This is a genomic window from Actinoplanes sp. NPDC021490 (assembly GCF_055562135.1).
Genome location: NZ_JBVHFW010000005.1, coordinates 165,311 through 329,067, shown reverse-complemented (window position 1 = coordinate 329,067; position 163,757 = coordinate 165,311). Strand labels below are relative to the sequence as shown.

Sequence of the window (163,757 nt, the reverse complement as noted above, 5' to 3'; positions counted from 1 at the left end):
CCTATAGGGCTGAGCGCGTCCTCGTCAGCCTTACGGCAGTCGCGTGGACCCGTGCCAATCACGGTGAGCGCGCCCCCGTCAGCTCACTACAACCCCGTGGACTCGCGCCTATAGGGCTGAGCGCGTCCTCGTCAGCCTTACGGCAGTCGCGTGGACCCGTGCCAATCACGGTGAGCGCGCCCCCGTCAGCTCACTACAACCCCCGTGGACCCGCGCCAATCGGGCTGAGCGCGCCCGCGTCAGCCTTACGGCAGTCGCGTGGACCCGCGCCTATCAGGTCGAGCGCGCTCCCTCAGCCATACAGCACTCGCGTGAACCCGTGCCGATCAAGCTAAGCGCCCCACTACCGACCCTCAAACACCGGCTTCCGCTTATTAACAAAAGCATCCACAGCGCCCCGATGATCAGCAGTCCCCCCGCAAATGGCCTGAGCCTGAGCCTCAGCGGCCAAAGCATCAGACAAAGTCCCAGCATCCCCAATAGAGAGTTCCCGCTTAATAGCCCCATAAGCGACGGTAGGCCCAGCAGCAAGCCGCTCCGCCATTTCCTGAGCGACCGGCAACACGCTCTCGTCATCCTCCGCCAGGGTCGACAGCAGACCAATCTCATAGGCCCTCTGCGCCCGCACAGGCTCGGCCAGCAGCAGCAACTCGACCGCACGGGCATGCCCCACGATCCGCGGCAGCGACCAGGAAATGCCGCTGTCCCCGGCCAGTCCCACGTTGGCGAACGCCATCAGAAAGCTGGTCTTGGGCCCACCGATCCGGAAGTCGGCCAGCAGCGCGAAGGACGCCCCCGCCCCGGCCGCCATGCCCCGCACCGCGGCCACCACGGGCTTGGGCATGCTGGCCAGTCGCTGGGCGATCGGGTTGTAGTGGACCCGTACGGTGTCGAGGTCGGTGTGCCCGGTTTCGAGCTGGGCCGCGTGCTCGCGCAGGTCTTGACCGACGCAGAAGGCCGTGCCCGCCCCGGCCAGCACGATCGCCCGGCACGACTTGTCGCTCTCGAGCGAGGCCAGCGTGTCGCGCAGGGCCTCTTTGAGGTCGACGGTCAGGGCGTTCATCGCTTCGGGCCGGTTGAGCGTCAGCGTGACAACCGCGCCGGTGCGGTCGACGAGGAGGGGCTCGGTCACGGGCGACGGCTGGGGCGGCTGGACGGCTGTCATGGCTCTGAGAATCCCACACGTCCGCGAGTCACGGACTGCAGGCACCGTTCCACGTAACGGTCCGCGGCGGGCCGTAAACGGGTGGCGTGGCGGTCGAAGAAGCCGGCCGCGCTCGCCCCGGGCCAGCGCGGCGGCAGGAGGGTGGCGGGCAGCTGCGGGTCGCGGAACAGGAACGAGCGCCACGCGTGGACCAGGTGGAAGCGGGCCGCGTACGCCTCTTCGTCGCTGCTGCGGGTGTTCACCGATGTGACCACCGGCCGCAGGTCGGCGACGAAGTCCTCGTACGACCGGGCCAGTTCGGGCAGGTTCCAGGCTTTCCCGACCACTTCGGCGGCGCCCGGCGACCCGGCCGCGTGGCTCGCGCTGAACCGTTCGTAGCCCACTCCGGCTTCGCGCAGCACGGCGTCCGCTTCTTCGGCCGGCCTCGGGGCGACCCACGCGTTGTCGCCGAGCGCGCCGTAGCCCAGGAACGCCAGCCGGCCCGCTTCGCGCTTGCCGAGCGGGCCGTTCAGCAGGACCAGATCGAACTTTCCGTCCCAGCTGACCCGGCCGGTGCGGTAGATCCGGGCCGAGGCCTCGTCGAGTCGGCGTGCGGCCTTGGGGGTCAGTAGATAGCCCGGTCCGGACACCAGGCGGAGGGGGTGGAGCCATCCCTGTCGCACCATGCGGGACACCGCCGTACGCACCGCGGGCGGGGCTATGCCGAGCGGCGCAAGCAGTCTGACCAGGGCCGCGACGGGTGCGCGCCCGCCTCTCGGCCGGAGGTAGTCGCCGTACAGGTCGAAGAGTGCCGACCGCGCCTGCATGACCGCACATTGTGACAGCCCGAAAGGCGATATGCTAGACGCTGTCACATCCGCCCGGGCTGGGTTTGGGTTCGCCGGTGTTCATCAGGGAAAATGTTTGATCGGCACGGTGGGCCGGGTCGCGTCAGCACGCGCGATGGCCCTCGGCCGCCGGTCGGAAACGATGCACGGGCGCCGTGTGGGGCTGAGCACACGGCGTAAGAAGTGGCTGTGGGGTAACCCACCGACACCCTGATGTAGGTCTGAGGGGAGACAAGATGGCGGCGATGAAGCCGCGGACGGGCGATGGTCCGCTGGAGGTCACCAAGGAGGGTCGGGGCATTGTCATGCGTGTCCCGCTGGAAGGTGGTGGCCGTCTCGTCGTTGAGATGACTCCGGACGAGGCCAGCGCGCTGGGTGACGCGTTGAAGTCGATCGCCGGCTGACGTTTCACGCGAGCCCGCCGGTACGGTACCGCCCGGACCGGCGGGCTTTCCACGTCTTCGAGAAAGGTCACGCTCTCGTGTATTCGATTCGGTTGACCGGCCACCTCGACGACTCCCTGACCCGTGTCGTGCCGATCGGTGCGCCGGGTCCACTGTCGCACCCCGATGGCGCCCTGGGTGCCGAGATCGCCGCCTTGGCCGAGACGGACCAGGCGGCCGGCACCGTCCAGACTTTTCCGCGCCCGTTGCGCAGCCCGGCCAAGGTGCTCCTGGTGCATGTCGGTGCGGGTGACGAGGCGGGCTGGCGAGCCGCCGGAGCGGCTGCGGCGCGAACCTTGGCCGACGACGAGCCGGCCCAGTTCGACCTCGGCGCGGCGGCGTCGGCCGCCTCGGTGCGCGGCGTGGCCGAGGGGCTCTGGCTCGGCGGCTACCGCTATCGCGACGGCCGGGAGGAACCGCGTACGGCCGAGGTCGGCCTGGTCACGAGCGACCCGGAGGCGTACGGGGAAAGCCTGTCCCGGGCCCGGGTGGCGGCTCGTGGCACGTGGCTGGCCCGCGACCTCACCAACACGCCGCCCTCGCTCAAGAACCCGGACTGGATCGCCGAGGAGATCAGCGGCGCCGCGGCCAAGCGTCCCGGCCTGGCCGTCCGTGTCCGCGCGGGCGACGAGCTGGCCCGGTTCGGCGGCCTGCGGGCGGTCGGCGGCGGCTCCCGGTTCAAGCCCTGCCTGGTCGAGATGGTCTGGGATCCGCCCGGCGCGACCACCCACGTGGTGCTGGTCGGCAAGGGCATCACGTTCGACAGCGGCGGCATCTCGATCAAGACGCGCGACGGCATGAAGCTGATGAAGAACGACATGGCCGGCGCGGCCGCGGTGGCCGCGGCCACGCTCGCCGCGGCCGACCTGGGCCTGCCGGTCCGCATCACCACCCTGCTGCCGCTGGCTGAGAACGCCGTCAGCGGCTCCGCATACCGGCCCGGCGACGTGATCACCCACTACGACGGCACGACCAGCGAGTCGACCAACTCGGACGCCGAGGGCCGTCTCGTGCTGGCCGACGCGCTCGCCTACGCCGCCGCCGAGCTCGAGCCGGACGTGCTGATCGACCTGGCCACCCTGACCGGCGCGGCCAAGGTCGCCCTGGGCCCGAGCATCGCCCCGCTCTACGGCGACGGTGACGAGCTCACCGCGGCGCTGCTGGCCGCCGGCGAGGCGGCGGGCGAGAAGATGTGGCGGATGCCGTTGCACGGCGACTACCGCGAGCTGCTGCGCAGCGACGTCGCCGACCGGCACAGCTCGCCGATGCACGGCGGGGGCATGGCGGCGCTGTTCCTGCGCGATTTCGCGGGCCCGCACCATGAGCGCTGGGCCCACATCGACATGGCCGCGACCTGCTGGGCCGAGACGACCGAGCTCGAGCTGACCCGGGGTGCGACCGGCTGGGGCGTACGGACGCTGTTGCGCTATCTGGACGCGCTCAGCGCTTAACTCCGGACGGGATCAGCGCTTGACGGCGGCGAGCAGGCCCGCCCCCGACGGCACGATCGCCGGGATCCAGTCCTCCGACTCGCGCACGGCCCGTACGGTCTCGCGGACGGTCAGCGTGTCGACGTCGCGGGCGGACGGGTCGCTGATCCGCCCGCCGGCCATCGCGCCGTTGACCAGCAGCACGCCGCCCGGGCGCAGCAACCGCAGCGCGGCCTCGGCGCACGCCCCGAACTCGGTCACGTCGGCGTCGACGAAGACCAGGTCGTACGCGCCGTCGGCCAGCCGGGGCAGCACGTCCAGGGCGCGGCCGGTGATGATCCGGGTGCGGGACGCGGCGAAGCCGGCCTCGACGAAGATGCGCCGGGCGACCCGCTGGTGCTCGTTCTCGACGTCGATCGTGGTCAGCACGCCGTCGGCCCGCATGCCGCGCAGCAGCCACACCCCGCTCACCCCGGCGCCCGTGCCGATCTCGACGACCGCCTTGGCGCTGCCGGCCGCGGCGAGCAGCCGCAGCATCGACCCGGCGGCCGGGCTGACGCTGTCGAGACCGAGCTCGTGCGCGAGGCTGCGCGCGGTCTGCAGGACGACGTCCTCGTCGGCGTACGCCTCGGCGAACTGCATGGCCTGGCTCGTCGACGGGCCGATCGGACGGGCTGACGGGACGATGACGACCTCCGGGGGCGTTTGCGGACGCGTGTGGATTCAGCCGCGCACATCGGATAAGAGAGTAGAGGGAAGTGCGGGAGGGATGCATCGGGCCGTCGATGCATAAACGGGCCGGGGCAGGGCGCGATCCGGGATCCGTGTCATTCTGGAGTGGGATCCGGGAGGAACTGAGTGGAGGCACCGACGTGACCGACGGCTGGAACGCGCGTCCTCTTCCGCCGCCCGCCAACGGTCAACCCCTGCCACCAGCGGGAGGCCCGGCTCAGCCGGGGTCGCCGTGGTGGTCCGACGCGCTCGCCGACCCGTGGCGCGACCCTTATGCGCCGACCGCCGTCGTGCTGCCGCCGGGCACCCCGTCCGCGCCGCCGCCGGAGGTCGTTCCCGATCCCGACGCGCCCCGCCGGTCGTACACGCCGGTTCTCTTGATCTGCCTGGTCACGGCCCTGTTGGCCGGTGGCCTGGGCGGCACGCTGGGCTATGTTTTCGCGGTCAAGAGCGGCTACGGCAACGGTGGTGGGGGCAGCTCGCTGGGCGCCACCACCGAGGATCCGCCGGCCGCCGCCAACCGGGCTCCCGACTCGCTCGCCGGCATCGCCGCCAAGGTCCTGCCGAGCGTGGTGACCGTGCGGGTCACCGGCGCCATCGGCTCCGGCTTCGTGGTCTCGGCCGACGGTTACGTGATCACCAACGACCACGTCGTGGAGGACGCCGACGACACCATGTCGGTGGCCTTCAGCGACGGCTCCACCGCCCGCGCCGAGCTGGTCGGGCGCGACCCGCAGTCCGACGTCGCTGTGATCAAGGTCGCCAAGAGCGGTCTGACCCCGGTCGCGATCGGCAATTCGAACGCGATCGCCGTCGGTGACCCGGTGCTTGCTTTCGGCTCACCGCTGGCCCTGCGCAACACGGTGACGTACGGAATCGTCAGCGCGGTCGACCGCACCATCGAGGCCGGCGATTCCGGCACGACCCGGTACTACGCGGCCATTCAGACGGACGCCGCGGTCAACCAGGGCAACTCCGGTGGCCCGCTGGTCAACGCGGCCGGTCAGGTCATCGGGGTCAACTCGGTGATCCGCTCGGTCGGCGGCAACGAGACCGAGGCCGGCAACATCGGCCTGGCCTTCGCGATCCCGATCAAGCAGGCCGAGCGGGTGGCCGAGGACATCATCGATTTCGGCAAGGCCCGGCGTACGGTGATCGGCGCCGAGGTCGTGACCGGCGGCAACAGCACGTCGGGGGCCCGGCTGCGCTCGGTCGAGCCGACCGGCCCGGCCGCCGCCGCGGGGATGAAGTCCGGCGACGTGGTCACCAAGCTCGACGGGCATGTCCTCGAGGAGGGCACCGACCTGATCGCCCTGGTCCGCAAATACGATCCGGGTACGACCGTGTCGGTGGAGTACCGTCGCGGAACGAAGACGCAGACAGGATCGGTGACGTTGGTCGCCGACTCCAACTGATCGCCGTCCGGACTGCCAAGTGTCATCTCGCGTGCGTAGGCTTGGCGCCGGACCTGGGGAGGCCACATGTTCGAGAACCTGAACTGGTGGGAGATCGGCGCGCTGCTCATGCTCGCGCTGCTCATCTTCGGCGAGCGCCTTCCCAAGGTCATCGGCGACGGTCTGCGCATGCTGCGGGGCCTGCGGGCCATGGCGCAGAACGCGACCACCGACCTCAACCGCGAGCTCGGCACCGACCTTCAGCTGCAGGATCTGCACCCCAAGGCGTTCATCCGCAAGCATCTGATCAGCGAGGAGGACGAGGCGGCGATCCGTAAGCCGCTGCAGGGCCTTCTCGATGACGTCAAGCAGGATCTGAACGGCGTGAAGACCGACCTGACCGAGGTCGCCGCGGCCGCCGACATCAAGAACCGCACGGTGTCGGACGCGCCCGCTTCCGCGCCGGCCACACCGGCGCGGAGATTCGACCTCGACGCGACCTGAGCCCGAAGGGCACAGCGCCGCGCCCGAAAGGCACAGCGCCGCGCCCGAAGGCACAGCGCCGCGCCCGGCGGCTCAGCGCCGCGTGTTGACCATCAGGCCGAGCGGCTTGCCGACCAGCGACTCGCGGCGCACGGCCAGCTTGTCGGCCACCGCGTCGAGCGCTTTCGCGGCCGGCGCGTCCGGAGCGGCCAGCACGATCGGGTCGCCGGCGTCGCCTGCCTCACGCACCCGGGTGTCGAGCGGGATCTGACCCAGCAGCGGCACCGAGGCGCCCACCGTCGTGGTCAGCGAGTCGGCCACCGCCTGCCCGCCGCCCGCGCCGAAGACCTCCATGCGCGAGCCGTCCGGCAGTTCCAGCCACGACATGTTCTCGACCACGCCGACCAGGCGCTGATGGGTCTGCAGGGCGATCGCGCCGGCCCGCTCGGCCACCTCGGCCGCGGCGGTCTGCGGCGTGGTGACGACCAGGATCTCGGCGTTGGGCAGCAGCTGGGCCAGCGAGATGGCCACGTCGCCGGTGCCCGGGGGCAGGTCGAGCAGCAGCACGTCGAGGTCGCCCCAGTAGACGTCGGCCAGGAACTGCTGCAGCGCGCGGTGCAGCATCGGGCCGCGCCACACCACAGCCGCGTTGCCGGCCGTGAACATGCCGATCGAGATGACCTTCACGCCGTGCGACTGCGGCGGCATGATCATGTCTTCGACCCGGGTCGGGCGGCCCTCCACACCCAGCATGCGGGGCACCGAGTGGCCGTAGATGTCCGCGTCGATCACGCCGACCGAGAGCCCGCGCTTGGCCAGCGCCGCGGCCAGGTTGACGGTCACGCTGGACTTGCCGACGCCGCCCTTGCCGCTGGCCACCGCGTAGACCCGCGTGCGCGAGCCGGGCTGGGCGAACGGGATGACCGGTTCCTCGGTCGCGCCTCCCCCGCGCAGGGTCTGCTGCAGGGACTTGCGCTGCTCCTCGCTCATCACACCGAAGTCGATGCTCACCGACGTGATGCCGGGGATCTTGGTGAGGGCGGCGGTGATGTCGGAGTTGAGCTTGTCGCGCAGCGGGCAGCCGGCCACGGTCAGCAGAAGCTCGACCACAACCGAGCTGCCGGCGACGGTGAAGCCCTTGACCATGCCGAGGTCGGTGATCGGGCGGCGGATCTCGGGGTCGTCGACGGTCGCCAGCGCGGCCTGGATCGCGTCCTCGATGGTGGAGGCGGGAGCGGACATGATGCCCATGCTACGTCGGGCCTATCGGCGTTCCTCGTCCCAGTCCTTGCGATCCTCCTCCCAGTCCGACCGGGCCCTCTTCTCCCGCCGGTGGGCCGCTTCGTCCAGCTCGTCGGCCAGCCGGGCCAGCTCGGAACGCAGGAAGTCACGGGTCGCGACCTCACCCATGGCGATCCGCAGCGACGCGATCTCGCGGGTCAGATATTCGGTGTCCGCCTTCTGCATCGCGGCCCGCCGGCGGTCCTCCTCCATGGCCAGGCGGTCACGGTCGGTCTGGCGGTTCTGCGCGAGCAGGATCAGCGGCGCCGCGTACGACGCCTGCAGCGACAGGATCAGCGTCAGGAACGTGAAGGTGTACGGGTCGAAGCGCATGTCGGCCGGCGCCAGCGTGTTCCAGGCGAACCAGGCCGCGATCACCAGCGTCATCCAGACGATGAACCGGGCCGTTCCCATGTAGCGGGCGATGCTCTCGGACCAGCGGCCGAACGACTCCGGGTCGAAGCGCGGCAGCCGCACCCGGCCCGGCTCGACCGGCTGGTCCAGGCGGTCCGGGCGGTCGCGGCGGGGCTCGGTCACAGGGTGACCTCGTCCTGGTCGGCCTCGTAGAGGTCGCGGTCGCGCCAGTCACGGGGCAGGGAGTGGTCGAGCACGTCGTCGACGGTCACCGCGCCGACCAGGCGGCGGGTCGAGTCGATCACCGGCATCGCCACCAGGTCGTACGTGGCCATCCGCTTGATGATTTCGGCGAGCGTGGTCTCGGGGCGCAACGGCTCGAGGTCGTTGTCGATGATGCCGCCGAGGATCGACGCGGGCGGTTCGCGCAGCAGCCGCTGAAAATGCACCATGCCCAGGTATTTCCCGGTGGGCGTGGCCGAGGGGGCCCGGGCCACGAACACCTGCGCGGCGACCACCGGCGACAACTCCGGCTCTCGGATGCGGGCCAGCGCCTCGGCCACCGTCGCGTCGGGCGTCATAATCACCGGTTCCGAGGTCATCACGCTGCCCGCCGTGCCCGGGCGGTAGTCGAGCAGCTGCCGGACCGGGGCGGCCTCCTCGGGCTCCATCAGGTCGAGCAGCACGGTCTGCTCGGCCTTGGGCAGCTCGCCGAGCAGGTCGGCCGCGTCGTCGGGATCCATCCGCTCGAGCACGTCGGCGGCGCGTTCCCGATCGAGGCGTACGAGGATCTCGACCTGGTCGTGCTCGGGAAGCTCTTCGAGCACGTCGGCCAGCGTGCGGTCGCTCAGCGCGGCGGCCACCTCGTTGCGCCGGGCGTCGGGCAGATCCTGCAGGGCGTTGGCCATGTCGGCCGGCTTCATCTGCTCGAGCAGGGCCAGCAGGTTCGACGTGCCCTGGGTGTCGGTCGGGCCGACCAGGCCGCGAACCCGGTCGTACTCGGCCTGGAAGACGTGCCCGCGGCGGGCCAGCCGGCCGGTGTGCTCGCGCACGGCGACCCGGGTGACCAGCCATTCGTTGTTGCGATTGAGATCCATGCCGATGTCGACCACGGTGCCCGGGTTGCCCGGCCCGTCGCCGTCGTCGGGCGTGACGGTCACCCGCCGGTCGAGCAGATCCTCGACCAGCAGCAGCTCGTTGGGCCGCTTCTCGAACCGGCGTAGGTTGAGCGAGCCGCTGGCCAGCACGACGCTTTCGGCGTCCATCGACGTCACCCGCCCGAGTGGCAGGAAGATGCGCCGGCGCAGCGCCATCTCGGCCACCAGCCCGACCACCTGCGGAGGCCGGTTCGTGGTGCGCAGCCGCACGACGGCGTCGCGGACCCGCCCGACCCGGTCCCCGTTGGGGTCGAACACGGGCAGCCCGGCGAGCCGGGCCAGATAAACCCTCGTCCCCATGGTCACGGCTCCAGCCTAGGTTAGGGTCCGGACATGTCAGGAGTGGCGTACGAGATCGTCGACGTATTCACAGATCGGCCGTTCGCCGGGAATCCGCTCGCCGTGGTCTACGACGCCACCGAGCTGGGCACCGATCAGATGCATACCCTCGCGCGCGAGTTCAACCTGGCCGAGACCGTTTTCGTGCTGCCACCGGTCGATCCCTCCGCGACCTATCGGGCCCGCATCTTCACGCCCGAGGGCGAGTTGCCGTTCGCCGGTCACCCCACTGTCGGCGCCGCGGTCACCTCGATGCGGCGCGGCCTGTTTTCACCGGGTCAGGTGGTGCAGGAGTGCGGCGCGGGCCTGCTTCCGATCACGGTCACGCCGACCGGTTCGGCCACGGTCACCGGCGGTCCGCCCCGGCTGGGCCCGCCGCTCGACGCCCCGGCCCTGCTGGCCATCGCCGGCCTTCAACCCGAGGATTTCGCGGGTGCGCCTCCGCGGTCGGCCGGCTGCGGTCTCGACTGGACATTCCTTCCCGTACGCCGGTCCGCGCTCGCCGGCATCGAGATCGACACTCCGGCGGCCCGGCGCGCCGGTCTGACCGAGCTGTCGGTGTTCGCCTGGTCGGAGCCGGCCTCCGAGGCGCACGCCCGGGTCTTCTGCCCCGGGGCGGCCGTCCCCGAGGACCCGGCCACCGGTTCGGCCGCGCTCGGCCTGGGCGTGTGGCTGGTCGCCGCGGGCTGGCTGCCCGCCGACGGCACCGCGACCTACCGCGTGCACCAGGGTCTGGAAATGAAGCGTCCGTCCCGGTTGGACTGCACGGTCACCGCCTCCCGGGGCGTCGCCACGCAGGCCACCGTCACCGGCCACGTCGTCCCGATCGCCCGCGGCGAGATCATCGTGCCGCCGTTCATCGGCTGACGAGCCGCGGCGCACCCGGCCGGCGTCAGGCCGCGGCGCACCCGGCCGGTGTCAGGCCGCCCGGGTCAGCGCCGCTTCACCCGGTGCAGGCGGAACGGGCGCGGTGTCTCGACGCGGGCCGGAGTATCCCGGGGCTCGGCCGCGCCCGACCCGGCCGGCAGGTTCGGACGCTCGGCCACCGGCGGCTCGGCCACCGGCGTCAGCCGCACGACCGCGCAGCCGGTCGAGGCCCAGCGGGCCACCAGATCGTCGGCCGTGCCCGAGGCGTTCAGGCGCTTGGCCGCCAGCTGCGGGGCGACCTCGGTCCACTCGTCGCTGCCCGGGGGCAGCCGGGACACGGCCGCCTCGGTGATCACGATGAGGCCGCCGTTGTCGCCGCGCAGCCGTACGGTGGCCCGGGTGGCCTCGGCCAGACCCGGCGCGAACTGCTCACCCGGGCCGCTGACCACGATCAGCGTGCCGTCGAGCGGCATCACCCACAGGGCCAGGGCCGGGCCGTCGCCGACCGAGATCCAGGCCAGCGCGGCCTTCTTGAGCGCCTCTTCGAGCACCGCGGAAGTCACCGCGTCATCCTATGCGGCCGCACCCGTACGGCTCGCGATGCGCGCGTGATCGACCAGCCCGACGACCTCGGTCAGCGACCGGACCGTACGGCCGGCGAAGTTGATGTCGGCGTCGAAGACCAGATGGTTGGCCAGGTCGGGGGCGGCCAGGCGAACCGGGGTCATGCCTACGGCGGCGGCCCCGGTCAGCTCGTGACTGCCGCCGTCACCCACGTAGAGGCACTCGTCGGGGGCCACGTCGAGCCGCTCGCAGGCGGCCAGATAGATGCGGGGGTCGGGCTTGCAGACGCCCTCGCGTACGGAATAGATCGTCGCGTCGAGCAGGGGAGCGACCGGCAGGCCGGGCAGGAACGCCGGCAGCTCGTGCGTGCAGTCGCTGATCAGGGCCGTGGACAGACCCCGTCGCTTGATCGCCGCGAGCACGCTGACCGCGTCGGCGCGCAGCCGGGTGTCGGCCTTGAGCGCGTCGACCCGCGCCGGCACGCCCGCGCGCACCTGTTCCGAACGGGGGTGACCACCGGCCTGCTCGATCACCCACCGTAGGGTGGCCTCGGCGGACCCGTAGCGCCCCCGGGCGCGGGCTCGGAACGTGCGGTCCAGCACCCCGCGGACCGTCTCGGGATCGACACCCAGCGATCGAGCGATCTCGGCGTGCTGGGGTCCCCGTTGGACGGATCGGGTGAGGGTGCCGAAAAAGTCGAACACGACCGCACGGTATGCGGGCATGGCGAAACGCCTCCAGAAGCATCGAGGGGGATGGAAGGGCGGAAAACCTCGGTGACTGTAACGACAGCATCACTTTCCGTTCAATAGGGGTTCGCAAACTGTGGCGTACCAGTCCGCAAGAAGCGACGGCCGGGGATGAATGAGCGCTCATCGCGCCATCCCGCCGGTCTGACGACAGTTCTGGCGCTCACCGTCGCGGTGCTGGCCGTCTCGTCCTCGGCGCCGCTGATCGCCTTCGCGGCCGCTCCGGCCCTGGCCATCGCGTTCTGGCGTAACGCGCTGGCCACCGTCGTGCTGACCCCGATCACGTACGGGCCCCGGCGCTCCGAGATTCTCGGTTCGTCCAGCCGGACGAGGTTGTTCGCCGTGCTCGCCGGTCTCGCGCTCGCCGCCCACTTCGCCACCTGGATGCCCAGCGTCCAGCTCGGTTCGGTAGCCACGGCGGCCGCACTGGTCGCGACCCAGCCGGTCTGGCAGGGCTTGATCGCCGCCGCCCAGGGCCGCCGCCCCTCACTGTCCGGCTGGATCGGCATCGGACTGGCCGTGGCCGGCGCCGCCTGGGCCACGGGAGCCGACATCGGCGTCTCCGGCCAGGCCGTGCTGGCCGACGTGCTGGCCCTGCTGGGCGGCGTGTTCGCCGCGGTGTACACCGCCCTCGGCGAGCGGGCCCGCACCGAGCTGAGCACGACCACGTACACCTGGATCTGCTACGGCACCTGCGCCGTCGTCCTGGTCGTGGTCTGTCTGATCGCCGGGCTTCCGCTGGCCGGCTACAACCACCGCACCTGGCTGGCCATCCTGGGCCTCGTCGCGGGGGCGCAGCTGCTGGGCCATTCGATGTTCAACTACGCCCTCGAGCGCACGTCGGCCACCACCGTCAGCGTGCTGGCCCTCCTGGAGGTTCCCGGCGCGGCGCTGCTGGCCTGGTGGTGGCTGGATCAGGTGCCGCGCACCGCCGCTCTGCCCGGGATCGCCCTGCTGATGTCCGGCGTCGCCGTGTTCGTCCTGGGCGCGGCCCGAGCCTTCCGCGTGCCGGTCGATCCCACGCTCACGGACTGAGGCAGACCTCTCGCCGCCGGGCGATTTGCGGCTTTAGTTCGTTGAGCCTGGCGGGCGCTCGCCTGGCGGCCTGCGCCGGGGCGCGGTAGAGAGGGGGAATGCGATGTACGGCTCTCGATTTCGAATCGGTTGTCTCCTCGTGCTCGGAGCGGTTCTCGTGATCGGCGGCTGCGCCGACTCGGCCGACGAGCAACCCACCGACGGCCCCGGGCTGACCGGCGGCTGGAGCACCGCGGGCTGCGAGTTTCTGCGCCTGCCCGAGCACATCGCCGTGGCCGGTGTGCCGATGCCGATCACCCCGGCCAAGCTCGAGGCCGCGATGGACCGCATCGACCGGGCCGGGCGGGGCGAGTTCGCCACCAGCTACGCCGGGCTGGAGGTCGATCAGGAGAACGCCCGGGCCATCGTGCACCGCGTGCCGTCCGCCGCCTTCGACGACTTCATCCGCCGTGCGGCCGAGGACACCTGCATCGTCGTGCGGGATGCCGCCCACCCGGCCGTCGACCTGACCGTCTGGCACGACCGGGTGCTGGCCGACCTCGACTTCTGGACCCACAACGGCGTCCGCATCGTCTCGGTCGGCGCCCGCCACGACGGGGCCGGCGTCGAGATCGGCACGCAGGATCTGGATCGGGCCCGTACGGAACTTCCGGCCCGGTACGGTCCCGAGGCGCCGCTGCTCTTCGTCGAGGAGGCTCCCGTACGCCCGCTGGCCAACCCGACCGCCACGCCCCGCGACAACTGAGGTTCCGGGCGCGAAACGCCCGCGTGAGCTGTGGATTGGCGTCCCGCCGGGTGCCGGGGTGGATGCGGGCTGAGAGGATGTCCCGGGGAACGCCGGGGGTCGCTAGGAGTTAGGGGTCGAGGTGGAGACTGCGGAGCCGCAGGAAGCGCCGGTCACGTTGCGACTGGACGGCAAGGTCGCCCTGGTCACGGGCGCGGGAAGTCCGGACGGGATCGGGTACGCGACCGCCCGCCGGCTGCGTGACCTCGGGGCGCGGGTGGCGATCGTGTCGACCACGCGGCGCATCCATGAGCGTGCCGCCGAGCTCGGGATCATCGGCTTCGTCGCCGACCTGACCGACGAGGCCGAGGTGGGCGCGCTCGCCGACGCCGTCTCCGACCAGCTGGGCGACGTCGAGGTGCTGGTGAACAACGCCGGCCTGACGAGCCGGGCCAGCCCGGAGGTTCTCCGCCCGGTGTCGCAGCTGACGTACGACGAGTGGAAGTCCGAGATCGACCGGAACCTGAGCACGGCGTTCCTGTGCAGCCGGGCCTTCCAGAGCGGCATGGCCGAGCAGGGCTGGGGCCGGATCGTGAACCTGGCGGCGACGGCCGGCCCGGTCAACGCGCTGCCGACCGAGGCGGCGTACGCGGCGGCCAAGGCGGGCGTGGTCGGCCTGACCCGCGCGCTGGCGATGGAGCTGGTGGCCGACGGCGTGAACGTCAACTGCGTGGCCCCCGGCACGATCTATACGGCCGCGTCCACGGTCACCGAGATCAAGCAGGGCCTGGGTACGCCCATCGGCCGTCCCGGCACCCCCGACGAGGTGGCCGCGGCGATCGCTTTCCTGTGCTCGCCGGCCGCGTCCTACATCACCGGCCAGATGCTGGTCGTCGATGGCGGCAACAGCGTCCGCGAGGCCGAGTTCCGCTGAGCCGCCGCCGGCCGGCCGGTCAGCTGACCGGCCGGCGTGGCGAGGCTTACGGGCTGGTGCTCGAGCCCACCGCGATGACTACGACGATCACGTAGAACGCGCAGATCAGCACACCGATGCCGGTGAAGATGTAGCCCAGCCAGAGACCGGCCGTGGCCAGGCCTTCGCCCTGCTCACCGGTCTGGCGGATCTGCTTCTTGGCGACGTGGCCCATGACGATCGCGGCCGGCGCGAACACGAACGCGAACACCAGCGCCAGGATGGCCATCGTGTTGGTCGTGGCCACGGCCGGGGCGTAGGGCTGGCCGTAGCCCGGCTGCTGCCCGTACGCCGGACCGCCCTTGTAAGCGTCCTGCCCGTAGACGGGCGGCGGCTGACCGTAGGGCTGCCCGCTGGAGGGCGCACCGTAGGGCTGCCCGCTCGACGGCGGCTGCCCGTACGGCTGTCCGCTCGCCGGCTGCCCGTAGGGCTGACCGCTCGACGGCTCGGGCGAATAGGGCGTGGTCGGGTCGTACGGCTGCTGCCCGTAGGGCTGCTGGGGCTGGTATGGATCCGGTGTTCCACCGGGTGGATAAGTCATCAGGTCCTCCTCGTTCCCCGGCACGGTACTAGTCGGGACTCAGCGGAGGACACGATAGGTGGACGTGTCCGCAGGTTGCGACGGCAATCGGACTGATCCGGCCCTGCTTACTTCAGTTTGCTCAGGCTGCCCACGGCACGTTCGACGGCCAGGCAGCGGTCCTCGACATAGTCGATTCCGGCCTCCTCGGCGATCCGCCGCGCCTCGGCCGACACGATGCCGCTCTGGAGCCAGACCGCGGGCGCTTTGATAGCGACCGCCTGCCGGACCACCTCGACCGCGTCGCGAGCCGGCCGGAACACGTCGACCAGGTCGATCGGCTCGTCGATGTCGGCCAGCGTCGGCACCGTCGGCACCCCGAAGACCTCGTCGACGAACGGGTTGACCGGGATGATCCGCCAGCCGTGCCGGAGCATCTGCAACGGCACCGTGTGCGCCGGCTTGAACGGGTCCCGTGACGCGCCGACCACGGCGATGACGTTGGCCTCCGCCAGGATCTGCTGTGCATCCCTCATGGGAACGACTCTAGGTCCTCTTCCGGAGTTCACCCACGCTCACAACAGCGTCAGTTGGCGATCCTCCTCGGGCTCCTGGGCGACGGGCACGGAACGGGCCTCGCCGGGCTCGGCGCGGTGCAGGCCGTGCCGGCGGGCCGCGATGCGCACCCGCGCGGTGATCTCGCGCTGATAGGTCTGCGGCGCATACGACCCGTTGCCGTAGAGCTCGCGATAGCGCGGCGCCAGGTCGGGACGGGCGCCGGTGAGCCACGCGGCATACCACTCCCGCGCGCCGGGGCGCAGGTGCAGCGCGAGCGGGGTCACGCTGGTGGCGCCGGCGGCCGCGATCGCCGCGACGGTCTCGTCGATCGACTCGTCGGTGTCGGTGAGGCCGGGCAGGATCGGCGCCATCAGGACGCTGACGGCGAACCCGGCGTCGGTCAGCCGGCGAACCGCGTCGAGCCGCCGCCGCGGACTGGGCGTGCCCGGCTCGACGGCCCGCCACACCTGTTCGTCGACGAAGCCGACCGAGAACGACAGCCCGACCGGCGTGACCTCGGCCGCCTGGGTCAGCAGCTCGAGGTCGCGCAGGATCAGCGTGCCCTTGGTGAGGATCGAGAACGGGTTGGCGTGGTCGCGCAGGGCGGCCAGGATCTCGGGCATCAGCCGGTAACGGCCCTCGGCGCGCTGGTAGACGTCGACGTTGGTGCCCATGGCGATGTGCGCACCGCGCCACCGCGGCGCGGCCAGCTCACGGCGGATCAGCTCGCCAGAATTGACCTTGACGACGATCTTGCTGTCGAAGTCGTGGCCGGTGTCGAGGTCGAGATAGCTGTGGGTGTGGCGGGCGAAGCAGTTGTGACTGACCACCCCGTCGGCGATGAAGTCGCCAGTGCCGGTGGAGATGTCGAACAGCGGAAGGGTCAGACCGAGATCCTCGATGTCGACCACGGCCAGCTGCCGCCCGGCCCGCACACCGACCCCCGACGCGTCGAGCGGGGCGCCATCGATGCCGGTGAGATGCCGGAAGCGCAGCGCCGCCCACAGGTCGCGGTCGATCTCGACCGTGCCGCTGCCGCCGCCGCCCCGGACCCGCACGGGGGTGCGGCTCGGCAGTCCCAGATAGGTCAGCGCCTCGGTGACGCGGGCCAGGAACAGCTGGTCGCCGCTGGTGAAGCTGATCGCCAGCCGGTCGGCCGTGCCCACCGCCCCGAACGCCCCGGCCAGAAATCCCCTGTACCACCCCGTGGTCGGCAGATCGGGCCAGCGCAGAGCCTCGTGGAGGGGCACGTCGTCGAGATAGCCGTCGGCCCGGACCCAGGCGTCGCCCTCGCGGGAGCGGGCCTGGCCGGGAACGCCCGTCTCGCTCCGGCCGGCGTCACCCCGGATCAGGCCGCACAGGAAGCCGGCCCGATAGTCGGGCGACTCCTTGGGCGGCTCGGCGAAGTGGCCGACACCGAACATCAGATCGCCGACGGCGAGCGCGGGCTGATGGGGCTCGGCCGGGCTGACGTGACGCCAGCCGCGGTCGGTGAGGAACCGGTGGTCGCCGCTGGAGACCAGGCGGGTGCCGTCGGCCAGCGTGACCCGGAAAGCGGCCTTGGTGGTCGACCAGTGGTCGAGCACGGTGGTGGGGACATAGCGCCGAGTGGCGCCGGCGCCCATCGTGCCCATGATGGCGTCGCCCGGACGCAGATCGGCCAGCCGACGGGTGGCGCCGTCGGCCATCAGGATCGGGGTGTCGCCGGACAGGCAGTAGGCGCAGGCGTGTGAGCAGCCGCGGTAGGGATTGATGGTCCACTCGAACGGCACGCGGGACGCGCCCGGCACGCGGTTGATCAGGCTCTTGGCCCGGATCTCGTAGAACGTCATGCCGGCGAAGCCCGGGGTGTCGAACGTGCGAACGGTGGCGCCGGGCAGCGCTAACGGCAGGGGTGGAGCCGCCGGCGCTGCCCTGTCGGGGAGCGAGCCGTCGTCGGTCGGGGCCGACAGGTTGGACCATCGCATGGCAGGGATTCGAACACATGTTCGATCCGCTTGTCCAGTCAGCTTCGGTGTGTCGCCGGCTGCGGCTCCCGGGGGACGCGAAAGGCCCGCGAACCGAACCGGTTCGCGGGCCTGACGAGGAAAAACTTGCCGGTCAGTGGCTGTGGGCCGCGAGCTGCTGGCGTACCTCGTCCATGTCGAGCTTCTCGACCTGCTCGATCAGGTTCTCGAGGGCCGACTCGGGAAGAGCGCCCGGCTGCGAGAAGACGATGACGCCGTCGCGGACGGCCATGATCGTCGGGATCGAGCGGATGTCGAACTTCGCGGCGAGCGCCTGCTCGGCCTCGGTGTCGACCTTGCCGAAGGTGATGTTCTCGTGCTTCTCGGACGACCGCTCGTAGGTCGGAGCGAAGCGGACGCACGGCCCGCACCAGCTTGCCCAGAAGTCCACCAGGACGATTCCGTCCTTACCGGTGACCTCGTCGAAGTTCTCAGCGGTCAGCGCAACCGTCGCCATGATGTCTCCGTCCACGGGAAATTGGCTTTCGTGCGATGAAACCCATAGTTCACACCAGCAATTCCCGCTTCGGGGCCGGACGACACGTGGTCTGGAGCACCTTGTTCGGAACACCGTGTGGGGTGTGGGCAACCCATCGTAACGATTAGTGAGGACAGTGCTCTCGAATACTACGCAAGTTGTGACGTCCGTTTTGCGCCGAGGAATCCGGACATGGTGGCCAGGGCCGGTCTCTACCACCTCTGACCTCGGACGTTGTTCTTGCCGAGGGTAATAGGAAAGTTTACTAAATGTGACCTGCGTCACAGGCGAATTTTCTTCACATCGATACGCAGGGTGAGGCAAACTCTCCTGCAACAGAGCGTGGGCGGCGGGTGCCGGGGAGGGCCCCGCCGCTCATTGCGTCTCCCCCCGGTTTCGCGGCCGGGGGTTTTTCTTGGGGCCGCGGGGGCTGGGTAGCGTAACCGCCCATGATTGCCGCTGAGGACGGGTCGGCCGAGGTCGGCGTCGGGCCCTGGACCGGTGAGCCGCCCACCGACCCTCGTTACGACCCCGAGCTCCTGGCCTCCGGCGATCGCCGGAACGTGGTCGACCGCTACCGCTACTGGCGCCGTGAGGCGGTAGTAGCCGACCTCGACACCCGCCGTCACGACTTTCACGTCGCCATCGAGAACTGGCAGCACGATTTCAACATCGGCACCGTGGTGCGCAACGCCAACGCCTTTCTGGCCGCCGAGGTGCACATCGTCGGGCTGCGGCGATGGAACCGGCGCGGCGCCATGGTCACCGACCGTTATCAGCACGTGCGGCACCATCCGACGATCGAGGAGTTCGTCGCCTGGGCCGCCGGTCTCGACCTTCCGGTGATCGGGATCGACAATCTGCCCGGTTCGCGGCCGATGGAGACCACCACCCTGCCGCGTCGATGCGTGCTGCTCTTCGGGCAGGAGGGCCCGGGGCTCTCCGAGCCGGCCCGGGCGGCGTGCGCGGAGCTGTTCTCGATCGCCCAGTACGGCTCGACCCGATCGATCAACGCCGGGGTGGCCAGCGGCATCGCCATGCACGCCTGGATTCGCGCGCACGCGGGACCCCCGCCCGGGTGAATTGCGCTGAGCGGCCCGGGTTCTGCCGATCCGCTTGACGCGGCCCCGCTCGCGCCGCACGGTAAAGAGCGTGGGTGTCACAGTGAGTTGCCCCAGATGCGGTGCACAGGTGCGCAGGCCCGACCTGATGCACAGCGACTGGCGCTGCGACCACTGCGGCGACGTCCCGCCGTTCCACGTCGCGGAACACATCAGCGCCGAGATCATCGGCAGCATGCTGGACCGCCAGGCCTCCACCGCGGAGGCGACGCCGTTCTGGTGCCCGTGGCCGCTGCCCGTGGGGTGGATGGTCACCGGCGCCGGCTGGGCGGGCGACGACCGCCGGGGCGTACGCGCCACCGCGCTCGCCTGCAGTGGGCCCGAACCGCTGGGTGGCGGACCCGCCGATGTGGTGCTGATCGCCGAGCAGCCCGGCGTCGGCCTCGGCACCAGGTTCGCCGGGATTCCCGGCATCGATCCGGGCCACCTCGTGGCCGAGGCGCTCGCCGACGGCGATCACCGCCAAGGTCCACATGCCAAGATCAGGGCGGGTGGCCATCCCACTCCACTGTGGTGCGTGAAGTCCCCGGAGGATCGAAGTGCATACGTGAGTGAGGCGAAAGGAATGTGGCTCTATGCGATAGCCTGGCCCGCAAGCGCGGGCTACTTCCTCGCGGAGCACGTCGTCCTGCACGACCTGTCCGAGGGGTTGCCGTCCGAGCTCGTGTACGGAGCGCCGTCGCCGCACCTGCAGGGCAAGGCCTAGCCAAGTCGGGCCCTGACCTGCAGGAACGGAATCGGCTTTTCGGCCACAATGTTCACACCGAGCGACGAAGCTGATACCGTCAGTATTGCCGCGGCGCTGACCGTCACCCGCACCCACAGGAGAAGGCCCGCCATGATCAAGAAGGTTCTGACCTGGCTCGGTATCGCGTTCTTGATCTTTTTCATTGCCTTCAACCCGAACTCGGCGGCATCGGTCTTCGAGTCACTCGGAGGCACGATCGCCGATATTGCCCGAGGCTTCGGTACGTTCTTCACGAACCTCGTCGCTTAGCATCACCACATGGGTGGTCCAGCTGAGCCGCACGAGCCTCGAGGCGAGGGCACCGGTCGCCCTCGGGACGATGACGAGAACTTCGGGTACAACGACCCGGCGTTCGATGAGGACCCCGATCCCACGCGGCGCCGCCGGCCCTATTCGGACGGCCCGGGCTTCAATCCGGACGCCGGCTACTCACCCGATGCCGGCTATGCGGAAGACGCGGGTTACGCGCGCGACGCGGGCTACCGCAGCGGTGGCTACGACGACGGCGGCGACGAATACGAGCCTCCTATCTTCACAGAGGAGGAGCTCGAGGGCCTCGGCCCCGAGGGCGGCGGCGGCCCGCGCCGCGTGCTCCCCCTGGAGGACGAACCGACCACTCTGGTCGCCCGCTATCTCTTCCCCACCGAGCGCTATCGCGGTGAGTGGAAGCGGCACTGGATTCACCTGACCACGCCGCTGGGCATCGGAGCGGGCGCCACCCTCCTCCTCGGATATCTGGCCGGGTTCCTCACCCGGCAGAACATCAACGGCCTGGTCACCGTGGCCGTGCTGATCTGGCTGGGCGTGATCAGCTGGGTGGCCTGGAAGGTCTTCGACTGGTATTTCGACCGGTTCATCCTGACCAACAAGCGGGTCATGGTCGTCAACGGCATCATCACCCGCCGGGTGGCCATGATGCCCCTGTTGAGGGTCACCGACATGAAGTACGAGCAGTCCGCGCTCGGCCGCATGCTGAGCTACGGCACGTTCGTGCTCGAATCCGCCGGACAGGACCAGGCTCTCCGCGAGGTCAAGCACCTGCCGAACCCGAACGAGCTCTATCTGCGCGTGGTCGAGGAGATGTACGAGCCGCAGGCCGTCGAGGCGCGCCTCGGCAAGGACAGCGACGGCGACGACGCTTGATCGGCGCGGGGTAGCGTTTTCCGGTGACCCGAATCGACCTGCACTGCCACTCCACCGCCAGCGACGGCACTCTCACCCCCGCCGAGCTGGTCAAGGCGGGCGCCGCGGCCGGTCTCGACGTCATGGCGATCACCGACCACGACACCACCGGAGGCTGGCAGGCCGCCGCCGACGCGCGTCCCGACGGGCTGCGGCTGGTGCGCGGGGCCGAGCTCTCCTGCCGGTGGCACGGCGCCGAGGAATGGCCGATCGCCCTGCACCTGCTGGCCTATCTGTTCGACCCGGCCGAGCCGCGCCTGGCCGGTGACCTGGCCCGCCTGCGCACCGATCGGGAGCAGCGCGCCGAAAAGATCGTGGGCAAGCTGGCCGCCGACGGCGTGCCGATCACGTGGAGCGAGGTCTACGGCTATGCCCGGGGCGGCTCGGTCGGGCGGCCGCACATCGCGCAGGCGCTGATCCGGGCCGGTCTCGTCCGCACCACGAACGAGGCGTTCGCCTCCCGGTGGCTGGGCGCGCGTTACTTCGTACCGAAAGCAGATCTTGATGTTTTCGAAGCGGTGCGAGCAGTGCGTGCGGCCGGCGGCGTGGCCGTTTTTGCCCACCCCCGTGCCACCGTACGAGGGAGGGTCGTGCCGGATCAGTTGATCGTCGAGCTGGCCGAGGCAGGGCTGTTCGGGCTGGAGGCCGACCACGAGGACCACTCGCCGGTCGAGCGGGAACACGTGCGCGCGCTCGCCGGAGACCTCGGTCTGGTGGTCACCGGCTCGTCCGACTTCCACGGGACGCACAAGACCGTCCAGCTCGGCGCCTTCACCACCGACCCCGAGGCGTACGAGAAAATTGTGTCGGCCGCCACCGGAGTTCCCGTCCTGGGGTGACTCTGGACGCAGCGGACTGCGATCGAGCGGGTGTGGCACCTACCTTGATCGGGTGAATCTGAAGCTGCTCGGCGAGGTCTTCGTGACCTTGCTGGTCATTGTCGACCCGCCCGGCATGGTGCCCGTGTTCCTGGCCCTGACCGGCACGATGGACGGCCGCGCCCGGATGAAGGCGGGCACGCAGGCCGTCCTGCTCGCGCTCGGGGTGATCGTCGGGTTCGCGGTCGCCGGGCAGACCCTGCTCGACTATCTGCACGTGGATTTGCCGGCCCTGCAGGGTGCGGGCGGCCTGCTGCTGATCCTGGTCGCGTTGCAGCTGCTCACCGGGAAGGCCGACGAGCCCTCCGAGCAGGGCGGCACCACGAACGTCGCGCTGGTGCCGATCGGCACCCCGCTGCTGGCCGGCCCGGGCGCGATCGTCGCCACGATGCTGTTCGTGCAGCGGGCCGAGGGCCCCGACGAATATCTGGTCATCGGCATCGGGATCCTGCTGGTCATGCTGGCCGTCTGGCTCGTGCTGCGCTTCTCCGGAGTGATCGTCAAGCTGCTGCGGCCGGCCGGCATCGAGGTGCTCACCCGCATCGCAGGCCTGCTGCTGGCGGCCATCGCGGTGCAGCTGATCGCGGACGCCATCGACGCTTTCGTCAAGCTCTACATCAACGCGCCCTGACGGGGTTTTTGTCGTACCGGGCTGGCAGGATTGTTCCGTGCCCCCCACCAGATCGCGCAGCGTGGTTCCCGAGCAGCTCGGCTTCGAAGGCATGCCCGAGCGGCTCTTCGTGTGCACGCCGAGCAAACTCGGGGCGTTCGAGGACTGCCCGCGTCGTTACCGGTATTCCTACGTCGACCGGCCCACCCCGCCCAAGGGGCCGCCCTGGGCGCACAACTCCCTGGGCGCGAGCGTCCACACCGCGCTGAAGAACTGGTATGCGCAGCCCGTCGGCAGCCGGGAGCCCGAGGCGCTGCCCGGGCTGCTCAAGGCGACGTGGGTCCGCGAGGGCTACCGCGATGTCGATCAGGAACGGGTGGCCTATCGGGCGGCGCTGCGCTGGCTCGAGACGTACGTGCGCGGTCTTGATCCTCTCGACGAGCCGCTCGGGGTCGAACGCGTCGTGGCCACCAAGACGTCGGTGCTGGCGTTCAACGGCCGGGCCGACCGCATCGACTCACGTCAGGGTCCCGCCGGTCCCGAGGCGGTGATCGTCGACTACAAGACCGGCCGCTCCGGGCTCGACGCCGACGACGCGCGCGGCTCGCAGGCGCTGGCGCTCTACGCGTACGCGGCCCAGCGTGTCTTCCGCCGGCCGAGTTACCGGGTCGAGCTGCACCACCTGCCCACCGGCACGGTCGCCTCGCACGAGCACACCGAGGAGTCGCTGGCCCGCAAGGTGAGCCGGGCCGAAGACACGGCCCGCGACATCATGGCGGCCGAACGAGCCGTGGCCGCGGGGGCCGACCCCGACGCCGAGTTCCCCACCAACCCGGGGGCGCTCTGCTCGTGGTGCGACTTCCGCCGATCGTGCCCCGCCGGTCAGGAATCCGTGGCCAAGGATCCGTGGGAGTCGGTCAACCACCTGACGGCTTAGGGCCCTCAGCTTCCGGCTAGACCGGCCCGGGCCAGCGCCGCCTTGCGGATGGGCGGCACGCGATACTTGCTGGGCAGCGAGTTGATCACCGTGGCGAGCAGCAGCCGCAGGCCGCGGGCCGAAAGGTTGGCCGTCACGTCGGTGGTCGACCAGCCCAGCCCGCCGTAAAGGCGCCGGGCCCACGGCGGCAGAAGCCCGAACGCGGTGCCGGCCACGCCCAGATAGGCCCAGCGGGTGGGGCCCAGCGTGAGACCCAGGCGCAGCGCGGCCGGACCCCAGTCGGGGGCGGGCGGGACGGTGAGGAACAGGGCTGTCTCGGCGCCGTCCTTGGTGAGGGACAGCTCGGGGCGCATCGCCTCGTAGTAGGCGGCCACGTCGGTGGCGGTCGCGGGAACGGTCGACGGGTCGAGGCCGACCAGCTCCGCGGCTCTGAGCTGCTCAACGTAGTACCGGTCGATCTCGTCGGGGGTGAGCTTGAGACCGGCCCTGGTCGCGGTGGTCAGGAACGACTCGACCTCGGCCACGTGGACCCAGCGGAGCAGGTCGGGCTCGTCGATGCGGAACTCCTCGCCCGTACGGGGATCTGTCGCTCGCATGTGGGAATGGATGCGGCGCAGACGGCTCGAGGCCCGCTCGACCTCCTCGGTCGTGCCGTAGACGACCGTGGCGACGTACTCGGAGGTGCGGTTGAGGCGGCCCCACGGGTCGGAGCGGAAGGCGGAGTTCTGCGCGACGCCCGCCACCGCCCTGGGGTGCAGCGCCTGCAGATAGAGCGAGCGGAGGCCGCCGAGCAGCAGAATCGGTTCGTTGTGCAGCTTCCAGGTGACCGATTCCGGGCCGAACAGGCCGACGTCGACGCTCATGCAATCAACAGTGCCACGCGTTCGGCCAGAAGTTGAACTCGTTCAGCTTTTCTCCGCGGCGCGGCGGCTCTGGCAGGCCGGGCAGAGACCCCAGAACGTCACCTCGGCCTCGTCGAGCTCGAAGCCGTGCGACCCGGCCGGGGTCAGACAGGGACGCTCGCCGACCGCGCAGTCGATGTCGGCGATCTCGCCGCAGCCCCGGCAGACGATGTGATGGTGGTTGTCGCCGACCCGGGCCTCGAAGCGAGCGGGGCTGCCGGCGGGCTCCAGGCGGCGGGCCAGCCCGGCCCGGGACAGGGCGCCGAGAACGTCGTAGATGGCCTGGGTCGACACCGAGTCGAGCCGGGTGCGGGCTCGGGTGGCGATCTCCTCGACCTCGAGATGCCCTCCCTCGGACAGGATCTCCAGCACGGCGAGGCGCGGCTTCGTGACCCGAAGGCCGTGCTCACGCAGCAGTTGCTCACCGTTCGACATCGGTCCATGACAGCACGGAACCGGGGAAACCCCAACTCCTGTCCTTGATCGTCACCCGTTGAACCGGGCCGCTTCCCCAGGCGTACGCGCAGGAAAAGGATGCTTGCGTCGTCAGATATCTCTAAGCTGACGGCCCTGATCCACTTCTAGGAGGCGTCGTGTTCGACCAGATCAACGGCCTGCCGGTGCACGCGCTCGTGCTGCACGCCGCGGTCGTTTTCGTCCCGTTGCTGGCGCTGGGGGCGGTGGTCTACGCGCTGGTTCCCCGCTGGCGGCCCAAGCTGGGCTGGGCGGTGGCGCTGCTCGCCGTCATCGCACCGGTGTCCGCGCTGGTCGCGAAGGCCTCCGGGACGGAGCTCTACAACCGGCTGCTCGACCAGGGCATGAGCGGTCCCGGCAAGGAGATCCTCGACGACCACATGGGCTTCGGCAGTCTCACGGCCTGGTTCGCGCTCGCCCTCGGCGTGGCCAGCCTCGTGCTGGTCGCGCTCACGTGGCGCCGTGGCGGCGGGCGTCTCCCGATGATCGGCGAGGTGGGGGCGGCGGTCGTGCTGATCGTGCTCGCGGCTCTTTCGGGCTACTACGTCTTCAAGACGGGTGATTCGGGGGCTACGGCGGTGTGGGGCACCTACTAGAGCTGCGGTGGACGCCCCGGTACGCGCGTGCCGGGGCCCGAGTTCCCGCGCCTCGTGTGCCGGGCCCGCGTCGTCGCCGGCGCCGAGTCTAGAAAATGATCCGAGCGCACAGCAGGCAGAGCAGGATCAGCGCGATCGCGCCGGCGACCAGGCCCACGCCGTACGTGACCGTGCGCGCCGAGCCCTCGGCGTCGTCGAGGGCGTCCATGTCCTGCGCCGGCATGGCCCGGGGCGGCGGCGGGTGCGCGATCGTCGGCGGGCGCCAGTTCGGCGACGGCCGGGCGGTGCGCGGCGGTCCCTGATAGTCGCTGCCCGGCTTGGGCGTGGGCGCCTTCGGCTCGGGAACGGGCGCGACGGAGTCGGGATCCGGTCGTTGCCAGTACGCGTCGTCCGGGACGCCGGTGGGGGAACTCACGTTCACCGACGGTACAGCCGGAGGGGGAAGACGTCCGCAGCGGCGCGGGCCTACCCTCATAGGCGTGGACATCCTGGATGAGCCCGAGCGCGACAACGACGCTGAGCGTGAGGTCGATTTCGACTCGGAAGAGGCTGTGGTGCTTCCCGACCAGACACGGGACGACACCGAGCGCGGCTGGGGCGAACGCTCCTACGACAACGACGAGCGCCTGCTCGAGGACCGCCCGCCGCACTGGTGACCCGCCGCACTGGTGACCGCCGGTCGCTGATGGTCGATACCCGCCGCTACCCGGACCGGATCAGCACGGCGAAGCTCTGCCCCGGAGCGGCGACGGCGTGTTCGGCCTCGTCGGGCGTCAGCGCCAGCAGCAGGCCGCCGATCGTCGGGTCGCCGGAGCCGGTCACCCGCAGAACGAGGGCCGACTCGGCGACCGGTGTCGTGCTGCCGTCGGACTGATCGAGCCGCAGCAGGTCGACCCGGTTGCCCGCCTCGACCAGCGCCAGCGCCGCCGGATCGGCCAGCCGGACGGGCACGCCGACGCTGCCGGACGGAACCTGCTGAGCTCCGCCCTCGCTGGGCGGCGCGGGGCCGGTTGGCGTAGTCACGGCGGGCGCTGCGTGAGGCGGCGCGTCGTTGCAGTCGCTGGAGGGCGACAACGACACCACAGCGGCGGCGACCAGCAGGATGGCGACCACCGTGAGGCGTAACAGCCTGCCGCGAGCCGGTCGGCGCCAGCGCACGGGGTCGAGACGCCCGTCGCCACCGTCGCGGTTGGTCTTGGGGAGGGCGGCACCCAACCGGGACGTGCTGGTCCTGCCCATCGGCCGTGCCCCTTCCGGTCGCTCTGGCGTCGCAGTGCTGCGGCGCCGGGGCGAACGTTAGGCCGGGCGGAAGATCGTTCGCTCGGGCCCTGTGGATAACCCGGAATTGTGGATAACTCGAGGCGTCGCTGGCGAGTGGCGTACCTTCACAAAGCCCCCCGGGTGGGTGGTCTCGGGGGAGGGCCTTGGGTGGGTGGTCTCGGGGGAGGGCCTTGGGTGGGTGGTCTCGACGGGGATGGGTGCGTGTGGCCCGGTCGCAGCCTGGTGAGCTGGGAATCGACCACTGCCTGATGAGCGAGCTCTGCTGAGCGGGAACCTGGTGGGCGAGCTCTGCTGAGCGGGAACCTGGTGGGCGAACTCTGCTGAACGGCGACCTGGTGAGCGGCAACATCGCGTGCCGACGGTGGTGCCGATGCGGCGGTCTACCGGCACGCATCACCGTCGGCGAGCGAACGGCTGTCCGGCGGGCACGGCAAACCGCGCCAAGCCCAAGAGCGGGCCGGCGCGGTCTTCGAAGGTCCGTCAGGAAGCTGCGGGGGTCTTCGAGCTGCTCGACGAAGACGACGAGGACGACGACCCGCCCGAAGACGACCCGCCCGAAGACGAGGACGACGTCGTGGACGAGGGGGTCGACGACCCGCTCGACGAGGACGACGACGAGTCGCTGGAGGACGGCGTCGAGGTGGCGTCGGCCTTCTTGGCGGGCTCGGTCTTTTCGGCCGCCACGTTGGCCGACCGGGAGTCGTTTCGGTAGAAGCCCGAACCCTTGAAGACGATGCCGACCGAGTTGAAGACCTTGCGGAGCTTGCCCTGGCAGTTCGGGCACTCGGTCAGTGCCGGGTCGGAGAACGACTGCACGGCCTCGAGCTGTTGTCCGCACTCGGTGCAGGCGTACTGGTAGGTAGGCACGGCTCCTCCGGATCTGGTCGGCTGCTGGCACTCGCCAACTCCGAGTGCCAATGTTGCGCCATCGGAGGTCATTTCGTCCACTCGGCATGTGGGCTGAGCCTCCGCGGCGATCAGTTGCCGAAAACGGTCAGGCCGTCGTGTGGGGTGATCGCGGCGTGTACGGGGCGGTCGTGCGGCTCGGCGGGGACGTGGTCGAGCAGTTCGCCGTCGTGCAGCAGGGCGACCACGAAGGCGTCGCCGGCGAGCCGGGACAGGGCGCGGTCGTAGGAGCCTCCGCCGCGGCCCATGCGCATGCCCCGGCGGTCGACGGCCAGGGCCGGCACGAAGACGACGGCGGCCTGGGTGATGGCCGTGACGCCGAGCCGGGGGCCGCCGGGTTCGAGCAGGCCACGCGGCCCGGGAGTGAGGGCGGGGGCACGCGAAGGGGTGGGGGAGGGATACGCGGCCCAGTCGAGGTCGTTGTCCGGAAGGAGGACGGGCAACAGGACCCGGGCCCGGGCGGACAGCGACGGCACCAGGCCGGGCCCGCCGGGCTCGCGGCCCACCGGCACGTACGCCGCCACTGTGCGGTGCTCACGGCGTACGAGGGAAAGGGCTTGATCTTGAATGGCGAGGGCGGCGGAAGCCAGCGACGAGGGTGTCAGGGCGCGACGCGAAGTAAGGAGGCGATTGCGGAGCGCGATCTTGTCGGTGCGAGATTTTTCCGCATCACCGGTTAAATCGGGCACGCAACACCCCCTTTTGAAAACCGGCAAACGGTGCACACTATGTCAGCATCGCTCCAAAGAGGGCCACTCCCGGGAGGATGCGTGACGCTGCGTGGCCGGCTCACCACCGCCTTTCTGGTGGTCGTGCTCGGTCCGGTGCTGCTCGGGTCCATCTTCGTCGCCATAACTGTCGCCACGGTGAGCCGGGATCGGACCGCCGAGAGACTCGACCATGCCATGTCGACGGTGCAAACGGGGATGGCCGCGGCCTGCCGGCAGCTTCAGGTGGCGGCGGACGCCGTGGCGGTGGTCTCTCCGGGTGACCGATCGGCGGTGGCGGGCCAGCTGATCACTCGCGGCCTGGCCACCGACATCAAGATCGGGCGCCGGGTGGAGGCGGGAGGGGGCGGGACGACGGTTCGGGCGTTGCGGCCGGTCGAGTTCACCGGCTGGCAGGACTGCGCCGCGCCCGCCGACGGACCGTCCACGGCAATCGCCGCCCGGGCCGCCGCTGGAGACCAGTTGATCACCGCCGCGCAGGCCGTCGACCCGGCGTTCCTGGCCCGGCTGGCCGCCACCAGCGGCACCGACGTGCACCTGACCGGCGAAAAGGCTGGCGAGCAAACCGAAGGGGAGCAGCGTCGACTGAACGCTCAGCCCGGCCAGCCCCTGCGACTCACGCTGATCATCCCCCCGAGCGAACCCACCTTCCTGTACGCCCTCCTCCCGGCCGTCGTGCTGGCCGTCGCGCTGGCCGCGGTGCTGGTGGCGCGCTGGCTGGCCTACTCCACCACCCGCCCGCTGGGCGAACTGGCCTGGGCGGCCGGCCGGGTGGCCGACGGCGAGCTGGACACCCGCGTGCCGATCCCGCGTGCCGACGAGCTGGGCCGGCTCGCCGCGACCTTCAACCGGATGACGCGTGAGCTGCAGGCCTACGTGCAGGCGCTCACCGCGAGCCGGGACCAGTTGCGCGGGCATCTGTCGATCCTCGGCGAGACCCTTTCGAGCACCCACGACCTGCACCGGATTCTTCAGGTCCTGCTGCGTACGGCCCTGGCCGCGACCGGCTCCCGGGCCGGCCTCGTGCTGCTGCTCGACCCGGCCACCGGTCAGCTGATCCCGCGCTGCGGGGTGGGCCTGTCCGGTGACTGGGACGTGGCCGACACCGAACTGCCGAAGCGCCGGCTGCCGGTCGGTCCGGGCGTGCTCGGATCGGTTGCCGCGACCGGTGAGCCCCGGCGTGGGCAGGGTTCGCCGGCGTCGGCCGAACCGGCCTGCCTGACGTACGTGGCCGTGCCGATCTGTGCCCCGGCGGTGGCCGAGGAGCCGGGCGATCCGGTGCCGTTGGCGGAGACCCTGGGTGTGCTGGCCCTTTACGACCGGGTCGGCGGGGAGGCGTTCGACGACGCCGACTTGCACACGCTTCGTACGTTCGCCGGACAGGCCGGGGTGGCCGTGCACAACGTACGGATGCACGAGGAGGCGCAGCGGCTCTCGCTGACCGACCCTCTGACCGGGCTGTGGAACTACCGCTACCTGCGGGAATCGTTGCGCCGGGAGGTGGAGCGGGCCAGCCGGTTCGGGCGGATGCTCGCCGTCCTGGTGCTCGACCTCGATCACTTCAAGGAGGTGAACGACACGTACGGGCATGCGGCCGGTGACGCGGTGCTGGGTGAGTTCGCCCGGCGGATCCGGGTCGGGCTGCGCGAGGTCGACGTGGCGTTCCGCCAGGGTGGTGAGGAGTTCGTGGTGCTGCTGCCGGAGACCGACGCGTACGGGGGTGCGATCGTGGCCGAACGTCTCGGCGCGGCCGTGCGCAGTCGTCCGGTGGCCGTCGACGGGGCCCAGATTCCGGTCACGGTGTCGATCGGAGTGGCGGTCTATCCCGAGCACGGCGAGAATTCGGTGCAGGTGCTCGCGGCGGCCGACCGGGCGCTGTACGCCGCCAAGAACTCCGGCCGGGACGCGTACCGGTTGGCCGAACCCGCAGATGTGACGAAGTCAGAGGTTTCTTCTGAGGATCATGAAGGAAACTTTGATCAGACGACGGCTGTGCCGGGCGGGTTACGACCGCAGCCACACAGACGTGGCCGATAGTCTCGCGGGATACCACGGGCACGACTGAGCGAAGGTGCGGTGACCTTGATGACCACGAACGCGGACGCGTCCGGCCGTCGGGCGGTGAAGGCCGTCATTCCGGCGGCCGGCCTGGCGACCCGGTTCCTGCCGGCCACCAAGGCCGTGCCCAAGGAACTGCTGCCCGTGGTCGACCGGCCCGTCCTGCAGTACATCGTGGAGGAGGCCGCCGCCGCCGGCATCACCGACGTCCTGCTCGTCACCGGCCGGGGCAAGACCTCGATGGTCGACCACTTCGACCGGCGGCCCGACATCGAGGCCCGGCTGGAGGAGAAGGGCGATCTCAAGAGGCTTGCCGCCGTACGCGGCACGAGCGAGCTGGCCGACATCTACACCTGCCGTCAGGGCGAGCCGCTCGGGCTGGGCCACGCTGTCGGCGTCGCCGCCTCGCACGTCGGGGACAACGCGTTCGCGGTCCTGCTCGGTGACGAGTTCGTCGAGGAGGACAAGCCGCTCCTGCCCGCCATGCTCGACCTCCAGGCCCGTACGGGGGGAATTGTTCTGGCCCTGGGCGAGGTGAAGCCGGAGGAGACCTCCCGTTACGGCATCGCCTCGGTCAACCCGTCGGCCGAGGGCGAGGACATCGTCGAGATCACCGGTCTCGTCGAGAAGCCCGCGCCCGACGAGGCGCCGAGCAACCTGGCCGTGCTGGGCCGCTACATCCTGCCCGCGAGCATCTTCGAGGCGATCGCCAACACCAAGCCCGGCAGCGGCGGCGAGATCCAGCTGACCGACGCGATGGCGCAGCTGCTGGCCGATGGCGTGCCCGTGCACGGCATCGTCTACCGCGGCCACCGCTACGACACCGGCATGCCGCTGGGCTACCTGCAGACCGTCGTCATGCTCGCCGCCAAGCGCGAGGACCTGGGCGAGGAGTTCCGGAGCTGGCTGGCCGAGTTCGTCGCCGGCGGTGCGAGGGGATGACGGCCACGGCCGATGCCGAGGCGGCCGCCAACGAGCTGATGCCTCTCGCCGAATACCTGGGCAGCGTGCTGCGCAGGCTTCGTGCGCTGCCTCCGCTCGACCTCGACCTGACCCAGGCCCACGGCAACGTGCTGGCCAACGACGTGGTCGCCCCGCACCCCTATCCGGCCTTCGACCAGGCCGCGATCGACGGGTACGCGGCCCGCTGGGAAGACCTGTCCGGGGTCGGGCGGGTCGGATCCCACCCGTCCTTCGGGCGGATCGAGGGCGGGCGACCCGTACGGCTCAACGTCGTGGGCGACCTCGGCGCGGCGAGCTGGCGTCCCGTCCGTCTCACCCCGGGCACCTGCTTCTCGGTCGCCGCCGGGGCGCCGCTGCCGATCGGCTCCGACGTGGTCGTGCCCGTGCACTGGACCGATCAGGGCATGGCCGCCGTCGAGATCCCGCACGCGCCCAAGCGGGGCTCCGGCGTCCGGCGGGCCGGTGACGAGGTCGCCGCGGGCCAGGTGCTCGCGCCGGCCGGGGCGTACGTGACCCCGGCCATGGTGGCCACCTTCGCCGCCTCGGGCATCGGCCACGTCGTGGTACGGCCCAGCCCCCGCGTCGTGGTCGTGGCCACCGGTGACGAGCTGGTCGACGTCGGCCGGCCCAGCCAGCCCGGCCAGATCGTCGACGCCAACTCGCACGCGCTGACGGCGGCCGCGGTCGAGGCGGGCGCACTGGCGTACCGGATCGGGATCTGCGACGACGATCCGGAAGGGCTGCGCGGCCTGCTCGAGGATCAGACCCTGCGGGCCGACCTGATCATCACCACCGGCGGCACCGGCACCGGCCCGGGCGACATGCTGCGGCGCGTGCTGTCCCGGCGTGATCCTGGCCGCGGCGCCGTCGAGTTCACCGACGTCGCGCTCTGCCCCGGCGCGACCCTCGGCTTCGGCACGGTCGGCGGCGAGGAAGTGCCCGTCGTCTGCCTGCCCGGCGAGCCCGGCGCGGCGCTGATCGGCTTCGAGGTGCTGGCCCGCCCGGTCATCCAGCTGCTGGCCGGGGCCGAGCCCGTCTTCCGCCCCAGCGTCAAGGCGCACCTGCTCGAGACCGTCTCGTCCCCCGGTGGCCTGCGCGAATTCCGCCCGGCTCACGTGGCCGAGCGGCGCGGCGGGGGACATACGGTGCAGCCGCTGGCCGGGGGACCGTACACTCTTTCCGGCCTGGCCGAGGCCAACGGACTGCTGGTTCTCGGTGAGCGGGTCACCACGGCGACCGCCGGCTCGACCGTGGACGTGCTGCTTCTCGACCGGAGGCGATAGATGCTGGGGTCCACACCCGGGTGGCCCGCTGTGCTGGCGGACGGCCCGGTGTTGTTGCGTCCCTACAAGCGCGGCGACGGCAAGGCCTGGTCCGAAGTAAGGATCGCCAACCAGGAGTGGCTCGCCCCCTGGGAATCGGCGCCGCCCGGCCCGTGGTCCGAGATGAACTCCACGCGCGCGTTCGGCTACGTCTACGCCGACATGAAGCGGGCCGCGCGGCGCGGCGACAGCATGCCGTTCGCGGTCTGCCTGCGCGAATCCGACGGCAGTGAGCGGCTCGTCGGCCACATCAACCTGGGCAACATCGTCCGGAGAGCCTTCAGTTCCGCGTACGCCGGATACTGGGTCGACCATCGGGCCGCAGGCCGCGGTGTCATCCCCACAGCACTCGCGCTCGCCGTCGACCACGCGTTCGGCCCCGGTGGCCTGCACCGCATCGAGGTCAACATCCGCCCGGAAAACCGGCCCTCCCGCCGCGTGGTCGAGAAGCTCGGCTTCCGCGAGGAGGCCTACCACCAGCGCTACATGCACATCGACGGCAGCTGGCGCGACCATCTCGGATATGCGTTGACCAGCGAGGAGGTCGCCGCCGAGGGCGGCCTCATGGCCCGCTGGCGGCGCGTCCGGGCCTGAACCGGGTGTGCCTTATTGATCCTTACAGCTCGACGCGCCCGGCGCGCCGTGCGCATTTCCGCAGCTCGCGGCCGTAGCCTCGGGGAGATTGGGTCTTGCGGTCCGCGCCGCGGTGAACGTGCACAGCGGGCCGCCCGTAGCTGACGGGAGGGGTGAGGGTGCCGACCTCGGTGCTCCTCGCCGTCCTCGCCGCGGCCGGACTGCTCGCCCTCGCACCGGCGCTCGTGCGCCGGTACGACGCCACCGAGCGGCTCGCCGCGGAGCGGGCGTCGTCGACGGCGAGGGTGCTGCAGCGCCACCGCCGTCGCCGTACTGTGCCCGGACGACGCCCGATCAACCCCGGACGCCTGGTCACGGTTACGGTCCCGGCCCCATCGGGTGATCCCGGCGGCGCCCAGCCCCAACGCCGGCTGCGCCTGGTCACCCCCGGCCGCCGCCCGGCCCGCCGCGTGCCGCAGCGCCGGCACACCCCCGCGGTCGTACGCCGCCGCCGCGTCTTCGCCGCCCTGCTGCTCCTCAACATCATCGAGCTGGTCGGCGTGGTCGCCGTCGGCCCCGGCTTCTGGATCGGCTTCGCGGTCACCGGCGCCCTGCTGGCGATCGACCTGGTGCACCTGCGCAACCGGGCCCTGGCCGACCGTCGCCGTCGTCGCATCGAGGCCCACGAGGCCGCCTGGCTGGCCGCCCAGCAGGCGATGGTCCGGCGCGAACAGGCCCGGCGGGCCCGCGACCGCCGCGAAAAGCAAAAGCAGCTGGCAGCCCAACGCGAGGCCGCCCGCCGCACGGCGATGGGCCTCGACCGCGACGAACCCCCGGCCGCCGCACCCTCGGTGCACTACCGCCGCTCGGGTGGCCTGCGGGGCCGGGCCTACGAGGCCGGGGGCCGACACCACACCGCATGAGTGGGGTCGGTTCGCGGGCGGGCCCGCCGACCTGTTAACCTTGCTGCGGTTCCACGGACTGCGGTCCGCGGGCTGGTAAGGGGCTGTGGCGCAGTCTGGTAGCGCACCTCGTTCGCATCGAGGGGGTCTGGGGTTCAAATCCCCACAGCTCCACGAGCTTTGGCGCCTCGTGTCCGCACACTTCGCGGACCCGGGGCGCTCGTCATGTCTGCTCCAGGGGCCGAGCCCCCGGAAACCCCACGTTACGGTGGCTGCGCTTGAGCGGGTCGGTTCCGCTCGCGTGTTGTTGCGCCTGAGTGCATTGTTTGCGATCGGCGGTTGCTGCGTTCGTGCGGTTGTTCGCTCGGGCCGGTGGTTGCGCTTCGGGTTGGGGCTTGTGGTCGGCTGAGCTGGCTTGTCGCGACTGGGGGCGGGGCGGCCGTTGGGGTTTGTGCTTGATACCAGTGTGATGCCGGTGAACGAGCGGGTTGAGGCTGTTCACACGGCGATGATGTATGCGTCGGTCCCGTGTCATGTGCTGCATGAGGACCCGGGTGGGGACGTGCGGGCTCGCATGGAGGTGTGGGAGCTCGGGCGGCGACGATCTTCACGCATCGGTCCACGGGATCCGGCTTCTGCGTACGGACAAGGTGGCCCGGCAGGACGCCATGCCGATCGTGGCGGTGGCGGTGCAGCAGCGGGCGCGGGGACGGCTCGAGTAGCGCGGGCACCAGCGGGTCGCGGCGCCGGGGGAACTGGTGGCCGTCGATCTGTCGGGGGCCAACGACCACTCGTGGTCCGGTGAAGGGGCGGCGGGCTGCCTCCAGATCCCGTTCGACCAGCTGGGGCTCCCGCTCGACGTGGTGCGGAAGGGTGCCCCGGGGATTGCGGCCAGTCCGCTCTACCGGTTGGTGATCGATCACGTCTCGCACCTGGCCCGGACGCCGGCCGAGATCACCGCGGATCCGTCGTCGGCCGCCGTGGCCGGGGTGAGCATCGATCGCGGCCGCGCACAACGTGTCTTTGCGTCAGCTCTACAAGGTCTGCGCCGATGCCGAGCTCAGCCTCGAACAGTGGATCATCAAGGAGCGGCTGCACCGCGTCCGGCACCAGCTGGCCCAGCCCGACCTCGTCCATCTTGCGATCGCGACGGTCGCCCAGCGCTGGGGTTTCCGCGATCCGAACCACTTCACACGGCGGTTCCGGGCGCGCTACGGGATGACGCTGGGCCAGTGCGGCGCTCGTCGGCCGCCGCTCGTGCTTGACCGGTCAAGTTGTGCAGTCAGGGCCGAGGACGCTGCAGCGTCAGCCGACCGCAGTGCGTCGCGGCGGCGATACGTTCCGCCCGCCGGACTCTGGTTAAGGAGCGCGACGCATGGCAACAATCGTTCTCGTCCACGGCCTCAACCCGCCGTCGCAGATCAAATCGCTGTTCCCGATCCTCAACAACCCGGCCAAGCGGCACCAGGCCGCGGGCTTCACGGCCGAGCAGTGGCACTACGCGTTCTGCAACACCCTCTCCGAGGAGGAGTCGAAGCGCGTACGACCGGTACGCGATTCCCGCCCCGGGCAGCTGGGTCTGGGCGTACGGGCTGATCGCGAACTTCAAGCCGGGCAAGCAGGAAACCTGGGTCGACTTCAAGAACCCCGACCGGGCCCCGCTGTTGTTCATCGCGGGCGGCGAGGACAACATCATGCCGCCGTCGGTGAACCGGTCGAACGCCCACCACGACAAGGGCGAGGGCACGATCACCGAGCTGATCGAGGTGTCCGGGCGTTCGCATTGGACCTGCGCCGAGCCGGGCTGGGAGCAGATCGCCGACACCGCGGTCGACTGGGCGCTGCGCCACGCCGAATGAACGCCGGAGCATCGGGGCCTCTGGCGGGAGGCCCCGATGCGGACATGCCGGCTAACTCACGGGTGTGGTGGGCGTGCGGGTGATCTTGTAGCTGGCGACCGGGTCGGCCAACAGCACCAGGGTGGGCGCCTCCCGGTCACCGGTCTCGCAGGTGAACTCGGTGTCGTTGCCGGCGCATTGCTGGTATGCGTCGCGGTTGACGAGGCCATAGATGGTGCCTGAGCCGGACAGCTTCTCGATGGTCGTGGTCAGCTGGGTTGCGGTGATGTACTCCGGCATCCGGTAGCACCGGGTGAAGTGGTCGGCGTCGAACTCCGCGTTCACCTCCTCCGTCCACGGCAGACAGTTCGCCATGATCCGCTGGTTCTGCAGGACGAACTTGTAGTCGCCGGACGAAGGGGCGGTGAACAGCAACCGGGTGTATCCGGACCGGGGAGACGGGACCATCTCTGACCTGGGAAGCGCGGCCCCGGTGGCCGACGGCGGGAAGAAGACGTTGACGTCAGCCGGGTCGGCGCCGGTGAACTCGTAGCATTGCACCTCACCGGCGGTGGTGAACGTGCCCTTCTGGGCCGGCTCGGGCAGCCCGAAGACGCCGATCTCCTGGCAGTGGGACGGCTCGTTGTGCAAGAACGTAACCGAGTACGGGACGTCGTCGACGAGGCTCGAGGTGTCGCCGTTCGCGACCAGGGTGAAGGTGCCGGCCTTGGTGAACACGCAGGTGCCGTCAGCCGGGATCCAATAGGTCTGCTTGCAGGCGCTGTTGCCGAGCGACTCCGTTCCCTCGTACGCGATGAGGGTGCGCGGCTCACCGGTAGCGGTGGCGCTGGTGATCAGGTATTTGCCGGCGGCCGGTACGTGGATCGTGCGGCAGCGGACACCGTTGAGCGGATCGGTCGTCGGGTCGCCGATCTGGCCCGGCGTGAGTTCCGGACACCCGGCCCGGGTGGTCAGCGACCGGATCTGGATCTCGTTGTCCGGCAACGTCGCGTTCACCGTGCTCATGGCGACGAATTCGCCGGTGGCGCGGAGCTGGCACGGCGGGTTGTACCGGAGCGGCCAGCCGCAGACTCCGGCGTTGTTCAGGTCACGGACGAAGACGTTGCCGGTCTCGGCGAAGCCGAGGATGCTCTCTCCGTTCGTGCCGTTGAATCGCACGCATTGCGCCTCGATCGGGTCGCCGTACGGAAGCCGGACACGCGGCGCGTCCCAATCGGTGGAGATGCGGGTGGTGCAGTCGGCCGGATCCTGCCGGACCGCGGCGACCCGGTAGGTCAGCGTGTCGGTGGTCGAGCGGTTGTTGATCCGCAGCTGGTAATCGCCCTCTGTGCCCACGGTGCACTCCCACAGGGAGCCGCGCGGGGCCGGGCAGAGGCGGCTCTCGTCCGGCCGGAACAGCCAGCCCCCGTGCGCGACGCCCGCGCCGCGGACCTGCAGGAAGTATCGCCCGGCGGGCAGGTGGACGTCGGTGCAGCCGGTGCTGCCCGGCGCCACCGTCACCGTGCTGATCTGCTCGGCGGTGAGCGCCCCGAGACGACCGGGTTCGAGCTTGGTGCATTCCGATGCGACCGCCGGTGCCGGCGACTCGGTCGCCGTCGGCGCGGGAGCCGGCGTAGTGGTGGGCTCGACGGCGTGGGCGGTGCCCGCGAGGCCGAAGGACATGATCAGGCCGCACAGCAGTGCGGCACCCCAACGTTTCAAGTCGTTCCCCCGTGACTGGTTGGTGTGTCCCCTGTGGATATCACGGTCGCGATCGATTCCTCCACCCCGTACGCGAAATATGCGTACAGGGAATGGTTATTTCATCGACGTCGATGTAATGAGCTGAGGATAGTCCGAAACATGAGGATAGCTACTTTTGTGTGGTACCTCTGGAGTCAGCCTCGGAGGTGACTCATGAAAGCTGCCCTGCCCGACAACGAGACCGAACGGCTCGCCGCCCTCTACTCGCTCGACATCCTCGACAGCGCACCCGAACAGGACTTCGACGACATCGTGGCGCTCGCCTCGAGCGTCTGCGGAACACCGATGTCTCTGGTCACTCTGCTCGACACCGATCGCCAGTGGTTCAAGGCCCGGATCGGCACCGAACGCACCGAAACCGACCGGGACAGCGCGTTCTGCGCCCACGCGATTCTCGGACGCGACCTGATGGTCGTGCCGGACGCGACCCAGGACCGCCGGTTCGCCGACAATCCGCTGGTCCTCGGCGAGGGCGGCATCCGCTTCTACGCCGGGGCGCCGCTGGTCACGACCGACGGGTACGCGCTGGGCACCCTCTGCGTCACCGACAACGAGCCCCGCCGCCTCGAAATCGAGCAGCTGCAGGCCTTGCGTGCGCTGGCCCGGCAGGTCACCTCGCAGATGGAGTTGCGCCGGCACGCGGTCGCGCTGGCCAACACCACGGCCCGGCTGCAGGAGCTCGAGCGGCGCAAGGACGACCTGGCCGGCCTGCTCGGCGGGGACCTGCGGGCGCCGCTGCGCCTCATCTCGGCGTACGTGGGAAAGCTCGGGAAGACCGGGTATCACGACGCCGAGATGGCCGACCTGATCGGGCGGGCCACCGCCGGGCACATCCGCGGCTTCCTCGAACTGCTGCACCACCTGAGCACGATGGCCGAGGCCGGATCGGGCAACGAGAGCCTGCACATGCGCCAGATCGACCTGACCCGCATCACCCAGCGGGCGGTCGAGGCCGTACGCCCGATCGCCGCCAGCAAGCAGATCTGGATTCTCAACCAGGCCGGCGGTCCCGCACTGCCGATCATCGCCGATCCCGTACGCCTCGAGCAGGTGCTCACCCATCTGCTGTTCGCGGCGGTGAAGTACACGCCGTCGGGCGGGCGGGTGCGAGTCGGCACCGAGATCGAGGCCGGCCCGGCCGTACGCCTCGACGACATGGACATGCCCGACGGCATGCGGCCCGAACTGTTCCCGCACCTGTACTACGGCGCGATCGCCAACCCGGCCAACATCCCGGGACCTGACCGGGGGCTCGCCGTGGCCAAGAAGATCCTGGACGCGCACCACGCCACGGTGGCGCTCTCGGACCGGCCCGGTGACGGCACCTCACTGCACGTGGTGTTCCCGTCGGCCGACCTCACCACGGCGACCATGCTCGACGACCTGATCGCTGTCTGATTTCCCGTACGAACATCGGCCCGCGCCCGCTCGGCTGCAGTTCGAGCGGGCACGGGCCGACGCGTCACCCGGCGTACGGCCGGGCTCTCACCCGGTGTAGACCGGGCCGGAACCGCCACCCGGGGGCGAGCCGGCTGACGGAAGATCCTCGGGACCCAGTTCCGCGGTGTCGTGCAGACGGACCGACTGCGACGGCACCGCCGGACGCGCCAACGCCCGGCCCGACGCCGGATGCGAGTCGGCGCGACCCTGACCGAGCGTCGAGGGCCAAGTGTCCACAACGGGCGCAACCTGAGTGGGCACGGACACGGGCACGGGCAGTGCCTCGGCCCGGACGCCCAGCCCGGCGCGGTGCAGCTTGTGCCAGCGCAGCCGCCCGCCGGTCAGCGCCGTGGTGGCCGACTGCATCAACACCAGATACATCAGTTGCCGGTACGCGAACTGCTGCAACGGCAACCGCCACAACGGCTTGAGCGACTCCTTGTCGAAGCGGAACGCCACCGCCGCGGTGAACAGCTGGAGCGTGAGCATGCCCAGCCACGCGACGACGGTCTCCTCGAGCTCCCAGAAGACCAGGCCGTAGACGAGCATGATGTCGACCACCGGCGCGAGCATCGGCAGCGCGACCCCGAACAGGGCCAGGAACGGCAGCCCGAGCCGGCCGAAGCGACCCGACGGACCCTGGTCGAACAGGGCCCGGCGGTGCTTCCACATCGCCTGCATGGTGCCGTAGCTCCACCGGTAACGCTGCCGGTACAGCTGCTCCAGCGTGGCCGGCGCCTCGGTCCAGGCCTTGGCGTTCTCCGCGTACACGACCCGCCAGCCCTGTCGCAGCATGGCCATCGTGACGTCGGTGTCCTCGGCCAGCGTCTCGTCGCTGATCCCGCCCACCTGGGCCAGGGCCTCGCGGCGGAACGCGCCGATCGCGCCGGGCACGGTCGGCATGATCCCGAGCACCTCGTACAGGCGGCGGTCCAGGTTGAAGCCGATCACGTACTCGATGTGCTGCCAGGCGGCGACCATCCGCTCCCGGTTGCCGACCTTGACGTTGCCGGCGACCGCACCGACCGTCGGATCGGCGAACGGCTGCACCAGCTGGCTGATCGAGTCCGGTTCGAAGATCGTGTCGCCGTCCACGGTGACGATCAGGTCGTGGCGCGCGAGGGCGATGCCGGTGTTCAGCGCGTTCGACTTTCCGCCATTGGGTACGCGGACCACCCGTACGTTGGGAAGCCGCATTTTCTCGACGAGCGACGCCGTCCCGTCCGTGGAGCCGTCGTCGACGACCACCACCTCGATCTCCGGGTAGTTGCCGCCGGCCAGGGAGCGTACGGCCGCTTCGATGCCTTCCTTCTCGTTGTAGGCGGGCACGATCACCGACACCGGCTCGACCACCGGCGGCCCCCAGGTCCAGCCCGGCTTCCGTCGCTGCCGGGCGTGCCGGGTGGCCAGAAGCAGCAGCAGCGCCGTACGCCCGATGGTCAGGCCCCCGACGACCAGGAACAGGATCGCGATGAACCAGACCAGGCCGTCCGCGACCCGTACGGTCCAGATGACCGCGCTGCCCCGCCAGACATCGCTGTGCGCGGCGTCCGGGTTCTCCGGCAGCAGAGGCACCGGGGTCGCCGCCGCGGCCTTGTTGCTCTGCTCGATCGTGCCGTTCAGGCCCTCGGTGACGGTCGTGAACCGGTAGCCGCGAGCCTTCATGGCCGGAATGAACTGACGCAGCGCGTCGACGGACTGCTGCCGGTCGCCGCCCGCGTCGTGGAACAGGATGACGGCCGAGCTGTCCCCGGCCGGGGTGGCGTTCTTGATGATCTGCGGGATGCCCGGCCGCTGCCAGTCCTCGCTGTCCAGGTCGTTGACGACAACCAGATAGCCCTGCCGCCCGGCATCCTTGATGATCTTCCAGTTGGTCTCGTCGATGGCGGCGTTCTTCGACGAGTACGGGAACCGGGCCAGGTTGGTGTGCACGCCGGTGGCCCGGGCGATCGCGACCTGGGTCTGGGACAGCTCGAGGGTGCGCCGCCAGGGCGCGAGGCGCTGCAGGTTCGGGTGGGTGAACGTGTGCAGGCCCAGCTCGTTGCCCTCGTCGGTGATGCGCTTGGCCAGCTCCGGGTTCCGCGACACCTCGGAGCCGACCACGAAGAACGTGCCGTGCGCGTCGTTCTCCTCGAGTACGTCGAGGATCTTCGGCGTCCAGATCTTGTCCGGGCCGTCGTCGAAGGTCAGGGCGATCGTCTTGGGCGGCATCCGGCTGGTGCTGGCCTGACCGCCGGTGGTGTTGATGACCGGGCCGCCGTTGAGGATCGCCGCGGGGACGCCGGCCTGGTCGCCGACCTCGGAGTCCAGGTGGTCGCTCTTGAACTCGGCGTTGATGTAGGCCTGCACGATCAGGACGCCGACGAACACCAGCACCAGAAGCGAGCCGAGCATGATGCGCGGGCGGGGGAGGAGCCGGCGCCGGACCGGGCCGCGGCCTCGTGTCCGGGTCTTCGTGGGCGGCATGGGTGGAGGGGTGTTGGGTGGTGGGGCCTTGTGAGCGGGGGTGTGGGAGGTCACTGGAGCACCTTGATCGTGAGGGATATGGGGTCGGTGGCGGTGTCGGGTGTGGAGCTTCCTGTGGTCTCGGACGGGTCGCCGGACGAGGCCGATCCGGTGCTGCTGTTCCCGCCGCTGCTTGAGCCGGTTCCGCCGCCAGTTCCGGAGCCCTCCGCTCCTCCGGTGCTGCCTGTGCGGGTGGTGCCGGTGCTGCCGCTTGCGTTGCCGCCCCCGCTGCTGCCGCTGCTGCCGGCGCTGCTGCTCCCGTTGCTTGTGCTGCCGCCGCCGCTGTTTGTGCCGCCGCTTGTGCTGCCGGTGCCGCTGCCGCCGTTGCCTGCCCCGCCGCCGCCGCTGCCTGCACTGCCGCCGCCTGCCCCGCCGCCGCCGCTGCTGCTGCCGCTGCCTGCGCTGCTCCCGCTCCCGCTGCCGCCGCCTGTTCCACCCCCAGAGGCGGACGAGCCCGAGCCGGTCGGGCTCGGGCTCGTCGGGTCGTCGACGGCAGATCCGCCGCCCTCCCCGCCGGTTCCGGGCGGCACCGGAGGCAGCGGAATGATCGGATCCGTCGGCGGTGTGGTGGGCGGCGTGGTCGTCGGCGTCGCCGTCGGAGTCGTGGTGGGCTTGATCGTGGACGACTCCGGGGTCGGCGTCCGCTTCGTCGGGGTCGGCGAGACCGAGCGCGACGGGGTGGGCGTCCTCGTCGCCGAGGGCACCCGGGTCGATTCGAGCCGGGGCGTCTGCGGCCGGACGCTGCTCCGGCGCGGCTGGGCCTCGGGGAGGTAGAGCGCCCGCGCCGCCTGGGTCGGCGTCACGGTCGGGGTCGGGGCGGGGCTCGGCCGGACCGCCGGCGTCTCCTTCTCTTCGGGCTCGAGACCGGGCAGCGGCAGCACGGCGCTCGACCGGACCGGACCACCGGCCAGGCTCACGCTGATCAGGCCGCCGTACAGCATGACCAGCACGCCGAACGCGTACGCGAGCCGCCGCAAGAACCGGCTGCGGCGGCCGGTGCTGTCCACGAACACGGGCGCGGGTGTCTCGACCGAGATCACTTCGGTCTCAGGAAGATCTGAGGCGTCGAAATGCTGGTTTTCTGGCTCCTGCGAAGTCACGCGGCGAGCTTAAAAACATATTGGCCGATCTTGCGACGTCTCACTCTTACGCATGACCGATGATCGTTTAACAGAAATCCACCGAAATGATGACCGTGAGAGTTTGACCAGATGGTGGCTCATGTGTGCCACGACCGACCGCGCTTCGCTGAGCTGCGCCGAATGGGCGGGGCGGCAGGGGTTACGCGATTCCAGGAAATGCTTTGCTGTCATATCTCCGACAATGAAAGAGGCAAAAGCCCGAAGCATATTCACGCGGCGATATGCACTTCTTAACGAGAATATACCGCTATGTCCGGGTTGTCGAATTGGCTTGATCGAAATTTGAAAGTTCAGATGGCGACCCGTTGTGTCCGACATCGGAGGTCGTTAAGCTTCATCTTGCGCGCCCCTATCGCCCGCTTCCCCCGTGGCAGGCGATCGGGGCGCGCTCTTGCTTTCCTGGCCCCACCGCGTGAAGCCCGACCGCGACGCAGGCCGCCCTCACACCGCAGCATCACAGGTTCGGCCGCCGCAGCTCCGAAGCGACGCCGTAGTTAAAGCCGCGCATCTTGCTGCGCGCCCAGTTCGGGCTCGGGAGCGGCGCCAAAGTTCCAGCTCTGGATCTAGCTGCGCGCCCAGGCTCGGGAGCGGCGCCTCGGTTCCAGCACTGCATCTTGCTGCGCGTCCGGCCCTGCTCGGGAACGGCGCCGCAGTGCAAGCCGCGTATCTTGCTGCGCGTCCGGCCGGGCTCGCGAGCGGCGCCGCAGTTCAAGCCCGCGTCCCGAGCGCGCTGTCGCCGGCTTGCCCTGTGGATAACTCCGCGATCCCTGTGGATGCCGGTTGAGCTACCCATCGTGTCTTGTGGACAGCTCCGCCCAGCCGGCTTGACATGACGTAGGGTTCGGCCGCCTTCATCCCGTGGTGGGCGGGGGAGGTGGTGGCTGAACAGCGATCTTGCTGAACGATCTCGAAGCCGGGTCGACCCGGCTGGGCTTCGTGGCCGCGGGCCTCGGCATCACCGTGGCCGAGGAGCGAGCCTGGGCGGCGAGTCTGGGCGGCGAGCCTGGGCGGAGAGCCTGATCGTGGCGATGCCCGCAAAGCGACGAGCCGCCGCGCGGCGACTGCCACGGCGACGGCTCGTGCGAGCTGAGGGCTGAGGGCCAAGGCCCAGGACTGAGGCCCAGGACTGAGGGCCAAGGCCCAGGACTGAGGCCCAGGGCTGACGGTTGAGGCCCAGGGCTGACGGTTGAGGCCCAGGATTGAGAACCGAGGGCGGCCCAGCGTTGAGGGTCCAGGGCTGAGAACCGAGGACTAAGAGCGGCTCAAACGCTGAGGGCCTACGGCCGAGTACCGACAGCCCGTCCCCCAAGCCGGCGGCCGGATCAGATCCAGCGGCCGCCCAGCCACATGCGGCCCGACCAGCTCTCGTACGGGATCAGCTGGGCTGTGAAGATCGGGTAGAAGTAGGCGAAACACACGGCTATCAGCACGATGTACGCCCCGACGACGACCGTGCCTATCAGTTGGCGGTCCGATCTGGCCTTGCCCTGGGCTATGCCTTCGGGGGGCGTCATGACCGCGCCCAGCACGTAGACGACGGCCAGGATCAGGAACGGCAGGGCCGGCAGCACGTAGAACGAGAACATCGTGCGCCCGTCCTTGACCGCGTAATAGAACCACGGCAGCAGGCCCGCGACCGCCGGCACCAGGATGGCCCAGGCCCGCCAGTCGCGCCGGGCCAGGCCGAACCAGACGAGGGCGGCCAGGGCGGGCAGGAACGACCACCACAGGATCGGCGTGCCGAGCAGCAGGATCTCGCGGGCGCAGCTGGGGGCGCCGCAGTTGCCGCTGTTGTTCCAGTAGAACGCGACCGGCCGGCCCAGCAGCAGCCACTGCCACGGCCACGACTGATAGATGTGCCGCTCGGTCAGGCCACTGTGGAACCGATACGCCTCGTGGTGGTAGTGCCACAGGTTGAGCAGCGGGCCGATGATCGGCGGCTCGCTCATGCCGTTGGCCTCGCGGTAGTGGCGGAAGTAGCCGGTGTCGGTGACGAACCAGCCGGTCCACGTGGCCAGGTAGATCAGGAAGGTCAGCGCGAAGCTGAGGAGCAGCCAGCCGAGGTCGCCGATGATGCCGGCCAGCAACGGGCCCTGCACACCGGCCGAGCGCCGGGCCTGGACCCGCCAGACGATCACCAGGGCGGCGAGGAAGGGTGCGAAGAACAGCGCGCTCCACTTCACGCCGCAGGCCATACCGAACGTGATCCCGGCGACCAGCAGCCACCAAGGCACTATCCGGGGCACGGCCGCGGTCGTGGCCGGGTCGTAGCCGTTCTCGAGCGCCTTCAGCCACTGGCGCCGGTAATGATCACGGTCGAGCACGATGGCCGCGAACGTGGCCAGGATGAACGTGCCGAGGAAGATGTCGAGCAGCGACGTGCGGGACAGCACCAGCTGGAAACCGTCGAGGGTCATCAGCAGGCCGGCCAGCCCGGCCAGCAGCACCGAGTGGAACAGCCGGTACGTCACCCGGATGAGAATCAGGATCATCACGGTGCCCGCCACCGCGGCCGGGAAGCGCCAGCCCAGCTCGTTGTTGCCGAACAGCAGCTCGCCGAGCGCGATGAGCCACTTGCCGAGCGGCGGATGGACGACGTACGCCGGGCCGTTGGTCTTCTCGTCCCACTCGACCCCGTGCTGGATCATGTCCCAGGCGTCGGTCGGGTAATACACCTCGTCGAAGATGTAGCCCTTCGGGCTGCTGATCCCGCTGAGCCGCAGGATCGCCGCGATCGTCACGATCACCGCCGTGACCAGCCACGAATGCGGGTTCAGCCAGTTGTCGAGGGTCCGCAGCCGCCGCCGCACGATGTCGGGGACGGCGCGGACGCCCCCGGGTTCGGCCGCCACCGGCGGTTCCGGGGTGCGTTCTGTCTCCGTCGTCGCCGCCGTAGTCACCCCGCGATCGTAGGACGTGCGCCTGGAAGGCGGTGCCCGCCGTCACCTCGTTGCGGCGTGTGATGGACTTTCCCGGTGGTTCCCACCAACGAAGGTCGTGTCGTGCTCGTCGGCGCGCCGCTGGGCAACATCGGCGACGCCTCGGCCCGGCTGCGCGAGATCCTGTCGACCGCCGACGTCGTCGCGGCCGAGGACACCCGCCGGCTGGCCCGGCTGGCCCGCGATCTCGACGTGACGGTCAAGGGCCGGGTCGTCTCCTATTTCGAGGGCAACGACGAGAGGCGTACGCCGGAACTGGTCGAGGCTCTGGCCGGCGGCGCCGTTGTCGCGGTGGTGACCGACGGGGGCATGCCGAGCGTCTCCGACCCCGGATATCGCCTGGTGCGGGCCGCGCTGGACGCCGGTTATCCGGTCACCGCCGCGCCCGGGCCGAGCGCGGTCACGACGGCTCTCGCGCTCTCCGGCCTGCCCAGCGATCGCTTCGTCTTCGAGGGCTTCCTTCCCCGTACGGGGTCGAACCGCCGCTCGCGCCTCCGGGAGCTCGCGGCCGAGCCTCGCACGCTGGTCTTCTTCGAGGCGCCGCACCGCATCGCGGGCATGCTGGCCGATCTCGCGGCCACGTTCGGCGACGAGCGGCCCGCCGCGGTCTGCCGCGAGCTGACCAAGACGTACGAGGAGATCCGGCGCGACACCGCGGCCGAGCTGGCCGTCTGGGCGGAACGCGAGGAGCCGCGCGGCGAGATCACGGTGGTCGTGGGCGGTGCCCCGCCGCGCCCGGCTGAGCGTCCCGCGGACGACGACCTGCGCGCGGCGGTCGCGGCCCGCGAGGCGACCGGGTTGTCGCGGCGGGACGCCATCCAGGCCGTCGCCGACGAGTACGGGATCAAGAAGCGCGAGGTCTACGCGCTGGTGCACGGTCAGTAGGCGGCGGCCAGGAACCCGGCCAGCAGGGCGAGCGGGCCGGCCAGGCTGAGCAGCACGGCGCCGCGCCGGGCCCGCGACGTCTCCAGCCGCCGGGCCCGGGTCACGCCGGCGATCGCATAGCCGCAGAGCAGCACGAGCGCGAACCCGAGCATCCAGCGCAACTGCAGCAGGGGGCCGGTTCCACCCACGTACGCCTGGAGGCTGTCCGGGCTGACCATGCGGGCCGGTGTGACCGTGCCCGCCAGCCGGGCCTGCCCCTCGACGCCGAGCAGGCGCACCCGCGTGATCGTGTAGCGGCCGTCCTCCGACGCGAACCGCCCGGTGCAACGCTGGGTGACGCCGTCGCCGGTGCACTGCGTCGTGGTGACGTAGCCCTGGTCGCCGTGCCCGACCGCGAGCCAGAAGGGTTCCGCGCTGACCCAGGCGAAGAACGCCGCCACCAGGCCGAGCGCCACGAGCGACACCTGGGCCGAGAGCGGCTGCCCGGACTGTTTGCGGGCGCGGCCCTTGCCCCGGTGCCGGGCCCGGGTGAGCACCGGCGGGGGTTCCTCGCCGGGTGGCACCTCCAGCGTGTCGTCGATCGGGTCGCGCCAGAACGCGGAGTTCTCGAGCCGGCGGAGACGGGCGTCGGTGGCCGGGGCGCCGGTGGGCGGGGGCAGCGGCTGGGTGGGGCGCGCGTGCGGGCTGCCCGCCTGGCGGGGGCGCATCGGCATCGGGCGGTCCAGCGGCACGGTCGGCCGCTGGTGCAGGCTCGGCTCGGGCAGCACCATCACGTCGTCCGGCGGCGGCGTGACTTCGGCCTTCGACTTCGGCGGCGCGACCGGCGTCTGCTGCGCGGCCGGTGGCAGCGGCGGGGTCGGCGGCGGGGCGGCCGGCGACTGCTGCGCGGACGGTGCCGGCTGCGGGGACGGTGCCGGCTGCGGGGACGAGGCCCGTACGGACGAGGGCCGCCCGGACGGTGGCTGCGTGGACGGTGACTGCGTGGACGGTGGCTGCGTGGACGGTGGCGGCGTGGACGGTGACTGCGTGGACGGCGTCTGGGCAGCAGGTGCCGGCGTGGGCGGTGTCTTTGCCGGGGATGCCTGGGCCGAGGGTGGCGCCGGGGCGTCGGCGGCCACCGTTCCGGGTGACTTGCGCGCCGTATAGCCGACCGCCGGCCGCAGCACGTTGTAGCGGTGCGGATCCGGCTGGTCGTGGTCGCGTTCGACGGCCGCCGGAGGCTTCCCGGCGGCGGGCGCAAGCTCCTCGGCGGCGTCCTGAACACCGGACGCGTGCCCCTCGGCCGCCTCGCCGGTGCGCGGCACGACGGCCGGCGGCACCAGCACCCCGGTGCTGCCCGTGGGCTGTTCGGGCCCGGCGGCCGACGGGGAAGGCCGTCGCCGGGCCGGGTCGTCGGTGTCGCCGCCGCGCCACCAGGCCACGTCGGGATCGGGCATCGACCCCGGTTCGGACCCGTTCCGCGGTGTTTCCCCAGGCTGTGGCGTGTCTGCGAGCACGGGTCCATTGGACTACGCGGGCGAGCGTCCATCGCGTTTCGAATCGGGCGTGTCGTGATAAATAGGTATCTCGCGCGGGGCTGAGCGAATCCGTTCGCGAGCGCCCCCGGCCGCTCACTACGCTTGTACCTCATGAGTCACGTTCTCGCCGCGGTTGCCTGGCCCTACGCCAACGGCCCGCGCCACATCGGTCATGTCTCCGGCTTCGGGGTGCCCTCCGACGTTTTCAGCCGGTACATGCGCATGGCCGGCCACGACGTGCTCATGGTCTCGGGGACCGACGAGCACGGCACCCCGATCCAGGTGCAGGCCGACGCCGAGGGGGTGACCCCGCGTGAGCTCGCCGATCGCTACAACCGCGTCATCGTCGAGGACCTGCACGGCCTCGGGCTGTCCTACGACCTGTTCACCCGCACCACCACGCGCAACCACTACGCCGTGGTACAGGAGCTGTTCACCGCGCTCGAGCGCAACGGATACATCGTCAAGCGGACGACGCTGGGCGCCCGTTCGCCCTCGACCGGGCGCACCCTGCCCGACCGTTACATCGAGGGCACCTGCCCGATCTGCGGCTACGACAGCGCCCGCGGCGACCAGTGCGACAACTGCGGCAACCAGCTCGACCCCGAGCAGCTCATCAACCCGCGCTCCAAGATCAACGGTGAGACGCCGGAGTTCGTCGAGACCGAGCACTTCTTCCTCGACCTGCCCGCGTTCGCCGAGGCCATCGGCAACTGGCTCGACCAGCGGGAGAACTGGCGGCCCAACGTCCTCAAGTTCTCCCGCAACCTGCTCGACGACCTGCAACCCCGGGCCATCACCCGTGACCTGGAGTGGGGCGTGCCGATCCCGCTCGACGGCTGGCGCGACCGCAACGACAAGCGCATCTACGTGTGGTTCGACGCCGTGATCGGTTATCTGTCGGCCTCGATCGAGTGGGCCCGCCGCTCCGGCGACCCCGAGGCCTGGCGGCAGTGGTGGTCGGCCGACGCCCAGGGCAAGGACGCCGTCGGCTACTACTTCATGGGCAAGGACAACATCGTCTTCCACTCGGTAATCTGGCCGGCGCTGCTGCTCGGCTATTCCGGCGAGGGCGACAAGGGCGGCGAGCCGGGCGAGCTGGGCCGGCTCAACCTGCCCACCGAGGTGGTCTCGAGCGAGTTCCTGACGATGGAGGGCCGCAAGTTCTCCTCGTCGCGGCGTGTCGTCATCTATGTGCGCGACTTCCTGGAGCGCTACGACGCCGACGCTCTGCGCTACTTCATCGCGGTCGCCGGTCCCGAGTCCAACGACACCGACTTCACCTGGGCCGAGTTCGTCCGGCGCAACAACGACGAGCTGGTCGCCGGCTGGGGCAACCTGGTCAACCGTTCGATCTCGATGGCCGCCAAGAACTTCGGCGCCATTCCCGAGCGGGGGGAGCTGACGCCGGAGGACGAGGCGCTGCTGGCCGTGGCCCGGGCGGGCTTCGGCACGGTCGGCGAGCTGATCGGCAAGCACCGGCAGAAGGCGGCGATCGGCGAGGCGATGAAGGTCGTCGCCGAGGCCAACAAGTATCTGTCGGAGCAGGCCCCCTGGAAGCTCAAGGCCGAGGAGGAGAAGCCTCGCCAGGGCACTGTCCTCTCGGTCGCGCTGCAGGTCGTCAGCGACGCCAACACGCTGCTGACCCCGTTCCTGCCGCATTCCGCGCAGAAGGTGTTCGAGCTGCTCGGCGGCGAGGGCGTGCACGCGCCGATGCCGCGCATCGAGGAGGTCGACGACCTGGACGGCGGTCCTTCTTACCCAGTGCTCACGGGCGACTACAAAGTGGGCACTCGCTGGGAGTCCGTGCCGTTGGTCACAGGAACGCCGTTGGCCGCGCCGAAACCGGTCTTCCGCAAGCTCGAGCCCTCGGTGATCGAGGAGGAGCTGGCTCGTCTAGCAGGCTGAACTGGTTCTATCGACGAGGCTCGTTGGCACGAACGGTGCGAACGGGCCTCGTCCTTTTATGGGATTGATCGATAGCTGAAAGATCGGTAGCGTTCGCGCTCCACGGGGGAACACCAGCGTTACATCGATACGGCTCCGTCCTGTCCCGAGTCGTGTCGGTTGTGCCCCCTTCGTGAGGTTTCACCCCCTCGAAGGAGCATTTCCTTGAACTCTCGACTCTCGCGCCCGCTGCTCGCGGCCGTGATCAGCGGTGCCCTGGCCAGCGGCCTCGCTGCCGCGCCGGCACTCGCTGAGCCGCCGGCGCCGCCTGCCGCGACGGAGTCGCCGGCGCCGCCCACCACCCCTCCGGTGACACCGCCCAGCACTCCCGACACGACGCCGCCGGCCACTCCGCCGGTGACGCCGCCCACGACTCCCGACACGTCGCCGCCGCCGGTGACGACGCCGCCGCCGGCCACCACGCCGCCGGTGTCGCCGCCCGTCACCACGCCGCCGCCGGCGGGGGACAAGGCCGCGCCGTCGGGTGCCTTCAGCCTCAACCGCTGGTCGATCTGGACCGGCCAGACGGTCACTATCTCGCTGGTCGGCGTGGCCGACAACGTGAGCGGTCCCGCCGAGATCACGCGCGTGGTCACCTGGGGCGACGGCTCGACCCAGACCCTGCACCACACCGCGAAGAACATCACGCACACGTACAAGTCGAACGGCAAGAAGCCGATCACGCTGACGCTCACCGACGCCGCGGGCAACAAGAAGGTGTCCAAGTCGGCCGGCCCGACCGTCTCCTCCCCGGCGCTCAAGGTCAAGCTGAGCACGTCGTCGGTCTGGCCGGGCCAGAAGTTCGCCTGGGAGATCACCGGGGTGCCCGCCGGCACCAAGAAGATCGCGGTGGCCTGGGGCGACGGCCGTTCGTCGGTCCTGGCGGTCAAGAAGCAGAAGGTCACCCGGTTCTACTACGAGACGCCGGGCGGCGACCTCGTGGCTCCGGGCGTGAAGACGATCAAGGCGGTCGTCTCCAACAGCTACGGCACGGCCGCGGCGATCTCCGTCGGCAAGGTGACGCTGAAGAAGGACGGCACGCGACCGGTTCTCCGGGTCACCCCGCCCTCGAAGGCGAACAAGGCCTCCTCGTGGAAGGCGATCAAGGGCACCGCGACCGACACCGGCTCCGGCATCAAGGAGATGGCGATGGTCATCCTGGTGGCGAAGTCCAACAACACGGGCGTCTGCTGGGCGCCCAAGTCGAAGAAGTGGCTCAACGCCACCAACGGCACCCCCTCCGGCTGCGTCCTGCTGGTGAAGCCGGCCAAGGGCAAGTACTCGATCGGCCTGAAGAACACACCCAAGGGTTACCTGGGCGTCATCGCGTTCGCGACTGACTGGGCCGACAACTGGAACGGCCAGGCCGATTCCAACCTCGGAATCATCTACGAGCGTACGATCAGCTAGTCATCAGCCAGACAGCGAAGCCGGCGTCACCCCTGGAGGGGTGACGCCGGCTTCGGCTTTCCGGCGGTGAGACCGGGGTCAGCTGGTGAGCTCGACCCGTTTGCCGAAGTTACCGTCCACGTTGGCGTGCAGCCACTTACGGCCGGACTTGTCGACGGCGATGATGTCGTCGCCGCCCGAGCCGTTGAACTGGCCTCCGACGATGTTCACGTAGCCCGACCAGTCGTTGATGATCTGGACGCGCGGCTCGAACTTACCTCCCCCGTTGGAGGAGTACAGGAAGGCGTTGCCGTTCGTGTGGACGGCGATCAGGTCACTCGCGAAGCCGTTCAGGCCGCTGCCGCCGAAATTGCCGCCGGCGACCGCGCGCATGTTCCCCCAGTTCGTTCCGATCTGCTCCCTCGCCGGCGGGCTCGCCGCCAGCATGTTGCCATAGCACCACAGCGTGCCGGTGGAGCGCTCCACGGCGACCAGGTCCTCCTGCCCCAGCAGTCCGCCCAGGGTGCAGTACGAGCCCATGTTCAGTTCCCGCATCTGGTTCCAGTTCGTGCCGGGCGCGGCCTCGAATCGTGAACCGGCAGGTCCGCTGACAAGGTTCGAATAGCGCCACAGCTTGCCGGTCGTGCGTTCGACCGCCAGCACACCCTCGTTCGCCTTTTCGACGGTGTTCATTTTCCCGGCGGCGAGCTCGCCCATGTTGTTCCACGGGGTCACCGCCGTTCCGGCGACCGCAGTGATCCTGGTGCCGGAGACGAGCCCGTACGACACGCTGCTCTCGCGAGCCTGCATGAGATGGGTTCGAGTCTCGGAGATGCTGATTGCCGTCAGGTCGCCGCAGTTCTCGCCGGCGCCCTTGTCGGACAGGGCCGGCGTGTTCGGGCCGTCGATCTTCCAGGTGGTGTTGGCCTCGTAGTTGCAGGCGTGGTCGAAGTCGCCGATCACGCCCTTCTCGGCCGCCACCAGCTGGGTGCCGAAGTGCCGCAGGAAACGGGTCGGCTTGCTCTTCGACTGCAGCGACACGTTGGACCCGGACTTGCCGGCCGTGGGGCACCAGGTGGCCGAGACCTGGAGTGCGCTGCTGCCGTCGTTGGCCGACAGCCGCACGCCGTTGCCGGACTCCCGCAGGTAGTAACCGGGAGACGAGACCGATTCGAACGAGGCGCAGGCGGCGTCGCTGAGCCCGGCGACCACCTTCCACTTGGCGTCGGTGAGGGACTTGCCCTCGCCCGTTCCCTCGGCCGCGACGGTCGTCGTGGCGGGGTTGGCGCGCACGTACCAGCCGGCGCGGCCGGTGACGGTGGTCCGCAGCGTCTGGATGTTCACCGCGTACTGACCCTCACGCAGGAACTTGCTGACCGCCTCGTCGTTGCCGGCCAGCGCGGCGGTGGCCGCGGCGACCAGCGCCGGGTGCACCAGACTGTTCTCGGCCTTGGCCTTGATCACCCGTGCCGCGGCGCGGTTCTCCTCGGCCTGCTTGGCCAGCGCCTTGGCCATGTCCAGCTTGCTGGCCGCCTCGACGCCGGTCCGCAGAAACTCCTTGGTCCGCTCTGCGTCGTCAGCGGCCAGCACGACGGTTGCCGCGGCGGCGACCTCGGAGCCGGGCACTGCCTTGCCCAGAATCAGGCCGACAAGTCCCAGGTCGGTGCGGGCGAGCATCGAGTCGTCGGCCGGCACGCCGATCTGGGCCAGCGCATTGGCCTTGACACTGCGCCACCTCAGCGCTTCCTTCTCCGCCTCGGTCGTTTGGGTGTCGGCGGCGATCTTGTCGAGGACGTCCAGCCGCCGGGCCTCGAAGATGTCCTCCCGGATGAACTTGCTGAGCTGCGCCGGGTCGTTGGCCCGTACGGCCGCCTCGGCCTGGTTCTTCACCCGGGTGTCGGGCTCGGAGCGCACGGCGATCTGGGCCACGAACTCGAAGTCCGACGACCCGAGCAGGGCCGGGGTGACCGGCAGTTGGATCGCGGCCGCGGCGGCCTGACGGGCATCGCGCGCGGCCCGCTCGTTCTGCTCGTTCTGCTGGTCCTGCCGGTTCGCCTGGAAGATGCCCTGCCTGATGTACAGGGTGCAGAACGACGCCGAGCCGGTGCTGACCGTGCCGTCGGCGAAGGCCTTGTTCGCGGTGCGCACCACCTCGGCGCCGGCGGCCGGCCGGATGGCGACCTCGTGCACGAAGTCGCAATCAGCCAGGGATTGCATGTCCAGGTCGTCGCCGGCGTTGACGACCACCGCGGCCTGCCACTTCTCGTCCGGCGTGGCCTCGGGCAGCGGATCGGTGTCGGCCGCGGCCCGCACGCCGGTGGTGGCCGGGGCGGCGGCCGCGGGGCCGGACATCAGCCCGGCCGCCACGGTCATGGTGGCCGCGACGGCGGTCAGGCCGCGCGTCGCCCGTTTCATGGTGCTCATCCGGAGGTTTCCTTTCCTGGGGTGTGCAGCGTCATCCGGCGGCCGAGGCCGGTCGCCGGTCGTGTGTTCCGCTGCGGAGGGGTCAGTCGGTGGTGGTGGTGGTCGACATCCGGGTCTCGCCGGCGCGGGCCTGATCGAGCAGTGCCTGCCAGAGCCGGGCCTGTTCGGCGGCCAGTTTCTGTTCGGCGGCCCAAGTCAGGCTGGTCCGGTCGGCCGGCACGGCCACCGGCGTCCAGTTGGGGCTCTCCGCGCCGGCGGCCGCGGCGGCGACCTGACGCCAGTTCTCGGCCTGAAGGCGGGCCGCGGCCTCGGCGCCGGCCCACGCCGTACGGCCCGGAGTGGCCTGTTCGCCGACGGTCTGCCAGGCGCGGGCGGCCGCGGCGCGGGCCTGCACACCGGCCTCGCCGGCGACGTCGATCGCCGCCCGCTCGGCCTCCTGGGCCTTGACGACCAGGCCGCTCACCGTGTTGCGCCACTTGACCTCGTTGTCGGCCAGCCGGATCCGGTGGACCTCGAGGTCGAGCGAGGCGCCGTTGATCCAGCCGTACGCGAAGAAGTCCACGACGTCGTCGTCCCGCGCGTCGTCCCGGGTGGCCCACGTCGCGCTGACGCGGACCTGCTCGCCCGGATCGGTGTCGCGCAGCAGGGCGACGTAATCCCGGTCGGAATCGAGCAGCGCCCGCGCCTGAGCGCCGTCGGCGGCCCGGGCGAGCCGGTCGCGCTCCTTGGCCCCGGGATAGCCGGCGCGCACGAAGGTCGCGCGATCGGCATCGGTGCCGTTCACCGCGTGCAGGGCGGCCGCGTACACCTCGGGTGAGACCGCGGGCACGGTGGCGGCCAGCACGCGCTCCGCGAAGTCGGTGTTGCGGGCCCGGGTGGCGGCGGCCCGGCCGACCGCCGAATCGAAGCCGGACGCCAGGAACTGGGCGATGGCGCGTTCCTGAGCCGAGCTGGCGATCGCGGTGCGGGCGGCGACCCGAACGACCTGCCGCGGGTCCGACGTGGACAACCAGCGGACGAAGAACAGATCATCCTCGGCCGAACTGAGCGCCACCGCGGCGGCCGGCCGAGGCACGGCCAGGGCGGCGGGCGCGCTGATGGTCACCGCGAGAACGCCGGTGAGGAGTGCGGCCGAAACCGCACCCAGGCGTGCAGACATTGATCCCCCGTGATGCATGACATCTACGACGGCGAATCTCGCAGCCGTCGGCTGATCGTAGATCACCGATCAGTTATGAGCGGAGCGCGTTGAGTGATTGATCGCACGCCCGGTGCGGGCGGACGGGGCAGACGGATCAATTATCGGGCTGGTGCTCGACCACACCGGGCACTCGTTCGAGTACGACTGGGAGAGCTTCATGCGGTACGGCCCGGTCGCGCTCGGCCCGGTGCCCGATCTGCTGGTGCTGTCGGCGGCCCTGTTCGAGCAGAGCGTGCCCGCCGACTGGCGCGAGAAGTTCCGCCGCGGCGCCGGCGACCTCTACATCCTCGATCGGCGGTAGGGGTCAGAGCTCGTACGGGATGTCGGCGATGTGGTGGTCGAGGAGCTCGCCCACCGGCGCCCACGACTCGTAGACGCCGCGTTCGTAGCAGCGCGCGCCGGTGGCCGACAGCGAGTCGTTGTCCGGTCGCACCAGGCGCAGCCGGGCCCACGCCTGGTCGCGCTGCAGCACCCAGCACGGCACCCCGCGCCACAGAGCCTGTTCGGCCCGGCGGCTCAGTGTTGACACCGGGTAGCGCGCCGCGCGGGTCAGGGCCCGCACCCGGAACTCCTCCGGCGGGTCGGCGACGGCCTCGTACTCGTTGCCCTTGATCTGCCCGACCAGCCGGGCCGAGCCGGTCGTCGTGCAGGGCACGTACTCGCGGTCGGGGCTCACCCCGGGAAGGCTGTCGAGCAGGCCGCGCCACCGCGGGCCGGCCAGGCGCAGCCAGCCGTTCTGCTCGGGCTGATACGTGTAGAGGATGACCTCGTCGCCGCCCGGCACGTGCGCGACGATCTGCGAGTTGGCCGGGATCGGCAGGTCGGCGAACCCGGCCGTGACGAATTCCGGGATCAGGTCGTCGGTGCTGGGCGAGAAGCCGGTGCCGAGGATCATCGCGCCGATCCGCTGGTGGGCCTGGAGCATGGCCAGGCCGGGCTGGGCCGGGCCACCGGGCACCTCGTAGTCGAGTGGGTCCACGGCGCGCCAGCGCAACGCGTACGCCACCTCGGAGTCGGTCACGCCGTCGGTGCCGAGCAGGGCCAGGTCGCGGGGATCGGTCAGGTGCGCGAGGTCGCAGGCGCGGTAGCAGAAGCCGTACGGGAGCCAGCCGCCCAGATGGCCGGAGACCTGGGCCGGAGAGAGCACCTTGGTCATCCGCGTGCCGCGCCGAACCGCCGCTGTGGCCCGGATCTGCCGCAGCGCGGCATCGTCGCGGTAGCCGGCCGACTGACTCATCTGCTGCACCTGAGCCCAGCCGAGGTCGCGCCTCAGCGGGGCGGAGAGCGGGGGCTCGAGCGGATCGAACTCGATGACGCTGTCCTCGCCGGTGACGGTCACGGTCGGAAACTAGACAACAGCAGTGGACTTCAGGTGAACAAACAGTGGCCTGAAGGTCGAAGTGCAGAATGTCTCACATGTCATCGTCACCATCGGAATCCCGCCGGGAGAAGTCGCGCCGGCGGGCCGGCGAGTTTCCCGCCGAGCCCGAGCCGCTCGCCGTCCCGGTTTTCGACAGCCACACCCACCTCGACCTGACGATTCAGGAGGCGGGCGGGCCCGGCGGCGGGTCCGCCGACCCGGTCGAGGCGCTGCTGACCGCGGCGGCCAAGGCCGGTGTCGACCGGATCGTGCAGGTCGGGGTGGACGAGCCGTCATCGCGCTGGGGCGCGGAGCTGGCCGCCCGGCACCCGTCGGTGCTGGCCGCGGTGGCGCTGCACCCGAACGAGGCGCCGCTGCTGTCCAACCTGGACGAGTCGCTGCGCGTGATCGAGGCGCTCGCGGCCGAGCCCCGGGTGCGCGGCGTCGGCGAGACGGGCCTCGACACCTTCCGTACGGGGGAAGAAGGTCGTGCGGCGCAGGAGGCGAGCTTCCGGGCGCACATCGCCATCGCCAAGCGCCACGGCAAGGCCCTGGTCATCCACGACCGCGACGCCCACGAGGACGTGCTGCGGGTGCTCGACTCCGAAGGCGCTCCGGACAGGGTCGTGATGCACTGCTTCTCCGGCGACGCGGCGTTCGCGGCCGAGTGCGTACGGCGGGGCTTCTTCCTCAGCTTCGCCGGCACGGTGACCTTCGCCAGTGCCGGCAGCCTGCGCGAGGCGGCCGTCCTGACCCCGCTCGAGCAGATCATGGTCGAGACGGACGCGCCCTATCTGACGCCGGTGCCGCACCGGGGCCGGCCGAACGCCTCCTACCTGATCCCGCTGACCGTGCGCTCGCTGGCGGCGACCCGGGGCGACGACGTCGACGCCCTGTGCGCCGCGATCTCGGCCAACGGCGAGCGGGTGTTCGGCCCTTGGCGCTGACCCCGGGGCCGGGCGGTCCGGGCCCGGTTTCCGTCCCGACTAGGCTTGGAACCCATGGCTGACGCGCTTCTCGGCCCGGCGGAGATCCGGGAACTGGCCGCCCGGCTCGGCGTGGCCCCCACAAAGAAGCTCGGCCAGAACTTCCTGCACGACCCGAACACGATCCGCCGCATCGTGACGGCGGCCGGGCTGGTGCCGGAGGACGTCGCGCTCGAGGTCGGGCCCGGGCTCGGCTCGCTCACCCTGGGCCTGGCCGGGGCGGTGCGGCACGTGCACGCGGTCGAGATCGACCCGCGGCTCGCCGTGGCGCTGCCCGAGACGGTCACGGCGGCCCATCTGACCGTGCACAACGCCGACGCCCTGCACGTCCGCGGGGCCGACTTCGACCCCGCGCCCACGATGCTGGTGGCCAACCTGCCCTACAACGTGGCCGTCCCCGTGGTGCTGCACCTGCTGGCCGAACTGCCCACGCTGCGCGGGGGCCTGGTCATGGTGCAGAAAGAGGTGGCCGATCGGCTCGTCGCGGGTCCCGGTTCCAAGGTGTACGGGGTCCCGTCGGTCAAGCTGGCCTGGTACGCCGACGCCCGCTCGGCCGGCAAGGTCCCGCCCGCGGTCTTCTGGCCGGTGCCCAATGTGGATTCCGGACTGGTCGCTTTCACCCGTCGCACTCCTCCGGGTGAGATCGATCGGAAAGCGGTGTTCGCGGTGGTCGACGCGGCCTTCGCCCAGCGCCGCAAGACCCTGCGGGCGGCCCTGGCCGGGTGGGCCGGTGGCGCCGCCCGGGCCGAGGAGCTGCTGGTGGCGGCCGGAATCAGCCCGCAGGCCCGGGGCGAGTCGCTGACCGTCGAGCAATTCGTGGCGATCGCGGCCGCGGCCACGGTGTCGCCGCCCGGCGGTAAGCTCAGCCCGTCCGAAAGGCGTTCCGAGGAGGTGGATTCATGACCGCGCAGCCGGCAGGCCCTGTCGAGTGGTCGCCTGACCCGATCAGGCAGCGCCGGGCCGACCACCTTCTCGAGGATGTCCTTTCCCTCCCCGACGGCGCTCCCCGCGTCGAACTCCGCGACGGAGTCATGATCGTGGTCCCCTCACCGACGCTCGGCCATCAGAACATCGGCAACCTCTTGTGGCTGTGGTTCCGGCAGAACGCGCCGGAGCAGTTCGCCGCGGGCACAGCCGTCGGCGTCGCCGTGACTTCGCAGGACAGCTTGGAACCCGACGTCTTACTCCTTCAGCAGCCCGTCAAGATGAGCAACCACTTCTTTCTGCCCGCCCAGGTCGCCATAGCCGTCGAGATCGTCTCTCCCGGCACGAAACGCCGGGACCGCCTGGAAAAACCCTCCGAGTACGCGGCTCTCGACATCCCGCATTTCTGGCGCATCGAACAGGATCCGCTGCACGTGCATGCCTACGACCTGGTCAACGGCAGGTATGAGCCGGCCGGTGATTCGGACACCGAGTTGGTGCTGAGCGCGCCGTTCGAGATCAAGCTCCCGATTCGGGACATCACTCCGTGACCGAGGCCTGGGGACCGGACGACGACGAGCCGCGCCGGCACCATGGACCGGTCCGGGTCCGGGTGCCTTCCAAGATCAATCTGCATCTGGGTGTGGGTCCGCTGCGGGACGACGGGTTCCACGAGCTGAACACCGTCTATCACGCGATCAGCCTGTTCGACGAGATCACCGCCCGGGCCGGCGACACGCTCGCGCTGACCATGGAGGGCGAGGGCGCCGGCACGCTCGCGCTCGACGAGTCGAACCTGATGATCCGGGCCGCCCGGGCGCTCGCGGCCCGCACCCGGGTGCCGGCGTACGCGCGACTGCACCTGCGCAAGACGATCCCGCTGGCCGGCGGGCTGGCCGGGGGCAGTGCCGACGCCGCGGCCACGCTGATCGCCTGCGACCTGCTGTGGGGCACCGGCCTCAGCCGCGAGGAGCTGGCCGAGGTGGGCGCCACGCTCGGCTCCGACGTGCCGTTTTTGTTGCACGGCGGCACCGCCCTGGGCACGGGCCACGGCGAGTCGATCAGCCCGATCCTGGCCCGGCCCACCACCTGGCACTGGGTGGTCGCGATCGCCGACGGCGGCCTGTCCACCCCCGAGGTCTATCGCAAGCTCGACGAGCTGCGCGACGGTTCCTGGCCGCCCAAGGCGCTGGGCGACGCCGACGAGCTGATGGCCGCCCTGCGTCAGCGCGACCCCGAGGTGCTGGGGGCCGCGCTCGGCAACGACCTGCAGCCGGCCGCGCTGGCCCTGCGGCCCGAGCTGGCCGACGTGCTCAAGGCGGGCAGCGAGGCGGGCGCGGTCACCGGTCTGGTCTCCGGCTCCGGCCCCACCTGTGTGTTCCTGGCCACCGACGCGGCGCACGCCGGTCGGGTCGCGGCCGGGCTCAACGCGGCCGGTGTGTGCCGCGAGGCGGTCACCGCCCGGGGCCCGATGCCGGGCGCGCGGGTAACCTAGAGCCATCGTGGCGAACATCATCAACCTGGACCGGGTGAACAAGGGCTACGGCGCTGCCGGCCAACTACTCACCGACGTTTCTCTCGGGCTCGACGACGACGCCCGCATCGGCATCGTCGGTCTCAACGGCGCCGGCAAATCCACCCTTCTGCGTCTGCTCGCCAAGAGCGAGGAGCCCGACTCCGGCCGCGTCACCCACCGGCGCGACGTGCGCGTCGCCACCCTGCCCCAGACGCTCGACCTGGCCGCCGAGGCGACCGTGCGCGACGTCGTGCTCGGCACCGGCTGGCTGGCCGAGGGCATGGGGGCCGAGCACGAGTGGGCCGGTGACGCCGGAGTGCGCGCCATCCTCGACGGGCTCGGCATGCCCCACCTGGGCCTCGACACCCCGGTCGGCCCGATGTCCGGTGGCGAGCGCCGCCGGGTCGCTCTCGCGGCCCTGCTCGTGCGGGAAAGCGATTTGCTGATCCTCGACGAGCCCACCAACCACCTCGACGTGGCCGGTGTCGACTGGCTGGCCCACTACCTGCTCACCCGCCGAGGCGCGCTGGTGGTCGTCACCCACGACCGCTGGTTCCTCGACGCTGTCTGCACGGCCACCTGGGAGGTCGTCGACGAGCAGGTTCACGCGTACGAGGGTGGCTACGCGGCCTGGACGCTGGCCCGGGTCGAGCGGCAGCGCGTCGCCGCCGTGATCGAGTCCCGCCGGCAAAATCTGCTGCGCAAAGAGATCGCCTGGCTGCGCCGTGGCCCGCCCGCCCGCACCTCCAAGCCTCAGTTCCGCATCGACGCCGCGAACGCGCTGATCGCCGACGTGCCCCCGGTGCGCGACACGGTCAGCCTCCAGCGTCTGGCCACCTCGCGGCTCGGCAAGCAGGTCTACGAGCTCGAGGACGTCACCCTGCACGCCGGGCCCAAGATGATCCTCGACGGTCTGACCTGGCAGGTCGGGCCGGGCGACCGGTTCGCGATCCTGGGCGCCAACGGGGCCGGCAAGACCACCCTGCTGCGGCTTCTCGCGGGCCTGACCACGCCCGAGGGCGGCCGCCTGGTGACCGGCTCCACGGTCCGGGCGGCGTTCCTCTCGCAGGAGCTCAGGGAACTGCCGGGCGACCTGCGCCTGCTGGAGGCGGTCGAAGAGGTCGCCAAGCGGGTCCGGCTGGGCGACCGCGAGCTTTCCGCGGGGCAGCTGGCCGAGGTGTTCGGCTTCACCGACAAGCGCATCTGGACCCCGGTCAGCGATCTGTCCGGTGGCGAGCGGCGGCGGTTGCAGCTGTTGCGCCTGCTGGCCGCCGAGCCCAATGTGCTGCTGCTCGACGAGCCCACCAACGACCTCGACACCGATACGCTCGCCGCCCTGGAAGACCTGCTCGACTCGTGGCCGGGCACGATGATCGTGGCCAGCCACGACCGCTACCTGGTCGAGCGGGTGACTGACACGGCGTACGGGATGTTCGGCGACGGTCGTCTCGTGCACCTGCCCGGTGGCATCGACGAATACCTCGCGCGGGTCGCCGGGGCGCCGGCTCCGGACGTACGGGAGGAAAAGCCGGCCGCCGTGACCGGCCTCTCCGCGGGTGATCTTCGCCAGGCCCGCAAGGATCTGACCCGGCTCGAGCGGCAGCTGGCCAAGCTCGACGAGCGCGAGGTCAAGATCAATGAGAAGTTGACCGCGCACGGCAGCGACTACGACAAGATCATGGAGCTGGACGCGCAGCTCAAGGCGGTCAGGCAGGAGCGGGCCGAGGTCGAGGAGGCCTGGCTCGAGCTGGCCGAGCAGGTGCCCGGAAACTGATCCGGGGGGTGTGCCTGCGCCGCTTGAGGGGAATACGCGAGAATCGGCGGGTACAACACCTGACCTTGGAGACGGACACCATGGCGCATACCCCGGTCAACCATCCGCTGCGGCCCATCTATCGCGCGCTCAGCTTCATCGCCGGCGCGTACCTGGTCGTGTTCGGGGTCATCGGCCTGATCCAGACGTCCGGCGAGAGCTTCACCGGCATCACCGGCGTCCGGGTCCTCGGCCAGGAGACCAACATGCTCTGGTCGATCGTCGCGCTGGTCGTCGGCGCGATCGTGCTGGCCGCGACCGCGATGGGCCGCAACCTCGACGTCGCCGCCGACAAGTACCTCGGCTGGGCCCTGCTGGTCATCGGCAGCTACGAGCTGGCCACCAACCGCACCGACGCCAATCTCTTCGGCTTCAGCATGTCGACCGTCGTGGTGACCTACCTGGTCGGCCTGATCCTGATCCTGTCCAGCCTGTACGGCAAGGTCGCGCCGCAGGAGCGGGCCGGCGCGCCGCGGCAGGTGCGGGAGGGCCGAGCGGCCTGATGGCGCACTACCCCCTCAACCACCCCCTGCGTCCCGTCTACCGTCTGCTCGCCTTTCTCGCCGCGGCCTATCTGACGCTCTTCGGCGCCATCGGTCTCGGCGTGACGGCGGGCGACCCGTTCTTCCACCGCGGCGCCGACTGGGTGCTCGGGCTGCGCACCAACCCGGCCACGGCCTGGATCAGTCTGCTGCTGGGCCTGGTGCTGCTGGCCGCCGTGGTCGTCGGTCGCAACGTCTATCACCAGGTCGCGATCGTGCTCGGCTGGGCGCTGGCAGCCTTCGCCATGATCGTCATGGCGGTGATCCAGACCGACGCCAACGTCTTCAACTTCTCGATGATCAACGTCGTGGTGCTGGCCCTGCTCGGGCTGGTCGTCCTGACCGCCGGTCTCTACGGCAAGATCGGCGACACGTCCGGCGCGACCGACGAGGCCGGCGCCCACGCCTCGCGCTGACGACGAGACCGGCGCCCACCGCCTCGCGCTATCGCGTGCGGGTCAGCAGCGTGGGCTTCGCCTCGAGGTGGGACAGGCCGTTCCAGGCCAGGTTGACCAGGTGGGCGGCCACCGTCTCCTTCTTGGGCTTGCGGGCCTCCCGCCACCACTGCCCGGTCAGCGCGACCATGCCCACCAGCGCCTGCGAATAGAGCTCGGCGAGCTTGGGGTCGAGGCCACGCGCCTTGAACTCGGCGCCCAGAATGTGCTCGACCTGGTGGGCCACGTCGTTCATCACGCTCGAGAACGTGCCCGCGGGGGACAACGCGGGGGATTCGCGGGCCAGCACCCGGAAGCCGTGCGGCTCCTCCTCGATGTAGCCGAGTAGGGCCAGCGCCGCCTGTTCGAGCAGCTCGCGCGGGTGGCCGGCGGTGAGCGCGGTGGAGATGCGGTCGAGCAGGGCGCGGACCTCGCGGTCGACGACCACCGCGTACAGCCCCTCCTTGCCGCCGAAGTGCTCGTAGACCACCGGCTTGGACACCTTGGCCCGGGCGGCGACCTCTTCCACGCTGGTCGCGTCGTAGCCCCGCTCGGCGAAGAGCTGACGGCCGGTGGCGATCAACTGTTCGCGGCGCTGCGCGGCCGACATGCGGACCCGGGGCGTGGCCGCCGCCCGGGATCGCCGTTGTCCGCCCTCGGCGTCCTCTGGATCCGTCACCCGGCCATCCTGACAGGTCTGTCCGATTCCAGTGTCCCGGCGACAGCGTGCGGCCCGCCGGTCCGGACCGCCGCACCGCGGGCTCGGCGGTGTCGAAAGGGATTGACCGGGTGCCGCTAAGATGTGACCGGTGGACATGGCCCGTGGGGGAGATGTCCGTGATAGTCCCGGATCGTCTAATGGTAGGACCGCGGCTTTTGGTGCCGTTTATAGGGGTTCGAATCCTCTTCCGGGAGCAGTCCTGTCGCGGCTGAGTTCGTCGCCGCCCTGTCTGAGTGACTACTGCGAACTGAGTGACTACTGCGAACTGAGTGACTACTGCGAACTGAGTGACTACTGCGAATCAGGAGTACCGCGTGAGTCAGGCCCCTCGTCGAACCGTTGTCGTCCTTGCCGCCGGTGAGGGCAAGCGGATGAAGTCCGCGACCCCCAAGGTGCTGCACCCCATGCTCGGGCGCACGCTGCTCGGGCACGTGCTCACCGCCTCGGGCTCGGCCGCCGCCGACCAGACGATCGTGGTCGTGGGCCACAAGGCCGACCAGGTCGAGGCCCACCTGGCCGAGGTCGCGCCGGCCGCCACGCCGGTGCTGCAGGCCCAGCAGAACGGCACCGGCCACGCCATGCGGATCGCCCTCGACGCCGCGCCCGACGCCACCGGCACCGTGGTCGTGCTCAACGGCGATGTGCCGCTGCTGCGGGCCGAGACCGTGGCGAGCCTGATCGAGGCCCACGAGTCCGGCGCGCGCGGGGCGACCGTGCTGGCCGCCGAGGTCGGCAACCCGACCGGCCTGGGCCGGATCGTGCGCGACGGCGCCGGCAACCTCGAAAAGATCGTCGAGGAGCGTGACGCCTCGGCCGAGGTGCGGGCGATCCGCGAGATCAACGCCGGCATCTACGCGTTCGACGTCGCGTCGCTGCGGGAGGCGCTGTCCAAGCTGTCCACCGACAACGACCAGGGCGAGGAATACCTGACCGACGTCTTCGGGATCATGGCCTCGGTCGGTCACCCGGTCGGCGTGTTCGTGGCGCCGGACGCCGACGAGACGCTGGGCTGCAACGACCGGGCCGAACTGTCCCGCCTGCGGGCGCTGCTGCGCGACCGGGTCAACGAGGCGTGGATGCGCTCCGGTGTCTCGATCCTCGACCCGTCGACCACCTGGATCGACGTCACCGTGACGCTCGAGCCGGACGCCGAGATCGACCAGAACTCGCAGCTGCTGGGCTCGACCACGGTCGGCGCGGGCGCGATCGTCGGTCCCGACACGACGCTGATCGACACCACGGTCGGGGCGGGCGCGGTAGTGCTGCGGACCCACTCGATCGGCGCCGAGATCGGCCCGGACGCGACCGTCGGCCCGTTCTCGTTCCTGCGCCCGGGCACCCGGCTGGGCCGCAAGGCCAAGGTCGGCGGCTTCGTCGAGACCAAGAACGCCGAGCTGGGCGAGGGTGCCAAGGTGCCGCATCTGTCGTACGTGGGTGACGCCACGATCGGGGCCAAGGCCAACATCGGCGCGGGCACGATCTTCGCCAACTACGACGGCGTCAACAAGAGCCACACCACGGTGGGCGAGGCCGCGTTCGTCGGCTCCGACACCGTGCTGATCGCGCCGGTCGAGATCGAGCCGGGGGCGTACGTCGCGGCCGGCAGCGCCATCCAGAAGGGCGTGCCCGCGGGCAGCCTGGGCGTCACCCGGGCGCCGCAGCGCAACGTCGAGGGCTGGGTCGCGCGCAAGCGGGCCGGCACCGTCTCGGCGGCCGCGGCCGAGAAGGCGATCGCCGCGCGGGACGCCGACGGGGAGATCAGCACCGCCGAGTGACGAGCGGATCCGCGACGGTTGGGGTTAGCTGGAGACGTACCGGAGTGCTCGAACAGGTGGCCGCAAGCCCACTGCCGGGTATCCGACAATGGCGTACGGGAGCCGTAGGCTGGTAGGACGACCCGCCCTGAGCTGGAATGTTCCGGTCGGGGTGAGGCATCCCACCCGCCGGCCTCGGAACGTGGCGGCGCCGTGGCCACGGGGGATACTTCACTCCGATTACGTCCCCACCCCCTCGATCCAACGGGAGTAGCGAGCCGATGGGCAGCATCGTCGCGGAGAACCGTAAGTCTCTGATGCTTTTCTCCGGACGGGGTTTCCCGGAGCTGGCCGACGAGATCGGCCAGGTGCTCGGCGTGGCCCCGACCCCGGCCGACTCGTACGAGTTCGCCAACGGTGAGATTTTCGTCCGCTTCAAGGACTCCGTTCGCGGCTCGGACGCGTTCGTGGTGCAGTCGATGACCGAGGGTGTGAACCGCTGGGTCATGGAGACGCTGATCATGATCGACGCCCTGAAGCGGGGCTCGGCCAAGCGGATCACCGTCGTGCTGCCGTTCTATCCGTATTCGCGGCAGGACAAGAAGCACCGCGGCCGCGAGCCGATCTCGGCCCGCCTGATGGCCGACCTGCTCAAGACGGCCGGCGCCAACCGCATCCTCACGGTCGACCTGCACACCGCCCAGATCCAGGGCTTCTTCGACGGCCCGGTCGACCACCTGTTCGCGATGGACATCCTGGCCGAGCACGTGCAGAAGAAGTACGCCGGCCGGCCGATGACCGTGGTCGCGCCCGACTCGGGCCGGGTGCGTGTGGCCGAGCGGTGGACCGACCGGCTGGGCGGCTGCCCGCTGGCCTTCATCCACAAGACCCGCGACCCGCTCAAGCCCAACCAGGTCGTGGCCAACCGCGTGGTCGGCGAGGTCGAGGGCCGGGTCTGCCTGATCGTCGACGACATGATCGACACCGGCGGCACGATCACCAAGGCGGCCGACATCCTCTGGGACGAGGGCGCGGCCGACGTGATCGTGGCCTCGACCCACGCGCTGCTGTCCGACCCGGCGACCGAGCGCCTGAAGAACAGCCGGATCAGCGAGCTCGTGGTGACGAACACCCTGCCGCTGCCGCCCGAGAAGCGTCTCGACAAGATCACCGTGCTGTCGATCGCGCCGCTGCTGGCCCGGGCGATCCGCGAAGTCTTCGACGACGGCTCGGTCACCACGCTCTTCGGGGGCCTGAGCTGATCAACTGACCGCGCGCCTCCACCGGCCGCGCCGGAGCGCGGATTCGTTGATGCAAGTTGCATCGAGCGGGTGAAGTTTTCACGGACTGCCTGAGCGGGGCGGACCCGCTGAGTCGTGCGCGCGTGCAGCAGGTAAGCTAATACGGTTGCCACGGCGAGGGTGCCCCGCGGTCTGCTGAGGTTCGCAGCCGCTCGGGGGCACCGTGATCGACGCGGTGCTCCGGGCCTGTGCCCAGCGCGCCCCCTTGCCCGGCAGCGCCGACGACGGCCTCCAGCACCGACGGCGGCCGATTTCCACACACTGCCGGACCGTACGCACGCCGACTTAGTCGCAGCCCGATCGAAGAGTTTCAGGAGTTTCCCCGTGTCCGAGGTAAAGATCAGCGCCGAGCCCCGTACCGAGTTCGGCAAGGGTGGTGCCCGCCGCACGCGCCGGGCCGGTTTGGTGCCCGCCGTGCTTTACGGCCACGGCGAGAAGCCGGTGCACATCGCTCTGCCCGCCCGCGAGTTCGCGGCCGCCATCCGGCACGGTGGGCTCAACACCGTGTTCACTATCGACATCGTCGGTGCCTCGGGCGCCACGCTGGCCCTGCCCAAGGCCATCCAGCGTGACCCGATCAAGGACACCTTCGAGCACGTCGACCTGATCATCGTCAAGCGTGGCGAGAAGGTCCAGGTCGACGTCCCCGTGACGCTGACCGGCGAGGCCGCCCGCAACACGCTCGTGGTGAACGAGTCGAACACCGTCGCCGTGATCGCCGAGGCGATGCACCTGCCGTCCGGCTTCGAGGTGTCCATCGAGGGCCTCGAGGCGGGTTCGCAGATCACCGCGGGCGACATCGCGCTGCCGTCCGGCTCCGAGCTGGCCGTCGAGCCCGACTTCGTTCTGGCCGTCATCTCCCAGGCGCAGACCGCCGAGCAGATGGAGGGCGACACCGAGGGTGGCGACGAGTCCGCGGCCGAGGGCGGCGAAGCGGCTGCTTCCACCGAGGAGTAAGACCCTCGCCAAGTCGGCGTACGAGCAGTGACCGGGGAAAGTGCCAGGCAGGCACTTTCCCCGGCTGCATTTCCCCCGAAGAGCCAGTGTGTCCGGGAGGCACGGAGTGAGCGACGAGACCTGGCTGGTGGTCGGCCTGGGCAACCCCGGCAAGGAGTACGCCGGCAACCGGCACAACGTCGGTTTCATGGTGGCCGACCTGCTGGCGTCCCGGGTGGGCGCCAAGTTCGGCCGAGCCAAGCGCGCGCACACCGAGGTGGCCGAGGGGCGGCTCGGCTTCGGCGGGCCCAAGCTGGTGCTGCTGAAGCCGCTGACCTACATGAACCTGTCCGGCGCGCCTGTGGTCTCGCTCGCACAGTTCTTCAAAGTGCCGGTAGAGAACGTGATTGCCGTGCACGATGAGTTGGATGTGCCGTTCGGGCAGGTTCGAGCCAAACGTGGCGGTGGTGAGGGTGGCCACAACGGTCTGCGGTCCATGTCGAAGTCCCTGGGGAGCAAGGAGTACGCCCGGGTGCGTTTCGGCATCGGCCGTCCACCGGGCCGGCAGGAGCCGGCCGATTACGTGCTCTCCGATTTCTCCGGCGCGGAGCGCAAGGAGTTGGACTTCCTCGTCGACCGGGCGGCCGACGTCGTCGAGGCGGTCGTGCTCGAGGGCGTGGAGTGGGCGCAGAACAAATACCACGGCGGTTGATCTTGCGGGGTCGAAACAAATAGATCTTATGGGCGGTTTTGTCCGCCTCTCGGTCCCGTGACGCCTTTGAGTGTCCGACCGTTGGTCACACGTATGCACCGGTTCGGTGGCAAATGACTGGCGGTTGGGGGAGGTTCGTAATGCGGCGGGACCTGTCCGCAACGGAGGCGGTGCTGGCGCAGCCGACTGTGCTGCTGCCGGCCATCCGTCCGGTGCGGCCGCCGGAGGGCGCCGGGACCGGCACGGTGTGTCCGCCCGAGGGCTACGGCCGGGCGAATCATCCGCCCGCCAACGGGGGGCCGCGCCGTTCGAAGATTCCGGCGCCGATCGTCCCGCTGAGCCCGCCACCGGCCGGCGCGACGACGACCCGCCCGGCCGCGGGTCCGCCACCGGCCGGTCCGGCGGTGACGCCGGCCGACGTGACGGTGACCCGTCCGAACACCGGTCCGCCGAGGACTGCCGACCGGCCGGACAACGCGCCGCCGCAGGTCACCCGGGGTAAGACCGACGCGGCCCGCAACAACGCGATCGACCGGCACTGGTCCGAGCGCCCCAACCGGTCGGCGTCGGCCCGTCCCGCGACCCGGCCCTTCGTCCGGGTGCGCGGACGGCATGCGGCCATGTCGCGACGGCAGCGCTGGGAACGCAGCTACGTCCGCTCGCTCGTGCTCTGCGACCTGCTCGCGGGCACGGCGGCCGGCGGGGCCACCTTCGGCCTGCGCTTCGGCGACGAGGTGACAAGCTACAACCGCGCGTACATGATCCTGTCGACGCTGCTGCCGGTGCTGCTGCTGGCCGTGCTTGCGGTCTCCCGGGCGTACGAGCGCAGGTATCTCTTCGTCGGCACGGACGAGTACCAGCGGGTGCTCCGGGGCGGGGTCGGCCTGATCGCCGGGGTGTCCGTGGTGTCGTACGGGCTCGATCTGGATCTGGCTCGAGGTTATGTGCTGGCCGCTCTCCCGGCGGCGATCGGCTCGTCGGTGGTGCTGCGGTTCGCGCTGCGCAAACGGCTGCACCTGACCCGTGACCGCGGCGAGAGCATGCGCCGGGTGATCCTGGTCGGGCACGAGCTCTCGGTCATCGGCATGACCCGCCAGCTGCGGCGGGAGCGCTATCACGGCCTCGAAGTGGTGGGCGCCTGCCTGCCACCGGGGCACGACGGCGTGGGTGTGGGGGGACCGCAGGGCCTGGCCGTCTACGGCACGTTCGACGACGTCGCGGGCGCGGTCGAGCAGGCCGACGCGGACACGGTGGTGGTGCTGAGCTGTCCCGAGCTCGACGGCGCGGCCGTACGCCGGCTGGCCTGGCGCCTGGAACGCGACGAGGTCGACCTCGTGGTCGCGAGCGCGCTCGTCGATGTGGCCGGCGCCCGCACGACGATCCGGCCGTTCGACGGGCTGCCCATGCTGCACGTCGAGCACCCGCGCCTGCACGGCGGATCGCGGCTGGTCAAGGAGGCATTCGACCGCCTCGGAGCCTTCGCGCTATTGATGATCTTCGGTCCGCTGCTGCTCGGCATCGCACTGGCTGTGCGGTGCACGTCGAAGGGGCCGGTACTCTTTCGTCAGGTGCGGGTGGGTCGCGACGGCCGGCTGTTCCGCATCTTCAAGTTCCGCAGCATGTATGTGGATGCCGAGGCGCGGCTGGCCGAACTGAGGCATCTCAACGAGCACGACGGCGTGCTTTTCAAGATCCGTGACGACCCGCGGGTGACCCGGGTCGGGCGGTATCTGCGCCGGTTCTCGCTCGACGAGCTGCCGCAGCTGCTCAACGTGCTGCTGGGGCAGATGTCGCTGGTCGGCCCGCGGCCGCCGCTGCCGTCCGAGGTGGCGGCGTACGCCGACGACGTGCGGCGCCGGCTCGCCGTCAAGCCGGGCATGACCGGCCTGTGGCAGGTATCCGGACGTTCGGATCTGCCGTGGGAGGAAGCGGTCCGGTTGGACCTGCGCTATGTGGAGAACTGGACCCTCAGTTTGGATCTGGTGATCCTGTTGCGCACCATGACCGCAGTGGTGCGCTCCTCCGGAGCGTACTGAGCCTGAAGAGGAGCGGCTGAGATATGGGCGAGCGGACAGAGACGTCGGCGCGCGTGACCTCCCAGCGGGAGAGCAGTGACGCCGGCATTCCGCCGGTCAACGACGCGGCCTTCGCCCGCTGGCTGGCCGACCGGGCGGGGCAGACCCTGCTCCAGGTGCGTGCGGAGATGGGCTTCGCCGACGGCAAGGCCCTCAAGGCGGCCGGCGACAAGGCCGCGCACCACCTGATGCGGGCCGAGCTGGCCCGCTGGCGCCCGGCCGACGCCGTGCTCTCCGAGGAGGACGACCACGCCCGCGACGCGTGGCGCGAGGGCGAGCACACCACCGTACGGCCCGAGCGTCTCGGCGCCTCCCGGGTGTGGATCATCGACCCGCTCGACGGCACCCGCGAGTTCTCCGAGGAGGGCCGGGCCGACTGGGCCGTGCACGTCGCACTCTGGACGGCCGACTGCTCGAGCCCGTCCTGTCTGGCCGCGGGCGCGGTCGCGATGCCGGCCCAGCACCGCACGGTCGCCACCGACCACTCCCCGGCCTATCCGCCGCTGCCGTTGAACGCGGCCACCGGCGGTCCGATCCGGATCGCGGCCAGCCGCACCCGGCCGCCGGCCTTCGTCACTGCCCTGGCCGAGGAGATCGGGGCTGAGCTGGTGCCGATGGGATCGGCCGGTGTCAAGATCGCCGCGGTCATCAGCGGCGAGGCCGATGCCTACGTGCATGCCGGTGGCCAGTACGAATGGGATTCGGCGGCTCCGGTCGCTGTGGCGTTGGCCACTGGGCTGCACGCTAGCCGAATCGACGGTTCTGAGCTGAAATACAACGAGGCCGACCCAAAGTTGCCGGACCTGGTGGTGTGCCGTAAGGATCTCGCTCCTCGGTTGCTTGCAGCGTTGCAGCGTCACCTTCCGTCAGAATGACGGTTGTCTAAGGGCAACGTAGCCGCAACGCAATCCTCCCGAGAGGTCTGGAGCCCATCAAGATGAGCCAGACGAAGCCGTACCGCGTCACGCACCTGGATGCCCTCGAAGCCGAGAGCATCTTCGTCATGCGCGAGGTCATGGCGGAGTTCGAGCGCCCAGTGCTGCTCTTCTCCGGCGGCAAGGACTCGATCGTGATGCTGCGTCTCGCCGAGAAGGCGTTCGCCCCCGCGCGCATCCCGTTCCCGGTCATGCACGTCGACACCGGCCACAACTTCCCCGAGGTGCTCGAATACCGCGACCAGCGGGTCGCCGGCCTCGGGCTCAACCTGGTGGTGGCCAGCGTGCAGGAGGCCATCGACACCGGTCTCGTACGCGAGCTGCCCGACGGCACCCGCAACCGGATCCAGACACCGGTGCTGCTGGCCGCGGTCGAGAAGTACCGCTTCGACGCGCTCTTCGGCGGCGCCCGCCGCGACGAGGAGAAGGCGCGCGCCAAGGAGCGCATGTTCAGCTTCCGCGACGAGTTCGGCCAGTGGGACCCCAAGAACCAGCGCCCCGAGCTGTGGGCGCTCTACAACGGGCGGCACCACCCCGGCGAGTCGATCCGGGTGTTCCCGCTGTCGAACTGGACCGAGCTCGACGTCTGGCACTACATCGCCAAGGAGCGCATCCCGCTGCCGAGCATCTATTACGCGCACGACCGCGAGGTCGTCGAGCGCGACGGGATGTTCTACGCGGTCAACGAGTTCATCCGGCTGCGCGACGGCGAGACCTCCGAGGTCCGCCGGGTGCGCTACCGCACGGTGGGCGACGCCTCCCAGACCGCCGCCGTGCTGTCCGAGGCCGACACGGTGGACAAGGTGATCGACGAGGTCGCCGCCACCCGGATCACCGAGCGGGGCGCGACCCGCGGTGACGACAAGGTCAGCGAGGCCGCGATGGAAGACCGCAAGCGAGAGGGTTACTTCTGATGAGCCAGGCCGTCCTGGAAACCGAGGCGGCGCCCTCGGCGCGCATGGATCTGCTGCGGTTCGCCACCGCGGGCAGCGTGGACGACGGCAAGTCGACCCTGATCGGCCGGCTTCTGTTCGACACCAAGACGATCTTCGCCGACCAGTTGGAGGCGGTCGAGGCGGCCAGCGCCTCCCGCGGCGACGAATACACGAACCTCGCGCTGCTCACCGACGGCCTGCGGGCCGAGCGGGAACAGGGCATCACGATCGACGTGGCGTACCGGTACTTCGCCACGCCGAAGCGGAAGTTCATCATCGCCGACACCCCGGGGCACATCCAGTACACCCGCAACATGGTCACCGGCGCCTCGACCGCCGACCTCGCGCTGATCCTGGTCGACGCGCGTAAGGGCCTGGTCGAGCAGTCCCGCCGGCACGCGTTCCTGACCAGCCTGCTGCGGGTGCCACACCTGGTGCTCTGCATCAACAAGATGGACCTGGTCGACTGGGACAAGGCGGTCTACGACCGGATCGCCGACGAGTTCACCTCGTTCGCGGCCAAGCTCGAGATCGGCGACCTGACGATCATCCCGGTGTCCGCGCTGAACGGCGACAACATTGCGTCGCGCAGCGAGAACAGCCCCTGGTACGACGGCCCGTCGCTGCTGCACCACCTCGAGCACGTGCACATCGCCAGCGACCGCAACCTGGTCGACGTGCGCTTCCCGGTGCAGTACGTGATCCGTCCCCAGTCGACGACCGTGACCGACTACCGCGGGTACGCCGGACAGGTCGCCTCGGGCGTGCTCAAGCCGGGCGACGAGGTGATGGTGCTGCCGTCGGGCATGACCAGCACGATCGCCGGCATCGACACCGCCGACGGGCCGGTCGACGAGGCGTTCCCGCCCATGTCGGTCACCGTGCGCCTCAACGACGAGATCGACATCTCCCGGGGCGACATGATCTGCCGGCCGCACAACGCCCCCGCGGTCGCCCAGGACATCGAGGCGATGGTCTGCTGGATGGACGAGACGGCCCCGCTGCGGGTCGGCGGCAAGTACGCCATCAAGCACACCACCCGCTCGGCCCGCACGGTTGTGCGCGGCCTGCAGTACCGCCTGGACGTCAACACCCTGCACCGCGACGAGCAGGCGGACGGGCTTCAGCTCAACGAGATCGGCCGGGTGCGGCTGCGCACGACCGTGCCGCTGCTCGCCGACGAATATCGCCGCAACCGTACGACCGGGGGCTTCATCCTGGTCGACGAGAGCACCAACCGTACGGTCGCGGCGGGGATGATCATCGAGGCCCAGTAGGCCCATCGTTGCGAATGGACGACGGCAGTCGCGGAGAACCGTTCCGCGGCTGCCGTCGCGCCTTGTCCGGCTTCGGCTGCAGGGTCGCCCAGACCACCTTGCCCGTACGGGTGGGAAGCGTGCCCCAGGCGACCGCGAGCGCACCGACCAGCCGCAGCCCCCGGCCGCGCTCGTCGAGCGGCTGACCGCGGCGGACCCGGCTCAGTTTGGTCACCCGCGGCACGTCGGCGACCCCGTCGGCCACGCTCAGATGGATGCCCGCCCCGCGCAGGCTGACCACGACCGTCATCTCGGTGCCGGCGTGCTCGATCGCGTTGTTGACCAGCTCGCTCATCACCGACCGGCTCGGATGCAGCAGGTCGGCCCGGTCCCAGGCCAGGCAGGCGTCGGCGACCAGGTTGCGGGCGAGGCTGGGCGCGTCGGGCTCGGGAGCCAGGGTGAGGCCGAGCCGCTCGGTCAACGGCAACCGGCTCGCGATGGCCACCCGGGCCTGGCGCACCTTGGCGTAGACGGGCAGGAAGTGCCGGGCGCCCAGGCGTTGCATGCGGTCGGCCAGGGGCAGGTCGGCCGGGATGCAGAGGGCCAGCTGCACCGGCGGATTCATGGCGGCCGCCGCGTGCTGGGCCGTCATCCACGTCGGCGCGCTGATCGCGGTCGGGTCGTGCAGCGCGGACAGGTCCACGATGAGCGCCTCGGGGTGCTCGGCCAAGCATTTGCGGATCTGCTCGCTGGTCCGTTTCCACAGCTCGCGGTTCCACGTGCCACGTACGGTCAGGACCGCGACCGATGCGTCGATGTCGCTTTCGAAATGCACCGAGGGCTCCTTCACCGGCAGACACGCTGCGCTCAGGGACATGCCGCCACGGTAATCGCGCAGACAGATCGTTTAGAGCACCCTTAGCTCCCGCGGGTGATCGGACTTAAGTACTGCAACGTTGTATAGTCCCTTTTCGTGCCGCCGGGACTCAAGGATGTCGCCGCGCGGGCCGGTGTGTCCATCAAGACGGTCTCCAATGTCGTCAACGGGTATGTGCACGTGGCCCCGGCCACCCGTGCCCGCGTGCAGGCCGCCATCGAGGCGCTCGGCTACGTGCCCAACATGGCCGCCCGTCAACTGCGCAGCGGCCGATCCGGGGTCATCGCGCTGGCCGTGCCCGAACTCCAGTCGCCGTACTTCGCCGAGATCGCCGGCCTGATCGTGCAGGCCGCCGAACGCCGCTCCTGGACCGTGCTGATCGACCAGACCGACGGGCACGCCGAGCGCGAACGCAACCTGGTCGCCGGTCTGCGCCGGCACGCCATCGACGGCCTGATCTTCAGTCCGCTGGCGCTGGCCGGCGAGGAACTGGCCCAGCGCGACGGCACCCCGATGGTGTTGCTCGGTGAGCGGGTGTGGCACGGACCGGCCGACCACGTGGCGATCGACAACACCGCGGCCGCGACCGACGCCACCCGGCACCTGACCTCACTGGGCCGCCGCCGGATCGCGGCGATCGGCGTGCAGGACAGGCCGTCGGCGGTGACCGCCCACCAGCGCCTGGCCGGTTATCGGGCGGCGCTGGCCGAGGCCGGGTTGCCGGTCGACCCGGCGCTCGAGATGCCGGCCGACGGCTTCCACCGGGCCGACGGCGCCGAGGCGATGGCCCGGCTGCTCGACGGGCCCGAGCCGCCGGACGCCGTGTTCTGCTTCAACGACCTGCTCGCCCTGGGGGCGCTGCGCACCTTGCTGTCCCGCGGGGTCTCGGTGCCCGGCGACGTGGCGGTGATCGGCTTCGACGACATCGAGGACGGGCGCTTCTCGACGCCGACGTTGAGCACCGTGGCCCCGGATGCGCCGCGGATCGCCCAGCTCGCGGTCGACCTGCTGGCCGAGCGCCTGAGCGACGGGCCTACGGCCGCGGGGGCGCCGCGGGAACTGCGGGTGGATCACCGCCTGATTGTGCGCGAGAGCACTTGTGGATAACCCTTTTTGTCCCTTGCGCCCGGCGTAGCGTCGGGCCTCGTCCCTGGGTGGGCGGGGGAGGCGGCGGCTGCTCCGCGATCAACACCCGCGACCCGACGTCGTGATCACCGCACGCCGGCCTCAGGCCATCAGCGGAACCGGCCCACGATCAATGCCCGTGATCGTTCACACGCAGCGGCGACACCCGGCTGCGGCGCGCGGCGGCCGCGCTGCGATAGACACATTTCGGCATTGTTTCAGGATCTTCACGAGGATCTCTTTACAACGTTGAATCCAACGTTGTAAAAACCTTGCATGGCAGTGGCGCACCTCACTCTGGATCCCGCCTTCCGGATCGCTCCCGTCGACCCCCGGCTCTTCGGCTCGTTCGTCGAGCACATGGGCCGCTGCGTCTACACCGGAATCTTCGAACCGGGTCACCCCTCCGCCGACGACGACGGCCTGCGGACCGATGTGCTCGAGCTCGTCCGCGAGCTGGGTGTGACCACGGTCCGCTACCCCGGCGGCAACTTCGTCTCCAACTACCGCTGGGAGGACGGCGTCGGCCCGCGCGGCGACCGCCCCCGCCGGCTCGACCTGGCCTGGCGCAGCCTGGAGAGCAACGCGTTCGGGCTCAACGAGTTCATGCGCTGGGCCTCGCTGGCCGGTGTCGAGCCGATGATGGCGGTCAACCTGGGCACGCGCGGCATCGAGGCCGCCGCCGAGCTGGTCGAATACTGCAATCTGGCCGACGGCACGGCGGCCGCCGACCTGCGCCGCAAGCACGGCGTCGCGCAGCCCCACGACGTACGGATGTGGTGTCTGGGCAATGAGATGGACGGTCCGTGGCAGATCGGCAGCCTGACCGCCGAGGAGTACGGACGCCTGGCCACCCGGACCGGTCACGCCATGCGCCGGGTCGACCCGACCATCGAACTGGTCGCCTGTGGCAGCTCCAACTCGGACATGCCGACCTTCGCGGCCTGGGAGGCGACCGTCCTCGAGCACGCCTACGACCAGGTCGACTACATCTCGCTGCACACCTACTACGACCCCGAGAAGCACGACGACGCGAGCTTCCGTGCCTCCGCGGTCGACCTCGACGGCTTCATCGACAACGTGGTCGCCACCGCCGACCACGTCCGGGCCAAGATGCGCCGCAGCAAGCGGATCAAGCTTTCGCTCGACGAGTGGAACGTGTGGTACCAGTCCCGGTTCACCGAGCCCGAGGACCGCGACATCGAGGAGATCCCGGCGCTGATCGAGGACGACTACAACGGCACGGACGCCGTGGTCGTCGGCAATCTGCTGATCAGCATGCTGCGCCACGCCGACCGGCTCACCGTCGGCTGTCAGGCGCAGCTGGTCAACGTGATCGCTCCGATCCGCACCCGGGCCGGCGGCGAGGCCTGGCGGCAGACGATCTTCCACCCGTTCGCGCATACGGCCCGGCTCGCCCGGGGAACCGTGCTGCGTCCCGCCCTCACCGGCCCTTCGATGAGCACCGGACGTTACGGCGACGTGCCCGCCGTGGACGCCGTGGCCACCCACGACGAGGAGACCGACGAGCTGAACGTCTTCGTCGTCAACCGCGGCACCGAACCCGTGCCGCTCACCGTCGACCTGCGGGCCTTCCCGCGGCATCGGCTGAGCCGGCACCTCGCGCTCAGCTCGGACCGGCCCGAGCCGGTCGAGCAGGCGCCCACCGAAGAAATCCTCCTACCGCCCGTCTCCTGGCACGCGCTGTGCCTCACTCCGAGGAGTCACGATGATCGATAAAAACCTCTCCCGCCGGGGTGTTCTCGGCCTCGGCATCGGCGCCGGTGGAGCCGTGTTGCTCGGCGCCTGCGGCGACAGCGGCCCCAACGACAAGGTCACCGGGGGTGGGCAGAACGCCGCGCCCGCCGCGACCAGCTACACCGGGCCGAACGTGGCGCTGGCCTTCTGGAACGGCTTCACCGGCGGTGACGGCCCGTTCATGAAGAAGCTGGTCGACCAGTTCAACACCGAGCACCCCAACATCAAGGTGTCGATGAACACCTATCAGTGGGCCGACTACTACCAGAAGACCCCGGCCGCCGTGGCCACCGGCAACGGCCCAGACGTCGGCATCATGCACGTCGACCACGTGGCCACCAACGCCGCGCGCGGTGTGATCCTGCCGCTGGAGGACCTGGCCAAGGCGCTCAACTTCAAGGCCGAGGACTTCTCGCCGCCGGTCTGGAACGCGGGCGTCTACAACAACACGCGCTACGCCATTCCGCTCGACGTGCACCCGCTCGGCTTCTTCTACAACAAGTCGGTGATGGAGAAGGGTGGCCTCGACCCCGAGAAGCCGCCGACCAACAACGACGAATACCAGGCGGCGCTGGAGAAGATGAAGTCGAAGGGCATCCAGGGCGACTGGGTCACGCCGTTCGAGTTCACCGGCAGCATGCAGTTCCAGTCGCTGCTCTGGCAGTTCGGCGGCAACCTGTTCGACGACCAGGCGAGCAAGGCGCTCTTCGCCGAGCAGCCCGGCGTGCAGGCGCTGACCTGGATGACCGACCACATCAAGAACGGCTACAGCCCCAAGAACGTGGCCCAGGACGCCGACATCGTGGCCCTGCGCAACGGCAAGAACGCCTTCAACTGGAACGGCATCTGGACGATCAACACGCTCAAGGAGGACAAGAACCTCGAGTGGGGCGTGGCGCCGCTGCCGCAGATCGGATCGCAGAAGGCCGCCTGGGCCGGCTCACACCAGTTCGTGCAGTTCAAGCAGAAGGCCAAGGACGACAACAAGCTGGCCGCGGGCAAGGTCTTCATCAACTGGATCAGCCAGCACTCGATCGAGTGGGCCCGCGGCGGTCAGGTGCCGGCCCGCGCCGAGATCCGCAACGGCGCCGACTTCAAGGCCCTGCCCGAGCAGTCGGCGATCGGCACGCAGATCGACGACCTGCACTTCCTGCCGCCCAAGCCCGGTATCGCCGACGTGATGGCCACCATGGTCACGGCGATCAACGAGGCTGTCCTCGGACGCAAGGAGCCGGCCAAGGCGCTCGCCGACGGCGCTGCCAAGGCCAACCAGCTCCTGGAGCAGAACGCCAAGAAGTATGGCAGCTGAGACCGCACTCACCAGTACGCCGCCGGTGCAGGCTGGGGAGGCCCGCACCGGCGGCCGGGTGCGCCGCACCGGACCCTTCACGGCGTACCTGTTCCTGTTGCCGTACTTCGTCGTCTTCGGCACCTTCGTGCTGGCGCCGGCGGTGTACGGCCTGTGGATCAGCCTGCACGACTGGGACTACCTGCTTCCGGGCAAGCCGTTCGTGGGGCTGGACAACTACAAGGCCTTGTTCGATTCGAACTCGGCGGTCTACAGCTTCTGGTGGGAGAGCCTGTCGGCGACCGGCATCTTCACCGTTTTCAGCGTGCCGCTTCTGCTGATCATCCCGCTGATGCTGGCGCTGCTGCTCAACCGCAGTTTCAAGGGTCGCACGCTCTTCCGGGCGATCTACTTCGCGCCGTACGTGCTCGGGGTGGCCGTGATCGGCGTGCTCTGGCGCTTCCTGCTCGACCCCAACCTGGGCGTGGTCAACGCGGTCCTCGGGGCGATCGGGTTGCCGGGTGACACGCCGTGGACCACCGCGCTGCCGTGGGGCTGGGTGACGCTGGTCGGCGTGACCGTGTGGTGGACGCTCGGCTTCAACGCGGTCATCTATCTGGCCGGGCTGCAGGACATTCCGCGTGAGCTGTACGAGGCGGCGCGCATCGACGGCGGCGGCAAGTGGGCCGAGTTCCGCCACGTGACGCTGCCCGGTCTGCGCCCGGTGCTGCTGTTCGTCACGGTCAACACGGTTCTCGTGTCGGCCAACATGTTCGGGCAGTCCTATCTGATCACGCAGGGCGCGCCGGGCACCGAGACCCGTACGGCGATCATGTATATCGCCCAGGTCGGCCTGAGCGACTTCAAGATGGGCAGCGCCGCGGCGATGAGCTACCTCCTCACCGCGTGCCTGCTGGTGATCAGCCTGATCGTGTTCCGGTTCTTCAGGGAGAAGGACGCATGAAACGCGTACGGCCCATCGCCTGGTACACCGTCCTGATCGGACTGAGTCTGATCTTCATCGCACCCCTCGTGTGGATGCTGCTCAACGCGTTCAAGACGCCCGGCGAGGCCACCCGGGTGCCGCCCACAGTGCTGCCGGAGGACCCCACCACGGGCGCTTTCGACACGCTGCTGGGCAACTCTCAGACGCCGGTGCTCCGCTGGTTCCTCAACAGTTTGCTGGCCGCGACCGGTCAGGCCGTGCTGGTGCTGGCGGTCGCGTCGATGGCCGCGTACGCGCTGGCCCGGCTCGAGTTCCGGGGCAAGCGCCTGATCTTCGGCATGATCATCGCGACGCTGTTCATCCCCAGCTTCGTGCTGATCATCCCGAACTTCCTGATCGTCGACCGGTTCGGCATGCTCGACACCCTGTGGGCCCTGATCATCCCCGGGGCGGCGGGCGCGTTCGGCGTCTTCTTCCTGCGGCAGTTCTTCCTCAGCCTGCCCCGCGAGCTGGAGGAGGCGGCCGTCCTCGAGGGGGCCAACTCCTGGCAGATCTTCACCCGCGTGGTGCTGCCGCTGTCCAAGCCGGCCCTGGCCACGCTCGCCGTGATCAGCTTCCTGACCAACTGGAACGACTTCATCTGGCCGGTCTACGTGCTGTTCAGTCCCGACCAGTTCACGCTGCAGCCCGGCCTGGCCATCCTTCAGGGCGCCTACACGATCAACTATCCGGTGATCATGGCGGGCGCGCTGGTGGCCAGCATCCCGGTGCTGATCCTGTTCATGATCGCCCAGCGTTACGTCATCGAGGGCGTGTCCCGCTCCGGCTTGAAAGGATGATCATGCGACGCCTGACGGCCGCGCTCGCCGCGGCGATCACGTTCCTGGGTCTGACAACTACAGCCGCCGAGGCGACGCCGAGCGGCCCGCGCAACCCGATCTCGGCGAGCTTCGCCGATACCTTCGCCGACCCGGTCATCGTGCGCGGCGACGACGGGTTCTACTACGGATTCGGCACCTCCGACCCGCTGCGCGAGGGCGAGAAGGTCGCGCACCGCATCCCGATCGCGCGCTCGACCGACCTGAAGAGCTGGAAGTACGTCGGGGACGCCTTCGGCGACCTGCCCCCGTACGCGGCGGCCAACGCCTCGCTGTGGGCGCCGGACGTCCGCAAGATCGGAAACCGCTGGGTTCTGTACGCGACCGTGACCGAGACGACCACCGCGGCCGGCGCCTCGGCGATCGGCGTAGCCACGGCGCCCAAGCCGACCGGCCCGTGGACGTGGGCCGCCGAACCCGCCGTGCCGCCGCGCGCCGCACCCGACGGCGGCTGGTGGTGGACCTTCGACCCGAGCCAGCTGACCACTCCGGACGGTCGCAAGTACCTCTACTACGGCAGCTACTTCGGCGGCATCTGGGTCAGTGAGCTCACCGCGGACGGCCTGCGGATCACCGGCACGCCGACGCGCGTGGCCATCGACAACAAGTTCGAGGGCGCGTACGTCGTACGCCGGAACGGCTTCTACTACCTGTTCGCGTCGTCGGCCAACTGCTGCGCCGGCCCGACCACCGGATACTCCGTCTCGGTGGGGCGGTCGCGCAGCCCGCTCGGCCCGTTCACCGACCGTGACGGTCTGCGGCTCGATGTGTCGCGGGCCGGTGGCACCCAGGTGATCGCGCCCAACGGCAACCGCTGGGTCGGAACCGGCCACAACGGACTGATCACCGACCGGCGGGGCCAGGACTGGTTCGTCTACCACGCCATCGACCGCAACGACCCGTACCTCGACGAGCCGTTCGGCATCAACGAGCGTCCGATGCTGATCGACCGGCTCGACTGGATCGGGGGCTGGCCGACGGTCAACCGCGGGGCCTGGGCCTCGGACGGCCGGGACACGCCCTCGGGCCGCACCCCGGTTCCCGGCAAGCTGCTCTTCGCCGACGAGTTCAGCGGTCAGGCGCCCGGCTGGAACTGGGTCCGGCCGGACGCCGCGGCGACGGTGAGCGGGGGAGCGCTGCGCTGGCCGGTGCAGGGCGCCGACCTCACCGGCACCTCGAACAGCGCGGGCGTCCTGCTGCGCACGCCACCCGTCGGTCAGTGGATCGCCGAGACCAAGCTGACGTTGCCCCTCGGCGAGGACACCGTGCGCAACTTCCAGCAGGCCGGGCTTATCGCGTACGCCGGTGACGACCTCTTCGCGCGGCTCAGCGCGGTCGCGATCTGGAACACGCGGCAGGTCGAGTTCGGCAAGGAGATGCCGTACGCGGGGCAGTTGTCCTACGGCGGCACCATCGCCGGCACGCCGGGGGAGTCGGTGACGTGGCTGCGGCTCGCTCATCGGGTGGACCCGGCGAACGGCGAGCACGAGTATCGCGCCGGGGTCAGCCGGGACGGCAAGCACTGGACGTGGGGTGGGGTCTGGACCCTGCCGGCGGACAGTTCTCCGCGGATCGGCCTGGTCGCGCACGGCGGAGCGGAGCCGGCGGTCGTCGCCTCGTTCGACTACCTGCGGTTCTACAAGTGGTGAGGCGGGGACTGGCGGTGGGACGGGCGCTGCTTGTGGTGGCGCTGCTGGCCGGAGGCTGTTCGGCCGGCGACGATCCCGCCGCCTCCCCCGCCATTGAGACATCGGAATCGGAAGCGAGGCAGGGCGTGACCTTCACCAACCCGGTGCACTCGGACAACTTTCCCGATCCGGGGGCCCTCCGGGTCGGCGAGACGTGGTACGCGTACGGGACCAATGGCCCCTCGGGGAACGTGCCCGTGCTGACCTCGCCCGACCTCGTGACGTGGACGCCCGCAGCCGACGCGCTCCCGCAGGTGGGCAAGTGGGCCACGGCCGGCAACACCTGGGCACCCGAGGTGATCGAGGGCCCGGACGGCACCTACCTGCTCTATTACACCGCCCGGTCGACCCGTACGAACGTGCAGTGCGTCGGTGTCGCCGTGTCCGACCGGCCCGGCGGCCCCTTCGTCGACGACTCCGACGAGCCGCTCGTCTGCCAGGCCGGGGAAGGTGGCTCGATCGACGCCAGCCCGTACACCGACGAGAGCGGGCGGCGCTGGCTCTACTGGAAGAACGACGGCAACGCGATCGGGCAGCCCACCTACCTGTACGGCGCGCGGCTCACCGAGGACGGCCGCAAGATCAGCGGCGAGTCGAAGCGACTGCTGGTCAACGACGCCGGCTGGGAGGCGCACGTCATCGAGGCGCCGCAGATGGTGCGTCACGACGGCCGGCTCTATCTGTTCTATTCGGCCAACGCGTTCGACAAGGAGGAGTACGCGCTGGGCTACGCCACCTGTGAAGGCCCGCTGGGCCCGTGCGCCAAGGCGGCCGAGAACCCGATCCTGCACACGTCACCGGCCGCGGCCGGCCCGGGTCACGGCTTCCTGGTGACCACGCCGGCCGGCGAGTCGTGGATGCTTTATCACGCCTGGCCGCCCAGCGCGGTCGGCAGCGTCGAACCCGGCCGGCAACTCTGGCTCGACCGGGTGGACTGGGTCGACGGCCGCCCGGTGGTGAAGGGACCGACCGTCGAGGCCCAGCCGGCGCCGCGTTAAGACTTGTCGCGGGTGGTGGCCTCGTCGATCGCCTCGCTGATGGCTTCGGTGAGGTCACCGGAGGGCACGGCCACGCTCTCGCCGTAGCCCTCCTCGGCGCCGGGCTCGGGCTCGGGCGCGGTCCCGTCGCCGGCGAAGCCGAACTCGTTGGGCTCGTCGTGCTCTTCCGAGGCGTTGCCCTGCTCGCGGCCTTCGTTCTGGGAAGTCGTCATGCCCCACCGGTTACCCGGTGGGGCCGCCGCTAAAGCTGTCCGGCGCCCGGTCCTGCGGTGACGGTCCAGGCCGTCGGGGCAGTGAAACCCGCTTCCCCGTACGCCTGCTCGACCGCGCCGATGACCACGTCGGCCTTGTCCGCGTCGATCAGGACGAGCACACAGCCGCCGAAGCCGCCCCCGGTCATCCGGGCGCCGTACGCGCCCACCTCGAGGGCGGTGTCGACCGCGAGGTCGACCTGGGGCACGGTGATCTCGAAGTCGTCGCGCATCGAGGCGTGCGAGGCGGTGAGCAGCGGCCCGATCTCGCGGACCTGCCCGGCCTTGAGCAGCTCGACCGTGGCCAGCACCCGGTCGTCCTCGGTGACGATGTGCCGCACCCGGCGGCGCATGACCTCGTCGTCCAGGCGGGCCAGCGCGTCGTCGAGTTCGGCGCCGGTGATGTCGCGCAGCGCGGGCACGCCCAGGATGCGGGCGGCCTCCTCGCACGACTTGCGGCGGGCGCCGTACTCCCCGTCGACGTGCTGGTGCGGGGCGTTGCTGTTGACGACCAGGATGGCCAGGCCCTCGGCGGCCAGGTCGAACGGGATCTGCTCGACCTCGTAGGACCGGCAGTCGAGGAACAGGGCCCGGCCCTCGAGGCAGCGGATGGACGCCGACTGGTCGAGGATGCCGGTCGGGGCGCCGACGTAGACGTTCTCGGCGCGCTGGGCGATCGACGGGCGCTTCTCGACCGGCACGTCGAGGTGACCCAGGTCGATCAGCGCGGTCAGCACCGACGACTCGAGCGCGGCCGACGACGACAGCCCGGAGCCCAGCGGCACCTCCGAGGCGATGGCGATGCGCGCGCCCGGCACCTCGTAGCCGGCGTCCTGCAACGACCAGACCACCCCGGCCACGTACGCCGCCCAGCCGCCGACCTCGCCCGGCTGGGTCCGGCCGAAGCTGACCGCCCCCTGTTCGAACGTGGAGCAGATGGTCCACTCGCCCGCCGGAGCCGGGCCTGCCGCCGCGATCGTGCGCTGCGGCAGCGCGAAGGGCAGCACGAACCCCTCGTTGTAGTCGGTGTGCTCGCCGATGAGGTTGACCCGGCCCGGGGCTGCCCACAGACCGGCGGGCTCGGTGCCGTATTCCTTGCGGAAGGCCTCCGCGGCGTCGTCGGCGATCATGCGACGTGCGAGCGGTAGAAGGACCAGGCGTCGCCGATCATGGCCTGCAGCGTGTTCTTTTCGGGCACCCAGCCGAGCTCGTCGCGGGCCCGGGCCGACGACGCGACCAGCGTGGCCGGGTCGCCCTCGCGGCGCGGCGCGATCTCGACCGGCAGCTCGACGCCGGTGACCTCGCGGGCGACCTCGACGACCTGCTTGTTGGAGAAGCCGTTGCCGTTGCCGAGGTTGTAGATGCGGTGCTCGCCCGGGGTGGCCGCGTCGAGCGCGAGCAGGTGGGCGCGGGCCAGATCCTGCACGTGGATGTAGTCGCGCACGCAGGTGCCGTCGATCGTCGGGTAGTCGTCGCCGAAGATCTGCAGCTTCTCGCGCTTGCCCGCGGCGACCTGCAGGGTGATCGGGATGAGGTGGGTCTCGGGGTCGTGCCGCTCGCCGATCTCGTGGTCGCCGGAGATGTAGGCTCCCGCGACGTTGAAGTAGCGCAGCGAGACGGCGGCCAGCTGGTGCGCGAACGCCTCGGAGGTGAGCGCGTGGTCGAAGGTCAGCTTGGTCGCCCCGTACGTGTTGGTGGGGGCCTTGACCGCGGTCTCCGTGATCGGCAGCTCGACCGGGTTGCCATAGACGGCGGCGGTGGAGGAGAAGATGAACCTCGGCACCCCGGCCGCGCGCACCGCGTCCAGCAGGGCCAGCGACTTCACCACGTTGTCGTGCCAGTACCGCTCGGGCTGGACCATCGACTCGCCCGCCGCGATCAGCCCGGCGAAGTGCAGCACGGCGTCGAAGCCGGAGCCGGGGGTGAGCACCTGGGCGGCGTCGGCGATGTCGGCCTCGACGAAGGTGGCGTCCGGCGCGACCGCGGCCCGGAAGCCGGTGACCAGGTTGTCGAGGACGGTGACCTGGTGGCCGGCGTCCAGCAGCAGTCGGCTGGTGACGCTGCCGATGTAGCCGGCGCCCCCGGTGACGAGCAGTTTCACGGCGCGCTACCCCTTCGCAGAGTGTTTCCCCGACCAGCCTAGGCACCCGTCGGACTACTCAAAAGGTTCCACCAAGTTCGCTCATAAGTCAACACTTTCAAACATCAGACATGCGGCCAGATCCGGTTCGCGGGGTCACCCGCCCGACTGTCACAATGGTCGGCATGTCCGATGTCGCCCGCCGTCCACGCGTGCTTTCCGGCATTCAGCCGACTGCCGACTCGTTCCATCTCGGCAACTACCTCGGTGCCGTGCGCAACTGGGTGGCCATGCAGGAGACCCACGACGCGTACTACTGCGTGGTCGACCTGCACGCGATCACCATGGGGCACGACCCGGTCGCCCTGCGCAATCGCACGCGCATCTCCGCCGCTCAGCTGCTGGCCCTGGGGCTCGACCCCGAGCGCTGCACGCTGTTCGTCCAGTCCCACGTGCCCGAGCACGCCCAGCTCGGCTGGGTGCTCAGCTGCATCACCGGCTTCGGCGAGGCCGGTCGCATGGTGCAGTTCAAGGACAAGTCGGCCAAGGCGGCCGACACCACGACGGTGGGCCTGTTCACCTACCCGATCCTGCAGGCGGCCGACATCCTGCTCTACCAGGCCGACCAGGTGCCGGTGGGGGAAGATCAGCGGCAGCACCTCGAGCTCACGCGCGACCTGGCCCAGCGGTTCAACACCCGCTTCGGGCCGACCTTCACGATCCCGTCGCCGTTCATCCTGAAGGACACTGCCAAGATCACTGATCTGCAGGACCCGACGGCCAAGATGTCGAAGTCGGCCTCCTCGCCGAACGGCATCATCGAGCTGCTCGAGGAGCCGGCCCGCTCGGCCAAGAAGATCAAGTCGGCGGTCACCGACACCGGTCGCGAGATCCTCTACGACGAGGAGAACAAGCCGGGCGTCAGCAACCTGCTCACGATCTATGCCGCGCTGACCATGCGGACCATAGACGAACTGCTCGAGCAGTACGAGGGACGCGGCTACGGCGACCTCAAGAAGGACCTGGCCGAGATCGTGGTCGAGTTCGTCAAGCCGATCCAGGAGCGCACCCGGGCCTACCTCGACGACCCCGGCCACCTCGACAAGGTGCTCGCGATCGGCGCCGAGAAGGCCCGCGCGGTCGCCTCGGTCACACTCGGCGAGGCGTACCAGAACATCGGTTTCCTGAGCCCCACCCGCGGAGCCTGACCCTTGTCCCCCGCCAACCACCCCGCCGCCACCCCGAACCGGACTGAAGACCCGGACCTGACGCGCATCGGCGTCGCGATCGACATCCCCGAGCCGTGGGGCGAGCTGCTCACCCAGCGTCGTGCCGCGGCCGGAGACCCGCAGGCGGCCTACACCCCGGCCCACGTGACGCTGCTTGGGCCGACCGAGGTGCGCACCGAGGCGCTGCCCCGCATCGAGAAGCACCTCGAGGCGGTGGCCGCGGCCCAGGCGCCGTTCACGATCCACCTGCGCGGCACCGGCACGTTCCGGCCGGTCACCGAGGTCGTCTTTGTGACGCTGGCCGTCGGGATCAGCGAGTGCGAGCTGCTGGCCGAGGCGATCGTCAGCTCGGACGACGTCAACCGCGGCACCCGCTTCCCCTACCACCCGCACGTCACGGTGGCCCAGGACGTGCCGGCCGAGGCGCTCGACGCGGTCTTCGACGACCTGGCCGGCTTCTCGGCGAAGTTCCACGTGCCCGCGTTCACGCTGTTCTCGCACGGCGGGGAGGGGCCCTGGCGACGCCGCCGGGACTACCGGCTGGGTGGTCCGGGCCGCTGACAACGTGACGTCGGTTACGGTCGGCGCGTGAATCCGATCGATCGGGCGTACGAGGCGGCCGAGTCGCGCGTCATGTGGCTCCGCCGGCGGTCCCGCTATTTCGATCACCTCAGCCGGGCTGTCGTGCGCTACATGGACGCCCAGGGTGGACGGCTCGCCGCCGCGATCGCCTACTACGGATTCTTCGCGGTGTTCGCGCTGCTGCTGATCGGCTATTCCATCTTCGGCATCCTGCTGGACAACAACGCCGAGCTGTTCGACATCGTCCGCGACTTCCTCCGGCAGAACCTGCCCTTCCTCGACGTGCAAGCGATCCTGGACAGTGGCCGCACGGTCGGGATCGTCGGCATCCTCGGCCTGACCTTCACCGGCATCGCCTGGGTCGAGTCGATCCGGTCGTCGCAGCGGCTGATCTGGCGGCTCAACGAGCAGCCCGGCTACATCGGCGTCCGGCAGGCCCTCGACCTGCTCGTGCTGCTCGGCGTGCTGACCCTGCTGGCGCTCTCGCAGCTTGCCGTCTACGGCCTCGAACGGCTGCTCGACTGGATGGCCGACGGCATCGTGCAACGCACCTCCGAGGTGCTGCTGACCATCGCGGTCAACATGCTGCTGGCCGCGGCGCTGCTGGCCGCCGTGCCCCGGCTGCGCATGACCGTCCGGCGGATGGTGCCGCCCGTCCTCCAGGTCGGCCTCGGCATCACCTTGCTCAACACGGTTGGCAAGTCCTTCGTCGGGCTGGTGCAGAAGAACCCGGCGTACGGCCTGGTCGGTTCGGCCGTCGGTGTGCTGGTCTACCTCTATGTTTTCAACCAGTTGCTGCTGTTCGGAGCGGCGTGGGCGGCGACCAGTCCGCACGGCCGGGTAGTGGACCTGTCAGCTGACGATAAAAATGCCCCCGTGGGGCAAAACACCTGGATTCGGCACACCAGCCCGGAATGATGGCCCCGTGGGCACTCTCGTGACATTGGACCTGCCGGCCGGCTCGCCGGTCGCCGAGCTTCCGTGGGTCATCACGATCGGTTCGCTCGGCGACGAAGAAGACTGGGAACCCGTGGTCTGCGGGCCGTACGAGCGGGCCCACGCCCTCGCGCTGGCCCAGGCCGTGGTGGCCGACGAACAGCTGATGGCCGTCGTCGAGCCGCTGCTACCCCGCCCCGACGCCGAGGCGATCCGCGACGAGATCGAGCTGGCCCGCGCGGCCGTCGAGACCCCCGGCGACGACGCCGAGGCCGAGACCGCCGAGGAGTACGAGACCCGCCGGGTGCGCCCCGGCCGCCCGCCGACCGAGGCCGAGGTGCGTGAGGGCTGGTCGCGAATAGCCGCCCGGCTGGCCACGGTCTAGGCGCGCTCGGCCACGCCGCGGCCCCGGGGAAACTCGCTAGGGCCCGTAGAGCGTCCGGACCCCGCGCAGGAACGACGCCTTGTCCGGGTTTCCGATGAGCAGCCGCTGCAGCGCGTAACCCGGGATCAGGGCGAAGAACGCGCCCGTCACGTCGTCGATGTCGGCTTCCGGCGGCAGTTCCCCGCTTTCCACGGCCTGCGCGACGAGCACCCGGACGCTGGACCGGAGCGTCGTGTAGCGATCTTCGGCGATCTTCCGGATGGCCGGATCGGTCATCGCCTCGCTCCAGACGTGCAGCGCGATCGGCAGGGCGCCGTCCGGACCGACCTGAACGTCGATCGCGCCGAGGACATGTCGTAGCGACTCGAGCAACGACAGTCTCCGGCTCGCGATCTGGTCGATCTCGGCGCTGATGCCGCCCACGATCCCCTCGGCGATCGCCGCGATGATCTCGTCCTTGGATTTGAAGTAGCGGTAGACCGCGCCGACCGAGAGCCCGGCCTCCTTGATCAGGTCCTGCATCGACGTGTTGTGCAGTCCCTTGCGCAGGAAGCAGGCGCGGGCCGCGACGAGGATCTGCTCGCGGCGGGCAGTCAGGTGATCTTCCGAGACACGTGGCACGCTCCACATAGTAAAACGAACGCTCGTTCTTGACACCCTCGCGAGGTGGGGAACATGCTGGGAACATAAAAGAACGAGCATTCGTTTTAGGGAGGCAAGTCATGCGCCGCTCACCCATCACCCTCGGCGTGCTCATCGCCATCCTCGTGGTGGCCGTCCAGGCCCTTCTCGTCCCGCTGTTCGCCGCCCCGGCCGCCCACATCGCCCCCCGCGACGTGCCGATCGCGCTCGCCGGCCCGCCCGCCATCGCCGCCCAGCTCGAAGCCGGACACCCGGGCGCGTTCGAGGTCACCACCGTCCCCGACGCCGCCGCGGCCGACGCCGCCATCGAGGCCCGCGAGGTCTACGGGGCGATCCTGGTCACCGCGGCCGGACCCGAGGTGCACATCGCCTCGGCCGCGTCGCCGACCGTCTCGGCGCTGCTCACCCAGGCCGCGGCCGGACTCGGCCCGCAGGTTCCGGTGCGCGACGTCGTGCCGCTCGACGCCGACGATCCGCGCGGCGCCGGGTTCGCGGGCGGATTCCTGCCGCTGGCCATCACCAGCCTGCTCGCCGGGGTGCTGATCTTCCTGCTGGTCCGGTCGCGGGCGGCCCGGTTCGTCGCGCTGCTCAGCTACGCGGTTCTGGCCGGCCTCGCGGTGGCCGTGGTGCAACAGGGCTGGCTGGGCATCCTGCCGGGCGCCTACCTGCTGGTCGCGGCCGCGTTGGGTCTGTTCGCGCTGGCCGTCGCGGCGGCCATGACCGGTCTCGCGGCCGTCCTCGGGCGGGGCGGGCTCGGTCTGGGCGCCGCGGTGATGTTCCTGATCGGCAACGCGCTGGCGGGCATCGCGGCCGCCCCGGAGTTGCTGCCGCAGCCGTGGGGTGAGGTCGGGCAGTGGCTGCCGATCGGCGCGGGCGCCTCGCTGGTGCGGTCGGCTGCCTACTTCGACGGCGCGGGCGCGGGGCAGGCCGTTGCGGTCCTCACCGCGTACGCGGGAATGGGCTTGATCTTGACCCTGATCGGACGGCAGGGGCTCGCATCGGACCAGGCCCCGGCCCGGCCGCAGGCCGACGCTCGCGAAGACCTGGTCCCGGCGGCGCGGTAGTTGCCGGCGTGGCCCGCGACCAGCCGGCCGGGCAACCGCGGGCGCGGTCCGCATCGGCCGGCCGGGCAACTGCGGACGTGGCCGCTGTTAGCGCTGGTGGGATAGTTGCCGGCATGGTCATCACGAAGCGATGGGCGGTTTTCCTGACGGCGGTCGGTGTCTGGACGTGGGTCATCTGGCCCCGGTTCGGCCTGGCCATCTGGAAGGACGACCGCTCGTTCGCCGACGGGCGGCCGACCTCGTTCCTGCTCGTGCACGCGGTGCTGATCGGGGCCTCGCTGGTGATCGGCACCACGGTCGGCGTGCTGGGCGTAAAAGCCTGGCGAAAGGCTTGACTCCGCCGCAAGGTTTCCAGCCGGTTACTTCAATCACCGATGATTTGCCGCACTAACGGATAGAAGCGACGACCCGAGTGCCCGGCGGTTGCGGGCAGATAACGGTGCGCCAACAGTCCGGTCCAAAGTGCCGCCGCCGTTCTGGCCTGCGACTACGCTCCCGCGTTGAAGACTCACCGACAAGTGTCGGTGTGCGTTGGAAGGAGGGCGTCTTGCGCCCAGTACGTGGGAACCGGATCGTTGCGATTCTCGCGGCAGGTGGGCTGACGCTCGCCGCCGCGGCCTGTAGCGACGCTCCCGACGAGACCCCCGCCGGCGGCAGCTCGAGCGGCGCCGCCGCCGCCGCATACAAGGCCTGCATGGTCACCGACACCGGCGGCATCGACGACAAGTCCTTCAACGCGTCCGCGTGGGCCGGACTCCAGGCCGCCAAGACTCAGGCGCCCGGTGTCGACCCGAAGTACGTCGCGTCGACCGCCGAGGCCGACTACGAGCCCAACCTGCGGGGCTTCGTGACCCAGAAGTGCAACTTCATCCTCTCGGTCGGCGGCCTCATGAGCGACGCCACCAAGGCGGTCGCGGCGCAGAACACGAGCCAGCAGTTCGGCATCGTGGACAGTTCGATCCAGGGCGCCACGAACGTCTACCCGATGCAGTTCGCCACCCAGGAGGCCGCGTTCCTCGCCGGCTACCTGGCCGCCGGTTACTCCAAGAGCGGCAAGGTGGCCACCTTCGGCGGTCTCAAGATCCCGCCGGTGACCATCTTCATGGACGGCTTCGCCGACGGCGTGGCGCAGTACAACAAGGCCAAGGGCAAGAACGTCCAGGTGCTCGGCTGGAACAAGGCCGGACAGAACGGCAGCTTCGCCGAGGACTTCGCCAGCCCGGCCAAGGGCAAGGCGCTGGCCAGCACGTTCGTCGCCCAGGGGGCCGACGTGATCATGCCGGTGGCCGGTGGCACGGGTCTGGGTGCGGCCGAGGTGGCCAAGGCGTCCAGCGGCAAGGTCTCGATCGTCTGGGTCGACCAGGACGGCTGCAAGAGCGCGGCGCAGGACTGTGACGTCTTCCTGACCACCGTGGTCAAGAACATCACCGACGCGGTGGAGCAGGCGGTCGTCGCCGGCGCCACCAACCAGCCGCTGACCGCCACCCCGGGCTACCTGGGCACGCTGAAGAACAACGGTGTCTCGCTGGCGCCGTACAACCAGTTCGACAGCAAGATCGACCAGGCTCTCAAGGACGAGGTCGAGAAGCTCAAGGGCGACATCATCGCCGGCACGGTGAAGGTCGAGTCGGCCAGCGCTCCGGCCTGACGATTCGCTGGGTAACATTCCGGCCGCCGCCCGGCCGCGAGAATTTCTCGCGGCCGAGCGGCGGTTCCGGTTGTCCGACAAAGCTCACAAAGGCGCCGAGGTAGGAGATTCCGCTGAGACTCGAATTGCGCGGCATCACCAAGCGCTTCGGCGACCTGGTGGCCAACGACCACATCGACATCACTGTCGAGCCCGGTGAGGTGCACGCCCTGCTGGGCGAGAACGGCGCCGGCAAGTCGACGCTGATGAACCAGCTCTACGGCCTGCTCCAGCCGGACGAGGGCGAGATCCTGGTCGACGGCGAGCCCAAGGTCTTCCGCAGCCCCCGGGACGCCATCGCGGCCGGCATCGGCATGGTCCACCAGCACTTCATGCTGGTCCCCGTCTTCACCGTGGCCGAGAACATCGCGCTCGGCGCCGAAGAGACCCGGGGCGGCCCGCTCGGCTGGCTCGACCGCCGCCGCAGCCGCCGCGACGTGCTCGAGACGTCGAAGCGCTACGGCCTGCCGGTCGACCCCGACGCCCTGGTGGAAAACCTGCCGGTCGGCGCGCAGCAGCGGGTCGAGATCGTCAAGGCGCTGACCCGCGACGTCGACCTGCTCATCCTCGACGAGCCGACCGCCGTGCTCACTCCGCAGGAGACCGACGAGCTGCTCGCGGTCATGCGCTCGCTGGCCGAGACCGGCAAGTCGATCGTCTTCATCACCCACAAGCTGCGCGAGGTCAAGGCCATCGCCGACCGGATCACCGTGATCCGCCGCGGCCGTACGGTCGGCGTCACCACCCCCGACACCTCCGAGGACGAGCTGGCCGCGCTCATGGTCGGCCGGGACGTCAGTCTCGGGGTCACCAAGACCCCGGCCGAGCCCGGCCGCGAGGTGCTCAAGGTCTCCGGCCTGATCGTCGACGACGATCGGGGCATCCGCGCGGTCGACGGGGTCGACCTGGTGGTGCGCTCGGGTGAGGTGCTGGGCATCGCCGGTGTGCAGGGCAACGGGCAGACCGAGCTCGTCGAGGCGATCATGGGTCTGCGCGAGGTCCGCGCGGGGGCGGTCGAGCTCGAGGACAAGAACCTGGCCGGCCGCACCACCAAGCAGGTGCTGCGGGCCGGCGTCGGTTACGTTCCCGAGGACCGCAGCCTCGACGGCGTCGTCAAGGACTTCACCGTGGCGGAAAACCTGGTGCTCGACCTGTACGACCGGGCGCCGTACGGCAACGGTCTCAAGCTCAATCCCCGGGCGATCGACGAGTCCGCGCGCGAGCGCGTGACCCAGTTCGACATCCGCACGTCGTCACCGCAGTCCACGGTGGGCACACTCTCCGGCGGCAACCAGCAGAAGGTCGTCGTCGCCCGCGAGATGTCCCGCCCGCTCAAGCTGCTGATCGCCGCGCAGCCGACCCGCGGGGTGGATGTCGGCTCGATCGAGTTCATCCACAATCAGATCATCCACGAGCGTGATGTCGGCACCGCCGTGCTGGTCGTGTCGAGCGAGCTCGACGAGGTGGTCGGCCTGGCCGACCGCATCGCGGTGATGTACCGCGGCCGGATCCTGGCCGTCGTCTCCCCGGACATGCCGCGTGAGGAGATCGGTCTGCTCATGGCCGGCGTAGTGACGCAAGAAGCAGAGGACACGGAGTGACCACCGAAGCCCCGGTAAAGAAAGAGGAGCAGAAGAAAGAGGAGTCGTTCTTCGGCCTCTTCCTGCACAACCTCTGGTCGGCCAACACCGTCGTCGTGACGATCTTGTCGATCTTCCTGGCGCTGGTCATCGGTGCGGTGCTGATCGTCATCTCGGACTCCGAGGTCCTCGCGACGTTCTCGTACTTCACCGCCCGGCCCAGCGACGCGCTCACCGCCAGCTGGGATCTGATCAGTCACGCGTACGCCGACCTGTTCAAGGGCGCGATCTTCGACCCGGCCGCCGTGCAGGCCTGGTTCAGTGGCGCCGGTGACTGGAAGACCGCGCTCAACCCGCTCTCCGAGACGCTCACCTACGCCGCCCCGCTGGTCTTCACCGGCCTCTCGGTCGCGGTCGCGTTCCGCGGCGGCCTGTTCAACATCGGCGCCCAGGGTCAGGCGGTCATCGGCTGCGTCACCGCCGGGGTGGCCGGCTTCGCCATCGGGCTGCCGGCCGGCCTGCACCTGATCGTCGCGCTGGCCGCCGGGTTGATCGGCGGCGCGCTCTGGGGCTTCGTGCCCGGCCTGCTCAAGGCCCGCACCGGCGCCCACGAGGTGATCACCACGATCATGCTCAACTACACGGCGACGCTCTTTCTCGGCTGGCTGATCCTGCAGAACGGCGTGCAGGACCCGGACCGCACCGACGCGGTCAGCAAGACGATCGAGTCCACCGCCGGGCTGCCCGCCCTGCCCGCGCCGCTGCGCGTGCACCTGGGCATCGTGCTCGCGGTGCTGGCCACGGCCGGGGTGGCCTGGCTGATCAACCGCTCGTCGTTCGGCTTCGAACTGCGTGCCGTGGGCGTCAACCCGCCGGCCGCCCGCACGGCCGGCATGAGCGTGGCCCGCACGTACATCATGCTCATGGTCGTCGCCGGTGGGCTGGCCGGCCTGGGCGGCGCGGTGCAGGTGCTCGGCACCGCCGACCGGCTGACCGGTCAGGTGGCCGGCAACATCGGCTTCGACGGCCTGCTGGTGGCCCTGCTCGGCCGGAACAAGCCGTGGGGCACGCTGTTCGCCGCGATCCTCTACGGCGGGCTTCGCGCGGGCGGCAACCTGATGCAGGTCGACGTGGGTGTCTCGCTCGAACTCGTCACCGTGCTGCAGGCCCTCATCGTCATCTTCATCGCGGCGCCCGCCCTGGTGAAGTCGATCTTCCAGCTCCGCGATGCGCGCACCGCGCGGCTCGGCACGTCCATGGCGAAGGGTTGGTGAGCGGCGTGTCGACCGCAACGGTGGAAGACCTGGCCGAGGCCACCGCCCCGCAGAGGTTCTGGAACCGGCAGCGCCGGCTCGGCGCCGCCCTGGTCGTCATCGGCCTGATCGCGGCCGTGATCTTCGGATCGGTGGCCGACTCGGCCACCGCCCGCTTCACCATCAGCGAGGACGCCGAGGGCGCCGCGCTGTCGATCAACGGCCAGTTCGGCGCCATCCTGTTCGGCATCGTCACGATCGCCACCGGCGCCGCCCTCCTGGCCGGCGTGGCCAAACGCTGGCAGACGCTGCTGCTCAGCCTGGGCATCGTGACCTTCGTCTTCTCGTTCCTGTGCTGGCAGGTGGCCGGCAAGTTCCTGCCGCTGGTCGACACGGCCAGCGGCTCGCTGGAACTCGCGCTGCCGCTGATCCTGGGCGCCCTGGCCGGCGTGCTCTGCGAGCGCTCGGGCGTGGTCAACGTGGCGATCGAGGGCCAGTTCCTGATGGGCGCGTTCGGCGCTGCCCTGGTCGGCACGCTGGCCACCAGCGTGTGGGCCGGCCTGATCAGCGCGGTCGTCGGCGGCGTCATCATCGCCTCGCTGCTGGCCGTGCTGGCCATCCGCTTCCTGGTCGACCAGGTCGTCGTCGGCATCGTGCTCAACCTGCTCGCCCTGGGCATCACCGGCTTCCTGTACGAGCGGCTCATGCAGCCTGACGCGATGAAGTACAACTCGCCGCCGCGACTGCCCGAGTGGCGTATCCCCGGCCTGGCCGACATCCCGGTCGTCGGGCCCGTGCTGTTCGAGACCAACCTGCTGGTCTGGCTCGCGCTGGTGCTGGTCCTGGTCATTCACTTCGGCCTCAACCGCACGCGCTGGGGCCTGCGGACCCGGGCCGTCGGCGAGCACCCCACCGCGGCCGACACCGTGGGCATCCGGGTGCGCGGCCTGCGGTACACGAACGTGCTGCTGGGCGGCGTCGTGGCCGGCGCCGGGGGCGCGTACTTCACGCTCGTCTCGACCGGCGCGTTCAACAAGAACATGACCGCGGGCGCCGGCTTCATCGCGCTGGCCGCCCTGATCTTCGGACGGTGGACGCCGTTCGGGGCGCTGGGCGCGGCCCTGTTCTTCGGCTTCGCCCAGAAGCTGGCCAACTACCTGAGCGCGGTCGGCAGCCCGGTCCCCAACCAGTTCCTCAACATGCTGCCGTACATCGCGACGATCATCGCCGTGGCCGGTCTGGTCGGGCGAGTTCGTGCGCCGGCCGCCGACGGTGTGCCGTACGTGAAGAGCTAGGGCGTCAGGCACAATTCCCAGCATGGAGATCGACTGGGCCGGGTTGCGGGCGGCCGCGACCGAGGCGATGCGGCATGCGTACGCGCCCTACTCCGACTTCCCGGTCGGAGCGGCGGCGCTGGTGGACGACGGCCGGTTGGTCGTCGGGTGCAACGTGGAGAACGCGTCCTACGGCGTCGGGCTGTGCGCGGAGTGCGGGCTGGTCAGCCAGCTCCACCTGACCGGCGGCGGCCGACTGGTCGCGTTCTCGTGCGTCGACGCGACCGGCAGCCCGCTGATGCCGTGCGGCCGCTGCCGCCAGCTGTTGTGGGAGAACGGCGGCCCCGAGCTGCTCGTCGAGTGGCACACCGGGCCGCTGCGCATGGCCGAGCTGCTGCCCCACGCGTTCGGCCTGGAGGACCTGGAACGGGTCAGCGCGACCACGACGGGCCCGGAGGTGCCGTCCGAGCTGGCCAAGTGGCGCGGCCGCGGCACCGTCTTCGTGCACCCCGACCTGTCCGGCGGCGCCACCGTCTGGACCGGCTACTGGGAGCGCTCGGGCGGCAGCCCGGCCGAGAGCGACGCCGAGAAGGGCGTGCTCGAGGAGGGTCCGAACTTCCCGACCGCGGCCGAGGCCGTCGCCTGGGGCCAGGTCCGCACCCCGCGGATCGTCGTGGTGGACGAGCAGGGCGGGCTGGCCTGGGCCGGTGAGGGCCCGCCGCCCGAGGGCATCCCGGTCTCCTGGAAGGACGAGAGCAATGACTGAGTTCGCCGCGGTCGACGTGATCCGGGCCAAGCGGGACGGGCACACGCTGAGCGACGCCCAGATCGACTGGGTCGTCGACGCGTACACCCGGGGAGTGGTGGCCGACGAGCAGATGTCCGCCCTCGCCATGGCGATCCTGCTGCGTGGCATGACGCCGGCCGAGATCGCCCGCTGGACCGCCGCCATGATCGCGAGCGGGGAGCGGCTCGACCTCTCCTCGGTCACCCGCCCGACCGCCGACAAGCACAGCACCGGCGGCGTCGGCGACAAGATCACGCTCCCGCTGACCCCGCTGGTCGCCGCGTGCGGCGCCGCCGTGCCGCAGCTCTCCGGCCGCGGGCTCGGGCACACCGGCGGCACCCTGGACAAGCTCGAGTCGATCCCCGGCTGGCGCGCCTCGATCAGCAACGACGAGTTCAAGCGGCAGCTGCAGGACGTCGGCGCGGTCATCTGCGCCGCCGGTGACGGGCTGGCCCCGGCCGACCGCAAGCTCTACGCGCTGCGCGACGTCACCGGCACCGTCGAGGCGATCCCGCTGATCGCCAGCTCGATCATGAGCAAGAAGATCGCCGAGGGCACCGGCGCGCTGGTTCTCGACGTCAAGGTCGGCTCCGGCGCCTTCATGAAGGACCTCGACACCGCACGCGAGCTGGCGAGCACCATGGTGCGGCTGGGCCGGGACAGCGGCGTCAACACGATCGCGCTGCTCACCGACATGAGCACCCCGCTCGGGCTGGCCGTCGGCAACGCGCTCGAGGTGACCGAGTCGGTCGAGGTGCTGGCCGGCGGTGGACCGTCCGATGTGGTGGAACTCACCCTGGCCCTGGCTCGCGAGATGCTGACCGCGGCCGGAATCGACGCCGACCCGGCCAAGGTGCTCGAGTCCGGCGCCGCCATGGACACCTGGCGGGCGATGATCCGGGCCCAGGGTGGCGACCCCGATGCCCCCCTGCCGGTGGCGCGCGAGACCGAGGTGCTGCGGGCCGAGGCCGACGGGATCGTCGGCTCGATCGACGCGTACGGGATCGGGGTGGCCGCCTGGCGTCTCGGCGCCGGTCGGGCCCGCAAGGAGGACCCGGTCAGCTTTGGCGCCGGCGTGCTCCTCAAGGTCAAGCCGGGCGACGCGGTGCGCGCCGGCGACGTGCTGCTCGAGCTGCGCGCGGACGGTCCGGCGCGCATCCCCGCGGCCCGTGCCGACGCCGCCGAAGCGGTCGTCATCGGTACGGAGCAACCAAGTTCTACAAATTTGGTGCTAGACCGCATAGCCTGACGCACCATGCAGAAGGCCGCACCCGACCCGCGAGCCGTTCGCGAGGCCAGCCTCGACGAGCTGGCGCGGCTCGGGCTGCCGCTGCCCCCGCCCGGCTTCCCGCTGATCTGGGAGCCGGGCGACACTGTCGAGCTGCGGCCCACCCCCGACATCGAGGCGCGGGCCGCCGTGCTGCACGTCGTCGTGGCGCGCTGCTTCGGCATGCCGACCGAGGCGGCGATGAGCTGGCTGCTGGGCTCGCGGCTGGTCGATCTGGTCACCCCGCCCGAGTGGCAGTTCGTGATCGGCGCCAAGGGCGACCACCGCTCGTTCGTGCTGCATCACGACGCCGTGTTCGCGCTGGCCTGGGTGCTGGGCTTGAGCCGGCACCTCGATCCGACCGCCCCGCCCGAGGGCCGGCTGATGTCCCAGATGCCCGATCTGCCAGCTGGTGAGACGTACGGGAGCTGGCGTTCCCGTTCGCTGATGTCCCCGCGCGACCCGATCGAGGCCGCCGTGCTTCTCGATCTCTATTACTGCCTGGACTGGGCTTTCCAGGAGGCCGAGCAGACCGGGCTCCAGCTGCCGGGCGAGGTGGACGGCAACGCGATCGGCCAGCGGAGGTGGGCGCTGGAATGGGCGGTGATCTTTCATGGTCCATACCATGACAAACCGGCCGACTGGGAAGAAGTCGATCTATCTATATAGGGAAATTCAAAGTCTCATGTCGTAGCGGGGTGGGGGGTGCGGATCGCTGCTCCCGCCGAGGGCCGCGGCGGGCCTCGCCGGCCGCTGGCGCGTCCAGAACGCGAAACCCACCACGGCGACGTGCGTGAGTGGTTGCGCTCAGAGAACCCGGTACGTGGTCAGCAGCACCGAGGCCGTCACCCGGCTCGCGGTCGCAGTGAAGTCCTCCACGTGCCGAGCGCTCGGGGTCATGCCGATCAGGGTGCGGGTCTCGGTGGCGGTCAGATCCAGCTCGCGACGCAGAGACATGGTCTCGCCCGGCTCGAAGAAATCGCCCAGCGCCTCCCGGACCCGGGCTTCCTTGTCCGGGTCGACGTGGATCAGGCCGTACGCGTCGATCAGCTCGCTCAGATGATCCGGCGCCGGCGTCACCACCAGCAGGATGCCGCCGGGGCGCAGCACCCGGTGGAACTCGGCGCCGTTACGGGGCGCGAAGACGTTCACGATCACGTCGGCCACGCCGTCGGCCAGGGGGAGTGGGCGCCACAGATCGGTCAGCACCGCTGCCGCGCGGTCGTGGGCCCGGGCCGCCCGCCGCAGTGCCGGCTTCGAGACGTCCAGGGCCAGGCCGGTCGCGGCCGGGGCGGCATCCAGCACCCGGCCAAGGTAGTGACCCGTGCCCGCGCCGGCGTCGACGACAAGGCCCCGGGCTCCCGTTGCCGCGTCGGCCAGCGCGTTCGCGATGAAGTCGTAGTGGCCGGCGGCCAGGAACGCGGCGCGGTCGGCCACCATCTCGCCGGTGTCGCCCACGTGTGGCATCCGTCCCGCGGTCAGGTCGGCGTACCCCTGCTTGGCCATGTCGAAGCTGTGCCCGGCGGGACACCGCAGCGACCGCTCCATCCGCTCCAGGCCCTGCCGGCAAACCGGGCATCGCAGGTACGGCAATGCTCCGTCGATCATTGGTCCCCTGCCTCTAGGCTCGGCTGATGGCCGCCATCGCATTCTCCGACATCGTCCCGGCACCGAAGGCTCTGCTGCACGACCACCTCGACGGTGGCCTGCGCCCCGCCACGATCATCGAGCTGGCCGAGCGGGTGGGCCACGAGCTGCCCGCCACCGACCCGGCCGCCCTGGGCGAGTGGTTCGTCGCGGCGGCCGACTCCGGCTCGCTGGAACGCTACCTGGAGACGTTCGCCCACACGGTCGCGGTGATGCAGACCGAGGAGGGGCTGCACCGGGTGGCCAAGGAGTGCGCGCTCGACCTGGCGGCCGACGGCGTGGTCTACGCCGAGGTGCGTTACGCGCCCGAGCAGCACCTCGAACGGGGTCTGTCGCTCGACGGTGTGGTCGATGCCGTGAACGCCGGTTTCGCCGAGGGCGCGGCCGAGGCCGCCGCGCAGGGCAGCCCGATCCGCGTCGGCGTGCTGCTGACCGCGATGCGGCACGCGGCCCGCTCGCAGGAGATCGCCGAGCTGTCTGTGCGTTACCGCGACGCGGGCGTGGTCGGTTTCGACATCGCCGGGGCCGAGGCCGGTTTCCCGCCCACCCGGCATCTCGACGCCTTCGAATATCTGCAGCGTGAGAATTTCCACTTCACCATCCACGCGGGTGAGGCGTTCGGCCTGCCGTCGATCTGGCAGGCGATCCAGTGGTGCGGCGCCGACCGGCTCGGGCACGGCGTCCGGCTGGTCGACGACATCACCGGCGCCCCGGCCGGCGGCGACATGGTGCTGGGCCGGCTGGCGGCGTACGTGCGGGACAAGCGCATCCCGCTCGAGCTGTGCCCGTCGTCGAACGTGCAGACCGGCGCGGCCCCGTCGATCGCCGAGCACCCCATCGGACTGCTGCACGATCTGCGCTTCCGGGTGACCGTCAACACCGACAACCGCCTGATGAGCGGCACGTCGATGTCCCGTGAGATGGCGCTGCTGTCGGAGGCGTTCGGGTGGGGCTGGAGCGACCTGCAGTGGCTGACGATCAACGCCATGAAGTCGGCCTTCATCCCCTACGACGAACGGCTGGCGATCATCAACGACATCATCAAGCCGGGGTACGCGAAGCTCATCGGCTGACGGCACGGGCTTGTTACATCTCGCACTACGGCAAGCGACATTGCCGGTTCGGCGGCACTGATCATCCGTTCGGCCAGAATGGTCCCTACAAACACTGCGAAATCCGGCATCTCACCTTGCCGATCGTTCGCAACCGCGCGATCGTTCCTCCTGCCGCGATCCTTTACGATCGTGCGCGGTCGTATCGGCGTACCCCCGCGCCGCGCCGACCCGACAGAGTGACACTGAGAAAAGTTCACATACACAAACCGTGACATTGATCGACGACGTGACCAGCAACTTCGCGTCACACAACCGGTCCGTGTCCGGCGGCCCTTTCTCTTTGACACTCGTCGTGATGGAATCTCGGGGGCCCGACGCGGCAGTCGGCCGCGTGTGGCGCCCGGCGAGCCGAGTGCCGGGGCCCGAAACAGGAGGACGGTGACGTGAGCAAGCGCCCCAAGACGGCGACCGGCGTCATGTCGCGTCTCCGTCGGCCGGCCGATCGGCTGCGAGATCTGCCGATCTGGTCGAAGCTTGGCCTCATCATGCTGGTGCCCACCCTGGCGACGATCATCGTCGGCGTCAGTGGCCTGGTCGACCACATCGATGAAGCCAACAACGCGGAGCGCGCCCGCACCCTTTCGGTGCTGTCGGAGGCCGCGGGTGGTCTGGTCGACCATCTGCAGAACGAACGAGCCCTCGGCATGATCATCTCGACGATCGACGACCCCAAGAGCCCCGCCCTGATCAAGGCGAAGCAGGACTACACCGCCGAGAACGCCAAGGTCGACGCGGCCAAGGTGCCCTACGCCCAGCAGAAGGCCGCGCTCGACGACGTCCCCGACAATGTCAGCACGCTCCTCCTGCGCCTCGACCGCAACCTCGAGGAACTGCCCGCACAGCGCAGCCAGATCGCGAACAAGAAGTCGGACACCGCGGGCACGGCCGAGCAGACCTACACCAAGCTGATCAACGACCTGCTCGCGGTACGTGACGCGGCCGCCTCGCTGGCCAGCGACACCGAGCTGAGCGACCACCTGCGCGCCGTGGCCGCGATGGCGACGGCCAAGGAGTTCGTCGCCCAGCAGCGCGACGTCGGCCACGAGATCATCGCCGCTCGTGAGCTGACGCCCGGCCTGCGTTCGAAGCTCCTTCAGGCCCAGCTCGGCTTCGACTTGGCCGGCGACACGCTGGTGCAGGTCGCCTCGAAGTCGGACCAGGCGCTCTTCAAAGACATCGGCAACTCGCCGGGCGGCCGCGGCGCGACGAACTACTCGGATTCGCTGCCGGACAATCAGGGCGCCAACAACCGCCGCATCCTGTTCAACACCGAGCAGTGGGACAGCGCGTTCATCGCCTACGGCCAGGAGTTCCGCAAGGTCGAGGTCAAGATGGACTCCGAGATCGTCGGCGAGGCCACCACCCTGCGCAACGACGTGAACCGCCGGGTGTTCATCGAGACCAGCGTGCTGCTCGGCATGCTTCTGCTCGCGATCCTGTTCGCCTGGCTCGTCGCCCGGTCGATGGCCCGCTCGCTGCGCGAACTGCGGCAGGGCGCGCTCTCGGTCGCGCAGTACGGCCTGCCGCACGCCGTGAGCCGGCTACGTGATCCCCAGCTCTCCGCCTCCCTGACACCGGCCCAGGTCGCCGACCAGATCGCCGAGCCTCTTCCGGTACGCAGCCGTGACGAATTCGGTCAGGTGACCGAGGCGTTCAACGCGGTTCACCTCGAGGCCGTCCGCACCGCGGCCGAGCAGGCCGCCCTGCGGGCCTCGGTCGCGACGATGTTCGTCAACCTGGCCCGCCGTTCGCAGATCCTGGTCGACCGGCTCATCGGTCACCTCGACCGCCTGGAGCGCGGCGAGGAAGACCCGGACCGTCTGGCCGAACTGTTCCAGCTCGACCACCTGGCCACCCGAATGCGCCGTAACGACGAGAACCTCCTGGTTCTCGCCGGGGCCGACTCGACCCGCGTGCAGCGCGAGCCGGCCGCCCTGATCGACGTGCTCCGCGCCGCGCAGTCCGAGGTCGAGCACTACACGCGCATCGAGTTCGGCATGATCGACCGGGACATCGAGGTGGCGGCGCACGCCGTCAACGACATGGTCCACCTCGTCGCCGAGCTCTTCGACAACGCGACCGCGTTCTCCCCGCCCAACTCGACGGTCATCGTCGAGGCCCGGCGGCTGGGCGACGGCTCCCTGCTCTCGGTCGAGGACCGCGGCATCGGCATCAGCCGCGAGCAGCTCCGCGACCTCAACGACCGCCTGGCCAACCCGCCGATGGTGGACGTGGCCGTCTCCCGCATGATGGGCCTGGTCGTGGTGGCCCGGCTGGCCAACCGGCACGCCGTCAAGGTCGAGCTCCGCCCGGCCGACAACGAGCGCGGCACGGTGGCCGAGGTCAGTCTGCCGCTCTCGGTGCTGACCGCCGGCCAGGGCCAGCCCGCCGTGGGCGCGGGCCGCATGCAGGTCGGTTCCGGTTACGACGAGCAGGGCCGCCCGGGCATGCCCGAGCCGCTCGCGCTCGAGAGCGGTGGCCGCGGTGGCTACCCGACCGGTCGCCCGTTCGATCCCAACCCGCCGATGAACTCCGGCGGCATGCTGGGCACGAACGGCCGCTCGGTGCCGGCCTGGTCCGACCTGACCGGGGCGCCCTCCAACGGCTTCGGCTCCAACGGTTTCGGCTCCAACGGCTCGCTCAACGGCGGCGCCAACGGTGGTGGCAACAACGGCTCGAACGGGTTCTACGGCCCGCGCAGCAACGAGCCGATCCCGCCGCTGCCGTCCGGCCCGTCGTCGCCGCAGGGCTTCGCCGGTGACGGGCTGCCGCAGCGCCGCAACGGCGAGCCGCCGCGTCCCGAGGGCGACATGAACGGCTTTGGCGCGACCATCCCGCGTCAGCTTCCGGCCAACCCCGAGATCCAGGGACGCAACCCGTTCGTCCCGCCCGTCTCGGCTCCGCCGGTGCCGCCCATCTCGGCTCCGCCGGCCCCGCCGTACGGCGGTCGTCCGATGTCGTCGCCGCCCGGCTCGGATTCCCCGATCTCGGGCCCGCCGGCCGACAGCCCGGTCTCGGCCGCGCCGCCGGCCTGGCCGCCGGTCGCCCCGGAGCGCGAGCCCCAGGCCCCGCACGTGCCCGAGAGTCTCGCCGCTGCGCTCGACATGACCGCCGAGCTCCCGCGTTACCGGCCGGGGCAGCGCGACCAGGGTCCGCAGGTCGAGCGTCCGACCAACCCGCAGACCGCACCGATCCCGGCCTCCGCTCCGGTCTCGGCCGCGCCCACCTCGGGCGTGCCGAGTGCCGAAGCGCAGCGCGCGGCGGCCGCGGCCAAGGCGGCCCACGAGGCGGCGGCCGTCCAGGCCGCCGAGGCTCAGGCCACCGCGGCCGCGCAGATCGCCGCGGCCCAGGCGGCCCGTCAGCGCGACAACAGCAGCCAGGGCCAGTTCGCCGACGAGACGATGGAGCTGCCGATCTTCCGGGAGCTCGAGTCGGCCTGGTTCACCACGGCCCGTCCGGCCGACACCAAGCCGGCGCCCGGCGGTCTCGACGAGCCGGTCACCTCGCAGCGGATCCCCACCGGGGAGCCGTCGCGGTCGGTCGGTGTGCCGCAGCAGGCCGTCTCGCCCGAGTCGCGCGACCGGGATCCGGCTACTGTTGGTGTCGGTGCCGCCAGCGGCGCCGCGTCGAACGGCACCAGCCCCAACGGCAGCGCCGCCACGAGCCCGTGGCAGACCGCGGCCGACGAGGGCTGGCAGGCCGCTCAAGCGGCGGCGGAGGCGCAGGTCGACACCACGACCACGGCGGGTCTGCCCAAGCGCACCCCCATGGCGCAGCTCGTCCCCGGCGGTGTCGACCGGGGTGGTAACTCCGTTCAACGCCGCACCCCCGAGGGTGTCCGCGGTCTGCTTTCCGCGTACCACCGCGGTGTGCAGCGCGGCCGCAACACCGAATCGACCAACCCGGAGGAGACTCCGGGAGGGCAGCAGTCCTCGCAGGCTGGCAAGGAGCATGAGGCATGACATCTACGCAGGATCTCGGTTGGCTGCTGGCCAACTTCGCCGACCGCGTACCCGGCGTCGCACATGCGATCGCGGTCTCCGCTGATGGTCTGCTCCTGGCGGCCTCACGGGACCTTCCCCGGGATCGCGCCGATCAATTGGCCGCCATCGCTTCCGGCCTGGTGAGCCTCACTCAGGGTGCCGCAAGGTGCTTCGAGGGTGGCGCCGTGCTGCAGACGGTGGTCGAGATGGACAACGGATTCCTTTTCCTGATGTCCATCTCGGACGGTTCGTCCTTCGCGGTGCTCGCGGCGCGCAGCTGCGACGTCGGACAGGTGGGCTACGAAATGGCCCTGCTGGTCGACCGCGTCGGCGAGGCCCTGACTCCCGCCCCACGTTCGGCGGCCGGGGTCCTCGGCTGAACGGGCAGCCGGCCGGAGTCTTCGGCTGCTGTTCAAAAAGTTGAAAAGTAGAGACACTTCTAAGGGTTCGAGGAAGGGGTGAGCGGTGACGATGCCCGAACGCGATGAGCCGACCGGCGCGCTGGTCAGGCCGTATGCCGTAACCCGCGGTCGAACCCGACCGAAGCTTGAGATAGCGCTGGAAGCGCTGGTCGAGACAACCGTCCGCGGCCGATCGGGAATGGGTCGCGGCGGGCAGGGTGGAAGCGAGCATCAGTACATCGCGGCGATGTGCGACGGCGGCCGAGTTCAGTCGCTGGCCGAAATCGCGGCACGCATGCAACTGCCGCTCGGTGTGGCTCGAGTGATTGTCGCGGACATGGCCACTGACGGCCTGGTCGCGGTGTACGAGCCCACCTCGCTGGACGACGAGACCGACGCGGTAGGCACGGAACTGCTGGAAAGGGTGCTGAGTGGACTTCGCAGGCTCTGACATGTCGCACCGTCCCGCTGCGGGGCGCGTGACGTCGGCGAAGATTGTGATCGCCGGCGGGTTCGGCGTCGGTAAGACGACGCTGGTCGGTTCGGTCTCGGAGATCACCCCGCTGACCACCGAGGCCATCATGACCTCGGCTGGTGTGGGTGTCGACGACAACCGGCAGGTTCCGGGGAAGATGACGACCACCGTCGCCATGGACTTCGGGCGTATCAGCATCGACCGCGACCTGATCCTCTACTTGTTCGGCACGCCGGGCCAGACCCGTTTCTGGTTCATGTGGGACGAGCTGGTGCGAGGCGCGATCGGTGCCGTCGTGATGGTGGACACTCGGCGTCTCGCCGACTGCTTCGCCGCGATCGACTTCTTCGAGCACCGTCGCCTGCCCTACCTCGTGGCGATAAACTGCTTCGACGGCATGCAGTATCACAACGCGCAGGACGTACGGGACGCTCTGGCGATCTCGAGTGACGTCCCGGTCGTGAGCTGCGACGCGCGCAACCGTGAATCGACGAAGAACGTCCTCATCTCGCTGGTCGAGTATGTGCTGACGATGCGTCGTACACGCGCGGTGGCGCCCGCCTGACGTTCGGTCGAAGCCCCGCTCCGCGAGCCGGAGCGGGGCTTCGTGCTGTCCAAATTCGACTAGGATCGACCGCCGTGCGTTCCTTCCTGACTCTCGACGACGTCACCGGGCTTCTCGCCGGCCGGTGGACCGGCCGCGTGACCGGCATCGACCGGCTCCGAGGCGGAACCAAGAAGGGCGTCTACCGGCTCCGCTTCGACGACGGCGGTCCGGCGATCCTCTATCTGTGGGCCGACGCGGAAAACTACTGGCCGGCGTCCGAGACCGTGCCCGACGACCCGTTCACCGACGCGTCCGGCGCCGAGCTGTTCGTGACCAACCGGGCCGTACTGGCCGAGGCCGGAGTCCGGGTGCCGGAGGTCCTTCTCACCGCGCCGGAGCTGGCGCTGGTCGAGGACGTCGGCGGCGGGACTCTCGAGCAGCTCATCGAGCGTGACCGTGCAGCGGCGGCCCGGCCGATCGCCGAGCTGGGCCGGGCGCTACGCCGGATGCACACGACGTTCGGTGACGAGTGGGGCATCCCGGCGGCCAGGGCGGTTCAGAGCCGGCCGCCGCAGGACATGATCCTGGACCGGGCGTTGATCCTGCTCGGCCGGGCGGCGGCCCTCGACCAGCGCCTGACCGCGGCTCGCACACGGATCGAGGACCGTCTGCGAACGCTTCACGCGCGGGTCGAGCCCCGGCGGGCGTACGCCCTCGTGCACGGCGAGCTGGGGCCCGACCACGTGCTCCTCGGCCCCGGCGGCGAGCCGGTGATGATCGACATCGAGGGCGTGACCTATTTCGACGCCGAGTGGGAGCACGCCTTTCTCCAGTTGCGCTTCGGGGCGGCGTACGGGGAACTGGGCCCGGTCGATCTGGACCCGGCACGCCTCGAGCTTTATCGGTTCGCCCAGGTCATCGGTTTGATCGAGGGCCCGTTGCGGATCGCCGGCACGGACTTCCCCGACCGGCAGTGGATGCTCGACCTGGCCGAACTCAACATTCAGAAAGCTCTAGCCGAGTAGCGGGAGCTTGCCGACAAGTTTGTCGACCGGGTTGCGCGGCCCGACCAGGCTCACCGCGTAGTAGTCGATCTTGTCGGCTTCGGTGCCGTTCACGGTCTGCAGGTATTCGCTGTAGACCCGGGTGTGCTGGGCGGCGGCGGGCATGTCGGCCACGAAGAAGTCGGCGCGCGCGGCGGCCTTGGCCCGGATCGTGCGCAGAGTGTCGGCGTCGGCCGCGAGCACCGTGCAGCCGGCCCAGGGAAGCCCCGGGTGGCTGTGGCCGTCGGCGTCGACCGCGTCCTCGCCCAGCAGCCCTTCGACCGCGCGTGAGGTGGCCGCGGCCGTGCAGATGGCGGCGTTGGCGGCTCGACCGGCCGGCAGGTCGGCGTCGACCACGACCACCCACTTGAGCCGGGCCGCCCGGGTCGGTGCGCTCTGGTCGATCTCGTCCGCGGTGAATCCGATCATCGTCAACTCTCTCCGTGCATGACAACAACGTACGGACGGAATGCTAGGCAGGTGTTAGGTTCAGCGGCAACGAATCCGTACTAGTCTCGGAAAGAGGCCGGAATTGGCGGACCTGGACGAATTAGATAAGGCGATCCTGCGGGAATTCCAGGCGGATGCACGGAAGACGAACCGCGAGGTGGCGGCGGCCGTGGGTGTCTCGCCCACCACGGCGCTCGACCGCACCCGGGCGTTGCGGCAGCGCGGTGTCATCCGCGGCGCGATCCTCGACGTCGACCTGAAGTCGATCGGCCGTCCGGTGCAGGCGCTGATCGCCATCCGGATCCGCCCGCCGTCGCGCCGCAACATCGAGGCGTTCCGCGAGTGGGTGAGCACCCTGCCCGACACCCTCGGGCTGTACGTGACGACCGGCACCGACGATTTCATCGTGCACGTGGCCGTCCCCGACAACGACAGCCTCTACGAGTTCGTCATCGACCGGCTCACCCAGCGCCCCGAGGTGGCCGACGTGCGCACTTCGATCGTCTACGAGCACATCCGCAACAACGGGATCGCCCCGTCCCCGTGAATGGGTGACGATGGGCCCATGACGAAGCTCGGCGGACAGCAGATCGCGGCGGAGAAGCTCGACGGATGGGTCTATGTGCCCGCGGGCCTGCAGACGAGAATCGAGACCAAGGATTTCGGCACCGGGCTGGCGCTGGTGAACGCCATCGGCGAGGTGGCCGAGCAGATGGACCACCACCCCGACCTGACGCTGCGCTACCCCGCGGTCGACATCAGGCTGACCAGCCATGACGTCGGCGGGGTGACGAGCCGGGACGTACGCCTGGCCCGGGCCATCACTTCCGTCGCGTCCCGGTTGGGCCTGCGGCTGTCCGTCGAGGGGGTGTCCCGGCTCGAGTGGGCGCTGGACACCCCGGCCGCCGAGTCGGTGTCGCCGTTCTGGGCCGCCGTCTTCGGCATGAGGCCGGGCGACGGCGACCTCATCGATCCGGCCGACCGGCTGCCCGTGGTGTGGTTCCAGCATTCCGGCGACGAGGAGCCCCGCCAGCGCTGGCACGCCGACTTGTGGATCGATCCCAGCCAGGTGCAGTCCCGCATCGACGTCGCCGTGGCCGCCGGCGGCACCCTGGTCAGCGAGGCCGAGGCGCCCGCGTTCTGGGTGCTGGCCGACCCCGAGGGCAACCGGGTTTGCCTGTGCACCTGGCAGGACCGTCCCTCAGCCGACTGACACCAGTCTGGCCAGCAGCTCGCGCAGTTCCCCGAGGGCCCGCGGAGCGTGCCGGCGGCCGCCGGTGTCGACCACCTCGGTGACCCCGTCGAGCAGCCGCCCGGCCGCGGCCACCTCGCCCAGCTGCGCGAGGGCCTGCGCGGCCAGCCAGTCGCAGTAGTCCGTCCGCGCCCCCGCCGCCCGCATCTGCTCGACCAGGGCCAGGCAGACGTCGTCCAGCCCCGCCGCCAGCACGAGCCGCGCAAGGAAGTCGGTGCCGCGCAGCCACTCCACCGTCCCCGGAAACAGCTCGCGCAGCGTCTCCAGCGTGTCGACCGCCTCCTGCCGCCGCCCCGCCCCGATCAGGCTGCGTCCGAGGTCGAGCAGCGTACGGGCAATCACCGCCCGATCGTCCCCCGCCTCCGCCAGCGTCTTCCGGGCCAGCTCGACGTTGCGCAGCGCCTTGGCCCTCCGAACAGCCGGCTCCGCATACCCGCCATGCTGCAACACGATCGCCCCACGCGGCGCCGCGACGGTCACTCCTGCAAGCCGCTCATGCACCCGCCCCCGCCACTGCACCGCGCCCTTGCGATGCAGGTGGGCCGCCGTGTTCGTGTAGGGCAACTCGTCATGCGCGTTGTCCACCTCCACTTCCACGACATCGGCATCGCAACCGCGCAGAAACTCCCGCAACACCTCCGGATCCCCCGCATACCGCTGGTCCGCGTCCACCGTCATCACCCAGAGAGCGCTCCACCCCTTCAGGGCTTCGTTGCGCGCCAAACCGAAGTCGTCGGACCACTGCCCCCGGGTGACGTGGGCACCTTGCGCAGAGGCGATCTGAGCCGTTCGATCCCGCGACCCCGTGTCGTACATGTAGACCGCATCGACCACGCCCCGCAGCGACTCGAGGCAGCCCGCGATCTCGGCTTCTTCGTCCCGCACGATGAGGCTGGCGGCCAGAAATGGAATGCTCACAAGCCCCCGTTCGGCACTCCCACCCCAAACCTGAATCCACCTGAAGATCAAGCCCCCGAATACGTACGCCACGTCCTCTCCGGCAACCGCACCCCACCGAACCCGCTGCGCTTCGCGACCACCCGAGACGGTCAAGGCCATAGCGCGGCCACCGGCCGTGGCGTCCGGTCACTCCGCCCCTGCGGCCCCATTCGCCGCGTGCCAGCGGCTGAGTGCCTTGCGACGGCCGGCGTCCAGACGGCGGCTGAGTAACCGCCAGTGTCTGACAATGCCGAGCTGCTGACAGCGGCCGAGGCCCGGTGCCGACGGGGCCGTCGCTGTGGCGGATGGCGTAGCGGCTGAACGAGTCGGCGCGCTCATCGGCCAGCGACTCGTCGTCGGCAGCGTGCGCGGGGTCGAGGCTCCGGCAGACTCCCACGCTGCCCGGCTGTGCGGGCTGAACTCCGCGGCCCCTTACGGTTGCCCGGTGACGAGCGAGCGAAGAGGGCGCATCATCCTGCTCAACGGTGCTTCCAGCTCCGGCAAGACCAACATCGGCCAAGCGCTGCTCCCGCTGCTGCCCGATCCGTGGTTCTTCATCCCTGTCGATGCGCTCGGAGCCATGCGCTCCACAGTCCACACCCGCATCCTCGACGACGCCGAGATCGACGACATGCTGCGACGCACACGCCTGGGCTACCACCGCGCCGTAGCCGCCCTGGCATCAGCCGGCAACGACGTCATCATGGACTACCCGCTGACCGAAACCTGGCGCCTGGACGACCTGCTCCACACCCTGCAGCCTTATGAGGTCACGCTCGTAGAGGTCCGCTGCAGCCCCGACGAACTGGCCCGACGCGAACGCGCCCGCGGCGACCGCCCCCTGGGCCTGGCCCGCTCCCAGACCACGCCCTACACCCACGGCGACTACGACATCACCGTCGACACAACGAGCACCAGCCCAGACGACTGCGCCGCCACGATCGCCAACGCGCTCAACAAGATCCACGCACCCAGAGCCTTCGACCGACTCCGCCAAGGCCGACGTCCTTGACCGGCCCACCAGAGTCGACGTCTCCGATCGGCTGCGCCGGATTCCACGCCGTGATCCTCTGCGCCAGCGTCAACGCCGTGATCGGCCCGCGCCAGCGTCGACGCCGTGATCGGCCCGCGCCAGCGTCGACGGAGTGATCGGCCCGCGCCGGAGTCGACGCCGTGATCGCTGTGCCGGAGTCAACGCCGTGATCGGCTGCGCCGGATTGGACGCCGTGATCGGCGGCGTCAGAGCTGGCGCCTGACGGCTGCGCCGAGAGCCGGCGACCATGGCGGGCCATAGGTGTGCCGGTCGCGGAGCGTCCGCCGCGCCACGTCAGTTCGTAGATTGCCCGGCGGATGCGACTCAGCCGAAAGGCGGCCGCCAGCCCCAAGGTGGCCCCAGCCGCCACCCGTTCGGAACCGTTGACGGGCTCACCTACTGGCCCGTGGATGCGCCGGCGCGTCTTAGGCTCAAGCAAATGATCAAGATGCGGTTTCCGGCCCCCGGCCTTCCTGCCGCGATGGCCCGAGTTGGAGCGGCACTCGCGGTCGGTGGGGTGCTCACCCTGGCGGGCTGCGCGGGTCAGGTGAGCGGTACAGAGTCGGCGGATGCGCAGTCGCTCGCGTCGGCCGAACCCGCGCCGGATCCGCGGCCGTCCAGCGCACCACAAATCCACCCGCGATGGCGGGCTTGTGCCGGCGAACCGTTCATGCAGCCTCAGGACGAGGCAAATGACGCCGCGCCGCTCCCGCACTTCGGCGACACCTTTCGCCCGGTGGCCGCCGTCATGTGCCGGGAGGACACGCAGCGGCGGGCGGACGGTGGCACGAACTCGATCGCCGTCGAGGACCGCGCCGACGACGTGGCAGCCCTGCTCGCCGCGCTGCGTCAGCCCGACGCGCCACCACCGGGTCCGGATCAGTTCTGCAACTTGGATGGTTACCTCCCACCGCGGCTGGTGCTGCTCGACGGCCAAAGCCGATGGGTACGCCCGTGGATCCCCCGCGACACCTGCGGCAAGCCCCTTGCCGAGGCCACGACGGCCATGGACAAGCTGCACTGGACCCGAGTCGCCACTCGGGTGCTCGGCGAGGTCGAGTCGGCTGACGCCGCCGCGAGCGGATGCGATCAGGTCTACACCGACATGGTGTGGTTCACCGGCGTCTACCCGCCCACCCAGCAGGGCGATCTCGCCCCGCTGGCCGACGACGCCACGTCGGTACGACTGTGCATCTACCAGGTGAAGGCGAGCGGCCGGGACAGCGAAAAGCCGCAGGGCGATTTCGTCTCCGGCGGCATGCTCCCGACCAGCCGGTGGGCAGCCGTCAAGCGGGCGGTCCAGACCTCCGGAAAAGCGACGACATGCACCACCCCGGCAAACCGATTCGCCCGGCTGGAAACACCGCGGGGCGACATCTACGTGGAACTCGACGGTTGCCGACGCCTCGTAGCCCAAGGCGTCCTCCCCGCCGACGGAACTGGCGGCGACACGATCTGGCAAGCATCCCCGGACCTGCCCGCACTACTCACCAAGCCATAAGTCGTCGCGCAGCCGGCCACAGAGGTGTCAGCACTTCTGGTGTCGTCGATGTAAGAGCTTCATGGATCCGTAGGGCGGATTGCACCAAACCGTCGCGAGAGTGCCGCGCATCTCTGAGGCGTGCCGTGTGGGTGGGGAAGCGTTTGGTCGGGGCACCTACCTAGGTAGGCACGCACCCGGTCGGGTTGCCGCGCAGACGGAGAAACGGTCGGCCCAGCGCCCGCGCAGGCAGCAACAGCTGGTCGGGTACCTGCGTAGGTGGGCAATGCACCCGGCCGGCTGCCGTGCAGACGGAGAAACGACCGGTGCGGCGACCGCGTGGGCGGGGGAGCGCTTGGTCGGGCACCCGAGTCGGTAGGGAGAGCCCCCGCACGGGTGGAACAGCGCCTGGCCCGGCGCCCGCGCGGGTGGGGGTAATCGCGTGGCCCGGCGCCCGCACAGGCCGGGACAGCCTCCGGCCCGGCCCCCGCATAAGCGGAGACCGGGCCGGAGGCTGTGCCTGCAGGGCTAGCGGGAGCTGTAGCCCGCGTTGTTGTTGCGGTATTCGTCGGCGCCCTCGCGGTCGCGGGTGAAGTCCCAGCCGCCGGCTGCCTCGCGGCCGGGGCGGCCGCCCATGGCGAAGCCGCCGATTTCCTGGCCTCGGCGCCAGCCACGGAAGTAGCCCGTGGTGTGGGCGGCGATGCTGGCCGCGTCGCGGACGATGCGCAGGGGGCGTTCGTCGCGCAGCGGGGAGCCGGGCACCAGGTTGGCCTGGGGCACGCGCTTGGGCAGGCCGGCCGCGGTTTCGGCGGCCACCGCGGGGATGGAAGCCTTTTCGGCGGCGCGCCAGCCCGAGTCGTTCGGGTTGGTCCAGTCGAGCTTGTCGGACTGCTCGCTGTGGCCGGTGAACCAGGCCGAGCGGGCCGCGGCGAAGATCAGCAGGTCGGTGTCGTTGCTGTCGGCGCCGACCGGCGGGTTGATGCTGCGGTCGAGGGCGGTCAGTTTGCTGCTCGTGCTGCTGATGCTGCTGCTGGTTGTCGACGGCGGGACCGGGCGGCGGACGCCGTTGCGGCCCTCGACGAGGCGCAGCGACGGCGGCTCGTTGGCCGCTGGTAGGTCGGTGACCGTGGCGTCGAGGCCGTTGGCCAGCTGCGTGTCGACCAGCCGCAGGGCCGGCGGCTCCTTCGGCATGTCCTGCCAGGGCGGGCGGACCCGGCCGTCGGACGGCGGGGCGCTCGTGGAGGCGGCCGGCGTGCTCAGCGCGTCGTCGTTGCCGCTGGTGTTCATCAGCGGCCAGTTGGCGCGGGAGCCGGGCTCGGGAGCCTCCTGCCCGCCGGGACGCTGCGCGGGCATCGGCAGGGAGTAATCCGTGGCCTCGCCGGGCGGCGTCGCGGAACGGGTCGACGGGCGCGGCGGGATGACCGTGCGCTGGCGCTCGGCCCGGGCGTTGTTGATCGCCGCGGCGGTCAGCGTGGCCCGGAACGGCTGGCCGCTGTCGGCCGGGCTGCCGCCGTTCGGCGCGCCGGAGGACGGCGCGGACGCGGCCGGCGACACCGAGGCAGCCGGATAGGTCGTGCCGGGCGACGACACCGAGGCCGCCGGGAAGACCGTGCCGGTGGGCGACGACACCGAGGCGGCCGGGAAGACCGTGCCGGTGGGCGACGTGGGCGCAGCCGGGAAGGACGTGCCGGTCGGCGCGGCCTGGCTGCGTGAGCCCGGGCGGGTGCCCGGCGTGATCGGCGTCATGCCCGGCGGGGGCGGCGGCGTCGAGATCGGCCGGTTGCCCGGGGCGGGCGCGCGGTTGGGGAACAGCGCCGCGGGAGCGGCGGCCGCCGGCGTGACCGGCCGGGGCGCCAGGGGCGGCGGCATGACCGGGTCGGGTGCGACCGGAGGCGAAGTGAGCGGGTGGGGCGTGATCGGGCCGGTGCCGGTCGACGCGGGCTCGGGGCGGGTGCGCCGGCCGAAGCGGGAACCCTCGCCCGGCACCGACTGCAGCGGGGCGGGCTCGGCGGCGCGGCGCGTGCGACGGCTGCTGCCGGCCGGGGCGCTGCGCGCGGTGAGCGTGCCGATCAGGGAGGCGCAGGCGGCGTCGGCGGCGCGCACCGAGGCGACCGCCTGGCGCACCGTCTCACCGGCCGCCGGGGCCAGCGACTTGTTGACCCCGCCGCGGCGGGGCGACTCGCTGATCGCGACCTGGAGGGCGGTGACCGCGGCGATGATCTCGTCTTCGGTGCCGGAGCCGGCCCGGGTGAGCTCGGTGGCGACCTCTTCGGCGACGCGCTGAGGCTCGCCGTGGGAGGTCAGCCGGCCGGGCTCGGGCAGAGCGTCGAGCACGCAGAGGGCGAGCGGGTGCGACGGGTCGGGATAGGCCCGCAGGGCGGCCGGGTAGAGCTCGCGGAGCACCTCGCGCAGGGCGATGGCGGCCGCCTGCCGGCCGCTGAGCAGCGCGACGTGCGCGGACAGCACCGGCTTGTAGCTCACCAGGTCGCGCGGCACGGGCAGGGTGCCCGCCGTGAGGGCGCCCGCCTGCAGCGCGCGGGCCAGGCCGACGGCCCGGCGCGCGGCCGGCGGCGCCTGCATCTCCTCGACGGAGTCGTCGTCGGCGAACCGCTCGGCGAAGTCGTCGGCGGTGTCGTCGTCGGCCACCGCGAGCGGCCGGCCGGCCGCGGTGAGCAGGGAGGTGACCAGGTGGTCGTCGCTGTCGGCGGCGACCGCGGCGTCGGTGAATCCACTCGTGCGTTCCACGAGAAGCGAGCCGAACTCGGCGTACCCGCCGGGGTCGTCGCTGATCTCATGGACGCCGAGCAGTCGTCCTGCGTCGTCCACCACGGCGATGGTCAGTTGTGCGGCCGAGGCCCCACGCACCGATTCATCCGCCGACGCCAGACCGCAGTACACGCGCACGAGCGCCACGGCGTCGTCCTCCTCCCCAGAGGGTCAGCTGTCGTTCGGCCAAGGATTGATGGTCCCTGGTGAGGGGTCAGTCGCGCCAGTCCACAGCTGCAGAGATCTTGCCGATTACCGAGCGCCAGCCGAGACTTGCCTGTTGTGCCCCGATTTTCTTCAGTCGACGGCGACCGAAGAAGCCGCCCATGCCACCGGTTTCAGCAGCGCGGAGGGACTCGTCGAGGTCGTCGAGCGGTGAACCGGGCGACAGTGCCAGGATTACCGGCTTGATCCGAAGGGCGTGACCGAGGTCACGTGCGACCTCGCCCGCCGCGATCAGGAGCGGCAGGTCCCACGTGTCATGCCCGCCGCGCAGGTTTTCCACCACGAGGTCAAGCTCGTAGCGGTTCTCCGGCAGCGGGTCGATGTCGGTCGACTGTACCCGGTCGGCCACGGTGGCCCAGGAGTCGATTTGTGCGAGATCGTGGGGAGCACCCGAACGAATGAAGGAGACCAGCGACTCGGGGGTCTTGAAGGCGATCAACCGGCCCTTGTGGGTGAGGAAGGCGGGCACTTCCTCGTCCTCCACCTGGTCAACGGCCTCGTCCGCCTCGTCCTCGAAGTCGGCCGGATCGGGCTCGTCGGCGGCCTTTCCGTCCTTGCCGCCGTCGTTCGTCTCGCCCTCGGCCAGCAGCGCCTGGAACTCCTCGTCGACGATGACCTCTTCGTCGTCGTCGCTCTGAGCAGCGCGGCGGCGCGCCTCGAACGGGTCGTCCTCGTCGACCTCGATCTCGGTCGGCGTCAGCGTGGAGGCCTTGCGGTAGGCCCGCAGAGTGAGAGCAACGCCACCGGGCAGCGCGATCTCGATCGGCTCGACGTCGGTCTCGTCCCAGAGGGCACGCCCGGAGAGGCCGCCAGACTGCTCGGCGGACTGCGCGGCCACGGACGCGGACGCCTCGGGCTCGTCGGACTGGCTGGTCACAGTGACCTCCGGGATCGTTCTGGCGGACGGGACGGGTGATTCTGCCGACACACCCTAGTGGGCGCGCCTGGACGAGGGCTGACCGTCCCCCGCACTTCCCCATTGACCGGTGAGAAACGGTCAGAAACCCTTCGGGTGCCAGACCGTCTTGATCTCCAACAGGGCAGTCATGCGACCGGTGCCCGGGTCTTCCGAGTAGTCAACGCCCGAGACCGGCCGAAGGACCCGCTTGAGCGTGCCGGCCGCCGCCCTTTCGAGTTCGGTCGCCAGCTCCGCGTCGTCCACGCCGGACAGGTCGAGCGCGTTCACGTCGTCGTGCGAGGCGAGCCACGGCGCGATCTCGGCCGCCCGTCCGGTCAGCAGATTCACCACCCCGCCGGGTACGTCGGACGTGGCGAGCACCTCACCGAGGGTGATGGCGACCTGGGGGTTGGACGCGACCACGACCACCGTGTTGCCGGTCACGACGGCCGGGGCGATCACGCTGACCAGGCCGAGCAGCGAGCCGGGAGCGAACACGCCGATGACGCCGGTGGGCTCGGGGGCCGAGATGTTGAAGAACGGCCCGGCCACCGGGTTGGCGCCGCCGGCCACCTGGGCGATCTTGTCGGACCAGCCCGCGTACCAGACCCAGCGGTCGATCGCGGCGTCCACCTCGGCCGCCTCGACGCCGAGCGAGACGAACTCGGCCCGTCGTGCCTCCAGCATCTCGGCGATGCGGTAGAGCACCTGACCGCGGTTGTACGCCGTGGCGCCGGCCCACTTCGGCTGGGCTGCGCGGGCGGCCACCACCGCGTCGCGGGCGTCCTTGCGGGAGGCGAGGGCCACGTTGTCGCCGTCCACCAGATAGGTCCGTCCTGACTCGCTGCGCGGGAACTTCCCGGCGACGTACAGCTTGTAGGTCTTCCGCACCGCGAGGCGGGACGGGCTCGGTGACTCAGGCAAGGTACGCCTCCAGGCCGTGCCGGCCGCCCTCGCGGCCGTAACCGGATTCCTTGTAACCGCCGAACGGCGACGTGGGGTCGAACTTGTTGAACGTGTTGGCCCAGACCACACCGGCCCGCAGCTGGTCGGCGACGGCCAGGATCCGCGAGCCCTTGTCGCTCCAGATGCCGGCCGACAACCCGTACGGCGTGTTGTTGGCCTTTTCGATCGCCTCGGCCGGCGTCCGGAAGGTGAGCACCGACAGCACCGGGCCGAAGATCTCCTCACGGGCGATCCGGTGGGCCTGGGTCACTCCCGTGAAGATCGTCGGCGCGAACCAGAAGCCCCGGTCGGGCAGCGAACACTCCGGCGACCAGCGTTCCGCGCCCTCGGAGGCACCAATTTCCGACAATTCAGTAATGCGGGCCAGCTGTGCCGCGGAGTTGATCGCGCCGATGTCGGTGTTCTTGTCGAGCGGGTCGCCGACGCGCAGGGTGGCCATCCGCCGCTTGAGCGAGGCCAGCAGCTCCTCGGCGATCGACTCCTGCACCAGCAGCCGGGAGCCCGCGCAGCAGACGTGGCCCTGGTTGAAGAAGATGCCGTTGACGATGCCCTCGACCGCCTGGTCGATCGGCGCGTCGTCGAAGACGATGTTGGCCGCCTTGCCGCCCAGCTCGAGCGTCAGCTTCTTGCCGGTGCCGGCCACCGAGCGGGCGATCTGGCGGCCCACCTCGGTCGAGCCGGTGAAGGCGACCTTGTTCACGTCGGGGTGCTCGACCAGGTAGCGGCCGGTGTCGCCGGCGCCGGTCACGATGTTGACCACACCGGGCGGCAGGTCGGCCTGGCGGCAGACGTCGGCGAAGAACAGGGCCGAGAGCGGGGTCGTCTCGGCCGGCTTGAGCACCACCGTGTTGCCGGTGGCCAGCGCGGGAGCGATCTTCCAGGCCAGCATGAGCAGCGGGAAGTTCCACGGGATGACCTGGCCGGCCACGCCCAGCGGGCGCGGATCGGGGCCGAGACCCGCGTACTTCAGCTTGTCGGCCCAGCCCGCGTAGTAGAAGAAGTGGGCGGCGACCAGCGGCAGGTCGACGTCGCGCGACTCCCTGATCGGCTTGCCGTTGTCGAGCGACTCGAGCACGGCCAGCTCGCGGGCGCGTTCCTGCAGGATCCGGGCGATCCGGAACAGGTACTTCGCGCGTTCCGAGCCAGGCAGCGCCGACCAGCTCACGAAGGCGCGGCGGGCGGCGGCGACGGCCCGGTCGACGTCTTCCGGCCCGGCCAGGGCGACCTCGGCCAGCACCTCCTCGTCGGCCGGGTTGATCGTCTTGAAGGTGTCTTTGGCCTCGCCGAACTCGCCGTCGATGAACAGCCCGTACGACGGGGCGATGTCGACGATCGAGCGGGACTCGGGCGCGGGGGCGTATTCGAAGAGCGGCATCGGCCTCAGTCCAGCGTGAAGTAGTCAGGGCCGGCGTAGTGGCCGGTGGTCAGCTTGGTGCGCTGCATCAGCAGGTCGTTGAGCAGGGAGGACGCGCCGAACCGGAACCAGTCGGGGTGCAGCCAGTCGTCGCCGCAGGTCTCGTTGATCATCACCAGGTATTTGATGGCGTCCTTCGTCGTACGGATGCCGCCGGCTGGTTTGACCCCGACCTGCCGCCCGTAGCGCTCGCGGAAGTCGCGCACCGCCTCGAGCATCAGCAGCGTCACCGGGGGCGTGGCGTTGACGCCGACCTTGCCGGTGGAGGTCTTGATGAAGTCGGCGCCGGCCAGCATGGCCAGCCAGGACGCGCGCCGGACGTTGTCGTAGGTGGCGAGCTCGCCGGTCTCGAGGATGACCTTGAGGTGGGCCGGGCCGGCCGCTTCCTTGACCGCGACGATCTCGTCGAAGACGCGGGCGTAGTCGCCGGCCAGGAACGCGCCCCGGCTGATCACCATGTCGATCTCGTCGGCGCCGCCGGCCACCGCGTCACGCGTGTCGGCCAGCTTGACGTCGAGCGGGGCCTGCCCGGACGGGAACGCGGTGGCGACGCTGGCCAGGTGGACGCCCGAGCCGGCGAGCACCGCGGCGGCCGTGGGCACCATCGCCGGATAGACGCAGACCGCGGCGACCGACGGGCAGGTCGGGTCGGACGGGTCGGGCCGCAGGGCCTTGGCCGAGAGCGCCCGCACCTTGCCCGGAGTGTCGGCGCCCTCGAGGGTGGTGAGGTCGACCATCCGGATGGCCAGATCGATCGCCTGCGCCTTGCTGGTCGTCTTCACCGATCGGGTGCCCAGCGCCGCCGCCCTGGCCTCGATGCCCACCTTGTCGACGCCCGGCAGTCCGTGCAGGAAGGTCCGGAGGTCGGCGGGGGAATCGGGCAGGCCGGACAGCCTTGACGTCGCTGTCGCAGTCATGAATCGGATTCTACGCGGGCCCCCGACAGTTGATCTTGATAGACCGGTAGGTTGTCGTCGTGGACGTACTCGTCGTAGATCACCCGCTGGCTCAGACCCGCCTCACCGCCATGCGTAAGGCCGAGACCGATTCCGGCGTGTTCCGGGCGTCCCTGCACGAGTTGACCACCATGGTGGTCTACGAGGCGGCGCGGTCGTTCGCCACCGAGACGTACCCGATCAACACGCCGGTCGCGCCGACCGGGGGCACCCGCCTGGCCAACCCGCCGCTGATCGTGCCCGTGCTGCGGGCCGGGCTGGGCATGGCCGACTCGGCGCTGGCGCTGCTGCCCGAGTCGTCGATGGGCTTCGTCGGCCTCGCGCGCGACGAGCACACGTTCGAGCCCCGGGCCTACATGGAATCGCTGCCCGGCGACCTCTCCGGCCAGCCGGTGCTGGTGCTCGACCCGATGCTGGCCACCGGCGGTTCGCTGCTGCACTGCTGCAAGCTGCTGGTCGACCGGGGCTGCACCGACGTGATCATCTGCTGCGTGCTGGCCGCCCCCGAGGGTGTCCGCCGCCTGGAGGAGTCGGGCCTGCCGCTGCGCCTGGTCACCGCCTCGATCGACGAGGGCCTGAACGACAAGATGTACATCGTTCCCGGCCTGGGCGACGCCGGCGACCGCCAGTTCGGCGGCATGCGAAGGTTTTAGGCGGTCGTAAAAGACCAGCTCAGCGCCTTGCCCTGGGCGAAGGGCATGACTCCGTGGAAGACCGTGGGGGAGTCGGCGAAGACCAGCGGCAGGAAGTGCCGGTCGGACTCCCACATCGGCACGGTTCCGGCCAGCACGTCGGTCACCGGCACCCAGTGCAGGCTGCCCTCGTCGTTGCCGCTCAGCGGGGTGCCCGTCCAGGCCGGCACGCGGAAGACGAAACCGAACCAGTTCGCCCCGCCACGGCCGAAGCCGGGCCACGAGATCGTGCCGGCCAGTTCGACCGCCGTGCACTCGATGCCGGCCTCTTCACGGATCTCGCGCCGCAGGCCGCTGACCGTGTCCTCGTCGGGCTCGAGTTTGCCGCCCAGGCCGTTGTATTTGCCGTAGTGCAGATCGTCCGGGCGGGTGTCCCGCCGCACCATCAGCACTCGTTGCCCGTCGGGAGACAGCACGTAGCCCAGGGTGGCGATGATGGCTTGCACGGCAGCGACTCTAGGCCAACGTAAGCAACCGGGATATAACCGACCTGGCGATCTGATTGCGTGACTGGGGACACTATCGTTTCGATCCATGACCTCCATGCCTCTCGCCGAGGAACTGCTTCTCCTCGCGTACGACGACCAGACCGGCAAGGCGACCGGCTCCCGGATCGGGCTCGACCTCGGCATGGCCGCGGCCGTGCTGGTCGATCTCGCGCTGGCGGGGCGCATCGCGTACGTCGACGGTTTCCTCAAGGTGATCGACCCGTCCCCGATCGGCGACGCGATCGCCGACGCCGTGCTGGCCAAGGCCGCGGCCGACGAGCCGCACACGCCCGCGCAGTGGCTGCAGCGCCTGCGCCACCGCCTGCGCACCCGGGTGCTGGAAGACCTCGTGGCCCGGGGCGTGGTCAAGGACGTGGACGAGACCCAGATGGGCGTGATCCACGTGCACCGCTACCCGACCACCGACCCGGCGTTCGAGGCCGAGATCCGGGGCCGGCTGGCCGGCGCGCTGACCACCGGCGCGCTCTGCGACGAGCGCACCGCCGCCCTGGCCACCCTCCTGGTGTCGTGCCGCATGGAGCCCGCGCTGCGGCTGCCGCCGGAGGAGAACGCCAAGGCGCACGACCGCCTCGAGCAGATCGCCTCCGGCGCCGGTTTCATGGCCGGCGCCAACCTGGAGGACTCGATCGTCCGGCCCAGCGTCGCGCTCGTGGTGGCCACGCTGGGCAAGGCCATCCAGGCCGCCCTGGGCACGCCCAAGATCGCCTGATCTAGACGCCGAGGGCGGCGGCGATCTCGCGCCGCAGCCCGGCCAGGTCGTCGCTCGCCCGGGCGCGGGCGGCGGCCGGGCCGTCGGCGCCGACCGGCACGACCACTTCCAGGTACGCCTTGAGCTTGGGTTCGGTGCCCGACGGCCGGATGACCGCGCGCGCCGAGGCGGTGCGGAAGGTGAGCACGTTGTTGGCGAGGTCGTCGGTCATGCTCGCCTCCAGCCCGAGCAGCGACTCCGGCGGCGCCTGCCGCGCCCGGGTCATCGCCGCCCCGATCTCGGCCAGGTCGTCGACGCGCACCGAGAGCTGGTCGGTGGCGTGCACCCCGAACTCGGTGGCCAGTTCGTCGAGCCGGTCGGCCGGCGTACGCCCCTCGGCCTTGAGCCCGGCCACGATCTCGGCCACGGTCAGCGCGGCCGTGATGCCGTCCTTGTCACGCACCAGGCCCGGCGCTACGCAGTAGCCGAGCGCCTCCTCGTAGCCGTAGGCCAGGTCCTCGGCCGCCCGCACGATCCACTTGAACCCGGTCAGCGTCTCGGCGTAGGGCACGCCACGGGCCCGGCAGAGGCGGCCCAGCAGCTGCGACGAGACGATCGTGGTCGCGTACGTCCCCGGGACGCCCCGCCGGATCAGGTGGTCCCCGAGCAGCACTCCCAGCTCGTCGCCGCGCAGCGCCCGCCACCCGTCCGCGGTCGGGATGGCCACCGCGCACCGGTCCGCGTCCGGGTCGTTGGCGATGGCCAGGTCGGCGCCGGACGAGGCGGCGAGGGCCAGCAGCAGATCTATCGCGCCCGGTTCCTCCGGGTTGGGGAACGCGACGGTCGGGAATTCGGGGTCGGGTTCGGCCTGCTCGGCCACCACGGCCGGGGCCGGGAAGCCCGCCGCGGCGAACGAGGCCAGCAGCGTGGTGGCGCCCACCCCGTGCATCGGCGTGTACGCCACGGCGAGATCGCGCGGGCCGTCCGGGTCGAGCACGGCGGCGGCGCTTCCGGCGTACCGCTCGAGGATCTTGTCGTCGAGGACCGTGCCCGGCGAGCCCAGCGGGATGTCGGCGATCGGCCCGACGGCCCGGATCGCCGCCTCGATGCCCGCGTCGGCCGGCGGCACGATCTGGGCGCCGTCACCACCCGGTCCGCCCAGCTCACGCCCGAGGTACACCTTGTAGCCGTTGTCCTGCGGCGGGTTGTGGCTGGCGGTGACCATGACCCCGGCCACGGCGTCGAGAGCCCGCACCGCGTACGCCAGCACGGGCGTCGGCAGCAGGCTCGGCATGATCAGGGCCTCGCGTCCGGCGCCGGTCGCGACCCGGGCGGTCTGCTCGGCGAACTCCTTCGAGCCGTGCCGGGCGTCGTACCCGATCACCAGCGGTCCCTCGCCGCCCTGCCCGGCCAGCCAGGTGATCAGCCCGGCCGCGGCCCGGGTGACCACGGCCAGGTTCATCCCGTTGGGCCCGGCGCGCAGCCGGCCGCGCAGACCGGCCGTGCCGAAGGTCAGCGGGCCGGCGAACCGGTCGCGCAGCTCGTCGGCGGTGCCGGGCAGCCCGGCGATCAGCCGGCTCAGCTCGGCCCGGGTGGCCGGGTCGGGATCGTCCGCCAGCCAGGTCTCGGCCAGGGACTGGAGTTCGTCAGGAGCCATCAGGGATTGATAGCACGCCCGGGTCGGTCAGGAGGCCTGCAGGGCGTACGTCTTGATCATTTGGTCGAAGATCGGCTTGCTGCCGGCGAACTGCGACTCGTTGGTGGTCAGGAAGAACGAATACGCCTTGCCGCCCGAGATCACCGCGCCCCAGAGACCGTGCCGGGCCTGGTCACCGGTGCCACACGTGTATTCGAGCACGGCGCCGTCGCGTCCGGCGATCTTGGTGTCGGTCAGACCCACTTGCGCGTACGGCTTGGGGCAGTTCGTCGAGCGCGTCTTCAGCGTGTTCTCGGCGACGCCCAGGAAGGTCTGCGGGGTGGCGCGGGACGACGCGTCCTCGACCAGGATGCGGACCTTGCGCTTGGCGTCGTTCGGGTCCACGAAGTCGACATAGACACCGCCCGGCTTCTTGCTCCACGCCCGGGGCACCTGCACCTTGACGCCGCGGTCGTTGTATTCCTGCGTCGGGAACGTCGCCGGCTTGGCCGCCGAGTTGCCCGTCGGGGCGGCGACCGGCGCGCCGGCGTCGTCGTCACCGTTGCCGACCAGCGAAAAGACCGCGATCAGCAGGATCACCACGGCCAGCGCGCCGCCGCCCGCGATCAGTTGCTGCTTGCGCGGCCAGCCCTTGACCGTCTCGACCGCCTTGCCGGTGGTCTCCTTGGCGGTGGCCACGGCGCCGGCGATCATCGCTTGGCGCTTGGCGGCCGGGCTGCCGACGATCGTGCCCCGCATCGGCTCCTGGGCCGCGCGGGCGCCGTTCCAGGCCTCGCGGGGCGGAAGCATGCTGGTGGTGTCGCTCGAGGCAGCCGGCATCAAACCGGTCGGGGTGGACTCGGCGGCCCGCCGGCGGGCGTTGCCCGGGGTGGACGCGTTGCCCTGCTGCAACTTGTTGAAGTGGTCGGTGAGCGACTCGCCCGGCGCGAGCATGGCCCGGCCGCCGATCTGGCCGTTGGCCGACGGCGGGATCGGCTGGGTCTCGGCGGGCGCCGCGGGCGGCCGCTGCGCCGGGACGACCGAATAGGGGTCGGTCATCATGTGCGGCGGGCTGTTGCTGGCCAGCGGGCCGGCGAGCTGCTGCCGCAGGATGGTGCGCGCGGTCTGCACGTCCATCCGCCGGTCGGGGTCCTTCTCGAGCAGGCCCATCAGCACCGGGGTGAGCGAGCCGGCCCGGACGGCCGGGGTCGGCGGGTCCTCGACCACGGCGTGCATGGTCTCGATCGGGTCGCCCTTGTCGAACGGGGGACGGCCCTCGACCGCGGTGTAGAGCGTGACGCCCAGCGAGAACAGGTCGCTCGGCGGGCCGAACGAGCTGCCCATGGCCCGTTCGGGGGAGATGAAGTGCGGCGAGCCCAGCACCATGCCGGGGGTGGTCAGCTGCACGTCGGTGGGCATGCGGGCGACACCGAAGTCGGTCAGCACGCAGCGGCCGTCACCGCAGATCAGCACGTTGGCCGGCTTGACGTCGCGGTGCAGCACGCCGTGCGCGTGCGCGACCTCGAGCGCGCCCAGCAGCGCGATGCCGATCTTGGCGACGACCCGGGGCGGGATCGGCCCGTCCTCGATCACCATGTCGGCCAGGCTGCGCGCGTCGAGCAGCTCCATCACGATCCACGGCCGGCCGTTCTCGTGCACCACGTCGTAGACCTGCACGACCGCCGGGTGCTGCAGGGCGGCCGCCGCGCGGGCCTCGCGCATGGTGCGCTCATACATCGCGTCGCGGTCGCTGGGGGCCAGGCCGGGCGGGAGGATGACCTCTTTGATGGCCACATCGCGGCGCAGCAGCGTGTCGGCCGCGCGCCACACCGTGCCCATGCCGCCATGGCCCACCGCGGCACGAAGGGTGTACCGCCCGCCGATGAGCGTGCCCGGGGCTGCGCGTCCGCTGGTCGAAGCGTTGTTGCCGCCGCTCCACGTCGGAATCTGAGTCACTGAGGATGCCACCGAGGGGGTGTAGGGGCCGTCGCACGAACCCCGCTATCTTGCCGTGCGGCCACCCCGATTTGAAAGTCGCAACCGTCGTGTTTCGGCGAACTCGACAGTAGGTGACCGTGAAATCGCATTGTGTGGACAGTTTCGGACGCAGAGTGCAAAAGTCCTCACTCGGCCGGACTGAACGAAGGTTTAGGATCGCGGATGTGAACGCGGAGTCGGGTTTCGAGATCAAGCCGGTGTATCGGAAGGGTGACGTCCCGCCGGAGGCCCCGATCGGCGAGCCGGGCGAATTCCCGTACACCCGTGGGGTGTATCCGGCGATGTACACGAAACGGCCGTGGACCATGCGGCAGTACGCGGGTTTCGGCACCGCGGCCGAGTCGAACGCGCGCTATCACCAGCTGCTCGCGGCGGGCACGATGGGCCTGTCGGTCGCGTTCGACCTGCCCACCCAGATGGGGTACGACTCGGACGACGCGATCGCGCACGGGGAGGTCGGCAAGGTCGGCGTCGCGATCGACTCGCTGGACGACATGCGGCAGCTCTTCGACGGCATCCCGCTCGACCGGGTCTCCACCTCGATGACGATCAACGCGCCCGGCTCGGTGCTGTTGCTGCTCTATCAGCTCGTCGCCGAGGAGCAGGGGGTCGCCGGGCCGGCCCTGCGCGGCACGATCCAGAACGACATCCTCAAGGAATACATCGCCCGGGGAACCTATATTTTCCCGCCCAAACCGTCGTTGCGCCTGGTCGCGGACACGTTCGCGTACTGCCGGGCCGAGATACCGAATTGGAACACGATCTCGATCTCCGGCTATCACATGGCCGAGGCCGGCGCCTCGCCCGCTCAGGAGATCGCCTTCACGCTGGCCAACGGCATCGAGTACGTGCGAACGGCGCGGGACGCGGGTCTGGCCGTCGACGATTTCGCGCCCCGGTTGTCGTTCTTCTTCGTGGCCCGCACCACGCTTCTCGAGGAGATCGCGAAATTCCGCGCGGCCCGTCGCATGTGGGCCCGGATCATGCGCGACCAGTTCGGCGCCAAAGATCCGAAATCGCTGATGCTGCGTTTCCACACCCAGACCGCGGGCGTGCAGCTCACCGCCCAGCAGCCCGAGGTCAACCTCGTGCGGGTCGCCGTCCAGGCGCTGGGCGCGATCGCCGGGGGCACCCAGTCGCTGCACACCAACGCGTACGACGAGGCGCTCGCGCTGCCCACCGAGAAGTCGGCCCGCCTGGCCCTGCGCACCCAGCAGATCCTGGCGTACGAGTCGGGCCTGACCGGGACGGTCGACCCGTTCGCCGGGTCGTACGCGATCGAGGCTCTGACCGACGAGGTCGAGCGGGAGGTGACCGGGCTGATCGAGCGCGTCTTCTCGTACGGGTCGGCCGTGGACGCCATCGAGCAGGGCTTCCAGAAGCAGGAGATCGAGGCGTCGGCGTACCGGATCGCCCAGGAGATCGACAGCGGCGAGCGGGTCGTGGTCGGGGTCAACCGGTTCGTGGCCGACGAGGAGGAGCGTTACGAGCCGCTCCGCGTCGACCCGGCGATCGAGGCCGGCCAGGTGTCGCGGCTGGCCACTTTGCGAACCGCCCGTGACTCGGCGGCGGTCGAATCGGCGCTGGCGGATTTGGCGAAGGCCGCCGGGGGAACGGAGAACGTCTTACCGTTGATGAAAGAGGCGTTGCGTCTTCGTGCCACAGTGGGCGAGGTATGCCACACCTTGCGCGGTGTATGGGGCGTTTACCATCCGGTCGAACGCTTCTGATTCGTAGCCGGACAGATCTCCGGACGGACTCTCGGTGTGCCCCACCGCGGTGCGCCGTGGCACTGTAGAAAAGCCCCTATCAGGGCTTACGTGACCGAGCGCGATCTTGTGCGTACGGGAATGGCGTTGCACAGCGTTACCAAAAACGGTCTAAGCTGTCGCCCGTCTCGGAAACATGGCAAAACGCCCGACATGACTATTGAGATACGGATGCCGACGTGACTACGACTCTGACGGAGCCCGAAGGGTCCCAGAAGGAGTGGCCCGGGCCGTTGCCCGGCGCCGAGCCCCTGCCCGGCCAGCTCGACCGCTGGCTCGCCACCCACGGCAAGGAGCTCGTAGCGATCCGGCGTCACATTCACGCGCACCCCGAGCCCTCTTATCACGAGTTCGAGACCGCCGCCCTGGTCGCTCGCGAGCTGGCCGTGGCCGGCCTGTCGCCGCGCATGCTGCCCGAGGGCAACGGCGTGATCTGTGACATCGGCGAAGGCGACCGGGTGATCGCGTTCCGCGCCGACCTCGACGCGCTGCCGCTGCAGGACCTCAAGACCGTGCCGTACAAGTCGACGGTGCCCAACGTCGCGCACGCCTGCGGTCACGACGTGCACACCACCGTGATGCTCGGCCTCGGCCTGGCGCTGCAGCAGCTCGCCGGGCAGGGCGAGCTGCCCGGCCGGATCCGCCTGATCTTCCAGTGCGCCGAGGAGACCGTGCCCTCGGGCGCCCCCAAGCTGATCGCCGCGGGCGCCCTCAAGGACGTTGCCGCGATCTTCGCGCTGCACTGCTACCCGCAACTGCCCGCGGGCCTGGTCGGGGTGCGCTCCGGCCCGTTCACCGCGGCCGCCGACACGGTCGACGTCAAGCTGACCGGCCCGGGCGGGCACACGGCCCGGCCGCATCTGACCGCCGACCTGGTCTACGCGCTGGCCAAGGTGATCACGGACGTGCCCGCGCTGCTGGGCCGCCGGGTCGACCCGCGGGCCGGCCTGTCGATGGTGTGGGGCGCGGTGCACTCGGGCGAGGCGTTCAACGCGATCCCGGGCGAGGGCCAGGCCCGGGGCACCGTGCGGATCCTCAGCCGCGACGCCTGGCGCAGCGCCCCCGAACTGGTCACCCAGCTGATCAAGGACGTGGTCGCGCCGACCGGGGCGCACGTCGAGGTCGGCTATCACCGGGGTGTCCCGCCGGTGATCAACGATCGGATGGCGGCCGCGGTCGTCGCGGGCGCCGCCGGGGCCGCGCTCGGCCCCGACCGGGTGGTCGAGGCCGAGATCAGCATGGGCGGCGAGGACTTCTCGTTCTATCTCGACCAGGTGCCGGGCGCGATGATCCGGCTGGGCACCGGGGTGCCCGGCTCGGACGAGAAGCACGACCTGCACCAGGGCGACTTCGATGTGGACGAGAACTGCATCGGCTACGGCGTGCGGGTCATGGTCCACACCGCCCTGGCCGCCCTGTCGACCGGAGCTTTCTAAGGCTGAGGGGGCGCCGGCGGCCCGGAAACGGGTGGTTGCGGCGGCCCCTGAACCGCGTACGCCGGACGGCGGCGCGAGCGGTTGTAGCGGCGTACGGCGTAAATGACCGCCCAGGCCGGCAGGCCGAAGGCGATCAGCCAGGGCAGCAGCGCCCCCAGCACGGTCAGCAGCACCCGGAGCGAGGCCAGCAGCGCGTCCCAGCCCGCGCCCAGACCGCCCAGGAAACCGGGCGGGTCGTCGTCGCTGACCGCCGCCGCCTCGGGGTCGAGCAGGGTGACCGTGATCGTCGACAGGGCGGTCAGGTCGGCCAGGCGCCGCTTCTTGGCCTGCAGCGACGCCAGGTCGGCCTCGCGGGTCGCCACCTCGCGCTCGAGCATCACCAGGTCGTTGAGCGACTTGGCCTGGGACAGCAGCTTGCGGCCGCTGTCGACCCGGGCCTGCTGCACGGTGATCCGCGCGTCCAGGTCGACCGTCTGTTCGGTGACGTCCTCGGTGCTGATCTGGCGTTCTTCCTCGGTGCCCAGCTTGGACAGCTGGTCGACCACGCCGGAGAACTTGTCGGCCGGGACGCGCAGTTCCATGGTCGCGGAGTCGGCGCCGGAGCCGCTGCTGCGGTTGTCCCCGCTGACGAAGCCGCCGGCCGTGCCGGCGATGCCGGTGGCGCGCCCGGCCGCGGCGTCGACGTTGTCGACCCGGACGGCCACCGTGCCGCGATAGATGATCGAGCGCTGTTCGACCTTGAGGTCGGGCGCCTGGGCCTGGGTGTCCCGGCCCGCCGCGGGCGCGGCCGCCTCGCCCTTGCCCGCCTCGCCCTGGTCCATCGCGGGCGCCCCGCCGGAGGAGGCGGAGTTGTCCGAGGCGCCGTCCCCGCATCCGGCCAGCAGAACGCCGGCGAGCAGCACAGTTCCGAGAAGATATGTTTTTCGCGTACGAATCGCGCGCATGATTTCTCCCAACCCCGTTTCGGTGTGCCCCTGGGACGTGCGGCGGACGTTTTCCGGTTCCGGCAGACTGCCGAAACGGCGGTCACGAATCAGCGGCGGAGGGATCCCGTGCAGATCACGAAGTTCACGCACTCCTGTCTCCGGGTCGAGGGCGCGGGCGTCCTCGTGGTCGATCCGGGGGCGTTCAGCGAACGAGCGGCGCTCGACGGCGCCGACGCGGTGCTGATCACCCACGAGCACTTCGACCACCTCGACCCGGACGCGCTCGCCGAGGCCGTGGCCAAACGGCCGGAGCTGCGCCTCTTTGCCCACCCCGACGTGCTGGCCCAGCACCCCAGCTTTGCCGAGCTGTCGACCCCGGTCGAGCCGGGCGCCGAGTTCGAGGCCGCGGGTTATCGCGTACGGGCGTACGGGGGTCAGCACGCCGTGATCCACCCGGACATCCCGCGCATCGCCAACGTCGGTTACCTGATCGCCGACGAGTCGACGAATCTGTACCACCCCGGAGATTCGTTCACCGTCCCGGAGGACACGACGGTGGACACCCTGTTCGCGCCGTTGAATGCTCCGTGGATGAAGCTCTCCGAGTCGATCGACTTCGTCCGGGCGGTCAAGCCGGGACGGGCCTACGCGCTGCACGACTTCCTGCTCACCGAGACCGGGGCGAAGGTCTCGGACGGACACCTCGAGCGACTCTCCGGTACGAAGTACGCGCACGTCGCGCCCGGCACTAACATCGCCTGACGTGCCCAGTGCCACCGACGATCTGATCCAGCGGCTCTACGAGTCCCCGCCGGAGGGCTTCGTCGCGGCCCGGACAGCCGCGGTCGACGACGCCCGCAAGGCCGGCGACCGGGCCACCGCCAAGCGCCTGGCCGCGCTCAAGAAGCCCACCGTGGCGGCCTGGGTGGTCAACCTGCTCGCACTGCGCCGGCCCGAGCTGATCGAGGAACTCGTCGAGCTGTCGAGCTCGCTGCGCGAGGCCCAGCGCGGGCTGGACGGCGCGGCGTTGCGCGAGCTGACCAACCAGCGCCGCCAGGTGGTGTCGGCCCTGGTGTCGGCGGCGAGCAAGCTGGCCCGGACCGAGGAACCGTCGATCAAGCTGCCGCTGGGCGAGGTCGAGGCCACGCTGACCGCCGCGCTGGCCGAGCCCGGCATCGCGGCCCAGGTGCGTACGGGAAGGTTGATCCGCGCCGCCACCTATGCCGGCTTCGGCGAGGTGCCCCGGCCCCGGCTTCGCCTGGTGACCGACGACGTCGACCTGTCCGAGGACGACGAGCCCGAGGACGATGAGCCCGAGGACGAGGACGAGGGCGGCGAGGTCGTCGAGTTCCCGCAGCCGTCGGCGCGCGAGCGGGCCGCCGCCGAACGCCGCCGCCGCGAGATCGAGCAGCGCCGCCGCGAATTGCGCCGGGAACTGTCGAGCGCGCAGGCGGCCGAGAAGCGCGCCGACGACCAGCTGGAGCGGGCCGAGGCGGCCGAACGTGATGCTGGTCACCTTGTCGACGATCTGGACGCGGAGCTGGCCGAACTGGAACGGCGGCGTACCGAGGCGCAGGCCGACGTGGCCCGGCGCAAGCAGGCCCGCCGCCTCGCCGAACGGGAGGCCGCGGCGGCCCGGCGTCAGGTCGGAGACGTCCAGGCCGCATTGGAGGATCTCGAACCGGACGAGCCCGAATGACGCCCGCCAACCGGCCCATCGCCCGGAAACGGACCAAAGGCCCGGCCGGCGCTATCCGGGACAGCAAGAATATTTTCGGAATGCCGCCCAGGGGAGCAGAATCGGGCGGGTGACCCCCGAACAGGCAGCCGCCAACGCCAAGACGGGGCTAGCGACGATCGTGGGCGCCTTTGCCGAGTCACCGCAGACGCTGCGCCGTGCGCGTCTGCTGGGTCTGTCCGGCTGGGCCTACCACGTCTCCGCGCGTGCGGGCGCGCTCGGAGACGTACGCCCGGAGACCGTCGCCGCCTCGATCGGCCTCATCGCGCCCGAGGCCGTCATCGACGGCTGGGAAGCGACCGCCAAGACCTCCGCGCCGATGGAGGTGGCCACCTGGCACCTCCACGAGCTGTGCACCTGGGGCCTGGAGCAGATCAGCGGGTTCCCGCGGCTGGCCCGGCTGCAGGAACTGACCCGGCGGGTAGTGGCCGCGGTCGATTACGCGGGCCTGCCACTGTTCGCGGCCTGGCGGGCGATGCCGGTTCCCGATCAGACCGCCGGTGCGCAGGCCGCCGTGCTCCTGCACCTGCTGCACGAGCACCGGCTCGGCGTCCAGCTCGTGGCCGTACGGGCCAGTGGGCTGACCCCGCTGCAGGCGATCATTGCCGGGCCCGAGGGCGAGACCGGCGCGGTGGCGTTCGGGTGGCAGCCGCCCTATCCGCCGGCGGGCCCGATCGTCCGGCGTCTCATGTGGGCCGAGTCCGTGGCCGACGCGATGGCCGGTCAGGCGTACGCGGCCCTCGACCTGGGCGAACGGGTCGAGCTGATCGGTCTGCTGGAGTCGCTGAGGCACCGGCTCTCGCAATAAACACTCGCCCGATCGAGCACCTTCGTGATGCGATGCGCGGGTGACCGATCTTCCCGACGGCTGGAGCACTCGCCGGCCGACCCTCGACGACCAGCCCGCGCTCCTCGAACTTGTGCACGCCAGCGACATCGCCGCGATCGGCTATCCCGACTACAGCCCGGAAGACCTGCATGAGGCCCTGACCGAGCCCAACACCGACCTGTCCCGCGACAGCTGGGTGGCGCTCGACCCCGAGGGCCGCATCGTGGGGTGGGCCTACCCCGGCAACGCCACCGGCGAGAACCGCGACTTCATCGAGGTCTACACCTGGCCCGAGCGGGGCCGTCCGGCGATCCGCCCACTGCTCGACCTGATCCTGGCCCGCGCGGCCGAACGGGGCGCCGAGTTCGGCCACAGCCCGTACGAGGTGCGCGCCGGCGCCGTGCCGACCGAGTCGATGTACATCGAGCAGCTGACCGACTGCGGGTTCGTCTTCCTCAAGCAGCACGCGCGCATGCAGATCCCGCTCGACGGCGTCTCCCCGACCCCGCCCGAGCCGCCGACCGGGGCCACGATCCGCACCGTACGTCCCGACGACGAGGCCGACATGCGGGCCTTCCACGGCGTCGTCGAGCAGGCGTTCCTCGACTCCGACCACCGAGCGGCGCCCTACGACGCGTGGCGCAAGCAGGCGACCGCCTTCGACGAGTGGTTCGTGGCCGAAGTGGACGGCGTGGTCGCGGGCGCGCTCGAGTCGTCGTACGACAGCGACACGACGAACGACGAGGGCTGGGTCAAGCGGCTCGGCGTTCTGGGGGCGTACCGGAAACGGGGTTTGGGTGAGGCTCTTCTGCGCCGTGCGTTCGCCGCCTATGCCGCCAAGGGGTACGCCAAGGCGGGTCTGGGGGTCGACATGGAGAACCCGACCAGGGCGGCCCAGCTCTACCTCGCCGTCGGCATGAAGCCGCTCTACGAGGCCAACATCTATCAGAAGATGCTCTGAGCCTTACGGGGACGAGGTGCCGGTGGGACGGCGGCGCAGCTCCTCGACGTAGTCGTCGGGGGCGCCCGCCTTCTCCGCCGCGTTTGCGATCTCGCTCAGATACCACGCCGTGGGCAGGCCACCCTCGTAGCCGGCGAAGACGTAGACCCACGCGCTGAACTCACCCTCGAGCGTGGAGACACGCACGGTGACCTTCTGGTACGCCCCCGCAGTCACGCCCTCGACCTCGTCGAGCTGTGACGCGTCCCACGGATGAACGTCGTACAGCGAGACGAAGACCCGGTCGCCGGGCGATTCGACGATCGTGGTGACCGCGCCCTCCCAGCCGATTTCCCCCTCACCGGCAAAGGTCAGGCGCCAGCCTTCTATCCACCCCACGCCCACCATGGGCGAGTGCGGACAGTAGGCCCGCATGCGGGCCGGGTCGAGGTTTGAGCCATACGCGGCGTAATGACGCACGGCGATGACGATAGCCGCCCGGGGCGGTGGTGGAGAATACAAGCAGTGCGTGTCGGCACATCTGCCATGCGGGAAGGTTGGGGCGTCGTGAGTCGGATCGTGATCATCGGTGGGGGACCGGGCGGGTATGAGGCGGCGTTGGTGGCGGCCCAGCTCGACGCGGACGTCACCCTCGTCGAAGCGGACGGGCCGGGCGGGGCCTGCGTCCTGACCGACTGCGTGCCCTCCAAGACCTTCATCGCCAGCTCCGAGGTCATGACCGGCTATCGGCACAACGACCGCTTCGGCATCCGCTCGTCGGGGCTCGACGGCGTCACGGTCGACGCGGTCGCGGTCAACGACCGGGTCAAGAGACTGGCGCTGGCCCAGTCGGCCGACATCCAGGCCAAGCTGGTCAAGGCCGGGGTCGACGTGGTGCACGGCCGGGCCCGGCTGGGCGAGGACACGCTCGGCCACACCCACCAGGTGCTGGTCACCCCGCACGACGGCAAGACGTACGCGGTCGAGGCGACGACTGTGCTGCTGGCCACCGGGGCCACGCCGCGGGTGCTGGCCACCGCCCGGCCCGACGGCGAGCGCATCCTCGACTGGCGGCAGCTGTACGACCTCACCGAGCTGCCCGAACACCTGATCGTGATCGGTTCCGGGGTCACCGGCGCCGAGTTCGCCAGCGCCTACCTGGCCATGGGGGTGCAGGTCACCCTGGTGTCGAGCCGCGAGCGGGTGATGCCGCACGAGGACGCCGACGCCGCGATGGCGATCGAGCGGGTGTTCCGCGAGCGGGGCATGACGATCCTCAGCCAGGCGCGCGGCAAGAGCGTGGAAAACACCGGTTCCGGCGTACGGGTGACGCTCGGTGACGACCGGGTGATCGAGGGCTCGCACGCGCTGATCGCGGTCGGGGCCGTGCCCAACACCGCCGACCTGGGCCTGGCCGAGTACGGCGTGCAGGTGGGCGACGGCGGCTACGTGACCGTCGACCGGGTGTCCCGCACCAACGTGCCCGGCATCTACGCCGCCGGCGACTGCACCGGGGTGCTGCCGCTGGCCAGTGTGGCCGCCATGCAGGGCCGGATCGCCATCTGGCACGCGATGGGGGAGGCCGTGGCCCCGCTGCGGCTGCGCACCGTGTCGGCCAACGTCTTCACCGACCCCGAGCTGGCCACCGTCGGCGTCTCGCAGAACGACGTGGACGCGGGCCGGATCCCGGCCCGTCAGGTGATGCTGCCGCTGACCGGCAACGCCCGGGCCAAGATGACCGACCTGCACGACGGCTTCGTCAAGTTGTTCTGCCGGCCGGCCACGGGCCAGATCGTCGGCGGTGTCGTGGTGGCGCCCAAGGCGAGCGAGCTGATCCTGCCGATCACGATGGCGATCGAGAACAACCTGACCGTGGACCAGTTGGCCCACACGATCACTATCTACCCGTCGTTGTCGGGGTCGATTGCGGAAGCGGCGCGTCAGCTGATGCAGCACGAGCTGCAGTGACGTCCTTGCGGCCGGCCGCCGCGGCCTCGAGCTCGTCGGCCTTGCGGCCGCCGAAGAGGGCCAGGATCCAGCCGGCCGTGCCGAAGACGACGGCGGCGGTGGCGGCGATCGCGAACAGGCGCCACGCGGACTGGGTGATCGCGGTGCCGCCGACGTGGCCGACCAGCCCGCCGTACGTGCCCCAGGCGATCGCGGCCAGGCCGTCGTACAGGATGAACATCTTGACCGGATAACCGCGGCGGCCGGCGTGGAAGCCGGCCGCCATGCGCCCGCCCGGAACGAACCGGCAGAGCAGCAGCACCAGCGGCCCCGGCCGGCGCAGGCCCCGGGTGAAGCGCGCGGCGGCCTGCTTGGTCTTGGAGATCTCCTTGGCCTCGTCGTCGTGCTTCGGCGCATAGCGCGCGCGCAACGCGGCCAGCCGGCCCTGACCCCGGCCACCCGAGGAACGGCCGAGAACGAACGCGATGCTGTCGCCGGTGAACATGCCCAGCGCCCCCACCGCGATCACCAGCGCAAGATCAAGATTTCCGTAGACAGTCAGCGCCCCGGATGTGATCATGATCGCCTGAATCGGCACCACCGGAATCATCGCGTCGATGGCGAGGAAGCCGAAAAGAGCAAGGTACGCCCATGCCGGTGTTGCCATCATGGTCAACAGTTCGGTCATAGGTCATGCCACCTCGCGGCGTTTCGGAGTCCACGTCATTGTCGACGAGGGCACCTGAGAATGGGCTGTGTTCAGCATGCGCCCTGATCAGACCCGGTCCATGGTGATGCCGGACACGGTAATCTCTCGATGCCTTCCCGCGCTGCCCATTTTCGGCTCGATGGCGTCTCGTAAGGGCGTGTTGTCCGGGTTTGTCCAGCTCGTTTTTCGCTGGCAGCGCAGCGGGCGTACCGTGAGATTGCCGGAACGCCGGGTCCCCCGTTCTCGGTGTGCCGGCCGGTGGGCCGTCCGTAGGTCCCGTACGGGCGGTCCACTCGTCATGCGCTCGCCTACCCTGTGCGGGTGCCTTCGCTCGTCGCCCCCACCGTCGACGCCCGCGACTCGTTTCTCGCCGCCATGGCCGAATACGTGGCCGAGGGGCGGGGCGGGCTCGACGACTTCAGCACCGTCGGCACGGACCTTCGCACGTACGCCTCCACGTGGTCCACGCCGGAGGGATTCGCCCGGTTCGTTGCCTATCTGAGGGCTCAGGGCCGCGAAGAGACGCCTCGCCCGACCGGCTTCGTTCCCACCACCGTGCTGTGGTGGCTCGACGGCGTGGAATATCTGGGCCGGCTGAACATCCGCCATCGCCTCGCGCCCGGACCGGCCGGGGAGCGCAACGGGCACATCGGCTCCGACGTGCGCCCGGGGGCGCGCCGCCGTGGTCATGCCACCGCCATGCTGGGCGCCGCGTTGCCTCTCGCGGCTGGGCTGGGCCTTCCGCGGGTGCTGATCACGTGCGACCACGACAACGAGGCGTCCCGCCGGACGATTGAACGCAACGGGGGCGTGCCCGCTGATCGGCGCGACGAGAAGCTTCGATTCTGGGTGCCCACCGGTTAGGTCCTGTTGAGGGGTCCACCCCGTCGCTGCCCTGGATTGTTCGCGCGGGCTGCGGCCCTGGCGTTGGTTCGTCCGCGATGCGGCGCTCGCGTTCTTCGTCCGCGCCGCGGTCCCTGGGGCTTCTTCGTCCGCGCCGCGGCCCTGGTGAGCTTCGAAACGGCGCCTACGGCCGGTCCAGCTGGGTGAACAGCGTCCGCGCCAGGACGAGCGGGTCCTGGTCGCGGCCGGGGAAGGCGCCGGAGAGCCAAAGCGTGGCGAAGCCGTGCGCGATCGACCAGGCCGCCTGTCCCGCGGTCCTCCCGTCGCCCGAGGCCGACAGGGTTTGCGCGCCGCCGTAGAGCACCTCGGACGACCGGGCCCGCGCGGCCATCAGGGCCGGGTCGTCGGCGTGATAGAGGTCGGGCCGGAACATGACCTCGAACTGGGCCCTCCGGGTCACCGCGAACCGCACGTAGGCCACGCCCATCTCGAGAAAGCTGTCACCGGCCAGCGCCCGGGCCAACTGCTCGAACCCGTCGGCCGCGAACGCCGTGAGCAACCCCGCCTTGTCACCGAAGTGGTGAGTCGGCGCCGCGTGCGACACCCCCGCCCGGCGAGCCAGATCGCGCATGCTCAGGGCCGCGACCCCGTTTTCCTCGATCGCCTCCGCGGCCGCCTCGAGCAGCGCCCGCCGGAGATCGCCGTGGTGATAAGCCATACCCCGATCCTAACTTGTCATTGACAAGATGGCCCGATCGACGGCAATCTTGACAGCGTCAAGTTGGAGGAGGACAGAAATGGCACCCTTGGTTGCTCTGCTCGCCGGCAGCGCGCTGGCCCGGCTGGCCGGCCTGCTCGGCGTCGACGCCCTGGACGGCTGGTGGCCGGCCCTGCGCGTGGGCCTGGCGCTGATGTTCGTGCTGACCGGACTGGCCCATTTCGGTCTGGGCCGCCGCGAGGGCCTGGTTGCGATGGTGCCGCCGTCGCTGCCCCACCCGGCGCTGCTGGTCACCGTCACCGGCGTGCTGGAACTCGCCGGGGCCGCGGGCCTGCTGCTGCCGGCCACCGCCCGCCTCGCCGCGGCCTGCCTGGCTGCGCTGATGCTGCTGATGTTCCCCGCGAACGTCTCGGCCGCCCGCCGTCAGCTCAACCTCGGCGGCCGCCCGGTCACCCCGCTGAGCGTTCGCGTCCCCATGCAGGCGCTCTTCGTCGCCGCGGCCGTGGCCGTAGCACTCGGATGATCACCACAAGAAGACAGGGGCCCGCCCACCGGGGGGTCCCCCACCCATCACCATTATCCCGTGTTCGGCTGATCTTCAGGGGCAGCCTGTGGATAACCGGGAACTGTGGATAACTCTCGAACCCGCAGGACGGCCGTCTATCTTCAGTCGATGCTGCAGACCACAGTTCCCGCGGTGACCGTCTCTCCGACCTTGATGGACAAGCCCGACACCGTGCCGTCCTTGTGCGCCTGCAAGGGCTGCTCCATCTTCATCGCCTCGACGACCACGATGACGTCGCCCTCCGAGACCGTGTCGCCGTCGGACACCGCGACCTTCACGATCGTGCCCTGCATCGGAGCCGTCAGCGCCGCGGCGCCGGCCGCCTGGGGACCTGCCCCACCCGCGGCCGTGGCCCGGCGCGACGCCGGTCGGCCGGGCGCCGCCTTGGCCGGGGCGCCGCCTTGCAGCAGCTTCGCCGGCACGCGAACCTCGAGACGCTTGCCACCCACCTCGACCACGACCGTCTCGCGCTCGTCGGCCTCGGCGGCCGTCGCGACCCCGGCGGTGAACGGCTCGACGCCGCCCGCCCATTCGGTTTCAATCCATCGCGTGTGGACTGTGAACGGTTCCGTCGTGAAGGCGGCGTCGCGCACCACGGCACGGTGGAAGGGAAGCACAGTGGCGATGCCGGTGATGACGGTCTCGTCGAGCACCCGGCGGGACCGTTCCAGAGCCTCTTCCCGCGTACGGCCGGTGACAATGATCTTCGCCAGCAACGAGTCGAAGTTGCCTCCGATCACACTGCCCGCCTCGACTCCCGCGTCGACTCGGACGCCGGGGCCGAACGGCCACGACAACGACTCGACCGTGCCCGGAGCGGGCAGGAAGTTGCGACCCGGGTCTTCGCCGTTGATGCGGAACTCGATGGAGTGGCCGCGGGGCGCCGGGTCCTCGGTCAGCTCGAGCGTCTCGCCCGCGGCGATGCGGAACTGCTCGCGTACGAGGTCGAGGCCCGCCGTCTCCTCGCTCACCGGGTGCTCGACCTGCAGGCGCGTGTTCACCTCGAGGAACGAGATCGTCCCGTCCTGGCCCACCAGATATTCGACCGTGCCGGCGCCGTGGTAGCCCGCCTCGCGGCAGATCGCCTTGGCGCTCTCGTGGATGGACGCGCGCTGCTCGTCGGTGAGGAACGGGGCCGGCGCCTCCTCGACCAGCTTCTGGTGGCGGCGCTGCAGCGAGCAGTCGCGCGTGCCGACCACGATGACGTTGCCGTGCGTGTCCGCCAGCACCTGGGCCTCGACGTGCCGCGGCCGGTCGAGGTAGCGCTCGACGAAGCATTCGCCCCGCCCGAACGCGGCCACCGCCTCGCGCGTCGCGCTCTCGAACAGCGACGGGATCTCGTCGAGGGTGCGGGCCACCTTGAGGCCACGGCCGCCACCGCCGAACGCCGCCTTGATCGCCACGGGCAGGCCGTGCTCCTCGGCGAACGCGATGATCTCGGACGCGTCGGCCACCGGCTCGGAGGTGCCGGGCACCAGCGGCGCGCCCGCCCGCTGCGCGATGTGCCGCGCGGTGACCTTGTCGCCCAGGTCGCGGATGGCCTGCGGGGTCGGCCCGATCCAGGTCAGACCCGCGTCCAGTACGGCTTGGGCGAACTCGGCGTTCTCGGAGAGGAAGCCGTAACCGGGGTGAACCGCGTCGGCCCCGGCTCGCGCGGCCACGTCGAGCAGCTTGTCGATGCGCAGATAAGTGTCGGTGGCGGTCTCACCCTCCAGCGCGTACGCCTCCCCGGCGAGCCGCGCGTGCGGCGCGTCCCGGTCGCTGTCGGCATAGACGGCGACGCTGGCAAGCCCGGCGTCCTGGCAGGCCCGGGCGACCCGGACGGCGATCTCGCCACGGTTGGCGATCAATACCTTGCGCACGGGCTGAGCTTACGCTGAAGGGGTGTCCCCAACGCGCATGATGATCCTTGGCCTGGTTCAGTGGATGGAGCCGGTGCACGGCTACGACGTACGCCGGGAGCTTCTGAGCTGGAGCGCCGACAAGTGGGCCAACGTGCAGCCCGGGTCGATCTACCACGCGCTACGCAAGATGGCCGACGAGGGACTGCTGCACGAGGTCACCACCGAGCAGGTCGGGGCCCGTCCCGCGCGTACGACGTACGGGATAACTGACAAGGGGAAGGCCGAGTTCCAGTCCCTGCTGCGCAACGGCTGGTGGAATCTGTCGCCGGGTGTCGACCCGTTCATGGCCGCGTTCTCGTTCCTGCCCGGCTTGCCGCCCGAGGAGTCCGCGGCCGCGCTGCGCAACCGGGCGACCCAGCTGCAGGCCGGCGTGCACCAGCTCGAGGCCGCGACCAAGGCCGACTGGGCCGACAACAAGCCGATCTATGTGACCTGGTTGTGGGAGCGGAACATCGTCATGGCCGAGGCCGAGATCGCCTGGTGCGAGCGGACGGCCAAGCGGATCGAGGAGACCGGGCAATTCAAGTTTGACTAGTAAAAGTTGACGACCGTAGTCTCTCTGCATGATAGAGACTCGCGGATTGCGCAAGTCGTTCACCTCACGCCAGGGGCGTGAAAAGAAGACCGTCGAGGCCGTACGCGGTGTCGACCTGGACGTCGCCGAAGGGGAGATCTTCGGCTTCCTCGGTCCCAACGGGGCCGGCAAGACCACCACCCTGCGCATGCTGGCCACGCTGATCGCGCCCGACGACGGCACAGCGACCATCGCCGGCGCCGACCTGCGCACCCAGCCGGGCGAGGTGCGCCGCCGCATCGGCTACGTGGCCCAGGGCGGCAGCACCTGGGACGACTCGACCGCGCGGGAAGAACTCGTGCTGCAGGCCCGGCTCTACGGCGCGGGCAAGGCGGCCGCGTCGGAGCGGGCCGCGCGCGTCCTCGACGGCTTCCAGCTCAGCGAATACGCCGACCGCAAGTGCAAGACCTACTCGGGTGGCCAGCGCCGGCGGGTCGACATCGCGCTCGGCATCATCCACGAACCCAAGGTCGTGTTCCTCGACGAACCGACGACCGGCCTCGACCCGCAGAGCCGGGCCCACATGTGGGACGAGATCAGACGGCTGCGCGCGGAGGGCATGACCGTCTTCATCACGACCCACTACCTCGACGAGGCCGACGCGCTCTGCGACCGCATCTCCATCATGGACGACGGCGAGATCGTCGCGTCGGGCACGCCTGCCGACCTCAAGCGCGAGATCTCGGGCGACGTCGTGCGGGTCGGGTTGCCGGTCGAAGCGGTCTCGTCGGCGGCCGAGGCGCTCCATTCCTACAAGCTCGAGACGTACGAGGACAACGTGCGCCTGTACGTGGAGGACGGCGCCGTCGCGATCCCGCAGATTCTGCGCGCCCTCGACGCGGCCGGCGTCCCGCTGGGCACGATCGAGCTGCACCGCCCCAGCCTCGACGACGTGTTCCTGACCAAGACCGGCCGATCGCTGCGGGAGAGCTGAGGCATGAAACTGCTACGCGACACCTCACTGATCTTCAACCGGCAGATGCAGTTGCTGCTGCGCAATCCGGTGTGGATCCTCGTCGGCGTCTTCCAGCCGGTGATGTACCTGCTGCTGTTCGCCCCGCTGCTCAAGCCGGCCCTGCAGGTGCAGACCAACGCCGAGGCGTATGAGATCTTCGTGCCCGGTCTGCTGGTTCTGCTGGCCATCTTCGGGGGCCTGTTCCAGGGCTTCGGCCTGATCGCCGAACTGCGGGCGGGCGTGATCGAACGCTCCCGGGTGACGCCGGTGAGCCGCGTCGCACTGCTGCTGGGCCGCTCGCTGCGCGACGTCGTCTCGCTGATCGCCCAGGCCGTGATCATCACGCTGCTCGCGCTGGCCTTCGACCTGCGCGTGTTTCTGGGCGACCTGCTGCTGGCGTACCTGATGCTCGCCCTGATCTCGCTGATGACGTCGGCGGTCAGCTACGGCGTCGCGCTCGTGGTCAAGAGCGAGGACGCGCTGGCCCCGCTCATGAACACGGTCGCCCAGCCGGTGCTGCTGCTCAGCGGCATCCTGCTTCCGCTCACGTACGCCCCCGGATGGCTGCAGGGCGTGGCCGACTGGAACCCGTTCTCATGGGCGGTCAACGGAACCCGCGCCCTGTTCCGCGGCGACCTGGGCGCGCCCGCAGTCTGGCAAGGCCTACTGATCATGGCCGTGCTGGCGGTGCTGGCCGTGGCCTGGGCCGCCCGCGAGTTCGCGCGGAGTGTCCGCTAGTCCTTCCACAGCGCGATGTACGGAACGCCCATCTCGGCGAGCAGATTGCGCAGCAGGGGCAAGGAAAGCCCGATGACGTTGCCGGGGTCGCCTTCGATCCGATCCACGAAGGCGGCTCCGCGCCCGTCCAGCGTGAACGAGCCGGCCACCTGCAGCGGCTCACCGCTGGCCACATAGGCCGCGATCTCGGCGTCGCTGACGTCGGCGAAGTGAACCGTGGTCATGCCAACGGCCTCGGCCTGCTTGCCCGTGACCAGGCTGGTCACGTGATGGCCGGTGTGCAGCACACCCGACTTGCCGCGCATCCGCATCCAGCGCTGGGTGGCCTCCGCCGCGTTGGCCGGCTTGCCGAAGATCTCGCCCTCGAACGCCAGCACGGAATCACACCCGAGCACGACCACACCCGGATCAGCATTCAACTGAGCCGCGATGGTGCGCGCTTTCATACGGGCCAGGGCCAGACACAGCGTGTACGCATCCTCGGCCTCGACGCCCGACTCATCAACGCCGCTGACCATCACTTCGGCCTCGATCCCCGCCGCAGTGAGCAGCCCCCGACGTGCCGGGCTGGCCGACGCAAGAATCAACCGGTACGCGATGTCCTTCTCCACAGCCCGAGGCTACAAGCTTCGTTTGAACTAATACCGCACACTTAACGGCGTTTCAGCCCCAAACTTCCCGCCCGTGCCCCCGCTTCAGCCCCGCTCGCGCCCCCGCCGCCGCAAAACGAGCGCAACTACAAGGGCCGCCGCCGCGACAACACCAGCCAGCCCCCCAAACAGCAAAGCCCCACTGTTAGAAGCCGGCGACGCCTCAGCCGCAGGCGTAGTAGGCGAAGCAAACTGCGGCCCAGCAGCCACAGGCCCACTCGAACTGGGTCCAGCACTGCCCCCAGGCGCCGCAGTGCTCCCACCCCCAAGAGGCGGAACCTCAGCGGTCAGAGCCTTAACAATGTTGAGCCGCCCAAACCCACACTCATCATCCCGCCCAGGAGGCCCAATATCGTCGGCGGTGGCCGTGAGCCTATGGATCACATCGCGTGCTGATAGGTTCGGGTACTTGGCTCGGACCAAAGCGGCAGCTCCCGAAACTATTGCAGTGGAGTTGGATGTGCCGTTCGATGTTCGGTACTTCGTTTTCGGGAAAGCCGTTATGATGTCAACGCCAGGCGCGCAAATTTGTACCTTCGGATCAGCGGCGGAGGTCGGCGAGTGTTTTCCGTCTCGGCCGGTACTGCCAACCGTGAGAACTCCGTTGATAGCTGCGGGGTAGCCAACGAGTATTTCGGAAGATGCGTTAGCCGCGGCTGCTACGACGATGATATCGTCCGAAATTGCTGTACGGACGGCGTCTTGTAGGGCGAACGCAGGCCCCGTGCTCGCCGAAACGTTTATGACCTTCGCGTCGTGTTTCGTGGCCCATGTAATGCCTCTTGCCATTGCAGTGCCGTCAATATTCTTACCGGTCTTAGAAATTCGGACAGGCAGGATTTTGGAGGCTGGAGCAATGCCCACTAAGCCATTTCCGGGTGTCCTTCCATGCGCTGCAATGAGGGACGCCATCCCGGTACCGTGCCCGAACCCGTCGACTCGCCCGTTACTAGCGGGGCTTGAGGTTTCGTCGACTCCGTCAAGAAGATTTCGCTTCAGGTCAGGGTGAGGAAATGTGCCCGAATCAACAACGGCAACTGTAATATCCGCGCCGGTTGTGATCGCGTGCACTTGAGAAATCTTAAGTGTCCGCAGATACCACTGGCCATCACGCGCGGCATCGGCATGTGCGGCGCGGGCCGGTGTTGCTGCGAATACGACAAAAAGTGCCCCGATGGCCACAGCGGATTTGCGAAGAAGACTCAATTCAGTCCGATCACTGGTCCTGGATCGATTCGCCTTTCGCGAGATGGCAGTACTACTGGGGCTACGCCTTCGGCTGTCTCCCAAGGATTATCGGGATCCCAATGGGTTTCTACCTCGGATGAGTTAATTCCCTCCGCCCGACGTCCACCTACTTGGCCGTAGGGGGTCCTAGGGCTATGTCCTACGGCGCCGCGACTACCGACCCCACCGTTATGGGCATTTCCGCCAATGACTCCACCAACAGGGTTTACCCGGGCCGCGCCGGACCGCGGAGCGCCAGGCTGTGAAAGTCCCGCGCCAGGAACGCCACCGATGATTCCGCCCGGCGGGAGAGCGTGCATGCCTCCCGCAGATGTTGTGGGGCGGGTGAAGCCCTCGCGGGGGAGTCCTGTGCCTCGGCTTAGCCCTGTCGCTGGCGGAACGATGGTCGTGCCGCCCGTCGGTTTGAACCCAGGTGTGGTCGGCGCAAGACCTGGTCCAGTCGGCGGGATGAGCGCAGGATTAGTAATCGGGCCATTCCCAGGTGTCGGTGCAAGTGGAGTGGGAAGCCCAGTCGAAGGTGGCGTGAGCGTCGGTTGGTTTGCGCCACCGAGGATCAACCCAGGCTGAGTCGTCGGGGTGGCGACGGGTTGGGTGGCGCTTGGCGCGGGAAACGTCGCAGATGGGCGCGCGGAGCGCGAGTTGGAAGTGCTCGGCGATTCATAGATGGGCGTGATTGGGGGAATGGGAAGCGGTGTGTAGGTGGTGCCATCCCCGCTAGAGGACGGGTCCTGCCTAGCTTTCCCAGGGATGTAAGGCGTTGGCGTTCGAACGCTGAACTGAGCCTGGACCAAGTCGCCGCTTACTCCGTTGAGCAGGACTACTGCCTTTTGGTGTAGTTCTGCCTGGCGGCCCGGAGCTACCGGCGGCTCTTCGCCGCTTGGGCTGGGGGTCGGGGTGGGCTGGCCGCTTGTGTTTTGCTGCGTGGTGGTGAAGTTGGCCAGCGCCTGTTCGTTGGCGAGGTATTCGCGGGCTATCTCGTCCATGTCCTTCTGGGCCAGGCTGATGGAGAGCGTCGCGCGGGCGAAGGCGTCGTGGTTGGCGATCGCGGCCTCGTAAGTGTCTTCGAGGTTGGCGATCAGCTCGTTCAGGCGGGTGATGTAGGCCTCGGCTGCCTTGTTCTTGGCGGGGGGCCAGGCGGCGGCGAGGTTGTCGCGGTAGTTCTGGACCTGCCAGCGGTGCTCGTTGATGAGGTCGGCCGAACGCTTCCAACCCGTCAGCAGCTCGTAGTGCTGGTCGGTGTTGGGGTTCTGGATGTAGGCCTGCATGTCCTGCATCGTCATCATGCCCCAGGGCGTGCCGCCGGCGCCGCCACCGCCTCCTGCGATCAGCATCAGACGTCTCCCTCGCTGGTCGTGGAGGTGGGGTAGCTGTGGGTGCTGGCCTCGGGGATGCCGACCTTGTCGAACGCCTTGTTCACGTCGGAGACGCGCGCGTGGGAGAAGGCGTCGGAGCCGCTGTACTGCTTGCTGATGTCGGAGGCGGCGGTGGCGAAGCCCTGAGTGCCGTTCGCGTAGTTGTAGACGTTCTGGTGGGTGACGTCCTGCGCCTCGTTGTGCTTGGTGAGGAACGACGTCAGCTCGACGAAGCCGGCGGGCGGCGGCGGAAGTGGCGCGCCCATCGACTCGGAGACGCTGGCCATGTGCGGGGCGTAGCTGTCCTTCACGTTCGCGGCCAGCTGGGCGGCGAACTTTTCCATGGCCTGGATGTCGGCCTCGATCGAGCCGAAATCCGTGGTGCCGTAGTCACGCAGCCAAGCAGGACCGCGGTCCTCCTCCGGAATCATCTGCGCCTCCCCCGAAACCCGAACACAAGTACGCGAAGCGTCTGTGAGAGTAGTCGGTCGCTGCCAGCGTGGGGGACCCTGTGGACAGTGATGGGAGATGATCTAGCGAGGTAGGGCGGATGTTCGCCAGGAGGTAGGGGCCATCGATGGGCGCGTGGAGCGGGCCCAGGTGGATGCCGGTGGTTCGGGGCTGGGGGCATCGGTTTTGCTGGATGCCGCCAGCAGGACCGTGAGCAGCGCAGCCAGCTCTTCGGGGGCCGGTTCGCCTCGCACGACGCTGACCAGCGGTTCCGTATCCATTGACTGAGCGTACGACGTAGTGGGGTGTAACCGGTGACACGCATCCCACACTCGGCTGATCGATTCGCTGTCGCTCGACATGACCGGGTATTTTCTCCGTGATGTCTTCCTCTCCCCCGCTCGTAGTCGCTGATCGTTACCGGCTTGTCGCGCCGCTCGGTCAGGGCGGGATGGGTCGTGTCTGGCGGGCGACCGATGTCGTCCTGCACCGTGAGGTCGCCATCAAGGAGCTCGTGCCTCCGCCCGGGCTGACCCCGGGTGAGCGGCAAGAGATGCGTGAGCGGTCGCTGCGTGAGGCCCGCGCGATCGCCCGGCTCAACAACATCAACGTGGTCCGCGTCTTCGACGTGCTGCGCACCGACGCCGACCCGTGGATCGTCATGGAATACGTGCCGTCCCGGTCGCTGCAGGACACGCTGGCCGCCGACGGGCCCTTCAGCCCCGTACGCGCCGCCGAGATCGGCCTCGGTGTGCTCAACGCGCTGCGTGCCGCCCACCGCGCCGGGGTCGTGCACCGCGACGTCAAGCCGGGCAACGTGCTCATGGGGGCCGACGGGCGTGTCGTGCTCACCGACTTCGGGCTGGCCACTGTTCCGGGCGACCCCAACGTCACACGTACGGGTCTGGTGCTCGGCTCTCCGGCCTACATCGCGCCCGAGCGTGCCCGCGACGGTTCCGCCGGGCCGGCCGCCGACCTCTGGTCTCTCGGCGCCACGCTGTACGCCGCGGTCGAGGGCGCCTCGCCGTTCGCCCGGCCGTCCGCGATCGCCACGCTGGCCGCCCTGGCCACCGAGAACCCGCCGCCCGCGCGCAACGCCGGCCCGTTGAAGCCGGTGCTCAACGGCCTTCTGCGCAAGGACCCGACGCACCGCATCAACGCCGAGGAGGCCGAGCGCCTTCTGCTTCGCGCCACCGGCCGCCGCTCCAAGCTGAGCTTCCCGATGAGCCCGACCATGCGCCGCCCCGGGGTGGGCCGCGACCGCACGGCGCTCACCGGGGGCACCTCCGCGGCTCCGGTTGTGCCCGGTCCGCGGCCTCCGGTCGCCCGGCCGTCCGGTTCGCCGCCGGTCACGCCGGGTCGCCCGGCAGCCGGCGAGGGCCCTCCGCCGGTCTTCGCCCCGGGCAAGGCGCCGGTGGGCCGTTCGAACCCCGAGCCCCCGGCTCGCGGCCGTACGCCCGCGCCGCCCGTCCATGGTCACACCACCGAGCCGGCCGCCCGTCGCCGCACCACCGAGCCGCCCGCCCGCGGCCGCACCGAGTTGCCGGCCCGCGGCCGCACCGAGTTGCCGGCCCGCGGCCGCGTCGAGCCGCCCATGCACGGCATCACTCCCGAGCCGCCGGCCCGTCGCCGTCCCGCGGCCGAAACGCCGACCCGCGTCGACGGTCCCAAGATCGACGCCCCGGGCCTGGACGCCACCCGCATCGACGGCCCGCCCATCGACGCCACGCGCATCGACGGCCCTCCGGTTCGCGACGACCGGACCACAGCGGTCGACATGCCCGCGGTTCCCTCCGGTTCTCAGGCAGGTGGCGGTCTTTCCCGTACGTCGAGAGGGTCGCAGGCCGGTTTCACCGCGGCCGACGTCGCCGCGAACCGTCGGAAGAAGGCCGCCCCCGAGCACGAGAAGTCCCTGTCCGATGCCACGGCCCTGATTCCGCGTGTGGATGCCGACGGGCTTCCCGCCACCGACAAGCAGGACAAGCCCGCGGCCGACCCGACGACCCGGATCGCGTTCCCGGCGAAGCGGCCGACCGGGGCGACGCCCAAGCCGCACACCGCCAAGGGCGCGCCGGCCGCGGACACTGGCGACAAGACCACCCGGATTTCCGAGCCCGTCGACAAGACGACGAAGATCCCGGCTCCGGTCGACAAGACCACCAAGATTCCGGGGCCGCCGCCCAGCACGCCGACCGCCGACCGGCCCGCTGTCCAGGACGCGACGCAGGTCGTAAGCCCGGCGAAGGCCACGCCGGCCAAGACCGGGCCCGCACCCGCCAGGCCCCAGCCGGCCGAGGCCAAACTCGCCGAGGCTGAGCCGGCGGCCAGGACGGACGCGGCCAGTGTCGAGTCGATCACGGTCGATGCGGGCAAGGCGGAGCCGATCACGGTGGACGCGGCGAGTGCCGACCCGATCACGGTCGATGCGGGCAAGGCGGAGCCGATCACGGTGGACGCGGCGAGTGCCGACCCGATCACGGTGGACGCGGCCAGCGCCGACCCGATCACGGTGGACGCAGCCAGCGCCGACCCGATCACCGTGGATGCGGGCAAGGCCGAGCCCATCACGGTAAACGCGGCCAGTGCCGAGCCGATCACGGTGGATGCGGCCAGTGCTGGGCCCGCCAAGGCCACGTCCGCCAAGGGTGCGGAGGCTGAGGACGCAGGCGACGAGGGCGCGGCGGCTAAGGAGAAGCCTTCGGCCAAGGGCGCCGATCAGGTAGTGAGCCCGGCCGCAGCTACGCCGTCGGCGGCCACGCCCGCGACGGCTGAGCCCGCAGAGGGTGAGCCATCGGGAGGTGCGGCCGCAGCGAGGCAGACCGCGCAGACTGGGGCCGCCACGACCGAGACCTCGGGGGCTGGGGCGACCACGGAGGCTGGTTCCGCAACGACCGAGACTCCGCGGGCTGGGGCCGGGGCTGGGGCGACGCAGGCCGCGAAGGCTGAGGCCACAGCGACCGAGGCCGCGAAGGTTGGGGTGACCGAGACCCCGGAGGCTGGGCCTGCGGCGACGCAGGCCGCGCAGGGTGGGGCCTCCACGACCGAGACCCCGCAGGGTGGGGCATCTACGACCGAGACCCCGCAGGCTGGGGCGGCCACGACTGAGACCCCGCAGGGTGGGGCCGCGACGCAGATCGCGAAGACCCGGGCCGCCACTACCGAGACTTCACAGGCTGGGGCCGGGGCGCCGCGGACTGCAGAGGCTGGGGCCGCGGCGACCGAGACCCCGGAGGTTGGGGCTGCGGCGACGGGCACTGCGAAGGCTGTAGCCGCGGCGACCGAGACCGCGACGGCCGGGACCGAGACCGCGACGGCCGGGACGGCGGCGACCGAGACCGCGAAGGCCGGAAACCCGGCGACCAAGACCGGTAAGCCCGGGATCGAAGCGGCCAAGACCGAAGCGGCCAAGACCGAATCGGCCAAGACCGAATCGGCAGAGACCGAATCGGCAGAGACCGAATCGGCAGAGACCGAATCGGCAGAGGCCGGGCCGACGGATGCCGGGTCGACAAAGGCGAACACGGCTGAGAGCAACACCGCTGCCGCGAACGCGAACGCGGCAACGGGGAACGCACCCGCGCAGGGTGCGCCTGCGAAGAGCGAAGCCACGGCCGAGACCGACGCGACCGCGGATGACAAGAGCGACACCGCAGCGGCCAAGACCAGGCCCGCGAAGACGGGCCGCGGTGGCAAAGCCGCCGGCGCGACGACGGCGAGCACGCCCGCTGCCGAGGCGCCGGCCGCTGACGACGCCGGCAGCGCGGCTACGACGGCGAGGGCAACCACGGTCGAGGCCGGAAACGCCGCGGCCGGCGACGAAGCGGACAGCCGGAAGGCCGGCGAACCGCACGCGGATGTGGACGCCACGAGGACCCTCGCGGCCGCCGCCCTGGCTGACCAGACCACCAAGATCGCCGAGCCGGCCAACACTGGTACGGACAAAGCGAACCGCGACCGGCCGACGGCGCGGGGCGGCGGCGCGAGGCGCGACGAGGATCGGGTCGAGGACGACCCGATGGCTCCGCTGCCTGCGTTCAACCGTCCGAGCCGCCCGGCCTGGGCGCCGATGCCGCATGGTCAGACCCCGGGCATCACCGTTTTCGGCACGCGGCTCACGTACGGTCAAGCCGCGATCGCCGGTGGCATCATTCTGCTGGTCGTCGTGCTGGTGGCCGTGCTGATCGTCCAGTCGTTCGGCAACGACAACGGCGACGGCGGCGACGACCAGGGCCAGCCCGCCGTGTTGCCGCCGAGCGCGGCCGCGACCACCAAGAACAGCCCGTCCAGCGCGGCCACGACCAAGCCCAGCCCGAGCTCCGCGCCGCCCACCACCACCGCGCCCGCGCTCAGCCTGCCCAGCACCTGGGAGATCTATTCGGACAGCACCGGCTTCAAGATCCCGCTGCCCAAGAACGCATCCAAGTCTCGTTCCGGCAGCGAGGTCGCGATCCGGTGGAACAACCGCTACCTGCTGATCGATCAGACGGACAAGCCGCGGGCCGACGCGATCGAGGACTACAAGCAGCAGGAGCGTGACCGGGCCGGCCGGGACTACCGGAACTACGAGAAGGTCAAGCTGGTCGAGGTCAAGGACTACTTCAAGCAGACCGCCGACTGGGAGTTCTACTACACGACGAGCACCGGTAACCGACAGCACGCGGTGAAGCGCAACATCATCGTCAGCGACAAGCAGGCGTACTCGATCTCCTGGTATGTCTCGCCCGAGGACTGGAAAGCTTCGCTGTCCGATCTCCAGTTGATCTATCAGGGCTTTCGCCCCAAGTAGTAACTCCCGCGAGTGACAACGGGGATGAATGGGTAGTTCATCCCTGTCACGGACGGAGGTGCGACATGAACTGCCGACGCTACGGCAGCAAGCCGACACTGGTGCTCTGGTTGCTGGTGGCCATCGCTGACTTGGCCTTTCTTACCGTTGCGGCCGGTGCGCTGGTCATGGTCGCGGTTGTTTCGCTGGTGGCCGTGCTCGGCGGTGGCGTGTTCGCCGCGAAGACGCTCGCCCGGCGTTCCGCCGCCCCGGAAACGGTGGCCCGGCGCAGGGCGTGAGTAGAGCAGTGGCCCGGCGCAGGGCGTGAACAAAACAGTGGCCCGGCGCAGGGCGTGAACAAAACAGTGGCCCGGCGCAGGGCGTGAACAGCTGACACCTAGCGTGATCGGATACAGTTCCGCGCTGTGTCGATCGAGAGTGTGACTGACTTCTGGGACAAGCTGCTCGGAGCCCAACCGGATCCCCCCGGCCTGCTCGTGCTGCTCACCGCCCTGGCCGGTTTTCTCGCGGTGTCGTTCCGGCCGGTCTGGCGGGTGGCCCGCAACGCCGTCACGATCGCCCACGAGGGTGGTCACGCGTTCTTCGCGCTGCTGACCGGTCGTCGCCTGCGCGGCATCCGGCTCGAGTTCGACACGTCCGGCCTGACGCTGTCGTCGGGCCGCCCGACCGGGCCGGGCATGATGCTCACCCTGCTCGGCGGCTATATCGCGCCGTCCCTGGTCGGGGTGCTCGGCGCCTGGCTGCTCGGCGGCAACCGGATCACGTTGCTGCTCTGGCTGGCCGTCCTGCTGCTCCTGCTGATGCTGATCAACATCAGGAATCTGTTCGGCGTCGTGTCGCTGGTGGTCACCGGGGCTGTCGTCTTCGCCGTGTCATGGTGGGCGTCTCCCGAGGTCCAGGCCGCTTTCGCGTACGCCGGGGTGTGGTTCCTGCTCTTCGGCGGTGTGCGCCCGGTCTTCGAGCTGCAGGCCCTGCGCCGCCGGGGCCGGATGCCCGAGTCCGACGCCGACCAGCTGGCCCACATCACCCATGTGCCGGCCCTGTTCTGGGTCGGCGTTTTCCTGGTCGTCAACCTGGTCGGGCTGCTGATCGGCGCGTTCCTCCTGGCCGGCCAGTGGCTTCCGGAGTTGAGCACGCCGTAAAGCCCGTACGGGATGGCGATCGGCCCGGTCAGGCCCGCACTACAAGCGGAGCCAGTACGCAACCGCCGATCGTCCGATAGGGCCGTCCCGGCACCGGAGTTAGCGTCCGCATCATGGAAGCTCCGCCGGGGCTGGCCTGGTCAACGGCCGTTGTGGGTTTCGTCCTGGCCATGCCCCTGTTCAAGATCACGCACCACGCGATCACGCTCGCGCACGAGGGTGGTCACGCGCTGATCGGCCTGGTGTTCGGCGGGAAGCTGCTGAAGCAGAAGATCCACCTGAGCAGCGACGGCGGCGGCGTCACCCACATCGAGATCGGCGGGCTCGGTCGGGTGTTCATGCTGCTGGCGGGCTATCTGGGCCCGTCCGTGGTGGGCTTCGCGGGCGCGATGATGCTGGTCCGCGGTTTCCCGCCCCGCTCGGTCATCCTGGTCAGCCTGGTTTTCGCGGTCTTCGTGCTGGTGCTGACGCGCAATGCTTTCGGGCTGCTGGTCGCCGCGTGCACGGTCGGCCTGCTGTGGGTGGTGGTCAGCCGGGCCACCGACCAGGTGCAGATGGTTTTCGCGTACGTCTGGGTCTGGTTCATGTTGATGGGCAGCACCCGGATCATCCCGCGCTTGTTCTGGGGCGTACGCCGGCAGGAAGGTGTGCAGGACCCGGAGTTGCTGGAGAAGCACACCTTCATCGGCGACGTGGTCTGGCTGTTCCTGTTCTGGATCGGCACCCTGGCCGCGCTCGTCTATGGCGGCGCGATGATGCTGCGCCACACCGGAATGGGCTGAAGCGGGAGGCTCAGAGCGGGATGTTTCCGTGCTTCTTGGGCGGCAGGGTCTCGCGTTTGGTCCGCAACGTCCGCAGCCCCCGGGTGATCTGGGCCCGCGTCTCCGACGGCATGATTACCGCGTCCACATAGCCCCGTTCGGCGGCGATGTACGGGTTGGCCAGCGTGTCCTCGTACTCCTGGACCAACTCGGACCGCCTCGCCGCGGGGTCATCGGCCGTGGCCAGGTCGCCGCGGTAGAGGATGTTGACCGCTCCCTGCGCTCCCATCACCGCGATCTGGGCGGTGGGCCACGCGAAGTTGAGGTCGGCGCCGAGGTGCTTCGAGCCCATCACGTCGTACGCCCCGCCGTACGCCTTACGCGTGATCACCGTGACCTTGGGGACGGTGGCCTCGGCGTACGCGTAAATGAGTTTGGCCCCTCGCCGGATGATCCCCTCCCACTCCTGGGAGGTGCCCGGCAGGAATCCCGGCACGTCGACGAAGGTCACCACCGGGATGTTGAAGGCGTCGCAGGTGCGCACGAACCGGGCCGCCTTCTCGGAGGCCGCGATGTCGAGCGTGCCCGCGAAATGCATCGGCTGGTTGGCCACCACGCCGACCGGTCGTCCCTCGACCCGGCCGAAGCCGACCACGATGTTCTGCGCGTACAGCGGCTGGACCTCGAGGAAGTCGTCCACCACCGTCTCGACGACCTTCTTGATGTCGTACGGCTGATTGGCCGAATCGGGGATGAGCGTGTCGAGCGCCAGATCGTCGCCGGACGGGGCCAGGTCGGCCGGCATCTCGAAGACGGTGGGGTCGTCGAGGTTGTTGGACGGCAGGTAGGACAGCAGCGCCCGCACGTAGTCGATCGCATCGTCCTCGTCGGACGCCAGGTAGTGCGCGTTTCCGCTGCGGGTGTTGTGGGTGCGGGCGCCGCCCAGTTCCTCGAACCCGACCTCCTCACCGGTCACCGTCTTGATCACGTCGGGGCCGGTGATGAACATGTGCGAGGTCTGGTCGACCATCACGGTGAAGTCGGTGATCGCGGGGGAGTAGACCGCGCCGCCCGCGCACGGTCCCATGATTAGCGAGATCTGCGGGATGACGCCGCTGGCCCGCACGTTGCGGAAGAAGATGTCGGCGTAGAGGCCGAGCGCGACCACGCCTTCCTGGATGCGGGCGCCGCCGGAGTCGTTGATCCCGATGATCGGGCAGCCGATCTTCATGGCCAGGTCGAGCACCTTGACGATCTTTTCGCCGAACACCTCGCCCAGCGAGCCGCCGAACACCGTGAAGTCCTGGGAGAAGACGCAGACCTGCCGGCCGTCGACCGTGCCGTAGCCGGTCACCACGCCGTCGCCGTACGGGCGGTTCTTTTCCAGGCCGAAGTTGGTCGAGCGATGCCGGGCCAGGCCGTCGAGTTCCACGAACGAGCCCTCGTCGAGCAGCATCTCGATGCGTTCGCGGGCCGTCTTCTTGCCTCGGGCGTGCTGCTTCTCGACCGCGCGGGCGGAACCGGCGTGCACTGCCTCGCCCGTACGTCGCTCGAGGTCGGCGAGCTTGCCGGCGGTGGTGTGGATGTCGGCCACGACGTCGTCGTCCTGGTGGGTGGTCACGCTCGTTCCTCACACTTCGGAGAGGCTGTACTCGTCAGTAATTGATCGTAGTGCGCTACCAGAGCCGATGACGGCCCGTGTGCGTTTCGCACGCAATGCCCCATTCGTTACCTGTGTCGTGACGAACTGGATGACCGCGGCCGGTATCGCCCTCATCGCCGGCGGGCTCGCCACGCTGATCTGTTTCCGCACCGTGCTCTTCGGCGGGGACGGGCGGCGTGCCCGGGGCAATCCGCAGGCCGGCATCCAGCCCAAATCACGGCGGGCGACGGGTGGCCGTCGTCGTGACCGGGCGCCGGAACCGGTCGCGGCTCCCTTGGCTCTTCCCGCGGCCGAGGAGGCGCTGCCCGAGGAGCCGGCGCCGATCGGCGCGGTCGAGGAGAACGAGTACCGCGAGGAGCCGTACGCCGGGGAGCCGTACGCCGAGGAGCCGTTCGTCCAGGAGCCGTTCGTCCAGGAGCCGTACCCGGAGAAGGTCTTCCTCCAGGAGCCGTACGTGGAGAAGGCGTTCGTCGAGGAGGCGTGCGTCGACAAGGCCTTCGTTCAGGAGCCGTACGTCGAGAAGGCGTTCGCCGAAAAGCCGTACGCCGAAAAGCCGTACGCCGAGGAGCCGTTCGCCGAAGTGCCGGAGCTTCTCGAGCACGAGGCCGACGAGCCGGTGGAGGACCCGCAGCACGCGGACCTGTTGGGGCCCGAAACCGAGCCCCCGTACCAGCCCGAGCGCTACGGCCACCGGGTCGAGGGCTGGGTCCGACCCGAATACCGCCACGTCCCCGAGGAGCCACCCTCCGGCGAGTACTGGACCCCGATACCGGTGCAGCTGGAACCCGATCCGGAACCGTCGGCCAAGGGTTACGGCTGGCCCATGGCCGTCGAACGGCTCCCCGCGGTCCCCAACTACGAGCCCGCCACCGGCTACGACCTCGAGCCGATCGAGCACGAGCCGACCGAGGTCGTTGGGCTGACACCCATCCGCAAGCGGCGCGACCGGGCGTCGGCGGCCGACCGCGGCAACCGGATCCACCTGCCCCGCAGCTGGGCCGCCCGCGACGACAAGTACCAGGAGCCGGCGGCCCGCGAGTGGCGGACGGAGAACGAGACGCCGCGCCGCCGCGCCGCGGTCACCGACGACCAGCCGCCCACCGCTCGTCGTCGCCCCCGGCCGCGGCCCCGCCCGTCGGTGGAGCCGCCCGACCGCAGCACGACCATGTATGTCAGCCGCCACGCCGCCGAGCCGCCGCCGCGCTGAGCAGCCGGGCTAGGCTCGGCGAATGTCCTCGCCGTTCACGGACCTCGACCGACCTCCGCTGTCCGAGCGCTCCCTCGTGCGCGCGCTCGTGACGCCGGGCAGCCTGTGGTCGCGTGTCGACGTGCGCGCCGAGACCGCCTCGACCAACGCCGACGTCGCCGCGGCGGCCGCCCGGGGTGAGGGCGAGGGCCTGGTCGTCGTGGCCGAGCAGCAGACCGCGGGCCGGGGGCGGCGTGACCGTCAGTGGACCTCGCCCGCCCGCGCCGGGCTCACCCTCAGTGTGCTGCTGCGTCCGGGGCAGGCCGACCGCGAGCGCGACTGGGCGGCGCTGACTCCACATTCGTACACGTGGCTCCCGCTTCTGGCCGGGGTCGCGCTGCGCGAGGCCGTCCAGCGGGTGGCCGAGGTCGACGCGACCCTCAAGTGGCCCAACGACCTGCTCGTGAACGACGGCAAGTGCGCCGGCATCCTGGCCGAGGTGACGGGCGACGCGGTCGTGCTCGGCATCGGGCTGAACGTGACGACCCGGGCCGAGGAGCTTCCCGAGACCACCGGGCTGCCCGCGACCTCACTCAAGGTGGCCGGCGCCGCCGTCACCGATCGCGACCCGCTGCTGCGGGCCCTGCTGCGGGGCTTCGCCTCCTGGTATGCGGGCTGGCGTGAGACCGGCGGCGACGCCGAGATGTCGGGCCTGCTCGCGGCGTACCGGCGGGGCTGCGCGACGATCGGGAAACCGGTGCGGGTGCTGCTGCCCGGGGGCGAGACGCTGCTGGGCGAGGCGACCGAGGTCGACGCGGACGGCCAATTGGTCGTCCGGACGGCGGACGGCGCTGTGCATCGCGTCTCGGCGGGTGACGTGCTGCACGTACGCTGACGGCGTGGCGTTTCCGGACGAAGTGCTGGCCGACGAGGAAGAGCTCGTCCTCCACATGCATCCCCATTGGAAGACGGCCCTGCGCCCCGGTCTGCTCGTGCTGCTCGCGGTCGTGGTGACCGCCGTGGCCTGGGTGATGCTGCCCACCGACAGCGGGCTGATCGCGTTCCTGGTGGTCGCGGCCATCATGGGCTATCAGGGCATCCGGTACGGGGTGGCGCCGCTGGTGATCTGGCGCTGCACCCACTACGTGCTGACCGACGAGCGGATTCTGCTGCAGGACGGCGTGATCGCCCGGGAGCGGCGTGATCTGCCGCTCAACCGCGTCAACGACCACGTCGTGACCCAGACCGTGCTCGACCGGATCTTCGGGTCGGGCACCCTGCGGGTCGACTCGATCGGGGAGCAGGCCGCGATTCTGGCCGCCGTGCCCCGCGCCCAGCAGGTGCAGACGCTTCTCTACGAGCTGATCGAGCAGAACCGGATCCGCCACCCCGATGACGAGGACGACGAGCCGGACGAGCCCGAGGTCCCCGTACAGCGGAAAGGGTTGTTCCGGCGGCAGGCCCGCAACGGCTAGCGGGACGCGTCGAGCTGCTTGTCCTCGGTGCTCAACTCGGCCAGGCCGGCCACCGCGTCGAGCTCGGTGAGGTCGGCCTCGTGACCGTCGACCGGCGGCTTGAGGAAGACGAACGTGCGGTAGGCCCAGAACCGGAACACCGTCGCGATCACGATGCCGACCAGCGTGACGGCCATGAACGCGACCTCGTCGTGCTGCTCGGTCAGGCCGAAGCCGTACTTGCCGATGGCGATCGACCCGGACTGGATGACCATGCCGACCAGGTTGAAGCCGAAGAACAGCGTGTATTCCCGCCGCAGCGCGGTGCGGCTGTGGTTGCGGTAGGTCCAATACCGGTTGGCGATGTAGGCCAGCGTGGTCGTCACGAGGGTGGCGATGACGCTGGCCTTGACGGCGCCGATGGGCAGAGCCACCCACGTGATCGCCATGTAGAGCAGGGTGTTTCCGGCGCCGATGACCCCGAAGGCGAGGACTTCGGGAGCGAGACGGCGCAGATGGTCCGTCAGCTCACGTGCTGAAGGCATTGGGCAACCTTACGGGAGAGAGGGCGGTCACGCCGTGTCACGAACGGGGGAAGGCGGCGGCGTCACACCGGCCGCTCGTTGCTCCTGTCGTGGCGGCGCGCCCGGCGGGGTCGAGGCCGGGAAGACGAACCGGCGATACGACCAGAAACGGAACAGCGAGCCGGCGGCGGTGCCGACCAGCTGACCCGAGATGTTGTCCGCGAGCTGGGTCTGGAAGACCGGTGAGAGCTGTCCCAGACCGTAGTGACTGATCGCCAGGCAGGCGAGCCCGATGCCCAGTCCTATGGCGTTGAGCACGAAGAACATCGTGTATTGCCGGGCCATGTGGGCGTGGGCGCGGTGACGCCACGTCCAGAACCGGTTGCCCGCGAACGCGAAGGTCGTCGCGATGACCGTCGAGATGGTCTTGGCGATCAGGGTCTCGAAGCCGGACTGCAGCAACACGTTGAAGATCGCGACGTCGATCGCGAAGGCGATGCCGCCCACCGTGCCGAATTTGCCGAGCTCGCGAAACAGTGCCCGGAACCGGGTACGCAGGCCGGTTGGCTGCGTCGGCGTGGATTCGGGCACGGTTCCGAGAGTACCGGGGGCAGTCACGGACCGCTGTTTTCGTTGGCGAGTCTTAACCGCTGGATCTCGCATGGTGACGCTGCCGATACGGAGGGTAGATTTCGTTGATCTCGGCGATCTCCGCGACTCTCTTCCGGCACTCACCACACCACCTCAGATGTACGCGCATTCGATTGCTGTCCCGCGGGGCGAGGCGCCCGCGCAGGTGGACTCCGAGCCGGTCGCCGGCCCACCGGCACTCCGGGTGCTCGGCCGTCGTCACGTGCTGCTGCAGATAGAGGCTGCGCAGCCCCTCCCGCGCGCGGTGGGCCAGCACCGCGACCGCGTTGGGAGTCATGCCGAGCATCCCGGCGACCTCGGCCGGGCTGTTCCCTTCAACGGCGGTCTGCCACAACACGTCACGCCAGCGCTCGGGCAGCTGGCGGAACGCGGCCGCCGCGTACGCGCGCTCCAGGCGTTCCAGCGCCGGGTCGGTGTAGGGCTGGCCCTCGTCGTACCGGGTCAGGTCGTCGGTGAACTCGAGCCGCCGGTCGCGCCGGGCCCGGTGGTAGCAGACGTGCCGCATGGTCGTGTGCAGGTAGGCGCGGAAGGCGACCAGGGGACCGCGGCCGGCGCGGAGCGAGGCGAAGACCTTGGCGAACGTCTCGGCGACCAGGTCGTCGACGTCGGCCGGGTCGCTGACCAGTCCGTACGCCAGATGGCGGGCCGCCACGCGGTGCCTTTCCCAGAGCGTCCCGTACGCCGCGGTGTCGCCGGCCCGGACGGCGGCCAGTAGGTCGGTGTCCGGCGGGTCGTGGTCCGGCATCGTCATTCCTGCCTCCTGCGGCGGGAGTAAGAGGAAAGCCCGATACCGACCAGCTTAAGGCGTTAGGTCCGTTTTGCGAAACTCGGCCATTCGGCTATCGGCTAACGATGTTGCGCGGAACTGCACCCTTCGGCGAAGGATCGATCGTCTATGCGCATGGTGGCCGAGGATTGTGCGGTTATCCACAGCAACAGCCGATGAACTGAACGTGTCCGCCGCCTAGGCTGAGCGAACTCCACCCAGGACCTCAGGCCGGCTCCGTACCGGCCTCTGTGGTCATTGGTCAGTGCCGACCGAAGGAGAACCGCCTTGACCCAGCCCACCGAGCACCGTCGCCTCCTCGCCTGGATCACCGAGGCCGCCGCCCTCACCACGCCCGACCGCATCGTCTGGTGCGACGGGTCGCAGGACGAGTGGAACACCATCACCGACTCCCTGGTCGACTCGGGCGCGCTGGTGCGTCTCGACCCGGACAAGAAGCCGAACTCCTTCTGGGCGCGGACCGACCCCGGCGACGTCGCCCGGGTCGAGGAGCGCACGTTCATCTGCTCGGTCGACGAGTCCGACGCCGGTCCCACCAACAACTGGACCGACCCGGCCGAGATGAAGGCGACCATGACCGAGTTGTACCGGGGGTGCATGCGCGGCCGGACCATGTACGTGGTGCCGTTCTGCATGGGTCCGCTGGATGCCCCGCAACCGATGTTCGGGGTGGAGCTGACCGACAGCCCGTACGTGGTGGCCAGCATGCGGATCATGACGCGGATGGGCACCGCGGTGCTGGAGGCGATGGGCGACGACGCCGACTTCGTGCCCGCGCTGCACTCGGTCGGGGCGCCGCTCGAACCGGGTCAGCCGGACGTGGCCTGGCCGTGCAACGAGACCAAATACATCTCGCACTTCCCCGAGACCCGCGAGATCTGGTCCTACGGCTCCGGGTACGGCGGCAACTCGCTGCTCGGCAAGAAGTGCTACGCCCTGCGGATCGCCAGCGTCGCCGCACGCGACGAGGGCTGGCTGGCCGAGCACATGCTGATCATGAAGTTGACCTCGCCCGAGGGTCAGGTCCGCTACATCGCCGGCGCGTTCCCCTCGGCCTGCGGCAAGACCAACCTGGCCATGCTCGAGCCGACCCTGCCCGGCTGGAAGGTCGAGACCGTCGGCGACGACATCGCCTGGATGCGGTTCCGCTCCGACGGCCGGCTGTGGGCCACCAACCCCGAGTTCGGCCTGTTCGGCGTGGCCCCCGGCACCGATTTCCACACCAACCCCAACGCCATGCGTACGCTCGCCCGCGGCAACTCGGTCTTCACCAACGTGGCCCTGACCGACGACGGCGACATCTGGTGGGAGGGCATGGGCTCGCCGCCCGCCCACCTCGTCGACTGGCGGGGCGATGACTGGACCCCGGAATCCGGCCGGCCGTCGAGCCACCCCAACAGCCGCTTCTGTACGCCCATCGAGCAGTGCCCGATCCTGGCCGACGAATACCATGACCCGCGTGGCGTGCCGATCGACGCGATCCTGTTCGGCGGCCGCCGCAAGACGACGATCCCGCTGGTCGCCGAGGCCCGCGACTGGGTGCACGGCGTCTACCTGGGCGCGACCCTGTCCAGCGAGACCACCGCGGCCGCGGTCGGCCAGGTCGGTGTCGTCCGCCGCGACCCGATGGCCATGCTGCCGTTCATCGGCTACCACGCCGGCGACTACTTCCAGCACTGGATCGACATGGCCAAGGGCGCCTCGGGAGACGCCGCCCGCCTGCCCAAGATCTTCTACGTCAACTGGTTCCGCCGCGACGACGAGGGCGGATTCCTCTGGCCCGGCTTCGGCGAGAACAGCCGCGTCCTCAAGTGGATCGTCGAGCGCCTGGACGGCCGGGGCGAGGCGATCGAGACCGCGATCGGTCACGTGCCCACGGTCGCGGCCATCGACCGTACGGGATCGGACATCTCGGACGAGGACATGGAGGCGGTGCTGCGCGTCGACCGCGACGAGTGGCTGGCCGAGATCCCGCAGATCACCGAATGGTTCACCAAGTTCGGCGACAAACTCCCCGCCGTGCTGTGGTCCGAACTCGACGCGTTGCGGGCCCGCCTGTCGGAATGATCGGTGCCCGGCCCGGGTATCCGGGTCAGGTGACGATCGAAGCAGGGCGGCCACGCGTGCTGCGCGCGCTGACCGCCCTGCTGTTCGCAACAGCGGCGGCCACCGTCGTGGTCGAGATCCTCAATTACCTGTACGCCCCCTCGCACGGCTTCGGCTTCGCGGTGCGCACCGGCTGGGCCCTGCTGCGCACGCTCGGCTGGCTGCTGCTGATCCGCCAGGTCCGCCGCGACCGCGCCGTGGCCCGCCCGCTGGGCCTCATCCTGGCCGTGACCACGGTCTTCGCGGTCGGCCGCCTCGTCGTCCCGCGTTCCGGCCTGCCACCCCTGCCCGGCGTGATCGGCTTCGCCGTGCTGCTCCTCCTGTGCGCCGCCGTGGTCGCCCTGCTCTATCGCCACCCCGTGGTCCGCGACCGTCTCGTACGCCATCCCCCGCGCCTGGTCCTGACCCGCGAGGGCCTGAGCATGCGCGAGGCCGCCCCTCGCCGCGCCCCCGTCACCGGCTGGGTGCTGACCGCCCGGATCGCGGCCTTCACCTACAGCCCTTTGATGCTGGTCCCGTGCCTGATCTCCTTCGCCGAACTGCGCGACCGTCCTGAATGGCTGCTCGCGGTCCTGTTCTGGCTGGCCGCGGGCATCGCCGTGAGCTACGCGGTGCTGCTGTGCACCTTCTTCCTGCTGCGCGGCAAGCCGGCCGCCCGTAGGGCCCTGGGGTGGCTGACCTTCTTCGTGCTGGCCTGGGATTTGCCGCTCTGCTACTTCCTGCTCGGGCTCGACGGCCTGATCCGCGATGGGGCGCCTCTTGTAGCAGCTGCCGGTCTTACTTGGTTCGCTCTCCACAGGGCCGCCGCCCCTGTGGACAACCCCGTCCCCGCCCCTTGACAAGGAGTAGCGTCTTCCCCCATATCCCCGGCTGGGGTACTTCCTACCGAACGGCGGGAAAGGCGCGTAATGCGGACTTTCGACGTGGCCATCGTCGGGGCCGGGCCCGCCGGTTCGGCGGCGGCGCTGGCGGCCCGCCGGGAGGGCGCGACCGTGCTGCTGCTCGACCGGTCCGGCTTTCCACGCGACAAGGTCTGCGGCGACGGCATAGCCGCCGAGGCGATCACCGTCCTCAGCGAACTCGGCGTACACGGCGTTACCGACGGCTACCCGGCCATCGAACGCCTGCGGCTTGTCGGCCCCGGCGGCGCGACCGTCGCGCGACCGCTGCCCCGGCCGGCGCACACGATCCCGCGGCGGGTCTTCGACGAGCGTCTCGTGCGGGCGGCCACGGAGGCGGGGGCCGAACTTCGGCGGCATACCGTTCGTGCGATCCGTGACGACGGCGAAGCGGTCACGATCGACGACCGGTATCGGGCCGCCGTGGTCATCGGGGCCGACGGTGCGGGGTCGGTGGTTCGGCGTGCGCTCGGCCATCCCGTCAACCCGCCGGGCCACCTGGCCGTGGCCATCCGGGGTTACGCCCGCACCACCAACATCGCCGAGCAGGTGATTGTCACGACGCGGCGGCGCTGGCCGGCGTACGCGTGGGAGTTTCCGGTCGGCGACGGCACCGCCAACGTCGGCTACGGCGAGGTGCTGCGCGGCGAACCGCTCTCCCGGGCGTACCTGCTGGAACGCCTCAGCCTGCTGCGGCCCGGCGGCCTGGCGGACGAACTGACCGGGGTGCGCGGCCACCATCTGCCGTTGTCGACCCGGCGGCCGCCGCCGGCCCGGGGACGCGTGCTGCTCGCGGGGGACGCGCTGTCGCTGATCAACCCGTTCACCGGCGAGGGGATCTTCTACGCCGTTCTCTCGGGTGCGCTGGCCGGGCAGGCCGCCGCGCGACGAGGTGATTATCGCAGCGCTCTGCGTAACCGGCTCGGCCGGCATCTGCGGCACTCGGGGGTGGTGGCGTTGCTCAGCCGTCAGCCGCGCGTGGTCGACGCGGCGGTGGATGCGGCTGCCCGGGACGGTGCCGTCTTCGACCGGATGGTGGAGCTGGGCCTGGGTGACGGGGTTTTCGACCTTCGCACTATCGGGCGTATCGCCTTGCGGTTGGGTCACCGTCACCCGGGCACCCCTTGAGTCGCTACCCGTGAGGGCTAGGGTTTGAGGCGATGAGTCTGCGGTCCTTGATTGTTACTCCGTTCTACCGCGTGTACGAGCGGCGGCTGGCCGGCAAGCTGGCCGGCAAGCCCGTGCCCCAGCACGTCGGCATCATGTGCGACGGCAACCGTCGCTGGGCTCGCGAGATGGGCTTCGTCGACCCCAACGACGGCCATCGGGTCGGCGCCACCCGGGTCAAGGAACTGCTCACCTGGTGCGACCAGGCCGGCATCAAGCACGTGACGCTCTATCTGCTGGCCACCGACAATCTGCGCCGGCCCGCGGCCGAGCTCGACCCGCTGGTCCGCATCATCGAGGACCTCGCGACCGAGCTGGCCGAGGACGGCAACCCCTGGCGCCTGCGCATGGTGGGGGCGCTCGACATTCTGCCCGCGGCGACGGCGGCGACTCTCAAAGCAGCCCAGGAAAAGACCCGCGACCGTACGGTCGGGGTCGAGGTCAACATGGCGGTCGGCTACGGCGGCCGCCGTGAGATCGCCGACGCCGTACGCTCCCTGCTGCACGAGCAGGCGGCGGCCGGGCGCACGATCGAGGAGATGGCCGAGATCCTCGACGTCGAGCACATCGCCGAGCACCTTTACACCCGCGGGCAACCCGATCCCGACCTGGTCATCCGCACCAGCGGGGAGCAGCGGCTCTCCGGGTTCCTGCTGTGGCAGTCGGCGCACTCGGAGTTCTATTTCCACGACGCCAACTGGCCCGACTTCCGCCGCATCGACTTCCTGCGGGCGCTGCGGTCGTACGGAAGCCGGCAGCGCCGCTATGGAGCCTGACCCCTAAAACCTCTCGAGGCCCTGCCGCAGGAACTCGGCCACCGCGTCCGGCGAGTCGAGGGTCAGGTCGGCCGCGCTGGACACCTCGGCGCCCGTTTCGGGGTTGGCCACGGCCACGGCGACGCCGAAGAACGACGGGTCGACGGCCTCGCGGGCGCGCAGCGCGTCGAACGCCTTGATGTCGGACATGTCGTCACCGAAATACCACGCGCAACCGGCGTCGCGGACGCCCTCGGTGATGACCATGCCCTTGTCCTGGTCGACGGGGGGCTTGAGCTCGACGACCATGCGGCCGCCCTGGATGCGCAGCCCGTGCTTCTCGGCCTGCTCGTGGCCCCAGCGCTCGACCGTGGCGGCCGCGTCGGGGGCCGTGCGGTAGTGCAGGGCCACCGACAGGCGCTTGTATTCCACCAGGGTCGAGGACG

General features: G+C 70.2%; 158 protein-coding genes, 2 tRNA genes and 2 pseudogenes (1 of these 162 cut by a window edge). 105 read left to right on the top strand and 57 right to left on the bottom strand.

The window, feature by feature from the left end; genetic code table 11:
- Window positions 1-343 precede the first annotated feature (343 nt).
- Together ACZ3I4_RS16395 and ACZ3I4_RS16390 are read right to left on the bottom strand one after the other, a co-directional pair.
- The gene (locus ACZ3I4_RS16395) at window positions 344-1,132 is read right to left on the bottom strand and encodes an enoyl-CoA hydratase/isomerase family protein (RefSeq protein WP_465383013.1); all 789 of its coding nucleotides are present in this window, start codon (window positions 1,130-1,132) and stop codon (window positions 344-346) included.
- A gap of 29 nt (window positions 1,133-1,161) precedes the next feature.
- Window positions 1,162-1,971, bottom strand: a complete 810-nt coding sequence (locus tag ACZ3I4_RS16390; RefSeq protein WP_465382746.1) for a PaaX family transcriptional regulator — start codon at window positions 1,969-1,971, stop codon at window positions 1,162-1,164.
- A 257-nt stretch (window positions 1,972-2,228) separates the two neighbouring features.
- Here ACZ3I4_RS16390 and ACZ3I4_RS16385 point away from each other — a divergent pair, with 257 nt between their 5' ends.
- The gene (locus ACZ3I4_RS16385; RefSeq protein ID WP_014694782.1) at window positions 2,229-2,396 is read left to right on the top strand and encodes a DUF3117 domain-containing protein; all 168 of its coding nucleotides are present in this window, start codon (window positions 2,229-2,231) and stop codon (window positions 2,394-2,396) included.
- A 77-nt stretch (window positions 2,397-2,473) separates the two neighbouring features.
- Window positions 2,474-3,886 (top strand): leucyl aminopeptidase family protein, encoded by a 1,413-nt coding sequence (locus tag ACZ3I4_RS16380; protein ID WP_465382745.1) that lies wholly within the window; start codon window positions 2,474-2,476, stop codon window positions 3,884-3,886.
- 12 nt (window positions 3,887-3,898) lie between these two features.
- On the opposite strand, the gene ACZ3I4_RS16375 is transcribed toward ACZ3I4_RS16380, so the two are convergent.
- On the bottom strand, window positions 3,899-4,507 hold the full coding sequence (locus ACZ3I4_RS16375) for an O-methyltransferase (RefSeq protein ID WP_465382744.1): 609 nt from the start codon (window positions 4,505-4,507) through the stop codon (window positions 3,899-3,901).
- A gap of 230 nt (window positions 4,508-4,737) precedes the next feature.
- Between ACZ3I4_RS16375 and ACZ3I4_RS16370 the strand changes: the two genes are divergently transcribed.
- Together ACZ3I4_RS16370 and ACZ3I4_RS16365 are read left to right on the top strand one after the other, a co-directional pair.
- Window positions 4,738-6,012: a S1C family serine protease gene (locus tag ACZ3I4_RS16370; RefSeq protein ID WP_465382743.1), complete on the top strand. Its 1,275-nt coding sequence runs from the start codon at window positions 4,738-4,740 to the stop codon at window positions 6,010-6,012.
- A 66-nt stretch (window positions 6,013-6,078) separates the two neighbouring features.
- A complete protein-coding gene (locus tag ACZ3I4_RS16365; protein ID WP_465382742.1) occupies window positions 6,079-6,495 on the top strand; it encodes a twin-arginine translocase TatA/TatE family subunit in 417 nt (138 codons plus the stop codon).
- A 72-nt stretch (window positions 6,496-6,567) separates the two neighbouring features.
- On the opposite strand, the gene ACZ3I4_RS16360 is transcribed toward ACZ3I4_RS16365, so the two are convergent.
- The 3 genes from ACZ3I4_RS16360 to ACZ3I4_RS16350 are packed head-to-tail and all read right to left on the bottom strand — an operon-like array spanning window position 6,568 to window position 9,572.
- Window positions 6,568-7,716: an Mrp/NBP35 family ATP-binding protein gene (locus tag ACZ3I4_RS16360; protein WP_465382741.1), complete on the bottom strand. Its 1,149-nt coding sequence runs from the start codon at window positions 7,714-7,716 to the stop codon at window positions 6,568-6,570.
- Window positions 7,717-7,737: 21 nt separating this feature from the next.
- Complete coding sequence (locus ACZ3I4_RS16355) at window positions 7,738-8,292, bottom strand: DUF1003 domain-containing protein (protein WP_465382740.1); 555 nt, start codon at window positions 8,290-8,292, stop codon at window positions 7,738-7,740.
- Window positions 8,289-9,572, bottom strand: a complete 1,284-nt coding sequence (locus ACZ3I4_RS16350; protein WP_465382739.1) for a magnesium transporter MgtE N-terminal domain-containing protein — start codon at window positions 9,570-9,572, stop codon at window positions 8,289-8,291. Before ACZ3I4_RS16350 ends, ACZ3I4_RS16355 begins: the two co-directional genes overlap by 4 nt.
- 27 nt (window positions 9,573-9,599) lie before the next feature.
- Here ACZ3I4_RS16350 and ACZ3I4_RS16345 point away from each other — a divergent pair, with 27 nt between their 5' ends.
- The gene (locus ACZ3I4_RS16345) at window positions 9,600-10,472 is read left to right on the top strand and encodes a PhzF family phenazine biosynthesis protein (RefSeq protein WP_465382738.1); all 873 of its coding nucleotides are present in this window, start codon (window positions 9,600-9,602) and stop codon (window positions 10,470-10,472) included.
- 65 nt (window positions 10,473-10,537) lie between these two features.
- Here the strand turns inward: ACZ3I4_RS16345 and ACZ3I4_RS16340 are convergent, their stop codons facing one another.
- Both ACZ3I4_RS16340 and ACZ3I4_RS16335 read right to left on the bottom strand, forming a co-directional pair.
- Window positions 10,538-11,035: a hypothetical protein gene (locus ACZ3I4_RS16340; protein ID WP_465382737.1), complete on the bottom strand. Its 498-nt coding sequence runs from the start codon at window positions 11,033-11,035 to the stop codon at window positions 10,538-10,540.
- Between the two features lie 9 nt (window positions 11,036-11,044).
- Window positions 11,045-11,761 (bottom strand): HAD family hydrolase, encoded by a 717-nt coding sequence (locus tag ACZ3I4_RS16335; protein ID WP_465382736.1) that lies wholly within the window; start codon window positions 11,759-11,761, stop codon window positions 11,045-11,047.
- A gap of 135 nt (window positions 11,762-11,896) precedes the next feature.
- On the opposite strand from ACZ3I4_RS16335, the gene ACZ3I4_RS16330 reads away from it, so the two are divergent.
- The 3 genes from ACZ3I4_RS16330 (at window position 11,897) to ACZ3I4_RS16320 (ending at window position 14,478) form a co-directional block, all read left to right on the top strand.
- Window positions 11,897-12,820: a DMT family transporter gene (locus ACZ3I4_RS16330; protein ID WP_465382735.1), complete on the top strand. Its 924-nt coding sequence runs from the start codon at window positions 11,897-11,899 to the stop codon at window positions 12,818-12,820.
- Window positions 12,821-12,959: 139 nt separating this feature from the next.
- Complete coding sequence (locus ACZ3I4_RS16325) at window positions 12,960-13,565, top strand: hypothetical protein (protein ID WP_465382734.1); 606 nt, start codon at window positions 12,960-12,962, stop codon at window positions 13,563-13,565.
- Between the two features lie 121 nt (window positions 13,566-13,686).
- A complete protein-coding gene (locus tag ACZ3I4_RS16320) occupies window positions 13,687-14,478 on the top strand; it encodes an SDR family NAD(P)-dependent oxidoreductase (protein WP_465382733.1) in 792 nt (263 codons plus the stop codon).
- A gap of 46 nt (window positions 14,479-14,524) precedes the next feature.
- Here the strand turns inward: ACZ3I4_RS16320 and ACZ3I4_RS16315 are convergent, their stop codons facing one another.
- From ACZ3I4_RS16315 to trxA, 4 genes are all read right to left on the bottom strand, one after another.
- The gene (locus tag ACZ3I4_RS16315; RefSeq protein ID WP_465382732.1) at window positions 14,525-15,058 is read right to left on the bottom strand and encodes a DUF4190 domain-containing protein; all 534 of its coding nucleotides are present in this window, start codon (window positions 15,056-15,058) and stop codon (window positions 14,525-14,527) included.
- Between the two features lie 107 nt (window positions 15,059-15,165).
- The gene (locus ACZ3I4_RS16310; RefSeq protein WP_465382731.1) at window positions 15,166-15,573 is read right to left on the bottom strand and encodes a CoA-binding protein; all 408 of its coding nucleotides are present in this window, start codon (window positions 15,571-15,573) and stop codon (window positions 15,166-15,168) included.
- Between the two features lie 39 nt (window positions 15,574-15,612).
- On the bottom strand, window positions 15,613-17,562 hold the full coding sequence (locus tag ACZ3I4_RS16305; RefSeq protein WP_465382730.1) for an intein-containing Rv2578c family radical SAM protein: 1,950 nt from the start codon (window positions 17,560-17,562) through the stop codon (window positions 15,613-15,615).
- 133 nt (window positions 17,563-17,695) lie between these two features.
- Window positions 17,696-18,058 (bottom strand): thioredoxin, encoded by a 363-nt coding sequence (gene trxA / locus ACZ3I4_RS16300; protein ID WP_097318692.1) that lies wholly within the window; start codon window positions 18,056-18,058, stop codon window positions 17,696-17,698.
- 470 nt (window positions 18,059-18,528) lie between these two features.
- On the opposite strand from trxA, the gene ACZ3I4_RS16295 reads away from it, so the two are divergent.
- From ACZ3I4_RS16295 to ACZ3I4_RS16265, 7 genes are all read left to right on the top strand, one after another.
- Entirely contained in the window at window positions 18,529-19,161 is a 633-nt protein-coding gene (locus ACZ3I4_RS16295; RefSeq protein ID WP_465382729.1) for a TrmH family RNA methyltransferase, read from the top strand.
- 70 nt (window positions 19,162-19,231) lie between these two features.
- A complete protein-coding gene (locus ACZ3I4_RS16290; protein ID WP_465382728.1) occupies window positions 19,232-19,906 on the top strand; it encodes a DUF6758 family protein in 675 nt (224 codons plus the stop codon).
- 48 nt (window positions 19,907-19,954) lie between these two features.
- On the top strand, window positions 19,955-20,197 hold the full coding sequence (locus tag ACZ3I4_RS16285) for a hypothetical protein (RefSeq protein ID WP_465383026.1): 243 nt from the start codon (window positions 19,955-19,957) through the stop codon (window positions 20,195-20,197).
- A gap of 9 nt (window positions 20,198-20,206) precedes the next feature.
- Window positions 20,207-21,091, top strand: a complete 885-nt coding sequence (locus tag ACZ3I4_RS16280; protein WP_465382727.1) for a PH domain-containing protein — start codon at window positions 20,207-20,209, stop codon at window positions 21,089-21,091.
- A gap of 23 nt (window positions 21,092-21,114) precedes the next feature.
- The gene (locus ACZ3I4_RS16275) at window positions 21,115-21,969 is read left to right on the top strand and encodes a PHP domain-containing protein (RefSeq protein WP_465382726.1); all 855 of its coding nucleotides are present in this window, start codon (window positions 21,115-21,117) and stop codon (window positions 21,967-21,969) included.
- Between the two features lie 52 nt (window positions 21,970-22,021).
- On the top strand, window positions 22,022-22,639 hold the full coding sequence (locus tag ACZ3I4_RS16270) for a MarC family protein (RefSeq protein WP_465382725.1): 618 nt from the start codon (window positions 22,022-22,024) through the stop codon (window positions 22,637-22,639).
- A 91-nt stretch (window positions 22,640-22,730) separates the two neighbouring features.
- Window positions 22,731-23,555 carry a RecB family exonuclease gene (locus ACZ3I4_RS16265; protein WP_465383012.1) on the top strand — a complete coding sequence of 275 codons (825 nt, stop codon included), beginning with the start codon at window positions 22,731-22,733 and terminating at the stop codon, window positions 23,553-23,555.
- A gap of 5 nt (window positions 23,556-23,560) precedes the next feature.
- On the opposite strand, the gene ACZ3I4_RS16260 is transcribed toward ACZ3I4_RS16265, so the two are convergent.
- Window positions 23,561-24,418, bottom strand: coding sequence for an oxygenase MpaB family protein (locus ACZ3I4_RS16260; RefSeq protein WP_465382724.1), 858 nt, complete (start codon window positions 24,416-24,418; stop codon window positions 23,561-23,563).
- A gap of 42 nt (window positions 24,419-24,460) precedes the next feature.
- Window positions 24,461-24,892: a Fur family transcriptional regulator gene (locus ACZ3I4_RS16255; protein ID WP_465382723.1), complete on the bottom strand. Its 432-nt coding sequence runs from the start codon at window positions 24,890-24,892 to the stop codon at window positions 24,461-24,463.
- A gap of 158 nt (window positions 24,893-25,050) precedes the next feature.
- On the opposite strand from ACZ3I4_RS16255, the gene ACZ3I4_RS16250 reads away from it, so the two are divergent.
- Window positions 25,051-25,527, top strand: coding sequence for a DUF2231 domain-containing protein (locus ACZ3I4_RS16250; RefSeq protein WP_465382722.1), 477 nt, complete (start codon window positions 25,051-25,053; stop codon window positions 25,525-25,527).
- Between the two features lie 88 nt (window positions 25,528-25,615).
- Here the strand turns inward: ACZ3I4_RS16250 and ACZ3I4_RS16245 are convergent, their stop codons facing one another.
- Window positions 25,616-25,942, bottom strand: a complete 327-nt coding sequence (locus tag ACZ3I4_RS16245; protein WP_465382721.1) for a translation initiation factor 2 — start codon at window positions 25,940-25,942, stop codon at window positions 25,616-25,618.
- 64 nt (window positions 25,943-26,006) lie between these two features.
- Between ACZ3I4_RS16245 and ACZ3I4_RS16240 the strand changes: the two genes are divergently transcribed.
- Entirely contained in the window at window positions 26,007-26,183 is a 177-nt protein-coding gene (locus ACZ3I4_RS16240) for a hypothetical protein (RefSeq protein WP_465382720.1), read from the top strand.
- A gap of 46 nt (window positions 26,184-26,229) precedes the next feature.
- Here the strand turns inward: ACZ3I4_RS16240 and ACZ3I4_RS16235 are convergent, their stop codons facing one another.
- Window positions 26,230-26,766, bottom strand: coding sequence for a hypothetical protein (locus ACZ3I4_RS16235; protein WP_465382719.1), 537 nt, complete (start codon window positions 26,764-26,766; stop codon window positions 26,230-26,232).
- 412 nt (window positions 26,767-27,178) lie between these two features.
- Here ACZ3I4_RS16235 and ACZ3I4_RS16230 point away from each other — a divergent pair, with 412 nt between their 5' ends.
- Window positions 27,179-27,520, top strand: coding sequence for a hypothetical protein (locus tag ACZ3I4_RS16230; RefSeq protein WP_465383025.1), 342 nt, complete (start codon window positions 27,179-27,181; stop codon window positions 27,518-27,520).
- Window positions 27,521-27,534: 14 nt separating this feature from the next.
- Here ACZ3I4_RS16230 and ACZ3I4_RS16225 read toward each other — a convergent pair.
- Together ACZ3I4_RS16225 and ACZ3I4_RS16220 are read right to left on the bottom strand one after the other, a co-directional pair.
- Window positions 27,535-27,747 (bottom strand): annotated as a pseudogene (locus ACZ3I4_RS16225) (FmdB family zinc ribbon protein); the annotation flags it as partial.
- Window positions 27,748-27,785: 38 nt separating this feature from the next.
- Window positions 27,786-28,403: a 5-formyltetrahydrofolate cyclo-ligase gene (locus ACZ3I4_RS16220; RefSeq protein ID WP_465382718.1), complete on the bottom strand. Its 618-nt coding sequence runs from the start codon at window positions 28,401-28,403 to the stop codon at window positions 27,786-27,788.
- 81 nt (window positions 28,404-28,484) lie between these two features.
- Here ACZ3I4_RS16220 and ACZ3I4_RS16215 point away from each other — a divergent pair, with 81 nt between their 5' ends.
- From ACZ3I4_RS16215 to ACZ3I4_RS16175, 9 genes are all read left to right on the top strand, one after another.
- A complete protein-coding gene (locus ACZ3I4_RS16215; RefSeq protein ID WP_465382717.1) occupies window positions 28,485-30,479 on the top strand; it encodes a sensor domain-containing diguanylate cyclase in 1,995 nt (664 codons plus the stop codon).
- A 48-nt stretch (window positions 30,480-30,527) separates the two neighbouring features.
- Window positions 30,528-31,442, top strand: a complete 915-nt coding sequence (locus tag ACZ3I4_RS16210; protein WP_465382716.1) for a UTP--glucose-1-phosphate uridylyltransferase — start codon at window positions 30,528-30,530, stop codon at window positions 31,440-31,442.
- Entirely contained in the window at window positions 31,439-32,746 is a 1,308-nt protein-coding gene (locus ACZ3I4_RS16205) for a molybdopterin molybdotransferase MoeA (RefSeq protein WP_465382715.1), read from the top strand. The genes ACZ3I4_RS16210 and ACZ3I4_RS16205 overlap by 4 nt, the downstream gene beginning before the upstream one ends.
- A complete protein-coding gene (locus ACZ3I4_RS16200; RefSeq protein WP_465382714.1) occupies window positions 32,747-33,379 on the top strand; it encodes a GNAT family N-acetyltransferase in 633 nt (210 codons plus the stop codon). It begins immediately after the preceding gene.
- A gap of 152 nt (window positions 33,380-33,531) precedes the next feature.
- The gene (sepX, locus tag ACZ3I4_RS16195) at window positions 33,532-34,281 is read left to right on the top strand and encodes a divisome protein SepX/GlpR (protein ID WP_465382713.1); all 750 of its coding nucleotides are present in this window, start codon (window positions 33,532-33,534) and stop codon (window positions 34,279-34,281) included.
- Between the two features lie 79 nt (window positions 34,282-34,360).
- Window positions 34,361-34,434 (top strand) — tRNA-Ala (locus tag ACZ3I4_RS16190).
- Window positions 34,435-34,802: 368 nt separating this feature from the next.
- Window positions 34,803-34,982 (top strand): hypothetical protein, encoded by a 180-nt coding sequence (locus tag ACZ3I4_RS16185; protein ID WP_465382712.1) that lies wholly within the window; start codon window positions 34,803-34,805, stop codon window positions 34,980-34,982.
- 277 nt (window positions 34,983-35,259) lie between these two features.
- A complete protein-coding gene (locus tag ACZ3I4_RS16180; RefSeq protein ID WP_465383011.1) occupies window positions 35,260-35,856 on the top strand; it encodes a helix-turn-helix transcriptional regulator in 597 nt (198 codons plus the stop codon).
- Window positions 35,857-35,954: 98 nt separating this feature from the next.
- On the top strand, window positions 35,955-36,119 hold the full coding sequence (locus ACZ3I4_RS16175; protein ID WP_465382711.1) for a hypothetical protein: 165 nt from the start codon (window positions 35,955-35,957) through the stop codon (window positions 36,117-36,119).
- Between the two features lie 51 nt (window positions 36,120-36,170).
- Here the strand turns inward: ACZ3I4_RS16175 and ACZ3I4_RS16170 are convergent, their stop codons facing one another.
- The gene (locus tag ACZ3I4_RS16170) at window positions 36,171-37,820 is read right to left on the bottom strand and encodes a hypothetical protein (RefSeq protein WP_465382710.1); all 1,650 of its coding nucleotides are present in this window, start codon (window positions 37,818-37,820) and stop codon (window positions 36,171-36,173) included.
- Between the two features lie 195 nt (window positions 37,821-38,015).
- On the opposite strand from ACZ3I4_RS16170, the gene ACZ3I4_RS16165 reads away from it, so the two are divergent.
- The gene (locus ACZ3I4_RS16165) at window positions 38,016-39,260 is read left to right on the top strand and encodes a GAF domain-containing sensor histidine kinase (protein WP_465382709.1); all 1,245 of its coding nucleotides are present in this window, start codon (window positions 38,016-38,018) and stop codon (window positions 39,258-39,260) included.
- Window positions 39,261-39,347: 87 nt separating this feature from the next.
- Here ACZ3I4_RS16165 and ACZ3I4_RS16160 read toward each other — a convergent pair whose 3' ends face one another.
- Window positions 39,348-41,768, bottom strand: coding sequence for a bifunctional polysaccharide deacetylase/glycosyltransferase family 2 protein (locus ACZ3I4_RS16160; RefSeq protein WP_465383010.1), 2,421 nt, complete (start codon window positions 41,766-41,768; stop codon window positions 39,348-39,350).
- Between the two features lie 102 nt (window positions 41,769-41,870).
- Between ACZ3I4_RS16160 and ACZ3I4_RS16155 the strand changes: the two genes are divergently transcribed.
- Both ACZ3I4_RS16155 and ACZ3I4_RS16150 read left to right on the top strand, forming a co-directional pair.
- A complete protein-coding gene (locus ACZ3I4_RS16155; protein ID WP_465382708.1) occupies window positions 41,871-42,581 on the top strand; it encodes a hypothetical protein in 711 nt (236 codons plus the stop codon).
- 1,262 nt (window positions 42,582-43,843) lie between these two features.
- Window positions 43,844-43,969 (top strand): hypothetical protein, encoded by a 126-nt coding sequence (locus ACZ3I4_RS16150; RefSeq protein WP_465382707.1) that lies wholly within the window; start codon window positions 43,844-43,846, stop codon window positions 43,967-43,969.
- A gap of 302 nt (window positions 43,970-44,271) precedes the next feature.
- Here the strand turns inward: ACZ3I4_RS16150 and ACZ3I4_RS16145 are convergent, their stop codons facing one another.
- Entirely contained in the window at window positions 44,272-45,849 is a 1,578-nt protein-coding gene (locus tag ACZ3I4_RS16145) for a dolichyl-phosphate-mannose--protein mannosyltransferase (RefSeq protein WP_465382706.1), read from the bottom strand.
- A 75-nt stretch (window positions 45,850-45,924) separates the two neighbouring features.
- On the opposite strand from ACZ3I4_RS16145, the gene rsmI reads away from it, so the two are divergent.
- Window positions 45,925-46,773, top strand: coding sequence for a 16S rRNA (cytidine(1402)-2'-O)-methyltransferase (rsmI, locus tag ACZ3I4_RS16140; protein WP_465382705.1), 849 nt, complete (start codon window positions 45,925-45,927; stop codon window positions 46,771-46,773).
- Here the strand turns inward: rsmI and ACZ3I4_RS16135 are convergent.
- Window positions 46,767-48,209: a hypothetical protein gene (locus ACZ3I4_RS16135; protein WP_465382704.1), complete on the bottom strand. Its 1,443-nt coding sequence runs from the start codon at window positions 48,207-48,209 to the stop codon at window positions 46,767-46,769. The two genes, rsmI and ACZ3I4_RS16135, sit on opposite strands and share 7 nt — an antisense overlap.
- A 192-nt stretch (window positions 48,210-48,401) precedes the next feature.
- On the opposite strand from ACZ3I4_RS16135, the gene metG reads away from it, so the two are divergent.
- Both metG and ACZ3I4_RS16125 read left to right on the top strand, forming a co-directional pair.
- Window positions 48,402-50,198 carry a methionine--tRNA ligase gene (gene metG, locus ACZ3I4_RS16130; protein WP_465382703.1) on the top strand — a complete coding sequence of 599 codons (1,797 nt, stop codon included), beginning with the start codon at window positions 48,402-48,404 and terminating at the stop codon, window positions 50,196-50,198.
- A 204-nt stretch (window positions 50,199-50,402) separates the two neighbouring features.
- Window positions 50,403-51,647, top strand: a complete 1,245-nt coding sequence (locus ACZ3I4_RS16125; RefSeq protein WP_465382702.1) for a PKD domain-containing protein — start codon at window positions 50,403-50,405, stop codon at window positions 51,645-51,647.
- 78 nt (window positions 51,648-51,725) lie between these two features.
- On the opposite strand, the gene ACZ3I4_RS16120 is transcribed toward ACZ3I4_RS16125, so the two are convergent.
- Together ACZ3I4_RS16120 and ACZ3I4_RS16115 are read right to left on the bottom strand one after the other, a co-directional pair.
- Entirely contained in the window at window positions 51,726-54,050 is a 2,325-nt protein-coding gene (locus ACZ3I4_RS16120; RefSeq protein ID WP_465382701.1) for an AbfB domain-containing protein, read from the bottom strand.
- 82 nt (window positions 54,051-54,132) lie between these two features.
- Window positions 54,133-55,209: a hypothetical protein gene (locus ACZ3I4_RS16115; RefSeq protein ID WP_465382700.1), complete on the bottom strand. Its 1,077-nt coding sequence runs from the start codon at window positions 55,207-55,209 to the stop codon at window positions 54,133-54,135.
- 151 nt (window positions 55,210-55,360) lie between these two features.
- Here ACZ3I4_RS16115 and ACZ3I4_RS16110 point away from each other — a divergent pair, with 151 nt between their 5' ends.
- Window positions 55,361-55,552 (top strand): hypothetical protein, encoded by a 192-nt coding sequence (locus ACZ3I4_RS16110; protein ID WP_465382699.1) that lies wholly within the window; start codon window positions 55,361-55,363, stop codon window positions 55,550-55,552.
- Between the two features lie 3 nt (window positions 55,553-55,555).
- Here the strand turns inward: ACZ3I4_RS16110 and ACZ3I4_RS16105 are convergent, their stop codons facing one another.
- Entirely contained in the window at window positions 55,556-56,590 is a 1,035-nt protein-coding gene (locus tag ACZ3I4_RS16105; protein ID WP_465382698.1) for a hypothetical protein, read from the bottom strand.
- Between the two features lie 68 nt (window positions 56,591-56,658).
- Here ACZ3I4_RS16105 and ACZ3I4_RS16100 point away from each other — a divergent pair, with 68 nt between their 5' ends.
- The 7 genes from ACZ3I4_RS16100 to ACZ3I4_RS16070 all read left to right on the top strand — a co-directional run bounded on the left by ACZ3I4_RS16100 (window position 56,659) and on the right by ACZ3I4_RS16070 (window position 62,808).
- Window positions 56,659-57,558 (top strand): TatD family hydrolase, encoded by a 900-nt coding sequence (locus ACZ3I4_RS16100; protein ID WP_465382697.1) that lies wholly within the window; start codon window positions 56,659-56,661, stop codon window positions 57,556-57,558.
- Between the two features lie 54 nt (window positions 57,559-57,612).
- Window positions 57,613-58,500 (top strand): 16S rRNA (adenine(1518)-N(6)/adenine(1519)-N(6))-dimethyltransferase RsmA, encoded by an 888-nt coding sequence (gene rsmA, locus ACZ3I4_RS16095; RefSeq protein WP_465382696.1) that lies wholly within the window; start codon window positions 57,613-57,615, stop codon window positions 58,498-58,500.
- Window positions 58,497-59,072, top strand: coding sequence for a Uma2 family endonuclease (locus ACZ3I4_RS16090; RefSeq protein WP_465382695.1), 576 nt, complete (start codon window positions 58,497-58,499; stop codon window positions 59,070-59,072). Before rsmA ends, ACZ3I4_RS16090 begins: the two co-directional genes overlap by 4 nt.
- Window positions 59,069-60,016 (top strand): 4-(cytidine 5'-diphospho)-2-C-methyl-D-erythritol kinase, encoded by a 948-nt coding sequence (locus tag ACZ3I4_RS16085; RefSeq protein WP_465382694.1) that lies wholly within the window; start codon window positions 59,069-59,071, stop codon window positions 60,014-60,016. Before ACZ3I4_RS16090 ends, ACZ3I4_RS16085 begins: the two co-directional genes overlap by 4 nt.
- A gap of 7 nt (window positions 60,017-60,023) precedes the next feature.
- Entirely contained in the window at window positions 60,024-61,811 is a 1,788-nt protein-coding gene (locus tag ACZ3I4_RS16080; RefSeq protein WP_465382693.1) for an ABC-F family ATP-binding cassette domain-containing protein, read from the top strand.
- A 65-nt stretch (window positions 61,812-61,876) separates the two neighbouring features.
- On the top strand, window positions 61,877-62,353 hold the full coding sequence (locus ACZ3I4_RS16075) for a DUF4383 domain-containing protein (RefSeq protein WP_465382692.1): 477 nt from the start codon (window positions 61,877-61,879) through the stop codon (window positions 62,351-62,353).
- Window positions 62,353-62,808 (top strand): DUF4383 domain-containing protein, encoded by a 456-nt coding sequence (locus tag ACZ3I4_RS16070; protein ID WP_465382691.1) that lies wholly within the window; start codon window positions 62,353-62,355, stop codon window positions 62,806-62,808. Before ACZ3I4_RS16075 ends, ACZ3I4_RS16070 begins: the two co-directional genes overlap by 1 nt.
- Before the next feature lie 28 nt (window positions 62,809-62,836).
- Here the strand turns inward: ACZ3I4_RS16070 and ACZ3I4_RS16065 are convergent, their stop codons facing one another.
- Complete coding sequence (locus ACZ3I4_RS16065) at window positions 62,837-63,505, bottom strand: TetR family transcriptional regulator (RefSeq protein ID WP_465382690.1); 669 nt, start codon at window positions 63,503-63,505, stop codon at window positions 62,837-62,839.
- Between the two features lie 165 nt (window positions 63,506-63,670).
- On the opposite strand from ACZ3I4_RS16065, the gene ACZ3I4_RS16060 reads away from it, so the two are divergent.
- The 9 genes from ACZ3I4_RS16060 to cysN all read left to right on the top strand — a co-directional run bounded on the left by ACZ3I4_RS16060 (window position 63,671) and on the right by cysN (window position 73,472).
- A tRNA-Gln gene (locus ACZ3I4_RS16060) sits at window positions 63,671-63,741 on the top strand.
- Window positions 63,742-63,861: 120 nt separating this feature from the next.
- Entirely contained in the window at window positions 63,862-65,322 is a 1,461-nt protein-coding gene (gene glmU, locus ACZ3I4_RS16055) for a bifunctional UDP-N-acetylglucosamine diphosphorylase/glucosamine-1-phosphate N-acetyltransferase GlmU (RefSeq protein WP_465382689.1), read from the top strand.
- A gap of 260 nt (window positions 65,323-65,582) precedes the next feature.
- The gene (locus ACZ3I4_RS16050; protein WP_465382688.1) at window positions 65,583-66,563 is read left to right on the top strand and encodes a ribose-phosphate diphosphokinase; all 981 of its coding nucleotides are present in this window, start codon (window positions 65,583-65,585) and stop codon (window positions 66,561-66,563) included.
- A 363-nt stretch (window positions 66,564-66,926) separates the two neighbouring features.
- The gene (locus ACZ3I4_RS16045) at window positions 66,927-67,559 is read left to right on the top strand and encodes a 50S ribosomal protein L25/general stress protein Ctc (RefSeq protein WP_465382687.1); all 633 of its coding nucleotides are present in this window, start codon (window positions 66,927-66,929) and stop codon (window positions 67,557-67,559) included.
- Window positions 67,560-67,665: 106 nt separating this feature from the next.
- Window positions 67,666-68,250 (top strand): aminoacyl-tRNA hydrolase, encoded by a 585-nt coding sequence (gene pth, locus ACZ3I4_RS16040; RefSeq protein ID WP_465382686.1) that lies wholly within the window; start codon window positions 67,666-67,668, stop codon window positions 68,248-68,250.
- A gap of 140 nt (window positions 68,251-68,390) precedes the next feature.
- On the top strand, window positions 68,391-70,286 hold the full coding sequence (locus tag ACZ3I4_RS16035; RefSeq protein WP_465382685.1) for a sugar transferase: 1,896 nt from the start codon (window positions 68,391-68,393) through the stop codon (window positions 70,284-70,286).
- A gap of 23 nt (window positions 70,287-70,309) precedes the next feature.
- A complete protein-coding gene (locus ACZ3I4_RS16030; protein ID WP_465382684.1) occupies window positions 70,310-71,200 on the top strand; it encodes a 3'(2'),5'-bisphosphate nucleotidase CysQ in 891 nt (296 codons plus the stop codon).
- Between the two features lie 62 nt (window positions 71,201-71,262).
- Entirely contained in the window at window positions 71,263-72,174 is a 912-nt protein-coding gene (gene cysD, locus ACZ3I4_RS16025; RefSeq protein WP_465382683.1) for a sulfate adenylyltransferase subunit CysD, read from the top strand.
- Complete coding sequence (cysN, locus tag ACZ3I4_RS16020) at window positions 72,174-73,472, top strand: sulfate adenylyltransferase subunit CysN (RefSeq protein ID WP_465382682.1); 1,299 nt, start codon at window positions 72,174-72,176, stop codon at window positions 73,470-73,472. The genes cysD and cysN overlap by 1 nt, the downstream gene beginning before the upstream one ends.
- On the opposite strand, the gene ACZ3I4_RS16015 is transcribed toward cysN, so the two are convergent.
- The gene (locus ACZ3I4_RS16015) at window positions 73,456-74,328 is read right to left on the bottom strand and encodes an ATP-binding protein (protein WP_465382681.1); all 873 of its coding nucleotides are present in this window, start codon (window positions 74,326-74,328) and stop codon (window positions 73,456-73,458) included. The genes cysN and ACZ3I4_RS16015 overlap by 17 nt on opposite strands.
- A 96-nt stretch (window positions 74,329-74,424) precedes the next feature.
- Here ACZ3I4_RS16015 and ACZ3I4_RS16010 point away from each other — a divergent pair, with 96 nt between their 5' ends.
- From ACZ3I4_RS16010 to ACZ3I4_RS15980, 7 genes are all read left to right on the top strand, one after another.
- Entirely contained in the window at window positions 74,425-75,435 is a 1,011-nt protein-coding gene (locus tag ACZ3I4_RS16010) for a LacI family DNA-binding transcriptional regulator (protein ID WP_465382680.1), read from the top strand.
- A gap of 294 nt (window positions 75,436-75,729) precedes the next feature.
- Window positions 75,730-77,193: an arabinosylfuranosidase ArfA gene (gene arfA, locus ACZ3I4_RS16005; protein WP_465382679.1), complete on the top strand. Its 1,464-nt coding sequence runs from the start codon at window positions 75,730-75,732 to the stop codon at window positions 77,191-77,193.
- Window positions 77,183-78,520 carry an ABC transporter substrate-binding protein gene (locus ACZ3I4_RS16000; protein ID WP_465382678.1) on the top strand — a complete coding sequence of 446 codons (1,338 nt, stop codon included), beginning with the start codon at window positions 77,183-77,185 and terminating at the stop codon, window positions 78,518-78,520. The genes arfA and ACZ3I4_RS16000 overlap by 11 nt, the downstream gene beginning before the upstream one ends.
- Window positions 78,510-79,463, top strand: a complete 954-nt coding sequence (locus tag ACZ3I4_RS15995; protein ID WP_465382677.1) for a carbohydrate ABC transporter permease — start codon at window positions 78,510-78,512, stop codon at window positions 79,461-79,463. The genes ACZ3I4_RS16000 and ACZ3I4_RS15995 overlap by 11 nt, the downstream gene beginning before the upstream one ends.
- Window positions 79,460-80,284 carry a carbohydrate ABC transporter permease gene (locus tag ACZ3I4_RS15990; RefSeq protein WP_465382676.1) on the top strand — a complete coding sequence of 275 codons (825 nt, stop codon included), beginning with the start codon at window positions 79,460-79,462 and terminating at the stop codon, window positions 80,282-80,284. The genes ACZ3I4_RS15995 and ACZ3I4_RS15990 overlap by 4 nt, the downstream gene beginning before the upstream one ends.
- A 2-nt stretch (window positions 80,285-80,286) precedes the next feature.
- Window positions 80,287-81,972: a family 43 glycosylhydrolase gene (locus ACZ3I4_RS15985; RefSeq protein ID WP_465382675.1), complete on the top strand. Its 1,686-nt coding sequence runs from the start codon at window positions 80,287-80,289 to the stop codon at window positions 81,970-81,972.
- Window positions 81,973-81,986: 14 nt separating this feature from the next.
- Window positions 81,987-83,009, top strand: coding sequence for a glycoside hydrolase family 43 protein (locus ACZ3I4_RS15980; protein WP_465382674.1), 1,023 nt, complete (start codon window positions 81,987-81,989; stop codon window positions 83,007-83,009).
- Here ACZ3I4_RS15980 and ACZ3I4_RS15975 read toward each other — a convergent pair.
- The 3 genes from ACZ3I4_RS15975 to galE are packed head-to-tail and all read right to left on the bottom strand — an operon-like array spanning window position 83,006 to window position 85,361.
- Window positions 83,006-83,221 carry a hypothetical protein gene (locus ACZ3I4_RS15975; RefSeq protein WP_465382673.1) on the bottom strand — a complete coding sequence of 72 codons (216 nt, stop codon included), beginning with the start codon at window positions 83,219-83,221 and terminating at the stop codon, window positions 83,006-83,008. The two genes, ACZ3I4_RS15980 and ACZ3I4_RS15975, sit on opposite strands and share 4 nt — an antisense overlap.
- Window positions 83,222-83,250: 29 nt before the next feature.
- Window positions 83,251-84,390 (bottom strand): galactokinase, encoded by a 1,140-nt coding sequence (gene galK / locus ACZ3I4_RS15970; protein WP_465382672.1) that lies wholly within the window; start codon window positions 84,388-84,390, stop codon window positions 83,251-83,253.
- On the bottom strand, window positions 84,387-85,361 hold the full coding sequence (gene galE / locus ACZ3I4_RS15965; protein ID WP_465382671.1) for a UDP-glucose 4-epimerase GalE: 975 nt from the start codon (window positions 85,359-85,361) through the stop codon (window positions 84,387-84,389). The genes galK and galE overlap by 4 nt, the downstream gene beginning before the upstream one ends.
- A 164-nt stretch (window positions 85,362-85,525) precedes the next feature.
- Between galE and trpS the strand changes: the two genes are divergently transcribed.
- From trpS to ACZ3I4_RS15945, 4 genes are read left to right on the top strand one after another with little or no spacing between them, the layout of a single operon-like run.
- On the top strand, window positions 85,526-86,548 hold the full coding sequence (gene trpS / locus ACZ3I4_RS15960) for a tryptophan--tRNA ligase (protein WP_465382670.1): 1,023 nt from the start codon (window positions 85,526-85,528) through the stop codon (window positions 86,546-86,548).
- A gap of 3 nt (window positions 86,549-86,551) precedes the next feature.
- Window positions 86,552-87,130: a 2'-5' RNA ligase family protein gene (locus ACZ3I4_RS15955; protein ID WP_465382669.1), complete on the top strand. Its 579-nt coding sequence runs from the start codon at window positions 86,552-86,554 to the stop codon at window positions 87,128-87,130.
- Window positions 87,131-87,157: 27 nt separating this feature from the next.
- Window positions 87,158-88,069, top strand: coding sequence for a YihY/virulence factor BrkB family protein (locus tag ACZ3I4_RS15950; RefSeq protein WP_465382668.1), 912 nt, complete (start codon window positions 87,158-87,160; stop codon window positions 88,067-88,069).
- A 7-nt stretch (window positions 88,070-88,076) separates the two neighbouring features.
- The gene (locus tag ACZ3I4_RS15945) at window positions 88,077-88,472 is read left to right on the top strand and encodes a hypothetical protein (RefSeq protein ID WP_465382667.1); all 396 of its coding nucleotides are present in this window, start codon (window positions 88,077-88,079) and stop codon (window positions 88,470-88,472) included.
- A 36-nt stretch (window positions 88,473-88,508) separates the two neighbouring features.
- Here ACZ3I4_RS15945 and ACZ3I4_RS15940 read toward each other — a convergent pair whose 3' ends face one another.
- Entirely contained in the window at window positions 88,509-89,093 is a 585-nt protein-coding gene (locus ACZ3I4_RS15940) for a TetR/AcrR family transcriptional regulator (RefSeq protein ID WP_465382666.1), read from the bottom strand.
- Between the two features lie 101 nt (window positions 89,094-89,194).
- Here ACZ3I4_RS15940 and ACZ3I4_RS15935 point away from each other — a divergent pair, with 101 nt between their 5' ends.
- From ACZ3I4_RS15935 to ACZ3I4_RS15895, 9 genes are all read left to right on the top strand, one after another.
- Window positions 89,195-90,178, top strand: a complete 984-nt coding sequence (locus ACZ3I4_RS15935) for a hypothetical protein (RefSeq protein ID WP_465382665.1) — start codon at window positions 89,195-89,197, stop codon at window positions 90,176-90,178.
- A 113-nt stretch (window positions 90,179-90,291) separates the two neighbouring features.
- Window positions 90,292-90,513 carry an SCO4848 family membrane protein gene (locus ACZ3I4_RS15930; protein ID WP_465382664.1) on the top strand — a complete coding sequence of 74 codons (222 nt, stop codon included), beginning with the start codon at window positions 90,292-90,294 and terminating at the stop codon, window positions 90,511-90,513.
- 212 nt (window positions 90,514-90,725) lie between these two features.
- Entirely contained in the window at window positions 90,726-91,826 is a 1,101-nt protein-coding gene (locus ACZ3I4_RS15925; protein WP_465382663.1) for a BMP family lipoprotein, read from the top strand.
- A 125-nt stretch (window positions 91,827-91,951) separates the two neighbouring features.
- On the top strand, window positions 91,952-93,466 hold the full coding sequence (locus tag ACZ3I4_RS15920; RefSeq protein ID WP_465382662.1) for an ABC transporter ATP-binding protein: 1,515 nt from the start codon (window positions 91,952-91,954) through the stop codon (window positions 93,464-93,466).
- Window positions 93,463-94,719 carry an ABC transporter permease gene (locus ACZ3I4_RS15915; protein WP_465382661.1) on the top strand — a complete coding sequence of 419 codons (1,257 nt, stop codon included), beginning with the start codon at window positions 93,463-93,465 and terminating at the stop codon, window positions 94,717-94,719. Before ACZ3I4_RS15920 ends, ACZ3I4_RS15915 begins: the two co-directional genes overlap by 4 nt.
- A gap of 5 nt (window positions 94,720-94,724) precedes the next feature.
- Window positions 94,725-95,993, top strand: a complete 1,269-nt coding sequence (locus ACZ3I4_RS15910) for an ABC transporter permease (protein ID WP_465382660.1) — start codon at window positions 94,725-94,727, stop codon at window positions 95,991-95,993.
- Between the two features lie 22 nt (window positions 95,994-96,015).
- Window positions 96,016-96,738, top strand: a complete 723-nt coding sequence (locus ACZ3I4_RS15905) for a cytidine deaminase (RefSeq protein WP_465382659.1) — start codon at window positions 96,016-96,018, stop codon at window positions 96,736-96,738.
- A complete protein-coding gene (locus ACZ3I4_RS15900; RefSeq protein ID WP_465382658.1) occupies window positions 96,731-98,008 on the top strand; it encodes a thymidine phosphorylase in 1,278 nt (425 codons plus the stop codon). Before ACZ3I4_RS15905 ends, ACZ3I4_RS15900 begins: the two co-directional genes overlap by 8 nt.
- Before the next feature lie 6 nt (window positions 98,009-98,014).
- A complete protein-coding gene (locus ACZ3I4_RS15895) occupies window positions 98,015-98,695 on the top strand; it encodes a DUF4272 domain-containing protein (RefSeq protein WP_465382657.1) in 681 nt (226 codons plus the stop codon).
- Window positions 98,696-98,833: 138 nt separating this feature from the next.
- Here the strand turns inward: ACZ3I4_RS15895 and ACZ3I4_RS15890 are convergent, their stop codons facing one another.
- Window positions 98,834-99,634 (bottom strand): putative RNA methyltransferase, encoded by an 801-nt coding sequence (locus tag ACZ3I4_RS15890; protein ID WP_465382656.1) that lies wholly within the window; start codon window positions 99,632-99,634, stop codon window positions 98,834-98,836.
- Between the two features lie 26 nt (window positions 99,635-99,660).
- On the opposite strand from ACZ3I4_RS15890, the gene ACZ3I4_RS15885 reads away from it, so the two are divergent.
- The 6 genes from ACZ3I4_RS15885 to ACZ3I4_RS15860 all read left to right on the top strand — a co-directional run bounded on the left by ACZ3I4_RS15885 (window position 99,661) and on the right by ACZ3I4_RS15860 (window position 107,219).
- Entirely contained in the window at window positions 99,661-100,746 is a 1,086-nt protein-coding gene (locus ACZ3I4_RS15885) for an adenosine deaminase (RefSeq protein ID WP_465382655.1), read from the top strand.
- Window positions 100,747-101,171: 425 nt separating this feature from the next.
- A complete protein-coding gene (locus ACZ3I4_RS15880) occupies window positions 101,172-104,750 on the top strand; it encodes a sensor histidine kinase (RefSeq protein ID WP_465382654.1) in 3,579 nt (1,192 codons plus the stop codon).
- Entirely contained in the window at window positions 104,747-105,151 is a 405-nt protein-coding gene (locus tag ACZ3I4_RS15875) for a roadblock/LC7 domain-containing protein (RefSeq protein ID WP_014447580.1), read from the top strand. Before ACZ3I4_RS15880 ends, ACZ3I4_RS15875 begins: the two co-directional genes overlap by 4 nt.
- A 91-nt stretch (window positions 105,152-105,242) precedes the next feature.
- Window positions 105,243-105,623: a DUF742 domain-containing protein gene (locus ACZ3I4_RS15870; protein ID WP_465383009.1), complete on the top strand. Its 381-nt coding sequence runs from the start codon at window positions 105,243-105,245 to the stop codon at window positions 105,621-105,623.
- A 1-nt stretch (window position 105,624) separates the two neighbouring features.
- Entirely contained in the window at window positions 105,625-106,212 is a 588-nt protein-coding gene (locus tag ACZ3I4_RS15865; RefSeq protein ID WP_133874399.1) for a GTP-binding protein, read from the top strand.
- A 74-nt stretch (window positions 106,213-106,286) separates the two neighbouring features.
- Entirely contained in the window at window positions 106,287-107,219 is a 933-nt protein-coding gene (locus ACZ3I4_RS15860) for an aminoglycoside phosphotransferase (RefSeq protein WP_465382653.1), read from the top strand.
- Here the strand turns inward: ACZ3I4_RS15860 and ACZ3I4_RS15855 are convergent.
- Window positions 107,208-107,666, bottom strand: a complete 459-nt coding sequence (locus tag ACZ3I4_RS15855; protein WP_465382652.1) for a DUF2000 domain-containing protein — start codon at window positions 107,664-107,666, stop codon at window positions 107,208-107,210. The two genes, ACZ3I4_RS15860 and ACZ3I4_RS15855, sit on opposite strands and share 12 nt — an antisense overlap.
- Window positions 107,667-107,769: 103 nt before the next feature.
- On the opposite strand from ACZ3I4_RS15855, the gene ACZ3I4_RS15850 reads away from it, so the two are divergent.
- A complete protein-coding gene (locus ACZ3I4_RS15850; protein WP_465382651.1) occupies window positions 107,770-108,234 on the top strand; it encodes an Lrp/AsnC family transcriptional regulator in 465 nt (154 codons plus the stop codon).
- A gap of 18 nt (window positions 108,235-108,252) precedes the next feature.
- Window positions 108,253-108,900 (top strand): 4a-hydroxytetrahydrobiopterin dehydratase, encoded by a 648-nt coding sequence (locus ACZ3I4_RS15845; protein ID WP_465382650.1) that lies wholly within the window; start codon window positions 108,253-108,255, stop codon window positions 108,898-108,900.
- On the opposite strand, the gene ACZ3I4_RS15840 is transcribed toward ACZ3I4_RS15845, so the two are convergent.
- On the bottom strand, window positions 108,889-109,929 hold the full coding sequence (locus ACZ3I4_RS15840; protein ID WP_465382649.1) for a glycosyltransferase: 1,041 nt from the start codon (window positions 109,927-109,929) through the stop codon (window positions 108,889-108,891). The genes ACZ3I4_RS15845 and ACZ3I4_RS15840 overlap by 12 nt on opposite strands.
- Before the next feature lie 394 nt (window positions 109,930-110,323).
- Between ACZ3I4_RS15840 and ACZ3I4_RS15835 the strand changes: the two genes are divergently transcribed.
- A complete protein-coding gene (locus ACZ3I4_RS15835) occupies window positions 110,324-110,890 on the top strand; it encodes a chloramphenicol phosphotransferase CPT family protein (protein ID WP_465382648.1) in 567 nt (188 codons plus the stop codon).
- Window positions 110,891-111,350: 460 nt separating this feature from the next.
- Window positions 111,351-112,412, top strand: coding sequence for a hypothetical protein (locus ACZ3I4_RS15830; protein WP_465382647.1), 1,062 nt, complete (start codon window positions 111,351-111,353; stop codon window positions 112,410-112,412).
- 507 nt (window positions 112,413-112,919) lie between these two features.
- Here ACZ3I4_RS15830 and ACZ3I4_RS15825 read toward each other — a convergent pair.
- The 5 genes from ACZ3I4_RS15825 to deoC all read right to left on the bottom strand — a co-directional run bounded on the left by ACZ3I4_RS15825 (window position 112,920) and on the right by deoC (window position 119,577).
- Window positions 112,920-115,304 (bottom strand): transposase, encoded by a 2,385-nt coding sequence (locus tag ACZ3I4_RS15825; protein ID WP_465382646.1) that lies wholly within the window; start codon window positions 115,302-115,304, stop codon window positions 112,920-112,922.
- A gap of 67 nt (window positions 115,305-115,371) precedes the next feature.
- On the bottom strand, window positions 115,372-116,259 hold the full coding sequence (locus ACZ3I4_RS15820; protein ID WP_465382645.1) for a DNA primase: 888 nt from the start codon (window positions 116,257-116,259) through the stop codon (window positions 115,372-115,374).
- A 120-nt stretch (window positions 116,260-116,379) separates the two neighbouring features.
- Window positions 116,380-117,204 carry an aldehyde dehydrogenase family protein gene (locus tag ACZ3I4_RS15815; RefSeq protein ID WP_465382644.1) on the bottom strand — a complete coding sequence of 275 codons (825 nt, stop codon included), beginning with the start codon at window positions 117,202-117,204 and terminating at the stop codon, window positions 116,380-116,382.
- Window positions 117,197-118,621: an aldehyde dehydrogenase family protein gene (locus tag ACZ3I4_RS15810; RefSeq protein ID WP_465382643.1), complete on the bottom strand. Its 1,425-nt coding sequence runs from the start codon at window positions 118,619-118,621 to the stop codon at window positions 117,197-117,199. The genes ACZ3I4_RS15815 and ACZ3I4_RS15810 overlap by 8 nt, the downstream gene beginning before the upstream one ends.
- Window positions 118,622-118,626: 5 nt before the next feature.
- Complete coding sequence (gene deoC / locus ACZ3I4_RS15805) at window positions 118,627-119,577, bottom strand: deoxyribose-phosphate aldolase (protein WP_465382642.1); 951 nt, start codon at window positions 119,575-119,577, stop codon at window positions 118,627-118,629.
- A 59-nt stretch (window positions 119,578-119,636) separates the two neighbouring features.
- On the opposite strand from deoC, the gene upp reads away from it, so the two are divergent.
- On the top strand, window positions 119,637-120,269 hold the full coding sequence (gene upp / locus ACZ3I4_RS15800; protein WP_465382641.1) for a uracil phosphoribosyltransferase: 633 nt from the start codon (window positions 119,637-119,639) through the stop codon (window positions 120,267-120,269).
- On the opposite strand, the gene ACZ3I4_RS15795 is transcribed toward upp, so the two are convergent.
- Window positions 120,266-120,754 carry an NUDIX hydrolase gene (locus tag ACZ3I4_RS15795; protein ID WP_465382640.1) on the bottom strand — a complete coding sequence of 163 codons (489 nt, stop codon included), beginning with the start codon at window positions 120,752-120,754 and terminating at the stop codon, window positions 120,266-120,268. The genes upp and ACZ3I4_RS15795 overlap by 4 nt on opposite strands.
- A gap of 88 nt (window positions 120,755-120,842) precedes the next feature.
- Here ACZ3I4_RS15795 and ACZ3I4_RS15790 point away from each other — a divergent pair, with 88 nt between their 5' ends.
- Window positions 120,843-121,526, top strand: coding sequence for a GOLPH3/VPS74 family protein (locus tag ACZ3I4_RS15790; protein ID WP_465382639.1), 684 nt, complete (start codon window positions 120,843-120,845; stop codon window positions 121,524-121,526).
- Window position 121,527: 1 nt separating this feature from the next.
- On the opposite strand, the gene ACZ3I4_RS15785 is transcribed toward ACZ3I4_RS15790, so the two are convergent.
- The gene (locus tag ACZ3I4_RS15785; protein ID WP_465382638.1) at window positions 121,528-123,162 is read right to left on the bottom strand and encodes a phospho-sugar mutase; all 1,635 of its coding nucleotides are present in this window, start codon (window positions 123,160-123,162) and stop codon (window positions 121,528-121,530) included.
- 27 nt (window positions 123,163-123,189) lie between these two features.
- Complete coding sequence (locus tag ACZ3I4_RS15780; RefSeq protein ID WP_465382637.1) at window positions 123,190-125,097, bottom strand: serine/threonine-protein kinase; 1,908 nt, start codon at window positions 125,095-125,097, stop codon at window positions 123,190-123,192.
- 206 nt (window positions 125,098-125,303) lie between these two features.
- Here ACZ3I4_RS15780 and ACZ3I4_RS15775 point away from each other — a divergent pair, with 206 nt between their 5' ends.
- Together ACZ3I4_RS15775 and ACZ3I4_RS15770 are read left to right on the top strand one after the other, a co-directional pair.
- Window positions 125,304-126,869, top strand: coding sequence for an acyl-CoA mutase large subunit family protein (locus tag ACZ3I4_RS15775; protein WP_465382636.1), 1,566 nt, complete (start codon window positions 125,304-125,306; stop codon window positions 126,867-126,869).
- A gap of 218 nt (window positions 126,870-127,087) precedes the next feature.
- Complete coding sequence (locus ACZ3I4_RS15770) at window positions 127,088-128,344, top strand: amidohydrolase (protein WP_465382635.1); 1,257 nt, start codon at window positions 127,088-127,090, stop codon at window positions 128,342-128,344.
- Here the strand turns inward: ACZ3I4_RS15770 and ACZ3I4_RS15765 are convergent.
- Entirely contained in the window at window positions 128,341-129,288 is a 948-nt protein-coding gene (locus ACZ3I4_RS15765) for a DUF4349 domain-containing protein (protein WP_465382634.1), read from the bottom strand. The two genes, ACZ3I4_RS15770 and ACZ3I4_RS15765, sit on opposite strands and share 4 nt — an antisense overlap.
- Window positions 129,289-129,396: 108 nt before the next feature.
- On the opposite strand from ACZ3I4_RS15765, the gene ACZ3I4_RS15760 reads away from it, so the two are divergent.
- The 4 genes from ACZ3I4_RS15760 to ACZ3I4_RS15745 all read left to right on the top strand — a co-directional run bounded on the left by ACZ3I4_RS15760 (window position 129,397) and on the right by ACZ3I4_RS15745 (window position 132,798).
- Window positions 129,397-130,032 (top strand): MBL fold metallo-hydrolase, encoded by a 636-nt coding sequence (locus ACZ3I4_RS15760; protein WP_465382633.1) that lies wholly within the window; start codon window positions 129,397-129,399, stop codon window positions 130,030-130,032.
- A 1-nt stretch (window position 130,033) separates the two neighbouring features.
- Window positions 130,034-130,969 carry a hypothetical protein gene (locus ACZ3I4_RS15755; protein WP_465382632.1) on the top strand — a complete coding sequence of 312 codons (936 nt, stop codon included), beginning with the start codon at window positions 130,034-130,036 and terminating at the stop codon, window positions 130,967-130,969.
- A 109-nt stretch (window positions 130,970-131,078) separates the two neighbouring features.
- A complete protein-coding gene (locus ACZ3I4_RS15750) occupies window positions 131,079-131,816 on the top strand; it encodes an SCO6745 family protein (RefSeq protein ID WP_465382631.1) in 738 nt (245 codons plus the stop codon).
- Window positions 131,817-131,856: 40 nt separating this feature from the next.
- Window positions 131,857-132,798: a GNAT family N-acetyltransferase gene (locus ACZ3I4_RS15745; protein ID WP_465382630.1), complete on the top strand. Its 942-nt coding sequence runs from the start codon at window positions 131,857-131,859 to the stop codon at window positions 132,796-132,798.
- Window positions 132,799-132,801: 3 nt separating this feature from the next.
- Here ACZ3I4_RS15745 and ACZ3I4_RS15740 read toward each other — a convergent pair whose 3' ends face one another.
- Window positions 132,802-133,257 carry a gamma-glutamylcyclotransferase gene (locus ACZ3I4_RS15740; RefSeq protein ID WP_465382629.1) on the bottom strand — a complete coding sequence of 152 codons (456 nt, stop codon included), beginning with the start codon at window positions 133,255-133,257 and terminating at the stop codon, window positions 132,802-132,804.
- A gap of 87 nt (window positions 133,258-133,344) precedes the next feature.
- Between ACZ3I4_RS15740 and ACZ3I4_RS15735 the strand changes: the two genes are divergently transcribed.
- A complete protein-coding gene (locus ACZ3I4_RS15735) occupies window positions 133,345-134,745 on the top strand; it encodes an NAD(P)H-quinone dehydrogenase (protein ID WP_465382628.1) in 1,401 nt (466 codons plus the stop codon).
- Here ACZ3I4_RS15735 and ACZ3I4_RS15730 read toward each other — a convergent pair.
- Window positions 134,675-135,412, bottom strand: a complete 738-nt coding sequence (locus ACZ3I4_RS15730; RefSeq protein ID WP_465382627.1) for a DedA family protein — start codon at window positions 135,410-135,412, stop codon at window positions 134,675-134,677. The genes ACZ3I4_RS15735 and ACZ3I4_RS15730 overlap by 71 nt on opposite strands.
- Before the next feature lie 342 nt (window positions 135,413-135,754).
- On the opposite strand from ACZ3I4_RS15730, the gene ACZ3I4_RS15725 reads away from it, so the two are divergent.
- Entirely contained in the window at window positions 135,755-136,297 is a 543-nt protein-coding gene (locus tag ACZ3I4_RS15725; protein ID WP_465382626.1) for a GNAT family N-acetyltransferase, read from the top strand.
- Between the two features lie 163 nt (window positions 136,298-136,460).
- Here the strand turns inward: ACZ3I4_RS15725 and ACZ3I4_RS15720 are convergent, their stop codons facing one another.
- Entirely contained in the window at window positions 136,461-136,994 is a 534-nt protein-coding gene (locus ACZ3I4_RS15720) for a TetR/AcrR family transcriptional regulator (protein ID WP_465382625.1), read from the bottom strand.
- Window positions 136,995-137,073: 79 nt separating this feature from the next.
- On the opposite strand from ACZ3I4_RS15720, the gene ACZ3I4_RS15715 reads away from it, so the two are divergent.
- Window positions 137,074-137,517, top strand: a complete 444-nt coding sequence (locus ACZ3I4_RS15715; RefSeq protein ID WP_465382624.1) for a DoxX family protein — start codon at window positions 137,074-137,076, stop codon at window positions 137,515-137,517.
- Window positions 137,518-137,660: 143 nt separating this feature from the next.
- On the opposite strand, the gene ACZ3I4_RS15710 is transcribed toward ACZ3I4_RS15715, so the two are convergent.
- Window positions 137,661-139,421, bottom strand: coding sequence for an acetyl/propionyl/methylcrotonyl-CoA carboxylase subunit alpha (locus tag ACZ3I4_RS15710; RefSeq protein WP_465382623.1), 1,761 nt, complete (start codon window positions 139,419-139,421; stop codon window positions 137,661-137,663).
- Window positions 139,422-139,443: 22 nt separating this feature from the next.
- Between ACZ3I4_RS15710 and ACZ3I4_RS15705 the strand changes: the two genes are divergently transcribed.
- Genes ACZ3I4_RS15705 through ACZ3I4_RS15695 form a run of 3 tightly spaced genes read left to right on the top strand, consistent with a single transcriptional unit; the run spans window position 139,444 to window position 141,730 of the window.
- On the top strand, window positions 139,444-139,998 hold the full coding sequence (locus ACZ3I4_RS15705) for a PadR family transcriptional regulator (RefSeq protein ID WP_465382622.1): 555 nt from the start codon (window positions 139,444-139,446) through the stop codon (window positions 139,996-139,998).
- A 28-nt stretch (window positions 139,999-140,026) separates the two neighbouring features.
- Window positions 140,027-140,971, top strand: a complete 945-nt coding sequence (locus ACZ3I4_RS15700; protein WP_465382621.1) for an ATP-binding cassette domain-containing protein — start codon at window positions 140,027-140,029, stop codon at window positions 140,969-140,971.
- Between the two features lie 3 nt (window positions 140,972-140,974).
- Entirely contained in the window at window positions 140,975-141,730 is a 756-nt protein-coding gene (locus tag ACZ3I4_RS15695) for an ABC transporter permease (protein ID WP_465382620.1), read from the top strand.
- Here the strand turns inward: ACZ3I4_RS15695 and ACZ3I4_RS15690 are convergent.
- The 5 genes from ACZ3I4_RS15690 to ACZ3I4_RS15670 all read right to left on the bottom strand — a co-directional run bounded on the left by ACZ3I4_RS15690 (window position 141,727) and on the right by ACZ3I4_RS15670 (window position 145,711).
- Entirely contained in the window at window positions 141,727-142,341 is a 615-nt protein-coding gene (locus ACZ3I4_RS15690; protein WP_465382619.1) for a Maf family protein, read from the bottom strand. The genes ACZ3I4_RS15695 and ACZ3I4_RS15690 overlap by 4 nt on opposite strands.
- 84 nt (window positions 142,342-142,425) lie before the next feature.
- Complete coding sequence (locus ACZ3I4_RS15685) at window positions 142,426-143,451, bottom strand: S8 family serine peptidase (RefSeq protein WP_465382618.1); 1,026 nt, start codon at window positions 143,449-143,451, stop codon at window positions 142,426-142,428.
- 131 nt (window positions 143,452-143,582) lie between these two features.
- Window positions 143,583-144,959 (bottom strand): hypothetical protein, encoded by a 1,377-nt coding sequence (locus ACZ3I4_RS15680; protein WP_465382617.1) that lies wholly within the window; start codon window positions 144,957-144,959, stop codon window positions 143,583-143,585.
- Window positions 144,959-145,411 (bottom strand): hypothetical protein, encoded by a 453-nt coding sequence (locus ACZ3I4_RS15675; protein WP_465382616.1) that lies wholly within the window; start codon window positions 145,409-145,411, stop codon window positions 144,959-144,961. The genes ACZ3I4_RS15680 and ACZ3I4_RS15675 overlap by 1 nt, the downstream gene beginning before the upstream one ends.
- Window positions 145,412-145,513: 102 nt before the next feature.
- Window positions 145,514-145,711 carry an acyl-CoA carboxylase epsilon subunit gene (locus ACZ3I4_RS15670; RefSeq protein WP_465382615.1) on the bottom strand — a complete coding sequence of 66 codons (198 nt, stop codon included), beginning with the start codon at window positions 145,709-145,711 and terminating at the stop codon, window positions 145,514-145,516.
- Between the two features lie 101 nt (window positions 145,712-145,812).
- Here ACZ3I4_RS15670 and ACZ3I4_RS15665 point away from each other — a divergent pair.
- The 4 genes and pseudogenes from ACZ3I4_RS15665 to ACZ3I4_RS15650 form a co-directional block, all read left to right on the top strand.
- Window positions 145,813-146,748 (top strand): annotated as a pseudogene (locus ACZ3I4_RS15665) (serine/threonine-protein kinase); the annotation flags it as partial.
- A 3,533-nt stretch (window positions 146,749-150,281) separates the two neighbouring features.
- Window positions 150,282-150,494 carry a hypothetical protein gene (locus ACZ3I4_RS15660; protein ID WP_465382614.1) on the top strand — a complete coding sequence of 71 codons (213 nt, stop codon included), beginning with the start codon at window positions 150,282-150,284 and terminating at the stop codon, window positions 150,492-150,494.
- A 126-nt stretch (window positions 150,495-150,620) separates the two neighbouring features.
- Window positions 150,621-151,358, top strand: coding sequence for a M50 family metallopeptidase (locus ACZ3I4_RS15655; RefSeq protein ID WP_465382613.1), 738 nt, complete (start codon window positions 150,621-150,623; stop codon window positions 151,356-151,358).
- A 113-nt stretch (window positions 151,359-151,471) separates the two neighbouring features.
- Complete coding sequence (locus ACZ3I4_RS15650) at window positions 151,472-152,140, top strand: M50 family metallopeptidase (protein WP_465382612.1); 669 nt, start codon at window positions 151,472-151,474, stop codon at window positions 152,138-152,140.
- 10 nt (window positions 152,141-152,150) lie between these two features.
- Here the strand turns inward: ACZ3I4_RS15650 and ACZ3I4_RS15645 are convergent, their stop codons facing one another.
- On the bottom strand, window positions 152,151-153,713 hold the full coding sequence (locus ACZ3I4_RS15645) for an acyl-CoA carboxylase subunit beta (RefSeq protein ID WP_465383008.1): 1,563 nt from the start codon (window positions 153,711-153,713) through the stop codon (window positions 152,151-152,153).
- A 145-nt stretch (window positions 153,714-153,858) separates the two neighbouring features.
- Here ACZ3I4_RS15645 and ACZ3I4_RS15640 point away from each other — a divergent pair, with 145 nt between their 5' ends.
- The 3 genes from ACZ3I4_RS15640 to ACZ3I4_RS15630 are packed head-to-tail and all read left to right on the top strand — an operon-like array spanning window position 153,859 to window position 156,443.
- Window positions 153,859-154,989, top strand: a complete 1,131-nt coding sequence (locus tag ACZ3I4_RS15640; protein ID WP_465382611.1) for a hypothetical protein — start codon at window positions 153,859-153,861, stop codon at window positions 154,987-154,989.
- A gap of 22 nt (window positions 154,990-155,011) precedes the next feature.
- On the top strand, window positions 155,012-155,863 hold the full coding sequence (locus ACZ3I4_RS15635) for a biotin--[acetyl-CoA-carboxylase] ligase (RefSeq protein ID WP_465382610.1): 852 nt from the start codon (window positions 155,012-155,014) through the stop codon (window positions 155,861-155,863).
- 4 nt (window positions 155,864-155,867) lie between these two features.
- Window positions 155,868-156,443 carry a PH domain-containing protein gene (locus ACZ3I4_RS15630; protein WP_465382609.1) on the top strand — a complete coding sequence of 192 codons (576 nt, stop codon included), beginning with the start codon at window positions 155,868-155,870 and terminating at the stop codon, window positions 156,441-156,443.
- On the opposite strand, the gene ACZ3I4_RS15625 is transcribed toward ACZ3I4_RS15630, so the two are convergent.
- Genes ACZ3I4_RS15625 through ACZ3I4_RS15615 form a run of 3 tightly spaced genes read right to left on the bottom strand, consistent with a single transcriptional unit; the run spans window position 156,440 to window position 158,348 of the window.
- The gene (locus ACZ3I4_RS15625) at window positions 156,440-156,967 is read right to left on the bottom strand and encodes a GtrA family protein (RefSeq protein ID WP_465382608.1); all 528 of its coding nucleotides are present in this window, start codon (window positions 156,965-156,967) and stop codon (window positions 156,440-156,442) included. The two genes, ACZ3I4_RS15630 and ACZ3I4_RS15625, sit on opposite strands and share 4 nt — an antisense overlap.
- Window positions 156,968-156,994: 27 nt before the next feature.
- Window positions 156,995-157,609 (bottom strand): GtrA family protein, encoded by a 615-nt coding sequence (locus ACZ3I4_RS15620; RefSeq protein ID WP_465382607.1) that lies wholly within the window; start codon window positions 157,607-157,609, stop codon window positions 156,995-156,997.
- Window positions 157,590-158,348 (bottom strand): sigma-70 family RNA polymerase sigma factor, encoded by a 759-nt coding sequence (locus ACZ3I4_RS15615; protein ID WP_465382606.1) that lies wholly within the window; start codon window positions 158,346-158,348, stop codon window positions 157,590-157,592. Before ACZ3I4_RS15615 ends, ACZ3I4_RS15620 begins: the two co-directional genes overlap by 20 nt.
- 273 nt (window positions 158,349-158,621) lie before the next feature.
- Here ACZ3I4_RS15615 and ACZ3I4_RS15610 point away from each other — a divergent pair, with 273 nt between their 5' ends.
- From ACZ3I4_RS15610 to ACZ3I4_RS15595, 4 genes are all read left to right on the top strand, one after another.
- Window positions 158,622-160,451 (top strand): phosphoenolpyruvate carboxykinase (GTP), encoded by a 1,830-nt coding sequence (locus ACZ3I4_RS15610; RefSeq protein WP_465382605.1) that lies wholly within the window; start codon window positions 158,622-158,624, stop codon window positions 160,449-160,451.
- Window positions 160,448-161,329: a hypothetical protein gene (locus tag ACZ3I4_RS15605; RefSeq protein ID WP_465382604.1), complete on the top strand. Its 882-nt coding sequence runs from the start codon at window positions 160,448-160,450 to the stop codon at window positions 161,327-161,329. Before ACZ3I4_RS15610 ends, ACZ3I4_RS15605 begins: the two co-directional genes overlap by 4 nt.
- A 69-nt stretch (window positions 161,330-161,398) precedes the next feature.
- Window positions 161,399-162,517, top strand: coding sequence for a geranylgeranyl reductase family protein (locus tag ACZ3I4_RS15600; RefSeq protein WP_465382603.1), 1,119 nt, complete (start codon window positions 161,399-161,401; stop codon window positions 162,515-162,517).
- A 32-nt stretch (window positions 162,518-162,549) separates the two neighbouring features.
- The gene (locus tag ACZ3I4_RS15595) at window positions 162,550-163,332 is read left to right on the top strand and encodes an isoprenyl transferase (protein ID WP_465382602.1); all 783 of its coding nucleotides are present in this window, start codon (window positions 162,550-162,552) and stop codon (window positions 163,330-163,332) included.
- A gap of 3 nt (window positions 163,333-163,335) precedes the next feature.
- Here ACZ3I4_RS15595 and otsB read toward each other — a convergent pair whose 3' ends face one another.
- Window positions 163,336-163,757: the 3' portion of a trehalose-phosphatase gene (gene otsB / locus ACZ3I4_RS15590; protein ID WP_465382601.1), read on the bottom strand. 385 nt of this gene lie beyond the right edge of the window; the window shows 422 of its 807 coding nt (coding positions 386-807); the start codon falls outside the window, past its right edge; it ends in the stop codon at window positions 163,336-163,338.

Coding starts and splice junctions, on each gene's coding strand:
- trpS (WP_465382670.1), top strand. CDS start 85,526: ATGTCCGATGTCGCCCGCCGTCCACGCGTGCTTTCCGGCATTCAGCCG.
- ACZ3I4_RS15675 (WP_465382616.1), bottom strand. CDS start 145,411: ATGATTCCGGAGGAGGACCGCGGTCCTGCTTGGCTGCGTGACTACGGC.
- ACZ3I4_RS16160 (WP_465383010.1), bottom strand. CDS start 41,768: ATGCCGCCCACGAAGACCCGGACACGAGGCCGCGGCCCGGTCCGGCGC.
- ACZ3I4_RS15870 (WP_465383009.1), top strand. CDS start 105,243: ATGCCCGAACGCGATGAGCCGACCGGCGCGCTGGTCAGGCCGTATGCC.
- arfA (WP_465382679.1), top strand. CDS start 75,730: ATGGCAGTGGCGCACCTCACTCTGGATCCCGCCTTCCGGATCGCTCCC.
- ACZ3I4_RS15720 (WP_465382625.1), bottom strand. CDS start 136,994: ATGGCTTATCACCACGGCGATCTCCGGCGGGCGCTGCTCGAGGCGGCC.
- ACZ3I4_RS15875 (WP_014447580.1), top strand. CDS start 104,747: ATGACATCTACGCAGGATCTCGGTTGGCTGCTGGCCAACTTCGCCGAC.
- ACZ3I4_RS15730 (WP_465382627.1), bottom strand. CDS start 135,412: ATGACCGAACTGTTGACCATGATGGCAACACCGGCATGGGCGTACCTT.
- ACZ3I4_RS15975 (WP_465382673.1), bottom strand. CDS start 83,221: ATGACGACTTCCCAGAACGAAGGCCGCGAGCAGGGCAACGCCTCGGAA.
- ACZ3I4_RS16280 (WP_465382727.1), top strand. CDS start 20,207: ATGGGTGGTCCAGCTGAGCCGCACGAGCCTCGAGGCGAGGGCACCGGT.
- metG (WP_465382703.1), top strand. CDS start 48,402: ATGAGTCACGTTCTCGCCGCGGTTGCCTGGCCCTACGCCAACGGCCCG.
- ACZ3I4_RS15830 (WP_465382647.1), top strand. CDS start 111,351: ATGATCAAGATGCGGTTTCCGGCCCCCGGCCTTCCTGCCGCGATGGCC.
- ACZ3I4_RS15905 (WP_465382659.1), top strand. CDS start 96,016: ATGGAGATCGACTGGGCCGGGTTGCGGGCGGCCGCGACCGAGGCGATG.
- ACZ3I4_RS16100 (WP_465382697.1), top strand. CDS start 56,659: ATGTCTCACATGTCATCGTCACCATCGGAATCCCGCCGGGAGAAGTCG.
- ACZ3I4_RS16375 (WP_465382744.1), bottom strand. CDS start 4,507: ATGCAGTTCGCCGAGGCGTACGCCGACGAGGACGTCGTCCTGCAGACC.
- ACZ3I4_RS15650 (WP_465382612.1), top strand. CDS start 151,472: ATGGAAGCTCCGCCGGGGCTGGCCTGGTCAACGGCCGTTGTGGGTTTC.
- ACZ3I4_RS16345 (WP_465382738.1), top strand. CDS start 9,600: ATGTCAGGAGTGGCGTACGAGATCGTCGACGTATTCACAGATCGGCCG.
- ACZ3I4_RS16310 (WP_465382731.1), bottom strand. CDS start 15,573: ATGAGGGATGCACAGCAGATCCTGGCGGAGGCCAACGTCATCGCCGTG.
- ACZ3I4_RS15990 (WP_465382676.1), top strand. CDS start 79,460: ATGAAACGCGTACGGCCCATCGCCTGGTACACCGTCCTGATCGGACTG.
- ACZ3I4_RS15845 (WP_465382650.1), top strand. CDS start 108,253: ATGACGAAGCTCGGCGGACAGCAGATCGCGGCGGAGAAGCTCGACGGA.
- ACZ3I4_RS16230 (WP_465383025.1), top strand. CDS start 27,179: ATGCGGCGGTCTACCGGCACGCATCACCGTCGGCGAGCGAACGGCTGT.
- ACZ3I4_RS15605 (WP_465382604.1), top strand. CDS start 160,448: ATGATCGGTGCCCGGCCCGGGTATCCGGGTCAGGTGACGATCGAAGCA.
- ACZ3I4_RS16090 (WP_465382695.1), top strand. CDS start 58,497: ATGACCGCGCAGCCGGCAGGCCCTGTCGAGTGGTCGCCTGACCCGATC.
- cysN (WP_465382682.1), top strand. CDS start 72,174: ATGAGCCAGGCCGTCCTGGAAACCGAGGCGGCGCCCTCGGCGCGCATG.
- trxA (WP_097318692.1), bottom strand. CDS start 18,058: ATGGCGACGGTTGCGCTGACCGCTGAGAACTTCGACGAGGTCACCGGT.
- deoC (WP_465382642.1), bottom strand. CDS start 119,577: ATGACTGCGACAGCGACGTCAAGGCTGTCCGGCCTGCCCGATTCCCCC.
- cysD (WP_465382683.1), top strand. CDS start 71,263: ATGAGCCAGACGAAGCCGTACCGCGTCACGCACCTGGATGCCCTCGAA.
- galK (WP_465382672.1), bottom strand. CDS start 84,390: ATGATCGCCGACGACGCCGCGGAGGCCTTCCGCAAGGAATACGGCACC.
- ACZ3I4_RS15900 (WP_465382658.1), top strand. CDS start 96,731: ATGACTGAGTTCGCCGCGGTCGACGTGATCCGGGCCAAGCGGGACGGG.
- ACZ3I4_RS15595 (WP_465382602.1), top strand. CDS start 162,550: ATGAGTCTGCGGTCCTTGATTGTTACTCCGTTCTACCGCGTGTACGAG.
- ACZ3I4_RS15865 (WP_133874399.1), top strand. CDS start 105,625: ATGTCGCACCGTCCCGCTGCGGGGCGCGTGACGTCGGCGAAGATTGTG.
- ACZ3I4_RS16285 (WP_465383026.1), top strand. CDS start 19,955: ATGTTCACACCGAGCGACGAAGCTGATACCGTCAGTATTGCCGCGGCG.
- ACZ3I4_RS15765 (WP_465382634.1), bottom strand. CDS start 129,288: ATGCGCGCGATTCGTACGCGAAAAACATATCTTCTCGGAACTGTGCTG.
- ACZ3I4_RS16260 (WP_465382724.1), bottom strand. CDS start 24,418: ATGAGCGTCGACGTCGGCCTGTTCGGCCCGGAATCGGTCACCTGGAAG.
- ACZ3I4_RS16360 (WP_465382741.1), bottom strand. CDS start 7,716: ATGTCCGCTCCCGCCTCCACCATCGAGGACGCGATCCAGGCCGCGCTG.
- ACZ3I4_RS16120 (WP_465382701.1), bottom strand. CDS start 54,050: ATGAGCACCATGAAACGGGCGACGCGCGGCCTGACCGCCGTCGCGGCC.
- ACZ3I4_RS15670 (WP_465382615.1), bottom strand. CDS start 145,711: ATGGATACGGAACCGCTGGTCAGCGTCGTGCGAGGCGAACCGGCCCCC.
- ACZ3I4_RS15810 (WP_465382643.1), bottom strand. CDS start 118,621: ATGCCGCTCTTCGAATACGCCCCCGCGCCCGAGTCCCGCTCGATCGTC.
- ACZ3I4_RS15790 (WP_465382639.1), top strand. CDS start 120,843: ATGACCTCCATGCCTCTCGCCGAGGAACTGCTTCTCCTCGCGTACGAC.
- ACZ3I4_RS16305 (WP_465382730.1), bottom strand. CDS start 17,562: ATGCGATGGTCCAACCTGTCGGCCCCGACCGACGACGGCTCGCTCCCC.
- ACZ3I4_RS16035 (WP_465382685.1), top strand. CDS start 68,391: ATGCGGCGGGACCTGTCCGCAACGGAGGCGGTGCTGGCGCAGCCGACT.
- ACZ3I4_RS16135 (WP_465382704.1), bottom strand. CDS start 48,209: ATGCCCGATCCCGACGTGGCCTGGTGGCGCGGCGGCGACACCGACGAC.
- ACZ3I4_RS15985 (WP_465382675.1), top strand. CDS start 80,287: ATGCGACGCCTGACGGCCGCGCTCGCCGCGGCGATCACGTTCCTGGGT.
- ACZ3I4_RS15715 (WP_465382624.1), top strand. CDS start 137,074: ATGGCACCCTTGGTTGCTCTGCTCGCCGGCAGCGCGCTGGCCCGGCTG.
- ACZ3I4_RS16330 (WP_465382735.1), top strand. CDS start 11,897: ATGAATGAGCGCTCATCGCGCCATCCCGCCGGTCTGACGACAGTTCTG.
- ACZ3I4_RS16015 (WP_465382681.1), bottom strand. CDS start 74,328: ATGTCCCTGAGCGCAGCGTGTCTGCCGGTGAAGGAGCCCTCGGTGCAT.
- ACZ3I4_RS16205 (WP_465382715.1), top strand. CDS start 31,439: ATGACGGCCACGGCCGATGCCGAGGCGGCCGCCAACGAGCTGATGCCT.
- ACZ3I4_RS16315 (WP_465382732.1), bottom strand. CDS start 15,058: ATGACTTATCCACCCGGTGGAACACCGGATCCATACCAGCCCCAGCAG.
- ACZ3I4_RS15935 (WP_465382665.1), top strand. CDS start 89,195: ATGCGCCGCTCACCCATCACCCTCGGCGTGCTCATCGCCATCCTCGTG.
- ACZ3I4_RS16070 (WP_465382691.1), top strand. CDS start 62,353: ATGGCGCACTACCCCCTCAACCACCCCCTGCGTCCCGTCTACCGTCTG.
- ACZ3I4_RS16255 (WP_465382723.1), bottom strand. CDS start 24,892: ATGTCGAACGGTGAGCAACTGCTGCGTGAGCACGGCCTTCGGGTCACG.
- ACZ3I4_RS16165 (WP_465382709.1), top strand. CDS start 38,016: ATGAAAGCTGCCCTGCCCGACAACGAGACCGAACGGCTCGCCGCCCTC.
- ACZ3I4_RS15680 (WP_465382617.1), bottom strand. CDS start 144,959: ATGCTGATCGCAGGAGGCGGTGGCGGCGCCGGCGGCACGCCCTGGGGC.
- ACZ3I4_RS15995 (WP_465382677.1), top strand. CDS start 78,510: ATGGCAGCTGAGACCGCACTCACCAGTACGCCGCCGGTGCAGGCTGGG.
- ACZ3I4_RS15615 (WP_465382606.1), bottom strand. CDS start 158,348: ATGACGATGCCGGACCACGACCCGCCGGACACCGACCTACTGGCCGCC.
- ACZ3I4_RS16210 (WP_465382716.1), top strand. CDS start 30,528: ATGACCACGAACGCGGACGCGTCCGGCCGTCGGGCGGTGAAGGCCGTC.
- ACZ3I4_RS15600 (WP_465382603.1), top strand. CDS start 161,399: ATGCGGACTTTCGACGTGGCCATCGTCGGGGCCGGGCCCGCCGGTTCG.
- ACZ3I4_RS16335 (WP_465382736.1), bottom strand. CDS start 11,761: ATGCCCGCATACCGTGCGGTCGTGTTCGACTTTTTCGGCACCCTCACC.
- ACZ3I4_RS16385 (WP_014694782.1), top strand. CDS start 2,229: ATGGCGGCGATGAAGCCGCGGACGGGCGATGGTCCGCTGGAGGTCACC.
- ACZ3I4_RS15635 (WP_465382610.1), top strand. CDS start 155,012: ATGTCCTCGCCGTTCACGGACCTCGACCGACCTCCGCTGTCCGAGCGC.
- ACZ3I4_RS15930 (WP_465382664.1), top strand. CDS start 90,292: ATGGTCATCACGAAGCGATGGGCGGTTTTCCTGACGGCGGTCGGTGTC.
- ACZ3I4_RS15895 (WP_465382657.1), top strand. CDS start 98,015: ATGCAGAAGGCCGCACCCGACCCGCGAGCCGTTCGCGAGGCCAGCCTC.
- ACZ3I4_RS16175 (WP_465382711.1), top strand. CDS start 35,955: ATGCCGCCGTCGGTGAACCGGTCGAACGCCCACCACGACAAGGGCGAG.
- ACZ3I4_RS15855 (WP_465382652.1), bottom strand. CDS start 107,666: ATGATCGGATTCACCGCGGACGAGATCGACCAGAGCGCACCGACCCGG.
- ACZ3I4_RS15695 (WP_465382620.1), top strand. CDS start 140,975: ATGAAACTGCTACGCGACACCTCACTGATCTTCAACCGGCAGATGCAG.
- ACZ3I4_RS16235 (WP_465382719.1), bottom strand. CDS start 26,766: ATGGGCAGGACCAGCACGTCCCGGTTGGGTGCCGCCCTCCCCAAGACC.
- ACZ3I4_RS16265 (WP_465383012.1), top strand. CDS start 22,731: ATGCCCGAGCGGCTCTTCGTGTGCACGCCGAGCAAACTCGGGGCGTTC.
- ACZ3I4_RS16200 (WP_465382714.1), top strand. CDS start 32,747: ATGCTGGGGTCCACACCCGGGTGGCCCGCTGTGCTGGCGGACGGCCCG.
- ACZ3I4_RS15885 (WP_465382655.1), top strand. CDS start 99,661: ATGGCCGCCATCGCATTCTCCGACATCGTCCCGGCACCGAAGGCTCTG.
- ACZ3I4_RS16390 (WP_465382746.1), bottom strand. CDS start 1,971: ATGCAGGCGCGGTCGGCACTCTTCGACCTGTACGGCGACTACCTCCGG.
- ACZ3I4_RS16365 (WP_465382742.1), top strand. CDS start 6,079: ATGTTCGAGAACCTGAACTGGTGGGAGATCGGCGCGCTGCTCATGCTC.
- ACZ3I4_RS16050 (WP_465382688.1), top strand. CDS start 65,583: ATGGGCAGCATCGTCGCGGAGAACCGTAAGTCTCTGATGCTTTTCTCC.
- ACZ3I4_RS16000 (WP_465382678.1), top strand. CDS start 77,183: ATGATCGATAAAAACCTCTCCCGCCGGGGTGTTCTCGGCCTCGGCATC.
- ACZ3I4_RS15700 (WP_465382621.1), top strand. CDS start 140,027: ATGATAGAGACTCGCGGATTGCGCAAGTCGTTCACCTCACGCCAGGGG.
- ACZ3I4_RS15625 (WP_465382608.1), bottom strand. CDS start 156,967: ATGCCTTCAGCACGTGAGCTGACGGACCATCTGCGCCGTCTCGCTCCC.
- ACZ3I4_RS16295 (WP_465382729.1), top strand. CDS start 18,529: ATGATTGCCGCTGAGGACGGGTCGGCCGAGGTCGGCGTCGGGCCCTGG.
- ACZ3I4_RS15785 (WP_465382638.1), bottom strand. CDS start 123,162: ATGGCTCCTGACGAACTCCAGTCCCTGGCCGAGACCTGGCTGGCGGAC.
- ACZ3I4_RS15890 (WP_465382656.1), bottom strand. CDS start 99,634: ATGATCGACGGAGCATTGCCGTACCTGCGATGCCCGGTTTGCCGGCAG.
- ACZ3I4_RS15620 (WP_465382607.1), bottom strand. CDS start 157,609: ATGCGAGATCCAGCGGTTAAGACTCGCCAACGAAAACAGCGGTCCGTG.
- ACZ3I4_RS16115 (WP_465382700.1), bottom strand. CDS start 55,209: ATGTCTGCACGCCTGGGTGCGGTTTCGGCCGCACTCCTCACCGGCGTT.
- ACZ3I4_RS16030 (WP_465382684.1), top strand. CDS start 70,310: ATGGGCGAGCGGACAGAGACGTCGGCGCGCGTGACCTCCCAGCGGGAG.
- ACZ3I4_RS16185 (WP_465382712.1), top strand. CDS start 34,803: ATGAGGACCCGGGTGGGGACGTGCGGGCTCGCATGGAGGTGTGGGAGC.
- ACZ3I4_RS15660 (WP_465382614.1), top strand. CDS start 150,282: ATGAACTGCCGACGCTACGGCAGCAAGCCGACACTGGTGCTCTGGTTG.
- rsmA (WP_465382696.1), top strand. CDS start 57,613: ATGGCTGACGCGCTTCTCGGCCCGGCGGAGATCCGGGAACTGGCCGCC.